Source organism: Flavobacterium sp. 270, assembly GCF_004368785.1.
Classification (GTDB): Bacteria; Bacteroidota; Bacteroidia; order Flavobacteriales; family Flavobacteriaceae; genus Flavobacterium.
In genome coordinates, this window is sequence record NZ_SODM01000003.1 from 519,045 (window position 1) to 749,730 (window position 230,686).

Consider the following 230,686-nt stretch of genomic DNA (forward strand, 5'->3'; position numbering starts at 1 on the left):
AGGTTTCTGGACCAGTTCGTGGGTATTTATATTAATTATTTCGCTGATCTGCCTCATCTGGATGCACCGCGTTGTAGTAAAACTCATGAAAGAGAAATTGCCAGAATTTGCTAAAGATTTTGATCACAAAAACTAAAATCTCTATTTATTATAAAGCGTAGAAATTTATCATCATTTAAATTTAATTTAAAATGAAAAATAAAACCTTTAATACCAAAGCTCTACTTGTTGCAACGGCCGTATCGATACTCACAATTGCGTTTGTTTTTTTGGGATCAAGACGGCTCCAAAATTTTGATGCAGCATTAATCACCTATTTATTCGGAACTGTTTTTGCTTTTTTTGGCATAGTGTACCGCTACACCGTTTGGTTGCAGCGTCCGCCAACTTGGATGTATTTTAAGCGAAGCATGAAGCTTTTATTCAGCGGAAAAATAATTTCTCATTTATGGTTCTTAGGAAAAGAATCAGTCGGAAATATTGTCGTTCAGAAATTTATTTATCCCAGAAGTAAATACCGTTGGTTTGCGCATTTTTGCATCGCAATTGGCTGTTTATCCGCTTTTGCAATTACAATTCCGTTAACGTTTGGGTGGATACATTTTACACTAGCACCCAATTCAATTTCGATTTACGAAGCGCATTTCTTCGGATTTACAATAATGGATTTTAAAATTAATTCCTTTTTAGCCTTTTTAATTTTTCATGCCTTAAACTGGTCTTCATGGCTGGTAATTATAGGTTCGGTTTATTATTTAAGAAGAAGATTAACCAATCCGGGATTAATTGCGGCACAAACTTTTGAAGGCGATTTACTGCCTTTAATTTTATTAATCGCCATATCAGTAACAGGTTTGTGTTTGACCTATTCCTATCAATTTATGAAAGGATTTGCGTATGATTTTCTAGCCGTAATACATGCCGTAACCGTAATCATGTTTTTAATTTGGATTCCGTTTGGGAAATTCTTTCACATTATTCAACGCCCCGCACAAATCGGAGCGCACATTTACAAAAAAGAAGGAATCAAAAAAGGAATGGCAGTCTGCCCACATACCGGAGAAGAATTTGCAACACAGCTGCATATAGACGACTTAAAAATTGTAACCAAACAATTAGGCTTCGACTTCACCCACGAAGATGGAACTTCTCATCTCGACCTAAGCCCCGAAGGAAAAAGATCCCGTCTCGCTCAAGCACACTTAAAAGCAAGATTAGAAAGTGGAAGTCTTTTTGGATAATTTATAAAGTTTAAGGTTTCAGGTTTAAAGTTTCAAGTTACTGGAATGTTAATCTGAGCGTATAATTAAAAGTTTCAAGTTCAGGTTCCAACTAACTTGAAACCTGAAACTTGAAACAAAAAATGTCTGAAACAAAAAAAACAAAAGCAAAAATGGCAAAACTACCTATAGCCCCAGAAAAAATAATAGAAGCATTTGGTCCGCATTTAAATTACGCACCAAAAGACGGTTATGACGGAAGAGATGAACCAGACGAAATCGTAAAAACACATTGTTGTTTCTGCGGGATGCAATGCGGTATTCAATTATTAGTAAAAGAAAATAAAGTGGTAGGTTTTGAGCCGTGGATGGAATTTCCGTTTAACGAAGGACGTTTGTGTCCGAAAGGCGTTCAAAGATATTTGCAAAACAATCATCCCGACCGACTTTTGCATCCGCTAAAAAGAGTTGAAGGAAAAGGTTTTGAGAAAACAACCTGGGATGAAGCAATGGATAAAACCATTTCTGAAATAAAAAGAATTCAGGAGAAATATGGCAATCACGCATTTTCTATGCTTTCTGGAGTTTCATTGACCAATGAAAAAAGTTATTTAGTTGGAAAATTTGCCCGCGTAGCCTTAAAAACCAGAAACTTAGATTATAACGGAAGATTGTGCATGGTAAGCGCCGGCGCCGGAAACAAAAAAGCATTTGGTTTAGACCGCGCCTCCAACAATTACTCAGATTTAGAATATGCCGAAGTGATCATTGTTACGGGAGCCAATATCAGCGAAACTTTCCCAACCCTCACACATTGGATTTGGAAAGCCAGAGACCGTGGTGCAAAACTAATAGTTATTGATCCAAGAATGATTCCGTTGGCACGAACCGCAGACATTCACCTAGATGTAAAACCCGGGACAGATTCTGCTTTATACGGCGCAATGCTAAAATATTTAGTAGATCACGATATGCTCGACCATGATTTTATTGACAATTATACATCAGGTTTTCAGGAGACTATTGATGCTGTAAAAGAGTATACTTTAGAATGGGCAGAAGAAATTACCGGAATTGATAAAGAAAAAATAAAAGCCGCAACCGAATTATGGGGAAAAGCAAAAACGAGTTTCTTGTTACACGCGCGCGGCATCGAACATCATTCTAAAGGCGTAGATAATGTTTTGGGCTGTATCAATTTAGTTCTGGCAACTGGAAGAATCGGAAGACCGTATTGCGGTTACGGAACTATTACAGGACAAGGAAACGGACAAGGCGGAAGAGAACACGGTCATAAATGCGATCAATTGCCCGGAAATCGTGATATCGAAAATCCCGAACACAGAAAATACATTTCTGAAGTTTGGGGTATAAAAGAAGAAGATATGCCTCATAAAGGACTTACCGCTTATGAAATTATCGAAGCCATTCACAGCGGAGAAATAAAAGGATTGATTTCGATTTGTTTTAATCCGTTAGTTTCACTTCCAAACAATAATTATGTTCGGTCTGCACTCGAAAAATTAGAATTTTATGTCTGCATTGATTTCTTTTTGAATGAAACCGCGCGCCACGCCGATATAGTTTTGGCAGGATCTTTACAGGAAGAAGAAGAAGGTACAACAACTTCGGCAGAAGGAAGAGTAATCAGAATCAGACAAGCCGTTACACCTCCGGGAGAAGCAAGAACCGATACTTCGATATTTTTAGAATTAGCCAAAAGACTGGGCGTTGAAGATAAATTTACGTACGAAAACAGCGAAGCCATTTTCAACGAATTAAGAGTAGCTTCAAAAGGCGGAACAGCCGATTATTTTGGAATTACCTATAAAAAAGTCGAAGAAAATATGGGCGTTTTCTGGCCTTGCCCAACAGAAGATCATCCCGGAACGCCAAGATTATGGGAAGACAAAAAATTTAAAACCCCAGACGGAAAAGCACATTTTAATCCTGCGCCATACAAATTACCGGGAGAAGTTACCGATGAAGAATATCCGATAACATTAACAACAGGACGCGTCGTTTCGCAATATTTAAGCGGTACACAAACCCGAAGAATTGGGAAATTAGTCGATCAGTTTCCAGAACCAATGGTAGAAATTCATCCCGAATTGGCTTTAAAATACAATATAAAACAAAGAGAATTAGTGCGGGTTGCAACGCGTAGAGGCGAAGGAATATTTCCGGCAAATATCGTAGAAACGATTCGAAAAGACACCGTTTTTATTCCGTATCACTGGCCCGGAACAAAATCGGCAAATCAACTTACGCCAGGAACTTTAGACCCAATTTCTAAAATTCCAGAGTTTAAAGTCTGCGCCTGTCTGCTTGATCCGCTTGGGAAAATAGCGCCGCCAACCAAAGAATCTGAAGCTTACGCAAGTATTTAATCGTAAAATAATGACACCATGAATCTAACTAATTTTAATACAAGTGAAGAATTCTTTGTCGATTTGCAAAGATGTATCGGATGTAAAGCCTGCGAAATGGCCTGCGCCGAATGCGAGACAAACGGACAAGAATCCTTAATCAGCGTAAATTATGTAGATCGTTCCTCGACAATTCAGACCACAGTACAGGTTTGTATGCATTGCGAAGATCCGGTTTGTGCCAATGTTTGTCCTGCAGATGCAATTTCGCAAGACGAATACGGAATCGTGCATACGGCAAATACAGAAAGATGCATTGGATGTTCCAACTGCGTAATGGCTTGTCCGTTTGGAGTTCCCAAAAAAATGGAAGAATACGATTTGATGATGAAATGTACGATGTGTTACGACCGAACAAGCGTAGGTAAAAAACCGATGTGCGCCACCGTTTGTCCGAGCGGTGCTTTATTCTTCGGAACAAGAGCACAAATTGAAGAAATGAGACCCAACAGCACACCAATAAACACTTTCATTTTCGGACAAGAAACCGTTAAAACCAAAGTCAATATTATGATGCCAAAAGGCAGTAATGAATTAAGAATATATTAAATCTAAAATCCATGTCTAAAGAAGATAATTTAAATACAAACTGGAAAAAAGATTTCCCAATAAAAAAACAAGAGTCAACTCAGGTAAGCCGACGTGATTTTGCCAAATTCCTGACTTTTGTTTCCGGCGGCTTAATGGTAGGAAGTGGATTTGTCGCAGCGAAAGCCTATTTCCTGCCAAAAGAAGAAGTACAAGGCGAACATTTTATCTGCAATAAAGAAGAAGTTCCTGTAGGAGGAACCAGAGGTTTTGTGATTGAAGGAAGTACAATTCCGTATATTTTAGTCCACCTCGAAAGCGGTGATTTTAGAGCCTACGAACAAAAATGTACCCATTTATCGTGTTCCGTATTTTATAAACCCGGAACTGGAATCATACATTGTCCGTGTCACGAAGGATCGTTTGATGCCATGACAGGCGATGTAATTGCAGGGCCTCCACCAAGAGCACTGCCGCAATTAGAAGTATTTTTTAAAGAAAATAAAATCTTCGTAAAAGCATTAGCCGAAAATAAAAACAAAGAAAGCTAATCAGTATAATACTTAAAATAATATACCATGAGTACATTTAGAAGAAGTCAGAACCGTTCCAATCCAAATAAATTGAATAATATACTTTCTACTTTGATTTTTATTTTAATATTGAATGTAAGTATTCAGATTTGGCTTTTGTATGCATCATTAAATAATGCTTTAGACAATAACAAAGAAATATTATTGCCCGCATTTATCGCTTCGGCGGTGCTGTTTTTTATTGGTTTTGCATGGTTGTATTATTTACCATCAGGAAACTTCAAAAGGAAATAAAATGAAATCTTCAATTTAAAAAGGCTATTTTGGTTTTTTCTGAATCTATTTAAAGTAATTACGCTAAATTTATATTTTTTAAAAGTTTAAGATATTTTAAGGAACTAAACTAAGTAAAAGTACTTATATTTGTGATAAGTATTTTTTGCTTTTAATAAAACAGCCAAATGATCAAAGTTGAAGAAGCCATAGCAATAATTGAAGCGAATAGTACTAAAATGCCAACCAAACGAATTGAGGTTCGTAAAGCGTTGGGATATGTTTTGGCAGAGAAAGTAATTTCTCCAATAAATATGCCCCCGTTTCGTCAGTCGGCTATGGACGGTTATGCTTTTACGCACAGCATTAGACACCAGTATGATATTGTTGGAATTTCTCAGGCCGGAGATCATTCCAATATAAAATTAAAAGAAACCCAAGCCATTAGAATATTTACAGGCGCTTATGTTCCCGACGACGCAGATACAGTTGTAATGCAGGAACATGTAATGGCAAACAAAGATTCTATTCTAATTGCTACAATGCCCGAAAAATTGTCAAATGTTCGCCCAAAAGGAGAACAAATCGCAAAAGATGAGGTTGTTTTTGAAGCCAATACATTCATAACTCCCGCTGCAATTGGATTTTTGGCCAGTTTAGGAATTACAGAAATCGAAGTTTATAAAAAGCCTAAAATTGCCATTTTAGTAACCGGAAATGAATTAGTTGCGCCAGGAAAAAAACTAAAAAAAGGAAAAATATTTGAAAGTAATTCCATAATGTTAGAAGTCGCGCTTCAAACTATCGGAATTGAAAAAACGAAAATTTACAGAGTAAAAGACAATTTAAAAGCGACTAAAAAAGCTTTAAAAAGCATTCTAAAAAAGAATGATATTGTTTTAGTTTCGGGCGGAATTTCAGTTGGAGACTATGATTTTGTAAAAGAGGCTTTATTGCAAAACGACGTAAAAGAGTTATTCTATAAAATCAATCAAAAACCGGGAAAACCGATGTTCTTTGGCTCAAAAAGTGAAACTTTAGTTTTTGCCCTTCCCGGAAATCCTGCGTCATCGCTGACGAATTTTTATATTTATGTTGCGCCGGCAGTCAAAAATAGAATGGGATTTGCAGAAATTCATAAACCAAAAGTAGTTCGAAAATTAAATTCGGATATTAAAAACAATACCGGAAAAACATTGTTTCTAAAAGCAAAATACGACGAAACAAATGTGACCGTTTTAGAAAGTCAAAGTTCCGCAATGCTAAATACTTTTGCTGTGGGAAACAGTTTATTGATCGTTCCGGAAAATGTAGAAAATTATATAAAAGGACAATCAGTTACATTATTGCCGATTGATTAGATTTTAGAATTTTTTAGAAAATAGAATAAAGAGTAAAGAAAATAGATTTTTGAGGTGGAAGATGAGAAGCGCTGTATAAATAAAAACATATAGAGATATTCATGATTCGAGATACACGCTCCTGCAAGGTTTCCAAAACCTTGTAGGTATTTACGATAAACTATTATTTTTTATGTTGTAGAGCTTTTATACCTACAAGGTTTTGGAAACCTTGCAGGAATCGCAAAGATTGAAAAACCTGAAACTTTAAACCTGGAACAAAAGAAACAAAAACAAAAAAATGACCCTATTAACCTCAGAAAATATAATCCTTTTCAGTTTTGCCTTAATTATAATTGCGTTCTTATATTCAAGTGTTGGTCACGGCGGAGCTTCGGGATATTTGGCACTAATGAGCATTTTTGCATTCCCGATTTCAATTATGAAACCATCGGCATTGTTGTTGAATTTATTCGTTGCCAGTATTTCGTTTTTGTTTTATTATAGAAAGAATTATTTCAGACCAAAGCTCTTTTATCCGTTTGCAATTGCTTCGATTCCGGCAGCATTTATTGGCGGATTTGTTACTTTAGACAGTACCGTTTATAAAATCATTCTGGGAATTGTATTGGTGTTTGCAGCCTTGAGATTATTTGGAGTTTTTAATTTTAAAGAAAAAGAAGAAGTAAAAATCAATCTTCCGTTTGCATTAGCGATAGGATTTGCAATAGGTTTATTATCAGGAATGTTAGGAATTGGTGGTGGAATTATTCTAAGTCCGATTTTATTATTTTTAGGATGGGCAAATGTAAAAGAATCAGCAGCGATTTCGAGTTTATTCATTTTCGTGAATTCATTTGCCGGAATGCTGGGTTTTCTTTTAGGAGGAAAAACAATACCGATGGATAGTTTTTATTTAGTTCCGATTGCAATTGTAGGCGGAATGTTAGGAGGATTTTACGGAAGCGGTTATTTCTCTAACAAAACATTAAAAATGGTTTTAGGAGTTGTGATTTTAATGGCAAGTATTAAGTTGATTTTTCCTTGAGATCATTTAATTTTATTTATGTAGATAATATTGAATCAGTTTGTCATTTCTCGTTCCTCGAAATGACAAAGATTGGAAAACCTGAAACCTGAAACAAAGAAAAACCTGAAACAAAAAAACAATGGAAAATCTAACAGTTTTTATTCTTTGCGGCGGAAAAAGCACGAGAATGCAGTCAGAAAAAGGACTGGTTTTGTTTCAGCAAAAACCATTTATAGAACATATAATTCAAGCAATCTTGCCAATTACAGAAAAGATTGAACTGATAACCAATACAAAAGAATACGATTATCTGCCGTATCAAAAAATGTCAGATATAATTTTAGATAAAGGACCGCTAGGTGGAATTTATACCGCACTAACGAACTCAGAAACCGAATTTAATTTGATTTTAAGCTGTGATATTCCGTTAATTTCTACCGAATTATTATCAGAATTAATTTCAAAACATACAAAAGAAGCCAGAATAACGGTTTTTGCTTCAGAAAGTAAAGTACATCCTTTGATTGGAATTTATTCTAAAAAAGCGCTTCCAATAATAAAAGAAGCAATTGATGCAAACGAACTAAAAATGATGGATTTGCTTGCAAAAGTGCCACACCAGATTATCAATATCGATGAAAGTGAAAATTTTCATTTAAGCAATATTAATTCGATTGATGAATTAAACGACCTGAATATCAATTTAAGTTAAGAAGTATGAAAACCTTGAAAACCCCGAAATTAACAGTTGTAGGCGCAGGTCCAGGCGATGTAGAATTGATTACGCTTAAAGCCATAAAAGCGTTAAAAAATGCCGATGTGGTTTTATACGATGCTTTGGTCAACGAAGAATTATTGCAGTATGCAGAACAGGCAGAGATTGTTTTTGTTGGAAAACGTTTAGGCTGTCATGCATATTCACAAGATCAGATTAACGAATTAATTGTTTCAATGGCCAATCGTTACGGGCATGTTGTACGTTTAAAAGGCGGTGATCCGTTTATTTTTGGAAGAGGAAGTGAGGAAATCGAATATGCAGTAAAATTTGGCTTAGAAGCCGATGTTGTTCCCGGAATTTCGTCTGCGCTTGGAGTTCCTGCAACGGTTGGAATCAGTTTAACACAACGCAAAACAGCCGAAAGTTTTTGGGTAATTACCGGAACTACTTCAGATCATAAATTATCAAAAGATGTGCTTTTAGCTTCAAAATCGGCAGCTACAGTTGTGATTTTAATGGGAATGCACAAGCTAAACGAAATCATCGAGATTTATAAAGAAAACAGAACGGATGATCTTCCCATTGCCATTATCCAAAACGGAACAAAAAATTCAGAGCAAAAAGTGGTTGGAACTATGAGCACAATCGCTAAATTAGTATCCGAAAATAATATCTCTTCGCCAGCCATTATTGTGATTGGAGAAGTGGTGAAAAATACATCAAAACTGACTTCTTATTTTCAGGAGCATTTTGAAGATGAATTTATTTTTCAAAATTTAAATTTAGAATAATGATTGAGATTAAATATTTTGGAGCTGTCGCTGAAAAAACAAAATGCGCTTTCGAAAAAGTAACTTCTTCGGATATTTCACTGCAGGTTTTATTGCAGGATTTAGAAGAAAAATACCAATTTGAGGCAATGACATTCAGCGTAGCAGTAAACCAGAAAATAATTCAAAAAGCAGCAGATTATCAGTTAAAATCGACTGATGTTGTGGCTTTGTTACCGCCTTTTGCAGGAGGTTAAAAATTGATTTTATGAATGCGTCACATCGTTATAACAGACAAATAATTCTTCCCGAAATTGGAGAAAATGGACAGGAAAAACTCGCCAAAGCTAAAGTTTTAGTTATTGGTGCAGGTGGTCTGGGTGCAGCGGTTCTTCCGTATTTGGCGGCTGCAGGCGTTGGCGAAATCGGAATTGTTGATGATGATGTTGTCGAAATTTCAAACCTGCAAAGACAAGTAATTTATAAAAGTTCATCGGTAGGGAAATATAAAGCTGAAGAAGCAAAAACAATGCTTTCAGAATTAAATCCGCTGATAAAAGTCAATGCGATTGCAGAATGGCTTTCTGGAGAAAATGCAATTCAATTATTTGAAAAATACGATATTGTGGTGGACGCCACAGATAATTTATCCATAAAATATCTTATAAACGATGCTTGCTTAATTGCAAATAAACCAATGGTTTACGGATCTATTTTTAGATTTGAAGGTCAGGTTTCGGTTTTTAATTATCAAAACGGACCAACGTACAGATGTTTGTTTCCAAACGAAAACAACAGATCATTAAATTGTGAAGATGCCGGTGTAATAGGCATTTCGGTTGGAATTATCGGAATGTTTCAAGCCAATGAAGTAATTAAAATGATTCTGGAAATAGGAGAAGTTTTAAATGGAAAATTATTGGTTTACAATATTCTAAATAATGAACAGCAAAAATATGATTTCGAAAAAAACAGTGATTTCAAATTAGATAAAATTGCTTTCGAAGAAAAATATAAAACAGTAGAAAATCAAGTTGAAGAAATTGATGCTGAAGTTGCTTTAAGTAAAATGGATCTGGAAGAAATTCTCTTTTTAGATGTTCGAAATGAAGATGAACTTCCGAAAATAAATTTAAAAAATAGTATTCAGATTCCGTTAATTCAGCTGGAAAACGAAATTGAAAATTTAGATAAAAATAAAACCATTTACGTTTTCTGTCAATCCGGAATAAGAAGCAAAATCGCAGTTGAATTATTTCAGAGAAAGAAATTTAAAAACGTAAAAAGTATTGCTGGCGGTGCTTTGGCAATGAGGCAATTATTAAAAGAAAAAGTATAGCCACAGATTAAAAGGATTTTCTCTCGCAGATTTTGCAGATTGAGCAGATCTAATTTTGATAAAATTGAAATTAGTACCATTGGAAATCAGCAAAATATGCGAGAAAACTAATTCTATAAGCTGGCTAAAAAACATAAAAAATGAGTAAAAATGTATTTGTAGAAGGACCAATTTCTCCCGAATTTATAGCGGAGTCAATTGCCAAACACCAATCGAAACATACGATTGGTGCGCACAATATTTTTCTGGGACAAGTTCGCGCAGATGTAATTCATGAGAATACCGTTGCCGCGATTGATTATTCGGCTTACACCGATATGGCGAATGAAGCTTTGCACACGATTAGAGAAAAGGCATTCGCAAAATTCGATTTAACCTGCATGCACATTTACCACAGTTTGGGTGTTGTAAAAGCAGGCGAAATATGTTTGTTTGTATTTGTTTCGGCAACAAGAAGAAAACAAGTTTATGAAGCGACAGAAGCAATCGTAAACTGGATTAAAACTGATGTGCCGATTTTTGGTAAAGAAATATTTGAAAATGGCGCTTTCACCTGGAAGCAAAATACCTAATAAATGGTTGATATAACGCATAAAATAAGCACATTAAGAACAGCAACCGCAACTGCAATTGTAAAAGTAAGCAAACAGGAAACAATTGATGCCGTTGTAAATAATCTGGTGCCAAAAGGAAATGTTTTTGAAATGGCTAAAACAGCCGGATTATTTGCGGTAAAAAACACGCATTTATCAATTCCGGACTGTCATCCGCTTCCAATTGAATTTACTTCGGTAGAATATAAAATTGAAGGTTTAACGATTGAAATTATTTTCAACGTAAAAACCGTTTACAAAACCGGAGTTGAGGTTGAGGCCATGCACGGCGCATCGATTGTGGCGCTGACTATGTACGATATGCTGAAACCAATTGACAAAGAAATTGAAATTTCGACCATTAAATTGATCAATAAAGAAGGCGGAAAATCGTCTTTTAAAAATAAATTTCCGAACGTAATAAAAGCCGCGGTTTTTGTTTGTTCCGATTCGATTTTTGCGGGCGATAAAGAAGATCGCTCGGGAAAAATAATCGTAGAAAAACTAACGTCTTACGGAGTAGAAACCGGACATTACGAAATTATTCCTGACGAAATTGATGTGATTCAGGAAAGAACATTAGCTTTTTCGAAAGAAAATCAATTGGTAATTTTTACGGGCGGAACAGGTTTATCTCCACGAGATGTAACGCCAGAAGCGCTTTCACCATTATTAGAAAGCAGAATTCCGGGAATAGAAGAAGCAATTCGCGATTACGGGCAACAAAGAATGCCGTACGCAATGTTATCACGAACAGTTGCAGGAACTTTAGGTAAAAGTTTAGTTTTGGCTTTGCCAGGTTCAACAAACGGAGCAAGAGAATCTATGGATGCAGTTTTTCCGCATCTTTTGCACGTTTTTCATATTTTAAAAGGTAAAAATCATGACAGCCTCTAACACGGTTTTAACGGATGATTTTGGGCGAAAACACAATTACTTGCGTATTTCGCTGTTGGAGAAATGCAATCTGCGTTGTACGTACTGCATGCCTGCCGACGGAATTGCCTTGTCTCCTAAAGCCAGTTTAATGACGGCAGATGAGATTTTTGCAATTGCCCAGACTTTCGTAGAAAATGGTGTTGACAAAATAAGATTAACAGGCGGAGAACCGCTTTTGAGAAAAGATTTTCCAGAGATTATTTCCAAATTATCAACTTTAGAAACTTCTCTTTCTATAACTACAAACGGAATTTTAATTGATCGCCATATTGAGGTTTTAAAGCAATTTAAGGTTAAAAAAATCAATTTGAGTTTAGATACTTTGATTTCGTCAAAATTTCATTCTATAACGCTTAGAAATCAGTTTGAGAAAGTTATTGATAATCTTCATTTACTTTTGAATAATGATTTTCAGGTAAAAGTAAATGTAGTTTTGATAAAAGGTTTTAATGATAACGAAATTATTGACTTTGTCAAACTAACGCAATTTCTGCCGATTTCGATTCGTTTTATCGAATTTATGCCTTTTGCCGGAAACGAGTGGGACAGAAGCAAAATGGTTTCGCAAAACGAAATTCTTTCTGAAGTTGGGACTGCTTTTTCATCCGAAGAAATTCAAAAATTAGAAGACGAAAAAAACTTTACTTCCCGTAATTATAAAATAAAAGGTTTTCAAGGTGATTTCGGAATCATAAGTTCGATTACAAATCCGTTTTGTGATTCCTGCAACAGAATCCGCCTGACGGCAAACGGGAAAATTAAAAACTGCCTTTTCTCTAATTCTGAAACCGATTTACTAACGGCGTATAGAAACGGGGAATCGATTACGGATTTGATTTCATCTTCCATTAAAAATAAGAAAAAAGTTAGGGCAGGAATGGTTACCATTTCTGAAATGGATGATCCTGCGCTGCATTTTGATAATCGCAGTATGATTGCGATTGGGGGGTAGACTACGTTACGGATTATAGGAACGCCCTTCGACTCCGCTCAGGGTGACACAAAGATTGTCTGGCTGAGCGGAGTCGAAGCCCCCGCACAGTTGCCACAACAATGCATAAAAAAGGGTTCAACCTTTTTAAGTTCAACCCTTTTTTAAATAATATTATTTTTTCTTTTTAGCTTTTGACTTTTTTTGTGCCTTTGCTTTCTTTTTTGCTATTTTTTTAGCTTTAACTTTTTGTTTTGCTTTTTTCGCTTTTTCTTTCTTTTTCGCGTTAGCTTTTTGTTTTGCTTTTTTAGCTTTCTCTTTCTTTTTATCGTTTTTCGCTTTTTCTTTTTTCTTAGCTAATTTCTTTTTTGCTTTTTCTTTTTCCTTGTCTTTCATTTTCTTCTTTTTATCCTTTGATTTATCTTTTGTTTTTTCTTCCGTATCTGCATCAGTTGATGCATCTTTAACTTCAGCAATAGGCGTTTCTACAGCTGTTTTTACAGTTGTTGCAATTGGTGCTTTTTTTGCAGGAGTTGCAGGTTTTGTAGCTGCAGCTGGAACTGTTTTCGCAACTGGTTTTGCTGGTGCTTTTGTTGGTGTTACTTTTGCTGCTGTCGTAGCTGTTGGTTTTGGCGCCGCTGGTTTTGCAGCTGTAGAAGCTGTTGCGGTTTTAACAGGAGCTTTACGAACAGGAGTTTTTGCTGGTGTTGTAGTCTCTTTTGGTGTATTTTCTACAGCGGGTTGAGCATTTTCAACAGCTGGAGAATCATTTTTCTCGGGAGTATTTTCTGAGATGTTGTTTTCCATATTAAGGTGCTTTAAATGAGTATATTTCAATAATGTAACCAAATTGTTAATTTATGGTTAAGTAAAGATAATTATAAAACAAGTCTTTCAATGTTAAGTTTTTAGTTAAATTTCTGAATTAAATATCTAAAATTCAAACATTTAACTTTTTTACTGAAATTTAAAACTGAAATCTCTTAACAATTCTACATGGAAAAATGCACTATTTTACTTTATAAAACACGATTTTGGTTAATTTACGGCAACTTCCAGGATCTTAAAATTACTTTTAGGAGCTTCGCACAACGAACAACAATAGCTTTCTGGAAGATTGGTAAACAAAATTCCTTTCGCAATATTTTGACTTTCATCTCCGTATTCCGAATTATAAATTGTTAAACATTCCTGACATTGATAGATATCCAATTGCGGTTTTTCTTTTTTCTGTTTGTTTTCTACCGTTTCCGGAATGGAGTTTCCGAGCTCTTCAAAATACTTTCGACTTAATTCAATTAATATTGTCGGCAATTCCAGTTTGTCAATATCTTGAGAATGCACAATATATTCTCTCGTATTAGGATCGAAATTCTTCGCAAACAATACATTATAAGTATCTCTGATTTTAATAGATTCTAAAGCCGCCGGAAGTTCATTTTTTTCAATAACAATGGATGTAAAATAATGGCCGTCGCGATTGTATTCGGAGATTCCGAAATTCAATCCATAAGTACTGATGTCAAATTGATCTAAAGTTCGAACTAAAAAAGTTTTTAAGTTTAAAGACCATTCTGTAGCGACAGGCAAATGCCAGTTTAATTCTAATAACGAATGACGAACATTGATTCCTTTTTTACCCAGGAATTTTTCCCATTCCAGTTTTCTATCCTTTGGAATTCCTTTTACAATAAAAGATTTCCACGGCGTAATACATATTTTTCCGATTTTGCATTCAAAACACAAATCGCACATTTCTTTTAGGAAATCTAAATCGTAAAGATTATTTCGCCAATACAAACCCAGCCAATATTGGTCGATTCCCATTCTGTTCATTCCTTCATAATAAGGAAAAGGATAAAACGGAACATTTAAAGGTTTGTCAATTGTTCTATTATTTGTGTCAAGAGCTTCGCTTACCAAACTGAAAAGCGTTTCGATATCAAAAGAATCTTCTTCAGTAATCTTTTCAATTTCGTAATATATTTTAGCAAGATCCCAAGTATAAAGCAAAACAGGATAAATTTCCATACGTTCCCATTTTGGTAAACGGATGTATAAATACCAATAATCCTCGTGTTCTGAAGCTATAAAGTTTAAATGACCCGTAAACAACGGAACCAATTGTTGTTTAGGATCGGTAATGTTTACTTTTAGTTTTGGCTGTTCTTTAAATTCTTCTAAAACATATAAAAAACGATTTCCGGTAAGCCAGTTTGTATTTCTAAAAATATCGGTAGAAACATAAGAGGAAACAATATTATTACCGCTTTTTTGATCGGGATAAACAAAATGATGTTTTCCAAAATCCTGCTCGTGAAAAGATTTAAAACCTTTAGGAAAAATAATATCCTGTCTCGATCCAAAAGAAATCGAATCTAAACCCTGATCCATTGCAATGTTTACAACTTCCCGAAGTTCTCCCGGCGAAATAACGCCTCCTTTTACTATAAGTCTTGTAAGTTCCATTTTTTTGCTTTTTTTGTTTCAGGTTTTGTTTTTGTTTCAGGTTTTCAATCTCACCGGTTTCCTGCAAGGTTTCCAAAACCTTGTAGGTATTTATTATATATCTTTCTAATCGATTCTAAATATTTACTTTTAATAAAGTTTAATACCTACAAGGTTTTGGAAACCTTGCAGGAACGCGTATTTGATAATTAGTTTCTAGTTTGAGCGTTCCAACAACTTGAAACATGAAACCTGAAACCTGAAACAAAACAAACTAAACTTTGCACTTTGCGAGTATCTCTTTAACCTCTGTTTTACAACTTCCGCATCCTAAACCTGCGCCGGTATTTTTACATAATTCAGTAAAATCATTTACGCCGCTTTTAATTGTTTCTTCGATATTTCCGGCTCCAACCTGACTGCAGGAACACACTAGTTTTCCTATAATCGGTTTTGCGCTAGAGCTTCCTCGGAGCAGTTTATCACGTTTGTCTGATAACTCGATTTTGCTTTCGATCATGGTTTTAAACTCGGCAAATTCGTTTTTATCGCCCATTAAAATGGCTCCGACTAATAAATCATTTTTTACAATGCATTTTTTGTAATAACGTTTCTTCAAATCGGTAAAAACAATTTCTTCGTAAGAATCATCGTTTTCCGGAATCGTTAAATCGCCAATACTGCAAAGATTAATGTCTTCTAATTTTAAGATATTCATTAAAATAGAACCTTTATAATAACTGCTGATATCGCCTGCTAAAAAGTTAGCCAGAATATCAGCCTGTTCTTCTGCTGCAGAAGTAATTCCGAACAATTTATTTTCAAATTCTGCGATTTCCCCGATCGCAAAAACATCAGGATTTGAAGTTTGTAAATATTGATTGACTTTTACACCGCGTCCGCAGGCAAGTCCGGTTTCGCGTGCAATTTCTATATTCGGAATGGTTCCAATGGTATAAACAATGGCATTTGCCGTGATTATTTTACCGCTTTTTAAGGCAATTTCAATTTCATTCGGAGTATCAGTTTCAAAAACGGTGCTGACTTCATTATCAAAATAAATCTGAATATCACGAAGCTGTACTTCTTCGGCTAATAATTTACTCGAAATTCGATCCAACTGGCGTTCCATCAAACGAGAAGCGCGCTGAATAATCGTTGTTTTAACTTTTTTATGTTTTAATGCGGCAGCCAATTCCAAACCTAATAATCCACCGCCAATAATGACAACATGCTGTTCTTCTGGAGGTAAATTAGTGCTGTCAAGATGTTTTTTTAATCGGTCGGCATCTTCTTTTCTTCTTACGGTAAATCTTCCCGGAAGATGAAGCTGTGCATTTTCTGGTACAAAAGGACGGCTTCCGGTAGCGAGAATCAAAGAATCAAAAGTGTGCGTTTCTCCAAGACTGTCTGTAATTACTTTTTGGTCGGCATCGATTTTATCAATTGCAACGCCGGCTTTCATCGTAATGTTTAATTTCTGAAGCGTTTCGCCGTCTTTTACTTTTAACAATTGTTCCCACGTAAATTCTCCCGTCATATATTCGGGAAGTAAAACACGATTATAAAACGGATTTATTTCATTAGAAAAAACAATAATTTCATCGGTGGAATTGAATTCGCGGTAGTTTTGAATAAATCTAAAAGAAGCCGCTCCGGCACCAACAATTGCAATTTTCTGAAATGGTTTTACATATTTCTTAATTGAAACGGTAGTGAATTTAAAATCAGGTTCTTTTGAAATTGGATCTACAACTGTATTGGTTAAATTGTTGGTTCTGTTTAAATCATTTTCAAGCTGTTTTCCCCAATGCATTGGCAAGAAAAGCACTTTTTCTTTGATAGAATCGGTTACTTTTGCTTTTACCCGAACTTCACCATTTTTGCTCGAAACAATTATAATATCGCCGTTTTTAATTTCATTTTTAAAAGCATCAATCGGGTTTATTTCTAAAACTGGACTTGGCGTATGGGTAAGTAAACGCGAAACTTTTCCGGTTTTAGTCATAGTGTGCCATTGATCGCGAACCCTTCCTGTTGTTAGGATAAAAGGAAATTCGGGTGTTGGCTGTTCCGAAGTGTTTTCAATAGCCGTTGGTAAATTGAAAATTGCTTTTTGTGAAGGCGTATAAAACTTTTTATCGGTAAAAAGGCGAGGTGTTCCCGGATGTCCGTAATCTGGAACCGGCCATTGAAAAGTTCCTTCGGTTCTTAAACGATGATAATTTAAAAATGAGATATCAATATTTGTATTTTTTGTCAGCGCGCAGTGTTCTTTGTAAACTTCTTCGGCATTATTAAAATTGAATCCGTTGAAATTCATTTTTTTCGCAAAGCGAATTAAAATTTCTATGTCTGGAAGTGCTTCTCCCGGCGCGTTGATTCCTTTTGGTAAATAAGCAATTCGGCGCTCAGAATTGGTCATTGTTCCTTCTTTTTCTAACCAGCCAGCAGCCGGTAAAAGTAAATCGGCAAATTTTGCGGTATCGGCATTATGAGAAATATCCTGAACGACAACAAATTTAGCATTTTGAAGTGCTTTTTCGATACGACGAGAATCAGGTAAACTTACTAACGGGTTGGTACAAATAATCCAAACCGCTTTCATTTTTCCGGATTCCAAAGCGTCAAACATTTCAGTTGCTGTTAAACCTGGTTTATCTGAAATCTCGTCAACACCCCAAAAATCAGCCACTTCTTTTCTGTGTTCCGGATTGGCAATGTCTTTGTGTGCGGCCAAAAGTGTCGCCATGCCGCCAACTTCGCGTCCGCCCATTGCGTTGGGTTGTCCTGTTAAAGAAAATGGCCCAGAACCTGGTTTCCCAATTTGTCCCGTTAAAAGGGATAAATTTAATAAAGCGGTATTTTTATCTACACCAACAGCACTTTGGTTTAATCCCATTGCCCAAAGCGAAATAAATCCTTTTGCTTTACCGATTATATCGGCGGCAAGTTTTATATCGTTTACCGAAATGCCGCAGAGTTTAGAAGCTTTTTCTAATGAAGTTCCTAAAACTAAGTCTTTATATTGTTTGAAGTTTTCGGCGTGGTTTTTTACAAAATCATGATCTACGTAACCTTTCTCAATAATTCGTCGTGCAATGGCGTGATATAAAATAATATCTGAACCCGGAATAATCTGCAAATGCAAATCAGAGAAAGCGGCAGTATCTGTGCGGCGCGGATCAATGCAGATGATTTTTATTTTTGGATTTTTCTCTTTATGTTTTTCAATTCTTCGAAATAAAATCGGATGACACCAAGCCGGATTTGCGCCTGTAATCAGAAAAGTATCTGCCAGTTCAATATCATCGTAAGCAATTGGCACAGAATCTTCTCCAAAAGTTTTTTTGTAACCCACAACTGCAGAACTCATACAAAGACGAGAATTGGTGTCGATATTATTGGTTTTTAGAAAACCTTTTACAAGTTTGTTTACTAAGTAATATTCTTCGGTTAAACATTGCCCTGAAATATAAAATCCAACGCTGTCCGAGCCGTGTTTTTTTATTATGGAAGTAAAAACAGCGGCAGCACGGTCTAGTGCGGTGTCCCAGCTTACGCGTTCCAGCGGGTAGGTTTTACTTCCTCGCATTTCCGGATACAAAATTCTGTCTGAAGTATCATTAACTACGTAGTGCAGATTCATTCCCTTAGAACACAACATTCCTTTGTTTACCGGATGATCTTTGTCTCCCGTAACCATCACACCATTTTTTGCATCATTGGTTACGATGATTCCACAGCCAACGCCACAATAGGAACAAGTTGTTTTGATTTTGGTATTTTGCATTACGGTTTGTTTTAAGAGTATAAAATGTGCTTTACTGTATTATGAGTAAATCACTTAATTTAACTTAAAACAAAAATACGTATTTTTACGTATAAATACTTAATTTTAGAAATTTATTTTCTAAAAAAAGACTTTTATATAAATGCGAAAAAAGATCAAAAAAATGTCTCTTTAAACTTAACCTACAAAACTAGTTTCGCCACTGATAATATCTATTTCAGCAAAATTATGTTTTCCGATAACAACAAGTAATTTATTAGAATTATATCCCATATATCTTATTTGGGCTTCTCCAGATTTTAGCTTTCCGCAGACAGAAGTTATATTGGTCTGCCATTTTAATTTGCTTCTTTTATAGGCAGATATTGTTTGCAAATCATTTTCAACATAATAAATCATTTTGTCTTTTTTAATTCCTCTTTTTGGAGTTTTTGCAAAATTTATTTCTGAGTTGTTTGAAATTAAAGCATCATTGTATTTTTGAGGGATGCTGGTTTGAGTTGCAATAAAAGTTAACATTGATAGTTTTAAAATTGGCTTCATTTAGATAGAATTGGGGGTTCATAATCGATTCAAATATAACTAATTAATGTATATACAACGTTTTTATTAAAACAAATAAAAATACCCTTTTCCGAAATAGGAAAAGGGTAGAATATAGAAGTAAATTTTAAAGAAAAACTATTTTTTCCAGCTAAAAATTCTAGGATTCACAGAAATCATCAGCCAAGCCCAATTGTTGGTATGTCCGGCATCTCCATTTTTAATAAATTCTAAGGTTTTTGACCCAAACATTTGAGAATAACCTCCAGTTATTGTAATGTCTTTTTTGAAATTATAACCAAAAGTAGCATCAATTTCAGTTCCTAAATACGAATCTAATTCTTCTCCAATCGGATTAACAACTTTTGCTGCCGAAGCAAATACATGCGGAATCAAAGCAAACTGCCATTTGTTTACATTGTAATTCAATTTTAAAAAAGCATCTTGAAGCCCGACATTATTTATATGGTTTCCAACATAAAAATAATCCATATAACCGTTTAAACCGTGATTGGTTCCGAATATTGGGTTAAAAGATTTAATTACCGTACTGCCGTCATTTGTACTTTTTCCAGATAAAAATTCATATCCTAAACCAGCTTTAAAAGATTCAGTTATAGCATAATTTACGTTTGCAGCAGCATTCCAGGCACTTACTTCTTGATTGGTGCTTTTTCCGGTTTGACCGTAAAGCCAAAGGTTAGAATCTAGTTTTCCGGGTTTATAAGCTAAATAAGTACCGAAAGTCTGTTTGTAATCCACTAATAATTTAGTATCTGCATTTGCGTATTCATAACCTGTATTAAGTACTAAAAAACTCAAACCTAAATCGGTATTAAATTGGTTGTGAAACCACGCATATTGTAAAGCTTTGTAATTAGCAACGGTATAAGGTGTTTGTATAAGGTTTTCTGCAGTTGAGTTGTAAGCGCCTCCAAAATCCAGTTTTTGTTTTTCTGTTTGATAAGTGAAAGTTAAGGCATCATGACTCTGCGCTTGTTGTCCCCAATCTTGTTCGCCCAATATACGCTGATTATCGTAAGAAAGCACCTGACGTCCCATTCTGGCGCTCCATTTTTCGGTAAAAATGTATTGTGCCCATGCTTCAAAAACAGCTACACCATTTTTGTCTGCTGTGGCCGTAGGCGAAACATCTCCCCAGGTTCTGGTATTTTGAAAAGTCAATTTTACGATTAAGTCATCTTGTTTGTAATTGAAATTCAAACGGGAACGTTGTGATATTTGTGATGTACCTTTCTGTCCTTCGGGTAAAAGCGATTTGTAGCCGTTACGATATTCAAAACGCGGTCTCAACTGTAGGTTCATATCCAATTCCTGAGCCTGAAGAACAGAACCGATTATTCCGAATAAAAATAAAGTGATTATTTTTAGTTTTTTCATGATGGGGTTGGTTTAATTTTCCGCTAAAATAAAGGAAAAATACTATCTTTTACAATGATAAAAGCTTTAATTCTCTACTATCGGAGTTAAAATAGGTTGTTTCTCTGTGCTCATATTCGTTACCACTACATGCATCCAAATCAGGCAGATCGATGAAAATGCGAAAATGAAAATCCAGGAACTTGACCATATTCCGGTTGTAGTCAAAAGATATCCAAAAATAATTGGTCCGAAGAAACCTCCAAGTCCGCCGATCATTCCTACCATACCGCCGACTACACCAATAGAATTCGGGAAATAATCCGGGATGTATTTGTAAACTGCCGCTTTTCCAATTCCCCATGAAATACCAATAAGAATAACCAGAATTAAGAAAACGTACATATTTGCATCAAATTTTATGGTTGTAACTCCCTTTGCAATCAATTCTTTTTTAGCAATATTCTGATTTGGAGAAACTACTACATTCTGCCAGCTGGATGAAGTTGGAAAAATAGAACTTTCGTTCATTATCGAAGATTTCTGCAAAATTGGATATTCTTTTTCGCCAACTTTTACTGTACTTGCTGTAATTTCGTTTACGACACCTTTTTTAGCCGCCAGAATTCCAGGGCCGGCAGTTGTGATTTCCATTTTCGGAATCATTAAAAAGGCGCTTAAAATTACAGATGATCCTAAAACCCAATACATCACTTTTCGTGCTCCAAATTTATCTGATAAATAACCTCCAAAAGCACGGACTACGCCAGAAGGAAGGCTAAACATTGTGGCAAACAAACCGCCCATAACCAAACTGGTTTGATACACATTCATAAAGTTTGGAAGCAGCCATTGCGAATAAGCCACAAAACAGCCGAAAACCAAGAAATAATACGCTCCAAATCGCCATACACGCACACTTTTTAGAGAGCTAATCATTTGAGAAACACTTTTAGTCTGCGTTTCATTTTTTTTGTTTTTAGTGAAAATCAAAAAGATAATTCCAATAACAAGTAAAGCTACGGCATAAATCACCGGGAGAATTTTCCAGCCATTTGCCGGATCTTCAGCAGAAAAATGATTTAGTAGGGAAGGCGCAATAAAAGTCGTAATTGCAGCACCTGCATTTCCCATTCCGAAGATTCCAAGTGCTCTTCCCTGCCATTCTTTTGGATACCAGACAGAAGTAAAACCAATGCCGACAGCAAAACTGGTTCCGACCATTCCGAAGAGAAAACTTAAAAGTGCAAATAAGAAAAAGCTATTAGCAAAAGGCAGCAAAAAAAGAGGAATAGAGCAGAGGAGAAGCAGGAAAGAGTAAACATATTTTCCACCGTATTTATCAGTCAAAATTCCAATTGGCAAACGCATTACAGAGCCTGTTAGAATCGGGATTCCTAATAACCAGCCTACTTGTATAACACTCCAGTGGAAGATACCGTTGTCTACCAAAAACGTAACCAGAACACCATTTAATGTCCAGCACGCAAAACATACTGTGAACGCAAGTGTATTCAAAAAAAGAATCTTATGCGATTGCGATAAAGAGTTTGTATTTTTCATAGTACTTAAATTTGTTTTATCAAATGTAAGTACTAATTAAGTATTAATACGTATTTTTACTTAAGTATTTTTAGCTCAAAAATAAGTTTTGCCAACTTAACAAAATTGATTTGCTATTTTGTTAAAATGCTATTTTTAATGCTGATTTTTGGCTTTTAAGCAGTTTTATAAAAGTGAATATTCTGTAGCTTTATTAGAAAGCTCCATTAAATTCTTTACTTTCAGCTTTTTCATTAAATTAAAACGATGAACTTCAGCCGTTCGCTTGCTGATTTCAAGAGCTTCGGCAATTTCTTTATTTCCTTTACCAGAGAGTAAAAGTGTTAGGATTTCTTTCTCTCTTTTGGTAATCATCATTTCCTCTCCTAAATTTTGTTTAGGTTCAAGAGATACGCCAGTCGTTAATTGACTAATTAAAATAGATGAAATATCACCGCTAAAGTATTTACCTCCGCCAGAAACGGTGTGCAAAGCTTTTAGGAATTCGTCTTTGCTCGAACCTTTTAGTAAATATCCATCGGCACCGGCTTTTATGGATTTAAGTACGTATTCTTCAGATTCGTGCATAGAAAGCATGATGATTTTTACAGTACTGTTTTCGCTTCTAAGTTTTTCTACTACCTCGATACCCGTTAAATTCGGCATACGAATATCTACTATAAGTAAATCAGGCTGACTTGCAGCAACTACTTCCAAAGCATCGGCTCCATCAATAGCTTCGCCCACAACCTCAATGTTTGCTTCGTTTTCCAGTAAAGATTTTATTCCGTCTCTAACGAAAACATGGTCATCTGCCAGCACTACACGAATGATATTACTCATAATTTACTTAATTTGAATTCTGGGTTTTTACGTATATTCATCTAAAAAGAAGATGCTAATATACGTAATTTTTTAGATTGATAATTTCTAACATTAGAAATTTTAATGTTGAAATGTAAAATGGTTTTCAGGTTTCAGGTTTTAAGTTTCAGGTTTCAAGTTTTTGCGATCGTTTGATCGTGACGAAGGAAGGATCTTCGCAAGTAGCTTGATAAAAATTTTTAGGGAATTTTGGAATTAAAATTTAGATTATGGATTTTGGCTGCGGGGCTTAGACTTCGCTCAGCCTGACAAAATGGAGTTATAAGTTTGATATGAAATTATCTAATTTTCAAATTGCCAAATTATCTAATTATCTAATTTCTAAATCGGAATATTAAATGTAATCCTCGTTCCTTCTCCGGGAATTGATTTGAAGAAAACACGGCCGTTGATGTACTGAATTCTTTCTTTCATAAACAACATTCCCATTCCGGATTCGCTGTTGCGTTTTTTGTCTACGGAATTTATATCGAAACCTTTTCCGTTGTCGTCTATAATTATACTTAGTAGTGTTGCGCTGTGCGAAAGTTGTACAATAATATGCGACGATTCTGCGTATTTTATGGCGTTGTTTATGGCCTCTTGCGTTAGTCGGTAAATATTGATTTCTATTAAAGAATCTAAACGCTGGTCAAAATCGGTTTTGTTGTAAAAAAGGATTTCTTTTCCGGTAAGTTTTGAGAGTTCCTGAGTTAATTTTGAAAGTGATGAAACGATTCCGTGATCGCTTAATTCCGGTGGCATTAAATTGAAAGTTGCGGTACGAACACCTTTTATAATGTCTAGTGAAAGCTTTTTTAAATATTCAATTTTTTGCTCCGATTTTTCCCTGTCGTCCAGATTGATGCTTTCTAAACTAAATTTTAAACCTGTCAACATTTGACCGATTCCGTCATGAATTTCTTTAGCGATTCGGTTTTGCTCGTTTTCCTGATTTTCAACAATTTTACTTGAAATTATCTTTTGCTGATTGATTTTTTCCGTGCTGTTTTCGATATTTAAACGCTCAACTTCGCGTTGCGCTTTTTTGCGTTCGGTGATATTAAAACAAACAATTAAAAGTTCAAGTTCGTCTTTTTTAATAGTAACCGGAACCATCGATAAATCGAGCCAAATATTTTGGGCTTCTTTATTTACAATGTTGATTTCGCCTTGCCAGCCACTTCTTTGTTTTTCAAAAATAATGCGGTCAATATTCAGCTGTTCTTTTTCATCGGTGGTTAAAACTTCAGAGAATTTTTTGTTGGAAGAAAATTTGGTGTAATTTAAAAGTTTGGCAAATTTTTCTCCGATATGAATGATCGAACCGTCAGGCGCAATTCTGCAATACAGCAATGTGTTTTCCATTGCGTAATTGAGTGATTTTAATTCTTTTACGGAGTTTTCTTTTATTTCGCTGATGATTTCAGTGTCGTAAGCGAGTTTTAAAGCTTTCTTTTCTGACTGCAGCAATTTTGCAATTAACCTTTCGATTTTTTTGTTCGTTGGTTTAAAAATAAAGAAGAATTCCAGAAGTAAAACCAAAAGTGTAAAACCAAAAATCCAATATTCTATTCGGCGTTGTTCCGTAACTTTTTCGTGCGCTTCGAGATCGTATTGCGTTACAATCTCATTCATTTTCGAAAGAAAAAAACCTTCGTTTCCAAGAATAGTCTGAACGAATTTTTGATTTTCTTCCGATTGTTTTTTTTGCTTTACATTCAATAAAAAAGAATCGGTCGATTGCGCAATTTTATTGAAAATCGGATTGATTTCGAGATATAATTTATTAAGCGTTTCGCTTTTTTCTTTTGGAAAAGCCAAGCTGTCATTTCCATTTTCTAATGCGTTTTGGTTTTTTTTCCAAAGTAAAAGTACTTCTCTTAAATGCGAAATTTTTTCAGCGGAAGCGGTATCAGAAACGTAATGTAAAATCAGGACTTCTTTTACAATCTTCTGACTCAGCATTCTTTGTTTACCAGAAAAATTAATGATTTTAGAATCGCTTAACTGCTGATTCAGATTGTATTGTACTAAAAACTGACTGATAATTATAGTTAAGGCAATAGTAAGAAGCGCAAAAAAATACAGTCGTCGTAAATTTTTGAAAGTGATTTTTTCTACAGCTTCCTGATTGCTTTTTTTCATATTTATTATAAACCTAAAGAAGCTTTTATTAGGTTTAGGTTTTCTTCTGAATAATTAATTTTTAAGGCTTCGGCATGTCCTTTTTCAGACATTTTATCCCAGGTTTTTTTAATGATGTTTTTTAGTTTTTCTTCGTCGTGTTTTAAAACGAAAGGTTCTAAATAATAATCTAAAAATACCAGACAAATTACATCTTCAAGAAGTTGTGTTTCGGCATCTTTTTTAAGTAATTTTTTTTCAATTAAAAAAGAAACACGATCGATAAAAGTTTGATCGTAACCCGCTTTTTCTAAAATTTCGGCAGTAGTTTCGGCGTGAAATTTTTTCAAATCACCTCTCCATTTCAAATAACCAACACGATCCATTGGGTACGATTCGCGTGCGACTTTCCATCGGCAGATATGTTGTGCTTTTGAAGCAATTTGTACTTCTTCTGAAGCGTTTGGTTCAAACTGTAAAAGCTTTTCGTACATCCTGTTAGAATACAATAATTCTTTTGGATATTCGGTATTTTGATGGGTTTCGATGTTTGGATCTTGTGCGTTTTCGGCATCAATCCATTCGCTGGCTTTTTGAAAAGGTGTAGTCATTTTTTGGTTTGATAATAGATTTCAAAGATACGGAAATAGGCTTACGTTTTTAATTTTTAAAGTAGTTTGTCATTTCGACGAAGGAGAAATCTCCGCAAGAAACTCGACAATCTAAATCAAACTTTACGGAGCTACTCGCGGAGATTTCTCCTTCGTCGAAATGACAAGATTGAGGATTATTGTTAGTGAGGTTGCTTCGTTCCTCGCAATGACAAGATTGCGGTAAAAATTAATCCATAAAGCCTACAAAAACCTCGTCTTCAATAACTTTTATCGGATAAGTTGCAATTTTAAAATCGTCGCCGTTTAAGTTAGAACCATCTACAAGCGAAAAAGTTTTCTTGTGCATCGGGCAGGCGATTTTCGGAATATCGTCTGTAGAACCGGTCATCCCTCTGGATAAAACCATTTCCATTTTATGTGGACATGCGTTTTGACAGGCGTACCATTCGTTACGGCGGGCAAAATTAAAAATCGCAATTTGTTTGTTTTTGTATTTGATGCATCCGCCTCGATTGGTCGGAAAATCACTTACATTTCCAGCTTTAAACCAGATTTTGGCATCGTTTGGATGTACGGTTTCGTATTGATTTAAAATTTCTTCCATTGTAATTTCATTTTTGTTTCCTGTTTCTTATCCCTCTTTTTACAATCAAGAGAGTTATGATGGCGCAGTAAAAAAGAGGGTAAGAAGGACAGCAAACGTTTGTTTTTTTTCTTTTTTTTTGGAGCTGTTTTTTTGCCACAAAGGCACTAAGGCGCAAAGTTTTTTTTATTCTTTGTCTTTTTAATCTCGCAAAGTCGCGAAGGTGCAAAGTCTTTTTTTGAGATTCTTACAATAAAACTTTGCGACTTAGCGTCTTTGAGAGCAATTTTATTTATTAATTGCTTTTACGACCAGGCTTTTGGCGCTTTTTGATCTCTTAAAGGCACAAAAGCAATATTGTCGTCTTTCTCGTCTGTGTTTACAAAATGGCTGAAACGTTTTAATAATCTTGGTTTTTCTAATACTTGTTTCCATTCACATTCAAAAGTATTTACCATCGTTTGCATTTCTGCTTCAAGTGTTTCACAGATTCCTAAACTGTCTTCGATGATTACTTGTTTTAAATATTCTAAACCTCCGTCTAATTTTTCTAACCAGGTTGACGTTCTAATCAGCGGACCAGCGGTGCGGATGTAATACATTAAGAAACGATCCATATATTTGATTACGGTTTCTTTGTCAATTTTTTCGGCTAATAAAACGGCATGTTTTGGGTTTGCACCACCGTTTCCGGCGATGTATAAATTCCAGCCGCCTTCAACAGCAATTAAACCAAAATCTTTTCCGCGGGCTTCTGCGCATTCGCGAATGCAGGCCGAAACACCTCCTTTTAGTTTATGCGGAGAACGGATTCCTTTGTAACGGTTTTCCAATTCGATTGCAAATCCGGCGCTATCGTCCATTCCGTAGCGGCACCATGCATTCCCAACACAGCTTTTTACGGCACGAAGCGATTTTCCGTACGCGTGACCGCTTTCAAAACCATTGTCTATTAAAACTTTCCAGATTTTTGGCAAATCACTTAAATGGGCTCCGAATAAATCAACACGTTGTGCTCCGGTAATTTTTGTGTATAAATCAAATTGTTTGGCAACTTCTCCGATTACAATTAATTTTTCGGCAGTAATTTCTCCTCCGGCAACTCTTGGCACCACAGAATACGTTCCGTTACGTTGAATATTCGCCAAAAATCGATCGTTTGTATCTTGTGTTGTTACGTGTTTGTTTGCCGTATCGTTGTAAATACTTGAGAAAATAGAAGCTACAACCGGTTTGCAGATTTCACAGCCGTCGCCTTTTCCGTGAAGATCAATTACATCATAAAAATTCTCGTATTTATTGATTTTAACTAAATCAAATAACTCCTGACGGGTATAGCTAAAATGCTCGCAGATTACCTCTTTTACTTCTTTTCCTAACGATTTTTGAGTTGCTTTTACTAAATCTGAAACCATTGGTTTACAACCGCCACAACCAGAAGTTGCTTTTGTTGCTTTTACAACATCAGAAAAACTAGAACAGCTTTCGTCTAAGATTTTACAGCAGATGGCGCCTTTAGTAACATTTTCGCAAGAACAAATTACGGCAGTATCGGGCAGATCCATCACGCTTCCTAAAGACGAACCTTCGGAACCGTCGCGAGAGCCTAAAATTAAATCTTCAGGATTTTTTGGCAAAGCCATTGCATTGCTGTAAATCTGAAAAAGTGCTCCGTAATCGCTTGAATCTCCAACTAAAATTCCCCCAAGCAAAGTTTTAGAATCTTTGGTAACGTTGATTCTTTTGTAAATGCCGCTTAATTTATTTTCGTAAATAATCGCAGTTACATCATTATTTTCGATAAAAGGATCACCAAAACTCGCAACTTCAACACCAATTAATTTTAATTGTGTAGACATATCGATGGTTTCTCTCATGGTTTTAGAACCATTTAAGATTTGCTCAGCGGCTACATCAGCCATTTCGTAACCTGGAGCAACAAGTCCGTAAATGTTTTGATTGTAAAGTGCCACTTCGCCAATAGCAAAAATAGAAGGATCTGATGTCTGCATTTGATTGTTTACCACAACACCGCCTCGCAGACCAACCTCAAGTCCTGAAACTCTGGCCAGTTCGTCGCGGGGTTTAATTCCGGCAGATATAACCAACATGTCAACTTTTAACAATTCGTCGTTTGCAAACATCATTCCCGTTATACATTCTTTTCCGTCAATATATTGCGTTGCTTTATTTAGGTGAATGCCAATGTTTAGTTCTTCTATTTTAGACTGAAGCATATCGCTCGCGCCTTTGTCCAATTGTCTTGGCATTAAGCGTGGTGCAAATTCAACCACATGCGGATTTAAACCTAAATCACGAACCGCTTTTGCAGCTTCGAGACCTAATAATCCACCGCCTAAAACTGCAGCTTCTGTTGCACCTTTTTGTTTTATTTTTTTGGCGTAAGCCATAATTGCATCCAGATCTTCGATAGTTCTGTATACAAAAACCCCTTCTTTTTCTACTCCATCAATAGGAGGGACAAAAGCAGACGATCCTGTTGCCAAAACTAAGTAATCATACGTATGTGTTTTTTCTAAGTGCGTATGTATGGTTTTTTCACTTCGATTAATATCTGTAATTAATTCAGAAGTATTTAAAGTAATATTATTTTCTGTGTACCAATCACGTGTTGATAAAGAGAGATCATCAGCTGTTTTTCCTCCAAAGTATTCACTTAGATGTACTCTGTCATAAGCTCGTCTTGGCTCTTCGCCAAACACGGTAATTTGATACTTTTCCTGTCCGGATTTTGCAATGAATTTTTCGCAAAATTTGTAACCCACCATTCCGTTTCCAACTACTATTACTTTAATCATGATTTCTTTAATTAAGTATTACTACGCAAATATAAGTATTTATACTTATAAAAATACGTAATATATTTGTTTTTATTATTGGGTTTTAGTTTTTAGGCTACGTATTTTATCGTAATAGCTTACGTATGCTAGGATTTTATCGAATTTTTATTTTATCATTATGATTAAATTTGAAAAGATTCTAAATAAGAGTTTCGAAAAAATGTCGTAAATTCATAAGAATTTTACATGTATTTTAACGAAAACATATTTAAATAGTAATCTTATGAAAAAGATATTTTCATTACTGCTCTTGCTTTTTTTGGTAGTAAGCTGTAAATCTACCGCTGGAAAAAGTGCTGATACCAAAACTTCTAATGCTGTGAGTGAACAAGAAGATGATATGAATTATTATTTTAAAGCGTCTGGAAATGAGCCTTTCTGGGCAATTAAAATAGGGAAGGAGAAAACAGTTTTTACATCATTAATATCTGGAATGGAAAGTCTGACTTTTGATTCGGCTACAGCAATTCCGGCGATGGATGCTAATGTCAAGATGTATAATCTAAGTAATGATAAAGCTTCGGCTACTGTAACCATTCAACAATTAGATTGCCAGGACTCTATGTCTGGTGCAGTTTCTCCTTATAGTGCTAAAATCGAAATCAAAAATAATTCTGATTTACAAGCTAAAAAACTAACGGGATGCGGTAAATATATTACAGATTATCGCCTTCATGATATTTGGGTTTTGGAAGAATTAAATGGTTATAAAGTGTTTGTTACTGATTTTCAGAAAGAGCTTCCTCGAATAGAAATTAATGCTGCAGAAAATAGATTTTCGGGTTTTGGAGGCTGTAATGCTGTCACAGGACAAATTTTCTTTGAAAAAGATTTACTGCGTTTTACCAAGGTAGTTTCGACTTTAATGGCTTGTCAACAAGGAAATAAAGAAGCTGAATTTTTGAAAGCACTTCAAAGTATAACAGCTTATGAGATTGGAAATAATCAACTGACGCTTTCTAATCCTTCTGGTAAATTATTGGTTTTTAAGAAGGTAGATTGATTTTAAAGCTAAAAAAAATGTCTTAGAATGGTTTAAAAATAACTTATAGGATCTAAGGATAGCTTAGAGATGAAATATTTTTGTAAAATAAAACTTATATTATTTATTTTACATGAAAAAGATTTTAATGTTATTTATTGCAGTATCATTGACTTACAGCTGCAAATCAACTAAAACTACAAATTCAACAACAGCGGTTAACGAAAACGCAGTAGAGAAAAAATTACAACAAACCTGGATTTTAGAAAATTTAAACGGAAAAGTGCTTACTGAAAAAGATTTTTCAAGCTTTCCAAAAATTGAAATGTCTTCAACAAGTTTTTCCGGATCAACAGGATGCAATGGTATTAAAGGAAGTTTGGTGTCAAATGGTGCAGGCAAACTTCAATTTCCGAATTTTACATCAGAAACTCAAAAATGCAATGCAAAAAAAGAAGCTGAATTTCTACAGTTATTAAAAACGACTTCTGGTTATTCTATTGAGAACAATAAGCTTTACCTTTCTAATCAGTTTGGATTGACAATGTCTTTCAAAAAAGGAAACTAAAAGGTTAGTTTTAAAAAAAAAATGGGATAGTAATATCCCATTTTTTTGATTTATAAACTTTAAAATTAATTATTCTAATTCTTTTAAGTCTTCTTCTTTTTCAATTTCATCTTCAATAAAATCAAGTTCTAAAGCTCTAACAGTCTGCACTGCATTTCCAGCAATACCACGAATCGAGCCGTACATTCCTAAAGTATTATGTACCACTTTTTCGATTTGTTTTTCTCTTTGTTTCCAGATTCTCTGCATTGCTCTTTTCTCGGCATCTAAATCGCCTTGCATTTGTGTAAACCCTTCTACAATTCCTTCAATTTGCAAACGGAATTCATTACTGGTTAAGAAATCATACAACATCGACATTTTATCGCCTTTGTTTTCCTGCGCCTGAACCGCCTGACTTACTTGTATTAAAGATTGACGTAAAACGTTACTTAAACCTTTAAATTCTTCGTAAGTACAAATCCAGATTCCGTCGCGCATTCCCATTCGCTCCATTCCGGCCGGCATAACTTCGGTAACCAAAACACCGATATTGGCTCTTTTGGTTCTGATATCATTTTTGAATTTCTCAATCCAAGCCGGTTGAAAAGCTTTTGTTCGTTTACTTTCGTAATAAATAGAACCGCAATTTTGTACTTCGCGTGTATTTACAATCTGAAGACAATCGGCTCCGTTAGCACCTTTTTTGACTTCGTCAATACTGTCCAGCGGAAAATTATTTGCCAGCCATTCTTCAATTGCCAATTCCATTACTTCGCCTTGCAGTTGCATAGAACCCTGTTCTTGCTTGCGTTTCATTTCTTCAATCAGCTTTTTCTGATCGTCAGATTGTTTTTGGTATTCCTTTATTTTAAGTTCGTTTTTTTCTTCTTCCTGCTTTCTGATTTTGTCTCTTTCCAGAACCAAAGTTGCGTTCAATTGTTTCTGAGCTTCGGCTTCGATTGCTTCTTTCATTTCCAGTTTTTCACGCTGCAATTTGGCAATTTCGCCCTGCATTTTATTGAGCTCCCGAATTTTATCCGACTTTTCAGAAAGCTCTTTTTCCATCAAAAGTAAACGGTCTTTGTTCTCTTCGTCGAGTTTTGTTTTTACTTTTTCGGTAATCTCTTTTTCGGCTGTTTTTTTCTCGCGCTCCAAACGTTCTGCAAAGAGTTCGTTTTCTTGCTTTTTCTTGGCTTCAAACTCTAATTTAGCTTTTTCGAATTGCTCGTTTTTTAGCTCAATTTCTCTGTTTTGAGCATTGGCTTTCTGCTGAAATTCTTTACGGATACTGTCTTCTAACTGATGTTTTAGAATGTCGTTTACATCGATAGTTGTTCCGCAGTTTGGGCACTGAATTGAAGATTGCTCAGCCATTTTTTTATTGATTTTATTGTAGAATTATAATTTGCTAAGATATTTAAAAGTTCTGTTTTTATGATGCGGATTTCTGTACTAAATTGTAACGAATTTTTTGTATTGATATATTTTTTTTGCCACAGATTAGAAGGATTATTGGATTTTTTTGAGAAAGAATCTCGCAAAGTCGCTAAGACGCAAAGTTTTTAACCAAAGTAATCATAACGCATGTCATCCTGAGGAACGAAGGATCTTCGCGAGAAACTGTACAAAGATTGGAATCATGTTGCGGAGTTACTTGTGGAGATCCTTCGTTCCTCAGGATGACAAAAATGGGAATAAAACTTTGCGTCTTAGCGACTTTGCGAGATTAAAAAATTAGCGAGAACTACTTTTCTTCAATAAAAACTCAACAGCAACTTTTGTAATTTCAGATGTATCTTCTTTTGAAGTTATCAACGAAACATCCGTAAATAAATTAACCTTTTTCAATTCGATAAAACCCAATTCCGGATCCTGATTGTTCTTTGCAATATTTGACGGAACAATCGAAATTCCTAATCCGTTTTTGACCAACTGTACAATTGAGTTAATATTATTTGATTCGTGGACAACCTTCGGCGCAAAGCCATAAAAAGCACACAATTCCAGTAAAACTTCATGATAGTGCGGAGCGTAATCTTTATTAAAAAATACAAAAGTTTCATTTTCGAGCGTCGGAATATCTTTTTCTGAATTTAAAGTGATTGAAGCTTTATTGTACACAACAGAAAATCCATCTTTAAACCATAATTGCGATTTTATTTTTGGTGATTTTATAGGCGATCGAATAATTCCTAAATCAATTTTTCCTTTTTCTAAAGCTTCAATTTGTTTGGTTGTAGAAATTTCGAAAAGCTTAAAATTAACGTACGGATATTGCTCTCTCAGATATTTTATAAGGTTTGAAATCTCCGAAGAATATATCGAACTGATATAAGCAATGCGAAATTCACCCGAAATATTCTCGGCTATTTTCTTTGTTTTTAAAGTGATCTGTTCCAGATTTTGGAAAAGTGCTTTTACTTCTTTTTCGAAATATTTCCCTGCTTCGGTTAGCTCAACTTTTTTATTATTTCTGATGAATAACCGAGCCTGAATTTCGTTTTCTAATTCGATTATCTGACGGCTCAAAGGCGGCTGTGAAATAAATAGCTTTTCGGATGCTTTTGTAAAGTTTAATTCTTTGGCTACAGCCAAAAAATATTTTAAATGTCGTAATTCCATAAATACCTTTTAAGTATTGTTAATTGATAAAATTAGTATTTTTAAAGTATTTATGAAAGATTTAGTTTTGATAAAAAATAATTTCTCCCGCAGATTTAGCAGATTAGGCAGATTTATTTCTATAGATATTTGGAGAAAAAAATCTCTTAAATCTGCCAAATCTGCGAGAAACAAAAAAGCAAAAAACATGAAAAAATCAACTACACAAGAAATTAGAGAACGTTTTGATAATGATGTCGAGCGATTTTCGAATTTAGAAACTGGACAAGTCGCCACAATCGACGCTACAATTTCGTTAGAATTAATTACAGAATCCTGCAAAAGAATAGTTCCCAATGCCAAAAACGTTTTGGATATTGGCTGTGGCGCAGGAAATTATACTTTGATGATGCTTTCTAAAGTACCGAATTTAAATTCGACTTTAGTCGATTTGAGTTTACCAATGTTAGAAAGGGCTTTTGAAAGAGTTTCAAAAGAAACGAATGGAAAAGTCGAAATTTTACAAGGGGATATTCGGGAAGTTTCTTTGCCGGAAAATCATTTTGATATTATTTTGGCCGGTGCGGTTTTGCATCATTTACGTGATGATGAAGATTGGGAAACAACTTTCGAAAAATTATTCAAATTATTAAAACCTGGCGGATGCCTGATGATTTCGGATTTAATTACGCAAGACACGGAATTGCTAAACGAATATACATGGCAACGTTACGGCGATTATTTGAAAGGAATAGGAGGGGCGGAATATCAACAAAAAGTTTTCGATTATATCGAAAAAGAAGATACGCCAAGATCTATGAATTACCAATTGGATTTAATGAAAAAAGTGGGTTTTAGCAAAGTCGAAATATTACACAAGAATATGTGTTTTGGCGCTTTTGGCGGAATAAAGTAAAATGTGTTTTTTGCCACGAATTACACGAATTTTCACGAATTGTTTTTTGAATCAGGAGAAGAAAATTAGTGAAATTAGTGAAATTCGTGGCTGAAAAAAATTATAAAATTTGTGCAGTTTTGTAAACTTGAATTGGAGTTGAAACTAAACTTTCTGCTTTTTGAATAAATTCCTGCAAGTAAGGTTGATTGTTGTGTAAATCTAAACCAACCTGATCTTTCCATTCTTCCCAAATAATGAAAGTGTTTTCGGTTGTATGCAAATCGTAACGAATGCAGGCCGATTCTTTTCTGGTTTCTGTAACCAGATGCGTCAGTAAGTTTTGAACTTCGATTAAATGTTCTGTTTTGCTTTTTATGATGGCGGTAATTGAGATCATGATTATAGGTTTTTAAAAGTTGCTTCTAAATGTTTGGTATATTCTTCTTTAAAGATAATTATATTTTCTGGTGTTGCGCCTTTTTCGACATCGTGAAAATGAAAACTTTCCAGTTTTTGCATTCCGGTGAATTTGTTCATTTTATGAAAACCAAACATGGCACCATCATCCACAGAAGTTTCTTCGAAGAATTCTCCAGGAAGTGTAAATGCTGTTTTTGGAGCATTCCAGCTTGTGGTAAGCATGTATTTTCGTCCGTGTAAAAGTCCGCCGGTTCCGTAATTGATGTCTGGATTTACACGACTTCTTCCATCACTTTTGTAGATTCCGTTGTTGTGTCCTTCAGTGAAAACATCGTCAATATATTTTTTGAAAAGGTTTGGTAATTGAAACCACCAAACTGGTGTGTGATAAATGATTAAATCTGCCCAAACGAATTTTTCTACTTCTTTTTTCAAGTTAATTTCGTCTTCGATGTGGGTTGTTTTAATTTCGTAATTATTGTTTTTAGAAAGAAATTCTTCTGTCCAATCCTGAACTGTTTTATTGAATTTTCCGCCTGAATGCGCGAATTTTTGTCCGCCGTTGATTATAAATATTTTCTTCATTTTACTTTTTTTCTAATGGATTCGAGTTGCGTGAGGGATAGGAGCGATATCCTTTTTGTTTTTTCTTTAAAAACAAAAAGATTTAGCGGATAGCCCGGCCCTTGGGACACGCCCAAATTCTAATTATTTAAATTTTTGAGATTTTTTTGAAACACATAGAGACATAGATTTTCTTTCTAAAAAAGATGATGGAAAGAAACTCGTTTCTAAGACATAGCTATGTGTTTTGATGGAAAGTGAAACGTCTTTGAAGACAACGAACAGCTATGTCTCTATGTGTTAAATATTATTTCAATTTTGAAATCGCCTGATTGATGAATTCTAATTCTGAAGTATTAAGATCAAAACTCATTGCTTTTGCGTTTGAAATGGCTTGTTCTGCATTTCTTGCGCCGGCCAAAACTATCGAAATTCCTTTTTGTAAAGTGGTCCAGCGTAAAACTAATTGCGATAAACTGGCTTCTTTGGCGTGTGCTAATGAAGTTAATTCTTCGACTAAAGTTTTTACTTTTTGAAGATCGAATTGATTGAAATAACCGTTTCGGTGATCGTTGTCTTTTAGTTTGCCGTCTGTGAAATATTTTCCGGTTAATAAACCTCTTTCCATCGGACTGTACGCAATGATTCCGATATTTTCTGAAACTGTAAACGGAATTAATTCGGCTTCTATTTTGCGGTTCAGCATGCTGTAAGCAACTTGGTTAGATGCAATTTGAATTGTTTTTTGTGCTTCCTGAATTTGTGCAATATTGTAATTACTCACTCCAAAAGCTCTGATTTTTCCTTGTTGAATTAAGGTTTCTACGGCTTCCATTGTTTCGCTGATTGGCGTTGTAGCATCTGGCCAATGTATTTGCAATAAATCGATATAATCGGTTTGAAGACGTTTTAAACTTTCTTCAACTTCTTTTATAACATTGCTTTTTGATGAATATTTGTAAACTGGAACTTTTTTTCCGTTGTCATCTGCGTCAAAGAAAAAGTCACCTTTTCCCTGATTGCTTCCGTCCCATACCAAACCAAATTTGGTTAAAAGTTGCACTTTTGAGCGATCTTGGCTTTTAACAGCTTCGCCAATCATTTCTTCGCTTAAACCAAAACCGTAGAAAGGAGCAGTGTCTATAGTAGTTACGCCGTTGTCTATTGAGGCGTGAATAGAGTCGATTGATTCTTTCTTTTCGGTTCCGCCCCACATCGTTCCTCCAATTGCAAATGCACCATAAGTTATAGCTGATAATTCAAGTTCACTGTTGCCTAATTTTCTATATTCCATGAGTTTAATTATTTTCGTTTAATTTGATTTGGCAAAATTATACTGTTTTTTCGATTCTTAATTGGTATATATTTGTGTTTTTTAGGTATATTTGCATCTTCTAAGAATTTGAAAAATGAAAAAAGAAAATTTATACCAGCCTTTTACTGTCTCATTTGAAACTTTGGATGAATATCCGGAAGTTGGCGATCGTCATAATTTTTTTGAATTGGTTTATATTTTAGAAGGAACTGGTTCGCAGTGTATTAATAAAAATATTTTCACTTATGATCCCGGACATTTGTTTTTATTGACGCCTGAAGATTGTCATAATTTTACAATTGAAACCAAAACGAATTTTTTCTTTTTAAGGTTTAATGATATTTATTTAAAGAATTCCAGCCTGCAAAATGAAAACATTCAGCGTTTGGAATATATTCTTCAAAATGCGAATCATCAGCCAGGTTGCATTCTTAAAAATGATGCTGATAAATGTCTGGTGAAAGTGATGATTGAGGCAATTTGCCGTGAACATCAGGATAAAGATGTTTATAATCAGGAATTGATTCAGCAATTGGTTAATACGCTGATTATTATTGTAGCCAGAAATATCGCCAAATATCTTCCGGAGCAAGTGACAATTAAAACTGAGGCTAAAGCGATGGATATTCTGCAATATATTCAGAACAATATTTATTATCCGGAAAAAATAAAAGCGGAATACATCAGTGATTATTTTGGAATTTCGAATACGTATTTAGGCCGTTATTTTAAGAAGCATGCCAGCGAAACGATGCAGCAGTACATCAGCAATTATAAAACAAAACTGATTGAACATCGTTTGCAGTTTAGCGAAAAACGTATTAATGAGATTGCTTTTGAATTTGGCTTTACGGATGAAAGCCATTTTAATAAATTCTTTAGAAAACAAAAAGGGTATAGTCCTTCTGAATTTAGAAAAACGATTCGGTTGAGTGCGTGATTTTTTTTAGCCACGAATTACACTAATTTGCACCAATTTTTTATCAGTTTTATACTTGATTTTTTGCTTCAGATTACACAGATTGAAAAATAATTCGAGAAATTAGTGTAATTCGTGGCAAAAAAAAACTATATAATCTTCTTAATAACTCTCAGTTTATGAGTGTGTTTGTTGGTTTCTGGATTGTAAATTCCGGTATGATCTAAACGGTCGATACGTACTTTTCCACTTGCGTGAATGATGTAATTATTTTCCATAATGATGCCGACGTGAATTATGTTTCCTTCATCATTATCAAAAAAAGCCAAATCGCCGACTTCACTTTCTTCAATAAAGCTTAATGGTTCGCCTTCTAAAGCTTGTTGCGAGGCATCGCGATGAATTTTATAGCCGTTTAGTTTGTAAACCATTTGCGTAAAACCCGAACAATCAATTCCGAAGGGTGTTTTTCCGCCCCAAAGATAAGGTGCGTTTAAGTACATAAAAGCTGTATTTATTAAAGCACTTTTTGGTTTTACACCGCTGGTTTTTGTTCCTTCAAAATCAAAATTTGAAATATTGATTTCGTTATTATTTAAAAAAGATAGGGAAGCACCAAGCGGAATTGGCAGTAATAAGTTGTTTGGCGCAGTGATATAATCAATTAAATCAGCATTTAAAATAATGGCCTCTTTGCTTAACTGATTGTAATTTGCTTCTGAAATTATCTGATATTGCTTAGAATCTACCCAGCCTATATAATCATCAAACTGAATTTTTATTCGGGCCCATTGATTTTGGCGTTCTAATATTTCGATATGTTCACCAAACAAAAGCTGTGTAACGATTTCACTTCTGTCGCTGGCTTCAGCTCGAACGGGTACTATGGCAAGATTGCAGATTCCGAACATTTAGGGTAATTTATAAGTTGAAAAATTAGGAGTTAATTTACATAACTCCTAATTTAAAGTATTATTATTTAAGCTCTTTCGATAACAATTGCCGAAGCACCACCGCCACCGTTGCAAATTGCAGCTGCGCCGGTTTTGGCATTATTTTGTTCTAAAATATTTAGTAAAGTTACAATGATTCTGGCTCCGGAACAACCCAGCGGATGTCCTAAAGAAACTGCACCACCGTTTACGTTTACTTTATCATTATCTAAGTTAAGAATTTTTGAATTGGCTAAACCAACAACAGAAAAAGCTTCGTTGAATTCGAAATAATCAACATCTTCAATTGCGATTCCTGCTTTGTTTAAGGCTTTTGGTAAAGCTTTTGCCGGACTTGTAGTAAACCATTTTGGTTCCTGCGCAGCGTCTGCATAGCCTTTTATATATGCTAAAGGTTTTAATCCTAATGCGTTTGCTTTTTCTTCAGACATTAAAACTAAAGCAGCAGCTCCGTCATTTATTGTTGAAGCATTTGCGGCAGTAACAGTTCCGTCTTTAGTAAATACAGCGCTTAAAGAAGGTATTTTGTCTAATTTTACGTTAGTGTATTCTTCGTCTTTAGAAAAGATAATTGGTTCGCCACGTCTTTGCGGCACTTCTACAGGAACAACTTCGTTATCAAATTTTCCGGCATCCCATGCTTTTGCACTTCTTTCGTAAGACTGAATGGCAAAATTATCTTGTTCTTCGCGAGTAATTTTATACTCTGATGCACATAAATCAGCGCAAACTCCCATTGCGTTGTTATCGTAAGCATCTGTTAAACCATCTTTTTGCATTCCATCCAGCATTGTAGCAGGACCAAATTTGTTTCCTGCACGCATTTGTACGTAATGCGGAATCAAACTCATGTTTTCCATTCCTCCGGCAACTACAATTTCAGCGTCTCCACAAGCGATTGCCTGAGCTGCTAACATTACAGATTTCATTCCAGAGGCACAAACTTTGTTTACAGTTGTTGCGGCAACTTCTTCAGACAAACCGGCAAAAAGTGCAGCTTGGCGTGCTGGCGCTTGTCCAACTCCGGCCTGAATAACGTTCCCCATAAAAACTTCATCAACTAATTTTGGGTCAAGGTTAATTTTTTCTAATGCTCCTTTTATAGCGGCAGCTCCTAATTTTGGTGCGGGTACGGTAGATAAACCTCCCATGAAACTTCCGATAGGTGTTCTAACGGCAGAAACGATAACAACTCTTTTGTTCATTTTCTGTGGTGATAATAGTTAATCTAGCAAATTTACTCATTATTTGAATAAATTCAAATTTTGTATTGAATCGGGTATATTTTAAATTAAGATGAAATTTTTATTAATTCTATATGTTTGATTGTGAAGTCTTTTTAAAAAAAGATCGAAAAAAGATTAAAAAAATTACAAAAATAGTTGTGAGATATGGAATGTTGTCATACCTTTGCCACCGCAAAACAGGACACGTTCCTTGAGCTGGAGAGTTGCCTGAGTGGCCGAAAGGACTTGTTTGCTAAACAAGCGTATGGGTAACTGTACCAAGGGTTCGAATCCCTTACTCTCCGCTAATATTTGCCTTCGGGGTGTAGCGTAGCCCGGTTATCGCGCCTGCTTTGGGAGCAGGAGGCCGCAGGTTCGAATCCTGCCACCCCGACTTTTTTTATTAAAAAAAAAGCATTTTGGTTCCATAGCTCAGCTGGATAGAGCAACGCACTTCTAATGCGTAGGTCGAAGGTTCGAATCCTTCTGGGATCACATCAAAAGCCACTCAATTGAGTGGCTTTTTTGTTTTGTAATAAATTCAAAGAATTATTTATTTCTATATATTATTTCGAATGTATTTCTGTAAAGTTAAATCATTTTCAGGAATAATCGTTTTCTCTCTTTTTTATTCAGCATAAATGGACATGTACTTGATATCTCAATTTTAAAACTAGATATATAAACCCCTTTTTTAAGGAGTTTATTATTTATATTAATTACAAGAATAAAATTTATTGATTATAAAGATATGCAGATAAGTCATTCTTAAATATTAAATCCTGATTACTGGAAATTCTTAAAAATTAAAATGATATTACCTTCATATAGCAACTTTTATAATTGGGTATAGCTGCGATATTTGAAAAATAAACGCACTTAGTTTCAAATATTGAATTCTCATCCATTAAATCTTACAAAATTCGTCTGTTTTTTAGAGCCTTAAACGCACTGTGGATTGCTGTAGTACGCATTTTACTCAATTTTATGTTTAAAATTATTTTTGAAAAAAAATCAATTTAAAATTTTATGAAACAGAAATTATAATTTTTAAAAGAGTAAAAAAAATATTTTTTAATAAGAGATTTTCAGTGTAAATTTTTTTACGTAATTTTATATCTCTAAAATTCAATTAGTTATGAGTTTTATTTTGAAAATCTACTGTGTCTATTTCTGAAGTTTATTAAAATGAACATAAAAAAGGGAGTTGTCAGTTTGTCACAAGTCTAAAATAGTAAAACTAATACCTGTAAAATTGTTTTACTGAGCTGTTATAAATTTATTTGCGTAAAAATTTAAATAAATACCTATAATTTATTTTTAATGATTCATTGATTATATTTTAAGCCTATAAATTATTTAAATACCACTACATTCTAAAAGCGTGATTAAATTATTTTCTACTATAGTTTAATCGTATACTTTCAAAGCGATAAAAATAATCGTCTATAGCTATTTTATAGGATCTCTCCTTGTTATTAGTTATAGCTTCTTTAAGCACTTTCTTTCTCAGCCTTAAAACTTTATTCTCTGTTTTATTTATTGCTATGCCTATTACAGATTACTATATCTATTGATATAAAGTATTCTGAAAAGGATTGATAATTAACAAAATAAAAATCTTCCTCATGAAAGAAAAAATTCTACTATTAGTATTATTAGCGGCTTCGATTCCATTATTCAGTCAGCAGCAGTCACAATACACACAATATATGTACAATACCTTGACCATTAACCCTGGTTATACAGGGACACGTGGAGTACCAAGTGTGTTTGGTTTGTATAGAGCACAGTGGATAGGTCTCGACGGCGCACCAAAAACAGCCAATTTTTCAATAGAAAGCCCTATTAGTGCAAATGGCCAGGGTGGAGGTTTTTCTATCATTAATGACGAAATTGGGCCTTCTACAGAAACAACCTTGGCTTTAAGTTATTCTTATCCCATACAGTTGTCCGCAACAGTAAAGCTGTCTTTAGGAATCAGTGCTTCACTCGATTTTTTTAAAGTCGACTACAGCCAGCTAAATATATACGATCCCGATGATCCTAATCTAAGTGGTATCAGGACAGAAACATCTCCTAATGTTGGTGCAGGAGTTTATATCCATTCAGACAAATGGTATTTTGGACTGTCTGTACCTCAGTTCCTTGAAACAAAATATTTTGACGATGTTCAGATTTCAGTCGCAGCTAAAGAAATGCATTTTTATGCTATGGGAGGGTATGTTTTTGATTTGAGTGAAAACGTTCAGTTTAAACCGGCAGCTATGATAAAAGCAGTAAACGGAGCTCCTTTAGCTGTTGATATTTCGGCAAACTTTCTTTTTAATGAAAAACTAACACTCGGTGTCGCTTATAGATGGGATGCTGCAGTGAGTGCAATGGCGGGTTTTCAGATAAGTTCGGTACTTAATATTGGATATGCTTATGATTACGATACCAATAATTTAGGAAATTACAACGCAGGATCACATGAGATCTACTTACGATTTGATTTGTTCACAACAACTAAATATAGATTGGTAACGCCAAGATTCTTTTAGTTAAGCTTCTTAAATTGAATATAATACTCTTTTAAAAAAACTACATTTTTTTTAAAAATACTAAAAAAGGAATTTCAAAAAAAGACAATAAATTATAAATATAAGGATTTCTTATTCCTTTAAAAAACAATGGAATAAGAAATTAACTCTTATGCATAAAAAATATATTATATGCGATACTGTTTGACTTCCCGATTTTACTAGCGCTTGAGTTAAAGTGCTTACATGCAATGTTTTGATGATATTGTGTTAGAATTAAAGAATGTCCTAAAATACTAGTTTAAAAACTTCTGAAGGCAAAAATAAATGAATTACAGGGGGAAATTTGCACCATAAAACTAAGGGTAATACACCGATCAAAATTAGGCTTAAAGTATTGATTTTTAGATGATATGCTTTTTAATTGTTAAGCTGAAAATACAGTTTGTTATTCTTAAAATAATTAAAAAAATAAATGTTATGAAAAATAGATTACTCCCTTTGGCAGGAAGCAAAATTAATGGCAGATATTCAAAAAGAGTCAGGACGTTATGCCTTAAAAACAATCAATATTAATACTCCGGTTTCAGATTTTGGAACAGGATTTTACGGAAAAGGTAAAGTTATATATGCTTCCGCAAAAGATACTGGTGTGATCATCAAACGTAAACACAGCTGGAATGAAAAATCATTTCTGAAATTGTACAGCGCAGATGTGGATATGGATGGAGGTTTATCCAATCCAGTAATGCTAAAAGGGGATGTAAATACAAGATACCATCAAAGTTCTCCTGCGATTACCAAAGATGGAAGATATATGTATTTCACCCGAAATAATTACATTGACGGAAAGTTAGGAGCAGATAAATCCGGAACTAGTTATCTAAAAATATATGTTGCTGAAAATATAAAAGGAGAGTGGAAAAATGTAATGGAATTGGCTTATCCTGTTAACAGCGATGGTTTTTCTTCCGCGCATCCAGCTTTAAGTGCAGACGAAAGTCAATTGTTTTTCGTTTCAGACCGTGGTAATAAATTTGGTAATTCAGATATTTATACGGTAAGTTTGAAAAAAGGTAAAGTAGGAAATGATGTTACTAAATTAGGGGATGAAATTAATACTCCGGGTAGAGAAACATATCCTTATGTAGATGAAAAAGGTATTTTATATTTCGCATCAGATGGTCATCCTGGTTTAGGCGGATTGGATGTATTTGCAGCAATGAAAGATCCTGAGGGAATATATCATGTAGTAAATTTAGGCGACGGTGTAAATACAAATGCAGATGACTTTGCTTATGTTATTCAAAGTGACAGCAGAGTAGGTTTCTTTTCTTCGAATCGAACTGGGAATGATGATATTTATGGTTTTACCGAAAGCAGAGAGCCAATATTTGATTTTGAAATCCATCCTACTATATTCGGAACAATTACAAACAACGGAAAACCACTAGAAGGTCTAACAGTAGAAGTATTTAATCCGGAAAATGAAAAAATAGGAAACTATACTACAGATGCTGAAGGAAAATACACTTTGAATGTAGATCCTTTTAAAGAATACAAATTAATATACAGCAAGCCTGGTATTGCAGGAAAAACAGTTGTTACGCCTGTTTTAAAACCAATGGAAAAACGTGAAATTTCTTTTGATTTATTGAAAGAATTGGAGATTGTTGTAGATGGGACAGTAAAAGAAATAGGGCAAGGAGATGATTTGACACACTTATTAAATTTAAAACCAATTTATTTTGATTACGGTGGATATAATATTAGAGAATCTTCTAAAGTAGAGTTGGACAAGGTTGTAGATTTAATGCGAGGACGCGCAAGTGTTTCTATTCAAGTTAATTCACATACAGATAGTAGAGGAAAAGATGATTTTAATATGAAATTATCTGAAAATCGTGCTAAAGCAACTGTTGATTATATCGTAAAAGCAGGTATCCCTGCAAGCAGAATCAGCGGACATGGATATGGTGAAACGAAATTAATTAATAGATGTACAAACGGAGTCCCATGTTCAGAAGCGGAACATCAGGAAAACAGACGTTCGGAGTTTATTGTTATTCTTAACAAATAAAAATATTGAATTTATTAAAAGGTTGATTTGATAAGAGGAAAGCACGCTGTAAATTAGTTTACAGCAGCTTACCTAAAATATAAATCCCAATGCATTTTTATGTATTGGGATTTTTTTTAGTTATAGATCTGCTCATTATTTTTTGGTTGAAATATATTTTGCGCATTACTTTATTCTTTTTAATAATGATTAAATATGTCTTATTTTGTCATTATGTAAACTTATAAGAATAAAATTAGCATCATGATATAAATACTTTTGTAAAAGTTTTTCATACGTCTTATTCCGTAAGACAAAGAAATTTTTTATAACAAGTTCTTTTTTGAAATGAGAAAGTTTCGGCTTTCTCATTTTTTTATTTATGCCTGTAATGGTTGTACATAAAGGCAATCTTCTTTAATGTGTATAAAATAAAAAAGCACATATTAAATGTGCTTAAGTTTTCTATAATAACTATCTGTTATCAAAGCTTGCTAAAATATTCTTTATGAAATCTTTTACCTTCGATATATTACTCTGCAGTCATACCGTATAAAGGTTTTTAATATCAAATGTAATATTATTGGTTATGCCAGTTACATCTTTGGATTTAATTAAAGACGGATCAATTTTGAAGCTTTAATTTCTTGTTTTAATTTAGGAGTATTGCTTCTTAATTGAATGTATGCAGATTGTTCTAGGTTTGTATTTAGCATGCTTACGAAGTTTGAGAAGTTAAGAGTTTTATTTTCTCAATCGCTTTTTTATTTTCGTCGGCAACTTCAACTAATGCGAGAAGAATGTCATTCCTTAAAATTGTTTTATTTCTTACATTTCTTATTAGAGCTTTACCTGGTGCAGGGTTTCCTTTTTGAACAAGACATGTTATCACTAAATCAACATAAGTGTAAGGTAAATGCTCATCTATAAAATTATAAGCGCTCTCGTTGTGAGAATAATCTTCTCTAATTTTGCTATTTTTGGTTAATTTTGGCATATATTTGTTATTTATTGCTTAATGTTGTTAATTACTACAAAAGTAAGAAAAATATTATAATTAATGTTTATTTCTGTGCGAAATAATCTATTTAAAGGCAATTTGTAATGAATATAAATAAATATGTGGTACGAAAAACTAAGTAAATACTTTAAAGAAAACAAAATAAGTAACAAAGAATTGTCTCGTATTCTAGGTTATAGTGAGACTATGATTAGCAGATACTTAAAAGGTATATCAAAAATTAATGCGGAATTTATAGCCGTGTTAATTAAAAACTTCCCAGAAATTGATTTGCAGTATATTTTTGCTGATGATAGCAGCGATAGTAATATTTTGAATGAGCCAAGGGAAAAGTATGAAACTACTATTTTGGGTGATATACGAGAGATTGAAGCTAAGCTTCAAAGTATCAAAGAAAAACTGTCAAGAAAAGGGGAATAGCAATTTAAAAGAATTAAAGTTCTAAATCTGTCTAAACAAAAAAAGCCACTCAATTGAGAGGCTTTTTTTTACTTCAAAAGTTGGTTTTAATATATAATTGCGATAGATATAAGCTTAAATAGTATGTAAAATTCATTAGAATAACGTATATTAGTATAAAAGCTAAAGATTAGGCTCCAATTTAAATTATTAAAATGTACTTAAAACAGATATTAATTTGCTGTATTTTGTTCTCCATACACGCAAATTCACAAATAGTAGAAGAACACAAAAATTTCCGGGCAGCAGATTCACTTTTAAAAGAATCTAGTTTTTCTGTACACAGAGATAATTATTTTTTGACAGGCGTACCCGTAAATGCCGATATAACCCGTACTTCTGCCGATGTAAAATATCAGGTAAGTTTTAAGGAACGATTAAGTTCTAAACCTTTTTTTGGTGGCTTTTTCCTTTATTTAATGTACACACAAAAGGCTTTTTGGGATATTTATGCAAGCTCCAAACCATTTTCAGAAATTAATTTTAATCCCGGTGTAGCCGTTGTTCGTCCGTTTTATTTAAAAGGCGGAAGACTGACCTATGGAACGATCTCTTTTGAACACGAATCAAACGGTAGAGATTCTATTTTTTCCAGAACATGGAATATGCTTGCTTTTTCATTAAAATCTCAGGTTTCTCCAAGATGGACCGTTGGACTGAGAGGTTGGATTCCATTAGTTGATAAGGAAGACAATCCCTATTTAACTCAATATGTGGGTTATGGCGAAGCGAGCGCAACATATCAGATAAAACCCGGACGCTGGAGCGCAGACATTCTTTTTAGAAAAGGAAGCGGACTCATTCGATACGGCTCTTTACAGACACAACTAAATTGGAAACCGTATAAAAAAGAGAATTATTATTTTACACTGCAATGGTTTGTGGGCTACACAGAAAGTTTAATTGATTATCAGGAACACAAAAGTATACTCCGTTTGGGCTTTGTGATCAAACCAGCAAATATGGGGATTTTTTAAATTTGATTGATTCAAAATTTATTCTTTCGAAGATCAATTCGAACTCAATTCAAATTTTTATAATCCAAAGGCGACATGCCTACTTTCTGTTTGAATAAACGCGTAAAGTGCTGCGGATATTTAAAACCTAATTCATAAGCGACTTCACTTATTGATTTATTAATATCAAAAATCTTTTCTTTAGCAAGATCAATTACTTTAGATTGAATAAATTCCTGTGCTGTAAATCCAGTATCTTTTTTTATTAAATCGCCAAAATAATTGGGAGACAAATTCAACTTTTCTGCACACCAGCTTACAGAAGGCAAACCTTCGTTACGGGGTTTATCGGAGTTAAGATAAGTGCTGAGTAAATTTTCAAATTTATCCAAAACACCTTTATGAACCGTATCGCGGGTAATAAACTGTCTGTCGTAAAAACGATTGCAATAATTCAGAAACAATTCTATATTAGAAGTAATAAGGGTTTTGCTGTGTTTATCGATAGACTGTTCCAACTCATATTCGATTTTAGAAAAACAATCCAAAATCAATTTTCTTTCTTTTTCTGATAAATGCAGGGCTTCATTAGTATTGTAAGAAAAGAAATTATAATCATCCATATGTTTTCCCAATGCTGTACCATGAAGTAAATCAGGATGAAAAAGCAGCGCTTTTCCCATTGGCTGATATATTCCGCCATTTGCATCTACTTCTACAACCTGACCGGGTCCAAAAAATACTAAAGTTCCTTCCTGATAATCGTAATAGTTATTGCCGTATTTAAGATCACCGCATTTTATATCTTTAAGAATCACACAGTAAACACTAAAATTCATTTTGTACTGACCGCGTGGAGAAGCTTTTGATAAATCTACAATGCTTACCAAAGGATGCAGTGTTTCATTATTATTGAAACTGTTATAATCGCTGACGCTGTTAAAGTTTATAATAGAATTCATATTTCGTACATTTATAAAACAAATTTAAACCTTTTTTATCCAGTGTTTTAAAGCGTAATGGCGAATCAGTAATAATGGTATGGAATACTGTAATCTGTCTACAATTTTTTGTGGGATAACTTTTGAAATTTGCATTGTCATTAGAATAAAAAGAATTTAAAAAAGAAACAATATGAAATCAAGAATATTAGGAAACAATGGTTTAGAAGTTTCTGAACTAGGTTTAGGCTGTATGGGATTAACTTTTGCTTACGGACCAGCAGTAACAGGAAAAGATGGAATTGAGTTAATTAGAAGTGCCTACGAATCGGGTATTACATTTTTTGATACCGCAGAAGCTTACAGTCAAGGAGGAAATGAAACGCTGCTTGGTAAAGCAGTGGCACCTTTTAGAGATAAAGTGATAATCGCTACCAAATTTGGTTTCCTGAACGGTGATGCATTAACAGGCGTAGACAGCCGTCCGGAAAATATTCGTAAGGTCGCAGAAAATTCATTAAAATACCTTAATACAGATTATATCGATTTGTTTTATCAACACAGAGTAGATCCAAAAATCCCGATGGAAGATGTTGCCGGAACTATTCAGGATTTAATGAAAGAAGGTAAAATAAAACATTGGGGACTTTCTGAAGCTGGAGTAGAAAGCATCAGAAAAGCGCATGCGATACAGCCCGTAGCAGCTTTGCAAAGCGAATATTCTATGTTTTTTCGCGAACCAGAAAAAGAAATCCTGCCTTTATTGGAAGAATTAGGAATTGGTTTTGTTCCGTTTAGTCCGCTTGGGCGCGGTTTTTTAACCGGAGCAATTACTGAAGACACTAAATTTACCGAAGGTGATTTTAGAAATTCTCTTCCAAAATTTTCTGAAGAAAACAGAAAAGCCAATTTAGCTTTAGTTGAATTGCTAAAAACGATTGCTGCAGAAAAAAATGCTACAGCAGCGCAGATTGCACTGGCTTGGCTTTTGGCTCAAAAAAGCTTTATTGCTCCAATTCCGGGAACGACTAAAATACATCGTCTTCAGGAAAACATTGGTGCGACAAAAGTGTATTTAACTACAGAAGATTTAGCTAAAATTGAAATCGCATTATCTAAAATTGAAATTGTAGGAGCAAGGTATCCGCAGCATCTTCAGGATAAAGTTGGAAAATAAAATTAGATAATAAACATAAAACGGCTTATAAAAGTCGTTTTATGTTTATTAATTCTGGATGGATAAGTTTTAGAATTTTTCCATGTCCAACAAGTCTTGGTCCTTCAAAAAAATCAAACTCTAATCCTTCGCTAAGTTTTTCTTTAAAATAATCCGTATCAAATAATGTTATTTCTGCATTTACAACTTGGCCGGGACAAACGAAATCGGTGCCAATAAAATTTTGAACACCAGAAAATAAGCCGGAATAAAAAGGAAATTTAATTCCTGGTCTATAACCAGATAAAGCATTGGTTTTTCGACCGCCTTCTTCAGTTGATAAATAGGTAAGCTGTGCTATGAAATGTGGTGCCAAAGTCATTTGTTGGATATATATAAATTCTAACTTCCTATTTTTCCATAACGCTGATATTCTGAAAAATACAATACGATTTTCTTTCCGTTTTTAGAATAAGGATAGAACAATTGATATTTTCCGTCATTGGCATTAAATCGAATTTCTGTCGAATTATTATAAAAAACTTTGGATAAATAATCTCTTTCTTCTTTGGATGCTTCTTGTATGTAATCCTTTTTATCTAAAGCAGTTGTGTTATTTTCGTGAAAATACTGATTAAAACCAAGAAAGACTTTTGATTGGTCTAATGTGTCAGCAACAATTACGCTTACATTAGGAAAGTTAGTGTCTGTTTTAGAATAAATTTTAAGAATTGAAGCCGTATTTCTTATCCATTTTTTGTCGAATGAATACGCCGCAAGCTGATTTGATTTTGCAGCATTATCTTCAATAATAGATTTTGCAGAAGCCACCAGCATTTTTTCTTTTTTGTGTGAGCTTAAATAATCGCCTCCAAATAAAAGAACAAAAATTAAAGGAAAGCTTAAAATGAATATTAAACCCAGCTTTTTACTCGTTTTTTTCGATTCCTGATTTACGTTCTGATTGTGATTTTCTGCAATTCTAGTCAGATTGAACATTATATTTATAATTAATGCGCCAAACATTAAAGCTAAAATCCCAACGATACTCAAATAAAAACTTTCGGTTAAGTTTTCTCTAAATACCTTAAAACCAAATACGGTAATGGAGATAAAAATAAAAACCCAATATACTAAAAGGAGTATAGAGGTTATCCCGATAATGTTGCTAAGTCTGACTAATGATTTACTGTTCATTTTTATTTTTTAAAGTTGTTTGGATCTTCCTGCAAGGTTTTCAAAACCTTGTAGGTATAAATAAGTTTGGTTAGGTTGAGAATGGAAATAGAAATAGAAACCTACAAGGTTTTGAAAACCTTGCAGGAAGCGCATATTTATACGTTTTGCACACTGTATATTCACATGATATATAAAGGATAATTGTTTTGTTAATAAGAGTAAATATAGAATTATTTTTGAACGTTATATCATTGAAATAAAAGTTCTTAAAAAAACGAAAATTTCTAATCTAATGAACTGTTTTTACGCCTTATTAAAATCTTTTAAGAAATGTCTGCCGTAATTTTATTAAATTCGTGTTCTGCAGATTTTTAATTTTATAAATGCAATTGTATGTTTTCAGCTCTTAAAACCTTTTTCTTTCTTGGAACTTTTTTCTTTTTAGTTTCTGTGCATGCTCAAAACGAAAGTTATGCTTCAATTCCTGCAATTGCAGACACGACTTTTGTGAATTTAAAAGACTACAGCAAAGATTTTGTTTATGATATGAAATATGCAACGACAGATAATTTCCTGAAAGCCAAAGTTTACGATTGTGCAGAATGTATGCTGCGTTTTAAGACCGTTCAGGCGCTTGTTGCCGCCAATGCCGAATTTATTAAAAAAGGGTATAAAATCAAGCTTTACGATTGCTACAGACCTTTGTCGATTCAGAAAAAAATGTGGGAGATTGTGTCGAATCCAGAGTATGTGGCCGATCCAAAAAAAGGCTCCATCCATAATAGAGGAGGAGCCGTTGATATTTCTATTGTTGATGCTAATGGAAAAGAAGTAGAAATGGGAACTCCTTTTGATTTTTTCGAAATTGAAGCAAGTCATAATTATACCAAACTTTCTAAAAAAATACTTTCAAATAGAAAATACCTTAAAAAAGTAATGATCCAGAACGGTTTCAATTCTTTTGATTCAGAATGGTGGCATTATAATTTAAAAACCGGTTTAAAAGATAAAGTTTCCAATCAGAAATGGACTTGCGAATAATTTATTCTACGCAGCGAATGTTTTCCTTGAAATAGGTATTCGGATGATAGGTTTTTCCGTTCATTTCAGAAATTAGGTCTGCTTTTACAATATAATCTTCCGTATCTGTTAAGTATTTTATACGCATAATAGAAATGGGAGATTTTTTTAGTTCCTCAAAATTATCTTTCATAAACATAAAAACTCCCGTGTTTACGCGGTTGTCAATATTTTTTTCGCCGTGTATAAGTGTACCGCAGTTTTCCTTATCGATGTGCAGCAATGTGACTATTTTTCCGTTTTCTAATTGCAGAAAAACTTTTGAGTTTTTATCAAAACAATTCGCTTTTATAAAACTTGTGCTTTTCTGGATAAGCTGTAAATTTAAAGTTGGTAAACCATCTGTAAGCGCAAGCGAAAAGAAAACATAATTGTTGGTTCCTCCAAAGTTTTTTTCACTCATCAAATATTCGTTAGTAACTTTGTAACTGCCAATAGAGTCGTTTACGTTTACACTGTATTCGCATGGTTTTTGGGCAAATGCAGTAAGAGTAAGAAATAAAAATGTTAGTGTAATTAGTGGTTTCATTTATTCAGTTATTTTGCTGCAAATTAAAACTATTTTGTTATCTTTTACATCAGTTGTAAAAAAACAGTAAATATTTCCGCCATTTTTTATTTTCCACTTTTTTCTGATGTTCTCAACTGTTTCGGGAAAGTTCCTCGTAGTCACATTTGCCTGCTTATTTTGCAGTTCGTTTTTCATGTCATTTTTGTTGTACGAAATCACTTTTTCGACCTTAAAACGACGTCCGGGAAAATCAATTAATTCTTCTGAAGTATATAAATGAGAATGTTTATGAAGTTTATTGATTTTAAATGAAGAGCTTACTTCATCAAAACCACCAGATTTCATAATTGCCGAATTGGCTTCGTACAAATATTTTTGAGGAAGAGAATAAGAAAGAAATGCAGGATCATTATCCAAGACAAAATCAAAAGTTTCCGTTTTATCTTTTGAGATGTTGGCAGTGTTAATCGTTATTTCGCCATAATAATTGTTATGAATTTCAAAAAGCAATTCTTTTACTTCGTTTTCGAGTGCAATAATATGAATGTTTTTTACAAATTTTAATTCTGATAATCCTGCTGAAATATCTAGCAAAGGGGCAGTTTTGATTAAAATTGAATCTGATTTTTCAAAATAAAAGTCCAACAGATCAGGAACATTTGGCAGGCAGTCTTTTAGCATAAAAACTTTGCCTTTTGCATCATTTCTTCTGGAAGGATCAATATAAATCCAATCCCATTTTTGATTTAATTTGTTTAGAATAGTAGTAGAATCTTCGGCATAAAACGTACAATTTTGAACTTCTAACTGTTCAAAATTATGTTTTACAATTGCCGATAAATCTTCGTTTATTTCACAATGTGCAACAGCTTTAAACTTTTTAGAAAAGTAATAATCATCAACTCCAAAACCTCCTGTAAGATCAATTAAACTTTCTCCGGAAATCAAAGAAGCTTTGTAAGCGGCCGTTTTCTCAGAAGAAGTTTGCTCTAACGAAATTTTGCTTGGATAAATAATATTTGCTGTTGCAAACCAAGTTGGCAATTTTTCTTTTGCTTTTGATTTGGCTTCGATTTGGTTTAAAATCAAAATCCAGTCTACTTCTGGAAATGGATTTTTCTGAAGCGCTAATGTTGAAATTGAGGCACCACTATTTTGAGTTATAAAGTCTTGAATATTTTTGCTTAAAATAGAAGTGTTCAATGTTTAAATTCTTTCGGTTAATACGGAGACAATTTTGTTGTCAGGAAAAAATTCTTTCAGGATTACTTTTAGCATTGTAAAAACCGGAACGGCAATAATCATCCCGACGATTCCAAAAGTAATACCGCTGATTATGGTAATCAGGAATATTTCTAACGGATGCGAATTTACACTTTTTGATGCAATTATTGGCTGACTGATATTATTATCAATCGCCTGTACGACTAAAAATCCTATAAGTACATAAATTGTTGTTGGAAGAATTTCCGATTGAAAGTCATGTCCTATTAAACTAATCATCGTTAAAATTCCAGCCAAAGTTGTTCCGATAATTGGGCCGATGTACGGGATAATATTTAAAACGGCACATAAAAACGCAATTACAAAAGCATTTTTATTCCCGAAAATGAGAAGCACAATTAAATAAAGAATGAATACAACGGTAAGCTGTAATAATAAACCAATAAAGTATCGGGTTAACATATGGTTTATTTTTGTAACCGAATTTAAGATTTTGTCTTCATTATTATCTGGAAGAATTTTTCTTGCCTGCGTTTTAAATACTTCCTGATCTTTGATAAAAAAGAAAGTAATAAAAAATACCGAAACCAAACCCATTCCCATATCGGCCATAAAACCCATTATAGAATTGATAAAACCTGTAAAAAAACCAAAATTAAGCATCGAGGTTACTTTAGAATCTTTTAGCATTTTGTTTAAATCTACATGCTGAATGTTGAAATAGGTTTCTATATTATGTTCCATTTCTACAAACTGAAGTTGTAAATGATTGGTGTCTAATAAGGATAAATTGTTGGCCTGAGAAATAATTAACGGAACAAAAAGCAATATAAACCCAACCATCATTAAAATAAAAAAGATAATAGTTGTTGTAGCAGCTAATGAATTGCTGAATTTTAATTTATTTTTTAAAAACAGAACTAACGGGTTTGCTATCAGACACAATATTAAAGAAACAACCAGATAGACAATTACAGTCTGAATTGTATATAAAAAATATAAAATAATACCAATAATTAAGATGGTTGCTAGTGCTCTTAAAATACCGTTAGAAATAATTTTTGATGTTATCATGTTTCGATTTTAAGGCATAAATATAGGAAAAATCTTTTGCAATTACTGGGGTTAACAAAAAAAGCGGGATGTAATACATCCCGCTTTAATTTATTTCTGTTTTTATTTTTTTAGATTCCAAAAGCAGCTCTTGGACCTCCAGATGCAAAAATTGCAGCCATTCTGCTTTTCTGACCGTTAGAGAACATATACATGGCATTATCATCAACATAATCCATATAGTTCATAGTCATTTCTACAGGAGTTCCAGAACAAGTACTGTAATGAGGGTAAGCCGGTACACCATAATTTTCTTCGTTATGAGTTGGTGTGTCAGATACTAAATCGCTTCCGCAAGTTGCATCTCCCCAAATGTGACGTAAATTCATCCAGTGTCCAACTTCGTGAGTTGCAGTTCTTCCTAAATTAAACGGAGCATTTGCAGCGCCAGACAATCCAAAATATCTAGAATCAATTACAACTCCGTCTGTAGCAGAAGCGCCGCCAGGAAATTGAGCATAACCTAAAATACCGCCGCCAATTGCGCAAGACCATAAATTAAGTTTTGTTGTTGGCGAAGTTGGTGCAAGACCTCCCTGAGCCACTTTTTTCATAGCATCGTTTGTACCCCAAGAAGTTTTGGTAGTAGATTTTCTGATAACCTGATCTAAAACAAACGTAATTCCTACGTTGGCTTTTACACCAGCAAAAAGAGCAGGCACACTATTAAAATCAGAATTTAAGGCATTAAAATCTTTGTTTAATACATCAATTTGTGTTTGAATCTGCGCATTAGAAATATTTTGCGCTGTAGTTTTGTACAAAACGTTTACAACTACTGGAATTTCAATTTTACCATTTACCAGACGGCCGGTAAAATTAGAAAGCATTTGTTTAGACGTAAATGCTTCAATTTCATTCATTCTAATGGCAAGCATAGGATCAGCTTTTAACTGAGCTTCTAAAACTTGCTGCGATGCGCATCCGCGACGGGCAATCGCACTTACTTCTGAATCTGAAGATTCGGTTTGGTCGTTTTGACAAGAAAATAACAGCAAAGCTGTAACTGCAGATAATAAAATCTTTTTCATAATAATCGGGGTTTTTGTTATAAAAATTGGTATTTGTTAAATAGTAACGCAATTTTATAACAAAATAGTATTGTAAAAAAATATTTACAGTTAAAAAAATTGTCAGAATTTTATAATCCCTTACAGTTGTTGATTCTTACAAAAATTCAATTAAAAATATTAATAAGTATTTTCTTTCTTATTGAATTTTTATGCATTTTAACGGTGTTATATGCTTTTAATCGATGTATTTGAAAATGCTTTGTTAAAAAAGTTAAGATTTAAAAGTAAAATAGACTGGATAGCGCTATTTATGGCATTATAAAAATTGATGTAAAAAACACACTTCATTATGAAGATTTCAATTTTTCGAGACTATAAGATTGTAAAAAGAGATTTTAAAAAGAAGTAATCTCGTAAAGGGCAATACTTGCAGCTTGCACGACATTCATGCTGCTGTTTTTTCCAAACATGTTTATGTGGACAATTTGGTTTGAAATCTGCAAAAGCTCGTCGCAGATTCCGTTAATTTCACTTCCTAAAATAAGTGCAATTTTTTGATTTTCAGGAATTACAACTTCTTTTAGCGGTTTGCTCGTACTCGCAATTTCCAAAGCAATAATTTCGAAGTTGTTTTCCAGCAGATAAACAGTAAGATCTGTTATCTCTTCTATTGTAGTATGAGGTACATGAAGATGTGTACTTCTGGAAGTTTTATTTATTTTGCGAGGTGTAAGCGGAATATCTTTTCCGAAAAAAATGATATTGGCTACTCCAAAAGCCTCAGAAATTCTAAAAAGCGAGCCAATATTCTGCTGAAAATAAATATGATCGCAAACCAACGTTATCGGAAACGTTTTTCTTTCAAATTGATTTTCTTCGTGAGTAAGCTGCACTTTCTAAATTTAATTATTAAAAATATAATTGATAATGTTAGCGCCCATTTTTAGCGCTTTATCTCTAACATTTGCGGGATCATTGTGTACTTCTGGATCTTCCCAGCCATCGCCCAAATCACATTCGTAAGTATATAACAATACTAATTTATTATCAACAAAAATTCCAAAAGCCTGAGCGCGAGTCCCGTCATGTTCGTGAATTTTTGGCAAACCATTCGGAAACGGAAATGGTTTTTGAAAAATAGGATGATTGGCAGGAATTTCGACCAAATTGTTATTAGGGAATATTTTTTTGATTTCTTTTCGAATGTATTGATCCAATCCGTAATTATCATCGATATGAAGAAAACCGCCTCCGGTTAAATAATTTCTAAGATTTGCAACATCAGCATCGTTAAAAACAACATTTCCGTGACCCGTCATGTGTACAAAAGGGTAAGAAAGCAAATCAGGATTACTTGGTTCAACCGTTGAGGGTTTTGATTTTATTCTTGTATTAATATTAGCATTACAAAAACTAATTAAATTCGGCAGAGAAGTAGGATTGGCGTACCAGTCGCCGCCGCCGCTGTATTTAAGTAACGCAATTTCTTGAGAGAAGGAAGGTATAGAAACCAATAAAAACAGAAGAAATATTTTTTTCATAAGATTATTATTTGTCATTGTGAGGAACGAAGTAATCTCACTATAACGACACAAAGTTTGATTTTGCAATGGATTGCTTCGTTCCTCGCAATGACAAAGCTAACGTAAAAAAAAATTAGTTTTCATTAAAAAAAACAACACTATGGCAAGCCACAACTGCAGCAGTTTCGGTACGAAGACGTGTATTTCCTAAAGTCACAGGTTTATAATCGTTTTCTAAAGCCAGCGCAATTTCTTTTTCAGAAAAATCACCTTCAGGACCAATTAAAAGCGTAACATTTTCGTTTGGTTTCAAAACTTCTTTCAAAGATTTTTTATCGGTTTCTTCGCAATGTGCGATCAAATTTAAACCTTCATTTTTTTGTTTAATGAATTCTTTAAAGGAAATGGCTTCATTTAATTTTGGCAGAAATGTTTCATTAGATTGTTTCATTGCCGATAAAATGATTTTTTCAAAACGTTCCAGATTAATCGATTTACGTTCAGAGCGATCACAGAAAATAGGTGTGATTTCCTGAATACCAATTTCGGTAGCTTTTTCCAGAAACCATTCAAAACGATCATTCATTTTGGTAGGTGCAACTGCCAGATGCAAACGAAATTTTGGAGCATCGGTTTTTTTTATAGAAAGAATTTCAACGGTACATTTATTATCAGAAGCCAAAGTAATTTCGGTTTCAAACAATAAACCTAAACCGTTTGTAACGTGTAAAATATCCGAATCTTTTTTTCGCAAAACCTTTATTATATGACGGCTTTCTTCTTTATCAAAAGAAAAACTTTCGGTTGTTTCGTCTATATCCGGATTGTAAAATAACTGCATAATTTAAAATTGAATTCTTGCTTTAGAAACCACCGCAGCAGTTTCAAAACGATTTGATAAAAATTTCTGATAGCCTACAATTCCAATCATTGCAGCATTATCTGTAGTATATTCAAATTTCGGAACAAAAGTTTTCCATCCGTATTTGCCTTCACTTTCTTTCAATCGGGTTCTAATTCCTGAGTTTGCAGAAACGCCGCCGCCAATTGCAATTTGTGTAATTCCGGTTTCTTTTACCGCCAATTTTAATTTATCCATCAAAATTTCGATAATTGTATATTGAATAGAAGCACAAATGTCATTTAAATTTTCTTCGATGAAATTTGGGTTTTCCAGTTTTTTCTTCTGAATAAAATATAGAATAGCCGTTTTTAATCCAGAGAAGCTAAAATCTAATCCGGGAACTTTTGGTTTTGTAAAAGCAAAAGCTTTCGGATTTCCTTCTTTGGCATATTTATCAATCAAAGGACCGCCGGGATAGGGAAGGCCTAAAATTTTTGCACTCTTGTCAAAAGCTTCTCCAACCGCGTCGTCAGTAGTTTCGCCGATAATTTCCATATCAAAAAAACCGTTTACTTTTACAATTTGTGTATGTCCGCCGCTAATCGTTAACGCCAAAAACGGAAATTCGGGTTTATCAAAACCTTCTTCGTCTATAAAATGGGCTAAAATATGCGCATGCATATGATTTACAGCAATTAACGGGACGTTTAATGCTAATGATAATGATTTGCTAAAAGAAGTTCCTACGAGTAAAGAACCCATTAAGCCAGGTCCTTGCGTAAAGGCAATGGCACTTAGCTGTTCTTTTTGTACATTTGCTTTGCGAAGTGCTGCATCTATTACAGGAACAATATTTTGCTGGTGCGCTCTGGATGCCAATTCTGGAACTACACCTCCGTATTGATTGTGAATTAATTGATTGGCCACAACATTTGAGAGCACTTTATCGTTATGTAAAACCGCGGCGGCAGTATCATCGCATGAACTTTCGATGGCTAGAATAAAAACCTCTGAATTTTGCATATAAAGGCACGAATTTTGGATTATATTTGACAAATCAAATTTTATGATTTCTTTGATTTAAGCAGATGCCAAAATTAAAGAATTTTTATCAAAACAGCCGTCCTTTGTCTGTTCAAAATAAATTTAAAAGAAAACTAAAATAAAAGCAGCTATCAAAAAAGTACAGAAAATAATATCACGAACCCTTTTTGGGTTAATTCTGCTATTGCTGCTACTTGCCATTACGCTGTCTCTACCTATTGTACAAACTAAACTTGCCCGTTATGCTACAGAATCTCTAAAAAAGGATTTTAAGGCCGATATTACGGTGCAAAGAGTGGCCATTAATATTTTTGGAGGTGTAAAACTAAAAAAGGTAATGATTTTAGATCATCATAAAAAGACGATGATTTACTCTGAAATTATTACCACCGATATTGTCAGCTATAAAAGATTGATGGATGGCGATCTGATTTTTGGCGATCTTCGTTTAACCGGTTTAATTTTCAATTTAAAAACCTATAAAGGCGAAAACGAAAACAATATCAACAAATTTGTGAAATTGTTTGAGACAAAAAATCCAACAAAATCTAAAACACACTTTTTACTGACAGCGAAAAATGCCTATATTTCTCAAGGTAATTTTTCTGTTGTTGATGAAAATAAAACCACTCCAAGATTCCTCGATTTTAAAAAGCTAAACGCTTATATCAGTGATTTTAAATTGTACGGACCAGATGTAAATACAACGATACATAGATTTTCGTTTTTAGATCACCGTGGTTTATACGTTTCTAATTTTGCCGGAAAATTTAGTTATACTAAAAAACAAATTAAGGTTGAAAATCTGGCTATAAAAACCAAAAGATCTTCTATTTACGGACTTGCAATTTTAAATTATAAAGTTGAAGATTTTCTTGATTTTACAGACAAAGTGAAGTTTAATGTAGTTTTAGATTCGGCTTCTATTGCCTCAAATGATATTCGTTATTTTTATGATGGTTTAGGAAAAAATCAACATTTTAAAATCAAAACCAAACTTAGAGGAACGCTTAATAATTTAAATTTAAACCGTTTAAGACTTAGTGATACCAATGGTTCTAAAATTGTTGGAACGATTAATTTTAGAAATCTTTTAGGAAGCAAAACCCAGAAGTTTTCTATGGACGGGAAGTTTGATAAATTGATTTCGAGTTACGATAATCTTGTGGTTTTACTGCCGGGCGTTTTAGGAAAAAAACTGCCAATAGAGATGAAGCGTATTGGTAAATTTAATATTGTTGGTAAAGCAAAAGTTTCTACAACGGCTTTAGAAACTGATTTTAAAATGATTACTGATTTAGGAAACGGACAAGTTGATCTGCACCTAAACAATATGGATTTTATAGATAAGGCTTCTTATACCGGAAACATAATCTTAGAGAATTTTAACGTTGGCGCTGTATTGGCCCGAAAGGATATCGGCAGGACAACTTTAAACTTAGATGTTGATGGCGTTGGTTTTACAGAAAAATACCTGAATACTATTGTAAAAGGGGATATTGCAACATTAGATTACAACAAATACACCTACCATAATATTGTCGTAAACGGAAATTTTAAATTGCCATATTATAAAGGACAAGTTTCTGTAAATGATCCAAATCTGGTTTTAACTTTTGATGGTTTGGTAGATTTAAGTAAAAGAGAAAGTCGTTATGATTTTCATATTAATGTTGAAAACTCAGATTTACGAAAACTTAAATTCGTAAACGATTCTATTTCCAGTTTTAAAGGAGATGCGGTTGTTCAGTTAACCGGAAATTCAATAGAAAATCTTCAGGGAGATATTTACATAAAAGATGCTGTTTATCAAAACCCAAAAGCGACTTATGTTTTTGATGAAATCAATGTTAATTCAAATTTTGATCAGGATAAACTTCGTACCATAACCATTAAGTCTAATGATGTTGTTGACGGAAAAATTGTGGGTAAATTTCAATTTGCACAATTAGATAAATTGGTAATGAATTCTGTTGGAAGTCTTTATACGAATTATAAACCTTATAAAGTAAAAAAAGGACAATTTTTGCGATTCAATTTCCATGTCTATGATAAAGTCGTAGAAATGTTATATCCGGATATTAAAATTGATTCGAGTACAGTTGTGCGCGGTAAAATTGATTCTGATTTACAGGAGTTTAAATTTAGATTTAAATCGCAAAAAATTACGCAGGCAAAAAATACTTTTGATAATATCAGGATTAATATAGACAATAAAAATGCGCTTTATAATGCCTATATTGAGTTAGATAGTATCAAAACTCCATATTATAAAGTACGTGATTTTAGTTTGATCAATGTAACCGGAAAAGATACTTTGTTTGTTCGTTCGGAGTTTAAAGGAGGAAACAAAGGAGAAGATTATTACAATCTGGATTTGTACCATACTATTGATAAAAACAAAAACAATATAATAGGTATCAAAAAATCTGAAATGAAGTTTAAAGACTATTTATGGTATTTAAACGAAGGTGCAGAAAAAGACAATCGAATTGTTTTTGACCAGTATTTTAAAAATTTCAAGATCGATAATATTGTTTTGTCACACGAAAACCAGAAAATTGATTTAAACGGTGAAATCAAAGGCAAAGATTACAAAGATCTCGTCCTCAATTTTGAAGACGTTGATATTAATAAAATAACGCCGTTTAATTCCAAATTTGTCTTTAACGGAAATCTAAACGGGAGCGTCAATTATAAGCAGAATGAACTCGTTTATCAGCCCACGGCAGCCATTGTTATCGATCATCTTAATTTGAATAAAATAGAATTAGGAACCTTAAAATTTGATATTTCGGGAGATGAAAGCTTTAAAAAGTTTACCATAAATTCTTCTATACAAAATGGTTTTGCAGAATCGTTTAGAGCCAACGGTACTTTTGCAGTAGAAAACAGAGAAACTGTTTTGGATATGAATTTAAAGTTAGAAGGGTTTAATCTGGCCACTTTAGGAACTATTGGCGGCGATGTAATCTCGAATGTGAGAGGTTCTGTTTCCGGTAATGCATCTGTAGTGGGTAATATCAACAAACCGGAAATCAACGGAAGACTTTACGTAGAGAAAGCCGGAATGACAATTCCGTACCTAAATGTAGATTACGCGTTGAGCGACAGAACGGTAATTGATTTAACGAACGAAAAGTTTTTATTTAGAAATAACCAGCTTACCGATACCAAATTTGGAACAAAAGGTCTGCTGAATGGAAGTATAGAACATCATAATTTTGGAGATTGGAAACTCGATTTAACGGTTACTTCTAAACGTTTATTGGCACTTGATACCAAAGACAGTGAAGATGCAGCTTATTTTGGTACAGCCTTTATAAACGGAACTGCAAGTATAAAAGGCCCAACAGATGGCTTATTTATTAAGGTAGATGCAAAATCTGAAAAAGGTACAGAAGTTAAGATTCCGATAAATAATACACAGAGCGTTGGAGAAAGCAGCTGGATACATTTTGTAACACCAAAAGAAAAATACAATCTGGCCAACGGTATCGTAGAGAAAACAAAAAACTACAACGGTCTGGAATTAGAGTTTGATTTTGATATCACGCCGGATGCCGAAGTAGAAGTTATTTTGGATCGAAATTCCGGTCATGGTATGAAAGGAAAAGGATACGGATCGTTATTGTTTAAAATCAATACATTAGGTAAGTTTAATATGTGGGGGGATTTCCAGGCATACGAAGGAACTTACAACTTTAAATACGGTGGATTAATCGATAAAAAATTCTCGGTCAAAAAAGGTGGATCTATTATTTGGGAAGGAAACCCAATGAAGGCGCAGCTGAATCTGGAAGCTGTTTATAAAACAACAGCAAACCCGGCGATATTATTAGATAACACTTCTTCATTCAATAAAAAAGTGCCTGTAGAAGTGGTGATCGGCTTGCGTGGAGATTTAACAAGCCCGGAACCAAATTTTGATATTCAGTTCCCATCTGTCAGCAGTGTTTTAAAATCAGAGATCCAATATAAATTAGATGATAAAGATATCCGCCAGACCCAGGCCTTATACTTACTGTCTACAGGATCGTTTATGAGTACAGACGGATTTAGTCAGGGAGATTTTTCTGGAACACTTACAGAAACAGCATCCAGTTTATTGGGTAATATTATAAAATCAGATAGTGATAAAGTTAATATTGGTTTTAATTATATTACTGCCGATAAAAGATTAGGGCAAGAGGTTGATGGCCGCTTTGAGGCAAATATTTCTTCTCAGGTTAATGAAAGAATTACCATAAACGGAAAATTAGGAGTTCCGGTAGGAGGAGTTAACGAATCTGCAATTGTGGGTAATATCGAAGTGCTCTACAGAGTAAATCAGGACGGGACAATGAATCTTCGTTTGTTTAATAAAGAAAATGACATTAATTATATAGGACAGGGAATTGGTTATACACAAGGAGTTGGTATTTCGTATGAGGTAGATTTTGATACTTTTAGCGAATTGGTAAACAAATTGTTTAAAGACCATAAACTAGAAAGAAGCGTAAAATCTTCTTCGAGTGATTTGCAGGATTCTAATTTAAATCCCGATTTTGTAAACTTTACTAGTAAAAAAGAGGCCGAAAAGAATAAAAAGAAAGCAGAGAAAGAAGAAGAGGAAAGAAAGAAACGTGAAGAAAAGAAAAAACAAGAACCTGCTAATACAAATAATCAAGGGGTGATTCCTGATAACGACGATTTCTAATGTATTGTTAAAATATCTTATAAAAAAACCATTATGCTTCATAATGGTTTTTTTATGCTTAAATTTAGCTTTTTAATCTGTTTTTTATACACCACTTCAAAAATCCATTTTTATAACACTTCAATTACGTATTGTTAATTTTAAGGATTTAATTAAAATATGTGCCTTTTATTATTTTAAATGAAATTTTTAGTATCAAAAAACTTATTAACGAAAACGTTTGAATTTAACAGAATTTATTAATTTATGATAATCCTCACTCGAAAAGTGATGAATGTTTGCTAATTTTACACTTTAATACTTAAATAATGCCAAAAACAATAAAAAAAGTTGGTGTTCTAACTTCAGGAGGAGACTCACCAGGAATGAATGCCGCAATACGATCAGTTGTTCGAACCTGCGCTTATCATAATATAGAATGCATAGGAATTTATAGAGGGTATCAAGGAATGATCGAAGGGGACTTTAAAGAAATGGGACCTCGAAGTGTAAACAATATTGTAAACAAAGGAGGTACGATCTTAAAATCGGCTCGTTCTCTTGAGTTTAGAACCCCCGAAGGTAGAAAAAAAGCGCATGAAAATCTTCTGAAAGCAGGGATTGATGCACTTGTTGTAATTGGCGGAGACGGAAGTTTTACCGGAGGATTGATTTTTAATTCAGAATATGGTTTTCCTGTAATGGGAATTCCGGGTACAATTGATAATGATATTTTTGGTACAAGTTTTACTTTAGGGTATGATACTGCACTAAATACTGTTGTAGACTGTATCGATAAAATTAGAGATACTGCAAGTTCTCACAACCGTCTGTTTTTTGTAGAGGTTATGGGTAGAGATGCAGGACACATTGCTCTTAATGCTGGTATTGGAGCAGGAGCAGAAGAAATTCTTATTCCTGAAGAAGATTTAGGTCTGGACAGATTATTAGACTCTCTTCAAAAAAGTAAAGCTTCAGGAAAATCATCAAGTATAGTAGTTATTGCTGAAGGCGATAAAATCGGTAAAAACGTATTCGAATTAAAAGATTACGTAGAAACTAATTTGCCAGAGTACGACGTAAGGGTTTCTGTATTAGGACACATGCAGCGTGGTGGTTCTCCATCTTGTTTTGACCGTGTTTTAGCAAGCCGTTTAGGTGTAAAAGCTGTAGAATCATTAATAGAAGGAAAATCAAATTATATGGTTGGTTTACAATCAGATAAAGTGGTTTTGACACCGCTTGAACAAGCTATCAAAGGAAAATCTGAGATTGATAGAGAATTGTTGAGAGTGTCTGATATCATGACAACATAAAAAATAAAGTTTAAATAGAAATGAAGTTTAGTGTGAGGAAATTAAACTTAAAATAGTTAATAAAAACAAAAGCAAAAATCAAGTAAAATGTCAAAAGTAAAATTAGGAATAAACGGATTTGGACGTATCGGAAGAATCGTTTTTAGAGAGTCTTTCAATAGAGATAATGTAGAAGTTGTTGCAATCAACGACTTATTAGATGTAGATCACTTAGCTTATTTATTAAAATATGATTCAGTTCACGGTCGTTTCGACGGAACTGTAGAAGTAAAAGAAGGAAAACTTTACGTAAACGGAAGAAATATCCGTATTACTGCAGAAAGAAATCCTGCTGACTTAAAATGGAATGAAGTTGATGTTGATGTTGTTGCAGAATGTACTGGTATCTTCACAACTATCGAAACTGCAAATGAGCACATTAAAGGTGGTGCTAAAAAAGTAATCATTTCTGCTCCATCTGCAGATGCTCCAATGTTTGTAATGGGAGTAAACCACGAAACTGCAAAAGCTTCAGACTTAATTGTTTCTAACGCTTCTTGTACTACAAACTGTTTAGCTCCTTTAGCTAAAGTTATAAATGATAACTTCGGAATTGTTGAAGCTTTAATGACAACAGTTCACGCAACTACTTCAACTCAAATGACATCTGATGGTCCTTCTAGAAAAGACTGGAGAGGTGGACGTGCTGCTGCAATCAATATCATTCCTTCTTCAACAGGTGCTGCTAAAGCGGTTGGAAAAGTAATTCCAGAATTGAACGGAAAATTAACTGGTATGGCTTTCCGTGTTCCTACTGCTGACGTTTCTACAGTAGATTTAACGGTAAAAGTAGCTAAAGAAACTTCTTACGAAGAAATTATGGCTGTTTTGAAAAATGCTTCTGAGACTTCATTAAAAGGTATCTTAGGATATACTGAAGATGCAGTTGTTTCTCAAGATTTTATTTCAGACAAAAGAACATCTATCATCGATGCTACTGCTGGAATTGGATTGAACTCAACTTTCTTCAAATTAGTATCTTGGTACGATAATGAGTACGGATACTCTAGTAAATTGATTGATTTATCTGTACATATTGCAGGTTTAAAATAATAATATATATTTTTGCAAAATCCCGTTATCTCAAAGTAACGGGATTTTCTTATTTTGTTGCGTCTTTAATTAATGTAAAAAACACACTTATTTGAAGAAAAACTAATTCCAAAAACTAAACAAAATGAAATTAATAGTTGATAGTGGATCTACTAAAGCCGATTGGATTGCAATTGATGATAATGGAAAAGTATTATTCACGACACAAACTTTAGGATTAAATCCTGAAATTCTTGACGGACCAGAAATTGTTGAAAGACTAAACGACCGTTTTGATATTTTACAAAATAAAAAAAATGCTACACATTTGTTCTTCTACGGAGCAGGTTGCGGTACAGAAAGAATGCAGACATCATTGTCACAAATATTTAGAGAATATTTTACAAATGCAATTGTAGAAGTTCACGAAGATACTTATGCTGCTGTTTATGCTACGACTCCAAAAGGAGAAGAAGCTATTGTAAGCATCTTAGGTACAGGTTCTAACTGCAGCTATTTTGATGGAAAAGTATTGCATCAAAAAGTACAGTCTTTAGGATATATTGCTATGGATGACTGCAGCGGAAATGTTTTTGGAAAAGAATTAATAAGAAAGTATTACTTCAATAAAATGCCAAAAGAACTAGCTGTAGAATTTGAAAAAGAATATAATTTAGAGCCAGACTTCATTAAAAATAAATTATACAAAGAACCAAATCCAAACGCTTATTTAGCGACTTTTGCTAAGTTCTTGATCAAACATAAAGACACAGAGTTTTGTAGAAAAATCATCTTCAAAGGGATGAAATCTTTCGTAAAAAACTATATCAAACAATTTGATAACTGCAAAGAAGTTCCTGTACATTTTGTAGGTTCTATTGCTTTTTATCTAAAAGAAGAATTACAAGAAACATTTGATAAATACGAACTTCAATTAGGAAACGTTTTAAGAAGACCTATTGATGGATTAATTGCATATCATGTTGCTAACCAATAGTTCTGGTTTTATGGAAATAGCGATTATCGCACATGATGGTAAAAAAGCAGATTTAATTGATTTTTTAATTAAAAATGAAGCCATTTTACATCATGAAAAAATAAAACTTATTGGTACAGGAACTACAGGAGGAAAAGCCGAAGCAGCTGGATTTAAAACCCAAAGAATGCTTTCTGGACCTCTGGGTGGTGATGCGCAGATTGCAGGAAGAGTAGCCGAAGGAATTACACAAATGGTTTTCTTTTTTAAAGACCCATTATCAAGTCATCCTCACGAAGCTGATATAAACATGTTAATTCGCGTATGCGATGTACATAATGTGCCGCTGGCAACCAACGAAGCAACGGCACAATTATTATTAGATGCTATTGCACTGCAATTATAGAAATCTCAACATTTACATTTTTTGGCAGACATGCCACTTGAACCGTTTCACGAGCTGGAGCGGTTTTTTCGTTAAAATAAGATCCGTAAACCGTATTTATAGCACCAAAATTATTCATATCCATAATAAAAATGGTTGCCTTCACAACATTTTCAAAAGTCATATCAGCAGCATCTAGAATAGCTGCAATGTTTTGCATTACCTGAGTAGTTTCATCATTGATATTGTCTGTAACAAGATCTCCAGAAGCTGGATTAATAGCAATCTGACCAGAAGCATAAAGAGTATTTCCTGATAATACAGCTTGATTGTAAGGACCAATTGGCGCCGGAGCCTTTTCGGTAAAGATGATTTTTTTCATAATAAATTATTTTTATTCGATGAATTATCGATTTGAAGTACTACGTTTATTCCATTTAATGTCACTAAGAACACCAGATTTAATACCAATAAAGAAATTCCAGTTAGAATTTATTCCAAGAGGCGTGTAGTTAAAAGCCATTCTCCAGCTTAACAAATCCCTTTCAAAACGGAATTGCGTAAAAGTAATCCCTTTTTGTACAAAATCATAACCTGTAGAAACCCCGCCTTTCCATTTAGGTGTAATATCCATGTTGATAGAAACCATGATAGAATTACCCGATATTTGGTTTTCGCGTTTTACATTAGAATAAGTTAAGGAATAAGCTAAAGTCATATCCCAGGGTATTTTAGAATTAAAAAACTCAGCAATAGCATCTTCTTTGTCTTCAGGTTCATCCTTAAATTGACTGTTTCGGCTGTCATTTAAGTCTGTATTAGTTCCGAATAAATCATCATTACGACCACCATTCCGCTGACTCTGGGTATTTTTTTCTTTACCTCCATTTTTGTTGGTAAAAGAGTAATTTAGTGTTAAGTTGGCGCTCGTCATTCTAAACAAACTACCACCATTATCAATATTATAAGTATTAATCACATTACCGCCATTATCAATAGCATAAGGGTTTAATACAGCTCCAAAATTGACATTCATTTTACTGTCAAAAAGCTGTGTTCCACCACTTACTAAAATTGGCTGCCATGCTAAACTTGTTTTTCCGTCAGCATTAAAATTATAACTTGTATTGAAGTTTAAATTGTTTAACAGCATAATCTTCTTAGGTTCTGTTTTCGTGCTGTCACGATCTCTTACTTTCGCTTCAAAAGTATTACTTAAAGAAAAGCCGACAATATTAGAATTGTCTTTACCAGGAGCGCTAAAAACACCGTTTTCAAAACGCGAGTATTCAGAAGTAGAAATCTTACCAGAAGCATCTACGGTATACGTATCATAATATCTTTCAAAACTAGGCGTATAAGAATACGTAATACTAGGGCGCATTACGTGGCGGATAGACTGAATTCTTTTATCGTCACCAAAATTAAAAGTACCGTAAATTGTAGTTCCTAAGTTGGTAGAGAAATTATAAGTTCTAAAAGAGTCAAAACCATTTACTGGTGTATCAACAACTTTACCTTCTGTAGTGCTGTAATTTTTATCTATAGTTTTGGTAACCCAGGTTTCCTGATAATTTGTAGAAGCAGTAGCACTAAAATATTTAAATATTTTAAAGTTGGTACTAATAGGAATAGTATGCTGCATACCCACTTTTGCATCTCTAAACATTTGAGGTTTAAAGAAAAGCGAATCCTTAGTTGTAAATTCGTTTTTACCGCTTACGTTATATTGTAAATTGATGTTTTTAAGGATTCCTTTTTTAACGCCGTCTTTGCCAACAAACGGATAAATACGATCGATACTACCTTGAAGAGAAGGCAGCGTCATAATAATGTCCTCCGTCTGTGTATTCTGCTGATGCGTGGCAGTCAAAGAGATACGAGCCTGTGGGATAGTATTAAAAGTTTTGTTGTAGGAAATCGATGAACTTAATGTATTGTTCAGGTTTGACCCAATATTGGCCTGATTGATCGATTGCTTAAAGTATTTACTACTACCCATGTTTACCGAAGCAGAGAAAGTCGAATTTGGATTCGATTTTGTATCCTTACTATGCGACCATTGAATGTTGTAAATGTTTGTTTTAGAATAATCCGGATAACCTCTTTCGCTGGCAATTTGATTCTCAAAACGAATATTTAAATTTCCACGATATTTATATCTTGTTGCATAAGCCGACTCAAATCGCATGGCATAACTACCATTGGTGTAGTAATCACCGAGAACAGTTAAGTCATAATTATCGCTCAAAGCAAAATAATAACCTCCATTCTGCAAAGAGAAACCTCGTGTGTTAGAGTCGTTATAACTCGGAATAATGATCCCCGAAACACTTTTTTCCTGACTCATTGGGAAATAAGCAAAAGGCAACGCCAAAGGAGTAGGAACATCGGCAATAACCATATTTGTTAAACCTACAATTACTTTTTTGCCGGGAATAAATTTTACTTTATTGGTTTGGAAATAATATTCTGGATTATCAATATCTGCTGCAGTAGTAAAGCGGGCACCTTTTAAAAAGTAAACAGAGTCATTTTCTTTTTTAGTAACCGCCGCCTTGATTTTAAACTCGCCTTGTTCCGTCCTCGAATTATAAATTAAAGCTTTTTTAGTTTTAAAGTTAAAACGGATAGAGTCAGGTTGTACTTCACTGCCACCTTGTTTAAAATTAGGATATTGAGTAAGCACTCCGGCCGAATCTTTTATTCTTCCGGCATAAACTTCATCTTTTTCATAGTTTAAAACAATGATTCCAGATTTCAATTCAACATCCTTATAATATAATTCAGCCTCATTATACAAAGTAATCAGCTTTCTTTTCTGATCAATCTTTGCATAATCCTTTGCCTTATATTTTACTTTTCCATCCAGAAAAGTCTTTTTAGGTCTTACAGTATCCAATTTTATTGTATCCGTTACAACAATCGTTGGTTTTTCTGTAATAACAGGTTTATCTGTTTGTTTTCCAGCGGGTAACGTCTTTTTATTGTTTTTTATCTCTTGCGAATATGCTTTACCACATCCTATTGTGAGGAAAAATGATATTAAAACGATATTAAATAAGTTTGTATGCAAAGGTTTAAATGCTATTTTTGTAAAAGTATGGCTTGTTTTTTGACATGTCAAACTTACATATAATTTTTTGTCAAAAATAATCAATTGTGAAAATTATAGCAGCTGCATTTTATTAAAATTAACTTTTATATTTATGAATACATCGAACAAAATTAAGGTAATCGTTACTTTTTTTCTAACAATACTGTCTTTTTGTGCGTACAGTCAATCAAATGTTTTTAAAGTAACTCTTGACGCCGGGCATGGAGATCATGACTTTGGCGCTGTTTACAGCGGACGGATTGAAAAAAATATTGCTTTAGCTATTGTTTTAAAAGTGGGGAAAATATTAGAACTTAATCCTAATGTAGATGTTATTTATACTCGTAAAACAGATGTTTTTATAGATTTAGTAGAAAGAGCCAACATTGCCAACAGAGCAAATTCTAATATTTTTGTTTCTATACACTGTAATGCCAACAAAAATACAGCAGCAGACGGAACCGAAACGTATGTAATGGGTTTAAGTAAAGTTGCTTCTAACCTTGAAGCAGCGAAAAAAGAGAACTCGGTAATTACTTTAGAGAAAGATTACAAACGTAAATACGAAGGTTTCGATCCAAATTCGCCAGAATCTATGATCGGAATGACTTTGATGCAGGAAGAATATTTAGATAATAGTATTTCTTTGGCTAGTAAAGTAGAGGATAACTTTGAAAGACTTGGAAAAAAAATCAGACAAGGCGGTGTAAAACAAGCACCATTTATGGTATTGCATAAAGCTTACATGCCAAGAGTATTGATAGAAACAGGTTTTGTTTCGAACCCGACAGAAGGAAATATTTTAAATTCTGAAGAAGGGCAGGACGATATTGCTAAAGCTATTGCCGAAGCTATTTTAAGTTATAAAAGAGAATATTTTGGTTCTGGAAATTCTGAAGCAATAGAAGCAAAACCGGTAAGAGACACTTCAACACCAAAGAAAGCTAAAGTTGTAGAAGCAGCTGCGGCAGCTAAAAATGCTCCAAAAGGGACTTTCTATAAAGTACAGCTTATAGCAAGTATCAAAAAAACAACATTAGAGCCAAAAAACTTCAAAGGGCTTAAAAATGTATCTATGTTATTTGAAAACAATATATATAAGTATTTTTACGAAGAAACTTCTGACTACGAAGCGGCAAAAAAATATTTGCAAGAAGCTAAGAATAAAGGCTATGGAGCAGCTTTTTTAACAGCAACTAAAGACGGAGAAAAAATCAGTATTCAAGACGCAACTAAATAAAAGGCGCTAGTTCGAATATTTATATTAATTTTGTACAAACACTTAGAATTTTGAAAATAACAAGAGAAATTAAAACGGCTATTTTAGTCATCGCGTCAATATTATTATTTATTTGGGGCTATAGTTTTTTAAAAGGCAGAGACCTTTTTACAAATTACAAAACATTATTTGTTGAATATGATAATGTTGAAGATTTGTCAGCTTCGGCACCCGTTACTTTAAACGGACTTGCAATTGGTAAAGTAAATAAAATTACAATTAACGAAGTAACAGGTAAATTATTAGTTGAACTTCAGTTAAAAACAGATTTTCCTATATCTAAAACCAGTAAAGCAGCTTTGTATTCTCCAAGTTTAATTGGAGGGAAACAAATCAAAATTGTACCTAACTTGGCAGACAAGGAATTAGCAGAAGACGGTCAGGCTTTAACTCCTGCGGTAGAGTTAGGTTTAACGGAATCTTTAGGCGGTAAAATAGAGCCAATTCAGCAAAAGCTTGATAAAATGCTTTTGAATATCGATGTATTGGTTACAGGTTTAAATAATACTTTAGATACAAGAACTCAGGAAAATCTTAAGAAAACAATAGCTGAATTGAGCCAGACTATGGAGCAGTTTCATAAAGCTTCTGGAACCCTTAATACTATTCTTGATACTAATAAAGGCCAAATTAACGGAGTTGTAAGCAACTTCAATAAAATGTCTAATAATTTCAATAAGATTTCGGATTCTTTAAACAAAGCAGATTTAGGAAAAACAGTTCGTAACCTAAACCAGACTTTGGCTAAAGTTGACGGATTAATGAGTAATCTAAACTCTGGAAAAGGAACAGCTGGTAAATTATTAAACGACGATGCGTTGTATAATAATCTAGCTAAAACTTCAAAAGAATTAGAGTTATTGCTGCAAGATGTACGTTTATATCCAACACGTTACGTAAATGTTTCTCTTTTTGGGAAGAAAAACAAACCGTATGTAGCGCCAGCAGAAAATACAAATTCAACTGATAAAAAATAATTAGAATGAGTTATTTAGATAATATTTTATTCGCCATACTTCTTATAGCAGGTTTCGGTTTTTTTACAATGAGCGTAAAAAAGATCATCCGAAATATAAATTTAGGAGTAGATGTAGATCGAAAAGATAATCCTAAAGCTCGTTGGACAAACATGGCATTGATCGCTCTTGGGCAGTCAAAAATGGTGAGACGCCCTGTTGCCGGAATACTTCATATTTTTGTATATGTTGGTTTTATTGTTATTAATATCGAATTACTCGAAATCATTATTGACGGGTTATTTGGAACTCATAGAATTTTTGCGCCTTATTTAGGTGTAGTTTATGATGTTCTTATAGCTTCATTTGAAATACTAGCAATACTAGTTATTGTTGGTGTTGTCACTTTCTGGATTAGAAGAAATATAATAAGATTGAAACGTTTTATTCATTCTGATTTAAAAGGTTTTCCTAAAAGCGATGCGAACTACATTTTGTACTTCGAAACCATTTTAATGATTTTGTTTTTATTGATGAATGCTTCTGATTTGCATTTACAAAATGTTCCCGGAGGTTTTTCGCATTTTCATAAAGCAGGAACTTACCCAATAAGTCAGTTTATAGCGCCAATTTTTAATGGAACTTCAAACGAATTAGTGGGATTGTTATACGAAGTATTTTGGTGGCTGCATATTACAGGTATTTTGATTTTTATGAACTATTTGTATTTTTCAAAACACCTGCATATTCTTTTAGCTTTTCCAAATACCTATTTTGCAAACTTAAAACCAGAAGGTCAGTTTGATAACTTAGAGTCAGTTACCAAAGAAGTTAAGTTAATGATGGACCCAAATGCTGATCCGTTTGCTGCAGCGCCAGTAGACGAAAATGCTGCTCCGAGCAAATTTGGAGCAAGTGATGTTCAGGATTTAAATTGGGTACAGTTATTAAACGCTTACACTTGTACAGAATGTGGCCGTTGTACATCGTCTTGTCCGGCAAATCAAACTGGGAAAAAATTGTCTCCTCGTAAAATTATGATGGATACAAGAGATCGTCTGCAGGAAGTAGGGAAAAATATTGATGCCAATAAAGGTATTTTTGTTCCAGACAACAAAACCTTATTAAACGATTATATCACGCCAGAAGAATTATGGGCATGTACTTCATGCAATGCCTGCGTAGAAGAATGTCCGGTAAATATCAGCCCGTTATCTATTATTATGGATATGCGTAGATATTTAGTAATGGAACAAAGTGCAGCTCCAATGTCATTAAACGCTATGATGACAAATATTGAAAACAACGGAGCACCTTGGCAGTACAGTCAGCAAGACCGTTTAAACTGGAAAAACGAGAATTAATTTTAATTCTTCAGCAATAAAATAAGAATTTAGATTTCAGAATAAAATTTGAAACTTTAAACTTTAAACAAAAGAGAGAGAAATGTCAGAAAGTTTAGTAGTGCCAACAATGGCAGAAATGCTAGCCCAAGGAACACAGCCAGAAGTATTATTTTGGGTAGGTTGCGCGGGAAGTTTTGATGATAGAGCAAAGAAAATTACAAAAGCATTTGTACGTATTCTAAACCGTACTAATGTTTCTTTTGCGGTATTAGGTGCAGAAGAAAGCTGTACAGGGGATCCTGCAAAAAGAGCTGGAAATGAGTTTTTGTTTCAAATGCAGGCCATGATGAATATCGAGGTTTTGAATGCTTATGAAGCAAAGAAAATTGTAACAGCTTGTCCGCATTGTTTTAATACTTTAAAAAACGAATATCCGGAATTAGGAGGTCAATATGAAGTAATTCATCATACCCAGTTTTTAAAATCATTAATTGATGACGGAAGACTAACTGTAGAAGGCGGCCAGTTTAAAGGAAAACGTATTACTTTTCACGATCCTTGTTACTTAGGAAGAGCGAATAAAGTTTACGAAGCACCAAGAGAATTAATTGAAAAATTAGACGTTGAATTGGTTGAAATGAAACGTTCTAAAGCAAACGGTTTATGTTGTGGAGCAGGCGGTGCGCAAATGTTTAAAGATGCTGAACCTGGAAATAAAGAGGTGAATGTATTACGAACTGAAGACGCTTTAGAAACGAAACCAGATATTATCGCTGCAGGTTGTCCTTTCTGTAATACAATGTTAACAGACGGTATTAAACATCAGGAAAAAGAAGGACAAGTAAAAGTGCTGGATATTGCAGAGCTAATTGCAAACGCACAGGATTTGTAAAAAAAAGGTTCTAAGGTTCTGAGGGACATAGGTTCAAAGGTTTTGAAACCTGAAACCTAAAACTTGAAACTTTCAAAAAATCTAAAATCAACAATCTAAAATCTAAAATTAAAAATGTATATACCTTTTGAAGATTTACCTGGTGAATCCAGAATATGGATTTATCAATCGAACAGAAAATTTTCTGAGGAAGAATTTTCTGAAATAGAGTCTGACTTAAAAGCTTTTGTTGAAGAATGGGCAGCTCACGGAACAAGTTTAGCAGCTTCGTACCAATTGAAATACAACAGATTTATAATTCTGGCAGTAGATCAGGAAGTGCAGGCAGCAACAGGATGTTCTATTGACAGTTCTGTTGAATTTATTCAGGGTTTAGAGAAAAAATACAGCGTTGATTTGTTAGATAAAATGAACGTTACTTTTAAACTTGGCGAACATATCGCGCACAAACCTTTAATCGATTTTAAGAAAATGGTAAAAGATAAATCAGTATCAGAGAATACGATTGTTTTTAATAACCTTGTAAATAATATTGAAGAATATAACGAATCTTGGGAAGTTCCCGCAGCAGACAGCTGGCACAGTCGTTTTTTCTAAAAAAAAGATTTAAGAATATTAAAAAGGCATAAAATTTATTTTTGTGCCTTTTTTTTATGGAATTGAAATAGGTTTTTACATGTTAAAGAACTATTATTGTTTATAATTAAAAAGAGCCGATTCAATAAAAAAAGTCTAATAAATTAAAATCGTTTATGAAAGAAGAAGTTAAGTTAATGGCCAACATTACAGCAAAATCATCTCTTAAGTGGATCACAATAGTTTTACTTGGAAACCTTGTTACCCTAATTTGTTTCTTTACAATTTTGTTTGAAAATATTAGTTATGCTGGCGGCGGACACGGAAATGTTTATGCTTTTTTTAGAAATCTCTTCTTCCATAATATCTGCGGATTTCTTTTGCTTGTTGGTGCTCCGGTTTTTGCTATTGGTTATTTTATGATTGCAAATAAAGTAGCAATTCAATCTATGATCCATCAATTATGGACCAATAAAATGGGAAGTTATCTGGATGCAAAAGTGATCCTTCTTGTTGATAAAATAACAGACTCTAATAAAGTAGCAAATTCAATATCAAACGAATCCATCTTAAGATTACAGCTTTTAGAAGCCAATAAAAGAGATCATGAAAGTTCGAGAATCAAGAAAAAAGCAATTGGGTATTTCTTCAGTAAAATTAAACTTGATGATATTGATTTTAGTAATAAAGATTTAAAATTATCAGAAATTATTTCCTTCAAATTAAACAAATTTATTTCTGAAACTATCCAGCCTTCTTTTTTTCTTTTCTGGTTATTATTGGCTTTTCAATTGGTTTTGATTGTTGTTGCGCAGTTCTTTTGATAGAAATTATAATGCTATAAATTTTTCTAAAACTGTCAGGTTTAACGATGTGTTATCCATTGTCTTATCGTAATTAACAATTAATTATTCATAATTTACGATTAGAAATGGTCTAATTAAACGCTATTTTTGAGTACTTTCGTAGTATTAAATTTAATACATGAAAATAGCAATAGTTTGTTATCCGACTTTTGGCGGTAGTGGGGTAGTAGCCACTGAGTTAGGTCTTGAATTAGCCAGACGCGGACACGAAATCCACTTTATTACATACAGCCAGCCAGTAAGATTGGCACTTTTAAATGCAAATGTGCATTATCACGAAGTAAACGTTCCTGAATATCCTCTTTTTCATTATCAGCCTTATGAATTGGCGTTGTCGAGCAAATTGGTTGACATGGTGAAATTATATAAGATTGAAGTGCTGCACGTACATTACGCCATTCCACATGCATATGCGGGTTATATGGCTAAACAAATGCTGAAAAACGAAGGAATTAATCTGCCAATGATTACGACGCTTCACGGAACAGATATTACGCTGGTAGGAAATCACCCTTTTTACAAACCGGCAGTAACGTTTAGTATCAATAAGTCTGATTACGTAACTTCGGTTTCTCAGAGTTTGAAAGATGATACATTGAAATTATTCAAAATCAAAAATAAGATTAGAGTAATCCCGAATTTTATTGAATTGGATAAAATGGTAAAAGATCCTCAGGCACCTTGTCATCGTTATGTTATGGCAAAGAAAGACGAGCGAATCATTACACACATTAGTAACTTTAGAAAGGTAAAACGTATTCCGGATATTATTAAGATTTTCTACAATATCCAGAAAGAAATTCCGGCTAAATTGATGATGGTTGGAGACGGGCCAGAAAAAGAAAAAGCCGAAATTTTATGTCAGGAATTGGGTATTCTGGACAAAGTAATTTTCTTTGGAAACAGTAATGAAATCGATAAGATTTTATGCATGACAGATTTGTTTTTACTTCCTTCTGAAACCGAAAGTTTTGGTTTAGCAGCTTTAGAAGCAATGTCTTGCGGAGTTCCGGTAATTTCGAGTAATTCGGGAGGTTTGCCAGAGGTAAATTTTGATGGTGTTTCTGGTTACCTAAGCAATGTTGGAAACGTGGAAGAAATGGCAGCAAATGCTTTAAAAATCCTGAAAGATGATGAAACTTTAAATGAATTTAAAGCAAACGCTTTGGAAGTGGCTAAAAAGTTTGATATCAAAAATATACTGCCTAAATACGAAGCGCTGTATCAAAGAGCGATTGATGATTATAAAGAAGTAGAACATTAATTTTTAAAATATACGTAAATGAAAAAAGTAATTTCGGTTTTGGTAGTTTTTGTTTTAATTTCTTGTGGAGCAAAAAAGACAACGGGTTCAAGCGCATTGTACGAAGTTTTAACCACACAATCTGATGGCGGTGGAAATATTAAGTTTTTTGAAATTTTGACTGAACCAAATGAAGTGAAAATGTTAGAAAATGATCCGCTTTTAGCAGGTAAAGTAAAAGAGGGAGATACAAACAGTTCGAACTATGTTATTTTAAACATGGGAGAGAAAAACACTGGGGGTTACTCGATAGCGGTAGAAAAAGTAGAAGAAACCGATAAGAACATTATCATTACGGTAAAAGAAAATAGTCCAGCACCTGGCGGAATGAATATGCAGGTAATTACATATCCTTACACGGTAGTAAAAATACATTCTAAGAAACCGATTATTATCAATTAAATTGTGGTTTGTTAATGTAGTTTAGCTGCATAGAACGCTAAGATTTACGCAAAGATTTTTTTTGCCACGAATTACACAAATTTGCACAAATTTTTCTCACTATATTCAAGATATAAATTCGTGGAAATTTGTGTAATTCGTGGCATAAATTTAAAAGTTTACATCAAAAAAAATCCTGTCATTCTAAAAGAGTGACAGGATTTTCTGCGTATATATAGGTCGGTTTTTAGAATTTAAATTTAACTCCTAAACCTACGTCAAATCCAAAGTTATCGTTATCATAATATCCAGAACCAATTTCTGGTCTCGCATCCAATGATAATAAAATAGGCACATTGTCGAAACCATATTCAATACCAATATCTCCAGCAGCAAAAACATAAGTTCCGCTATCATTAAATCTAGTATTATTATTGTAATAATCGTAATCCCAAGCAGCTAAACCACCACCAACACCAGCGTACCAGTTAAAACCTTTGTCAATGTTCCAAACCCATTGATAAAGTGCAACACCTTTTACAGCGTCAACATCTCTGCTATTTCTCCAGCCTAAATCAAATTCAAGTCTGTTTTTTTGAGATAATCCTCTTTGATACGAAATCTCTCCGCCAAAACCATTATTGTCTCCTAATCGTAATCCAAGCGCGTTTTTAGCAATGTCCTGAGATTGAGCCGTAAATGCTAAACCTAGCAGCATAATGGCTGATAAAATTATTTTTTTCATAAATAGGTATTAATTTGTTTTTCAAATGTACTATTAGTATAAAACTCAGAATGTATATAATTATTTCATAAAATTATATAATTCACATTTGATCCCTATTTATGAGGCTTCGCGATAATAAGTAGTGTTTAATCTATAATTTTTAGATTTATTGTTTTAAAATAGAAGTAATCAATTGATTGCTTAAAAATTTATCCTCCATTTCAAAAAGATTCTCCTCGTCAGTAAAATTGCTTTGCTTGTACGAATATAATTTCCAACGTTTCTTGTGATATTCTAATGCCGTCAAATTTTCAATCCAATCACCAGAATTAAGGTATAAAGTAGAGCCGTGTTTGTTTTCTATAGTAGCAATCTTAGGTTCATGAATATGACCGCAGATTACATAATCGTAGTTTTTTTCGATAGCAAGATCTGTAGCAGTAGTTTCAAAATCAGAAATAAATTTAACCGCTTTTTTTACGCTCGCTTTTATTTTTTTAGAAAAAGAATACGGTTCTCGGCCCAATTTAGACAAACACCAATTGGCAAATCGGTTAATTAGAATAAGATAATCATAACCCAATCCGCCCAATTTTGCAATCCATTTAGAATGCTGTACAGAAGCATCAAAAACATCACCATGAAAAATCCAGGCTTTTTTGTCGTCTAATTCTAAAACCAATTTATCGACCAAAGCAAAATTCCCCATATTCATATCGCTGAATTTTCGGAGAATTTCGTCATGATTCCCAGTGATATAATACACTTTTGTGCCTTTTGAGGCCATACCTATTATACGCTGAATAACTCTTAAATGAGATTTTGGGAAGTACGATTTTCTAAACTGCCAGGCATCAATAATATCACCGTTTAACACCAAAGTTTTAGGTTTTATACTTGCTAAATAATTGTTTAATTCTTTGGCGTGGCTGCCGTAAGTTCCCAAATGGACATCTGAAATAATGACCAATTCGACATTTCTCTTTTTCAATTTTTATTGATTTGAAGTTTTACAAATTAACTAAACTCAAATCAGATTTATTTTACGAAAAGGTTATCAAACGGTGTATAATTTTAATAAATTGTAATTTTTAAACAAGTTAACGTTTACTTAATAATAGTAATTTTAAATTTTTTAATTTAATTCATAAAACTTACATTTGCTCAAAACAAATTACAATGGCAGGAAATAGCTACGGCACACTCTATAAAGTAACAACATTTGGAGAATCTCATGGTGAAGCATTAGGCGGTATCATTGATGGTTGTCCGTCAGGAATAGAACTAGATTTTGAAGCAATAGAAGTTGAAATGTCCCGCAGAAAACCAGGGCAGTCAGCAATTGTAACACAAAGAAAAGAACCAGACGCAGTTCAGTTTTTATCAGGAATTTTTGAAGGTAAAACTACAGGAACACCAATTGGTTTTATTATCCCGAATACCAACCAAAAGTCTGATGATTATTCGCATATCAAAGACAATTACAGACCAAGCCACGCCGATTACGTTTACGACCAAAAATATGGTTTTCGCGACTATCGCGGCGGCGGAAGAAGTTCTGCAAGAGAAACAGCAAGCAGAGTAGTAGCAGGCGCAATTGCAAAACAAATGCTGCCAGAAATTAAGATTAACGCTTATGTGTCTTCAGTTGGTCCAATTCATTTAGATACGCCTTATCAGGACTTAGATTTTTCTAAAATAGAAAGCAATCCAGTACGTTGTCCAGACGAAAAATCGGCAGCAATAATGGAAGAATATATTCGTGATATCCGCAAGCAGGGCGATACCGTTGGTGGTATTGTTTCTTGTGTAATTCAGAATGTTCCTGTTGGTTTAGGAGAACCGGTTTTTGATAAACTACATGCAGAATTAGGAAAAGCAATGCTTTCTATAAACGCAGTAAAAGGTTTTGAATACGGAAGCGGTTTTTCTGGTTCTGAAATGAAAGGAAGCCAGCACAACGATTTATACAATCCTGACGGAACGACAAAAACGAATCTTTCTGGAGGAATTCAAGGTGGGATTAGTAACGGAATGGATATTTATTTTAGAGTAGCTTTTAAACCTGTTGCTACTATCATGCAGACTCAGGACTCCTTAGATAATAAAGGAAATATTACACCAATGACTGGTAAAGGCCGTCATGATCCATGTGTAGTACCTCGCGCAGTGCCAATTGTAGAAGCAATGGCGGCGATTGTTTTGGCAGATTTTTATTTAATCAACAAAACATATTAATAAAAGTTAAGGCAGTGAGGGTCTTAATATTTTAATTAAAAACAAACAATTAATGCAAATTACAGAAACAGAAACTAAAAAAAAATCATTTCTTTCAGGATTAACAGGGCAGATTATACTTGCCATGATTCTGGGTGCAACATTAGGAATTATTTTGCACAATACAATTTCGCCAGAGGCAGCACAGTCATTTAGTACAAAAATAAAAATGCTTGCTACTGTCTTCATCCGATTGGTGCAGATGATTATTTCGCCGTTAGTATTTACGACTTTAGTAGTTGGAATTGCTAAATTAGGAGATTTAAAAACTGTTGGAAGAATTGGAGGAAAAGCACTTGGATGGTTTTTTACCGCTTCTTTTATTTCCTTATTAATAGGATTATTTTATGTAAATATTTTAGAGCCGGGAGTAGGATTGAAATTGGATCATGTTGATATGTCGGCTGCGTCTGAAGTAACTGCAAAAACTACTACTTTATCCTTTGAAAATTTTATAGAACATATTGTTCCTAAAAGTATTTTTGAAGCGATGGCTACCAATGAGATTCTGCAGATTGTAATTTTCTCTATATTTTTTGGATTGGCTGCTGCATCATTAGGAACTACTGTAAAACCTGTTGTAAATGCTTTAGACAAAGTATCGCATATTGTTTTAAAAATGGTAAACTATGTAATGAACTTCGCGCCAATTGGTGTTTTTGGAGCCATTGCAGGTGTTTTTGCCATTAGAGATGCAGAAGAATTAATAATTACATACTTCAAGTTTTTTGGTTCATTCCTTATCGGAATCAGTACTTTATGGGTTGTCTTGATCGCAGTAGGGTATATTTTCTTAAAAGGAAGAATGACTCAATTGCTAAAAAGAATTATTGGGCCATTGGCAATCGCTTTTGGAACTACAAGTTCTGAGGCTGTTTTTCCTAAACTAACAGAAGAATTAGAAGACTTTGGTGTAAAAGACAAAATAGTATCTTTTATGTTGCCGTTGGGTTATTCCTTTAATCTTGACGGAAGTATGATGTACATGACTTTTGCCAGTATTTTTATTGCGCAGTTCTATGGCGTACATTTAGATTTAGGAACTCAAATGGTAATGCTTTTGGTTTTAATGTTAACCAGTAAAGGTATTGCCGGCGTACCAAGAGCAAGTTTAGTTGTTGTTGCGGCAACTTGCGGCATGTTTAAAATTCCGGTTGAGGGAATTGCCCTTATTTTGCCAATTGATCACTTTTGCGATATGTTTAGAAGCGCAACCAATGTTTTAGGAAATGCTTTGGCAACTTCGGTAGTAGGACAGTGGGAAAATGATAAAGAAGAAAAAGAAGTTTCTGAGAGCTAAAAATGGGACTATTTTCTAGTTAACATTCGAATATTTAAGAAAAGTAAGATAAAAGAAAAGCTGTATTTTTATTGCAAATACAGCTTTTTTTTATTTTTAAGTGTATATTTGATGAAATTAGCCTATTGATGCCCCTGATACGGATTTTTTTACTACTATTATTATGCCTGAATTGTTGTACCTACTCAGCAATTGGACAGTCTGAACCTATACCCGAAAGTAGGATCAGGAAGCTGGTACAGCAGGCTTGGGAGGATTATAAGGATGCTAATTTCGAAAAATCATTAATCAATTCCCGCGTTGCACTAAACTATGCAACCAGTTCAAAAAATGATTATTTAATTGCAAAATCATATAAAATTATTGCAGGAAATTACAGCGAATTATCAGAATTTGATAAAGCAATTTTCTTTTACAATAAAGCGTTGTTTTATGCTAATAAAACCAACAACGATTCTATAAAATACAGTCTGCATAATAATCTTGGAAACTTATATTGTTTTGAAAAACAACAGTTTGATAAAGGTATTAATTATTACAAAAAATCTATTGCCTACAGCTTAAAAATTAATGACATAAGCCAGGTATATTTTACAAACGTAAATATAGCGTGGGCCTATTTTGATATTGGTAAGTTTGACGAAGGATATCCTTATTTAAAATTTGTTGGCAATAACATCAAAAAATACGGAGACGAATCTACAGAAATTGTAGTAAACATGCTGAATGGGATGTACTCTAATTTCAAAAATGATAATGCTGCTGCAAATACATATTTTAAAAACGCAATAGCAGCCGGAAAAGACAGTGACGAAAGATCCGATTTGGCATACGCACATTTAGAATATTCTAAATTCTTAACCAAAACCAAAAGATACAAAGAAGCTTACGACAATCTTATTTTGTACAATCAGATTACCGAAGAACTCTACAATCAGGAAAAACTTAAAAAAGCTTCTATTGCCGGGTTTAACCTAGAATTGGACGAATATAAAAGACAGATTGATAAAATTGAAAGTGAAAAATCTTCACAATATCAAAGCCTTAAAAAGTCCAGAATTATTGTAGTCCTGTTTGTATTGATTTCATTTATTCTTCTTTTCTTACTGATTACTTTAATTAAAAATATCAGATACAAAAAGAAACTCAACGTAGAGCTTTTAGAAGCAAAGGAAATTGCAGAAGAAGCTTCTCTTCTTAAAACACAATTTATTTCGACTATAAGCCACGAATTGCGTACACCGCTTTACGGAGTTGTGGGAATCACCAATATGCTTTTGGAAGAACATAAAGAATTATCGCGAAGCCAGCATTTAAGCTCTTTAAAATTTTCTGCCCGATATTTATTATCATTAGTAAATGATATTCTCCAGATCAATAAAATTGAAGAAAACAAAGTAGTACTAGAAAATTTGACTTTTAATATTTCTGATGAAATTACAATGATCAAAAATTCACTTTCATTCTTATCACAGAAAAACAATAATCAGATTACAATTGAAATAGACCATCAAATTCCCGAATATTTAATAGGAGACAAACTTCGACTGGCTCAGATCCTGATGAATTTAGTCAGCAATGCATTAAAGTTTACTAAAGACGGAGAAGTAGAAATTATTGTAAAATTAAGTAAAGTAGAAGAGAAGTTTCATTTCCTTGATTTTCTTATTAAAGATAATGGAGTTGGAATTGCCATTGTAGATCAGGGTAAAATTTTTGAAAAATTTGTTCAGGTAGGACGTAAAGATGAAGATTATCAAGGAACAGGTTTAGGGCTTAGTATTGTAAAAAGATTATTAGTTCTTTTTGGAAGTACCATTAGCTTACAAAGCAATATTGGCGAAGGAACATCATTTTCGTTTACAATTCCTTTTGAACACGATCCGCAAAAAACAAAACATATTATTGATGAAATCGAAGTGGATTTAAGTTCAGATGATGTTTATAAAATCTTAATTGTAGAAGATAATATTATCAATCAGCTTGTTACGAGAAAAATAATAGAAAAACACAATTATGTGTGTAATGTAGTTGATGATGGTTTTGGTGCATTAAAAATACTTGAAAACGAGCAGTTTGATCTTATTCTAATGGATATTAATATGCCTTTGATGAATGGATTTGAAACCACAAAAAGAATACGTTTACAGGGGATAAAAACGCCAATTGTAGCTTTGACTGCTTTTGATAAAGATGAAATAACAGAAGAAGCGATTTCGTCTGGAATTAATGATATTATTATTAAACCGTTTGAACCTGTTAAACTGTTTAAAATTATAAATTACTTAATAAAAGAAGCAAAAAACGCTGGTTAATACCAGCGTTTTTTATTTTGTTTAGAAGCATTAGACTTTCTCGATTTATGAGCGCCTCCGCTTCGGTTTGAGTTTTTAGGTTTTTCAGCAGCTGCCGCTTCCGGGCTTCCTGCATGCCATTGATAAGGATGATCTGTAATCGTTTGTACATCCACTTTTATCAATTTCTGAATATCTTTCCAATACGGATGTTCGTCTTTACTGCAAAATGAAATTGCAATACCGCCATTTCCTGCACGACCAGTTCTTCCAATTCGGTGAACATACGTTTCAGGAATATTCGGTAAATCAAAATTGATTACAAAAGGCAGCTGATCAATATCAATTCCTCTTGCGGCAATATCTGTAGCGACAAGCACACCAACTTCTTTGTTTTTAAAAGCATCCAAAACACGTTGTCTCGCGTTTTGAGATTTATCTCCATGAATAGCTTCTGCCGGAATCTCTTTTTTGCGAAGTGCTTTTACAACATTATCAGCACCGTGTTTCGTTCTCGAAAAAACCAAAACATTAGATAAATTTTCGTTTTTTATTAAATGGTATAATAAATTTCTTTTCTCTGTTTTCTCCACAAAATAAATGCGTTGCTCCACATTTTCGGCAGTAGAAGAAACTGGCGAAACTTCTACTTTTGCAGGATCCTGAAGAAACATTTCTGCCAATTCGCGAATAGCAATTGGCATTGTTGCAGAAAACAATAAAGTTTGTCTGTTTTTAGGAGTCAGTTTTACGATCTTTTTTACATCGTTTATAAAACCCATATCCAGCATTTGATCAGCCTCATCCAGAACCAAAGTATGTAAATGATCTAAATCAATAAAACCTTGTTTTTGTAAATCTAATAATCTACCCGGAGTAGCCACCAAAATATCAATACCCTTTTTTAAAGTATCTACTTGTGGATTTTGAGAAACACCTCCAAAAATAGTCAATTGTGTTAAATTGGTATATTTTGCATAAGTGTCAAAACTTTCTCCAATTTGTACCGCTAATTCGCGGGTTGGAGTAACTATAAGAGCACGAATTTGTTTGGCTTTTTTTGATGAACCAACAATTCGGTGTAATTGATGTATAATTGGAATTGCAAATGCAGCAGTTTTTCCCGTACCCGTCTGCGCGCAGCCAATGAGGTCTCTTCCCGCTAAAACGATCGGAATAGATTGTTCCTGAATTGGTGTAGGATTAAGGTAGCCCTCTTCAAAAACGGCTTTTTGTATACTTTTAGAAAGTGATAAATCTTCGAATAACATATCTTATGTGTTAAGAATTTTAGTTTTAAGTACTAAAAATCTGTGCAAAGATAGGTTTATTCAGTCAATCGTTTATTTGAATTGCCTTTTATTTGGTAAAACGACTAATTTTCAGTAGTTAAACCAGCTGAAAATTAATCTCTTTCAAGGTTTGCTTTTATAAAATCAGTTACTAAATAACCAATTAATTTTCCAATCAAATTATTGTTTGGTGAATTGTCAAGATCTGGTGCTCCTTCGCAAATATGCAGATACGCCGCATTTTTATGCTGTGCAAAAAATGATACAAACTGGCGCAATTCTTCTACAGAAAAACCGCTGATTGTCATGGCACTGCTGGCAATATTAGGAATAGCATCCAAGTCAATTTCAATTCCGAAAGCATCATTTTTTATAAAATCCAGTGCATAAATCATTTCATTATTGAAATCCTTTTCCTTGCGGATATTTACACTGTCATACGTATTGTAACGTACGCGGTCTTCCAGCTTTTTTATAATATCTAAAACACTTTTTGAAGTATAATTTTCGTGTAAACCAAAAATAAAATATTTTTTTAAAAAACCTTCTTCATAAGCATAAGAGAATCCGTTACCGCTATGACGTCCTTCTAAAATTCTAAAATCAGAATGCGCATCAAAATTAATGGCGTTTATTGGTTTTCCTTTGGCCAAAGCCGAACCTTTAATATTTCCATAAGCATTATTATGACCACCGCCAATAATAATAGGTGTTTTTCCGGCCTTTATTATAGTAAAGATAATATGCGAAACTTCTTTATCGATTTTCTCGACAAGCTGACTTAATTTAGAACGGTCGTCGATATCGTTAAAATCCAAATTTTCAACCTCACGCATTTCATCCGCAACATTAATATGTCCCAAAACAATAATCTGGCTTCCTTTAGAAAAACGATTGTGCTGAATGTTGGCAATACTTTTTATAGCGCTTTCCCATGCAGATGCTGCTCCTGGTCTTCCGTAATTAGCGCGTACGCCAATATCTTCGGGAATTCCCAAAAGTACATACTTAGCTTCGCTCTCTTTAAGAAACTCGATTTTATCGATTCCTTTAGGAACCACAATCATTTTTTCTCCAAACTTTATTTCACCACTTCGATGATTTGTGACTTTTGCCAAATCATTAACAGTAAAAGGGATTAATTTCTCCATTAAAAAAATTTATTTTCCAAAAATAATATAATTGTATTAAGTTACGTTATTACCTTATATTAATTCTTAAATTTGTTTAAGAAAATTTTTTAAAAATATGGAAAACCCAAAGAACAACAACTCAAGTCTAAAAGCGGTAATCGCAGTTTTAGCAGTCCTACTTATTGGTAGCTTAGTGTATATTTTCAAACTTTCTTCTGATACAGAAGTAGTTAAAACAGAACTGACAACAAGTTTGACAGAGAAAGAATCTGTTATGAAAGATTTGCAGGAATTAAAATCCACTTACGACGCTGCAATCGCTGAAAACACTTCTATGTCTGACGAATTAATTCAAGAAAGAGATAAAGTAGTTGCTCTTATGGATGACTTGAACAAGTCTAAAGGAGATGTGTCTAAATTTAAATCTCAGGTTCAGGCAATGCAAGGTAAAATGAAAACTTTAGTTGCTGAAAACGACGAATTGAAAAAACAAAATGGTGTTTTAACAACTCAGAGAGATAGCACAATCGTAGTTTTGGGAGAATCTAAAAAATACAATGAAGTATTAGTTGGTCAAAACGAAGAATTGGCTAAAACTGTCGAAAAAGGATCTAAATTAACAATCTCGAATACAAAAACTGCAGCTTACAAAATGAGAAGCTCAGGAAAACAAATCGAGACTGACAAAGCAAGCCGTGCTGACGTTTTAAAAATCAGTTTTACAATTGCTGAAAATCAAATTGCAAAATCTGGAGATAAAACGTATTATGTACAAGTTATCGATTCCAAAAGCAATGTTTTAGGAGATAAGAAAACAGAAAGTTTTGGTGATAACACTTTAACTTACAGTTTTAAAACTACAGTACAGTACGAAAACAAATCTGTAAACGTTGTACAGGATCTTCCAGGTAAAGATTTCGCAAAAGGAACTTATTTCATTAATGTTTTTGATAACGATGAATTAGTTTCTAAAACTAGTTTCTCATTGAGATAATTAGCCGTCAGGGATAATAATACCACTAAAATATTAAAGGTCTGTGAGTTTCTCACAGACCTTTTTTGTATCAATTGTTTTTTAAATCAAAAAAGAAGAGGATTATTCTAAAATTTCACCTTCAACAAATACACTTTCGATTAAATTACTTCCAAAAGCATACGGAATCTGATAATAAGAAGAAATAGGTTTTGTCAGGATCAAATTGGCTTTTTTGCCTTTTGTAATACTTCCGTTAGTTGCAGAAACTCCCATTGCATACGCTCCGTTTAGGGTTGCAGCATTTATGGCTTCTTCAGGAGTCATTTTCATTTTGATACAAGCTGTTGCTACAACAAAATTCATATTTCCAGAAGGAGTAGAGCCGGGGTTAAAATCAGTTGCCAGAGCAATTGGTAAACCAGCTGTAATCATTTCGCGCGCAGGTGTATATGGAATGCTTAAAAAATAAGAACACGACGGTAAAGCAACAGGCATCGTTTCTGTGTTTTTTAAAGCTTCAATGTCTTCTGGGTTCATTACTTCGAGATGATCGACAGAAAGCGCTTTAAATTTGATTCCAGCCTGAATTCCTCCAATAGAATTAAATTGGTTTACATGAATTTTTGGAACTAAACCGTGTTGTATGCCGGCTTGCATTATTTTTTCGGTTTCTTCAACAGAAAAATAACCCGTTTCGCAAAAAACATCAACATAATCAGCGAGTTTATTTTGAGCAATTTCAGGGAGCATTTTAGTGATAATTTCATCAATGTACCCGTTTTTATTTTCTTTATAATGCGAAGGAAAAGCATGAGCGCCTAAAAATGTAGCTTTAATCGTAATTGGATAATTTGAAGCTAGTTTTTGAATAACGCGAAGCATTTTTAATTCACCTTCAACAGTTAAGCCGTAACCTGATTTTATTTCTACAGCTCCGGTTCCTAAACGCATAACTTCTTCTAAGCGAACTTTAGATTGCTCGTAAATTTCATCTTCTGAAGTTTCGTTCAGTTTTTTAGCCGAATTTAAAATCCCGCCGCCACGATTGGCAATTTCCTCGTACGAAAGTCCGTTTATGCGATCCACAAATTCTTGCTCGCGATTACCAGCATAAACAATATGCGTGTGGCTGTCGCACCAAGAAGGCAAAACAACTTTTCCAGTTGCGTCTATAACTTTATCCGCTTTGATTTCTGGAAGATTTTTCATTTCGCCGAAATCAGCAATAAGATTATCTTTTATCAGCAAAAAAGCATTTTTGATAGTTGGAAGAATAGCCATTTCTGCTCCCGAAACTTTAGAAACTGAAGTTTCACGAACCTGAAGCAATTCTTGTATGTTGATAATTAAAGTCGTCATTTTAAGGAGGTGTTATAAACACAAATTTCACAAATTATCACTAATAATTTAATTCGTGAAATTTGTGAAATTCGCGTTTTGATAAAGTTTCTAATTTATTCTGTAACCATAATTCCACAAAATCAGCACTACTAATTTAATTCGTGAAAATTTGTGAAATTCGTGTTTTGATAAAGTTTCTAATTTATTCTGTAGCCATAATTCCACAAAATCAGCACTAATAATTTAATTCGTGAAAATTTGTGAAATTCGTGTTTTGATAAAGTTTCTAATTTATTCTGTAACCATAATTCCGTAAAATCATCACTACTAATTTAATTCGTGAAAATTTGTGAAATTCGTGTTTTGATATCGTTTTCTAAATTCATTCTGAAACTGTTATTTCAAACATTTTCTCCCAATTTTTTCCGGTAACAAAAATAGTTTTAGTTTTAGGATTGTAAGCAATACCATTTAAAACATCTTCTTTGGAAATTTTACTGCTCATTTTTTTACGAAGATCAGTAAGGTTTAAAATTCCCTCAACAGCTCCGTTTGCCGGATTTACAACAGCAATTGCATCCTTAAACCAAACATTGGTATAGATTTTTCCGTTAATCCATTCCAATTCATTAATTGCCTTAATTTTTGATGCTCCCGAATATACATTAATATAGTCTATCATTTTTTGAGTTGCAGGATCCATTTTCCAAATCTTCTCCGTTTTATCGGTTTGATAAATATATTTACCATCATTTGTCATTCCCCAGCCTTCGATATCTTTATCGTAAGTAAATGTTTTTTCTAATTTTAATGTCTTGGCATCGTAAATAAAACCAGTTTTGTTTTGCCAGGTTAATTGAAATAATTTACCATTAATAAATGTAATTCCTTCTCCAAAATACTTTTTATCAAGATCAATTTGTTTGAAGATTTTTCCAGTTTTATAATCGTATTTTCTTAAATAAGAATGTTCTTCTTTTCCTGTACTTTCATATAAAGTATCATTGTGAAATTCCAGACCTTCGGTAAATGAAGCTGTATCGTGTGGAAATGTATTTACGATTGTAAATTTTAAAAGTTTTGGTTCAATATCCGAAACCAGTTCAATTCTTTGAGTGGCATCAGAAGAATCTCCACCGAAATAAACAGTCGCTTTTAGATACTGATATCCCAATTTTTGATCTTTCAAATCAAATTTAAATTTTTCTGCACCTTTAGTACTACCAACTTTTTTATCGTTTACAAAGTAAACTGTACTATCAATTTCTTTGGAATTTGGGTTTGAAATATTGAAAGAAACCGATTCTTTTGGTGTAAAATGAGCTGGAAAAGCAGAATCATCGATAGTAAATAAAGAATTTTCACCTTTTTTTGCACCGTTACATCCAATTAATGTTATTCCTAATAAAATGAAAGTTAGGAAGTTATATTTTTTCATAGTTAAAAATTTGAATAAGCCAATATACGACGATATTTTTATAGCAACAAAGCTCTTGCAAAAATATAAAAAGATTGTATATTTGCACCGGCAAGTCCTACACGACCAGCTCCTGCAGACTCCCCCAGGATGGGAACATAGCAAGGGTACGTGGTTGAGCGGTGCGATGTAGGTCGCTTGCCATTTTTTTATTTTTAGAATTATTTAATTTGTAATCTTCCCTTATCGGAAGATTTTTTTATTTTTGGACATTCCTAAACAATATAATTTACAACCTACATTATGAGCAAAGTCGTTTTAATTACCGGAGGATCATCAGGAATCGGAAAATCTATTGGTGAATTTTTACACCAAAAAGGTTACACAGTTTACGGAACCAGCCGAAATCCTGAAAAAGTACTCAATTCTATTTTTCCTCTTGTGGCTTTAGATGTTCGTAATGTTGAATCGATAAAATCTGCTGTTTCAAAAATTATTGCAAATACGGGACGTCTGGATGTTGTGATTAATAATGCTGGAGTTGGAATTACAGGACCTTTGGAAGAAATTCCGATGGAAGAAATCAAGAATAACTTCGAAACTAATTTCTTTGGCCCAATTGAGGTTATGAAAGCTGCACTGCCACAAATGCGTGAGCAAAAATCAGGCTTGATCATTAATATTACATCGATCGCCGGATATATGGGATTGCCTTACAGAAGCGTTTATTCAGCTTCTAAAGGTGCTTTAGAATTAATTACTGAAGCTTTGCGTATGGAAGTAAAATCCTTCGGAATTAATATTACAAATGTCGCGCCAGGTGACTTTGCTACTAATATTGCAGCTGGTCGTTATCATGCGCCGGTTATTTCAGGTTCTGCTTATGAGAAAGTTTACGGAGATACACTTTCGACAATGAACGACCATGTTGATGCAGGAAGTAATCCGAACGAAATGGCGGAAGCAATTTATAAAATTATGCAGGCTAAAAAGCCAAACGTTCATTACAAAGTTGGGGTTTTTATGCAGAAATTTTCAATTGTATTAAAACGTATTCTTCCTGATACGGTTTATGAGAAGATGTTGATGAATCATTATAAGTTGTAATTATTTCGGAAGATTTATTAGTTTCGATTTAATATCGCTAGCGCGAGCGTCCCGCTCGTGCCCGCAATCATTTTTATCAATGTTAATTATATCGTGTTTTCTAATTCTTTGCGTTCACGAGCGAGACGCTCGCGCCAGCATTCGTATATGTTATCATTAAAATAAATTCTAACAAACTGTTTTTCAAAAGACTTTTCTCTAACCTCCATTTATTTTGAATTAAAATTTTAAACCTTTACTTTTACCACTTCATATAATTATCGGAAATTGATTTTCTGATATTTATAATTCCACGTTTATATGTTGTAATTTTACAGCTGTCTGCGTGAGAGATAGGAGCAAACTACCGAAGTAGTGCTCCCGATAGTTATCGGGACGACCGCATTTACTTCAGGCGCGAATAAGCGGCTTGGTGAGTGCGCCTTTGGAAATGGGGTCAAGCCCCAATTATGAACACAATTAAATTTAAATAGATATGAAATTTTTTATTGACACAGCTAATTTAGCTCAGATTAAAGAAGCACAGGCTTTAGGTGTTTTGGATGGTGTAACTACAAATCCGTCGTTGATGGCGAAAGAAGGTATTACCGGAAAAGATAATATTTTGAAGCATTACGTTGACATTTGTAATCTTGTTGAAGGTGATGTGAGTGCTGAAGTTAACGCGCTGGACTTTGACGGAATGGTTAAAGAAGGTGAAGAATTGGCTGAATTGCATGACCAAATCGTGGTAAAACTGCCTATGACAAAAGAAGGTGTTATGGCTGCTAAATATTTTTCTGATAAAGGAATTAAAACTAACGTTACTTTAGTATTCTCTGCTGGTCAGGCTTTATTGGCTGCTAAAGCTGGGGCAACTTATGTTTCTCCTTTTATTGGTCGTTTGGATGATGTTTCTGTAGATGGTTTAAACTTGATTCAGGAAATTAGAGAGATTTACGATAACTACGGTTACGAAACTCAAATTTTGGCTGCTTCTGTTCGTCACACTATGCATATTGTAAACTGTGCTAAAATTGGTGCTGACGTTATGACTGGACCTCTTTCTGCTATTTATGGTTTATTGAAACACCCATTGACTGATATCGGATTAGCGCAGTTTGTTGCTGATTTCGAGAAAGGTAACAAGTAGTTTTTACTTAAATAATTATAATTAATCGCTGTTTTTTGTAAGAAAGACAGCGATTTTTTTTATTTTTATATGTTGTAAAACTCTGTATATGAAAAAGTTATTTATTATTTGGATGTTTTTAGGAGCTGTTTTACAGGTAAGTGCACAGGCTAAAGTAATAACTAGTGTAAATGAAGCAGGCGATGTTGCAACTTACGAACTGGATTGTTCAGTTAAGTTTCAGTCGCTGGCAAAAGGGCTGCGATATAATATTACAAGGCATGAGTTTAAAGGTCCTGAAATGAAAAATTCCTATCGGCTTATGTTGGTAATGGATGGATTTTATTCCAAAACGCTGAATAAGGAAATGACAATTTCTGCGGTGTTGAGTGACGGTACAATTTTGAAAACAAAAAAGGTCATTGAGGATGATGGTTTTTTTGACGGTGCTTGCACTTTAAGAATAAAAGATCCAAAAGCGCTTTTAGATGCTCATATCGATAAAATCATTGTTCATGCTGATAAAGATGTTATTTATACAATTTCGGATCAAAATAAGGCTTTGTTTAAAAAGAATTTGAAGGCTGTTATGACGGCGAAGTAATTTAAATTCCAAACTAATTGTCATTGCGAGGAACGAAGCAATCTCACTATAATGATACAAAGTTTAATTTGCAAATGAGATTGCTTTGTTCCTCGCAATGACGAGTACGAGCATAAAAAAAGTCCCGTTTTACAATGTAAAACGGGACTTTTTTTATGTTTTCTTAGAGAATTAGTGTCCTCCGCCTTCGCTGATTACATGGCTAACTCCTTGTTTTTTTAATATTTTAGGGCAATAGAAACCATAAAATGCTAAGTATGCAAAACCTAAAAGTGGTACAATGTAAGAGAAGTGTGTAAACGAGATACCCATAATTCCGTTTGGATTTGTAGCGTCTAAATCACAAATACTTCCTTGGATTAATGGAATTACACCACCACCAAGAATCATCATAATTAAGAATGAAGATGCTTTTCCTGTGTTTTTTCCTAATCCTGCGATCGCTAAATCGAAGATTGAAGGCCACATAATAGATAAGAATAAACCTCCTGAGATAAAGAAGAATTTAGCAATTTCCGGATTTGGCCAAGCCAATCCTAAAACCATCATTAATAGACCAGAAATTCCGAAAAGCATTAATGTTTTTCCAGCATTTTTTCCTCCTGCAAAACTTACTGCAATAAACAATAAAATCCAGAATGGGTAAATGTAGAATGAAGAAACATCGTGTGCCGCAAAAATATTAGCTCCGATAATTACTCCAAATCCTAAAGCAGGAACGATAAATTTAAGTGCAATATTTACAAGGTTTGAAGTGTTGAAAACGTTAACACCACCATTCCAACGGCCAATCATTAAACTTCCCCAGTATAATGCAATAAAAGGCGCAATAGCATCTTCTAAGATACTTCCGAATTCAGTCGTTTTTAATAAAGCTGGTAAATTACTAATGATTGTAACCTCAGTTCCTACGTAAATAAAGATTCCCAACATTCCTAAGTATAATTGTGGGTAATCTAAGATGTTGAATTTTGAATGTGCAACTTTTACTTCTTCTTCGTCAACTTTTGCAGGATCTTCGATCTTAGAAAAGTTCATGAAAACAGCTACTACGATAAAAGCAAGACCTAAAATGATAAACGGTAATTTGATATCTTCTAGAGAAAGGTTTGTTTTTTTGTTATCTCCCATTCCAAATAATGCAATTCCTAATAAGATTGCACCAATTGTTGTTCCGAAAGAGTTTACACCTCCAGCCAATGTTAAACGGTGCGCTCCAGTTTCTGGACTTCCCATTTTAATTGCTAAAGGGTTTGCTACAATCTGCTGAATTGAAAATCCTAAACCAACAGTAAATAAAGCTGTTAAGAAGAAAGGAAAACTTTGCATTGTTGCAGCCGGAACGAATAAAAATGAGCCTACAGCAGAAAGGAGTAGTCCTGCAGAAAGTGTTTTTTTGTATCCGAATTTTTGTAATACATCTGATTTTAGTGATACTAAAAAGAAGATAATTGATCCAACAAAGTATGCTGCATAAAAAGCCCAGGCAACTAATTGTGACTGAACTTGTGATAAAGTAAATACTTTTTTGAACACTGGAATAAGGATATCATTGGCTGAACCAACAAACCCCCAAAAAAAGAAGACGATTATCAACGAGATAAACTGCCCCCATTTGGTTTGTACATTTTCTGAACTCATAATAGAAGTAAGGTTAATTTTTATTTAATATGTTTTTTGAAGACCGTAAATATATTTGTTAGACGTATCAAAAAAAAATTATTAGACAGAAATAATGTTAAATTTAAACGAACGACAGTATTTTTTCAACAAAGTGTTAGTTTTTAAGGTATTAAAAATTGGAGTTTTTCGCCCTTTTTTACTCCAAAATCTTGTTTTTTACTTCTTTACTGTAGTTTCTGCCAATAGGAATGGTGTAGGATTGTATCTGAATACGGTTTCCTTCTATAGATTTGACCTTGTTTAGCGCAATTACGTAAGATTTATGAATGCGCAGGAAGCGGTCGGCAGGTAATTCTTCAGACAATGATGTCAAAGATTTGTGTGTTATGTAAGTTTTATCTGGTGTTACAACTTTAATGTATTCTTTCATTCCTTCGATGAATAATATTTCTTCAATATTAATTTTCATCATTTTTTTGTCCACCTTAATAAAAATATGAGAATCGCCTTTTGTGGTTTCTACTTTTATATTGTTTTTTAGGTTAAACTCGGTTGTGATTTTATTTATGCATTTTATAAAACGTGGTAACGGAATTGGTTTTACTAAATAATCTAAAACATCAAGATCATAACTTTCTGCTGCAAATTCTCTAAATGCAGTTGTAATGATTACTTTGGTTTTGTTTTCGATTAAACTAATCAATTCAAATCCGGTCATCATTGGCATATTGATATCCAGAAATACGGCATCGACAGGAGTACTGTTGATAAAATCCAGCGCTTCCAGAGAATTATTGAATGTAGCAACGACTTCAAAATCTGTAAAATTGGTAAAATAATTTTGCAGGACTTTGATAGCTAATGGCTCATCATCAATCAACACGCATTTAATTTTCATTATCAATAGGTATTTGTAATCGGATTATATAGTAGTTGAGTTTTGTTGAATGTTTTAAACTGAAATTGTTTTTGTAAATAAGCTTTAATCTTTTCTTGGTATTAATGAGTCCGATACCACCTTTATGATTAATATTTTGTGAAATTACAAAATTATTTAGGATTTCAAAATCTAACATTTTATTATCAATAACTTTACAGTTGATTTTAATTTTTAGGTTTCGGTTGTTTAATCCGCCATGTTTAAAGGCGTTTTCTACCAATGAAATAAAGATTAGCGGCGGTACAACAATATCCTCGATATTAGATTCAAGATTGATTGTAACTTCCACATTTTCAAAACGTAACTTTTCGATTTCGATATAATTCTGAATGTAATCAATCTCTTTTATCAGCGGAACATATTTAGTTCCTTTTACATCATACAAAACATATTCCATCAAATTAGATAATTTAATAATTACGTCCGGAACTTTATTAGAAGATTCCAAAGACAGCGCATATAAATTATTTAAGGTATTGAAAAAGAAATGCGGCTGAATCTGATTTTCCAGATATTTCAACTTGATCTTAAATTGGTTTTCTCTTAGTGAACGATTTCTTTCACGTTCTCTCAGCCAGGTTAAAGTAAGATAAACTGAAGATGCCATAGCAAGCACATACAATTCTCCAATACAAACGGCTACAATGTGATTGATTTCAAATGGATGATATTCACGATTGGCTTCAGGCCAGATATTTTCGGATATAATATAATAGGTAAGAGCGGTTTTTAATAAATAAATTCCAAACAAACTTATTAGTAATGCAATGGTATATTGAATGTATTTCTGTTTTAAAACAAATTTTGGAACTAAAACAAAAAGATTAAAATAGACTAAAGGTATATGAAGCGAGAATTCAATAAGATTGGATTTGAAAGAATAAGGATAATCATTAAAATAAGCTCCCCATCTTAAAAAATTTAGTGTAAAATAACTTCCCCAAAACCAAAAGTGATTTTGCAGTTTGATATCAAATTTTAATTTTTGAATTTCTTTCAATTTAAAGTTGAATTGGCGTTTTGAGTTTATTGGACCTTTAATGTAATTATTGTGCAACTTTAAACAATTAGTTGCTAAATGACAATTTTTTTGAATAAAATTTTATAAAAAAAGCTAAAGTGTAATTTATTTTTTAAGTATAACGTTTTCGAAAAACGTAATGTTGATTGTTTTGTGTCGTTTGTTTAAACAATGGTGCTGTTTGTTTAAAAAGTTTTATTTATGTTAATTTTAACAATAATTTTATCGCTTAACTAACAAAACCATGATAAAAATGAAACAAAAAGTGTTAATTATCTTGATTGCTTTTACGACCCAGTTTGCGCTGGCGCAAGTAAAAACAGTTAAAGGATTGGTGACCGATCATCGCGGATTACCGTTACCGGGAGTAACAGTTCTTATTGAAGGAACGGTAAAAGCCAGTCAGACAGATTACGATGGAATGTACAGCATTCAGGCATCAAAAGGAGATGTTTTAGTGTTTTCGTACATTGGGTTTAAAACTACAAAAGCAACCGTTAACGACGGAGCTCAGGTAAACGCGTCTCTTACAGAAGATGCACAGAATCTTAACGAAGTTGTTGTAACGGCTTTGGGTATTAAAAGACAAAAGAAGGAACTGGGTTATGCAGTACAGGATGTAAAAGGAGACCAGTTAAGCAAAGTAATTACAACTAATGTGGCAACGGCACTTTCTGGGAGAGTTGCCGGTGTTGATGTTTCTATTCCTGCAACGGGTGTGGGCGGAAGTACAAGAGTAATTATTAGAGGTATTTCGAGTATAGGCGAAAGTAATCAGCCGCTTTATATTGTAGATGGAGTTCCGATTGATAATAGTGGTTTGTCTAACGACAGCGCGGCAACAAGTAAATGGTTTGACGGAAGAGACAGTGGAGACGGTATCTCGAGCATCAACCCAAATAATATCGAAAGTCTTACGGTATTAAAAGGTGCGGCTGCTGCGGCATTATACGGATCTAGAGCATTAAACGGTGTAATTTTAATTACTACTAAAAAAGGAAGCAAAGGAAAACTTCAGGTCGAATTAACCAGCGGCGTGAACTTTGACCGAGTAAATGCTAAATACAATGATTATCAAACGGAATATGGTACAGGATCAAACGGTATTTTACCAGATCCGGCAAAAGCGCCTTCAGAAATTTATGGTTACACTACAAATGCATGGGGACCTAAATTTTCAGAAACTGTAGGACAACAGGTTAAAATATTTGATGGTTCAATGAGACCGTATGCCAAAGTAGATAATAATATTCAGGATTTCTTTAGAACTGGATTCACAACTACAAACGGAATTGCAGTTTCTGGCGGAAGCGACAATGCATTTGTTCGTTTTGGATATAATAATCTTAAAAACGATGATGTAATTCCGGGTTCTGGTTTAGAAAGAAACGATGCAAGTTTAAATGCTACTTTAAAATCAGACAAATTTACTTTGGATGCCAACGTAAATTATATGGTTGAAAATACAGACAACAGACCAGGTTTAGGAGATTCTCCAAATAACGTTGGATATTCTTTAAGCGGTTTAGCACCAAATATTGATCAGGCATGGCTTCAAAATGCTGTAAATCCAGTAGATGGTTCAATGTACCAATGGAACAACAATGTGTATTTATTAAATCCATATTGGGTTGTAAACGAAAACCATAACTCGTCTAAGAAAAATCGTTTTATGGGGAATGTTACAGGAACATATCAGCTTAAAAAATGGGTTGGTTTAACTTTTAGAACTGGTTTAGATACTTATACTTTTGGTTCAAAAGATTTTATGGCAAAAGGAAGTACTTGGCCAGGAAGAGATCTTGGTTATTTAGGATTAGAAAACATAACCGTTTCAGAACAGAATACGGATATCATAGCTACTTTCAGTGAAATTAAATTGGCAAAAGATTTAACTTTCTCAGGTATCTTAGGTACAAGTAGAAGAGATTTTAGAAGATCAGCAAATTCAAGATTTGGAACAAATATTATTGAGCCAGGTACAGAATATATAAGTAACTTCTCAAATCAAACTGAAAATGCGCCACTAGAAACCAAAACAAGAACAAATTCGGTTTATGGTTCTGCAAAACTAGATTATAAAGGATATTTATATGCCGAGTTTACAGGAAGAAACGATTGGTTTAGCGTTATTAATAGTGGTGATAACAGTGCTTTTTATCCTGCAGGTTCATTAGGATTTATTTTCTCTGATGCTCTGGGGCTTCAAAGTGATACATTCTCTTATGGTAAATTAAGAGGATCTTGGGCTCAGGTTTCAAATGCACCGGGAGCTTATAAAAATGCTTTAAATTATACTACTTATTCTTCTTATAATGGAGGTAGTGTTGTAAACATTAAAAATACAGCGGCGCCAAATGCTAATTTAACGTACCAATCTAAAACAGGAGTTGAATTTGGTCTTGAAACAGCTTTCTTTAAAAACAGATTAAAAGCCGATATTACGGTATACCGTGAAGATACATCAGATCAAACACTTGATTTACCTTCTTCTGCAACTTCAGGTTACGAATTTCTTTCTGTTAATGCTGGGAAATTACGTAATGAAGGTATAGAGGTATTCTTGTCTGGTACACCAATTAAAACAAAAGATTTTGAATGGGGAATTGATTTGAACTTTTCGAAAAACAAAAACTCTATTATTTCTCTTCATCCGCAAATTGACACGTATACAATTTCAGAAGCGCGTTGGGCTGGTGCAGCAATTGTTGCGCAGGTTGGAGGTCAATACGGAACTATTATTGGTAAAGATTTCGAAAGAACACCTTCTGGGGAAATGATAGTTGGTGCAAACGGTCTGCCTGTTTACACAGATGCTAAAGTTGCTTTAGGAAAAGGTCTTCCAGACTGGTCTGCAGGTTTAACCAACCGTTTTTCTTATAAAGGAATTACACTTCAGTTCTTGATTGATATGAAATTTGGAATGGATGTATATTCTATGACCAACTCACTTGCTGCGCAAAAAGGACTTCTGGATGTTACGACAGAAGGAAGAGATGCTTACAATGCTGCAAGAGCACAAGCAGTTGCAAATGATCCAAACTTTAGTCAGGCGACTTGGATTCCTACAGCAGGTTATGTAGCAAATGGAGTAGTAAATACTGGAACAGAAGCTAATCCTGTTTATGTAAAAAATACAACTCCTGTAAACCCTCAGGATTACTGGACATCAGTATTTAATAATACACCAGCGCCATTTATTTATGATGCTTCTTATGTAAAACTTAGAGAGGTAAGTTTAGGATATTCAATTCCTAAAAGTGTTTACAGCGGTGCAAAAATTAGCTCGATCTACATTTCGGCATTCGCAAGAAATCTATTGACTTTTAATAAAGATTTACCAAACATTGATCCTGAGTCTATGTACACTTCAGGAAACGGACAAGGTTTTGAGTATGGTTCATTGCCATTTAGAAAATCGTATGGTTTTAATATTAAAGTTACATTCTAAAAAAAGAAATTATGAAATTTAAACATATAATAACAGCCATACTTGCAGCATATACGGTGGTTGGCTGTACAGAAAACTTTGACGCACTGGAGAAAGATCCAGTGGCGTTATCTTCAAATCCTGCAGGCCAGCTTTCCTTTGCTCAATTGTGCATGTCTGGAGATGGATATTACCAATGGAGAGCCAATCTGATTTATTCAGGAGGATTTGTGCAGCATTATGCAGGTGCATGGAACGTAACAGAGTTTGGTAGTAAATTCAAAAAAAATGATGACTATGCAACGGCACTTTGGAGAAATGGATATTCTAATGAAATGAAAGGCATTGTTGATGTTATTGAAAAAACCAGTGCAAATCCTGAATCTGTAAATATGAATGCGGTTGCCAAAATTATGAGAGTAATGATCGCACAGCGTATTACAGATATGTATGGAGATGTTCCTTATTCTGAGGCAGGACAAGGTTTTTCTAAAGGGATTGTAACTCCTAAATATGACAAACAACAAGATATTTATAATGCCTTTTTTAAAGAATTAGATGAAGCTTTTACACAGTTAAGTGCTGGCGGAGGCGATGTAAAAGGGGATTTGTTTTATAATGGAGATATTACAAAATGGAAAAAATTGGCCAACACAATGCGTTTACGTCTGGCAATGAGAATATCTGAAGTAAGCCCTGTTGAAGCAGAAAAACAAGCCAAAGCCGCATTGGCAAATGGTGTTTTTGAAAGCAATGCAGACAATTGTATCATGCATCATTTAGATTTTCCGTTTAATGATACTCCGGGAGCATTAGATTTTAGAGGTAACGGATTATCATACGCTTTTATCGGAAACGAAAATGGCGATCACTTTAGTTCTTTAATGATTGATTATTTAAGAAATAACGGAGATCCAAGATTAACCATGCTTGCTACTGCTAAAACAGGAGGAATGAACTGGGGAGCGCCAGCACCGGGAGAAGAATTGTATGTTGGTAATACTCCGGGAGTTTTTCAATGGGAAATGCCGGGCGGATCAAATGCGATTTCTGGTATTCAGCCTTATTTAAAATTGAAAACAACTCCTTTTATACATGTAACGTATTCAGAATCTCAATTATTATTAGCAGAAGCAGCTTTTAGAGGCTGGGTTGCTGGTGTAGCTGGAGATTATTACAAAAAAGGAGTAGAAGCAGGTATCAAACAATTAGAAGTTTATGGAGCGCCTGCAGCAAGTCAGACCAGTATCAATACTTATTTAGCTGCCAAACCTTTAGTGGCAGGAAAAGAGAAAGAGCAAATTGCAACACAACTTTGGGTTACGTATTTATTTAATAGTATAGAAGCCTATTCAAACTGGAGAAGAACAGGATATCCGCATTTATTGCCAATAACCAATCCAGATTCTGAAACAGGAGGCGTAGTGCCAACCCGTTTGTATTATCCAAATGATGAAATGCAGAAAAATCAAGCCAATTATTTAGATGCTTTATCAAGAATGGGAGGCAAAAATGAATGGACAAATAAAGTTTGGTGGGATGTAAACTAAATCAATCCTAAAATATAGAATTATGCCTAATAAGGTGCTGTTTCAAATCTAATTAAATTAAAAACAACAAGTTTAAATTAAAAATTATGATAAAAAATAAAGCCTTATTAGGCATTCTCTTTTTTATAAGTTCACTCATTTCAGTTTACAGTTGTACATCAAAAGATTCCGATAGAGATGATACAAAAATAAAAACCGCTCGTGTTGTAGGCTATTTATCATCGGATAATACTAATAAAATGACATCCATTCCGTTTTGCAAATTAACACATCTCAATGTTGCCTTTGCTAATCCGGATAAAAACGGAAATATCATTTTTACAGGAGATATAGACGGACTTATTAAATATGCTAAATCTGTTAACCCAAATATTATAATAAGTATTTCTCTAGCAGGAGGAGTAATTTCAGAAGAACAAGCTTCCAATTGGTCTTTATTAATTGATAAACCTGAAAACAGACCGGCCTTTATTCAAAACATACTAAACTTTGTAGAACTTCATAAACTAGACGGTGTAGATGTAGATTTAGAATGGAATGCTGTAACATCTGGCTATAGCGGTTTTGTTTTAGAATTAAGAAAAAGTCTTACCGAACATAAAAAAATATTAACTGCAGCATTGCCTAATAATTCTCGTTTTGAAAATATAACTGCATCGGCATTAAATGCGTTCGATTTTTTAAACATAATGGCTTATGACAGCACAGGCCCGTGGACGCCAAACAATCCAGGTCAGCACAGTTCTCTGGATTTTGCGAAAGAAGGAATAAACTTTTGGCACAAACTGCAAAATGTTCCAAGCGAAAAACTAACATTAGGAGTACCTTTTTATGGTTATAATTTTACGTTTACACCCGTTACCAGTTCTACATACAGTCAAATTGTACAGGCTGGAACTCAATTTGCAGATCAGGATGAGGTTGGCAAAATATATTATAACGGAAGACCAACAATTGCAGCAAAAGTAGAATATGCAGCACAAAATACTGGCGGTATAATGATTTGGGAACTCGCACAAGATTCTTTTGATGAATATTCGCTTTTAGAAGTCATTCATAAAAAATATAACGAATTAAAGATTAAGACTACAACGCTTTGTGGCAATTAGAAATGCTGCAAACGACATTATTTTTCCTCCAAACAACAATTTCTAAAATAAGCCGGAATATTAAAATGTTATGTTAAAGATTTATAGAATATAAGATTTTAATAGTTTGATAAGTCTATAAGTGATTGTCTTTAAAGGGGTTGTTGAATTTTTGCATTGTTTAGTGAATTAGCTAATTTGTTGAATATAATTCGGAATAATAACGAAAAGTCGGAAATATATTAATTTGAAAACGTTTTCGTACAACGCATTATTGAATGATTTATGTCGTTTGTTTAAACTTTAAAGCCGTTTGTATAATTTATTTTTTTTAACAATACCTTAAGAATAATTTTACGTCATAACTAACAAAATAAATAAAACATGAAAAAAATTTTCTTAATCTTTATGATTGTTTTTACGGCGCAGGTTTCGCTTGCACAAGTAAAAAATGTCAAAGGTGTGATTACAGATTCTGATGGGATGCCGTTGCCAGGGGCATCTGTTGCTGTGCAGGGAGGTCAAAAAGGAACTTCTACAGATTTCGACGGATTGTATGCAATTGAGGCACAGAAAGGACAAACATTAGTTTTTACCTATGTTGGTCTAGAAACACAAACTATAGTTGTAGGTGATGCGGCTACAATTAATGTAAAAATGCAGCCAGCAGCATCAAATGCATTAAATGAAGTTGTAGTAACTTCGTTAGGTATTAAGAAATCAAGAAAATCTTTAACATACGCAGCTCAGGAACTTAAAGGAGAAGAGCTTACACGTGTAAAAGATGCCAACGTTATTAACACAATTGCGGGTAAAATTGCCGGTGTTGCTGTAACAAAAAGTGCTGGTGGTACTGGTGGATCTACAAAAGTAGTTATCCGTGGTAACTCCTCAGTAACAAACAATCAGCCTTTATATGTTATCGATGGTATCCCAATGTTGAACACAGGTTCAGGACAGCCAAATGATACATTTGGTAGTTTATCTGGAGGTAACCGTGATGGTGGAGATGCTATCTCATTAGTAAATCCTGATGATTACGAAGGAATGACAGTTCTTAAAGGAGCAGCAGCTTCTGTATTGTACGGTTCTCAAGGAGCAAACGGAGTAATTTTACTTTCATCTAAAAAAGCTAAAGAAGGAAAATCAAGTCTTACGGCTTCATCTGTAACTACTTTTGAAACTGCAGCTTATTTACCAAAATTTCAAACAGATTATATTGCTAATGTAGGTGAAGATGAAACTTGGGGAGCGAAACAAAAAACTAAAGATCACGTAAAAGATTTCTTTAATACAGGAACTACACAAATTACGTCTTTAGGATATTCTACGGCATCTGCTAATTCTTCTACAGCATTATCTTATGCTAATACATCTGGAACAGGAATTATTCCGGGTAACAGTATTAAGAAAAACAATTTTGGTATTCGTCAGACTGCTAAGTTTTTTAATGATAAATTGGTAATGGGTGTAAATGCAAACTACACAACTCAATCTATTGCTAATAAACCAGTAAATGGTCTTTATTTCAATCCTCTAACAGGTGTTTATTTAATGCCAAGAGGAAATGATTTCGAATTCTACAAGAATAACTTCGAAATTTTTGATCCAAACAGAAACTTAATGGCTCAAAACTGGATGACAAACAGAGATATTATGCAAAACCCATATTGGGCAATCAACAGAAATAAATCTGAAGACACAAATAATTTTTTTAATGGTGCAATAACTGCTTCTTACAAAGCAAATAACTGGTTAACAATTGCTTCAAGATACAGTTATAATAGAATTGAAAGTACTTTTGATAAAAAAATATTCGCTACAACTCAAGGAACTTTATCTAACGCAAATGGTAGATATATTAACGAAAATTCTTTAAGCACACAGCGTTATGCAGATTTAATCGCTACAATCAATACAAAGTTTACAGACGATTTATCATTTACTGCAAACGTTGGTACTAGTATAACAAACACATTATCAAATCAAAAAACAATTTTAGATTCTGGAATCGGTGGAGGATTAACACTTGCTAACTGGTTTACACTTCATAATTTTGTAAACAATACAGGAAACTACCAAACAATTGATTCTAAAAGAGAAGTACAATCTGTATTTGCAACTACAACTTTTGGATATAAAGAAATGTTATATTTAGATCTTGCAGCTAGAAATGACTGGTCATCTACATTGGTTAACACAGACAGCGCAGGATATTTTTACCCATCTGTTGGTTTAACAGGTATTCTTAGCGAAATGTTTACAATGCCAGAAGCAATTAACTTTGCTAAAGTTAGAGCAACTTATGCTCAGGTTGGTAACGACGTTTCTGCTTTCGTAACAAGTCCTGTAAATTATTTCCTTCCTAACATTCCAGGTACACAACCTCAGGTTGGAGTACAAAGAGGAACTACTTTAAAACCAGAATTAAAATCAGAATACGAATTTGGTACAGAGTGGAGATTGTTTAACAACAGATTAGGTTTTGAACTTTCTTACTACAGCTCTGAAACAAAAAATCAATATTTACAAGTTATCGCTCCAGAAGGAAATCCAGAAGGAGTTAAATTCTACGGATTTAATGCAGGAAGTATTGAAAATAAAGGTTTTGAGATCGTAGTAAATGCAGGAATTGTTAGAAACGATAAATTCTCATGGGATACTTCTGTAAACTTCTCTCAAAACAAAAATAAAGTAAAAGAACTTCCAGATTCATTAGGAGGAAGAGTTAACCTTACAGATCCAGGAGTAAACAACTACCAATACTCTTTAGTTGAAGGAAGACCGTTTGGAGTTATCATGGGTAAAACAATTTTGAAAGATGCTCAAGGCAGAATTTTATTAAATGCAGACGGAAATCTTCAAAATAACGGATCAGAGTTTGTTGAAGTTGGAAACTCAAATCCAGATTTCATGTTAGGTTTTTCTAACTCTTTTAAAGTAGGTCCTTTCTTTGCTAATGTTTTAATTGACGGACGTTTTGGTGGTGAAGTAATGAGTATGACTCAAGCACAAAATGATTATTTTGGAGTTTCTAAAGCTACAGGAGATGCTAGAAATGCAGGAGGAGTTGCAATAAACGCAATTATGCCTGACGGTACTCCGGTTACTACTATGGATGCAAAACAATATTACAAAACAGTTGGAGGAAGAGACGGAATTACAGGCGAATATGTTTACAATGCTACTAATGTAAGTGTAAGAGAAATATCTGTAGGATATACTTTTAATCCTAAAAAACTTCCTGTTTTTCAAACAGCTAGTATTTCATTAATTGCCAGAAACTTATTCTTTATTTATAAAGACGCTCCATTTGATCCAAATATCGGATTAAGTACAGGAGAAGGCTTGCAAGGTGTTGATATTTATGGTTTACCATCTACTAGAAGTATCGGTCTTAATTTAAATGTAACTTTCTAAATTTAAACAAAATGAAATTAAAAAATATAAAAACAACAGCTGTCTGTATTTCATTACTTGCTGCAGTAGGTTGTACAGATAATTTTGAGGATATAAACACCAATCCTAACGGCTTTAGTCAAGAGCAGTTAGAGCAGGATTTTAATCACATCAAAGGAGGATTTGCTCCGATGTTTAACAACATTCAGGTTTTAGGTAATCAAAGAGAAGATCAATACCAATTACAACAAAACTTAAACAGTGATGTTTGGTCGGGTTATATGGCTACGCCAACTGGTTTTAGATCAGGAAGTAACAATACTACTTACGATTTAGTTGACGGATGGAACGGTGCTATCTGGAGTAATGCTTATCCTAACGTAATGTTTAATGCATACGATATTGCAAACAAAACAAAAGGTAAATACGATCAGTTTTATGCACTTTCTCTTATCATAAAAGTAGAAGGAATGCACAGAGTTACAGACATTTTTGGACCTATTATCTATTCTCAATATGGTAAAGAAGCACCAATTCTTTACGATTCTCAAGAAGAGGTTTACAACCAAATGTTTGCTGAATTAGATATTGCTGTTACCGAATTAACAAAAAGAGTAGATGCAGGAGAAGCGACAGTTTTTGCAAGCACAGATTTATCAGGTTACAAAGGAGATTACAAACAATGGGTAAAATTTGCTAATACATTACGTTTAAGATTAGCAATGCGTATTGTAAAAATAAAACCAGACGTAGCTAAAGCACAGGCTGAAAAAGCAATCGCACAAAAATTTGGAGTAATGACTACTAATGCAGACGCATTTAAAATTGTATCTCCAGACTTTACAAATCCTATCGCTACAATTAGTGGTTCTTGGTTAGACATTCGTATGTCTGCAGATATGGAGTCTATCCTAAAAGGATATAATGACCCTAGAATCGCAGCTTATTTTGATACATCAGTTCAGTTTCCGGGGCAATACAAAGGTATCCGTACCGGTATTGCAATTGGAGGAAAAGGAGATCACCAGGACTTTTCTGGTATCGGTTCTGTTGTAAGATCAAAAGAAATCTATTTAATGACAACTGCAGAAGCTTATTTCTTAAGAGCTGAAGGAGCATTAAGAGGATGGAACATGGGTGGTGATGCAAAAACATTCTACGAATTAGGTATTCAGACTTCATTTGATCAAAGAGGAGCTTCAGGAGCAGCGGTTTATATTGCAGACAATGTAAAATTACCAGTAGCATATACAGATCCTGGTTTTCCAGTAAACAATGCAGCACCGGTAAATAATGTAACAATTGCTTGGGATGCTGCGGCAACTAACGAAGTAAAATTGCAAAAAATTATTACTCAAAAATGGATTGCTGGTTTCCCAGAAGGACAAGAAGCTTGGTCTGATTACAGAAGAACAGGATATCCAAAATTGTTCCCTGTAGTTCTTAACACAAGTGGAGGAAAAATTTCTACAGCACTTGGAGTAAGAAGAATCAACTTTGTGCAAACAGAGATTGCAAACAATAAAGCAGGTGTAGATTCTGGAGTTTCTAAATTAGGAGGTCCTGATACAGGAGCAACTAGACTTTGGTGGGACACAACTGCTCCGAATTTCTAATAAGAAAGAAAAAAAAGAATATAAGTTTGGTTAGTAAATGGTACAAGTAATGCGAGTTGCTTGTACCATTTCAAAAACCAAAATGGTAAATACTATAAAAAGAAAAGAAATGAAAAGTGCTTTAGAAATAAAACCTGATATCAGTTATAAAAGCGCAGGAAAATTTGAAGAAACCAGATTTGAGAAAATTCACAACGAAATCTTCAAAAGTTCTGCAGAAGCTTCAATAATTGTAGCGCAGGAAATCGCTCAATTGATTAGATCTAAACAAGAAAAAGGTAAATCTTGTGTACTAGGTTTAGCAACAGGTTCTTCTCCTATAAAAGTATACGAAGAATTAGTGAGAATGCACAAAGAAGAAGGCTTGAGTTTTAGCAATGTAGTTACTTTTAATCTGGATGAATATTATCCGATGACAAAAGAAAACAATCAGAGCTATCATTATTTCATGCACCAGCATCTTTTTAATCATATTGATATCAAACCAGAAAATGTAAACATTCCGGATGGTACTATCGCAATAGACGAATTAAATCAATACTGCATAGACTACGAAATGAATATTAAAAATGCAGGAGGTCTTGATTTTCAATTATTAGGAATTGGTCGTACGGGTCACGTAGGTTTTAATGAGCCAGGTTCGCACATCAATTCAGGAACTAGAATTATTACATTAGACCACATTACAAGAGTAGATGCATCGTCAGATTTTAATGGAATAGATAATGTGCCTAAAAGAGCGATCACAATGGGAGTTTCTACCATTTTAAGATCAAAAAGAATCGTATTAATGGCTTGGGGGCAAAACAAAGCCGACATCATCAAAAGAACCATTCAAGGTGATATCAGTTCAGAAGTTCCGGCAACATTTTTACAAAATCATTCTAATACAACATTTGTTTTAGACCAGTCAGCAGCTGTAGAATTAACCCGTTTTAAAACACCTTGGTTAGTTGGAGAATGTTTGTGGACATCAGAATTAAAAAGCAAAGCGATTGTTTGGTTATGCCAAAAAACAAAACAATCTATTTTAAAATTAACAGACAGAGATTACAACAATAACGGAATGTCTGATCTTTTGGCACAAGAAGGTTCTGCCTATGACTTAAACATTAATATGTTTAATATTTTGCAGCATACCATTACTGGATGGCCAGGCGGAAAACCAAACACAGACGATTCACACCGTCCGGAAAGAGCCAATCCAGCCAAAAAAAGAGTAATACTTTTTAGTCCGCACCCAGACGATGACGTAATTTCTATGGGAGGAACTTTTTCAAAATTGATAAAACAAGGCCACGATGTACACGTAGTATATCAAACCTCTGGAAATATTGCAGTTACTGATGATGAAGCATTAAAATTTGCCGAAGTAGGAAGCGATTTTATTGGTAATGGCGCAGCAGATATTGATTTCAAATCTGTAATTAAGTTTTTGAATAACAAATCAGAAAATCAAATAGATTCTTTAGAAGTTCGAAAATTAAAAGGACTTATCCGAAGAAGAGAATCTTATGCAGCAACAAGATACATAGGTTTAAAAGATGAAAACACACATTTCTTAGACCTTCCTTTTTATGAAACAGGACAAGTGAAGAAAAACCCGCTAGGAGCAGAAGATATTGCAATTGTAAAAGACATTATTGCCAAAATAAAACCACATCAGGTTTTTGCTGCAGGAGATCTTGCTGATCCACACGGGACGCATGAAGTGTGTCTAAATGCTATATTTGCTGCAATGGGAGAGTTAAAATCTCAACCGTATATGGATGATTGCTGGTTATGGCTGTACAGAGGTGCTTGGCACGAATGGGACATTCACGAAATTGATATGGCTGTACCGTTAAGTCCTTCAGAAGTATTATTAAAAAGACACGCAATTTTGTACCACCAGTCTCAGAAAGACAGAGTTATGTTTCAAGGAAATGACTCTAGAGAATTCTGGGTTAGGGCAGAAGACCGTAATAAAAACACCGCAATTCTTTACGATGATTTAGGATTGGCAGAATACGAAGCAATCGAAGCTTTTAAACGTTTTGATTACTAAAAATTAATTTTTTGATTCGGTTTAAAACGAATCAACAACAAAATTCAGATTGATTTTATAGCGAGAAGTGAGGTTCAAAAGAAACCATTCTGAGTTTTGTTTTTTTATAAATTTTAATATTATCACCGGAGATAATATTTTTCAACGCCATTAAAAATGAAATACCTATTTGTACTACTATTAGCGGGTGTAACGGCTGGAGCTCAAATTAAAAAAGAAGAGCTAAACCTTATGCCCTGGCCTCAAAGTGTTGTTGTAAACGACGGAAATTTTGCTTTAAATAAAAACTTTAAAGTAAACATTACCGGAAACCCAAATCCAAGAATTTTTGGAGGAGTAACTCGTTTTTTGCGCCGGCTTGATGGTAGAACAGGTATTTTTTTCGTACAAGGTTTTATTTCAAAATTAAATGAAGTTCCAGATGCAGAACTTCAGATAAATTGTACCCAAAGCGGAAAAATTGGTTTATATGAAGACGAAAGTTATCATCTGGACATCAAAACAAACAAAATTACAATAAATGCTACAAGTGATTTAGGCGCTTTACACGGGCTTGAAACCTTGTTGCAAATGCTGCAAAACAATAACAATTCATTTTATTTTCCAATATCGCAAATCTCAGATTTTCCAAGATTTACATGGAGAGGTTTAATGATCGATGCTTCGAGACATTTTCAGCCGGTTGATGTTATCAAAAGAAATATCGACGGATTGGCTGCGATGAAAATGAATGTTTTTCACTGGCATTTGGTTGATGATCAAGGCTGGAGAATCGAAATGAAAAAACATCCAAAACTAATAGATTTGGCTTCGGATGGATTGTATTATACGCAAGAGGAAATTAGAAATATCGTAAAATATGCAGACGAGCGCGGTATTTTAATCGTTCCGGAAATAGACGTTCCCGGTCACGGATCTGCTATATTAACCGCATATCCGGAAATAGGAAGCAAATTGATCACGCTGACAGGTGGAACTTCAGAAAAAAATATTCAAGGTACAGCAATTACTACCTATGGAATTGAAAGAAATGCAGGTATTTTTTCGCCGACATTAGATCCTTCAAATCCTAAAACATATCAATTATTAAGTGAGATTTTTGATGAGGCTTGCCCTTTATTCCCAGGCGCTTATTTTCATATCGGGGGAGATGAAAATGAAGGCAAGGACTGGGATGCAAACCCAAAAATTCAGGCCTTTAAAAAGAAAAACAATCTGGCGACAAACCACGAATTGCAGACTTATTTTACCATGCAGTTAGTACCAATGCTTAAAAAACACGGTAAACAATTGATGGGCTGGGAAGAAATTCTAACCAAAAATATGTCTAAAGAAGCAATAATTCATTCTTGGAGAGGAGCAAACGAAGGTATGGTTGCTGGGCAGTCATTGGTAGATGCGGTAAAAAAAGGATACAAAACAGTATTGTCAAACGGGTATTATATTGATTTGATGTATCCGGTCGCAAGTCATTATTTAAATGATCCGATGCCAAAAGGTGCGACATTAACAGCAGAAGAAAAAGCAAGAATCTTAGGAGGAGAAGCTACAATGTGGACAGAACTTACAACAGAAGCAACTATAGATTCCAGAGTTTGGCCAAGAACAGCAGCGATTGCAGAAAGACTTTGGTCGGCAGAAGACATTACAGATTTAGCCAGCATGCGCAAACGTCTGGATGAAGTTTCTTTTAGATTAGAAGAATTAGGATTAACCCATATTCGTAATAAAGCAGTGATTTTAAGAAACATTGCCAACAATCAAAATATTGTACCACTTGATGAGTTTAGTAACGTTTGCGAACCATTAAAAGGATACACACGTAACAAAGGCGGCACAGAATATCAAATGTACTCTCCATTTACATTATTTGCAGATGCTTGTACACCAGACGCCAAAGATGCTTTAGGATTTAATGATGCTGTAAGCCAATATTTAGCAGCTAAAACACCAGAAAATAAAGCAAAAGTTGCCGCTTATTTAAATAAATGGATAACAATTAATACAGAATTAAACGAGTTAAGCGCAAATGCACCTTTAGTACAGCCAGTTTTGCCCCTGTCTAAAAAACTAAACGATGCATCAAAAGAATTGCTGCTTGTTTTAGACAATAAATCGACTTTGAAACCAGACGATTTGAAAAAATTAATCGAAGACTGCAACACAAAAGATCACGCAGATGTAGAGTTAGCAGTTTACACCAGTTTAAAGAAATTGATATAAAGAGTTTTGGTTTAAATTAGGTTAGTATAATGAATCGCCATCATATTATTATTTAGAGTTAATAATGTTTATCTCTATTGGAGCATTCTGGTAGAGATAATTTTGGCGAGAAAATTACCAATCGATTTTAAATCGTATAAAAACACGTTCCACAAGTACAAAAAATAGTATTAATCCTTAAAAACCAAATAAAAGAATACAATAAACATGACAAAAAGTAGAATTTAGATTGATGAGTTACCCCAAATTTATCTTTTTTATTTATTACAATTTTTTAAAAGAAATTATACATAAATATCAATCATACTATTTCCTATTGATATGGCACAATCAGTAATAGTAATATTTATTTATAGAAGTAATATGAATTAGTCCAGCAGTTGCAGTGTTTTCTATCTGCAGTTGATTGAATCCCGGTTATTGTTTTTTTATGTACTGTTTCAGTATGTAGTTGATCCTAATCGGAATATTTATTTTTCTATTAACCAATATTAATTAAACATGAAACATTATTACAGATTGCTCTTTTTGTTACTGTTTCCCTTACTCGCGTTAGCACAACCGGCTCACGGGAAAAAAGTAGTGGGTTACTATGCGCAATGGTCTATTTATGCACGGGATTTTAATGTCCCTAAGATAGACGGAAGTAAATTGACGCATTTGAATTATTCTTTTTATGGGACAACGTATGATCCTGCCCATCCGGAGAATACAAAATTGAAATGTTTGGATACCTATGCTGATTTTGAGCATATGGAAGGCGGAATTCCGTGGGATGCTCCCGTAAAAGGGAATTTTTATGACTTGAAAAAGCTTAAAGAAAAATACCCGCATCTAAAAGTTTTAATTTCTGTTGGAGGATGGACAAAAGGTCAGGATCTGTCTCCAATTGCTGCAAGTCCTGTAGCAAGAGCAGCTTTGGCAGCAGATATGGCAAACTTTATTGTAACTTATCCTTTTATCGATGGTTTTGACATCGATTGGGAATATCCTCTTTCTGGAGGAACAGACGGTACAGAAGTAATTAACGGAGCACCAATTCCTCCGCAAAAGTACAGTCCGGATGACAACAAAAATTTAGTGTATTTATTGAAAGCAATGCGTCAGACAATGCCAAATAAATTAATCACAATTGCAGCCGGAAATAACGTTCGTAAAGTTGGTTCTCAATATTTAGGGCCAAACAACAGAGCGCAATACGGAATGACAGAAGACATTTCTACTTATTGCGATTACATTACTTATTTTGGATATGATTTTGGAGGAAACTGGTACGACAAAACCTGCTACAATGCACCATTATATGCAAGCGGCAATCCAAATGATCCATTATACGGAGCTGCACAATCAGAATCATTAGACGAATTAACCAATCAATATTTAAACGTTGTTGGTTTTCCTGCGAATAAATTAATCATGGGATTGCCTTTCTATGGAAAAAAATTCGATCATGTTGCCACAAATTCAACCAACGGATTATTCGTTTCTGCACCAAGAGATGTAGTTCCGGGATGTACAAATCCGCAAAACCCAACAGGAACCTGGGATGGTCCCGCAGCATGCGAAAAATCTGGAAGTATTGAAATTTGCGATTTAGTCGGAAATCCAGTTACAAATTCACACGCTTATTTAGATCCAAACACAATGCTTGTTACTCCAAGTGCAGCAAGTGCAGGATGGGTAAGATATTTTGACAATACGACAAAAGTTCCTTATTTGTATAATGCCACTTTAAAACAGTTTATCTCTTATGAGGATAAACAATCAATGGATTTAAAAGTGCAGTATATTAAATCAAAAAATCTTGCCGGAGGTATGGTTTGGGAATTATCTCAAGACACAAGAGGTTCAATCCCGAATTCATTATTAACCCAAGTCGATACTTCTTTTGGAAGCGTTGTTCCTGGAACAGTAAGTATTTCTGGTGCTGCAAAAAACGGTACAAATTTAGTTACCGATGTTACAGTAGAATTACGTAATGCAAGCAATGTTGTTTTACAAACCATAGTTTCGGCAACAGGTAATTTTACATTCAATAGTTTAACTTCTGGACAAAATTATACCGTAACAGCTTCAAAAGCTACGTATACTTTTATTCCGGTAAGTTTGACAAACGTAACAGTAAATCAGACAAACGTGGTTATAAACGGAACACAGCCTTTATATACAGTAAGCGGAACTATTCTGGACGGATCAACTCCAGTTTCTGGAGTAACAGTTGCAGCAACATCAGGATCAACGGTTTTAACTGCGGTTTCTAATGCAAGCGGCGTTTATACAGTTTCAGGTCTAACAGCAGGATTAGATTTTACAGTTACAGCTGCAAAATCAGGATTCTCATATTTGCCGGCATCAACAGTTTATAATTCAATAAGTGCTAACAAAACATTGAATTTTACGCAAACTGCACCAATTGTATATTACACTGTAAGCGGCACTGTTTTAAACAACACAACACCAGTTTCTGGAGTTACAGTTACAGCAGCTGCTACAGCAGGAAATATTACAGGAGTTACAAATGCAAGCGGTGCTTATACATTAAGTTTGCCAGCAGGAGCCAATTATACGGTAACAGCATCTTTAACAGGGCAGACTTTTACACCAGCTTCTACAGTTTACACGAATCTTACTTCAAACAAAACATTAAGCTTTACGCAGAATGTTGTGGTAACTTCAAGTAAAATCAGCGGAACAGTTAAAAATGGTTCAACACCAGTTTCTGGCGCAAAAGTAGAATTAGTTTTACCTTGGACAGATAACACACACAACTGGAAAAGTGTAATCGCAATAACAGATGCACAAGGAAAATACAGTTTTGATAATTCAGTTGTGGCAGGATATACAACCGTTACAAGTTTAAAATTGAATAGTTGGGAAAATGGTGAAACAGCTTATTTCCCTAATAATCTGGCAAACTTTGCAGTTCCTGCAAATCCAACAGTTTACAATTTTAATACAAGCTCTACAGCAAAAAGTGCTTTGGCTGCTGTAACAAACTTAATCAGCGGATCCGTTAAAAATGGAACAACTCCGGTTTCTGGTGCAAAAGTAGAAATCGTTTTACCTTGGACAGATAATACACACAACTGGAAAAGTGTTCTCGCAACAACAGATGCATCAGGAAATTACACTTTTGATAATTCAGTTGTAGCAGGTTATACGCAGATTTTAAGTTTAAAACTAAATTCTTGGGAAAATGGAGAAGCTACTTATTATCCAAATAACTTAGCCAACTTTGCAGTGCCGACAACGCCAACGGTTTATAATTTTAATAGACAAGCGGTGGTTGCAACTAAGCCAGTTGTTGCCATTACAGCGCCAACAGCTTCGGCGATTGCTATAAATTTAGGAGCAGCAATTAATTTTGTTGCAAGTGTTGGATTAAGTGCTGCCGATGCCACTACAATCTCATCTGTTGTATTTAGTTTAGACGGACAAAACTTGAGTGCTGCCAATTCTTCGGGAACATATACTGCAGGTTGGACACCAGTTGCCAATCAATTTTCGGCTAGTCATACCTTAACCGTTACGGCTACTGCATCAAACGGAACAACAGATTCAAAAACATATAGTTTTACATTAACTTGTTCAGGTGCAAATTGCCCAAATGCAGTGCCTGTAATTACTTGGAATTCACCATCGAATACTACTGTAAATCAAAGTTCTTTCCAAGTTGTGCCAATTTCAGTTACAGCTGTGGATAGTGACGGATCTGTTTCTGGTGTTACAATTACAATTAATGGAGGTACTTTTAATATGACAGCAGGTACAAATAATACTTATACGTATAATTTTACACCATCTGCTTATCAGGATTATCCAGTTGTAATCAAAGCAACCGATAATAAAGCTGCTGTAACGACATTAAACAATACTATTAAAATTGCTCCAGTGAGCACTAATAGATTTATTCCACTTCCTTCAAAAGTAATTTTAGGATATGCTCACTCTTGGGAAAATGCTGGTGCTCCATTTTTATATTTTTCTCAAATGGTTGGAAGCAAGTTTAATGTAGTTGATTATTCTTTCGTAGAAACAGTAAATCGTGATGGTTATACACCAATACTAACTACAAATGATAACAGATATTTGACCAATGGTGTTTTCAATAAACAATTGTTGAAAAATGATATCAAATCCTTAAGAGACAGCGGTGTTCCTGTTATTATCTCTATCGGAGGTCAAAATGGTCATGTTGTTTTAGATAATGTAAATCAGAAAAATATTTTTGTTAATGGTTTAAAAGCCATTATTGACGAGTATCAATTTGATGGAGTTGATTTAGATTTTGAAGGCGGATCGATGAATTTTAGTGCAGGAAATTTAAGAGATATTTCTTATGCGGGAATCTCTGCTTATCCAAGATTAAAAAACATAGTAGATGCCTGCAAAGAATTAAAAGCGTATTACGGAACAGGATTTTTATTAACAGCAGCTCCAGAAACACAATACGTACAAGGAGGATATTCTACCTATACGGATACTTTTGGTTCTTTCCTGCCAATCATTCAAAACTTACGTAACGAATTGGATTTGTTAGCGGTACAATTGTATAATACAGGAGGAGAAAACGGATTAGACGGTCAGTATTATGGTTCTGCTAAAAGAGCAAACATGGTAACAGCCTTAACAGATATGGTAATAAAAGGATATAACATTGCTTCAACAGGAATGCATTTTGATGGTTTACCGGCCTCAAAAGTTCTTATTGCATTACCAGCTTGTCCAAGTGCAGCAGGAAGCGGTTATATAACGCCGGCAGAAGGAATTAGTGCCATGCATTATTTAAGAACCGGAACCACTTTTTCTGGAAGAACGTACACGATGCAGCCAGGCGGACCTTATCCTTCTTTAAGAGGTTTAATGACTTGGTCTGTAAACTGGGACGCTTCTTCTTGTGGTAATTCATCTGAATTATCTAAAGCGTATGCAGCATATTTTGCGGGACAAGGAGCAACGGCAAAAACATTAGCTCTGGATAAAATTGAACCACAAAACGCAACAATAGCATATTTTAAAAATGATGCGTTGTCCGTTTCAAACGAAACAGAAGATATTGCTCAGGTTGATGTATTCAATACAATTGGACAAGCTTTAGTAAGTCATAGAAACATTCAAAATAATAAAGAAATACTGCTTCAAAATCAGAATTTCTCTAAAAAACAATTGTTTATAGTTATCGTAACCGATAAATCAGGAAACAAAAAATCATTAAAAGTGTCGAACTTTTTAAATTAAAGTTTGATTCTTTTGAATACAATTTTGAAATATAAAAATTGGAAAAGGTTAAAATTGAGTTTGGTTATTTATTTTTTAATCTAGTTTTTAGTTTCGAATAAAATGCATCAAATTTAGGTGATTTGTTATTTGGTTTTCACCTGAATAAGTGCATTATGAACCCGGCAATCTACTGCCGGGTTTTTTTTATTTCTTCGTTTTTTTGAGATTCTGCTTAATCCATTTATCAACCGGAATTTTTCGCTCCACATATTCAGAATATTTCTTGTGATCAACTAATTCGATATAGGTTACGTAGAAATCTTTTCCATCTTGTGAAACTTTGAAGTTTTTAAAATCATCATAATTTTCATCCGATCCACGCAAATAAGAATTGCACAATTCAAACGTTTTTACTTTATAAAAGGGATCAAATTCAGATGGTTTTTCAACAATCTCAAAATAGATTATTTTAGGATTACAATTGAAATCATCAATCTGGGCAATTTGTTCTTTTCTTTTTTCGAAAAAATCAAGAATCTGTTTTTCCTTTTCATTGTATTGAAACTGATACGGAATAAATTGATGCTTTTCTGTTTCAAAATCCTTAGGATGATTTCGTTTATCAGTCGGAACTATTTCAACACCATTTTTATTCACAAACCCCCAAGTACCACCAACCAAAGGCGGATGCTCCGGATCTTTTGAAGTATCAAAATGACAGCCATTACAAAATTCAGCAAAGCCAAAATTCATTGCAGAAACCCAATCGTATTTCGCAGGAATAATTTTAACGCCGTTTTTATCTGCAAATCCTACCTTTTTATTTTCCGTAAATCGCATATAACCTTCACTGAAATAATCAATGCCAGCATCGAAAATATAAGGTTCAAAAAGAAAATTGCCTTTTCTGTCGTGGGCTTTTGGCCCTTCTTTAATAGGCATAGAAAAAAGGATTCGGTCTTTAATTTCTTCTTTTGAATTGACATCACTTGCCGATTGCGTAAAAAGATATTTTGCAGGAATAATAATTTTTCCGTCCTGATTTTTTACGCCAACCAAACTATCGCTTTCTACAAAATAAAAAAGTTTTTCTGTCTGCGAAAAACCAAATAAACAGCTTAAAAGTAAAAGTGAAACAAATATTTTTTTCATTAAAAAAGGCTTTTAAAATTGAAAACGAAAGAAAGGTAAAATGTATTGTACTCAAATGTAGTAATAAGTCCTTAGATTTTTGAGTACTTTTGAATCCGATTTATTTTATACCATTTCATGAAAAAGCTAATCTTTTTTATAGCGTCAATTTTAATTTTCACTTCTTGCTCAGGACAAACAAAATCTGAAAAACCAGAAGTTGATCCCATTCAAATTCAAAATAATTACGCAGGTTGGTCAGCCTATCAAAACAAAAAAATAATGCTGTCAAGAGATTTTACAGCGCTAGATTCTGTTTCGAAAGAAATCAGCAAAGAATCTTTTTTAAATGAATTGACAAAAGGAAATTATATTCCAATTCGATTACAATCAGACGATTCCGTTTATACCTATAAACTATTCAAAATAGAGCACAATTCAGATACAAGTATAAAAGCAGCAATTTCGCAGGAAGCTTTTGATGCTTTACATAATTTTAAAATGGAAGGAACAGCTTTCCCAAAGTTTTCTTTTAAAGATTTGAATGGAAACATAGTTTCAAACGAAACCATGAAAGGAAAAATAATCGTAATCAAATGCTGGTACATTCACTGTGCAGCGTGTATTAAAGAATTTCCTCATGTAAATGCATTAGTTTCAAAATACAAAGACAGAAAAGACATTCTGTTCGTAAGTCTTGCCGAAGATAATCCACAGCAATTAAAAACATTTTTAGCAAAAAGACCATTGTCATATTCCGTGATTCCGAATATGAAAGTATATATGAATGAAACTTTACAGCTAAATGCATTCCCAACGCATTTCATCTTGGATAAACAAGGAACAATAAAAAAAGTAGTTTCTAATTACGAAAGCCTTGAAGTCGCTTTGGCAAAAGAAAGCCGGTTTTAAACCATATAAGTTATATAAGTGATTTAAGTTTTGTGTTGAGAGAATCTCGCAATCCCGATAGCTATCGGGAGCAGAGGCGTAAAGTTTTTTGACTATACATAAAGTTTGTCATTTCGACCGGAGGGAGAAATCACACTCGTAACTCGACAAAGATTTGTGATATTCAGTATGGAGTTTCTAGTGTGATTTCTCCCTCCGGTCGAAATGACAAAAATGAAAAAAAACTTTGCGCCTCTGCGCCTTAGCGAGATTAAAATATTAAGCGCTACATTTTAAATGAACTTATATAACTTATATGGTTCAAAAAAAAGCAAGAAACTTAGCACCTTAGCATCTTTGCAACTTAGAACCTTTTTCACTACTTTTGCACCAAATTAATTAAAAAGACATTCATGTTAACAGTCAATAATTTATCAGTTCAATTTGGCAAACGAATTTTGTTTGACGAAGTAAATACCACATTCACACACGGAAATATTTACGGCGTAATTGGAGCCAATGGTGCTGGAAAATCTACTTTTCTTAAAATCATTTCGGGCGATATGGACCCAACTTCTGGTCACATACATTTAGAACCGGGAAAACGTATGTCGGTTTTAAACCAAAACCACAACATGTTCGACGAGCATACCGTTTTGGAAACCGTTTTGATGGGGAATAAAGTTTTGTACGCTGTTAAAAAAGAAATGGATGAACTTTATTTAGACTACAACGACAAAAACGCCGACAGAATCGGAGAACTTCAAGTACAATTTGAAGAAATGAACGGTTGGAATGCAGATTCTGACGCAGCATCGATGTTGTCTAACTTAGGAATCAACGAAGAACATCATTATACATTAATGGCCGATCTAGAGGGAAAAATTAAAGTTCGTGTGCTTTTGGCGCAGGCGCTTTTCGGTAATCCTGACGTATTGATCATGGATGAGCCTACCAACGATTTGGATTTCGAGACAATCGCTTGGTTAGAAAACTTCCTGGCAAACTACGAAAACACCGTAATTGTGGTATCTCACGACCGTCACTTTTTAGATGCGGTTTGTACACATATTTCTGATATTGACTTCGGAAAAATTAACCATTATTCTGGAAACTATACGTTCTGGTACGAGTCTAGCCAATTAGCGGCGAAACAACGTGCACAGCAAAACAAAAAAGCAGAAGAAAAGAAACAAGAATTAGAAGAATTTATTCGTCGTTTTAGCGCGAACGTTGCAAAATCGAAACAAGCAACTTCTCGTAAAAAAATGATTTCTAAATTGAACATTTCTGAAATTAAACCTTCAAGCCGTCGTTATCCTGCGATTATTTTTGATCAGGATCGTGAAGCAGGAGATCAGATTTTGAATGTAGAAAACTTAAGTGCTTCTGTAGACGGAGAACTTTTGTTTAAAGATGTAGATTTGAATATGGCAAAAGGCGATAAAATCGTTCTTTTCTCTAAGGATTCTCGTGCAACTACCGCTTTCTATCAAATACTAAACAATCAGCAACAAGCAGATTCTGGAACATTTGATTGGGGAATTACAACAAACCAAGCTTATTTACCAGCTGAAAATCATGATTTCTTCGAAAACGATTTGACTTTGGTAGATTGGTTACGCCAGTACGCAAAAACGGAAGAAGAGCGCGATGAGGTTTTTATTAGAGGATTTTTAGGAAAAATGATTTTCTCTGGAGAAGAAGCATTAAAAACATCTAGAGTTTTATCTGGAGGAGAAAAAGTACGTTGTATGTTGTCTAGAATGATGATGGAACGCGCTAATATCTTAATGCTGGACGAACCAACAAATCACTTGGATTTGGAGTCTATTACAGCTTTTAACAACTCTTTAAAAAACTTTAAAGGTTCTGTAATTTTCACAACACATGACCACGAGTTTGCACAAACTGTTGGTAATAGAGTAGTAGAGCTTACACCAAACGGAGTAATCGACCGCTACATGACATTTGACGAATATCTTGATGATGAAAAGATTCAGGAACAAAGAAAGAAGATGTATAATCTTTAATCTATAAATTACAATAAAAAAAATCCCAAATTCCAATGTAAAAATTGAATTTGGGATTTTTTTATGTTTGTTTTTTTTAGTTTTATTTACTTCCCATAAATTTGCTGATGATCCAAATGATTATAGCAACGATGAAGATTACGATGAAGATTCCAACGCCCATTCCGGCTTTAAAAATGTCTCCTATAACTTCGCAGCTTGTAAATGAAAATAGTATTACGAATACCATTAACATACGTGTAATGAACTTTTGCATGATGTTTTCTTTTTAGTTTACTGAATAAATTGATACGTATTTTGTACTATTAAAATTACTTCAATAAAAAAGAAAACGTCTTATATAATTTTTTGGAAATGTTTTATGATTTGGATTTGTATTGATTTTGTTATTCTCCAACAGTTCCGGTTTTCACATCGCCAGCCCGTTTATAACTAACAGTGATTACACCTTTTGGCGTAACCGTACTTTCAATTAATGTAAATGCTGAAGGAACTGAACCATTATCAAATAATTTTTTCCCTTTACCCAAAATGATGGGATAAATTAAAAGCCCAAATTCATCAACTAAATCATGTTGCAGCAAAAGCTGAACGAGTGTTGCGCTTCCCCAGACTTTAATATCGCCGCCGTCTGAATTTTTAAGTTTTTTAATGTCTTCTATAGTAGAAAGGAATTCTGAATTTTCCCAATCTGATTTTTTTCTGGTGGTTGATAAAACGTATTTAGTAACCTCATTAATACCAGGCCAGCCTTCTGCGTGCTTTGGCCAATAGTCTTCAAAAATATCAAAAGTTTTTCTGCCCAAAAGAATATCCGAAGGTTTCATTTGTTCCTGCATAACTTTACCAGATTCCTCATCTCCAAATGGGGCGACCCAGCCTCCATATTCAAAACCGCCCGATGTATCTTCTTCAGGGCCACCCGGCGCCTGCATCACGCCATCGATTGTAATCATGGATATTACGATTATTTTTCTCATGATTTCGAGTTTTTAATTCAATTTAAAATTACTTAAAAATCAGAGAAATGTGTTGTAGGATTTTAGAGAAATGTTCTAGATTTAGATTCGGATCATTTTTACTTCTAAAAGTACGAGTGCGATAATAACTAGAATTTCAGCTAAAAAATATATGATACCAAAAATAGAAATGCTTTGGCGATAATAAATGATTACCCCCAATGTCAAAACACAATAAAGAATATTAGCGGTACAGATTATTTTTAAAAACGATTTCCAATTTTGCTTGACAAAGAAATAAGAACTGATTGAGTATATAAAAAAAATCAAAGCAAGCAATGAAAGATATTTGAAAACATCTTTAGATAAGCCAAAAAAAGTATTGAAATTTCTTAGGATAAAATAGAGTAGAATAGTGGTAAGCAAAGCTCCAAAGCTATCTAATAAAAATATGTTTTTAGTTTTTGTTAGAAATTTCATGAAACTTTGATTAGTTTTTAATTCGTCCGTATTTAATTTTGATGTCTTTTAGTTGCAATTCCATACAATCGTTCAAAGTTAGAAAATGAATTGATTTTGTAAACTTGCCGTTTTGATATTCTTTAAATAAATCTTTCCAAATCGTCGGATAGAAAATTCCTAAAGAAAAGAATAATAAGCAAGGTAAAGTTAAATTTCCATTTCCAATCAAATAAGCCTGCATTCTAATTTCATCTTTCATCGTCATTTCATATTCTAGAACAATATGCTTTAAATCGTGGTTTTCAAATTTGGGTATTAATCTATATTGTTTGCTGTCTAACATTTTTGCAACTTCACGTCCTACTGTTCCTTGCTGTAATGTCCTTAAATAATTATGTTTAGGAGCTAAATAGTTTTTTCCGTAAATTAACTCTAGAAGCCAAATAATTCCTCCCGTAATCTTAAAAAATTTTAATTTTTTGTAATTATTTGTCATTCTTAATTTTCTGAATTTAAAGTTGGCGTTTAAAAAAAGTAAACATATAAAAAAAGATAGATTTTTTTCCAACATTTATATCCCAACAAATAAATTTTGATTCCGTATATTTGCCCAACTAAATAAGTCACTAAATTATGAGCCAAAAAGTATTACTTAATTCAAAAGAAGTTACTATCATACTCCATCGTTTGGCTTGTCAGTTAATTGAGAAACACTTAGATTTTTCGGATACTATTTTAATCGGAATTCAGCCTAGAGGTGTTTTTTTAGCAGAACGCTTAAAACAAATATTAGAGAGCGAATACAAAACTCCAGAGATTTCTTTGGGTTATCTGGACATCACTTTTTTTAGAGATGATTTCCGTAGAACCGATAAACCGCTGGAAGCCAATAAAACTCAAATTAATTTTATAGTCGAAAACAAGAAAGTCATTTTTATAGATGATGTATTGTTTACGGGACGAAGCATTCGTTCGGCATTAACTGCGATTCAGTCTTTTGGACGCCCATCAGAAATTGAATTGTTAGTGTTAATTGACAGACGTTTTAGCCGTAATCTTCCTATTCAGCCCGATTATCGAGGCCGTCAGGTAGATGCTATTAATGATGAAAAAGTAAAAGTAAGCTGGAAAGAAAACGAAGGTGAAGACGCTGTTTACTTGATTACCAATTAAATTTAATTATTAAAAATTGAAAAGAAAATCATGACAGAGAACGAAGAGTTTATTTATGAATCAATTTTTAATCAGGTAAGAATGGGATTTCTTCCTATTGATGATATTAAAGAAAACATCATGGAAGAAATAGAAGACAACGAATTTGAAGATGAAATTTCAGAAGAATGGGCTTTTGAAAAAATCGACGAAGAATACCAAAAGTTACTTCAGGAAAGTAAACAATGGAAAATCCCGACAGATACTGAAAAGATTATAAAAGCGTTTGATGAATTATGCAGCCAAAATATTATCGCGCTTCATAATGCAGGATATACGACAAGCGACGGTGAATATGAAGTGGTTGAGGTAGAAAGAGAACTTCGGATAAATGAAGTTGAATCTGATGGTTACTGCTTTTACCACGAACAGGATTTAGCAAGAGCAATCGCTGCCGAAAATCCAGGTTTGTATATTGCTTTTCAAAAAGTAGATAATTCTGATGAAGAAACTACAATTGGTGTCGGAAAAAAAGTAGCCGAAGTGCTTAAAAATAATGGTCTGGAAGTAAACTGGAACGGAACGGCAAAATCAAAAATTGAAATTCCGGGTTTTAGATGGCAGCAGATTTATAATGAAGACGGAAGAGATTTGCAGGATTACAGCGAAGTAATTGACAGAATGATCGAATAGAGTAGCTGCTCTTTAAAGAAACGTTGAATGATTGAATATTTCGTCATTCAGAATTTGACAAATAATATTAAAGAAACAAAAATGAAAGAATTAAGCGTAAATCATTTATTAGGAATAAAATACATCAACGAGAATGATATAAACCTAATTTTTGAAACGGCAGATCATTTTAAAGAAGTCATTAACCGACCAATTAAAAAAGTTCCTTCATTACGCGATATTACGATTGCCAATATTTTCTTCGAAAACAGTACCAGAACTAAACTTTCGTTTGAATTAGCTCAAAAACGTTTATCGGCAGATGTTATTAGTTTTTCTGCTGCACAATCTTCGGTTAAAAAAGGAGAAACACTTATAGATACCGTAAACAATATCCTTTCGATGAAAGTAGATATGGTTGTAATGCGCCACTCCAATCCCGGAGCGGCTTATTTTTTATCTAAAAATGTCAAAGCCAGTATCGTAAATGCCGGAGATGGAGCGCACGAACATCCAACGCAGGCTTTATTAGACAGTTATTCAATAAGAGAAAAACTAGGCGATGTTGCCGGAAAAAAAGTGGTTATTGTGGGTGATATTTTACACTCAAGAGTTGCATTATCTAACATTTATGCTTTGCAGTTGCAGGGCGCAGAAGTAAAAGTTTGCGGACCAAAAACATTGATTCCGAGATATATCGAATCACTTGGTGTTACGGTTGAACCAAACTTGCGAAAAGCTTTAGAATGGTGTGATGTTGCCAATATGTTACGTGTACAAAACGAACGTATGGATGTTAACTTTTTTCCTTCAACAAGAGAATATGCACAGCAATACGGAGTTGATAAAACATTATTAGATTCGTTAGATAAAGAAATAGTAATCATGCACCCTGGACCAATAAACAGAGGAGTAGAGATTACGAGCGAAGTCGCAGATTCTAAGCAATCTGTGATCTTAAATCAGGTGGAAAATGGTGTAGCGATTAGAATGGCGGTTATTTATCTTCTGGCTTCTAAGATTCAATAGGTTTTTAGTTTCAAGTTGTCAGGCTGAGCGGAGTCGAAGTTCGATTTGCACATGTCATCCTGAGCGGAGACGAAGGACTTTATGCAGAACGGGGCTTTGACTCCGCTCAGCCTGACAAATCTAAAATCTGAACTCTAAAATCTAATATCTGTACTCAATTCTAAAATTAAAAAATCTTCGTACCTTAGCTCTTAAAATTATAAGCCCCCTAAAATTATAAAATGAAAGTAGATGTAAAAGGACATACCGTTACCATAAAGGATACAAAAAAAGATTTGAATGCTTTTTTGGAAAATGTAACGCAGCAATTTAAAACCTATGAAAAACAAAACGTTATTATAGATTTGCTGTCGCATTCTGATTTGTCTGAGAAAGATTTAAAGCTGTTTTTGCCACTTTCGAAACAACATAAAAAAGCTAAAAAATCATTTGTAATTGCAGCTGCTGATCTTGATTTTAATGCTATTTCTGATAAATTGGTTGTTGTACCTTCACTTTTAGAAGCGCACGATATTATCGAAATGGAAGAAATTGAAAGAGACCTCGGTTTTTAGAATTTTAGATTGTTGATTTTAGATTTTAGATTGAATCTGTATCTTAAATCTCCGTCTCTATAATTAATCTAAAATCGGAACTCTAAAATCTAAAATTAATAATGAATCTTACTATACTTGGCTGTTATGCCGCAACTCCCAGAACGCTTACCAATCCAACTTCGCAGGTTTTAGAAATTAAAAACAGACTATTTTTGATTGACTGTGGTGAGGGAACTCAGGTGCAGTTACGGAAGAATAAAATCAAGTTTTCAAAAATCAATCATATTTTTATTTCGCATCTTCATGGAGATCATTTATATGGATTAATCGGAACAATTTCGACATTTTCTTTGTTAGGCAGAACTACCGATTTGCATATTTACGGTCCAAAAGGAATTAAAGAGCTTATTCTTCTTCAGTTAAGATTAACGGAATCCTGGACGACTTATGATTTATTTTTTCATGAATTAGAATCAAAAGAAAGTGAAGTTGTTTTTGAAGACAAACGTGTTATTGTAAAAACAATTCCGCTAAAACATCGTGTTTATACCAATGGTTATCTTTTTCAGGAAAAACCAGACGAAAGAAAACTAAATGTTGAAGCTGTTCAGGACTACGATATACATGTTGCTTATTATCAGAAAATAAAAAACGGCAGTGACATTACACTCGACGATGGAACTGTTGTAGCAAACGAGAAATTGACTTTTGACCCGATTCCTCCAAAAAGTTATGCTTTCTGTTCGGATACCGTTTATCATGAAGCTGTAATTCCGATTATTGAAAATGTAGATGTTTTATATCATGAATCTACCTTTTTGGAATCAGAAGCTGCTTTGGCTCAAAAAACATTACATTCTACAGCAAAAGAAGCCGCTAGAATTGCGCTTAAAGCAAATGCAAAGCAATTGATTTTAGGACATTATTCAACCCGCTACGAAGGAATTGAACCTTTTAAAAAAGAAGCCCAAGAAATTTTTCCAAATGTGCTTTTGGGAGATGATGGGGTTAGTTTTTCTTTTTAAGGAACAAAGGTTCAAAGGGACTGAGGTTCAAAGGCTTTTTAGGAACTTGAAAATTGGACTGGGCTTCGACTACGCTCAGCCTGACAACCTGAAACCTGAAACCTGAAACCTGAAACAAAAAATCTAAAGTCAAAAATCTAAAATCAACAATTATGAATGATTTAAGTAATTATAGAAAATCTTACGAAAAAAGTGAATTGCTTGAAAGTAATATTCCCGAAGATCCGATTAATCTTTTTAAAAGATGGTTTCATGAAGTAGAAGATTTCGGCGGAAGTGGAGAAGTAAATGCTATGACGGTTTCTACAATTGGTTTGGATAGTTTTCCGAAATCGAGAGTGGTTTTGTTAAAGAAATATTCTGAAGAAGGATTTATTTTTTATACCAATTATGATTCTGAAAAAGGAAAAGCAATTGCTCAGAATCCGCATGTTTGTCTGTCGTTTTTCTGGCAGGAAATGGAGCGTCAGGTTATCATAAAAGGAATTGCGCAAAAAACATCAGAAAATATATCCGACGGTTATTTTGATTCTCGTCCTGATGGAAGTAAACTGGGTGCGATTGTTTCAAATCAAAGTGAAGTTATTCCGTCAAGAGCCTATTTAGAAGAGAATTTAAAGAAATTAGAACAGCAATTTGAAGGAAAATCAATTCCAAGACCCGAAAATTGGGGTGGCTATTTAGTAACTCCTTTAGAAGTAGAATTTTGGCAGGGGAGACCTAACAGACTGCACGACAGAATTCGCTATACAAGTCAGTCAGATTTTTCCTGGAAGATAGAAAGATTATCTTCTTAAGAGTAGTTTTACGTAGGAAAATTATATATCAAAACATTATTTTTATGTATTTCATCGATTAATTTTGTAGTTTACCGATAAAATAGATACGTTTGAAGCAGAAAAAGAAACGAAATTTATTTTAATAAAAATATTTAAAGGATTTGCCCCAACATCTACTTTAATAGCATAAACTACTGTTGATTATGAAAAAGATTATGCGCGTCATGTTGTTCACTGCAATGCTCATTGCAGTGAACGCATGTTCTGCTGATACTGCCGAAGGAAGCGAGAGTAGCACTACAACTGAAACGCTTATTACCACTTATACTTATAATGATACTGAATTGGAAACAATGAAGTTAATAAACGAATACCGTGTGAGTATTGGTTTGAATGCATTAGAAATGGTAAATCATATTTCTTTTAAATGCGAAGAGCATAATAAATATATGATTGCTAATAATGTTGTAAATCATAATGACTTTACTTCACGCTCTGCTAATATTGTAAATGTTCTTGGCGCTAAAAAAGTGGGTGAGAATGTTGCGTACAACTACAAAACTCCCCAAGCGGCTCTAAAAGCTTGGTTAGAAAGCCCGGGTCACAAAGAAAACATTGAAGGAGATTACACTCATTTTGGCTTGTCGGTTTCTACGGATCCTGCTACCGGAAAAATATATTACACTAATATTTTTGCTAAGATTTAAAGGAAGATTGAATCTGGTTGGTTTTTTAGTTGTCGTTGTAGTTCTTTGAATTACAACGACTTTTTTTTTTGCGTTGTTTTTTACCAAAGAAGGATAAGATTTACGCAAAGATTGGCAAGTTTTTATAATCTTTGCTTACCTTCTTTTTTGAGAACTGTTATATAAATAATGTATTAAAAGTATATACAAAATATAGCTATAATATATTTGGCGTTATCAGAATCTTGTCATTCTGCAAAAGAGAAATTTTCGGAATAACTCTACATTAATATTTTAAATCTAGACAAAAATGATATTTATCTAGTGCGTTTGTTTTCTTAGCTTTGTAAGTCATTAACTTGTATTTACTTTAAAGATATAAAATGACTGACCTATGATTAGATCTTTAATTTGTTTTGTTTTTATTTCACTTTCCACTCATGGACAGATTTGCCTGCATAAAAATTTATCTAAATCTTTTAATTACAATATCAGGTTTCAAAGAGAAAATGAGAACTCTTGTAAAATTAAAGTAACAATAATTGATAAAACTTCTCAAAAAAATCTTCAGACTGTTGTTGTTAATTCAGAATATATTTTTGAAAAAGATTTTAATAATTGTTCAACGGTGAGATCTTATATTACTGGTATAAATGAGAATAGAGATAGTATTGATAATGACTTTGGCGATTTTATAGTGGCTGATTTTAACTTTGATGGTAAAGAAGATTTTGCAGTAAAATCAGATTCAGGTGGAAACGGCGGTCCAATTTATGAGTATTATATTCAAGGTAAAAATCAAAAATTTGAACGTGATAAATTCTTAACGGATACTGTAGCATTTTTTCCTACATCAATTAATAAATCAAAGAAAACGCTAACTACTTTAGTTCATGCTAATGCAAATGAGAGATGTAAATTGATTTATAAATATGATCTAAAAATAAAAAAATGGAAATTAGTAAGTAAGTCTTTTGTAAAATATTGATTTAGTAATCTAAAATCCAGCTATATAAAAAAGCTGCCTAATTTTTTTTAGACAGCTTTTTTTAAAAGTATGAAACATTTAATTAACTATAAGGCAATAATAATAAACTCGCTTCGTCTGTTTTCCTGATGTTCGGCTTCTGTACAAGGTACGTCATCGGCGCATTTGTTTACGAGCTGGGTTTCTCCATAACCTTTTCCGGTTAGTCTATTCGCTTTTATGCCGTTTTGAATTAACCAGTTTATGGTAGATTTTGCTCTTCGATCAGATAAGGCTTCATTGTATTTGAATGTCGCACGGCTGTCTGTGTGAGAACGAATGTCAAGTTTCATTGTTGGATTGTCGTTTAATACGGCTAATATTTTTTCTAAGTCAATGGCTGCTTCTGTGCGAATGTTTGATTTGTCGAGATCAAAGTAAATCATTTTTATACCAAAACATTTTCCTAAATCATCACCAACGGTAACTTTACAAGTTGCTTTTTCCAGCGCAATTGGCAGTTCGGTTTTTCCAGTTGTTTTTTCGATGGTAATGCTGACTTCTTTGGTGGTGTAATCTTCTTTTTCAGCTCTTACATTATAACTTTTGCCACATTCAACCGGAAAACTATAACGTCCGGAAGCATCGGCAACGGCTGAGTTTTTCATTTCCATTTGATTACTGTACAGCGTCACTTTTGATCCTGGTAAAATTGTTCCGTTTTCAGCATCTGTAATAACACCGTACAATTCTTGTATGCATTTTAATCTTTTGGTTTCTAAAAATTTATAAATATCATCAGAACCTAATCCGCCATCTTTGTTTGAACTGAAATAACCTCTACGTGAAACAGGATCAATACTATAAGCAAAATCATCTTTTGACGAATTAATATCGCCACCCAAATTTTGAATATCATCAATTTTTCCATCGGGAGTAATCTGACCTACAAAAACATCCAAACCTCCAAGTCCGGGATGTCCGTCTGATGCAAAATAGATCTCGTTTTCATTGGTTACAAAAGGGAATGTTTCTTTGCCTTCTGTATTAATAGTTTTTCCTAGATTTTCGGGTGTTCCAAAGCTTCCGTTACTATTAATGCTAATTTTATAAAGATCAGATTGTCCGATTGTTCCCGGCATATCAGACGCAAAATATAAAGTGTTTTCGTCTGGACTAAGTGCAGGATGTGCAGTGCTGTAATTGTTGCTGTTAAAGGGAAGTTCTGCAATATTCTCCCATTTTCCGTTTTCTAGTGTGGCTCTATATATTTTTACCAGCGTGACTTTGTTGGCATCTTTTCCCTTTTTTCCTTCTACATAATTATTTCTGGTAAAATATACTGTTTTGCCATCTTTAGTAAAAACAGGAGTTGCTTCGTGAAATTTTGAATTTAAGCCGGATTTAAATTTATTTACTTTAGACGTATTTCCATCGGCATCGATATCGGCATCATAAATATTCGTAAAGTATTCTCCTGTCCATTTGTGTTTTCGCTGCGAAAAATTTCCAGTATCTCTTGCCGAAGCAAAGTAGATTTTATTCTTGTAAACAAAAGTTCCGTAGTCTGAATATTTGCTGTTTATTCCGGCATCTTCTATTTTATAACGTCCGGAATTTGCTTTAATCTTGTCTAGATAATTTACATTGTCTTGGTAAAGCTGTCCTCTTGCATCATTTTTAAATTTAGCATTAAATTCATCCATGATTTTATTTGCTTTTGCAGGATCTCCTGTAGATTTTAGTGCTTGGGCATATCGGTAATAATATTCGGGTTCTACATTGGTATTCATTACAAATAATTCTCCATACCATTTTGCAGCGCCGTCAAATTCAGAGTTGAAGTAATAAGAGTTTCCAAGTTTCTTAAACATATCTTCATTTTTGTATCCTTTATTGGCAACTTTTTCATACGTTTTTATTGCATTTATATAGGCGTATTGATCATATTTTTTATCACCGGAGTTTACTTTTGATTGCTGCGAATAACTTTTTAATGAAAAAAAAGCACTTACGAGTATTAAAGAAAGTAGTATTGAATTTTTCATGATCATTATTTTTAGAAGAAACGAGGAGTTGTCATTTTACCATTGTTTTTGAAGATTTCATAGCGCAGGAAAATCTCGTGCGACCCTGAATTGTAGTTCTTTAGATTTGTGGTTTCATTGTCATATCCGTAGCCTATGTACAATCCGTCTGAAATCTGAAAACCAACCATTGCACTAAGCGCAGCGCTCCATCTGTAGGCAACACCAACAGTTAGTTTATCAAAAAACATAAAGTTTGCAGATGCATCTACCTGAAGTGGCGCTCCTTCGACCATTTTGGTTAAAACTGCTGGTTTAAATTTTAGATCGTAAGAAAGATCAAAAACATATCCGGCCATTAAATAATAGTTTATTTTGTCTTTATAAATGGCTACATCATTATCATCGTAGCGATTGGTTTCGATAAAATTAGGTACAGATAAGCCAATGTAAGCTCTCTCTGAATGCCAGTAAACTCCAGCTCCGATATTGGGAGAAAAATCAGTTTTCAGATTTTGAAATTGTGGATCTCCCTGATCTGCAGGATTTAACTTATCGACATCCAGATTAAAAAGATCTGCCGTTCCTTTTATACCAAAAGAAAGTTTCCAGTCTTCGGATGTTGGTATGGTGTAGGAGAGGTCAACAGAAATTTGATTTTCATTGGTTGGGCCAATTTTATCGTTTACTAAAGATACACCGATGCCAATATTACTGTTGTTTATTGGTGTATTTACCGATACAGTGTTGGTTTTTGGAGATCCATCTAGCCCTACCCATTGATCGCGGTGTAAAGCAAAAATACTTAAAGCACCTCGGGAACCAGCGTACGCCGGATTTATATTTATCGTGTTGTACATGTATTGCGTAAACTGTGCATCTTGTTGTGCATATCCCGCAAATGTTACAAACAGCATGACGAAGAAAAATAATTTTGTTCTCATAGTAGATTATTATTTTAATTATTACTATTGATTCCTTAGTTGAGAAATTCAAAAAGTCAATACACGTGTGTATTCAAAAAAGTAAGATTGAGTGTTTTTTTATAATGCACTGTAAACGAGTTACAGTGCATTTTTTAGTTCTATTTTGATAGATATAAGTATCCATCAAGCTTATTATTTTGAATAACATTATTTCCGTTTAATGACTTGTAGTTGATAATGTAGAAATAAGTTCCAGCTGGCAGTCCTTCTGATTGTTTAATTGTGGTTCTGCCTCGGGAAGTACCATCAAACGCGTTGGTAGTGTTATTATAATCATTAGTTTCAAAGACTAATATTCCCCAGCGATTATAGATTTCTACTGAATTTCCTGGATAACAGGTTAACTCATCAATATTATCAATTTTGAAAACATCATTAATTCCGTCGCCATTTGGAGAGAAAGCATTGTGTATCACTACATTTCCGCAGGCCAAAACTTTACAGTCGTCATTTACTTCCATGGTCAATACAATATTTCTAGGACAAGCTGCATCTGCTATTTTGTATTCGAATGTATAATTGCCTAATGCCAATCCGAATGGGTTAAGAACACTGCCTTGTAATGCATTACTTCCATTAGAATCAATCCATTCACCAGTTGTTGGCGTATTTGCAGGAAGTAAATTGGCAAGGTTAAGAGGTGTTGCATCGTCGTTACAGGCTTCGCCGGTTATGTTTATTACACCAAGTGGAGCAACGGTTATGGTAACTACTGCGGTATCGCAATTGCTGCTATTCAGTTTGTCACAAATTCTATAACTGTAGGTGTAAGTTCCCGGAGGAGTTAAACTCGATACGGTTACATTTCCAGAATCATCAATTGTAATATTAGGATCTGTTTTTGCAGCATTGGTTTCGCTTATTAAAGTAAAGTCTACCAATAATAATGTTGCAGGAACTTGACCTTTAAAGTCATTACTCAAAACGTTTCCAACCAATCCGAAAGTATTACAGCCGATATTAGCATAAGTATCATCGTTTGCAACAACCGGAGTAGGAGCAGTTATAGTTACCGTTACAATGGCAGTATCACAATTTCCGAAATCTGCTTTTTCGCATATTTGATAGGTTAAAGTATAAGTTCCCGCAGGAGTGTTGGCTTTAACATCTACAGAACCGTCAGGATTTAAGGTTAATGTTCCTGTAGAATCTGGCGTTACTGTTGTAAGTGTAACATCGGCTGGATTTACTGCAGTTCCATTTAATGTATCATTATTGTACACATTTAATATATTCGGAATTGCTGCAGTTACTGCATTTATCGGACCTGCATTATCATCATTAGCAACGATTGCAAATGTTGGTCTTGCTGTACAATACGGATCTGCCGGCGGATAATTTAAAGTGATGGTTTCGCTAGGATTAACAGATATGGTAAGGTTTACAGTCGGACGTAAAGATTCAAATCCGTCAGCACCCTGAATCCATTTATTATTTTCGAAAATCCATCCTGGCCAATCTACACCATTTCCAGCCTGATCAATCACAGCGCCCGGCCATAAAACACGTCCGCTAAGTGGTAAATTTGTCATCGTTGTAATAACGGTATTAGCGCTGTTAGCCCAAGCTATTGTTACACCATTTACAGGAGTAAAGTTTACAGGAGTTACAACGTAATCTACATAAGGAACATCGTTTACACAAATTGCTGTTGCTGTAACCGTCATCACAGGAGCTTCAATTGTAATGGTTACCGTTGCGGTGTCGCAATTACTGGTTTCATCAGCTTCACAAATTTGATATACCATTGTTAAAGTCCCCACAGGTGCATTTGGAAGTACATCTACAGAGCCATCAGGGTTTAAATGTAAAAACTCATTTGGTGTTACGGTTGTAATAATAACATCAGAAGGAGTTACTACTACGCCTTCAAGAGTATCATTTGGCAGTACATTAAGAACATTTGTTGTAGTGTGGTTTACTCCGGCAATTGGTCCTGCGCTATCATCATTAGCAACAATATCCTGAACTTCTTTACAATTAACACCAAAATCGGCATCTAAGTGTACTAAATCTTCTGGCGTTACGGTTACAATATAACTGCTTGCGCTTGAAGTTCGGCAAACGGTATGCATTTGCGTTTTATCAGGTTTTGATGTTATTTTTTTATCGGCTATTGAAGGAATAACTTTTACTAAACCTGTAGCTCCCAAAGCAGCTGCGACAGCATCAAAATTTGCATCTCTTACCAATTTTATAGTATAATCTCCATAAGGATTTGACTGTTCTGGTCTGTTTCTCCAGAATCCTTCAATCCCTACAATTACATCTGCATGATATCCGTTAGGTCCATCAATAATTACATTTGGACTTAATGCATTGCCAAAACCTCCGGCATTTAATTCACCAACATTTTGAGGGCCGTTGTAACTTCCGTCACCATTAAGGTCAATCCATTCCCATTGGCTGTAATCAATAGCACCATTACCGTCAGGGACATTTTTCGTTACAATACCATCATTATTGGCATCATACCATTCGTCCTGAATTCCGTTATTATTAGTATCATACCAAACATAATCTCCTAAAACCGGAAGTTTTGATGCTCCGTATTCGAAATTATGGGTTTGGAATTTACATTCTTCAAGAGTTGTAAAGAACAAACTTGAATCTACAGGATACAATTGATACGCACTATTTAAATTTGCATCCTGAACCTGAACTAGATAACTTCCTACAGGCATTCCTGTAAAACTATAAGAACCATCTGCGCCTGTAATGCGTAATAAAATAGGACCCGTTGTAGTGCCTTGCGGAATCAATGTTACCGGTACATTTGCAATTGGCGTATTGGTATCAACATTAATAATAATACCAGATATTTTTACTTTATAATTTGGTTCTGTTATTACTACCGTTGTTGCTGCTATACAAGTTTGGTTTTCACCATTTACTGCGGCAGTTGCTGTTACGGTATAAGTTCCGGCAGGCAGATTAGTGTTGCTTACCACCTGATTATTAGCATTTCTAATTAGAACAGTTGAACCTGGACTACTGGTTACAGTAATTGAACCGTCGCTTGCGCCCAAACAAGTTGCATTAGAAACAACAGCCGATACAGAAACTTTATTATCAACAGTAAAGGTTTGAACCAATTCTGTTTTATTGCCCGCACAATCTGTCAGAGTATACGTTCTGGTTAAGATGTATGTACTTCCGTCGCAACCGTTTCCTCCATTATTAGAGTCGCTTACCGTAATATTTACAGTTGGACTGCAATTATCTTTCGCATCTTTTATATCACTTGGGCTTCCGACAGGAATAGCTGCTATGTCTTGTAAATTGGCAACATCTGCAGGAGCAGTTCCTGTTGGTGGCGTAGTATCTCTTACTGTAATAATTTGAGTATAAGATACCGTATTGCTACCACAGTCGCTAGTTGTCCATTTACGAGTTAAGGTATAATTGGATGAACATCCTTCCTGAATATTACTTTTAACTTCTGTGTAAACTATTGGTAAATCTCCATTGCAATTATCAGAAGCTGTCATTTCTACTGGTTGCGGAACCGCATCACAAGAAACAGTTATATCTGATGGGAGATTTCCTGTAAATACTGGCGCAGTTTTGTCTTGAATTGTTATCACTTGCGTGAAAGTGTCAGAGATATTGCCACAATCGTCTTTTGCAGTCCAGGTATTGGTAATTGTCCCGGTGTTTGAACAACCTTCTGAAGCGATAAACTGACCGGTTACTTTTTCTATGTTCGAAACATCTGAATCACAAGTATCTGTTGCTACTGGAAATTGCGCTTGCGCGGATGCCAAAGCTTCCTGATTACTGCATTCTATAGTTTGATTTAAAGCTCCAGCCTGAGTTACCCAAGTTGGTGCAGTTGTATCTTGTACAATAATAACCTGACTAACCGGAAGCGAAATGTTGCCGCACGCATCTTTAGCAGTCCAGGTTCTTGTTTTAGTATAAGAACCGGCACAATTGCCTTCAACAATTGTGTCAACATAAGTTAAAGAAGAAATTGTGCCATTATTATCGGTTGCAGTAGCTTCTGCAAACACAGGCACTTCTGGACAATTTATTGTTGCCATTTCTGGCAATGTAGCAATTACTGGTTTAACAGCATCTCCATCAAGGATTATGAATGTTTCTGTAATCGAACATCCTTTAGCGTCGGTAGCTATTACACTATAATTTCCAGCTAAAAGATTGTTGGCTGTAGCCGAAGTCTGCACTGGATTTGTATTCCATGAATATGTATAAGGAGAAGTTCCTCCTGATACTGTAACCGTAGCAGAACCTGTATTGCCACCGCCACAAGTAACATCAATTTGTGATTTTACAGCACTAAATGCTTTTTCTGGTTGAGCAATTGTTACCGTACAAGTTGTTTTGTAGCCTAAGTTATCAGTAACTGTTACCGTATGTAAACCAGCATTTAAATTAACTGCCTGCGCAGTAGTTTCTCCATTATCCCATGCATAAGTGTAATTTCCATTTCCGCCAATTGTAGTTACAGTAGCTTTACCGTTGCTGTCACCATAACATTTAGCAGGCTCATCCTGAGCAATGCTACAAGATAGTACACCTGGTTCTGATATTGTGATAGAGCAGGTTGTTGTACAGCCTTTGGAATCAGTTACTGTTACGGAATGAGAGCCTGCAGAAAGTGCTAAAGCTTTAGCAGTTGTTTCTCCGTTATCCCATGCGTAAATGTAATTTCCGTTTCCGCCGTTTGGAGTTACTGTTGCTTCTCCATCGCTTAATCCGTTAGAAGAAACCGCTTTATTTTGAGTAATTGAGCAGGTTAAAGCTTGTTGAGGCTGGCCAATTGTAATATTACAAGTGGTAGTGTAACCTAATTTATCCGTTACGGTTACGGTGTGAACTCCTGCATTTAAACCAACTGCTTGTGCAGTTGTTTCGCCGTTATCCCAAGCATAAGTGTAATCACCATTTCCGCCAATTGCAGTTACAGTAGCTTTACCATTACTGTCTCCATAACATTTAGCTGGATCATCCTGAGTAACATTACAGGCTAATACATCCGGCTGTGTTATAATTATTGAGCAGGTTGTTGTACAGCCTTTTGCATCTGTTACTGTTACAGAATGAGATCCTGCAGAAAGAGATATCGCTTTCGCGGAAGTTTCTCCGTTATCCCATGCGTATGTATAATTTCCATTTCCTCCAATCGGAGTAACAGTTGCTTCTCCATCACTTAATCCGTTAGAGGTTACCGCTTTATTTTGAGTAATTGAACAAGTTAAAATAGCACTTGGCTGACCAATTATAACAGTGCAAGTTGTGATATAACCTAATTTATCCGTTACGGTTACTGTATGAACCCCTGCATTTAAACCAACTGCTTGTGTAGTTGTTTCTCCGTTATCCCAAGCATAAGTGTAATCGCCGTTTCCACCAGCTGGAGTTACTGTAGCTTTACCGTTGCTGTCGCCATAACATTTAGCTGGATCATCCTGAGTAACATTACAGGCTAATACATCCGGCTGTGTAATAATGATTGAGCAGGTTGTGATACAGCCTTTGGAATCTGTTATCGTTACAGAATGAAATCCGGCATTTAAACCAACCGCTTGTGCAGTAGTTTCTCCATTATCCCATGCATAAGTATAATTTCCGTTTCCGCCGTTTGGAGTTATGGTTGCTTCTCCGTTGCTTAATCCGTTTGCAGTAACGGCTTTATCTTGAAAAATTGAACAGGTTAAAGCTTGTTGAGGCTGGCCAATTGTTACCGTGCAAGTTGTGGTATAACCTAATTTATCAGTCACCGTTACTGTATGTAAACCAGCATTTAAACCGACTGCTTGTGCAGTTGTTTCTCCGTTATCCCATGTATAAGTATAATCGCCGTTTCCACCAGCAGGAGTTACAGTAGCTTTACCGTTACTGTCTCCATAACATTTAGCTGGATCATCCTGAGTAACATTACAGGCTAATACATCCGGCTGTGTTATAATTATTGAGCAGGTTGTTGTACAGCCTTTTGCATCTGTTACTGTTACAGAATGAGAGACTGCAGAAAGAGCTAAAGCTTTAGCAGTAGTTTCTCCATTATCCCATGCGTAAGTATAATTTCCATTTCCGCCGTTTGGAGTTACAGTTGCTTCTCCGTTGCTTAATCCGTTAGAAGAAACTGCTTTGTTTTGAGTAATTGAACAGGTTAAAGCTTGTTGCGGTTGTCCTATTGTTACCGTACAAGTGGTAGTGTAGCCTAATTTATCAGTCACTGTTACCGTATGGACACCGGCATTTAAACCAACAGCTTGCGCAGTTGTTTCGCCGTTATCCCAAGCATAAGTGTACTCACCATTTCCTCCTATTGCAGTTACAGTAGCTTTACCATTACTGTCGCCATAACATTTAGCTGGATCATCCTGAGTAATACTGCAAGACAATACGCCTGGTTCTGATATCGTGATGGAACAGGTTGTTGTACAGCCTTTGGAATCAGTTACTGTTACAGAATGAGAGCCTGCAGAAAGAGATATCGCTTTCGCGGAAGTTTCTCCGTTATCCCATGTGTATGTATAATTTCCATTTCCTCCAATCGGAGTAACAGTTGCTTCTCCATCGCTTAATCCGTTAGAAGAAACTGCTTTATTTTGAGTAATTGAGCAGGTTAAAGCTTGTTGAGGCTGGCCAATTGTTACATTACAAGTTGTAGTGTAGCCTAATTTATCGGTTACGGTTACTGTGTGTAAACCAGCATTTAAACTAATTGCCTGTGCAGTAGTTTCTCCATTGTCCCAAGCATAAGTGTAATCACCATTTCCGCCAATTGCAGTTACTGTAGCTTTACCATTGCTGTCGCCGTAGCATTTTGCAGGATCGTCCTGAATAATACTGCAAGACAATACATCCGGCTGTGTAATAATGATAGAGCATGTTGTGGTACAGCCTTTTGCATCTGTTACCGTTACAGAATGAGAACCGGAATTTAATCCGACTGCTTTAGCAGTAGTTTCACCATTATCCCAAGCATAAGTATAATTTCCATTTCCTCCTGTTGGAGTTACAGTTGCTTCTCCATTGCTTAATCCGTTTGCAGTAACTGCTTTATCTTGAACAATTGAGCATGTTAAAGCTTGTTGTGGCTGGCCTATTGTTACATTACAAGTGGTTGTATAACCTAATTTATCAGTCACGGTTACTGTATGTAAACCAGCATTTAAACCAACGGCTTGTGCAGTTGTTTCACCGTTATCCCAAGCATAAGTATAATCACCGTTTCCGCCAGCTGGAGCTACAGTTGCTTTACCGTTGCTGTCGCCATAACATTTAGCCGGATCATCCTGAATAATACTGCAGGACAATACATCCGGCTGTGTAATATTGATAGAGCAGGTTGTGGTACAGCCTTTTGCATCTGTTACTGTTACAGAATGAGAGACTGCAGAAAGAGCTAAAGCTTTAGCAGTAGTTTCTCCATTATCCCATGCGTAAGTATAATTTCCATTTCCGCCGTTTGGAGTTACAGTTGCTTCTCCGTTGCTTAATCCGTTAGAAGAAACTGCTTTGTTTTGAGTAATTGAACAGGTTAAAGCTTGTTGTGGCTGGCCTATTGTTACATTACAAGTGGTTGTATAACCTAATTTATCAGTCACGGTTACTGTATGTAAACCAGCATTTAAACCAACGGCTTGTGCAGTTGTTTCACCGTTATCCCAAGCATAAGTATAATCACCGTTTCCGCCAGCTGGAGCTACAGTTGCTTTACCGTTGCTGTCGCCATAACATTTAGCCGGATCATCCTGAATAATACTGCAGGACAATACATCCGGCTGTGTAATATTGATAGAGCAGGTTGTGGTACAGCCTTTTGCATCTGTTACCGTTACAGAATGAGAACCTGCAGAAAGTGCTAAAGCTTTAGCAGTAGTTTCTCCATTATCCCACGCATAAGTATAATTTCCGTTTCCATCGTTTGGAGTTACAGTTGCTTCTCCATTGCTTAGTCCGTTTGCAGTAACGGCTTTATCTTGAACAATTGAACAGGTTAAAGCTTGTTGAGGCTGGCCTATCGTAATATTGCAAGTGGTTGTGTAACCTAATTTATCGGTTACAGTTACAGTGTGAATTCCGGCATTTAATCCAACAGCCTGAGCAGTTGTTTCTCCGTTATCCCATACATAAGTATAATCACCGTTTCCGCCAGCTGGAGTTACTGTCGCTTTACCGTTACTGTCGCCGTAACATTTGGCTGGATCATCTTGAATAACACTGCAAGCCAAAACATCCGGCTGTGTTATAATGATTGAGCAGGTTGTAGTACATCCTTTAGAATCTGTAACTGTTACCGAATGAGAACCGGCATTTAAACCAACCGCTTTAGCAGTTGTTTCTCCATTATCCCAAGCGTAAGTATAATTTCCGTTTCCACCGTTTGGAGTTACGGTTGCTTCTCCATTGCTTAATCCGTTTGCAGTAACTGCTTTATCTTGAACAATTGAGCAAGTTAAAGCTTGTTGAGGTTGGCTAATTGTAACGTTACAAGTTGTTGTATAACCTAATTTATCCGTTACAGTTACAGTGTGAATTCCGGCATTTAATCCAACAGCCTGCGCAGTAGTTTCCCCGTTATCCCATGCATACGTGTAATCTCCGTTTCCACCAGTTGGTTTTACTGTAGCTCTACCGTTGCTGTCTCCGTAACATTTTGCTGGATCATCCTGAGTGACGGTGCAAGCCAAAACATCAGGCTGAGTTATTGTGATAGAGCAGGTTGTAGTACATCCTTTAGAATCTGTTACCGTTACGGAATGTGAGCCAGCATTTAAACCAATCGCTTTAGCAGTTGTTTCTCCATTATCCCATGCATAAGTATAATTTCCGTTTCCGCCGTTTGGAGTTACAGTTGCTTCTCCGTTGCTTAATCCATTTGCGGTAACTGCTTTATCTTGAACAATTGAGCATGTTAAAGCTTGTTGAGGTTGTCCTATTGTTACATTACAAGTTGTGGTGTAACCTAATTTATCCGTTACGGTTACTGTATGCAGACCAGCATTTAATCCAACAGCCTGCGCAGTTGTTTCTCCGTTATCCCATGCATAAGTATAATCGCCGTTTCCGCCAGCTGGAGTTACAGTGGCTTTACCATTGCTGTCGCCGTAACATTTGGCTGGATCATCTTGAATAATACTGCAAGACAATACATCTGGCTGTGTAATAATGATAGAGCAGGTTGTTGTACAGCCTTTTGCATCTGTTATCGTTACAGAATGAGAGCCTGCATTTAATCCGACTGCTTTAGCAGTTGTTTCTCCGTTATCCCATGCGTATGTATAATTTCCATTTCCTCCAGTTGGAGTTACAGTTGCTTCTCCGTTACTTAATCCGTTTGCAGTAACAGCTTTATTTTGAACTATTGAACAAGTTAAAGGGTCGCTTGGCTGACTAATTGTAACTGTATCCGTTTTAGAAGAACAAGAATCTGTAACGGTCAAAGTGTAAGTTCCAGAAGGAAGTCCAGATACAGAAGCCGTAGTTCCAACTTCAACATTTAAACTATTTTTCCAGGAATACGTTACAGCTCCTACAGCATTTGAAACAGTTCCAGCAGTCACAGATCCGGTACTTTGTCCAAAACAAGAAACATCTGTTTTAGAACCTGCTGTTAGTGCTAAAGCTGCGCCTGGCTGACCAATTGTAACTGTATCCGTTTTAGAAGAACAAGAATCTGTAACCGTCAAAGTATAAGTTCCGGAAGGAAGTCCAGATACAGAAGCCGTAGTTCCAACTTCTACATTTAAACTATTTTTCCAGGAATACGTTACAGTTCCTACAGCATTTGAAACAGTTCCAGCAGTCACAGATCCAGTACTTTGTCCAAAACAAGAAACATCAGTTTTAGAACCTGTTGTTAATGCTAACGCTGAACCTGGCTGATCAATTGTAACCGTATCCGTTTTAGAAGAACAAGAATCTGTAACCGTCAAAGTATAAGTTCCGGAAGGAAGTCCAGATACAGAAGCAGTAGTTCCAACTTCAGTATTTAAACTATTTTTCCAGGAATATGTTACAGTTCCTACAGCATTTGCAACAGTCCCAGCAGTAACAGATCCGGTGCTTTGTCCGAAACAAGAAACATCTGTTTTAGAACCTGCTGTTAATGCTAGAGCTGCGCCTGGCTGACCAATTGTAACCGTATCCGTTTTCGAAGAACAAGAATCTGTAACGGTTAAAGTATAAGTCCCGGAAGGAAGTCCAGATACAGAAGCCGTAGTTCCAACTTCAGCATTTAAACTATTTTTCCAGGAATACGTTACAGTGCCTACAGCATTTGAAACAGTTCCAGCAATAACAGATCCAGTGCTTTGTCCAAAACAAGAAACATCCGTTTTAGAACCTGCTGTTAATGCTAAAGCTGCGGTCGGCTGACTAATTGTAACTGTATCCGTTTTAGAAGAACAAGAATCTGTAACAGTCAAAGTATAAGTCCCGGAAGGAAGTCCAGATACAGAAGCAGTAGTTCCAACTTCAATATTTAAACTATTTTTCCATGAATATGTTACAGTTCCTACAGCGTTTGCAACAGTCCCAGCAGTAACAGATCCAGTGCTTTGTCCAAAACAAGAAACATCCGTTTTAGAACCTGCTGTTAATGCTAACGCCGCGACTGGCTGATCAATTGTAACCGTATTTGTTTTAGAAGAACAAGAATCTGTAACCGTCAAAGTGTAAGTTCCAGAAGGAAGTCCAGATACAGAGGCCGTAGTTCCAACTTCAGTATTTAAACTATTTTTCCAGGAATACGTTACAGTCCCTACAGCATTTGAAACAGTTCCAGCAGTAACAGATCCAGTGTTTTGTCCAAAACAAGAAGCGTCTGTTTTAGTAGAAGCTGCTAAAGCTAAAGCAGCACTTGGCTGTGTAATTTCAATAGTTAAAATACCTGTAGCACAATTGTTACTATCTGTGGCTGTAACTTTATAAGTTCCAAAACCTAAGCCTGATATGTCTTTTGCAGTTGCATAATCTACATTATTTTTTGTCCATTTATAAGTGTACGGACCTTGTCCGCCTGTTGGAGTATTAATTGTAATAGATCCATTAGTTCCTCCAAAACAAGTAACATTCGTTTGTGTGTTGAGTGTTATAATTGGACACGGAACATTAGTTGTTGGAGAAGTTATATTTTGAAATGTAGTCGCACAAAGAGCATTTTGAAAATCCAATCTCGATGTACTCACTAACTGATTACCACAAGTGTTTGGTTTTGGTGTCAATCGATATTTTAAAGTAATAGTTTCAACATTCAAAAAATCAATGTTCCATGCAATTTGTTGTCCCGTAACTGTAGTCGTTCCTTTAGAAGCTGTTATAGCTCCAATTGTAAAATTGCTGTCAACAGTTTCTTTTTCAAAAGGAGTTCCGGTTATTTGTTTTGCTACCCAAGACAATTGAGTAAAAATCTGCGTGTAAATTCCAGTTAAATTAGCGGCATTTTCAGCAAAAAATGAACCTCCAGACTGAATTTGATTTAAAGCATATTCAGCATCGGTTTGACTATTACCAGAAATAGCGCCAAATAATCCAACAGAAAAAATTTGATTATTATAAGTAACCCCAGAAACAACTACAGTTTTTGCTGCGTTGGCCGCGGTTATAGCGCTTTGTATACAAGTACCTTGTTGTCCACTGCTGCAGTTATTGCCATTCGTACCCGATTCGTTGGCAACTCCATCAGTCAATAAAACAATGCTTCGTGCAGTAGCACAGTCATAAGTGGCACCATCTAATACCTTTTTGGCTTTAACCAAACCATCCTGAATATTAGTGTTTCCATTGGCAACAAGTCCATTAATAATATTTATTAAATCTTGTTTTCCTGCAGAAAGCGTTAAACCTTGTCTTATTGTAGCAAGAGAACTGTAAGTTACAATTGCCACTTTATTTTTAGTTGTTGGATTGTTAACTGGGTCAAACATTTTATTGATAAAATCAATCGCAGCATCCTGGGCATAAGCCAAAGGTTTAGGATTATTACCATCTCCCATACTACCCGAAACATCAATTACCAAAACAACTTCCAAAGGTCTGGCAACAGGATTCGAACCTTGAATTTTTAATTCAACATCCAAAGCCCCACAGACTCCGGGAGCAACAGTAACCGTTTTTGTTGGTGTAATTGTTTGTGCTAAACCTATGCTTGAAGAGAGTAAAAAAAGTAACAAATAAATTGTTTTGTTAACCTCTTTAATAAAATGGATAAAGTGTAATGTTTTTTTCATTTTATATCAATTTAAATTGAAAAGCATCTAAATACAGCTTGTATATTTAGTTTTCAGAAGGATTGTTTACAATTGTATGTACAACAGTATTAACTGTGTAGCTGCTGCAATTTGTAGAGGTCGCGTTTATTTGAGTACAATTCCATTTGTTAAATGCAGTACCTTGAGGGACAATTAAATGAATTGAAAAACTTGCAGTTTGATGAGAAGATACTGTAAGAGATGTAATTGGAGCGTTATTATTATCCAGAAAACTGCCCATTAAGTTTACATTTTCAGACGTATTGCTTTGGTCGTTATTAGCGCAATTACCATTTATATTTAGCGCGCTTAGGTTATAAACATCAGAAGAATTTCCATCATTGGTTAATACCAATGTAAAATAAGCGCCATCTTTACCAGCGCTGTTGTAGATTCTGTTCTTTTCAACCTCTAATTTCGCGTTGCACGAACCAGATTGGGCAGAAGTAAGAGCGGGAATTAAACAAAACAGTATGGGAAAAATGTTTTTTTGAAAGATATTTTTCTTAAATGAAAAAATGAACTTACAATTGGTAACAAATTTTACTGCTTTTTCAAGAGTAGATTTAGTTCTCATAACTTTCGATTTTGGTTTAATGATTTTTTGATATTTTAACATAATCAAAGTTATATAGTCCGTTTATTTTTGATTTTTTTTATCTGTAACTAACCAAAAAACTCGTTGAAATGTGATTTTTTTATAAAATATTAGCTTAAAAAGATTTTTTTTTAACTCTTTTGAGTCTTCTTTTAAATCTTATTTTTTATTTTTATGATAAATTTTAAGAATTTTTAAAATTTATAATTTATTGTATATCAGTATTTTATGTTATTTTTTAAGAATTTTGATAATATCGATGAAGTGCTTATTTATCTGATGAAGTACATTATTTTGAAAACCTTAAAAACGAAAAATGCCAATATGTTAAAATTTTACGAATAATGCATTCTTGTTAAAATTTTTAAAAAGTGTTAACACAAATAAAAAAATGAAAAGGATTAAAATAACTTTTGTAAATTAGAACTGAATTAAAAAATTAACCTCTTAATGAGGCAGTAAACCTTTAGCTTATGAAAAATTTAATTTTAATACGTCATGCAAAATCAAGCTGGGAAGCGCCTTTAAAAGATTTCGATAGACCGTTGATGAAGAGAGGAATTTTAGATGCTCACGAAGTATCGGCAAACATTTCAAAGTTTCTTCCTAAAACCTATATAATTTGGAGCAGTACGGCAGCGCGCGCATCAGAAACTGCTTTAATTTTTGCACAAAATATTTCGTATCCTATAGAAAGTATCGTTTATAAAGACGATCTTTATACCTTCGACGACAGACAACTCGAAAAGGTTATCAAATCTTGTGATAATAGTTTTGAAAGTGTTATTCTTTTTGGACATAACGAGGCTATTACAAATTTTGTTAATAAATTTGGAGATGTTTTTATAGAAAATGTTCCAACCTCTGGATTTGTATCACTGCAATTCGATTCAGAAAACTGGGACACGATCGATAAAGGCAAAACCCATAAAACCATTTTCCCCAAAGATTTAAAATAAATATAGTGTACGAACAGAAATATATCGATAGAGAAAAAAGTTGGTTAGCGTTTAATGCAAGAGTACTTCAGGAAGCTGCAGATAATACAGTACCACTTTTAGACAGGCTGCGTTTTGTTGGAATTTTTTCAAACAATTTAGATGAATTTTTTAGAGTTCGGTACGCCGCAATTAGAAGATTAAGCCTGTCGGGAATTTCTGGAGAAAAATATTTAGGAGGCGTTTCTGCTCATCAATTAATTAAAGATATAACCGAAATTGTAATTCAGCAGCAATCAGAAAGCTTACGTATTTTAGGTAATATCGAAGCAGAACTTGAGGCAGAAAATATCTTTATTATAAACGAAGATCAAATAACAACAGATCAGGAAATTTTTCTAAAAGACTTTTTTAATCAAAAATTAAGTCCGGAATTGGTGACGATAATTTTAAATGATTTAGCCGAATTCCCTGTCCTTAAAGATACTTTAGGATATTTGGCCATTCGTTTAGAAATGAATAATGATGAGGTTCGTTATGCCGTTATAGAAATACCAAAAACCATCAACAGATTCGTAGTTTTACCATCAACAGATGAAAAACATTATGTAATCTTAATTGATGACGTTATTCGATATAACTTAAAAAACATTTTTAATATTTTCGATTATAGAAGCGTTTCTGCGCACATGATCAAAATTACGAGGGATGCACAATTAGATATCGACAGCGATTTGAGTAAAAGTATGCTGGAGAAAATCTCAACATCTGTAAAAGATCGTAGAATAGGAGAGCCTGTTCGTTTTATATACGACAATTTAATCGAAGAAGATACGCTTCGTTTCTTCTTAGATAAAATGAAAATTGTAGAAACAGACAGTATTATTCCCGGCGGAAGATATCATAACCGACGTGATTATATGGATTTTCCAAATTTAGGAAGATACGACTTGCTATACAAAACAAATGATCCGCTGCCAATTCCAGGTTTAAAACTGGGAGGAAGTATTCTGGAAAAAATCAGTAAAAAAGATTATTTGTTGCACGCGCCATACCAGTCGTTTTCATATCTGACTAAGTTTTTGCGAGAAGCCGCTTTAGATCCAAAAGTAACCAGTATAAAAATTACTTTATACCGTTTAGCAAAAAATTCGCAGATTATTAGTTCTCTAATAAATGCTGCCAAAAATGGTAAAAAAGTAACTGTTCAGATCGAGCTACAGGCACGTTTTGATGAAGCAAGTAATATCTCGTATGCAGAACAAATGCAGACAGAGGGAATTGAGCTTATTTTTGGAATAAAAGGTCTTAAAGTACACAGTAAAATTTGTGTTATTGAAAGACTGGAAGAAGGAAAAACCCGTCGTTACGGATTTATTTCGACAGGAAATTTTAATGAATCGACAGCAAAAATTTATACAGATGTAACGCTGTTTACTTGTCATCAGGGCATTCTAAAAGATATCTCTAAAATATTTGAATTTTTTGATATTAATTATAGAGTACACCGATACAAACATTTAATAGTATCGCCGCATTATACCAGAACAAAATTTATAAAACTTATAGATCGAGAAATTCTGCATGCATTAGCCGGTAGGAAAACACATATTAAATTGAAAATGAATAGTTTGTCTGATTTTAAAATGATAGATAAACTATATGAAGCAAGTAATGCCGGAGTAAAAATTCAGCTTCAGGTAAGAGGAATTTGCTCTCTGATTCCTGGAATTCCCGGAATGAGCGAAAATATAGAAGCCATTAGTATCGTTGATAATTACTTGGAACACACAAGAGTTTATATTTTTGGAAACGCAGGTTTAACCGAAGTTTATATTTCATCCGCAGATTTTATGACCAGAAATCTTGACGGAAGAGTAGAAGTAACCTGCCCGATTTATGATCTTGAAATCAAAAAAGAATTAATCGATAATTTTAATATCGCTTGGAAAGGAAACGTAAAAGTAAGATACCATTCCTATAAATTAGACAATAAATACAAGCCTCGAAATCATCATGCCCCGTTTAGAGCACAGCTTGAAACCTACAAATACTATCAAAAGAAAATTGAAATGTTAGAAGAAGGTAACACAGCAAACAAACTAATAAAACAATAAATTAAAAATCATAAGCGAGCATGATTAATATTAAAAAATATGCAGCAATAGATATTGGGTCAAATGCCATGAGGCTTCTGATATCGAATGTTGTAGAACAAGACGGCAAAGAACCTCAGTTTAATAAGAGTTCGCTTGTTCGTGTGCCAATTCGTTTGGGACAAGATGCCTTTACTGTAGGAGAAATTTCAGAAGAAAATATAGATCGAATGGTTGATGCTATGAAAGCATTTAACCTTTTAATGAAAGTGCATAAAGTTGAACGTTATATGGCGTTTGCAACCTCTGCAATGCGCGAAGCTTACAACGCAAAAGAAGTAGTGGCTTTAATTAAAAAGAAAGCCGATATAAAAATCGAAATTATTGATGGAAAAAAAGAAGCGGCGATTATAGCTTCTACCGATTTACATCATTTATTAAAAACTGACGAAACGTATCTTTTTGTAGATGTGGGTGGTGGAAGTACAGAGTTTACGCTGTTTTCTGATGGAAAAATGGTCAACTCAAGATCTTTCAAAGCTGGAACGGTTCGTTTATTAAATAATATGGTTCATGATGTTGTTTGGGATGAAATTGAAAAATGGATTAAAACTAATACAGCAGATTACGAGGAAGTTACATTGATTGGTTCTGGAGGAAACATCAATAAATTGTTTAAAATGTCCGGAAAACAGCAAGAAAAACCACTTTCGTACATCTATATCAATTCACAATATGCCTTTTTAAATTCATTGACCTACGAACAAAGAATTGCAGAATTAGGTTTAAATTCCGATCGTGCCGACGTAATTATTCACGCAACAAGAATTTATCTTAATGCAATGAAATGGAGTGGCGCACGCCAAATTTACGTTCCAAAAATTGGACTTTCTGACGGAATTGTAAAAGCAATGTATTACGGTAAAATTTAATTTTTTTGCCACGAATTTCACGAATTTACACTAATTTTTATTCCTAAAAAGTAAAAATGATTTATGTAAATTCATGAAATTCGTGGCAAACTTTTTTTATAATAAAACAATATCAAATCCAAAAACAAATGAACAAAACCAGACTCGAAGCCTTTAGTGATGGCGTGTTGGCAATCATAATTACGATTATGATTTTAGAAATAAAAGTGCCACACGGAGATGAATTTGCCGATTTAAAACCGCTTATTCCTAAGTTTTTGAGTTATGTTTTAAGTTTTGTTTATGTTGGAATTTACTGGAACAACCACCATTATTTACTTCATGGTTTATCAAAAGTAAACGGAAAAATATTGTGGAGCAATCTCCATTTATTGTTTTGGCTGTCGCTTATTCCGGTTTCTACAGGCTGGATGGGAGAACACAATTTTGCAAAAGCAGCAATGGCATTGTACGGAATCATTTTGTTAGGATCTGCAATAGCTTATATAATTCTTCAAAAATTAGTATTAAATGTAGAAGGAAAAGATTCGGCTCTGGCAAAAGCTATTGGCAGTGATATAAAAAGTAAAATTTCTACAGTAATGAATATTATAGGTATTGCCTCTTCATTTTACAGCGAATGGATTTCGGGAATTTCATACCTAATTATTGCGCTGATATGGCTTGTTCCTGATAAAAGAATAGAAAGAGTCTTTTCTTAATGCTATTTCTATAAAATAATGAAAACTGCCTTTCAATCCATTATAACTATACCTGAAGATGAATTAGATCAGCTTGCAGATTTAATTACAATACGAAAACTCAAAAAAGGAGATTTTTTATTGAAAGAAAATCAGGTCTGCAATGAAATCGTCTTTATAAACAGCGGCATTTTAAGATCGTATTTTTTTAACCATCAGGGCGATGAAATTACGAATTGTTTTGCTTTTGAAAATGAATTTATGGCTTCGTTTTCAAGCTTTATAACTCAAAAAACTGCAGAAGAAAATATTCAGGCTCTAGTAGAAACCGAATTGCAGGTTTTAAATCGAAAAGATCTCGAAAAGCTTTATCAATCAAGTATTAGCTGGCAGGAAATTGGCAGGAAAATTGCCGAAATGGAATATGTTACGCTTCAAAAAAGAATGATTTCTTTTCAGAAACTTACGGGAAAACAGCGATATGAACAACTTCTTTTAAATCATCAAAAATACATTCAACTGATTCCGCTGCAATATTTGGCTTCCTATTTAGGAGTAACACCAAGGCATTTAAGCCGTATTCGTAAAACAGTTTTATAGACATTTGTCTAGTAAAACTTTTCATCAGGATTATATTTTTGTAAAAAATATATCCATGAAAAAAATACTGATTATAAACGGACACCCAAATGCATCAAGTTTTAATTTCGGAATTGCGGATTCGTATAAAAATGGTGCAGTCGCTTCTGGCGCACAAGTAGAAACCATAACAATTGCCAATTTAAAATTTAACCCAAATCTAGAGTTTGGTTATCAAAAAAGAACAGAATTAGAGCCCGATTTGATTGAATCGTGGCAGAAAATCAAAAACGCAGATCATTTAGTCTGGATTCATCCTGTTTGGTGGGGTGGACTTCCGGCAATTACAAAAGGATTTATTGATAGATTGTTTTTACCCGGAATGGCGTTTCAATACAAAGAAAATTCTGTTTGGTGGGACAAGTTGCTAAAAGGAAAAACAGCACATATTATCACAACATTAGATCAGCCGGGCTGGTATTACAGATTGTTCTTTGGAAGACCAAGTGTTAATCAGTTAAAAAAATCAACGTTAGAATTCTGCGGCGTAAAACCTGTAAAAGTCAGTTATATCGGAATCATCAAAACTGCAGGCGATTTGCAAAGACAAAAATGGCTGGCAGAAATTTATGATTTTGGATTAAAGAACAAATAATATTCAGTAAAAATTACGCATTTAAATCCAATCCAAATGTTGTACGCAGAAGTTCAATATTTGGATTTATTTCTAATAGACGATTGTATCTATCCTGATCGTTAAGGCTTCGTTTGCTTTCAACAGCTTCGTTTACAATTATTTCAATCGTAATGTCATGATTATGCAAATGACCTTTTAGATGTCCCAAAAGACCAGGAAGCTGTCCTTCAAAATCTAATTTAGAACCTTCATTAGGCAGTTCCAAAGTAATTACAGTTCCGTTTAAAGTAGGGTCATTAATCAATAATAAAGATTCCATAATCTTAGAACCTTTTTCTCCCAGACGCTGTGCATATTTGTTCCATTGCAGCAACATATCTGTTTCGTTAAACTCTTCTGTTGGTAAATTTGTAGTAGGTTTTACGTAAGATTTACTGCTGGCTTCCAGTTCTTTTTTCTTGCGGATGCTGGCTAAAGAAAATGCAGAAACCTTCGGTTCATTATTAGTTTCAGTTTTCGGAGTTTCAACAGGAGCATTTTTAGGCTCAGTTGCAGTCTCTTTTACTTGTTCTGTATTTGAAACGTGAGGTTTATCATTAGAATTTCCCTCCCCAGAATTTGGAATTTGGGTTTTGTTATTTGGAATTTCTCCCTGAGGATTTGGATTTTGGGATTTATTAGTTGAAATTTCTGTTATAGAATAACCTCCATTTTTAAAATAAACCGGTGGAATTATGAATTGCTCAGCTTTTTTTTTTCTCCATCAAAGTTGATAGAGGCCAATTGCATCAAACATAATTCAACTAAAAGACGCTGATTCTGACTCAATTTGTATTTTAAATCACAGTCATTTGCAATATCAATTCCTTTTAATAAAAAGTCTTGCGTGCATTTTTGCGCCTGAACACCATACATTTGTTGTGCTTGTTCACCAACTTCAAGTAAAGCGATAGTTGCAGGAGTTTTGCTTACTAATAAATCTCTAAAATGAGAAGCCAGACCAGCAATAAAATGATGTCCGTCAAAACCTTTTGCAAGGATATCATTATAAGCTAATAAAAGATCTGGGATTTTATTTTCTAAAAGTAAATCAGTAATCGAAATATAGGTTTCGTAATCTAAAACATTTAAGTTTTCGGTTACAGCCTGACGTGTTAAGTTTGTACCGCAATACGAAACCACACGGTCAAAAATAGATAAAGCATCACGCATCGCACCATCTGCTTTTTGGGCAATAATGTGCAAAGCATCATCTTCAAAATTAATTCCCTGACTTTGTGCCACATCAGCCAAATGCTCTTTAGCATCTTTTACCGTGATTCTTTTGAAATCAAAGATCTGACAACGCGATAAAATCGTCGGGATAATTTTATGTTTCTCTGTAGTTGCGAGGATAAAAATTGCATGTTTTGGCGGTTCTTCTAATGTTTTAAGAAAAGCATTAAAAGCGGCCGAAGACAACATATGAACCTCGTCAATAATATAAACTTTATATTGACCAGTTTGTGGTGGGATTCGAACCTGATCAATCAGACTTCTAATATCATCAACCGAGTTGTTTGAAGCAGCATCTAATTCAAAAACGTTAAATGCAAAATCTTCATTAGGATCATCATATCCAGGCTGATTTATTTTTCGGGCCAAGATACGCGCGCAGGTCGTTTTTCCAACTCCACGAGGTCCTGTAAATAATAAAGCAGAAGCAAGGTGATTGCTTTCTATGGCATTTAGCAAAGTGTTGGTAATGGCTTTCTGCCCCACAACATCCTTAAAGGTCTGCGGGCGATATTTACGAGCCGATACTACAAATTGTTCCATATTCTTTTTTATTCGATAGCAAATATAGAGTATAATTTAATGAATTAAAAATTTAAAAATTGAAAGATTTTTAAGTGTTTGAAGAACTGCTGGTTTTATTATTTGTTATTAATATAATTAGAAAAATTGAGGTTAATTTTAGATGAAATTTTAATTTTTTTAGTGAAAATCAAAGTTATTTTTTTTTGAATAGCCGTTGGTTTTAACCAACGGGCATTGTAATTCTTGTAATTGGCTTTAGCCGAATTTAAAGTTAATTTGGCTAAAGCCAAGAATGTGTTCTTTTTGTTTCCGTTGGTTAAAACCAACGGCTATTCAAATAGGATTTTTTTATTTATAATATAAAATGTGTTATTTTTAAGACATATAAGAAAGCAAAATTAAGATGAAAATCATAACTTGGAATTGCAATATGGCTTTCAGAAAAAAAGCCGAATTTATTTTGGTTCATCAGCCAGATATTCTCGTAATTCCTGAATGTGAAAATATAGAAAGATTAAAATTTTCTAAAGATATTCCGTTGCCGACAGATATACTTTGGTACGGCACCAACCAGCACAAAGGACTTGGCGTTTTTTCGTATAGTGATTACAGATTCGAACTTATGAATTGCCATAATCCAGATTTCAAAAATGTGCTTCCAATTGCCGTTACAAACGGAAAAATAGATTTTACGCTGTTTGCTATTTGGGCAAATAATCCGCAGGACAAAGACGGACAATATGTAACACAGGTTTGGAAAGCGATTAATTATTATGAAAACCTGATTACTGAAACCAAAACCATTTTAATCGGCGATTTTAACAGCAATACTATTTGGGACAAACCCAGAAGAGCAGGTAATCATTCTACCGTTGTAAGTAAATTGGCGGAGAAAAACATCTATAGTGTTTACCATAAATTCTACAATCAGGAACAAGGAAAAGAAATACATCCCACTTTATTTTTGTATCGCCATGAAAATAAGCCGTATCATCTTGATTATTGTTTTGCTTCTAATGATTTTATTGAAGTTTTAGAAAATGTTGAAATAGGAACTTATGAAGATTGGAAAACGTACAGCGATCATAAACCTTTGATTGTTACTTTTGGAATATGAAAATTATATTAGAAAAGAATCTAGATTTTAGACAATTTCAGAATTTGATTATTTTGATTTTTTGTTGCGTTATGGTGTTGTTGGGAATGCTTAATTCATTGGAATTAAGGGATTATATTTTTATGAAATCTTTCTTGTTTCTTTTTACAATTGTACTCTTTGCAATTTTGTTTTCTAAAAAAGGTATGTATGTCCGTGATAATAATCTTTACATAGCTGTTTTTTTATTTGGATTTTTATTAAAAAAGAAACTTATAATTACAAGTCAATATCAAAAAGTCTCTGTAATAAAAGGTAAACTTTCAACCAATTATAATTATTCATCTAAAATTGAAATATTTCATAATTGGGAACCAGATTTAAATTATTCTGTTGATTACTTTTCGATAATTATGATTAATGAAGATCTGAATTCTGGAAAAAAGATTATTAGTATTACCAAATCAAAAAAAGTAAAAATTGCGATTGATTTTATTCTAAAAAATACAAACCTAAAATACTCATAGATTTATTTATAATTACTTTCTCTTACTGGGAAAAATATAAAAACTGTAAGATTATCTTGTAAGATTTTGGATTCTAATTGCTTTAATTTTAGCTATTTAAATTTAAAAAATAGCGTTATGAAAATTAGATCAATTTTATTAGGAATCAGTTTGGCTTTTTCTTTGTTTGCTTGTGCTCCAAAAGATGCAGATATTCAGAAAAACATTGCTTTAAAACTAGGAGATAAACCAGAAGTACAAGTTACAGTAGTAGAGGGTGTTGCAACTATTACAGGTTTATGTAAAGATGAGGCCTTTAAACAACAAACAGAAAATATTGTAAAAGGAGTAAAAGGGGTAAAATCTGTAGTGAATGCCTGCGAAATTCCGGTTGCAAATGTAGAACCTGCGGCAGCTGCCGTAATTATTAATTCTGATGCAGATTTAGATAAATCGGTAAGCAAACTGGTAAAAGATTATGAAGGAGTAAGTGCAACTGTAGTTGGCGGTGTAGTAACGCTTTCGGGAGAAATCAAAAGAAATCAATTACAACCTTTAATGCAAAGTGTACAGGAATTGAAACCTAAGAAAGTTGAAAACAAATTAACTATTAAATAATAATGTTATGAGTTTACAAGATAAATACAGACAGTTAACAGATTTGGCGGCCGATTTAAGAATTTCAAATTTGCAAGTAAGAGAACAAGATAATGTACTTTATATAGACGGCACAGCAAAATCGGCAGGAGAAAAAGATCAGCTTTGGGACGCTTACAACAAATTAGATCCCGATTACAGATCGGCAGATGTTGTAATGAATATTGAAGTGCAGCAGGAAATTGCAAGAGAATATACGGTTGAAAACGGAGATTCTCTTTCTAAAATCGGAAAAGCATACGGCGTTTCCTGGCAGTCAATTTTTGAAGCCAATAAAGATATCATCAAAAATCCAGACCTAATTCAAGTTGGCTGGAAATTGAAAATACCAACAGAATAAATTTGAATAAATCTCAAAAAAAGAAATTCCAAATTCCAATTGTAAGACACTAAATTGGAATTTGGAATTTTTTTATTAAAGTTCAATCGATATGATTGCAAAGCCTTTATCTGTATTTTGTGTCCTCCTGAGCGAAGTCGAAGGAAAGCGTAAAGTAACCATAAAGTCCTTCGACTTCGCTCAGGATGACATGGCCAAAAGCACATTGGAATTTGGAATTTCTTTTTATTGGGAATTCTTTTAAAAAAATCACCTTCCCTTTATACTCAATTCCAGTAATATCTGTGCAGTTTCCGAATCCGAATCTGCAGAAAAACCTGCTACATAAACTCCTTTTTTACCAGAATTTGATTTAATTCCGTAAACAACTGCCTCATCGCCCGGGTCAGATTCCCCTTCGTATCGATACACATGTACAATTTCAAATTTTTCGGGATTCTTTTTTATAGCGTCAGAGTTTAAATTAAAGTCGCACGTAAATCCTTTTTCATTCAATTGATCTAATGCTTTTGAAACAGTCGCGTAATGATACATTCTACTCATGATAATTGAATTTTAAAATTATGGATTTTAAAGATAACCAATTTAAAATTAAAAAGTTATGAAATTGGTTCGAAAATCTAAATTTTAAAATCCCGATTCTTCAGTTATAAAGTATTACTTTTGCCGCGCAGACCGCCTTATCGTCGTTCCGATTTATCGGGAGGGAGGAAAGTCCGGACACCACAGAGAAGCATAGCGGGTAACCCCCGTCGGTCTTAGAAATAGGGCAAGGACAAGTGCAACAGAAAGTATGTACAGGTAATGCTGTAGTGAAACCAGGTAAACTCTATGCGGTGAAATACCAAGTATATCAGCATTTAAGGGCTTCTCGTTCGTTGCTGAAGGGTAGGTAGCTTGAGTCTCGCAGTAATGCGGGATCTAGATAAATGATAAGGCTCTGATTTATCAGAGACAGAATCCGGCTTATAGGTCTGCATTTTTTATATATTTGTGAAACTATCCAACAAACTTTCATGAATATAAATACTCCAAATCTCCCGAATAAACCTAGAAAAAGCACTTTTTCGACTATTGTAACCAATCTTACTTTTTGGGTATTAATCGCTATTATTGCGGGCGTTTTACTCGGACATTTTTCGCCAGAAAATGGTGTAAAAATGGAAATCATCGGTAAAACTTTTGTCGATATAATCAAACTTTTTATTGGCCCAATTATTTTCTTAACTATTGTTTTGGGAATTTCCGGAATGGGAAATCTTAAAAAAGTCGGCAGAATTGGTGTTAAAGCCTTAACTTATTTTGAGGTTGTTTCGACAATCGCATTAGCAATTGGCGTTACGATCGCGTATGTTTTTAAACCTGGAAAAATAGACAAATCAGGCTTGGCGTTGCAAGATGCAAGTCAATATACAAATCACGCAGCACAGCACTTTTCATGGTTGAAATTCTTTCTCTCTAATTTTACGCTGCAGGTTTTATTAGCGGCAATTATCTGTGGGATTGCATTAAACTTTTACCAAAAAAGAGAACAAACGATTTTAGTTTTAGAGCGAATTTCAAAAGTGGTTTTTACAGGTTTAAAATACGTAATGTATCTCGCTCCAATTGGTGCTTTTGGCGGAATGGCTTTTACAATTGGTAAGTTTGGTTTACAGACTTTAATTCCGCTTGGAAAATTAATGCTGTGCGTTTATCTCACCATGATTTTGTTCGTATTTCTGGTTTTAGGAAGTATTTTGAGATATTATAAAATCAGCATTCTTTCCATTTTAAAATACATCAAAGAAGAACTTTTGATTGTTTTAGGAACTTCCTCTTCAGAAGCTGCATTGCCTAATATTATGGTAAAGTTAGAAAGAATGGGCTGTAGTAAATCAGTTGTTGGATTGGTAATTCCGACCGGATATTCTTTTAATCTCGATGGAACTTCGATTTATTTATCGATGTCGGTACTTTTTCTGGCGCAGTTGTATGATGTGCATTTGAGTTTCTTCGAAATCCTAAGTGTAATTGGTATTTTGATGATTACCTCTAAAGGTGCTGCAGGCGTTACCGGAAGCGGTTTTATAGTTTTAGCATCAACATTGACAGCACTTCATAAAATCCCCGTTGAAGGATTAGCTTTTTTACTTGGAGTTGATAAATTTATGAGCGAAGCAAGAGCTATAACCAACTTAATCGGAAATACAGTAGCAACCATTATAATTTCTAAAACAGAAAAGGATTTTACAGAGTTGAATTTGGAACCTGTTTTAGAAGATAATTAATTGGTATGGTCTCATTTTGCGTCATTGCGAGGAACGAAGCAATCTCATTTACAAAATCAAACATTGTAAATTACTAGTGAGATTGCTTCGTTCCTCGCAATGACGTAGATCATAAATAAAAATATAAAAATGAAAACAAGAATAGGAATTTTAGGTTTAGGCGGCGTTGGAGGTTATTTCGGCGGACTTTTAGCAAAAGAATATCAGGAATCTGAAGAAATAGAAATTGTTTTTATTGCCAGAGGCGAAACGCTAAAAGTAGTTTCAGAAGCTGGATTAAAGATTATTACCAAAGATTCTGAAACAGTTGTATTTCCAAAAGTAGTTTCAAACGATCCTGATGTAATTTGGAAATTAGATTATTTAATCTGTGCAACCAAAACCTACGATATAGAAGAAAGCCTTCTTGCTTTGGCAAAATGCATTAAAAAAAGCACCGTTATTCTTCCTCTTTACAATGGCGTAGATGCACCGGAACGAATCAGAACACTTTTTCCGGATAACGAAGTTTTAGACGGCTGTGTTTATATCTTTTCGATGATAGAATCGCCGGGCGTTATCAATAATGTAGGATCTTTACAAAGAGTATTTTTTGGCTCAGAAACGGCTTCTATCAGTAAAATGAAAGCTTTGCAGACCATTTTTAAAGACGCCAATATAGAAAGTTATTTGGTAGAAGATATAGAAGATACCGTTTGGGAAAAGTTTGTTTTTATTTCCGTATTGGCTTCGGCAACTTGTTATCTGAATTATAATATTGGTGAAATTCTGGAAAGCCAGAATGGTAGAAATGTATATGTTTCTTTAATGAATGAAATTACGATGATCGCAGCCGTAAAAGGATTAAAACTTCCTGACGACATCATCATGCAGACCATTCTTAAATTAGAGAAAACGCCAAAAGATACAACGTCGTCTATGCATCGTGATATGCTGGCGGGACGAAACATAGAACTAGCCTCATTAACCGAATTTGTAGTTAATGAAGGTCTGAAATACGAAGTCGAAACGCCAACATATCAGTTGGTTTTAGATAAATTATCCAATTATAATAAAGCCGAAATCTAAGATTCGTCTTTTGTCGTACGAACCAAACTGATTCCAGACATAAAGAATACAATTCCTAATATTCCGTAAATAATTAATGATTTAATATCTCTCGTTCCGCCAGTAGTACCGGCAAATATGACCGCTGTATAAATTAGGCCTATAATACCCAGGATGGTAAGTAATCCTCCGAATAGTCTTTTAAGGTTCATGATTTTTAGATTTATGATTCCATACAAATCTATTTAGTTTACAGCTTTTTAGCGTTATAGAATTGCAAAGTCAAATTATATTTTTCACATTAAAATTTGTACGAAAATATTTTTGTTTTTAGTATGCTGCATTGTTTTAAGATTATATTTGTGCAGCCAAAAACAACACATGAAAGAAAAACTAACTTATACCTCTTTTGTCTTTTCTCTGATAAAAAAAATATCTTGTCTATTCCTTATTTTATTTGCAGTTCAGACAAATGCACAGCATGCAAGAGTTTTTGCCAATCTATCACTTTATACGCAGTCTGACTTTAAAAACAATATTTTTGGAGAAATAGGAACGGGCGTAGAAGTAAAAATCCATCGTTTACTTAAACCTGAAATTGGTGTAAGTTATTTTGGTGGAAATTTAGAAGATTACAGTAAAATTGATGAACAAGGACATGTGCTTGATCTTCGCACCAGTAAGGCTTATTCGTTAAATTTTAATTTGACACCAAAAATATCTTTGTACATTAAAGAAGTAAATTCTGGAGATGTCTTTATTCAGATACTGCCCAGATTTAATGTTTCAAAAATTGAAGCAGATCGCAATTATACAGTTGTAAATCAAAGTGATCCGTCAAAATCAGTGACAACAAAATCAGTAGTTACCGAATGGCAGCAATCGTTTGGAATTGGTGTCGGAATCGATATTATACTTTCGGACAAAAATTATGATTCGTTTTCAATTAATGTCTATTACAACGGCGTAAATATGGGCAAAGCATTAAAAGAGGTAAACAACTACGAATCAAAATTTGATACCAAAACTTTAGGATTTGGAATGAGTTATTATTTGGGATTCGAAAAAAAGAAAATGTAGCATTACTTCATAATTTTAAATTCTAATCCAATATTTCGAACACTTTCGATACTGATTTTTGGATCAGAATTAAAATATTTTCTAAGCCTGCTGATAAAAACATCCATACTTCGTCCTGAAAAATAGTCGTCTTTTTTCCAAACAGACATTAGAATTTGGTCTCTTTTTAGTAACTGGTTATGATTGAGATATAAATACTCAATAAGAGAAGCTTCTTTCTCTGTAAGCTGCTGAATATGATTTGGATGGTTAAGCGTTAAACGTTCGTTGTCAAAAATATACGAACCAATTTCAATTGTATTATTTCCGTTTAGAGTTCTTTTTTGCTCCACTCTGTTTAATATATTCTGTAAACGCAGAATCAGTTCTTCGGCTTCAAAAGGTTTTGCGATGTAATCGTCTGCGCCTAATTTCAAACCAATGATTTTGTCTTCTTTTAACTTTCTTGCAGTTAGAAAAATAAATGGAGTTTCGGGATTAATTGTAACAATCTTTTCGGCCAAAGAAAATCCGTCCAGTTTGGGCATCATTACATCAAAAACACAAATATCAAAAGGTTGGTTTTTAAAATAATCTAAAGCCATTTCACCATTTTCTGCCCAGACTACTTCAAATTGGTGGATTTCTAAATATTGTTTTAGAATCGCAGCAAAATCAAAATCATCTTCGGCTAAAAGTAATTTTTTCAAAATAGATAATTAAATTTTTAATAGAATAGTAAACTGGGCACCTTTTCCTAAATCGCTAATAACGTTAATAGAACCCTGATGTGCTTTTATAATCTGATTTACATAATACAAGCCCAATCCCAAACCTTTCACATTATGCAGATTACCTTGTTGTACACGATAAAACTTCTCAAAAAGCAGATTTTGTTTGTCCTTAGAAATTCCGATTCCGTCATCTTCTATGCTGATAGAGAATTGATTATCAATGCTTTTAGTTTTGATTAAAATGTGCTTAGAACCATATTTTACCGCATTTTCCAACACATTTAAAATAGCAGTTGTCAAATGAAATTTATCCAAAACCAAAATCGTTTTCTGCGTTTCAAAATCAGTTTCAATACTAATATTCGGATAACCAATTTTAAAATCTTCTACGATTGAAGTTAGAAAATATTCTGTATTTACTTTTTCCTTTTGCAATTCAATTTCGTTTTCCGCCATCGAATTTGCCAAAACCTGATCTATTAAACTCTGTAAACGATGATTTTGACGTGAAATCGTATTGACAATTGCATTAAAGTTTTCGTCGTTTTCACGAATAGTTTTCTGCTCTAATATTTTTGTAGAAATCCCTAAAGTAGCCAAAGGCGTTTTAAGTTCGTGCGTAATATTATTGATAAAATCTGTCTTAACATCACTTACCTTTTTTTGTTTGATTAAAGCTTTTATCGCAATAATAAAAAGCGTAATTAATGTAAGGATAGAAAGTAAAGACAAAATCAAAACAAGGGTCATTCGTCTTAAAATAATCATTTCCCAATCGATCACCGAAACGTACATCGAATTCTCAGTCAATAATTTATATTCTTGATTTTCAAAACTACCGTTAGTAGTTCCAACATAATTTCGAACCAAAAAAGCATGATTTAAAGAAGCCAGATTTCCATATAATTTATTTTGAATAAAAGGCTTTTCAGAAAAAATAGTATCAGCTTTTTTAGTGTTTTGATACAGAATAAATTTATTGAGAACGATGGCAAAATCAATTTTAAATTTGGGCAGATCTTTTTGAAATTTTCGCTGAATTCCTGCAGTTATTATACGGCGGTATTCATTTTGTAAAATCTCATTTTTAATGTCTGTTTTAGAATTTTTCCCCAGAATATATTGTTCTGATAATTTCTTGTAAAGTGTTTCTTTTTTAGCAACCAAAGCCAAATCAATATCACTGTAATTATTCGTTATCGCGGCAATTTCATTTTTTATCTGTGTATGAAACTGCGCTACTTTATAATCGTAAGTAGTTTTTACCAAATAACATTGTACGCTTGATAACACGATAAGTGCTATAACCGAAAATGCTATTAATAAATTGATTCTTTGTTTCATACAATCTTAAATTCATTTCAAAAATAACGCTTTTGCAATACAAAAAAGACGTTAACCCAGCATTAACCTCCAATTAACTTTCAAAGCTCTTTTTTAGAAGCATTTTTGCATCACATCAAACCCAAAAAACTTTAAAAATGAACTTTTACCTGCCACTTAAACTCTTTTTAATAATACTGCTTTTTTGTCTTTCTTTTGTTGCGAAGGCTCAAAATGAAACACCAAAAGATTCGATTTCAAATCATCAATTAAAAGAAATTGTTGTCAATCAAAGTAAAAAGACTTTTACCAATTCAAACGGAAATATAAAAGTAGATGTTGCCAATTCTATTTATAATTCAATCCCGAATACAGTAGATTTACTGGCAAAACTACCAACAGTTCAAGTTAGTTCAGACAAAGAAAATATCACCGTTATTGGCAAAGGAATTCCGTTAATTTATATTGACAATCAAAAAGTAGGAATGAACGATCTAAATGCGCTGGTTCCTGCGGATATTAAAACTATTGAAATTATTCAGAATCCATCTTCAAAATACGAAGCCGAAGGTCGTTCTGTAATTTTGATTACCCGAAAATTTAGCAAAAAAGACAGTTTTAGAACCGAAATTTCTGAAGTTGCTTCTTTTAAGAAAAACTACAATAACTATCTTGGTTTTAATTCCAGTTTCAAGAAAAACAAATTCGAATTTAAAGCCAATTTCAATTACAACAGATTAAATCCCTGGGAAAACCACAGTATTGATTATCAGATTCCGAGTGCCGATATTAATTCAAAATATGATGTTATGGCCGAAACGAAAAGAAAACAATTTGTTTTTGGAGGAGGTTTGTTTTACAAAATAAGCGAAGAAGATTATTTTTCGTTTACCATCAGCTCCAAATTACAGACAGATACTTTTCCCATTAATACAATTACAAACAATAAAAATAAAGACGAAATCAATAATGTTGTCACGTTTAGTGATAATGATAGTGAAAAGAATTTCGTAAACTCATTTTTAAATTATTCAAAAAAAATAAAAGCCATTAATACACAGGTTTTTGCAGGTTTGCAATTTTCTAATTTTGATCAGGCTGGAAGCAGTCTTGTTTCGGATAATTATAATGCTACTCAGTTTGAGTTGTCTCAAAACAGAGATCAAAAATTTAAAGTAAATGTTTTTTCGGGAAGAATTGATTTAGAGAGAAAATTCAAAAACGAAATAAAATTAGAAGCCGGAGGATTGTATTCATCAGCCGATTCAAAATCTGATATTGATTTTTTTTACTACCAAAATAATCAAAATGAGAGAAGTCATTATGATTTTAAAGAACAAAATCTCGCAGGATACAGCCAGTTTTCCGGAAAAATAAAAAAAGTAGATTTCTCGATTGGCTTTAGGATTGAAAATACCAATGTTGATGGAAAATTCAGATCAGATGCAGCACCGCTGATTGATAAAAATTATACAAAGTTTTTTCCAAAAGCACGATTTACAATTCCTCTGGACAGTACAAGAAGTTTTATTATAAATTATAGTAAAAGTATTTCAAGGCCCAATTATTCTTCTTTAAGTCAAGGTGCAACGTACATTAATCCGTACTTTTTATATTCTAGAAATATCTTTCTGGATCCAACTATTGGTAATGAAATTTCGGCTTCTTTTCAATATCATGACAAATCGGTAAAACTAAATTATTATCAAAACATAAATCCAGTTTATAACAGTTTTTCATTTGACGATAAAACGAAAATAATGACTTTTAAAGATATAAATTTTGATAAAGAAAAAGGTCTCAGTCTTGATTTTGAAGCTCCGTTTACTTATAAATTTTGGACAACGACCAATTCTCTTGTTTTTGTTTTAGAAAAAATAGAAGATGCTTCGGCAGTATTTTTATCTTCAAAACCGTATCTGTATTATTATTCAAACAATCAATTTAAGCTTCCAAAAGAATATTCGTTTGTAGTTAGCTTTTGGGGAGTAACCAAACAAAATAAAGGCGTTTTTGAGAGAAACCCGATGGTTTTGGTTGATGTGGCGGTTTCGAAAGTATTTTTTAAAAAATGGAATTGTACTTTGAGCTGTAATAATGTATTTAAAAATGTAATCGAAAAAGAAGAATTTACCATTAATGATATTAGCTCAAAAGCAAGATATGTAGTTGATTCTCATGAAATTTTGGTTTCAATTAAATATTCTTTCGGGAAAATTAAAGAAAGTGATTTTAAAGAAAAAGCTATTGATGAAAATGAAAGTCGAGTTCGCTAGAAATAAAAAACCTCCAGTTCTTAAGCTGGAGGTTTTTTATTTTGATTGAAATTCAGCCGACTAAGAAAATATTATCCTTCGTCTTCTTCTCTTATAATTTTTAATGAATCATCAGGAAGTTCTTCATCATCGTCTGTCGAATTTAATTCGAAGAAAGTAAAGAAAGAACCGCCGTAACTTTTCTGAAAAGAATAATTACTCAAATGATCTAATTTAGTGTATTTAGAATGTTCGATAATCATCATGCCGTCTTCGTGAAGCAAATCCCTTTCAAAAACCGTTAAAACAATTTTTTCGAAAATTTTCTGATCCAAACCGTAAGGCGGATCGGCAAAAATAATATCGTAAGACGTTTTGCAGTTTTCTAAAAATTTAAAAACGTCACTTTTGGTTGCTGCAATATCAAAATCAAATTCAGAAGAAACCTGTTTGATAAATTTCACACATCCAAAATCTCCGTCAACAGAAGTTATTGGCGCACTGCCTCGTGAAGCAAATTCGTAGCTGATATTTCCCGTTCCCGAAAATAAATCCAAAACCTTTAAACCGTCAAAACTAAAATGATTATTTAAAACATTAAACAATGCTTCTTTACTCATATCAGTCGTAGGTCTTACAGGAAGGTTTCTTGGTGGAAGAATGCGTCGTCCCTTGTATTTTCCTGAAATAATTCTCATGATTGAAATAAGATATAATGTTTTTGATTCTGAGCAGTTGAAAAATTATTTTTTTCTTGTAATGAAGTTACATCCAAAAACGAAATATTCCTAATATATTTATAAGCAATTGCATAAAAAGGATCATTATCGCTAATGGTTCCTAATAATTCCAATTGAAAAGTTTCCGGATTCAGACTCAATTGTTCGGCTGTAAAAAGAACGTAATAAAGAAAATCTTCCGGAGTATTGTATTCAAAAGAATTGAATAATAAAAGCTTTTGGTTCTGAACGACAATAATTTCAAAATGATCCGGATTGAAATTTACAATCATTTTCTTTTCGTCGTTATTTCTGGATGCATCCAATATTTTTTCGACCAAAATACTATTAGCATGTTTGTAATCAAAAGAACCAACATTGTCAATCAGGAAATTATTGATGTTTACATACGGGATATAAACCGAATTCATTTGATAATTTGAAACCTGATCGTAGGTAAAAAAATCAGTTTCAAAAACCTTTGTATTGTATTGCAGATAGCTTCCCAAATAATCCTCATCAAAAAGGGCAGTAGGAACAAAAGTAGAAAGGTTATTATTGTGAATAACCATTATTTCGTCGTAAGTATCTTTTAATTCTGAATTAGCTTTAAAAACATCGGCTAATAAATCTTCAATTTTAATTGTTTTGTTTGAGGTATCAAACTTAACTTCTTTCATTGTAGTGATGACATTGTTTAAAGTGTCAAAACAACAAAAAGACAACCCGTTAAGGGAAACCTGAATAGAAAGTTTTTTATATTTTTTTGAAGTGATGTTAAGGTTTTGCAATGACATATGTGATTTATAATTCGTTACCTTGTTTTGGTTTCAAGAAAGAATTTAATGCGGACACAAACTTACAAATTAAAAAGGAACAATAATAATTGCAATTTCAAAAAACAATATTAGTTACACTTTAAAGAAAAGTTAAGAAAACGTTTTTATTTTAAACCATATAAGTGATATAAGTTTATTTAAAAAGTTGATGTTGATGTTTTTAGACGGGATTTGATAGATTTGCTATTGTGAAGACGAAAGAGGATTATAGAGAATAGTTATCATTAACGTATAATTTGTTGAAACTTAAATTAACTTATATGACTTATATGGTGTAAAAAAGAATTTTGAAATAGGCATTACCATTAAAAAAACCGTACTTTGTATTTCAATTTTACCCTATGAATTCAGCACTGTTTTACGGCGTTTTACAAAAACGATTTCCCTTTGCACCAACATATAAACAGGATATTTTTTTTCAGAAAATCGCTATTTTTCTAACCGAACCTCAAAACGATACTATTTTTGTTTTAAAAGGTTATGCAGGAACCGGAAAAACAACTGTGATATCTACAATAGTGCACAATCTTGGGGACATAAGTAAGAAATTTGTATTGCTCGCGCCAACAGGACGCGCGGCAAAAGTAATTGCCAATTACTCGAATACGGCAGCTTTTACCATTCATAAAAAAATATATTTTCCTAAGAAATCTTCGGGCGGAGGAGTAGCTTTTACCAAACAAGTAAACAAGCACAAAAACACGATATTTATCGTCGATGAAGCTTCTATGATTTCAGACAGCACTTTAGATGGTAATTCGCTTCTGGATGATTTGATAAATTATGTATATTCGGGAACCAACTGTAAAATGATTTTGCTCGGAGATACGGCACAGCTTCCTCCGGTAAATTTAGATATCAGCCCAGCTTTAGACATTCAGACTTTGGGAGTCCATTACGATAAAGAAATCGAACATATTGAGCTAGACGAAGTAATGCGTCAAGAAGAGAATTCGGGTATTTTGTTTAATGCTACAGAATTACGTGAGTTACTGAAAGAATCGTTTATAACCGAGTTTCAATTTAATGTAAAAAAGTTTAAAGATATTGTTCGATTAACTGATGGTTATGATATTCAGGATGCGATAAATACCGCTTACAGTAATTATAGTATTGAAGATACGGCGTTTATTGTTCGTTCTAATAAAAGAGCCAATCAATACAACGAGCAGATTAGAACCAGAATTTTGTTTAAAGAAAGCGAACTTTCTGTTGGCGATTTCCTGATGGTAGTAAAAAATAATTATTTCTGGCTGAAAGAAACAGACGAAGCCGGATTTATTGCCAACGGTGATATTATTGAGGTTTTGGAACTTTTTGGAATTAAAGAATTATACGGATTTAATTTTGCAAAAGTAAAAATTAGAATGGTCGATTATCCAGATCAAAAACCTTTTGAAACTGTTTTGATTTTGGATACTATAAAAAGCGAATCTCCATCTTTGACTTACGAAGAATCCAATCGTTTGTATGAAGAAGTAATGAAAGATTACGAAGATGAAACGACGAAATACCAGAAATTTCAGAAGGTAAAAAACAACGAATATTTTAATGGTTTGCAGGTGAAATTCTCGTACGCGATTACGTGCCATAAATCGCAAGGTGGGCAGTGGAATACGGTTTTTATTGAACAGCCTTACCTTCCAGACGGAATTGACCGCGATTACATCAGATGGCTTTATACGGCTATGACGCGTGCCAAAAATAAATTATATTTGATAGGATTTAAAGACGAGAGTTTTGAGGAATAAAACACAAATTTCACGAATTAGCACGAATTATTTTTTAGATTAGGATTAGTGAAAATCCGTGTAATTTGTGTTTAAATTTTTTTACAATGACAACACTAAATGATTTACATTCGATTTCGTCAACGTTTTCGAATACAGATAAAATGCCTGTTCTGTTTTTAGGACACGGCAGCCCGATGAATGCTATAGAAGAAAATCAGTTTGTAGCTGGTTTTCGGGATTTGGCTAAAACTTTACCGCAGCCTAATGCTATTTTATGTATTTCGGCGCATTGGTATACAAAAGGAACAAAAGTAACTTCGATGCAGATGCCGAGAACAATCCATGATTTTGGAGGGTTTCCGCAGGCACTTTTTGATGTGCAGTATCCGGCAAAAGGAAGCCCGGAACTGGCTTTAGAAACCAAAAAAATATTAGAACCTGTAAATGTCGATTTAGATGAACATTGGGGCTTAGATCATGGCGCTTGGAGCGTGATTAAACATTTGTATCCAAACGCAGATGTTCCAGTAATTCAGTTAAGTATTGATTATACAAAATCGGGACAATATCATTTTGAATTGGCTCAGAAGTTACAACAACTACGTTACAAAGGTGTTTTAATTATCGGAAGCGGGAATATCGTTCACAATCTGCGTTTGGTAGATTTTAGAAATTTTGATAAAGACAATTACGGTTTCGATTGGGCGATAGAAGCGAGAGAAACGGTAAATAATTATTTATTAGATGGAAATTTCCAGTCTTTAGTTGATTTCGAAAGAATGAATAAAGCGGTTCAATTGGCGATTCCAACACCAGATCATTATTTGCCTTTGCTTTATACTTTAGGATTAAAAGATAAAACAGACGATTTAAGTTTGTTTAATGATAAACTGCTGGCTGGTTCGTTGAGTATGACATCAGTAAAAATAAATTAATTGAGGATGAGATTGCTTCGTTCCTCGCAATGACATAAAAAATGAAAATAATAGCTGTAATTCCAGCGCGATATGCATCAACACGTTTTCCTGCTAAATTAATGCAGGATTTGGGCGGAAAAACTGTAATTCTAAGAACTTACGAAGCCTCTGTAGCAACCAATCTTTTTGACGATGTTTTTGTCGTAACCGATTCTGATTTGATATTTAATGAAATCGTTTCAAACGGCGGAAAAGCCATTATGAGCATTAAAGAACACGAATCCGGAAGCGATAGAATTGCAGAAGCCGTTGCGAATCTTGATGTAGATATTGTGGTTAATGTACAAGGCGACGAGCCTTTTACAGAAGCTGGGCCTTTAAAACAGGTTTTAGAAGCTTTTAAAAACGATACAGAACGTAAAGTTGATTTGGCTTCATTAATGCGTGAAATCACCGATGAAGACGAAATCAATAATCCGAACAATGTAAAAGTAGTTGTAGATCAATCGCAGTTTGCATTGTATTTTTCTAGATCTGTAATTCCGTATCCGAGAGATAAAGATGTTGGAGTTCGTTATTTTCAACATATTGGGATTTATGCTTTTAGAAAACAAGCTTTGTTAGATTTTTACAGTCTTCCGATGAAATCTCTTGAAGCTTCAGAGAAGTTAGAACAACTACGTTATTTAGAATTCGGAAAACGTATTAAAATGGTTGAGACAACGCACGTAGGAATTGGAATTGATACGGCTGAGGATTTGGAAAAGGCGAGAGCGATTTTGAGCGCTAAATAATGAATACTATTTTTTAAGTAATTTATAAAAAAAAAATATATTATATTGAGTCAAGATATTAATGAAATATTAGGAAAGAAAGATAAAATAATCTTAGGAACAATGTTAGTCTTTATATTTAGCTTTGTCATAGTATTAAATTATTTTGGATTTTTTGAAAATAAATTAAGAGATGAAGTTCTTGATGATAAGTTTGCTGTAACAGTAATTGATAAGTATATTGATTACAAAAACCACGCGACTCCAAAAGTTAAACTTTCAAATGGTTTAGAAATGGTGAATTTTTTTCCAAAAAACAAAATTCAATTACTTGTTGGTGACAGTTTATTAAAAACTAATAATTCGACTGATATGTTAGTTTTTAGAAATAAAAAATTAATTTATAGTATAAGTCTTTTAGATAAATAAAATATATTCTATTCCTAGAAACAAAAAACAGCTCCAAATTTGGAGCTGTTTTTTTATGTTTAAAATCTAAAGTTTAGTATAACCCAGGAAATTTAGAAGGATTAACTTCGTTCATCATGCTATAAACCTTTTCGAATATATCTTCTGCAGAAGGTTTAGAGAAATAATCACCATCAGTTCCGTATGCTGGTCTGTGTGCTTTTGCAGCTAAAGTTTGTGGTTTGCTGTCTAAGTAATTATAAGCATCTTGTTCCTCAAGAATTTGTTGTAAAATAAATGCTGAAGCACCACCAGGAACATCTTCGTCGATTACTAAAAGACGATTTGTTTTTGCAATACTTTTTACAATATCTTTATTAATATCAAACGGAAGTAAAGATTGAATATCAATTACTTCGCAGTCAATTCCTAAATCTAATAATTCGTTAGCAGCTTGCTGAACCAATCTCAAAGTAGATCCGTAAGAAACCAATGTTATATCTGAACCTTCTCTAAGTGTTTCAACAACACCAATTGGTGTTTTAAATTCACCAAAATTCAAAGGCGTTTTTTCTTTTAATCGATAACCATTTAAACATTCAATAACCAAAGCCGGTTCGTCACATTCTAAAAGCGTGTTGTAAAAACCTGCAGCCTGCGTCATGTCACGAGGAACCAAAACGTGAATACCACGAATAGCGTTGATAATCATTCCCATTGGAGAACCAGAATGCCAGATACCTTCAAGACGGTGTCCGCGGGTTCTAATGATTAATGGAGCTTTTTGTTTTCCAACCGTTCTGTATTGTAAAGTAGCCAAATCATCACTCATGATCTGGATAGCATATAATAAATAATCTAAATATTGAATTTCGGCAATAGGACGTAAACCTCTCAAAGCCATACCAATTCCCTGACCAATAATGGTAGCTTCACGAATTCCGACATCGGCAACACGAAGTTCTCCGTATTTTTCCTGCATACCTTCCAAACCTTGGTTTACGTCACCAATGTTTCCTACATCTTCTCCAAAAATCAAAGTTTCTGGATATTTTGTAAACAAAGCATCAAAATTGTCACGTAAAATCATTCTGCCGTCTAAATCCGGTTTAGCATTTACGGCATATTTTGGAAGTACTTTTTCTACTGAAAACACATTTTTAGCCGAATCAGAATGCAGATTACTGCTAAATTTTCCCTGTGTTATGCCAATATAATTCGTAATCCATTCCGACAATAAAACTTTACTGTTTGGAACTTCAATAAAACGAAGAATTTTTCTTGCTATAGAAAGCATGTCTTTTTTTAAAGGCGCTTTTATAGCATTTAATTCCGAGATATATTTTTGAATTTTTTCTTTATGATTAATGCTGGCTTCGGCAATTTGTGCCAATAAAGTCAAAAGATTTTTCTGATCTTCGATAATTGGATTAATAAAAGAATTCCAAGCTTCTTTTTTAGCTTCCATTACCTCTTTTCTCAGCTCAGCATCTATTTCAGACAATTCTTCCGGCGATGCAATATTGATGGCAATCATCCATAAACGCATCTGGCGGATACAATCAAAATCTCTCTCCCAAGCCAGTCTGTCACTGTTTTTATAACGTTCGTGAGATCCAGAAGTTGAGTGTCCCTGCGGTTGTGTTAATTCGTTTACGTGAATTAAAACCGGAATATGTTCTTCGCGGGCAATGGCACCGGCTCTTTCGTAAGTAGAAACCAATTCGGCATAATCCCAGCCTTTTACTCTAAAGATTTCGTAACCTTTTGAGTCCATATCACGTTGATATCCTTTTAGGATTTCAGAAATATTTTCTTTTGTAGTCTGATGTTTTGCATGAACAGAGATTCCGTATTCATCGTCCCAAACACTCATTACCATCGGAACTTGCAAAACTCCGGCAGCATTTATCGTTTCAAAAAATAAACCTTCAGAAGTACTGGCGTTACCAATGGTTCCCCAAGCCACTTCATTTCCGTTTACAGAAAATTTATCTTTAATAGTAATACCATCAACATTTCTGTAAATTTTAGAAGCCTGCGCCAAACCTAATAATCTTGGCATTTGTCCTGCTGTAGGCGATATATCTGAGCTTGAGTTTTTTTGTTTGGTTAGATCCTTCCAAGAACCGTCTTCATTTAAACTGTGCGTAACAAAGTGTCCGCCCATTTGTCTACCTGCAGACATAGGATCAAAAGCTAAATCTGTATGACCGTATAAACCGGCAAAAAACTGTTTAGGATTTAATTCGCCAATAGCCATCATGAAAGTTTGATCGCGATAGTATCCAGATCTAAAATCCCCGTTTTTAAAAGCTTTTGCCATAGCAAGCTGCGGCACTTCTTTTCCGTCGCCAAAAATTCCAAATTTGGCTTTTCCTGTCAATACTTCTTTACGACCTAAAAGACTACATTCACGGCTTGTAACCGCAATTCTATAGTCATTCAATACCTCCGTTTTGAAATCTTCAAATGTTAGTGTAGTATTGTTTTTTTCTGTAATCATAATCTTGAGGGTCATGTTTAGACTGCGAAATTACTTAAAAACAATCAATAATCATAATTCTTTAAAATAAATATAATTTAATTATTTGTATTTAAAATCAAAAAACTACGTATTTTTTTTGATGTATTTTTATGTAAAATTTAATTTTACTGATAATTTCGTATGTTTTTATTTAATTTTTGTTTGATTAAAACCATTTTCGGGTGAAAAGTGTGACTAATGTTCGGGGCGCAAATGTGACCACAAATCTAATTTTTTCACTGTATTTTGGCTGCGAAATTTCCCAGCCATTATTAGAATACACCGGAAAATAAAGTTCAAAATAATCAGGAACAAGATTTAATCGGACACCGCTGTCATAAGCAAAATCAGATTTTAGATGTTTATTTTTCACAAAACCAAGATCTCCATACACTTCAACCCAATTCCAAAGAGCATAACTGGCATTTAGAGTTGCCATCCATTGATTGGCATATCTAGGTTCAATTTTAGACTTAAAACCACCTTCTGCAATCACATACTGCTGGCTAAAAATTCCTGTACTTTCAGATCTTCCCAAAAAGTTATAATCAAATAAATAGTCCGTTGGTCTGTCTAAACCAAAACTAAAATAATCTGAATTTGTTGTATTATAAATAAAACTTCCGGCAAACAATCTCAAATTAAGTTTATGATTGTTTTCTAGTAATCTTCGATATTCTACTTCACCGGATATTTTTCCAAAATCGCCGGAAAACTGTACATCACTCATAAAATTGAAATGATCTACCAATTCTGTTTTAGTATTTACATAACGTGCATTAAAAACAGAATAATTAGGTTTAGAGTTATCTGTAATAAATTGGCTGGCTTCGCGATTTACAATTACCTGACGCAAAAGGATAAGCTGTTTTCTGTTGTCTCTAAAATTTTCTTCCCTAATTCTTAACTGTACCATTGGATTCAGTCTTAAATAAGTCGCGTCTGGAGCATAATGATAATAATTTTGGCTGATAGAATATCGTACATTATAAAATGTACTGTTTCTATAATAATGATTTAATGAAAAAGCAGAAGAACCAGAAAGTGTTCCTGCTTTTATAGAATACGCCGGATTAATATCAAATGTAAACGGTTTATCTAAAATGGTTTTGTTGTGAAAACGTATTCCCGGAGTAAAACCATCGTAGTAATTGTAAGTAAGAGTAGGAATGTATAAAATTTGGTTATAGTATGGATCTTCAAGATCTTTTGCGAAATTAAATTTGATAGGACGGTTTGTAATCGCAAGACTTTTTAGTGATTTCCAATTATTTCTTAAATTGTATTCTGGAACTTCATTGTCATAATTCAATACTATTTTATCAGCATTTTTTCTTTCAAAAGTGTAAACCGTATCCGTATTTTTAGGTTCAATCCAATTTTTAAAAACGACTTCATTTTTTTTAATTCCATATACAGGAATTGGTGCATAAATACCCGTTTTGTTTTTTATAGAAAACTGTACACTGTCTTTTGTTCGAGATACATGCGAAAATTTGTAATCTATAATATCACGAGAATCTATAATAGTTTTAAAAAACCAATTGATGTCTTTTGGACTTTTTTTAGTTAGAATTTTTTCAAAATCAGATCTGTCAGCCTGCTGTTTTTTATTTAAGTCGTAAAATTCCTGAATGCTTTCGGGAACAATATCGTGATTCAAATAATCATCTAAATAACTCAAACTTAAACCTGCTCGATATTTACTGGCTATCTGCTCGTTAAATTTTATTAAAGTGTTTTTTGGATCTCCCAAAGGCTGGTCCAGATTTTTTCTCGCCATCAGCATATAATAATAACTATATTGCTCATTAAAAGTAAGATTGGCAATATTATAGCTTTTAAATATTTTCATATTAGAAAGACTTCCAAGCATTTTTTGATCCAGATGATTTTCCTCCATATATTTCATCATGGTGTAAATTTGAATCCCATCATGCACCCAGCTGTCTTTTCTTGGATCTATTCGCAGACTGTTTTTTAAATAATTATGCAGATAGGTTTTTAGAAAAGTAATTTCAAAAATAAATTCATCCGAAAACGGACTTATAAAAGACGGCAGTTGATTTAAGCCATAAAACGGGTTTCGGTCATAATCTGCCTGAGAAATTGTTATTTTTTCATGCGGATATTTTCCAATAAAAGCACTCGCAAAAGTTACAACACGATTAATAATTATAGCTTTCTGAATATTATCCAGTTTTTTGGTTTTAAGATTAGAAAGGATTTCTATTGAGCCATTTGTGTAACTTTCAAAATTATTTTGTTTTTCAATAACAATATTAAAGTCAGTTCGGTTATCTCCAGAGTATGAATAAACAGACCATTGCGGATTTGTTAAGTCTGTTGCCGCTAAATTCAAATCTGTAGCGATCGAATAATTGTTGGGAATTTTAATTGCAATTTTATAATCTGTAGCTGCATTTGCAATATCATCCAGATTAAAATTATTGTATTTTGTAAATTGATGATCTTCGTAACGGGCTGGGCTTAAAAACCAGTTTTTTAAATTCATTCCGCCATTTTGGTCAAATCCGTAATGCGTAAATTTATCACTTGGAATTTTAGAAATGTAATCGAGATGTAGCTCTATTTTTTCATTTGGAGCCAGTTTTTGCTTAAGTTTTACAATAATAAAATCAGGGTTTTTACTTGGTCTTTCCCATTCAAAAGGAATTTCATTGCTATCCGATAAATTTAAAATTGTAGTGCTGCCTCTTTCTTCTTCTTTTGCGACATGAAAACCTCTGTAGAACTCATCTGAAAAACGTTTTGCCAGCGGCGTGTTTTTATCAGAGAAAGCATTGTTCCAGTCATTTAGAACAATAGTATCTAAAGAATCATTAGACGTATTATAAAAAGTAATATCCTGTTTTACATTTAGCGTTTTGAGTTCGAGATTTACCGCTACTTCCATCTTAGACTGATGTTGCGCATATTGTTTTACTGAAGTGAATAAAACAAAAAAGAATAAGATTATTTTATATAAAGATCTCAATAGCTGCTTGAATTTATTTAGGCTGTATATCTATTTACGAGCGTATAATTATTTTGGATTTTTGTAAAAATAGTATAAAAAAAGCTGTTTAAAAAAACAGCTTTAAATTTTTGCAATACTTTACGGTATTTTTAAACCATATAAGTCATATAAGTTCATATTAAAAGCATTAACACGCTCAAAACTTAAATAACTTATATCACTTATATGGTTAAAAAATATTTAGAAATTCGGACTCAAATCGTATTTTTTGTAGAATTTGTCCAAAGCTTCAACTACTTCATCTTCAGTGTCTACGATCTTAAATAAGTTTAAATCTTCTGGGCTTACAGTTTGCATTTTTTCTACCAAAACCGTTTTTACCCATTCGATTAATCCAGACCAGAATTCAACACCAACTAATATAATTGGGAATTTTCCAATTTTTTTAGTTTGGATCAAAGTAATTGCTTCAAACATCTCGTCTAAGGTTCCAAAACCTCCCGGCATTACTACGAAACCTTGAGAATATTTTACAAACATTACTTTTCTCACGAAGAAGTAATCGAAATTAAGGTTTTTATCGTGATCGATATAAGGGTTAAAATGCTGTTCAAAAGGCAATTCGATATTAAGACCAACTGAAGTTCCGCCTCCTAAATGTGCCCCTTTATTACCAGCTTCCATTATTCCGGGACCACCTCCTGTGATTACGCCATAACCAGCTTTACTAATTTTAAAAGCAATTTTTTCAGCCAGTAAATAATATTTATCCTCTGGTTTTGTTCTTGCCGATCCAAAAATCGACACACACGGACCAATACGCCCCATGCTTTCATATCCGTTTACAAATTCAGCCATGATTTTAAAAATCGCCCAGCTGTCATTTGTTCTAATTTCATTCCACGTTTTTTGTTTCAAACGATCCTGGATTACTTTATCCTCATCGTTGTCAAAATCTTCTAATCTCATTTTTTGCGTATTATTAATTTATTTTTCAGGAGCTCGTTCCTGTTCCCGATAGCTATCGGGACTATATCTTTTGTAGCCTCGTTAAAAAACGATCAAAAAAGGATGCCGTTCCTATCAAGGCTAGGGCATTAGTTTTCAATTGAAATTTGGGTTTATAAAAAGAACAATTTCTTATTAATACGTTTGCTCTTCAATTGATTTGGTAATATTACTTTTTACTTTTCCGGTATGTTCTGTAGTCTTAGATTCTATAAGCATTATAGAACATTCTTCAACCGATGAAACCCTGTGATTTATGCCTTTTTTTACCACAAATAAATCACCTTTTTGCATTGTAAATGAAGGTTGATTTTCAATTTCCATCAAAAGTTCTCCATCAACAATATAAAATAATTCGTCTTCATTTTCGTGATTGTGCCACGGAACTTCCTGACCTTTTATTTTAGCAACCTTAATATATTGATCGTTTACTTCATCAATTATTTTGGGCGAAAAATATTGTTCTACGTTACTGAATTTTTCTTTTAGATTCATAGATTTCATCTTAACCTTTTTCAAAACAAAAGCTTTGACAAAAAGGGCGTACTAAATTAGTGCTTTTTTTAAGAATTGTTATGAAAATCTACATTTATTAATTAAAATGTAACATTTTTTTGATGTTTTATTTTGGTTGAGTTTAATTATCAACGAGTTAGTTCTTTTGCCTTTTTTGAGTGGATTGGATAAAAGAAGACGAAAGCTTTGTCAAAGTTTTAAACTTTGACAAAGCTTTTATATGAATTAATTCTATTGAAAAAAGAATATTATTCTAATTCCTTCTTCAAAAACTTAGCTGTATAACTTTTTTTACTTTTAGCCACTTCTTCCGGAGTTCCTTTAGCGATAAGTTCACCGCCACCTTTTCCGCCTTCTGGGCCAATATCGATAATGTAATCCGCAAGTTTAATAACGTCCATATTATGCTCGATAACCAGGATTGTGTTTCCTTTGTCGACCAGTTTATTGATTACATCCATTAAAACACGAATGTCTTCAAAGTGTAATCCTGTTGTGGGTTCATCCAGAATATAAAATGTATTTCCGGTATCTTTTTTAGATAATTCCCCAGCCAGTTTAATACGTTGCGCTTCACCACCGGAAAGTGTTGTACTTTGTTGTCCAAGCGTAATGTAACCTAAACCAACATCCTGAATTGTTTTTACTTTTCTGTAAATCTTCGGAATGTTCTCAAAAAACGGAACCGCTTCATCAACTGTCATATTCAATACATCAGAAATAGATTTTCCTTTGTATCTGATTTCTAAAGTTTCTCTGTTAAAACGTTTCCCCTGACAAGTTTCGCATTCTACATAAACATCTGGTAAAAAGTTCATTTCGATAGTTCTAACTCCTGAACCTTCGCAGGTTTCGCAGCGTCCGCCTTTTACATTAAAACTAAAACGACCTGCTTTGTAACCACGAATCATACTTTCAGAAGTCATCGTAAATAGATTTCTGATTTCAGTAAAAACTTCGGTATAAGTCGCAGGGTTTGAACGTGGCGTTCTACCAATCGGACTTTGGTCAATATCAATTACTTTGTCAATATGTTCTAAACCTTCAATTTTTTTATAAGGTTGTGGTTTTTTTACGCCATTAAAATAATAAGCATTCAGAATCGGATATAGCGTTTCATTAATCAAAGTAGATTTCCCGCTTCCAGAAACTCCCGTAACACAAATTAATTGACCTAAAGGCAAATCAATCGTAACATTTTTAAGGTTATTTCCAGTTGCTCCAGAAAGTTTTAAAAACTTACCGTTTCCTTTTCGTCTCTTTTTCGGAATCTCTAATTTCATTTTACCGTTCAAATATTGAGCAGTAATGGTGTCTGATTTTAAAGTTTCTGCAGGAGTTCCAATACTGATGATTTCTCCACCGTATTTTCCAGCTTTTGGGCCAATATCAATTACATAATCAGCGGTTTCGATCATGTCTTTGTCGTGTTCTACCACAATAACCGAGTTCCCGATATCGCGTAATTGTTCTAAAGACTGAATCAGCTTTTCATTATCTCTCTGGTGTAAACCAATACTTGGTTCGTCCAGAATATATAAAACACCAACCAATTGTGAACCAATTTGAGTTGCCAGGCGAATACGCTGTGCTTCTCCGCCCGAAAGTGATTTTGAACTTCGGCTTAAAGCCAAATAATTCAAACCAACATTCATTAAAAAGTTCAATCTATCTTTAATTTCTTTAACTACTTCAGAAGCAATCAAAAGTTGTTTGTCAGTTAAATGATTGTTTAAATCTAAAAACCAAGCTGTTAAATCAGAAATATCCATATCACACAATTCAGTGATATTTTTTCCATTCACTCTAAAAAACTGAGCTTCTTTTTTAAGACGAGAACCTTCGCAAACCGGACAATTTACTTCGTCCATAAAATCTTTTGCCCATCGTTTTATAGTTGTTGATGCACTTTCATCATATTGATTTTTAATAAAATGAGATATTCCTTCAAAATCAATTTTATAATCGCGCGTAACGCCAAGATCTTTTGAGTTTACGGTAAATTTATCTTTTCCGCCGTGAAGAATCATATTCATTGCTTCTTCCGGAATTTTCTCAATTGGATCTGTAATTTTAAATCCGAATTTCTCGCCAATTACTTCTAATTGCTTAAAAATCCATGAAGATTTGTATTCGCCAAGAGGCGCAAAACCACCCGCTTTAATGGATAATTTTGGATTCGGAATAATCTTTTTCACATTGATTTCATGAACTGTTCCTAATCCATTACAATGCGGACAAGCTCCTTTTGGAGAGTTGAAAGAAAATAAATTCGGCTCTGGATTTTGGTACGAAATTCCGGTTGAAGGACACATCAAATTTCTACTGAAATAACGTACTTCATTAGAATCCTGATCTAAAACCATCAAAACATCTTCGCCATGATGCATCGCTGTATTGATGCTTTCGGCCAATCTTTTTTGATTGTCGGCAGTATCTTCAATCAACATTCTGTCAACAACGATTTCGATGTCGTGTGTTTTGTAACGGTCTAATTTCATTCCCGAAACTAAATCCTGAACTTCACCATTTACACGGACTTTAAGAAATCCTTGTTTAGTAATTTGTTGAAATAATTCGGCATAATGCCCTTTTCTGGCTTTAATTACGGGAGCAAGAATATTAATTCGTTTTCCTTTAAAATCCTGCATAATCAAATCTTTAATCTGATCATCAGAATAGGAAACCATTTTTTCGCCAGTATTATAACTGTAAGCGTCTGCGCCACGAGCGTAAAGAAGCCTTAAGAAATCGTAAATTTCTGTAATAGTTCCAACCGTTGAACGCGGACTTTTACTGGTCGTTTTTTGTTCGATCGCAATTACAGGAGAAAGTCCGTCGATTTTATCTACATCCGGACGTTCTAAACCGCCAAGAAACTGTCTTGCATACGCAGAAAAGGTTTCTACGTAACGACGTTGTCCTTCGGCATAAATGGTGTCGAAAGCCAAAGAGGATTTTCCCGAGCCTGATAAACCGGTAATTACAACCAGTTTTTCCCTCGGAATTGAGATGTCTATATTTTTCAGATTATGAACTCTTGCGCCAAGAACTTCAATAGTATTGTCTTTATCTAGCATAAATTTTGAGCAAAACGCAAAGTTACCACTTTGATTTGTTCTTTTAGTACTAGAGTAGAGAAGTTTATGTTAAAAATTGTAACAATTTTAGGCGTTTTTTGACAGCGTTTTCTCAAAAGCTTTTCGTTTTCCACCTCTAAATTCTACTTCTCCACAGTAAACATAATCTAACTTCTCAAAAATTTTCAGCATTGGAATATTATCAAAATTGGTATCTACTTTTATGCTGTAAATTTCATTCTGCAAAGCCAATTCTTCTGTATAAAGCAGTATTTTTTTAGCCAGGCCTTTTCCTAAATATTCCGGAGAAACTGCAAGTCGGTGCAGCACTGCAAAATCACCATTCGTTAACCATTTTCCGTCTAATTTTTCGTAAGCGGGCTCATCATTAAAAACAATTGATGCATAGCCAATAATCTCTTCTTTATTGGTTAATACGTAACCTGCACCTTTTTCTATGTCTTTTTTTACGACATCAAGATTTGGATATCCGTCTTGCCATTGCTGACTTCCGTCTTCTTTTCTGCGTAAAATAGCTTGGCTTAAAATGTCCCAAATTAAGTTTGATTCATTTAAAACGGCTTTTCTGAAATTTAGATCCATGGTAATTTAATTGTATGATTTTTTGAAATGTAGTGTTTTATAAAACTATTCGATTGTCATAGAACGCAGTTTGGTTCTATAAGCCTCAAGTGCTATAGATTTAGAAATGATGCCGTAATATTTTTCATTTCGTAAAACAGGTAAAAATGCAGTTTTTGTTCTTTCAAATTTACTCATTACAATTTCCATGCTATCGTAAGATGAAATTGTAGCTTGAGGAATTTTCATGACATCTTTAATTAAAGTGTATTTTACCCGATAAGCATTAAAAATAATTTCTCTGATATCATTAAAGTGTACAATTCCAACCAGATCTTTTTCGTGGTCTACTACGGCAAAAACAACCTGATTTGAATGCGAAATCAGATCGACAAGTTTGCCCAGATTTTCATCGGGATGAACCGTTAAATAATCACATTGAATGATAGAATCTATGTCTAAGGTAGAAAGAATATTAGAATCTTTATTACTGGTAAAAGCGTGTCCTTTTTTTGCAAGTCCTTTTACGTCAAGCGAATATTTCTCAAAACGCTTAGAAATGGCAAAACTTATAGAAGAAACAATCATTAGCGGAATCATTAATCCGTAACCACCCGTGATTTCTGCAATTAAGAAGATCGCTGTAAGCGGTGCGTGAAATAATCCGCTCAGAATACCTGCCATTCCAACCATTGTAAAGTTTCCAATTGGCAATTTTGATAAGCCTATTAAAGTTATAAATTTGGAGAAAAAATAGCCTAAATAAGACCCCAGGAATAGAGAAGGGGCGAAGTTTCCTCCATTTCCTCCACTTCCCAAGGTAAGGGCAGAAGCAAATACTTTTACCATCATGGTTGCTCCTATAAAAAGCAGTAAAACCCAATTGTTATTTCTAAAATCAGCAAATAAAGTATTGTCTAAAAGTTTTCCCGGATCTGTTTCAGATAAGGTTTTAATGCTTTCGTAACCCTCACCAAATAAGGTTGGGAAAATAAAAATTAAAATCGCTAATAAAGAAGAACCAATAAAGGCTTTTTTATAAGGACCAATTTCTAATTTAGAAAAATAATGTTCTACTCTTTGAAAGTTTCGTGAATAATAAATCGCTGTAAGTCCGGTTAAAACGCCTAAAAATACATAAAACGGAATATTATGATAATCAAATGTCTGTTGTGTTTTAAAGCTTAAAAGAATAGTTTCGTCCAAAACGATAGCAGAAACCAAAGCACCAGTTGCGGCAGAAATCATAATTGGTGTAAAGGCAGAAATGCTGACATCTACCAATAAAACTTCGATAGCAAAAAGAACTCCGGCAATGGGCGCATTAAACGCGGCCGATATTCCGGCAGCAACACCACAGCCAATAAGCAGGGTTCTGTCTTTATATTGTAATTTATAATTTTGAGCAAAATTAGACCCGAATGCTGCACCGGTTATAACAATTGGGCTTTCAAGACCTGCAGAACCTCCTAAACCAACAGTTAAGGAACTCGTAATGATCTGAGCGTACATCTGTTTTTTAGGGATGATACTAGCCTTTTTTGCAACGGCATATAAAATTTGAGAAGTACCTTTTTCGATTTTACCGTTTAAAACTCTTTTGATAACAAAAACAGTTAATAGAATACCAATAATTGGCAGGATACTATTAATAAAACTTAATTTTAGAATTCCGTTTATGTAAGTTGCAAACGAGAAAACGCTGTGTGCGAATGTTTTAAGTATAATTACAGCAAGTGAGCACGAAATACCAATTAAAACGCTTGATAAAAAAATAAATTGCTTTGGAGTCATTAGGGATTGCGCCAAAGCAATGATGCTTTCTAGTCTTCTGAAATATTTTTTTAGCATTCTGTTTTAATAAATTATCGTTTCTTACAAAATTAGGTTATAATCTCGTAAAAAAAAACTAAAACCGACAATTCAATTAAAAACCTACCGCTTTATCGTCGCCTCTAAAGTCCGCACCGCCTTCAAGATTTTTATTCGGAAGTACTAAAATCGCATCCACTTTACCAATAATTGGGGTTGCTTTTTCGTTGATTAGATAATTTTTTGCTTTTAATTTTTCGATCGTTTTAACATCAAAAGTATCAGGTTCAAAAGTGATAAGATCCGGAAGCCATTGATGATGAAAACGCGGTGCATTTACGGCTTCCTGCATGCTTAAATTGTATTCGTAAACATTTAAAATGGTTTGCAAAACAGACGTGATAATAGTTGAACCGCCCGGAGTTCCTACAACCATAAAAAGTTTTCCGTTTTTCTCTACAATTGTTGGTGTCATAGAACTCAACATTCTTTTTTGCGGTGCAATACTGTTGGCTTCATTACCCACTAAACCAAACATATTTGGCGAACCAGGTTTGGCGCTAAAATCATCCATTTCATTATTCAAAAAGAAACCTAAATCATCACAATAATATTTAGAACCATAACCGTCATTTAAGGTTGTAGTTGCAGCAACAGCATTTCCAAATTGGTCAACAATAGAATAATGAGTAGTTTCGGTACTTTCGTTATACGTAACTTTTCCTTCTTTTATTTCGGATGATAAACTGGCTTTTTCAGGATTAAAAGAAGCCATTCTATCTTTTAAATAGGTTTCGGCTAATAACGCTTTTAATGGAATTTTTACAAAATCGGGATCGCCCAAAAAGTAACTTCTGTCGGCGTAAGCTCTTCTTTCTGCTTCTACAATTATCTGAATAGATTCTGCGGCATTATGTCCGAGTTTTGATAAATCATAAGGTTCGATCATTTTTAAGATTTGTGCCAGACAAATACCGCCGCTGCTTGGCGGCGACATCGAAGTGATTTTTAAATCTTTATAAGTAAACTGCAATGGAGTTCTCCACTTTGCTTCGTATTTTGCTAAATCCTGAAGCGTAATAATTCCTCCTTTTTTCTGAAGATAATCTACCAGAATTTTGGCAGTTTCTCCTTTGTAAAATTCATTTCTGCCATTTTTCTGAATTCTTTTCAGCGTTTTGGCCAAAGCAGGATATTTTATAGTATCATTTTCTTTGAAGTTTTGTGATGCAAGAGAAGCTGTACCGTTTATTTTTAGAAGACTTTCGTGATAAGCATTTAAACTTTTTTCTTGTTTTTGAGTTACAATAACACCTCTTTCTGCTAGGGCAATTACAGGTTTTAAAATTTCGGACATTGGCATTGTTCCAAATTTTTTATGGACTGCAAAAACACCTGCAATAGTTCCGGGAACTCCAATTGCGAGCGCTGTTTCGGTACTTTTCCCTTTAATAACATTTCCGTCTTTATCCAGAAACATATCTTTTGTTGCTGCCAGTGGCGCTTTTTCGCGATAGTCCAGAGAGCCGACTTCGCCATTTGCTTTTCGGTAAACCATAAAACCGCCTCCGCCAATGTTTCCGGCAAACGGAAAAGCTACAGCCAAAGCCAATTCTGTACCCACCATAGCATCAAATGCATTACCGCCTTTTTTCATAATATCGGCACCAATTTTTGACGCTTCTTCGCGTGCCGAAACCACCATAGCTTTTGTAACGACCAATCCGGTTGGATTTGCAGTTTGCTGTGAAAAGCCATAAGCTGAGATAAAACAAAGTAAAAGGGTAATTTTTTTCATAACAGAAAGTATTAGTATTTATAAAATCTGTTGATTTTATAAGGAAAGTAATTTTTGTTTTGCCTGCTTTTGAATGTCTTCAAAAAAGAGTGTAAATTCTTCTTCAAATTCAGCGTAGAATTCTTTTAATTCTTCGCTTGCAAACTGCATTTTAGAAGTGTTTTTTGACCTTCGGTCCATTTGTGTCAAAATGTTGTGAATTCCCTCGACGGTTCGATAACTTAAAAGCCAGTTTCTCTGAATCATATACGGCATTAAATCCTGAGTTTTTTCGCTAAGAATTTCATAGTTTTCATGCAATGAGCTATAGAACCTATTGATGAAACTTTCGAGTTTTTCATCAGAATAATTGCTCCAGTTTTTGGCTAAAAAATGATCGTATAAAATATCTACAATCACGCCGGCATAATGATGGTATTTTTCGTGCAGTCGTTTTGTACTCTGCCTGAAAATATCATGAGAATCGGTGTAAGTGTCTATAAAACGGTGCAGGAGAATTCCTTTTTGTACATCTTCGGGGAAATGCTCAAATTGTTTTCCACGAATACCATCGGCCATAAAATTGCCAATTTTAATCAAATCATTTTCGCCAGAAAGATATATGTGGGCTAGGAAGTTCATTTTTTTAAAGTTGCTAAGATTCTTAGGTGCTGAGTTGCTAAGGTTCTAAGTTATTTTAGTAAAAGTATGAAAACTTTTTTAATCGTCTAAGGGACTAAGGTTCTAAGTTACTAAGCTTCTAAGAATGGCAGCAGTTTCTAAGTTCAAAATCTTAGCAACTCAGCATCTTAGAATCTTCTTTTAAAAATCTTAGCCCCTTAGCACCTAAGAATCTTAGCAACTTTTCTATATTTGTAATAAAATAACCATAACTCACAGAAATGACATTAATAAAATCTATTTCAGGGATCCGCGGGACTATCGGTGGAAAAGTTGGAGATAACCTAACTCCTGTAGATGCGGTAAAATTTGCATCGGCTTACGGAACTTTCCTTAAAAATAATACTTCAAAAGATAAATTAACGGTTGTAATTGGTCGCGATGCCAGAATTTCTGGGCCGATGATTCACAATCTTGTTGTAAATACTTTAATTGGTTTAGGAATTAATGTAATTGATCTTGGACTTTCTACTACGCCAACTGTAGAAGTTGCTGTACCTTTAGAAAAAGCAGACGGAGGCATTATCTTAACTGCTTCTCATAATCCAAAACAATGGAATGCTTTAAAATTATTAAATGCTAAAGGAGAATTTCTTAGCGGTGATGAAGGAGCAAAAATCCTTGAAATTGCAGAAGCAGAAGCTTTTGATTTTTCTGATGTTGATAATTTAGGAGAAATCACGGTAAATGACGCTTATATGGATATTCACATCGACGAGGTTTTAAATTTACCTTTGGTTGATGTTGAAGCTGTAAAAGCGGCTAAATTTAAAGTGGTTGTTGATGGCGTAAATTCTTCTGGTGGAATTATTATTCCGAAATTATTAGAATTAATGGGCGTTGAAGTGGTAAAATTATACTGCGAACCAAACGGACATTTTCCTCATAATCCAGAGCCTTTAAAAGAACATCTTACGGATATTTCTGAATTGGTTGTAAAAGAAAAAGCGCATTTAGGTGTTGTGGTTGATCCAGATGTAGATCGTTTGGCTTTTATTAGCGAAGACGGAGAAATGTTTGGAGAAGAATATACTTTGGTTGCTTGCGCTGATTATGTTTTGAGTAAAACTCCGGGAAATACAGTTTCTAATATGTCATCTTCTCGTGCATTACGTGATGTAACGGTTGGACACAAAGGTAACTACGAAGCGAGCGCAGTAGGCGAGGTGAACGTTGTAGAATTGATGAAAAAAAATAACGCTATAATTGGCGGCGAAGGAAACGGAGGAATTATCTATCCAGAATCTCATTACGGGCGTGATAGTTTGGTTGGAGTGGCTTTGTTTTTAACGCATTTAGCGAATAAAAAAATGTCGGTTTCGGCATTGCGTGCTTCTTATCCGGAATATTATATGAGCAAAAATAAAATCGAATTAACACCGCAAATTGATGTTGATGCGATTTTGGTTGCTATGACAGAGAAATACAAAAACGAAGATATTACGACAATTGATGGTGTAAAAATTGATTTTGCCACAGAATGGGTTCATTTAAGAAAATCAAACACAGAACCAATTATTCGTATTTATACAGAAGCTCCTTCTCAGGAAAAAGCAGATGTTTTGGCGCTTCGAATTATAGATGAAATTAAAGCTATTGCGGGAATTTAATTTTCTTATAAAGTTCAAAAAAAAACTCTTTCATTATTGAAAGAGTTTTTTTTTGACTGAGTTTTTAGTCTTTTATAATTTTGATTGACTTCTTAATCTTGCCGTATGAAGCATTCACAATATAAACACCTTTAGAAAGTTTGTCAGTTATTTTAATATCTTCATTTGTAGAATAAGCATTAGAAGAGAAACACAAAGTTCCTTTCATATCAAAAATCTTTACCGTAAGAGGTTCTGTAAATGCTGACTTTACATGAAGAACCGATTGATTTTTTACAGGATTTGGATAAACCGAAATAGCATCTTTTTCTAATTCCGGATCATTAACGCCTAAGTTGGCTACAGCTGCATCGATATAATTAAAGTTCATATCCTCAGATTTAAAATGAACTTTAAGATATACTTCTCCTTTTGGTAAAGCAACACCATTTACAACTTTGTCAACATAAGTCTGCGCGCCTCCCGTTGCTGCAAAAGTTTCGTCAGTTTTTACTTTTACGCCATTTACACTAATATCAAATTTTCCTGCAATTGTTGCCGAAGCAACTCTAAAAGTCAGATTATAAGTTCCGGCATCAGCAACATTCAGCATAAATTCGTTCCAATCGCCAGCATTTATCAGAGAAACATTTTGTCCCGTATTAGAATCTGTAGTGGTTTGTAATCCGGTTCCTTTTCTGCGATAATGTTTATTGGCAGTAATTCTGCCCGGAACATTCATTTTTTTAGTTGTATAAGTATTGTTGATGTATGCTGTTCCGATAGGTTTTAAAACACCGCTTTGAGAGCTTAGTAATTGTCCTTCGAGCATATCCGTCCAGGTAGGATCAACTCTTCCTGTAAACCAAGAATAACGATAAATATCTGGATCATTTTCAAAATTTGTAATGATATCGGTCATAAAAGCTGTTTTATCAGCAGCAGATTGAATTACTCGGTTTGCAAATTCGGTTACCCAAACCGGGCGATTGAATTTTTTAAGAAGTCCGGTTACACCAATTACAGAACCTGCAGAACTATCGTAAGTATGAAACGAAATGTAATCTACTTTACAAGTCGGGCAAAGACGAAAAAATTCAGTGTGCCAGGCAACAGGATCGCTGTAACCACCATAATTATTCGGGCCATTATAGGCTGGTGATGCACTTACAATTTCAAGGTTTTTTGCAGCAGCAATTTTTTCAACATTAACCCAGGCATTTACGGCTTCTTGTGGCGTTAATCTTGATCCGTCAGTAAAATTAGGTTCATTAAAAGCTAATAAATATTTAGCTCCCGGTTTTATTTTAGCTATAAAATTCTGAACATCAGCATCATTAATTTTTCCCCAAGCCATTGGTACGAATTCAACTCCCAATGATTCATAATCTGCTCTTAGGTCAGTATCGGGTTCTGGAGACCAATTGTACCACCAGGAAACTCCCGGTTTTAAGGCCAGCATATCGGCTTTAGAATGATATCCGTAAGCAATACCACGTTTTGGACTCTGAGCAGAAATAATAGAAATGGTAAATAATAATAAAAGAGTATACGATAATTTTTTGATCATGTTTAATGATTTTTAGGTTTTGTTTTAGATTATAAGGGCGCTTCAAATTTAGGTTGTTTCGTCCTTTATCTGGTTAAAAAAATCATTACAAAAACACATCAAATGTTTTCAGAATTCTAAAGTAATCTTATAGTATTTGAGTTAAAAAGAAAAAAGTCTGAAGAACAATTATTGTTTTTCAGACTTACTTTTATTAATTAACTCGGTGTTTCCATCTTTTATGCGTCCACAAATAAAATTCGGGAGCTTCAAGAATTTGTTTTTCGACCTCGTGCAAATACATTTCTGTAATTTTAAAATCGGGATATTCTCTTGGATGATCTGCAAGCGGAATAAAACTGGCTTCGTAATAGCCGCGTTTTATTTTTTTTACTTTAAAGAAAATAACACTCAAATCGTATTTCTTTGCCAGCATTTCAGATCCGGTATGTACAGGAACTTCAATTCCCATGAATGTACTTGAGTGAAAAATTCGATCCAGTTTTGGAGACTGATCACTCGCAAGACCATAAAGACTTAAAACTCCGTCTCTTTGGTTTTGTGCCATAAGCGGAATTGTTTTTCTGGTTTCTACTAATTCTGTATTGTATTTAGAACGAATTTTTCGAACTAATTTATCAAAATAAGGATTGGCAATTTTTTTATAAACGGCTACTCCTTTAAATTTTAGTTTGGTATTAATGGTAAGAATCCATTCAAAACTTGCATAATGAGAAGTTACCAAAACAGCACTTCTGCCTCTTTTCTCGTATTCCTGAATTACTTCAAGATTGGTAATCGCAAATCTTTTATCCATTTCTTCAGGAGACATACTCATAGTTTTTATCATCTCTAAAAACATATCGCACATATGCTGATAAAACTTTTTTTCGATAACTTTTCTTTCGTTGTCACTTAAATGAGGCAAAGCCAAAGCTAGATTTTCGCGTACGACCTTTCTTCTGTATCCCAAAACATAATATACCAGAAAGAATACAAAATCTGAAAACCAGTAAAATATTCGAAAAGGAAGTATAGAGATAAGCCAGAGAATAGGGTAGGCTAAAATATAAACAAGAAACTGCATGTAAATTTTTTTTACAAATATAAAGTAAAAATGAATAATGCGTGATATTTTAGGTTTTTACTAACTTATCTGTGATATTGATTATATTTACAACTCACTTAAACCGTTTTTATGAATGTTATTTTAGTTGGCTTAATAGTAGCCAATGGACTGGTAACTTACCAGGGTCTTAATGATCTTTCCTTTTTTAGAAAATACGAATTTCATGTAGGAAGTATTCGTTCCGGACAACAAATAAGAATGTTTTCTTCTGGTTTTTTGCATGCAGATTGGGGACATTTCTTTTTTAATATGCTAACGCTTTGGTTCTTTGCGCCAGTGGTTATAGAATGGCTCGGAACAATTTCTTTTCTTTTGATTTATATCGGAAGTTTAATTTTTGGAAGTTTACTCACCATGCTTTTTCATAAAGACGATTATAGTTATAGAGCTGTAGGCGCGTCTGGAGCTGTGACAGGAATTTTATATTCGGCTATTTTATTAGAGCCAAATATGATGCTTGGAGTTTTCTTTGTAATTCCGATGCCGGCTTATTTGTTCGGAATTTTATATTTATTGTATTCGATTTACGGAATGAAAGCCAAAAATGATAATATTGGGCACACAGCACACTTTGGAGGTGCTATAGGCGGTTATTTGATTACTTTGATAAAAGAACCTTCTTTATTTGTAGATCATACGTTGATGGTTATTTTATTGGCGATTCCGATTTTGATACTTTTTGTTATGGCAAAATTGGGGAAACTTTAAGGCTGGCACAACTTTTGAAATGCTTTTATCGAATAATTAAAATTTAACAAAAATGAAAAAACTACTATTATTTTTAACAATCATGTTTATGACTATGTCTTACGGCCAAGAAATGAAACAAATTCCTTTAATTAATGTAAACGGAGAAGGAAAAGTAAAAGTAGCGCCTGATCAGGTTTGTATTTCGGCTACGGTTGAAACAAAAGGGAATAATGCTAAAGACGTTAAAAAAGAAAATGACGTAAAAATGGACGCTGTTTTAAAATTCATCAAAAAAATGAATGTACCTACAGCAGATTTCAAAACTAAACAAGTTTCTCTAAATCCACAATACGATTATGAGAAAAAGAAAACCAGTTATAATGCTACACAAACTGTAGAAATTGTAATGAAAGATTTGTCTAAATACGACGAATTAATGGAAGGTTTGGTACAACAAGGAATTAACCGTTTAGACAGAGTTTCTTTTGAATCTTCTAAATTAGAGCAATACCAATCTGAAGCTAGAAAATTAGCTATGAAAGATGCTAAAGCTAAAGCGGAAGAATATGTATCTGTTTTAGGACAGAAAGTTGGTAAGGCATTTACAATTTCTGATAACTCTCAAATTTATCACCCACAGCCAATGTATGCAGCAATGAAATCTATGGCAGCGGATTCTGCAGGAGCTTCAAATGAAACTTTGGCAATTGGAGAAATCGAAATCACAGCGAATGTAAGTGTGAGTTTTGTTTTAGATTAAACGCTATAAAATTTCAATATAAAAAAATCCAAATCCCAATTTATTGCTGGGATTTGGATTTTTTTTTTGATACTTATTTAACCGTAAGATTACGCAATGTTCGCTAAGAGTTTTTTTTTGCTGGGTTGTGATTGCTCGCAAAGACGCAGAGTCGCAAAGTTTTTATATTCTTTGCGACTCTGCGTCTTTGCGAGATTAAAAACTTTGCGAACATTGCGTAATCTTAGCGTGCCTTGCGGTTAAAAATATCCCGTATTGGAATTTGGAATTTTTAAAATTTGGAATTTAAATCTTAAAAATTAGTATTTACTTTTTTAGAACGATCTGCAATGTAAGAGATCAACCATGTAACTTGTCCTTCTTTTACAAAGTAAATTTTCTTTGTTGCTAAATTCGGAATACTTTCTAATATCCCTACTAATATATTATTTGCAGAAATAAGATATTTTTGGTCGTATGTACTTAAAACTCTCGCAGCTTCTTTATTCGTTTTAGCAAGGTTGCTGAATTTAACGAAATTGTTCTTTAAGATTGCATCATAATTCATAACGTCTTCCATGTTTAGAGCAACAAAATGCTCTTTAACATTTTCATTATAATATAAAGTTGCAAAAGCCCAAACTGCGCCACCTGACAAATACATTTTTTCTTTCTTTTCGATAAGAGGATTTGCGTCAAGCATTTCTTTTATCTTTTTGCGTAGAATTGGATTGTAATCAAAAGATTTTTCCTGGTATGTAGAAAGATCGTTAGCTTGATTTGGATTTACTACCGTTTTTTTAACGGCATCCGTAAGTGTCATTGTACCGAAATCAAGTTCTAAAGGAATGAACTCTAATTTGTTATCATCAAGTTCATCAATATAACCGCCTTTAGTAGTTTGAGCACCAATATCAAGTAAAAGAGCGTTAGCGTAATCAACAGGAGGGATAGCACCTTTAACTAATACTTTAGCTTCTTCATCAACATTCAATACGTCCAATTTTTTATTTGCAATTGAAGTAATTTTAGTCTTTAAAACTTCAACATTGCGGGCAGATGCAAAAACAGGAGCAGCAACGATAAAAATGTTTTCTTCACGGATTTTATATTCCTCTCTTAGTTTCTTCAGTTGATCGACAACTGTAGCGCTAATTTTGTTGATGTCTTCTTCAGGAAGTTCTCCAGTTGTCGCAATGTGTTCGGCAAAATTAAGTCTGTCAGTAGCAAAAGAGATAATCTTGTAATCTGCTTTTCTGATATTATCTACCTCCAGAACAGAAATTTTTATTGCTCTTCGGCCGATTTCAATTCCGCCATAAAGATTTTTTTGAGAGAATGAATTAATGGAAAAAAATAAACTTAGAAGAAGAATTAGAATTTGAAATTTGTTTTTTTTAAGCATTGGATTTAATTATGATTGTTGTGGTATTATTAAATGTATTTGTGTTTATTTTTCAAATTTTAAAGCAACAATACTAATGATAGATCTCAAATATTGCGAATTAAAAAGTGTTTAATTAAAAAACCGCAAATTTATGAAAACATTTACTGATTTAGACGCTGTTATTAAAGAAAATACAATATTTAATCAAATGTTTACTTTTAAATAATACGTTTTACAAAGCTTAATATTTTTACTAAATCCTTTTAGCTTAAAAAAAATCTTACATAAGTTAAAAACAGCAGAAATCTTTAAATGTCTTATTTTAAGTTATTTAAAATATTTGAAGGAATTAGAATTAACATTTTTTTATAAAAAAAACGTTTAAAATTTTGCGTTTAAATTTTTTAACATACTTTTGTTCTACCGAATTAGTAGGGTTTAAAATAAATTAAATACACAGAGATTAAATCTTATTTCACTCTTGAAAAAATAGGAATCATTTGGTAATCTACACCTTAGTTACCGCGATTTAAAATTCTTCAATCTCTAATTCATTAAAAAATAAAAATGAGACTGATCCTTAATTTTTAGGAATAAGATCTTCTAAGACAAACTCAAATAAATAGTAATCGAAAATAAAATAGAAATGAAAAAGCGAATGCATAGCAGATAAAAAAAGACCATTTCTGCTGGAACAGAAATGGTGAAGCTTAAAAGAAATTGTACATCTCTGTAAGGAAGTAAGAATGGAGTAAATCCGTCTGGCTTGCCTTATTTATTAAACTAAAACAAAGTAATGAAAAAAAAATTAAATAGCTATATATGGTTATGTATTTTGTTGATTTCCATAGGAATTAAAGCTCAAGAAACCAAACCATTAATTCAATCGAAACTTGACGGAACTGTAATAGATGCTGTTAGCAAAGATCCAATTATTGGTGCTTCGGTAAACATTAAAGGAACTACACATGGCGTTCAAACAGATTTAGACGGGAAATTTCATTTTCAAACTGGACAAAAATTTCCTTATACCTTAATAGTAAGTTATTTGGGATATAAAAAAGCAGAAGTTGTAGTGAATGCAAATGCTGTTATCATTGAACTTTCTGAAGAACAAAATGTATTGTCTGAAGTTGTAGTTACGGCTTTAGGAATTTCAAAAGAAAAAAAATCTTTAGGATATACAACCCAGTCACTTAAAAGCAAGGATTTAGAAGGTACAAAAGAAACGAATCTTTTAAATGGTCTTACGGGTAAATTGGCAGGAGTTCGTATCACGAATTCTCAGGGAGATATGGGATCTTCTCGTATTGTTATTCGTGGAGAAACTTCTATAGGAGGAAATAATCAGCCGCTCTTTGTAGTAGATGGAGTTCCGGTAGATAACTCTCAATTAGGAACGGTTGGCGGTGCAACCCGAGATTTTAAAAATGCAATTGCAGATTTAAATCCGCAGGATATTGAAACATTAACGGTATTAAAAGGCCCAAATGCTGCAGCACTTTACGGATCACGCGCAGCGCATGGTGTTGTGCTTATCACGACAAAATCTGGAAAAGGTCAAAAAGGATTGGGTATAAGCTTTAGTTCAGGAATTACCATTTCTCAGGTTACTACTTTGCCTAAATTTCAAAATACATTTGGACAAGGATCAAACGGAAAATTCAGTTATGTTGATGGTAAAGGAGGCGGAATTAACGATGGTATTGATGAAAGCTGGGGCCCTAAAATGGACGGACGTCTTATTTCTCAATTTTTCTCAAATGGTCAGGCGGTGCCTTTTGTAGCTCATCCGGATAATGTTAGAGACTTTTTTAATACTGGTATTACTTATGATAATAGTATTTCTGTGGCAAAATCAGATGAAAAATCAGATTTTCGTTTAGGAGTAAACAATCAAAAACAATTAGGAACAGTGCCTAATAGTGAAGTAAACAAAACAAATTTTACGCTTAACACGAATTACCAATTATCTGAAAATATTAAAGTTGGAGTAAATGCCAATTATATTGTAACCGATGCTCCAGCATTGCCAGGAGGACCTTCTGGTAACCGTGCTGCGGGTGTTATGCTTCAGTTTCTTTGGTTCGGACGTCAGGTTGATATTAATGAACTTAGAAATAACAGAGACGTAAACTGGAACAACAGTTATTACAGCAATCCGTATTGGAATGCTTATTATAATACTACAAGTCAGGAGCGTAACCGTATCATTGGAGATATCCATTTGGATGCAAAACTTGCCGACGGGCTTAATTTTAAATTCCGTACCGGAGTTGACTACTATAATGACCGCAGAAAATACACGATTAAATATGGCACAAACGGAACACCTTTTGGTTCTTATGCCGAAGATGCTTATACGGTAAGCGAAAGCAATACAGAAGGGATTTTTACTTATACTAAAAAACTAAATGATAATTTTAGTTTGGATGCTCTTGCGGGATTCAATATCCGTAGTCACAGCGATGCAAACAATTATCAAAAAGCACCACGCTTGGCTGTACCTGATTTATATACATTAACCAATTCAAGAGATCCGTTAACTTCATCTAACGTATTTTCAAAATTGAAAGTATATAGTGGATATGCTTCTGCACAACTAGGGTTTAGAAATTATGCATTTTTAAACTTAACTGCACGTAATGATTGGTCATCTACATTACCAAGCAGTAACCGTTCTTATTTTTATCCTTCTATTAATGGTAGTTTAGTATTATCTGATGCTTTGAATCTAAAAAGTAGCACGCTTGATTTCTTAAAGCTTCGTGGCGGTTGGTCTGAAGTGGGTAACGATGCAGATCCATATCAATTGTCTACGGTTTATAATTTTCAAACTGCTTTTGACGGAAATCCAATTCAAACCTCTTCTCAGAAAAAACTTAATGAGAACCTGAAACCGGAAACAACGCGATCTAGCGAATTTGGTTTAGAAGCTTCATTCTTTAAAAATAGATTACATCTTGATGTTGCTTATTATAACACCAATAGTTTAGACCAGATTCTGGAGATAAAAACAACAGCCTCTAGTGGTTATAATTCGCAATTAATCAATGCAGGAAAAATAAACAACCACGGTATAGAAATTCAATTGGATGGAAATCCTATTCAAACAGATAATTTTAAATGGAATGTTGGTTTAAATTATTCAAGTAATAAAAGTAAAGTTGAGATTCTTGACTACGATGGAAATATTCAAAACTATACCATCGGTACTTCTGGCGGTGTAGATGTATTGGCATCGGTAGGACAAGCTTACGGAGCACTTTATGGTACAGCTTATCAGCGTGACGCAAACGGTAATATAGTAGTTGGTGCTAACGGACTGCCAAAAGCTGATCCTGCAAAGAAAATATTAGGACATTATACTCCGGATTATTTAGCTGGTGTTACCAACACATTGACTTATAAAAATCTTGAACTTTCATTTCTTATTGATGCAAGTGTAGGCGGACAGATTTTTTCTGGAACGAACAGAACGGGTAATTATACTGGCGTACTGGCTCAAACAATGCCGGGACGTGATGCAGCCAATGGCGGGTTAAGTTACTATTACCCAGGAAATAATACTGGTAATGGAAGAACTTTGGTATCAGGCGGAGTAGCTCCAAGTGGAGTAACGGTATATGACGACGGTATGATTTTTAACGGAGTTTACGCTGATGGAACTCCTAACATTCAGGTTATTAGTGCGCAGGAATATTACAAAGCATCATACAATATTAGTGAAGCTTATATCTACAGTTCATCTTATGTAAAACTAAGAGAAGTAAAACTTACTTATAATTTAAATAAGAGCTTTACTAAAAAACTGGGATTAGCAGGAGCAAGTATTACTGCAGCAAGTCGTAACCTTTTCTTTATTTATAAAGACGTACCAAATATAGATCCTGAATCTGCTTTCAATACTGGAAACGCACAAGGGTTGGAGAGTTTAACATTGCCAACTACCAGAAATTTCAGCCTTAATGTTAATCTTAAATTCTAAAAACACAGAATCATGCTAAAAAACTTATCCTATATATTTCTATTTGCATTAACGTTGAGCTCTTGCAGCGACAACCTGGATGATACGAATAAAAATCCAAATGCAACCGAAACTCCATTAGCGCCTTACCTTTTAACAGGATCATTAAAACAAGGTGCTGACTTATATTGGGGATCAGACAATAATTTTAACTCGTCTTTGCTTTTTGTACAACATTGGGCTAAAATTCAATATACAGAACCAGACACATACGATGTATCTAACAGTTCTTTCATTACTTTGTGGAATACCGGATATGCAACCTTAATTACGGATTTGAACACGATTCTGAATTTCTCAGATCAGCAGGCGAATTCAAATTATAAAGGAATTGCATTGACTTTACGTTCATGGACATTCTTATTGTTGACAGATGCTTACGGAAATATTCCTTATAAAGAAGCAGGACTAAAAGTAACGCCGGCATATAACACTCAAAAAGAAGTGTATACAGGATTGCTGGAGGATTTGAAAAAAGCCCAATCTTTATTAAGTACAACAAATGGCGCTGTAACTGGTGATTTGGCTTATAAAGGTGATATTTTAAAATGGAAAAAACTGGTAAATTCGCTTCGTTTACGTATAGCGTTAAGAATTTCAGATAAAGAACCGGCTTTAGCTAAACAAGCTGCAATTGACGCAACAACTGATGCTGCAGGTTTAATTAGCAGTAATGCAGAAACTTTTCAGTTTGTTTATATCAGTTCGCCTCAGCAAAATCCGGCTTCGGCTTGGTTTGAAACCCGCGATGATTTCCGTATATCGAAAACATTGGTTGATAAATTAAACGAATTATCAGATCCGCGTTTGCCTGTTTATGCGCAATTACCATCTGATGCAACTGTAGGTAAATATGTTGGTGGTGCAAACGGATTGTCAAATAGTGATGCTAATAGTCAGGGTTTTGCCAAAACATCAAAACCGGGAACTTACTTCCTGACTTCGCAGTCACCGGCCGTAATTGCTTCGTATTCTGAAACGTTGTTTAATCTTGCAGAAGCAGCAGCACGTGGTTATATTGCCGGAGATGCAGAACAGTTTTATAAAAATGCAATTACTGCATCGTTAAATCAATTTGGTATTACCAATGCAACAACTGTAACGACTTATTTAAATCAGGCAACTGTAAAGTATGATGCATCAAATTATGCTAAATCAATAGGGACACAAAAATGGATTGCATTCTACGGACAAGGTCTTGATGCTTTTGTGGAGTGGAGAAGACTTGACTATCCGGTACTTAAAGCTGGACCGTCTACGGTTTTAGACGGACAGATTCCTTCTCGTTTCTTCTATCCGGGTACAGAACAATCATTAAATGGCTCTAGCTACCAAGCAGCAATAGCGGCTCAGGGAAAAGACTTATTAACTACAAAATTATGGTTTGATGCCAAGTAAGCTGGATTCTGGCACTTATTAAGAAACATAAAATAAATAAATTTAAAAGCCTGAAAATATAGAATTTTCAGGCTTTTTGATTTTTAAAAATGAACTTAAATTATTAAAAACTTTTATATAATTTTACAATCTATGTATGAAGTATTCCAAAAATATCTTGAAGAAAAATCAACTTTGACTCCTCAAGAATCAGAGCGTGTAGCATCGTTTGCAATTATAAAAAAACTTAGAAAAAGACAATATCTTCTACAGGAAGGAGATATCTGGAAATATGACGCCTTTATTACGCAAGGATGCCTGCGAACTTATTCTGTTGATGAAAAAGGAAGCGAACATATTAATAGTTTCAGTATTGAAAATTGGTGGACAGGCGACCGGGAAAGTCTCATGTTTCAGCAGCCGTCCCGTTTTAATATTGATGCCATAGAAGATAGTGAACTGGTCTTATTTACACATGAGAATTTTGAACTGCTCTGCAGAGAGATTCCGGCATTTAATAATATGGTGAATACTATTTTACAAAGAAGTTTTATAGCTGCACAAAACCGAATTCAGGGGTCGCTTACTTTAACTGCGGAAGAAAAATATTTAAACTTTATCAATAAATATCCTGCCTTTGCATCAAGAATTCCACAAACCATGATTGCGTCTTATCTTGGCATGACCCCGGAAACACTAAGCCGAATACGAAAACAAACGGCAAAAAAATAATACTTGACAGGAGCTTTTTAAGCTCCTTTTTTTATGCCCGCTCCAAACTCTTGATCTAGATCAAGTTTTTACTTATTTCTAATCAATGTGCAGCTGATACATTCGGCGCAACTTTGTAATGTTCAAAAGAAACAAATATTATAAACATTATAAAACATTTAAAATTAGAAATCATGTCAAAAACAATTTTTATTACAGGAACAAGTACAGGTTTTGGAAAACTTACAGCAGTAACATTAGCTAATGCAGGACATTCAGTGATTGCAGGAATGCGCGGCACAAATGATAAAAATGCAGCAGCAAAAAAAGAATTAGAAGCAATTGCCAACATCGAAGTAGTAGATATCGATATTACAGAAGATGTTTCTGTTACAAAAGCCTTTGAAAAAATAATTACCAAATACGGAAAAATTGATGTTCTTATCAATAATGCAGCTGTAAGCGGTTTTGGTTTATTAGAAGGATATTCAATCGATCAGGTTCGCAAAATGTTTGATGTAAACGTTTACAGTGTGTTACGTATGTATCAGGCTGTACTTCCTTCTATGAGAAAAGAAAAAAGTGGTCTTATCATAAATATTACCACTGGAGCAAGCGGTCACACACTTCCTTTTATGATTCCTTATATCTCTTCAAAATTGGTAGTTGAAAGTTTTACAGAAGGGTTGCAAGATGAACTTGCCGATTACGGAATTGAAAATGTAAGCATACAGCCGGGTGTTTATCCAACAGAAATGAATAACGGATCTAAAGCAGGAATTAATGCTGACAAACAGGAAATTGTAGATCAATATGGTGATGCTGCCACAGAAAAATTTAACGCTTTAGGAACTGCTTTGTTTGGAAAAATGGCTCAGTTTGATATGAACCCGCAGACAATTGCTGATGGAATTCTTGAATTAGTTAACATGAAAAAAGGAGAGCGACCACTTCGTTTTCCATTAGATGCCATTGCTCAGGGAACCGATAAAGAATTCATAAAAGCACGCGCCGACATAAAAGCAAAATGGTTAGCAGCTTATACTAATTAATTCCACTTCTTAAACAGTTTATAAATATCAAAGAATTTTAGAAAAGTCATGAAAACAAATCATAAAAAATCAAATCAGAAATTACAAACGTCAGCAGCAGTACTTATGAATGCTATAATACTATTTTCTGCTTCAGAAAAAATCAGTGCGCAAAATCACGCAGGAATAATCGGAATAGATCATGTCGGAATTAATGTTCCGGATCTAAATACTGCAATGCCATTTTTTAGCGATGTTCTTGGTTTTACACCAGTTACGCAACTAGGCCCAATACCGCTTGATAAAGCCTGGAAAGAATTGAATAACATTAATCCTGAAACAGGAGCAGTAACTATAAAAATGATAAACGCAGGAACTGGCGCAAGTATCGAAGTGTTTCAGTATGCAGATAATCAAGGCAGTAAAACAAATCCAAAATCTGATGATTTAGGCGCAACACATATTGCTTTTTACGTTTCAGACATTCACGCAAGTGTGAAATTTTTAAAAAGCAAAGGTGTAAAAATAATAGGAGAACCTTTTTTAACACCTTCTGGAGATACAGCGGGAGAAACATGGGTTTACTTTGAAACGCCTTGGGGGGCTAAAATGGAATTGGTTTCTTACCCAAATGGAAAAGGATATCAAAAAGCCAATCCAAAAACAGTTTTGTGGTCACCAAAAGACAGTGCAAAACCAAAAACTTTTGCTAATGATTACGATTCTAAAAAGAATACAGCACTCATAGAAAGCCACCTTAAAATTTGGAATGAAAAAGACGCAGCAAAACGAAATGTATTATTAAATCAGTTTTACGTATCTGATATAGAAATGGTAGACCGTCATTTTATTGCTATAGGAAATGATGAAATCAGTAAATTTATTGTTGACCTTCATACCAAAAATCCTGAATTTACATTTACCGCCAAATCAGTTGAGACCAATCATAATGTAGTTCGTTTGTATTGGCAGTTTGGCTCAAAAGCAAAACCTGCTGTAGTTTCGGGAATGGATTTGTTTGTAATTGAAAACAGTAAAATCCAGAAATTATATGTTTTTGTGGATGAAAAAAAATAACGTTCTATTTATTATTCAATAAAAAAAGCCTGTAAAGATTCTACTTTACAGGCTTTTTTTTTTCTTACATATATTGATTTTTATTTTTTAAGAATAATCTTCTGTTTTTTTAAAAATAAAAAGGTTTGTCTTTTATTTTAATTATATTTGATATCTTAAATATCTTTATATCAGTATTTTGTGTTTTTTTATTTCAGAAATAAGAAATGTTAAACACAAATTCTAATAAGTAATAAATATTTTTATAAGCTATATAATTAACTTTTTACTTACAAGCCGATAACGTTTTTCCTTATTTGCCTTTGCCTCATGCATAAAAAAATAAGTAATGAAAGAAATATCAGAAAACAAACCCGGCAGTGATTTCCTTAAAACAGATAAAGGAAAAACGAAATCAAACTCAATCGAGATTCCTTCCATTTCTTTGCCCAAAGGCGGAGGTGCAATTAAAGGCATAGACGAAAAATTTTCGGTCAATGCAGCAAACGGAACAGCTTCTTTTTCGGTAGCACTTCCTTTTTCGCCCGCTCGCGGCGCATCACCTTCGTTAGGACTTTCGTATAGTTCCGGTTCGGGAAATGGAATTTTTGGTTTAGGATGGAATTTAAGTCTTTCATCCATAAAAAGAAAAACAGACAAAGAAATTCCGCAATATCTGGATTCCCTTAATTCTGATACTTTTCTTTTTTCTGAGACAGAAGATCTGGTTCCTGAATTTAAAAAAGACGATGACGGTAATTTTATAAAAGGCTCCGATGATGAATACGAAATAAATGAAAGAGATTCTACAGATGGGCTTTTTGTAATTAGAAATTACAGACCAAGAATAGAAGGCTTATTTGGGCGCATAGAAAGATGGACAGAAAAAAGCACCGCCAGAATAAAATGGCGGGTTATAACTAAAGATAATGCCACAACTTTATACGGCTGGACCGATAATTCGATACTTTACTGCCCAAATGATATAAGAAAAATATATACATGGTTTCCGGAATTTGTATTTGATGACAAAGGAAATTGTTCGCAGTATATTTATAAAAAAGAAGATGAAACGGGTTTTGATGAATCTTTGCTGCACAATAAAAACAGATTAAAAGAGGGTTTAATTACCTATTCTAATCTTTATCTTGAAAAAGTATTGTACGGAAACAAAACGCCATACGAAGGATTTGAAACTGCTTTCCCCTCTGAAACAGATTTTATGTTCCAGACCGTTTTTGATTACGGAACCACAGACACAATCAATGAATCTTTTGAAAAAATAAACAACTGGAATTTCCGCCCTGATGCTTTTTCAGAATATAAAACCGGATTTGAAATTAGAACCACACGTTTATGCAATCGGGTTTTATTGTTTCATGTTTTGGATGAAATGGCCGTAAAACCAGATAAATCAGATAAAAAAACACTCGTTAGATCTTTAAATTTTGAATACGATACTGCTGTCGAGCAGGATTTTACCTTCTTAAAAAAGATAAGCTCTTATGGTTATATTAAAAAAACTGATGGATCTTATTCTTATAAAAAGCTCCCGCCGATGGAGTTTAATTATCAAAAACATGAATGGAATAATAAAATTGAATCTGTTTTACCAGAAGATTTAATTCATGCGCCTATTGGTTTAGACGAACAGCAATATCAGTTTGTCGATTTATATAATGAAGGTTTATCCGGGCTTTTAACAGAGCAGGGAACTGGCTGGTATTACAAACATAACTTAGGAGACGGAAAATTTGAACAAGCAAAATTAGTCTCGCCAAAACCTTCTTTTTCCGGAGTGGGCGGGCAATTTCACTTAACAGATCTCGATGCCGACGGAGGTAAACAGCTTGTAAGTTTAAATGATGAACCAAAAGGTTTTTTTGAACTGAATGACGATGACGAATGGGAAGGTTTTAAATCTTTTAAAGCAATGCCAAACATCAATTTCAGTGATGTCAATACAAGAATGCTGGATTTAAATGGAGACGGAAAACCAGAAGTTGTAATTTCTGAAGATCAGGTTTTTACATGGTACGAATCTGATGGTAAAAACGGATATACCGCATCCAAAAAAACATCAAAATCATTTGATGAAGAATCAGGTCCCAATATTGTTTTTGCCGATGAAAAACAAACTATTTATCTAGCCGATATGTCTGGCAGCGGCATGATAGATATTTTAAGAATCCGTAATGGAGAAATTTGTTATTGGCCAAACTTAGGTTACGGTAATTTTGGTGCCAAAGTAGCAATGGATAATGCGCCGGTTTTTGATCATCCCGATTCTTTTAATCCATCTTATTTGCGGTTATCAGATATTGACGGTTCAGGAACAGCAGATATTATTTATCTAGGCAAGAATAAATTCAGCTGTTGGAAAAATCTAAGCGGGAATCGTTTTAGCACAATTCCTTTTGAAATTGATCCGTTTCCCGAAATTTATTCGCAGTCAAAAATCGCATTAACCGATTTATTAGGAAATGGATTGTCCTGTATTGTCTGGTCAAGTTCTCTTCCAAAAGATGCAAATGAACCTTTGCGGTATATTGACCTTATGAACAGCAAGAAAGCTCATGTTATGATAGGCTATATTAATAATATGGGAAAAGAAACGGCATTAGAATATACTCCTTCGACCAAATTTTACTTAGAAGATAAAAAAGCCGGCAAACCCTGGGTAACCAAATTACATTTTCCTGTTTACTGCGTTTCTAAAACCACAACCCGAGATAAAATATCGGGTTATAAGTTTGTAAGCGAATACAAATATCATCATGGTTATTACGATCACCAAGAAAGAGAATTTCGTGGTTTTGGAATGGTAGAACAAATTGATGCTGAAACATTTGAACATTGGGTAAAAAGCGATACCGCTAATATAACTGAAGAAGTACTGCATCAGGAACCTGTAATATCTAAAAACTGGTATCATACCGGTGCATTTTTGCGAAAAGATAAAATTTTAAATCAGTTCGAAAATGATTATTGGTATAATGAAATGAACAGGAAACTGGACATTAATGTTATACATAACGAAAGAAAACTTCCGGAAGCAAAAATAATTTTGGCACCCGGAATTGACGAACAGGTTTTAAAAAAACTCTCCGGCGATGAATGGTGCGAAGCTTTGAGAGCCTGCAAAGGAATGAGTTTACGATCTGAAATTTTTGCAAAAGATGCCATAAAATTCGAAAATAGCGATGACGCAGTTAAAAAAGAATTAACCCCGTTTTCTGTAAGTACCCATAATTGTATTATCGAATTGCTGCAGCCAAAAGGCAAAAATAAATACGCTGTTTTTATAGTAAAAGAAAGCGAAGCCGTTACTTATAATTATGAACGTAATACCGAAGATCCCAGAATAGCCCATAATCTAAATATAAAATTAGATCAGTATGCCAATGTAATAGAATCGGCATCAATAGTTTATCCGCGCTTGTTAGAAGATGCCTCACTTCCCGATGCAGCAAAAACAGAACAGAATAAAACAATAGTAATTTACACTCAGAATAATTTTACCAACGACATTATAGAAGAAAACAAATATCGGCTTAGACTGCCATCAGAAACAAAAACGTACGATATAAAAGGAAATAAATTTGAAAACCCTACAGGTTTATTTAAAATTGAAGATTTTGATAATCCGCACAGCTTACCGCCTTACAATATTTTTGATTCTTCTGCAGTTGTGCCTTATTTTCAATACAATAATAGCGTAGCAAGCGGTACACAAAAAAGGTTAATAGAACACGCTCGTTCTTTTTATTATAACAACAATTTATTGACAGGTTTGCCTTTAGGCAAATTAGATTCTTTGGCAATATCTTACCAAAATCATCAGCTGGCTTATACGCCAGAATTGTTAGAAAATATTTATGAGGATAAAGTAGACGATACATTACTTACAGAAGGAAAATTTGTGCACAGTGAAAACGATGATAATTGGTGGATTCAGTCTGGTACAACACAATTTTTAAATGGAGGAGAAACTGCAGCAAATGCCAAAAACAGATTCTATCTGCCAATTCTGTATAAAGACCCTTATGAAGCCGAAACCAAAGTTAAATATTACAAAGATTATTTTCTTTTTATAGAAGAAATCCAAGACAATTTAGGCCATAAAACCAAAGTCGAAAGCTTTAATTTTAGAACCCTTTCTCCCAAAAAAATGAAGGACATAAATGGCAATTATTCTGAATCGGTTTGCGATGAACTGGGTTTAGTAAAAGCAATTGCAATAATGGGAAAAGGCAGTGAAGCCGATGAAATTGCGGGTATTTCAGAAATAACAGATAATACAGAATCAGCATTAATAGCAAGTTTTTTTCAAGCTCCGGATTCAGTCCAGCTTACAGTTATTGGAAAAGAATTATTAAAACATTCTTCTGCCCGTTTTTTTTATGATTTTGAAAACTACTTAAATTCAGGACAGCCGGCTACAACAGTTTCAATAGCAAGAGAACAGCATTTTAAAAATAATCCAGATTCACCCGTTCAGATCGCATTTGAGTATTCTAATGGAATAGGTGAAGTAATCATGAAAAAATTACAGGCAGAGCCGGGCGCTGCAAAACAGGTCACTGTTAATCCAAACAACACAATTTCTATCACAGAAATAAATACAGATGCAGGCATTCCAAAACAACTGCGGTGGATTGGCAACGGAAGGACTATAAAAAACAATAAAGGAAAAGCAGTAAAACAATATGAACCTTATTTTGCGATAACATGGAAGTATGAAAATTATAAAGAATTAGTAGAAACGGGCGTTACACCAATAATGTTTTATGACGCAATAGGCAGGTTGATTAAAACCCAAATGCCAGATGATACTTTTACAAAAATAGAATTTGATTCTTGGAAACAAACCGTTTATGATTCCAGTGATACTGTTCTAGAATCATTATGGTATCAAAACCGCAGCAACAGGCTTATTGATGCCGAACTTTTAACCGAAGGAAAAGATCCCGTAAAAGAAAAAACGGCCGCCGACAAAGCAGCCAAACATGCTGATACACCAAATATTTTGCATTTTAATACTTTAGGAAGACCTGTTTTATCAATTGAACATAATATTAATCCAATAACTAATGAAGTAGAGTTTCATAAAACCAAGATATTTTTAGATACCGAAGGCAATTTACGCACCGTTACTGATGCCAGACAAATTACTGAAAACAGTAATTTAGGAAATATTGTAATGCAGTATAAATATGATATGCTGGGGAATTTGGTTTATCAAAACAGCATGGATTCTGGTGAGCGCTGGCTTTTATTAAACATTTTGGGTAATCCGCTCCGAACCTGGGATCAGCGAAATCATGAGTTTCAATATTTTTATGACTCGTCTCATCGTCCCGTTTACAGCAAAATTTTGGGTGGAGAAAGCAGTGTATTATTAAACAATATATTTCAAAAGATAATATATGCAGAAAGCCTTTTATTACCAGACAGAAGCAATGAAACAGCTTTGCAGGCCATTAATGTTTTAGGAAAACCTATTGCACTTTATGATACCGGAGGAGTAATGCTGACTCCGGAATATGATTTTAAAGGACAGCCGCTTTTTACTACACAGAAATTATTTAAAAAATATAAGGAAACTGTCAATTGGACCGATGCCAATTTAAGTATTGATTTAGAACCGGGTTTAGGTTTTACTTCTTTTGCAGAAACAGATGCTTTGGGAAGAGTTACCAGACAAACCGCAGAAGATGGAAGTATAATCACAGCATCCTATAACGAATCTGGATTGCTTAATGGGCAAGAAGTGCAGCATAATTCTCCTTCACTCTCACAGGTATATATAAAAAATATTGATTATAATGAAAAAGGACAGCGTATTAAAATTATTTATGGAAATGATGTAATAACAACATTTTTCTATGATAAAAAGACATTTTGTGTAAATCATATTCAAACCAAACGAAAAAATAATGATCCGCTGCAAGATTGGTATTACACCTTTGATGCTGTGGGGAATATTACGCACATTGAAGACAAAAATATCCCAGTCGCTTTTTTTGATAATCAAAAAATAACAGGCGATTCACAATACACTTATGATGCACTGTATCGACTAATAGAAGCCAAAGGACGCGAAAATGATGCAGCACTTTCGTTTACAAACAAAGACAATTGGAACGATCTGTCTTATATGCACACCCATAATAATGGAGATATAATGTCTGTACGCAATTATACACAAAGTTATAAATATGATTTTGTGGGCAATATAGAAGAAATGCGCCATCAGGCATCGGCAAATAATTGGACGCGGATTTATGAATATGAAAAAAATAATAATCGTTTAAAAAATACCAAAATAGGAACAGAAACCTATGTTTATAAACATCATACAACGCACGGGTTTATTACCGAAATGCCGCATCTAGATGAAATGAGCTGGAGTTTTAAAGAAGAACTTATCAAAACCATTAGGCAAAAAGTAAATCCAGGCAATGGAACTGCAGAAACTACTTATTATCAATATAATGGACAAGGACAGCGTATTCGAAAAATAACAGAAAACAGTGCTTCTGAAGGAAATATTCCAACAATAAAAAACGAAAGAATTTATATTGGAGGTTATGAAACCTTTAGAAAATATCAAAGTAATACGATTGTTTTTGAACGGGAAACCTTAAGTCTGATAGATAAAGGAAATAGGTTTGCAATGATTGATACCATCAAAGAAAATACAACTTTGTCACCACCGCCCGAAGATAAAAAAGGCGCTAGATTAACTCGATATCAATTACACAATCATTTAGGATCTTCAGCCTTAGAGCTGGATGAAAATGCACAGATAATAAGTTACGAAGAATATCATCCTTTTGGAACTACGGCTTATCAAGCACAGAATGCCACTATAAAAGCCACAGCAAAACGGTATCGTTTTACAGGAATGGAACGTGACGAAGAAACAGGTCTCGAATATCATTCGGCAAGATATTATATAGCGTGGTTAGCAAGATGGCTCAATACAGACCCAATTGGCATTGGTGATGGTATCAATGTGTATGCTTATTGTAAAGGAAATCCAGTAATGGTCTTAGATCCATCTGGAACAGATGGTGAGACTTGTGGTGTTTGGGATGAAGAAACATTAAGCTGCCATGCTGAAGCTTGTCCTACAGAATCAACACCGCTTGATGAAGCTCCAACTCCTTCTACACCGCCAAGAGTTGCAGTTAGAAGAAGACCAACACCTCCACCGCCAGAACCACCTCCACCTGCAGTAATTGAAGGACCAACAATAAGAGCAGAAACTAATGAGGAAAGAATCCAAAGAGAGGGGGATCAGTTTTTAAACTTAGAAGCTAATCCATGGGATATGTATCCGGAATTAGGAATTCCTTATGGAATTTTAAAAGGGCTAAAGCATTCTATCTATGTACCTATAAGAGAATTAATTTCTGAAACTCCAATTAATTATATAGATTCAAATGGGAATGTAGCTGAATATACTGGAAGAAGAGATCATACAGATGCTATACCTGCATTGGCAAATATTGCATTACTTTTTACACCTGCACCAAAAGGAGTTGGCCCAGGATTTCTAGGTGAAGAATTAAGTGCGGAAGTTGTTGCCGAAAATATTGCCGCTTGGAGAAATCTTGCCGGTAGTTCTGCTCCAATATTCGAAGAAGGGGTAGCAATTGGAGCTGCAGATGAATTAGCTTTAGTAGGACATGGAGTAAGAACCGAAGCATCAATAATGGAAGAAGCAGGGGCGAGCTTTGTTAGGATCGGTGAACGAGATTTAAATCCTGTTGAATTAGCTGATATGTTACAAGGACAAGGTTGGCAAGGAGGAACTTTAAGACTATTATCATGTAGGACTGGTGTACCATGTTCAGAAGGAGTTGTATTTGGGGAATCTTTAAGCGGAATTTTAAATGGAAGAGGATTAACGACAACAGTTGTAGCTCCAAGAGGTGCAGTACAGATAGGAAGTGAAATGATGGGAACTGGAGTACCAGTAATTTCTAGAACCCCTGAAGGTGTTATGACTTGGGGCTTGGGTAGAACGCGAGATGGTGTATTTATACCAAGTTTTAATTATTATCCTTAATTAATTTTTTTGTTGAAGGAATGTTTATATGAAACAATTTTTTAAAATAATATCAATCTAAAATCAAAATCATTATGGCATCTCAATCCCAAAACCCCAATATAGTTAGTGGTAAATTAACTGATAATAAAAGAAAACCCTTGGCAAATCTTAAAATTGCGGTTTATGATAAAGACATGCGAAGTGAAGAATTGCTTTCGGAAACCATAACCCGAAAAGACGGCTCTTATGAAACTACTTGGTTTCACAGTCAGTTATCTGGGCGCGGGAAAAAAGAAGCCGATATTTTGATTAAGGTTTTTACAAGTGAAAAAAATATATTGCTGTTTTCTTCAGATATAAATCAAGTGCGATTTAATGCATCGCCTAAGGAAGAAATAAATATAAGGATCAAAGGTTCTATAATTAATGAGGTTATTGAATATGATTATCTTTTAAAAGAAGTTACATTTTTGGCAAACAGAATCCCTGTAACAGATCTTCAGGAAACAAAAGAACAGCCGGATATTACCTTTTTGGGAAAAGAATTAGAGATAGACGCCGCCAAAATTCATCATTTGGTCGTGTCCAATAAATTAGAAAGGATTGCAAAAATCGAAGCTCCTTTTTTTTATGCATTATTACGCCAAAACACATTATTAAAAAACAATGCTTCGGCAGTAATTACTAAACCGCTTTTTATTGATATAGATTCAAATATGCAGGCGGTTTACTATTTCGCGGTACTCTCAGATCCTAAAACAATAGAAACAGATTTAAAACAAGCTGTAAATGATTCAGTAGTTAATTATGATGTTTTAAAAAGGATAAAAGAAACTATACAAATCTTACAGCGCTCTACAGAAGAAGCGGCAGCTTATTATCAAAACGAACACCCTAAAAGGGCTTTTGAAAAAGTGACCCGCTTAATTAATTCTGATAAGATTAAAGAAGTAAAACAGCTTTTTGAGGAAAATAAAAATGATCTGGGCAGTTTTTTTGAAAAGCTGGAAAACACTTCTTTTACCGTAGAAGAAAATCAAAAAGAACATGAAGTTTTTACTGCTTTATCCGGCGTTTTTGGAATTGGAACAGAAGTAATTCCGCATATTATTAAATCAAAAAAAATAAAAGAACCGGTACAAATCAGGAAATTAGCCCGATTAAATAAGACAGAATGGGTAAAAGAACTTACTGATGCAAAAGGCAAAACGCCAACAAAAGAAGAAAAGAAAAACATAGACTTATTTGCTTCTAATATTGTACGCAGAATGGAAAATGAATTTCCTACCACTGCATTCGCGGCACAATTAGGAAGAGAAAAAAATCAAATTTTTACCAATCAAAAAAAGATACTTTCCTTTTTAGATAAAAACGAAGATTTTGATTTAAAAGAAGATAATATTGAGCATTATCTAAAAGAAAACAAAATTACCGATTTAGAAGCCGAAGGAACAAAAGAAGAATTAAAATCCATTCAGCGTGTATTTAAGCTGGTGCCAAATTACAGTAAAAGCAATGCGCTTAGAGCAGAAAATTTACAATCTGCACAAAGCATTGCCGCAATAGGAAGAACTCGTTTTTTGGCAGAGATTGCACCAAAAACAGGTTTGTCAAAAAAAGAAGCAGATCTCATAATCAAAAAAGCAGAAAATATAAATATGGCAGCAATGCTGGTTGTAGGAGAACTGCAGGATACAATGCGTGCCATAGATGTGGCTTCTTTAGAAACGACAACATTGTCAAAAAAGCTTGAAGCAGTAAGTCAGGATTTTCCAAACTTAAAATCCCTTTTTAAACTCACAGATACATGTGCCTGCGAGCATTGCCGTTCTGTTTACAGTCCGGCCGCGTATTTGGTCGAAATATTAGAATTTTTAAGCAGCAGATTAGTAAAAGATACTACCACAAATCTAACAGCAAAATTTGCAAAAGACGAGCTTTTTAAACGTCGTCCGGATTTAGGAGAAATTGATTTAGGATGCGAAAATGCAAATACACCGGTTAAATATATAGATTTGGTGTGCGAAATTCTGGAAGAAGCAATTGCGCCAAACAATCATTTTGTGTATACAGGAAAATTAGCCGAAGACGCAAATCCTGTAGCGGGCCTGATTTCTCAGGATTTATTAGACAGTGTAAAAAATGCCCAGATAGAATTGACAGATCCGGATTTGGGAACTTCAGTTTTTATTCCCTGCAATTATGAAATTACAGACAAAGCAGTTGTAATCGATACCGGAATTTTTGAGTCGGTTAATCCGGTTTATTATTTAAGAGACAAAAAAGTTGTTTTTAAAATAGTTTACGAAAAAACAATTCCGGCAGGAAAACAATATAAAATATACCGTTTAAAACAGACTTTTGCAACGGCAGAAGAACTTGATGCCGCGCCAGAATATGTAAATGTAAGCACGTATCACGAATTGCAAAACAAAGCCTTTGCTTTTAAACTTCCTTTTGATTTAAATCATACCGAGGCAAAAGCTTATTTTAATCGTTTTGATGTTAATCGCGGTGATTTAATGAAAACTTTTAAAGTTGGCACCATTCCGGCAGATGGCGAGATTGCGGCAGAAAAACTGGGATTGAATAAAAGAGAACGCGAATTAATAACAAAAGCTCCTTCGCCAAATAATGGGCCGGCGCAGCAATTGTTTTGGAATGTGCCTCCTCCTGGAAATCCGGTTAATTATTTAAAAGAAGTAGATCATTTTTTAGACAAAACAAATTTGAGTTTCAAAGAACTTGATTTGTTTTTAAAACTAAAATTTATTGACAAAAATGACAATCTTTTTATAAAACACAATTTTGATGATCCGACAGTAACCGAGAAAAAGATTTCTTGTGATACTTCAAAAAAAGAAATACAAAACCTTGATTTAACCGTTTTAGACCGCATGCACAGATTTTTGCGTCTGCAGAAAAAAACAGGAATAAAATTTGAATTGCTGGATGAAATCATCAGTCAGCCAAAATTGGGACGCGGAAAATTGGATGCAACAGATGACAACGGAGACGGAATATCAAATGGAGACAGATGTCTTATTATGGCTTCTGATTTATTAGAAATTGCTGTAAAAACCGGAATTAAATTAGAACAGTTAATTGGTTTTTACGGAAAAATTCCTTTTGAAGTTTTGGCAGATGATTTACCAAAACCTTTGTACTATCAGATTTTTTTAAACAAAGCCAAAAATGGTTTTATTGATAATGCTTTATTACCGCAAAATTTAGATACCGGAGCAGTTATAACTCCAATAAAAGCTTCTGTAGCTTTGTGTTTGCAGCTTAAAGAAGAAGATTTAGACAAACTGTTGTTATTATTGCCAAATGCAGATCTTACGTTTTCTAATTTGAGTTACTTATACGGCGCAGCGCACCTTATAAAAAAGCTAAAACTAAAAGTTTCTGATTTTATAATACTAAAAGAACTCACAGCAATTGATTTTTCTGATTCTCCGCAGGCAACGCTGGACTTTATAAAAGCAGCAGAAGATATAAAAAAATCGCCTTTAAAACCAGAAGAGATAAAATATATATTAAAACATGAAGCCCCAGTTATTCTGAATATAGAAGAAAAAAGAAAACAGATAATTGAGAAACTTCAAAAGGAATATCAGCTTAGTATCGATTCAAATAAATCAACGTACAATGATGTTTTTACAGCCGAAGAACAAAAAACAGCTTTAAAAACAGAACTATCCAAGCTGGCAGGAATTAACGAAAATGATTCTAAAATTATAACAAGTTTTATTGATGCCCAATGGAATTTTAAATGGACAAATAATTCCGGAGATGAGACAGTGAGTGTTTCTTTTAGTAATGCAGCCTTATATCTTGATGCCAGATTAAGTTCTTATTTTGATATCTCTTCTATAACTGCGATTTTTCCGTCTTTGACCGCAGCGTCTGATAATTTTAATACAGCAAATACAAATCAGACACTTGCAATTGAAGCTGTTGAAAATGAACAGCAAAATGTTGCAGAAGCAACAAATCCATCAGATTTAGCAACAGCCGAAGCACAATTGCAAACTGCCGAAGCAAATGAAGTAAACACCGCATTGGCTCTTAAAAACACAAAAGAAGCTTTTGAAATTGTACGCAAAAAACTGATCAAAGAACTTCTTGACACTCTTGCCGTATTTAATCTGGCGGTTGCAAAACAAAATACTTTGCAGCAAACGCTGAATACAGCATTAAAAGCAGATTTAGAGTTGGTAAAAATAATTTTAAAATATGCTCAATTAAAAAAATCAGGTTCAGGCGATGCCTTTATTTCCTCTGTTTTATTGGCTCCCGAACTTAATATTAAAAGCGGTCTTCCGCCTGTGCTGCCGGCAATTACAACCACAACTCCTGCTGTACAGCATGAAGCTATCGATTTGCTGACTAAAATTATAGCTGTTATAAATCCGTTTAAATTAAGCACTGTTCAGATCGAATGGTTTTTTAAAAATAGTAAAGACTTAAATTGGTTTGCTTTTGATAATATTCCTTTTGAAGCTTCGCAGACTGCGGCTACTTATAGTGATTATGAGAATTTAGTTGGAATTATCGATTTATCAAAGCAATTTGAACCCGTAATAAATCCGTTAGATCCTGAACAGCCTATTTCATTTTTCGGATTATTAGAAAATTTCGGCAAGCTAAATAATCCCACAGCACAACAACAAAATTTGTTTTTTGAACAGCTGGCATTATTGCTCAGTTATGATAAAGAAGAGTTTCAGTCTTTAGATTCTTTTTTGTTTCCTGGAACTTCTAATTTAAAACATTATAATAAGGCACAAAACTGGCATGCTATAATTGATGCCATGGAATATTTGCTGCAATTAGGTACAACAGTTGCAAAGATTCCAAATTATCTGAAATTAGGTTTGACCGCTGCCGATGTCAAAACCCTGCGTACGGCTCTTAAATCACGCTATGATGAAGACACCTGGTTAGAGACTTTAAAAGAGATAATGAACGCCATACGCCCGAAAAAGCGTGATGCATTAGTCGCTTATTTATTGGCTGTAAATGAAGAAATGAAAGATGAAAATGATTTATTTGATTATTTCTTAGTAGATGTAGAAATGGAATCCTGTATGCCGTCATCTCGAATTGTACAGGCACACGGAGCGATTCAGGTTTTTGTACAGCGCTGTTTAATGGGATTAGAACCAAAAGCGGCCGCAGATGTAGATATAGACAGCAGCTGGAATCAATGGAAATGGATGAAAAATTACCGTGTCTGGGAAGCCAACCGCAAGATTTTTCTTTATCCCGAAAATTGGATCGAATCTGAGCTGCGCGATGAAAAAACATTTTTATTTAAAGAATTTGAAAATGAATTACAGCAAAGTGAGCTGACCGATTTTTCGGCAGGGCAGGCATTGGCAAATTATATGGAAAAATTAGACGTTATTGCCTTTTTAGAAGTCGTTGCGAGCTACTATCAGACCGATATAAAAACAATGCATGTATTTGCCAGAACAAAAGGCGGCGATCCTCATATTTATTATTATAGAAAGTTTGAAAATGAAGCGACATGGACACCGTGGGAAAAAGTAGAATTAGACATTACCGGCGATCATCTTATTACATTTGTACGAAACAACAGATTAACGCTCGCATGGCCAATTTTTTCTGAAGAACTAGATCCAAATCAAAAAGCAACAATGCCAAGTGCATCGCCTGGCGAAGAAGTAACAACAGATAAGGCAAAAAGCAAATTAAAAATACAACTCGCCGTAAGTGAATTTGCTAATAATAAATGGCTTCCTAAAAAAGTTTCGGTCGATAGTATAGTCACTCCAAATTATTATACGAATGATCCCGAAGATCTTAAAAGAGATATTTATTATCTAACTTATTTCTCATTTCCTAAAACGACTAATTTTCCAATTTCTGAAGTTATTTGTCTTTTTAAACAAGCTCCTAACTCAGAATCGCCGCAGACATTAAACGGAATATTTAATATTGCAGGCTGTAAAGGTTATCCGGAACTGATTTTTGATGAAAGTTTTCAAATTTCATTTCCAGATTTCTTACCGGATTTTAATGATACGCAATTATTAAAAAATAAATATACAGAGCAAAATCAGGTTGCTGGCGACGATCTTTCGGTTAGAAACGGTATTACAATTTTTCATTCAGGAGATTATACACCTATTCTTGCAGCCACGCCGGGAAGATTCAGGATTTCCTATCCGCATCAATTTACCAATATAGACTTGGTTTCATTTATCTTCCAGCTGCTTTCTTTTTTTAGTAATAACGAAGGAAAAGACAATGCCCTTTTTAATAATGTTCGAAGAAACAGATTTAAAATTCCGATGGGAACACTGCTTCCTTATTTTAAAGAAGACAGCAATCATGCTTATGTTATTATTCCCGGATATTATAAAAGAAACATAAACAGAAGAAATTCGCCAAACGTTTCTTTATTTACAGACAGTAAAAAGAAAACTGCTAAAGATGCCTTAAAACTCATTGATGATATTGCGAGTTTTTTCAATAAAATGCAATTGAAATATAAAGCAATTCCAAACCCGACTCCGGCGCAAAATGAAACATTTATTGCAGAAATGATTGTTGATGATGAATTTAAAGAAATTATAAAAGAATTATCTTTTTATGAAGAGTTTGACAAATTTTACGATGCCTTAATAGGCGGGTCTGATTATGAAAATTTTAATGAAATAATAAAAAAACTTAAACTTAAAAAAGGTTTGAGATACGGAGAACAATTTAAAAACATGTATCATCCGTTGGTTTGCCCGCTTCGGGCTGCTTTTTACAACAAAGGCATTCCAGAATTAATGAAAAGGTCAACTCAAATGCAAAAATCAAGTTTTAATTTTGAGGAATATTACAATCCAAATCCATTAATGATTCCAAAATCATTAACACCATATCCAGACGGATCAAAAAAATGGTCGTATCCAATTGAAGATGTAGATTTTAGTGTAGAAGGAACCTACAGCTGTTACAACTGGGAATTATTTTTTCATGTTCCGTTGATGATTGCAACAAAACTAACCAAAAATCAGCGATTTGAAGAATCTATGACTTGGTTTCATTATATGTTTAACCCTACAGGAGCCTTACATGGTAATACACCTCAAAAATATTGGGTAACCAAACCTTTTTATCTTAATCAGGATATTGATTATCTTAATCAAAGAATCGACAAGTTGCTTTATAATGTTAAAAATGAAGAATTCGATGGAGCTGTCAATCTTCAAAATTCGATTATTCAATGGAGAGACAAACCCTTTAGACCAGATGTAATTGCGAGGTTTAGACCAGTTGCCTACCAAAAAACATTGCTGATGAAATATCTGGATAATTTAATCGAATGGGGAGATTATTTATTTAGACAAGATACAATGGAGTCTATTGCACAGGCAACCCAAATGTATATTCTGGCAGATAAAGTTCTTGGTCCAAAACCCAGAATTGTACCGCCATTAGTAAAACCGCCTTATCAGACTTATAATCAAATCAAAGGTAATTTAGACAGTTTTGGAAATGCGCTGATAGATTTAGAAAATTTAATTCCTGATCTCTCTATTCTGCCAGAAAGCGGTGCCGAATTGCCGGGCGCTTCTTTTACGTTATCAATGCTCTATTTCTGTATTCCGGAAAATGATAAAATGCTAGAATATTGGGCACGCATTGCAGACCGATTATTTAAAATACGCCATTGCCAAAACATTGATGGAGTAGAACGCAGTTTAGCTTTATTTGCTCCGCCAATAGATCCGGCAATGCTGGTTAGAGCTGCCGCCTCAGGAATGGATATTTCAGCTGTTATTGCGGGATTAAACGCACCGGCGCCTTATTATAGATTTAATATACTTTCGCAAAAAGCAACAGAACTTGCTCAGGAAGTAAGAGGTTTAGGAAACTCATTATTAATTGCTTTAGAGAAGAAAGACGGAGAAGCAATGTCGTTGCTGCGAAGCGAATTAGAACTTAAAGTTTTAAACTCTGTTCGTGACGTTAAGCTTTTACAGATAAAAGAATCCAAAGAACAAATTGAAGTTTTAAAAAGAACTAAAAAAGTTACAGAAGAAAGACAGAAATATTATACCGATATAGAATACATGAATGAGCTTGAAATTACCACGCTGGTTCTAAATGGTGTTTCGATCATTGGTTTTACTATAGGTTCAATAATGGAAATTGCTGCCGGAGCTACGGCCTTAATTCCAGATGTAACAGTTGGTGCTGCCGGTATTGGAGGATCTCCCGTAGCAACCAGTAAATTGACAGGCGGAGAGCAGATTTCTTCATCAATAAGCACATTTGCCAAAGCAATTCTTTTAGGCTCGCAAGTTATAGATAAAGTAGCAGCAGGAATTTCTACAATGGGAAGTTATGAACGCCGTAATGACGACTGGAAACTTCAGGAACGTTTGGCTAAAAAAGAAATAGCGTCTATTGAGAAACAAATAACAGCTGCCGAAATTCGAAGAGATATATCAGAAACGGAGTTGAAAAACCACGATCTTCAGATCGAAAATGCTAAACGAACCGATGAGTTTATGCGATCTAAATTTACTAATAAAGAATTGTACGACTGGATGATCGGACAGATAAGTTCGGTGTATTTTACTGCCTATAAATTATCGCATGATTTTGCTAAAAAGGCAGAACGCAGTTATAAATTCGAGTTAGGAAATGACGATTCCTTTATTTCTTATGGATATTGGGACAGCATGAAAAAAGGTCTTCAGACCGCAGATCAGCTGGTACACGATATAAAAAGAATGGAAACAAGTTATTTGGATAAAAACAAACGAGAATATGAAGTGACCAAACACATTTCTTTGGCGATGTTAGATCCGCTTGCTTTAGTAAGATTAAAAAGTTCTGGAATCTGCGATTTTGAAATTCCGGAAGCGCTCTACGATATGGATCATCCGGGACAATATTTTAGAAGATTAAAATCGGTGAGCATAAGCCTGCCTTGTATTGCCGGACCTTATACCTCTGTAAGTGCAAAATTATCATTAGTAAACAATCGATATAGAAAAAATTCTGATGATGCGGCAAATTATGCAGAAGATGTTGCTGCCGGCGATAATCGTTTTGTTTACAACGTTGGCTCAATTCAATCAATTGCAGTAAGTAATGCACAAAATGACAGTGGTATTTTTGAACTTAATTTTAAAGACGAACGTTATTTACCTTTTGAAGGAACCGGAGCAGTCAGTAGCTGGAGATTAGAACTTCCGACAGAAATAAAACAGTTTGATTATAATACAATTTCGGATATTATAATGCATGTTAAATACACTTCCAGAGAAGGAGGATCAAGTTTAAAAACGGCTTCAAACGCTACTTTAAAAACAAGACTAGAAGAAATTAAGCAAGGTCTAAGTACAACGGGACTGCATGTAATTCAAAATCTAAAAGCAGACAAACCAAACGATTGGCATCTTTTGAAAAATAATGGAACTATCGATTTAACCATAGATAAATTCAGACTGCCGTATCTCGTACAATCAATTGATGGCGTTGCAATAGAAATCGTTATGTTTGTTGCAAAAGTAAAAGGTAATCCAGCATCGTTTAAAATCAAAATAGACAATGCTCCATTAAATCTTTCCAGAAAAGACGATATAAAACTCTGCAAAGGAATTAGTTCTAATATAACACTGGATACTTTATTTACACTTTCTGTTTCAGATGCGGATAAGGCAAAATTAGAAGAATTATTAGTTGTAGTTAAATATGTTTTCTAGTTAGAACATGTATTGAAACAAAAAAATAACAATTAAATTTAGAGAATAAGCTGTCTGTTTTTAACTTCTTTTTGAAGTTGAAAACAGACAGCTTTAATTTTTTGAAGTATTACTTTTAGAAAATAATTATGGCTGCATTTTTTCATTATAATGTTTGCTAAAATATTTTGGATTCATCTTTCTTATCATTTATAACAACAGAAATGCAGATGCAGGAAGGAGATTTTTTCTTAAATTTATAACTAAAATTAAAAAAGAATAATTATCTCCGAGAATAAAACGTATCTTTAAGTTAGAAGAAATTGCCAAAATGCATTGCTTCATCAACACAACCAAGCGACAGAAAAATTGTCGCACTTACTTAAAAGCACTAAAATAGTTATACAATGAAATCACAATTAAATATCGATACCTATATAAATGATGAGGTTGTGAATACTAATGATCAATTTCTAAAAGATATTCTCGACGGACTTCATCAAAATCCAAAACACATGCAGTCTAAATATTTTTATGATAAAAAAGGAGATGCTCTTTTTCAGGAAATAATGGCTATGCCAGAATATTATCTTACACGATGTGAGATGGATATTTTTCAAAATAAAACACAAGAACTCGCCCATATTATTATAGACGATCAAAGTCCGTTTGAACTGGTAGAACTTGGCGCAGGCGATGCCTCAAAATCATTACATTTATTACAATATTTAAAAAAGGCAAAATCACAATTTACCTATATGCCAATAGATATTTCGGGTAATATATTGTCGGTTTTAGATGAAAAATTGCACGATAATATTCCTGATTTGGATATAACGCTGCTGGAAGGCGATTATTTTGATATGCTGAAAAAAACTTCTAAGCTGTCTGCCCGCAGAAAAGCCGTTTTGTTTTTAGGAAGCAATATAGGAAACATGGAACTTCATGAAGCAGCCGATTTCTGTAAACAATTGCGAAAAAACCTGAATAAAGGTGACATTGTTTTAGTTGGTTTTGATTTAAAGAAAGATCCTAAAATTATTCTAAATGCTTACAATGACCCAAAAGGCGTTACAGCAGCATTCAATCTTAATTTACTGGAAAGAATAAATAAAGAACTCAAAGCTAATTTTGATTTGAAACAATTTGAACATTATCAAAATTATGATCCTTTAAACGGTGCTTGCAGAAGTTATCTGGTAAGTCTTGAAGATCAAAATGTAAATATTGAAAATGAATCTTTCCACTTCAAAAAAGATGAAGTTATTTATATGGAAGTTTCTCAGAAATTTTCAATAGATGATATGGAGAAACTAGCACTTTCTTCTGGTTTTAAAACAATAAATACTATTACGGACAGCAAAGAATGGTTTGCAGACACTTTTTGGATTGCTGATTAATCATAACATTTTTATGAAAGAGTTTGAAACATTAAAAATAAATACTGAAAATCTTTTAAATCAGTATAAAAACATACGCGCACATTCTGAAGAAATCTGCCGACCACTCGAGATTGAAGATTATGTTGTACAACCGATTGTAGATGTAAGTCCTCCGAAATGGCATTTAGGACATACAACTTGGTTTTTTGAAACCTTTATTCTAATCCCAAATTTTAAGGGTTATAAAGAATACAATTCACAGTACAATTTTGTTTTCAATAGTTATTATGAAACTGTAGGAGCAAGGGTTGTACGTACCGATAGAGGAAATCTGAGTCGTCCGTCTGTAGCAGATGTTTACCGTTATCGCGCTTATGTGGATGAAAAAATGGAAGCATTTTTGCAAATTGGAGATTTAAAAGAAGATCTTATTTCTTTATTAGAATTGGGATTAAATCACGAACAGCAGCATCAGGAACTTTTGTATTATGATATAAAATATATTCTTGGGCATAACCCGCTTTTCCCACCTTATAGTAATAAAGTTGTTTTTGAAAAGAAAGAAATTCAAGCAACTGAATTTATTACTATGAAAGAAGGTATTTACGAAATTGGTTTTCAAGGAGAAGGTTTTAGTTTTGATAACGAATCAGCCAGACATAAATGCTATTTAGAAACTTACGAAATTTCCAGCACGCTGGTAAACAACGCAGATTATCTTCATTTTATTGAAGATGAAGGTTATTCTGATTTCCGACACTGGCATTCTGAAGGTTGGGATTGGGTAAAAACGCAAAATGCAAAAGCACCGCTATACTGGCATTTTATAGACGAAAAGTGGATGTATTATACTCTAAACGGATTACAAGAAATTGATCCTTTGGCACCAGTATGTCATATCAACTTTTATGAGGCTTCGGCTTATGCTGCCTGGAAAGGAATGCGTTTACCAACAGAACAAGAATGGGAAGCAGCTTCTGATCGTTTTAATTGGGGTGAACGCTGGGAATGGACGAATAGTGCCTATCTGCCATATCCAGGCTTTAAAAAAGAACCCGGAGCAATTGGAGAATACAATGGAAAATTTATGGTAAATCAATGGGTTTTAAGAGGCTCTTCTGATGCAACGCCTAAAAATCACAGCCGTAAAACTTATCGCAATTTCTTTCATCCAAGACTTCAGTGGCAGTTTAGCGGTATTCGCCTTGTCAAATAATAGTTACATTGCCTATGATTACAATAGACAGAGTCAGCAAAAATTTTAAGAATAAAATTGCTGTAGATGCCATTTCTTTTGAAGCAAAAGACAATGAAATTCTGGTAATTCTCGGTACAAGCGGTTGTGGTAAAACGACCACGCTTAAAATGATAAATAGACTAATTGAACCCGATTCAGGCTCTATTTTTATTGAAGGGAAAAATATACAAACCGTGCAAAAAGAAACGCTGCGAAGAAGTATAGGTTATGTCATGCAGCATTCCGGACTTTTTCCGCATTATACTGTGGCAGAAAATATTGCTGTTCTGCCCAGTCTTTTAAGATGGGACAAAGCAAAAACAGCTCAAAGAACGGATGCACTTTTAGAAAAACTAAATTTATCAGAAGAAATTCTCAAAAAAATGCCTCACGAACTCAGCGGAGGTCAGCAACAACGCGTAGGTATTGCCAGAGCCTTGATAGCCAACACACCAATACTTTTGATGGATGAACCTTTTGGCTCATTAGATACGATTACAAAAACCGCCATCCATAAAGAATTTAAATCTTTAGACGAACTTAAAAATAAAACCACAATTCTGGTTACGCACGATGTTCAGGAAGCTTTTGATCTTGGACACCGAATTTGTCTAATGGATAACGGTAGAATTATTCAGCAGGCAACACCGAAAGAGATTTTATATCAGCCTGCAAATGATTTTGTAAAAGATTTTTTTGCAGCACACCGTGTCATTTTAGAATATAAAATCACAAAATTTGAAGAGATAATTCCGTTTATTTCTAATACAATTATTTTGAATGAACAAACCGATTTAAATCAGGCAACAGTTTGGGATGTTCTTCAAAAATTCAGCATAGAAAACCGATATGCAGATCATTATCAGGAAGTATTAAAAGCTTTTGTTTCTTATAGAAAATTACAAACCGTATGAAACAAGAACAGAGTTTAGGACGGTTTGTTTATGAGCAGCATGAAAAATTGCTGGATCAGATTTTACAGCATCTTGGTCTGACTTTTTTATCGATTGTATTGGCAATAATCATTGGAGTTCCAATTGGGATATTAATCTCCCGCAGAAAAAAATTAGCCAGCGTAGTTTTAGGTACTGCGGGTGTTTTGCAAACCGTTCCCAGTATTGCACTTTTAGGATTTATGATTCCGCTTTTTGGCATTGGCGTTATGCCCGCAGTAATAGCACTTTTAATTTATGCTTTGCTGCCCGTGATTCGAAACACGCATACTGGAATTTTAGGTGTAAATCAATCTGTTATAGAAGCGGCAACTGCTTTGGGGATGAACAAATGGCAGCGTTTATTTAAAGTCGAATTACCTCTTGCGATGCCCGTAATAATTGCCGGAATACGCACCGCCGCAGTGATTAATGTGGGAGTAGCAACTCTGGCTTCATTTGTAGCGGCAGGAGGTTTAGGTGAATTTATTTTTGGTGGTATATCGCTCAATAATACCAATATGATTCTTGCAGGAGCAATTCCGGCAGCATTATTAGCTGTTCTTTTAGACCAATTGATCGCAATATTGCAACATTTGAATTTTAGGATTTTAAGAAAAATTCTAATAGCAATTTTCATTGTAATCATAATTGTTGGAATTTCCTTTTTATTAACTTTAAAAAATCAAAATAATGTGCTTAAAGCGGGATTTACGCCTGAATTTATGGGCCGTCAGGATGGTGATTTGGGATTGAGGTCTGTTTATGGATTAAATGCAAATCCAACGGTGGTAAGCGATGCAATTATGTACAAAGCGGCTTACGAAGGAAAACTCGATTTGATAAGCGGTTATTCTACCGATGGTCGTATCAAGGCATTTGATTTAAAAGTTTTAGAAGATGATAAAAAGATTTTTCCGCCTTATTTTGCAGCGCCGATTATTAAAACTTCAACATTAATAAAATTCCCTGATCTTGAAAATGTGCTGAATCTTTTGGCTGGAAAAATTAATGATGCAGTGATGACAGATCTTAATTATAAAACAGAATTACAGCATCAGATACCAGAAAAAGTGGCGAAAGATTTTTTATTGAAAGTGGGACTTTATAAAAAACCACGTTCAAGAAACGGCAAGATTTTGCGTATAGGATCGAAAATTTTTGGTGAACAATATGTTTTGGCAGAAATGTATAAAATGCTGATTGAGGGAAATACAGAATACAAAGTAGAAACCAAAACCGGACTTGGCGGCACGAAAATATGTTTTGACGCGCTGACAAATGATGCAATTGACTTTTATCTTGAATATACCGGAACCGGACTTTTAGTATTGTTACAGCCTTCTGCAGCTAAAATTGCAGAAGTAAGCGCAGACAGTCAAAAAACGTATGATTATGTACAAACAGAATTTAATAAAAAGTACGGTATCAAATGGCTGCAACCCATAGGATTTAATAACGCGTATGCATTGATGATGCGAAAACAACAGGCAGATAAATTGAATATTACAACAATATCTGATCTTAAAAAGTACCTCGACAGTAAAAATAATTAATTATAAAAGTATTTTATGGATTACAATTTTGATGAAATTATTGATAGAAAAAATACAAATGCTATAAAATGGGATGCATCGTCTTCAACTGATATTTTACCCATGTGGATTGCTGATATGGATTTTAAAACAGCTCCAGAAATAATAGAAGTTTTGCAAAATAGAGTTTCGCACGGTGTTTTTGGTTATACGCAAACCCCTGAAGAATTTTATATTTCGATACAAAACTGGTGGAAAAGAAGATATGAACTGTCGCTTGAAAAAGAATGGATAATTCCGGTAACAGGTGTAATTCCTGCTTTGTCTACAACAATACGTTCGTTAACAGAAAAAGGAGATAAAATCATAATACAACCTCCGGTTTACAATCATTTTTACAACAGTATAGAAAATTGCAATCGAGAAGTATCCGAGAATAACTTAATCTACGATAATGGAATTTATACTATTGATTTTGTAGATTTAGAAAGAAAAGCAACCGACCCTAAGGCAAAATTACTTCTTATCAGTAATCCGCATAATCCTGTGGGCAGAGTCTGGACAAAAGAAGAATTGCAACGCATTGCATTAATTTGCCAAAAGCATAATGTAATTGTGATTTCAGACGAAATACATTGTGATCTGGTATTTAGCGTATATAAACACATTTCTTTTGCTTCATTAGAAGATCAATATGCTTCAAATTCAATCACTTTAGCATCAATAAGTAAAAGTTTTAATTTGGCGGGTTTACAAGTTGGTTACATTTTTACAAAAAATGCCTCGCTTTACAACGAAATCAAGTATATTTTGCAAATGCAGGAAATGGAACTGTTAAGTCCTTTTGCAATAGAAGCACTTATAGCCGCTTATAATAAAGGCGAAAATTGGCTGGAAGAATTAAAAATATATCTTTACAATAATTACACTTTTCTACATCAATTTATCGCTTCAGAAATTCCGGAAATTAAAGTTGTACCGCTTCAGGCAACTTATTTGGTATGGCTGGATTGCAGTGCTTTAAAACCATCATCAGACGAAATTGCCATAACAATATTAGAAAAACAAAACCTTTGGATAAATTCAGGTACAATGTATGGTAATGAAGGCGAAGGTTTTCTGCGAATTAATATTGCTTGTCCACAAAAGATCCTTTCAGAAGGACTGGAAAGATTGAAAAAAGCATTAGTTAAAAGTGAAATTTAGCACATAGATTTAAGCATTAAATACGTTTTTAATCTGTTTAAAAAGAGATGTAAAAAAAAATCCCCCAGTTTCTAAGAAGAAACTGGGAGACAAAAATAAAAAGAAACACAACTTTCTTTTAGAATGAATATCTAACTCCAAATTGTCCTTGGAATCTAGATGCTAACTGATCTACAGTATAAGGCGTTGAACTTGGTTTTTGGAAAGTGTATGTTGGATCGCCAGTAGCTAATCCGCCAAGATTTCCTGATTTTGTCAAGCCAATACTTGCTGTTGAATTATAGGTGTTAGGAACGAAATAACTTCTTCCCCAATCTTTATTGATTAAGTTTCCAATATTTGCCATGCTGAATGAAAGTTGAAAAGTACCTACTTTAGTCACTTTGATTTCATCTGTTACTTTCATATCTGCAACAATGTTCCAAGGAGTTACGTCGCCATTTCTTTGTGTAAATGTTCCTCTTCTGCTTTTAAGATAATCGTTTCCGTTAATGAAAGCTTCGTAATCAGCAACTTGTTGTGCAGCTGTAGCAGAAGGTACTCCTGTTGAGCTTACACCAATATATTTGGCAGCTTCTGCAGCATCTTTAAAAATATAAGCTAAACCTGCAGCTTGTCCTGTTCCGGCAATTGTTGAATTAACAAATCCCCAAGAAAACGGGTTTCCTGATTGTGCATTAAAATAAACATTAGCAGATAATGTATTGTTTGGTGCTACTTTTACTGCATATCCAACATTAGAAACAATTCTGTGTTTGATATTAAAGTTAGAAGTTGCCAATTGTGGATCATTTGGAGTCAATGATTGATTCATTTGGAAGTTACTTTCCATAGAGTTACGAATTCCGTTTGTAACATCACGAGAATCTCCATAAGTATAAGCAACCATAAAATTAAATCCAAAATCGTATGTTTTTGAGATCATTTCAGTAATGCTGTATCGGTATCCTTTATTGGTGTTTGAAAGCAAATAAGCGTTAGATAGATTAGCATTGATATTCGCAGCATAAATCGGCATCTCATGATTTGTATCGTAAGAGAAATAAGTCGGATTATCTGTTTTATTTACTTGTTGAAACTCTAGATCACGAATTACTTTTGTGTAAATACCTTCTGTAGTAAATTTATATCCGTCAATTATTTTATCAAAAGCTAATGAATTTCTTAAAACCGCTGGCATCTTAAATTTATTGTCAACTAAATCTGCCTGTACTTTTGGCGTTGCATCATGATAACCATTAAGTCCGTTAGCTGCCAAAGGATCTCCGGCTGCCGCAACCTGAGCAGCTGTAAGGTTATTTTTGTCGTAACTTGCATATCCAACACCATCATTATAATATGCATAACCTAACCATGCAAAAGGAATTCTACCTGTAAATACTCCAGATCCACCTCTTATTACAAAAGTCTTATCATCGTCTACATTATAAGTAAATCCAAATCTAGGAGAAACAAGTGCACTAGTCAGGAAGTTGTTTTTAATCTGGCTTAAAGGCGTGTAATCGTAAGTTGTTCCGTAATTAGCATCTGTAGGAGAATTTTGAACCTGTTGGCTTAATTTTGGTTTGTTAGGCAAATCTGTATAATCGATACGTACACCTGGAACAATTTTTAATTTATTTCCAATTCTGATTTCATCCTGTACATAAGCACTGTAAAGATTTACATTGAATTTTGCATACGGATTATCGAAAATTTCGTCTCTTGAAGCACCATCAAACGGATAAGTTCCACGAACACGAGTAGGAAGTTTATTAAAGAAATCTGCCAGAGATTTATACGAAATTCTTCCGTTTAATGCATTTACAAAACCATAATTGATGTCGTAAAACTCATTGTGAGTACCAAATAAAAGCGTATGATTTCCTGTTTTGTAAGTTAGGTTGTCTGTGATTTCGGTAGTATTTTGTTTCATATTAAATACTGTTGCTTCACGATCATTTCCTAAGAAAATTGTTCCGCCATTGTAACCAATTTCTGTTTGGGGAAACATAACGTTACTTGATTTTGGATCACGATAATCTTTGATGGCGGAATAACTTGCAAGAAATGAGTTTGACCATTGGCTGTTAAAGTGGCTTTTTAATTCTAAAACGGTGCTAATAGCCTGGTTTTTTTGATTGAAATCCATACTAGCAAATCTGAAATTTGCAGCATCACGTTCCAGGTTTGTCGCTTGAGAAATTACGGTGTTATTTCTTAATGAAAGGGAATGTTTGTCACTGATTTTCCAATCTAATTTATTGAAAAACTTTTTACTGTTTGCAAAATTGTTGTAGGCACCAGAAGTTCCAGTATCAAATCCGTAATTTGCTTTTACAAAAGAAGAGATTTGATCTGCTGTTGCAACATCAATCAATGAAGCTACATTTCCGTTGGCATCTTTTTGACCTGCATTATAAAAAATAGGATCTGTTCTTTCCGCATATTCCATGTTGGTAAAGAAGAATAATTTATCTTTTATAATTGGTAAACCTAATCTAAATCCGATTTGATAATCACCAAAAGCTTTTGGCATTTTAGAACCGTCTCCGGCATTATTTGGTCCTGTGATTGCAGCACTTCTTCCATAACTGTAAATTGATCCCGTTACTTCGTTTGTACCGCTTCGCGTAACAGCATTTACACTTCCTCCTAAAAAGTTACCTAATTTAATGTCATAAGGAGCAATGTAAACTTGTATGTCCTGAATAGCATCTAAACTTATTGAGTTAGAACGCGTACTGCTTCCCGGCATTCCAGAAGTTCCGCCCTGACCACCCAAAGATGGGCTAAAACCAATTGCATCGTTATTTATAGAACCATCAATAGTTACGTTGTTGTATCTAAAGTTAGTACCTGCAAAAGAGTTGTTAGAACTTTGCGGAACCAATTTTGTAACGTCTTGTATTCCTCTGTTAATTAACGGAAGACCATTTACTTGTTTTTCGTTAATACTTGTACCATTATTTTTAGAAGAAGGTTTAGAACTTGTAATTACTACTTCTTCTAATACATTTTCTGATTTGTTTAATACAATTGCAGGAAGATCATTATCTCCAAGCGACAATTGTATGTTTGAATTGGTATAATCTTTTGCGTCTTTACTATTGATAATAATTTCGTAAGGCCCGCCGGCATTTAAGTTTTCGAAACTGTATCTTCCTTGTTTGTCAGTTTTTGTTCTGTAAACTGCATTTGTTGGAAGATGGGTTAATGTCACGTCAGCATCAATAACTGCACTTGTACCATCGTTAACTTTTCCAGATAACGATGAGGTTGTAATTTGGGCAAAAATGTTTCCTATTGTAAGAAGCATTAAAGCCGTAAATAAGAGTTTTAGTTTTGTCATGTTTTAAATTTTTTTACAAAGAAAATGTGTTTACTTCGATCAGATTTTAGGCTTCTGTTAACTTAAAATGATAAAACCTTTCTTTGTAACTAAAAAAAAACTTAATGTGTTCTTAATGCTGTAAATGTTATTCGTTTAAAATCAGTGTATTGTGTAATTAATTAAAAATAAACACATTAGGGTTGTATTTGAACAAGATTAGAGAAACATTAGAGTATTAAGAGAATGTTACCGATTGCAAAAACAGCAAAACGGTAAACGCAGTAACCAATGGTTTTTCGAAAAATAATTAAGGAAATAAAAGGGAAATACTAGTTCCTTTTTCGGGTTCAGAATCAAGTTCTAATGAAACATTGTGACGCTTTAATATCTGCAGGGTTATAAAAAGTCCTAATCCCTGACCTTTGATGTGTCGCGTGCGGTCACTTCTAAAAAAAAGATCAAAAATAGATTCTTTGTCTTTATCTGAAATTCCCGCTCCCTGATCTATAATTTTTATGAGAAGTTTATTTTTATGAATCAAAGCTATGACCTTAACCGGAGAAGGAGTAGAGAACTTAATAGCATTATCTATAATATTATATAATGCTATAAAAAGCAGGTGTTTGTTTGCGTAAACAGAAAGTAAATTCTCATTCTCGGCAATAGCATCAAAATTAACCGAAACTTTAGCTTCTGGATATTCGATGGCTTTCTTTTCGAGAACATTCCATAAAATTTCGTCGATTCTTACGGTTTCCATTTTTTCAGGTTCCGAAAGTTCCAGACCAGATAAAACCAGAAGTCCGTCTAATATTGATTTAAGATGGAAAGTATCTTTTCGTAGTGATTGCAGCACTTCTTCATATTGCTCGTTGGTTCTTGGCTGCTGTAACGATACATCAATATCGCCAATTATTATGGTAAGAGGAGTTTTTAGTTCATGCGAGGCATTTTTAAGAAAATTGTTCTGAATTTTAATCCCGTTTTCAAGTCTTTCTAAAAGATAATTAAAAGTAGTAATCAATTCTTTAATTTCATCTTTTCCGCTTGCTGTTGGAATTTCCAATCTCGAATGAAGATTTTCTGTTGTAATAGTATTTACTTTTGCAATAACTTCTTCAAAAGGTTTGAATGTCTGCCTTGACAAGAATCTTCCCAAAAGATAATTAAGCGGAATTCCTGCCAGATAGAAGATAATAAACATTAAACCCAAAAATTCTAATTGTCGGTTACCATTACGATCAATTCCAGACACAATGATTATAAAATCTCCTTGATTATCTTTATAATATAAACCTACAAATTGTCTTTTATTAATAGTAAAAGAAAGTGTTTTTTTCTTAATAATAGCATTCAGATACTTATCACCTAGATTAACACCGCTATGATCTTTTAGATAAAGCTTTTTGGTTTTGGCATTATAGATTCTAATCGATTGATTGTTAATCTTATTGTATTGAACTTCTATTTTTTGATAACGGGTACTGTCAGTTTCTGTGATTTCATCTTTTTCAAAATAAAAAAATGCAGTTAATAGCGCATTGTCTTCCAGTTTTTCAAAATAAAGATTTTTTAACTGATTTCTAAAAAGCAAAAACGAGCCCGCCATTACAAGTCCGACAGTAAAGGCAAAAAGCAATGTCGAATTAACCGATAATTTATTTTTAAGATTCATGAACCTTATTTTTTAACATATATCCGGTTCCTTTTATAGTATGAATGAGTGGCGTTTCGAAGTTTTTGTCGACCTTATTTCGCAAATAATTAATGTAAACATCAACAGTATTAGAACTCATATCAAGATCGAGATTCCAAACCGCTTCGGCAATTGCTATTCTGGATAAAGCTCTTTCTCTATTTTTCATAAAAAAGATCAAAAGTTTGAGTTCTCTCGAAGAAAGATTCAATTCTTTTCCGTCTCTAGAAGCGCTTTGTTCCTTCATATTAATTTCGATTCCGGCATACGATTGAAAATCTAGAATTCCGTTGCTAAATTCAGATCGGCGTAGCTGCGCATTGATTCGCGCCAGAAGTTCTTCAAACAAAAAGGGTTTTGCCAGATAATCATCGGCTCCGGCTTGAAGTCCTTTTATTTTTTCATGCGGTGTGTCCAGCGCACTCAGAATAAGAATCGGAATTATTATTTTTCTGGTTCTTAAAACTTCACAAACCTCAAAACCAGTAATATCAGGAAGCATAACATCAAGAATAATTAAGTCAAAGGTATTTTCCATTACTTCATTAATGGCATCAAAACCTTTCGAAACATTTTTTACCTGATAAAGCTGTTCTTCAAGTCCTCTTATAATAAAGGAAGCAACTCTAGGATCGTCTTCTACCAGCAAAATTTTATTCATGATGTAACATAGATTTAAATCCAAATATCATTAAAAATAATAGAATTAGCAAGATTAATTTAGTGTGAATATGGCAGGGCAAATTTAAAAGCACTGCTTTTATCTTATTCATTTTCTACACAAATTTACCGTTGCGCAATTTTAGTAGTTTCAATTCTAATTTCCAGAAGTTGTAATCACGCGTTCAAAACGTCCGTGATGGCTTATTGAAACGTCTTTGATTTTATTTTTAGAAGTAGAAATCAGATAGGGAATGCCTTTTTCGTCTTTTACAATTCCTTTTTTTTCTACCTCAATTATGTTGTTTAGAACTTCGAGACTGATTGCTGCTGTGCTGTAAATGTTTTCAGAGGTAATGACTGTTTTAGTGTAATATTTATTTTCATTACATATTACAACACCCTGAACGTTAAACGAATCTAATTTGATTATTGAGCATGAAAGTTTTTTAGGGATATACTCCCTAATTTTAGTTTGGCGGTTATAAATTTTATAAGCAGCTTCTTTCATGCTCCATAAAATCCAGATCATGATTTCAGGGTCATGATAGTTTTTTATAAGCTGCTGTTCTCTATCGGTAAAAAGTTTTTCTGTAAAACCTTTACGCTGCCAATTACTTTCTATACGGGACTGATGAAGATCTATTACATCATTGCCGATCATTTTGCTGCAAGTTTTGTTTCTATAATTTCTACGGCAGTTTTAACATCAAGCATACGTTCCATATCCGTATTATCAATTATAATATCAAATTGTTCTTCAATGTCGAGGATTATATCAACCAAATTGGCAGAATTAATTTTTAGATCATTAATAAAATCAGTTTCTTCCGTAAGATTTTCGTGTGCTTCTGTATTTGCTG

Annotated in this window: 169 protein-coding genes, 3 tRNA genes and 2 other RNA genes (2 of these 174 only partly in view); 100 read left to right on the forward strand and 74 right to left on the reverse strand. The window is 34.0% G+C overall.

The annotated features are described in order from the left end of the window. The 15 genes from EV144_RS13795 to moaA form a co-directional block, all read left to right on the forward strand. On the forward strand, nt 1-136 hold the final stretch of the coding sequence (locus tag EV144_RS13795) for an MFS transporter (protein ID WP_134149663.1). Its footprint begins 1,337 nt before the window's first position; the window shows 136 of its 1,473 coding nt (coding positions 1,338-1,473); its start codon lies beyond the left edge, outside the window; the stop codon is at nt 134-136. A gap of 55 nt (nt 137-191) precedes the next feature. Then, nucleotides 192-1,241, forward strand: a complete 1,050-nt coding sequence (locus tag EV144_RS13800) for an MFS transporter (RefSeq protein ID WP_134149665.1) — start codon at nt 192-194, stop codon at nt 1,239-1,241. A gap of 152 nt (nt 1,242-1,393) precedes the next feature. After that, entirely contained in the window at nt 1,394-3,610 is a 2,217-nt protein-coding gene (locus tag EV144_RS13805) for a molybdopterin oxidoreductase family protein (RefSeq protein ID WP_134149962.1), read from the forward strand. Between the two features lie 18 nt (nt 3,611-3,628). Continuing rightward, the gene (locus EV144_RS13810) at nt 3,629-4,198 is read left to right on the forward strand and encodes a 4Fe-4S dicluster domain-containing protein (protein ID WP_134149667.1); all 570 of its coding nucleotides are present in this window, start codon (nt 3,629-3,631) and stop codon (nt 4,196-4,198) included. Nucleotides 4,199-4,209: 11 nt separating this feature from the next. Continuing rightward, entirely contained in the window at nt 4,210-4,728 is a 519-nt protein-coding gene (locus tag EV144_RS13815; protein ID WP_134149669.1) for a ubiquinol-cytochrome c reductase iron-sulfur subunit, read from the forward strand. 27 nt (nt 4,729-4,755) lie between these two features. Beyond that, nucleotides 4,756-5,004, forward strand: coding sequence for a DUF6755 family protein (locus tag EV144_RS13820; protein ID WP_134149671.1), 249 nt, complete (start codon nt 4,756-4,758; stop codon nt 5,002-5,004). Nucleotides 5,005-5,171: 167 nt separating this feature from the next. After that, nucleotides 5,172-6,344 carry a gephyrin-like molybdotransferase Glp gene (gene glp / locus EV144_RS13825; RefSeq protein WP_134149673.1) on the forward strand — a complete coding sequence of 391 codons (1,173 nt, stop codon included), beginning with the start codon at nt 5,172-5,174 and terminating at the stop codon, nt 6,342-6,344. Nucleotides 6,345-6,624: 280 nt separating this feature from the next. Continuing rightward, entirely contained in the window at nt 6,625-7,371 is a 747-nt protein-coding gene (locus EV144_RS13830; RefSeq protein WP_134149675.1) for a sulfite exporter TauE/SafE family protein, read from the forward strand. 121 nt (nt 7,372-7,492) lie between these two features. Continuing rightward, a complete protein-coding gene (locus EV144_RS13835; protein WP_134149677.1) occupies nt 7,493-8,065 on the forward strand; it encodes a molybdenum cofactor guanylyltransferase in 573 nt (190 codons plus the stop codon). 5 nt (nt 8,066-8,070) lie between these two features. Continuing rightward, the gene (gene cobA, locus EV144_RS13840; RefSeq protein WP_134149679.1) at nt 8,071-8,862 is read left to right on the forward strand and encodes a uroporphyrinogen-III C-methyltransferase; all 792 of its coding nucleotides are present in this window, start codon (nt 8,071-8,073) and stop codon (nt 8,860-8,862) included. Then, nucleotides 8,862-9,098 (forward strand): MoaD/ThiS family protein, encoded by a 237-nt coding sequence (locus tag EV144_RS13845; RefSeq protein ID WP_134149680.1) that lies wholly within the window; start codon nt 8,862-8,864, stop codon nt 9,096-9,098. The genes cobA and EV144_RS13845 overlap by 1 nt, the downstream gene beginning before the upstream one ends. An 11-nt stretch (nt 9,099-9,109) precedes the next feature. Beyond that, a complete protein-coding gene (gene moeB / locus EV144_RS13850) occupies nt 9,110-10,180 on the forward strand; it encodes a HesA/MoeB/ThiF family protein (RefSeq protein ID WP_134149682.1) in 1,071 nt (356 codons plus the stop codon). Between the two features lie 140 nt (nt 10,181-10,320). Further along, nucleotides 10,321-10,752: a molybdenum cofactor biosynthesis protein MoaE gene (locus EV144_RS13855; RefSeq protein ID WP_134149685.1), complete on the forward strand. Its 432-nt coding sequence runs from the start codon at nt 10,321-10,323 to the stop codon at nt 10,750-10,752. A gap of 3 nt (nt 10,753-10,755) precedes the next feature. Beyond that, a complete protein-coding gene (gene moaCB, locus EV144_RS13860) occupies nt 10,756-11,670 on the forward strand; it encodes a bifunctional molybdenum cofactor biosynthesis protein MoaC/MoaB (RefSeq protein ID WP_134149686.1) in 915 nt (304 codons plus the stop codon). Continuing rightward, complete coding sequence (moaA, locus tag EV144_RS13865; protein WP_134149687.1) at nt 11,657-12,664, forward strand: GTP 3',8-cyclase MoaA; 1,008 nt, start codon at nt 11,657-11,659, stop codon at nt 12,662-12,664. The genes moaCB and moaA overlap by 14 nt, the downstream gene beginning before the upstream one ends. A 153-nt stretch (nt 12,665-12,817) precedes the next feature. Here moaA and EV144_RS13870 read toward each other — a convergent pair whose 3' ends face one another. From EV144_RS13870 to nirB, 11 genes are all read right to left on the reverse strand, one after another. After that, on the reverse strand, nt 12,818-13,450 hold the full coding sequence (locus tag EV144_RS13870; protein WP_134149689.1) for a hypothetical protein: 633 nt from the start codon (nt 13,448-13,450) through the stop codon (nt 12,818-12,820). Nucleotides 13,451-13,681: 231 nt separating this feature from the next. Continuing rightward, nucleotides 13,682-15,112 (reverse strand): rubredoxin, encoded by a 1,431-nt coding sequence (locus tag EV144_RS13875; RefSeq protein WP_134149690.1) that lies wholly within the window; start codon nt 15,110-15,112, stop codon nt 13,682-13,684. Nucleotides 15,113-15,365: 253 nt separating this feature from the next. After that, nucleotides 15,366-18,884: a nitrate reductase gene (locus EV144_RS13880; protein ID WP_134149691.1), complete on the reverse strand. Its 3,519-nt coding sequence runs from the start codon at nt 18,882-18,884 to the stop codon at nt 15,366-15,368. 177 nt (nt 18,885-19,061) lie between these two features. Beyond that, a complete protein-coding gene (locus tag EV144_RS13885; RefSeq protein ID WP_134149693.1) occupies nt 19,062-19,427 on the reverse strand; it encodes a hypothetical protein in 366 nt (121 codons plus the stop codon). Between the two features lie 138 nt (nt 19,428-19,565). After that, nucleotides 19,566-20,828, reverse strand: coding sequence for an alginate export family protein (locus EV144_RS13890; RefSeq protein ID WP_134149694.1), 1,263 nt, complete (start codon nt 20,826-20,828; stop codon nt 19,566-19,568). Between the two features lie 66 nt (nt 20,829-20,894). Continuing rightward, nucleotides 20,895-22,370, reverse strand: a complete 1,476-nt coding sequence (locus EV144_RS13895; RefSeq protein ID WP_134149695.1) for an MFS transporter — start codon at nt 22,368-22,370, stop codon at nt 20,895-20,897. Nucleotides 22,371-22,535: 165 nt separating this feature from the next. Continuing rightward, nucleotides 22,536-23,192, reverse strand: a complete 657-nt coding sequence (locus EV144_RS13900; protein ID WP_134149697.1) for a response regulator transcription factor — start codon at nt 23,190-23,192, stop codon at nt 22,536-22,538. A 363-nt stretch (nt 23,193-23,555) separates the two neighbouring features. Beyond that, nucleotides 23,556-25,361, reverse strand: a complete 1,806-nt coding sequence (locus EV144_RS13905; protein WP_134149698.1) for an ATP-binding protein — start codon at nt 25,359-25,361, stop codon at nt 23,556-23,558. Nucleotides 25,362-25,366: 5 nt separating this feature from the next. Then, a complete protein-coding gene (locus EV144_RS13910; protein WP_134149699.1) occupies nt 25,367-25,951 on the reverse strand; it encodes a DUF4202 domain-containing protein in 585 nt (194 codons plus the stop codon). A 229-nt stretch (nt 25,952-26,180) separates the two neighbouring features. Beyond that, nucleotides 26,181-26,558 (reverse strand): nitrite reductase small subunit NirD, encoded by a 378-nt coding sequence (gene nirD, locus EV144_RS13915; RefSeq protein WP_134149701.1) that lies wholly within the window; start codon nt 26,556-26,558, stop codon nt 26,181-26,183. A 284-nt stretch (nt 26,559-26,842) separates the two neighbouring features. Then, entirely contained in the window at nt 26,843-29,356 is a 2,514-nt protein-coding gene (gene nirB / locus EV144_RS13920) for a nitrite reductase large subunit NirB (protein WP_134149702.1), read from the reverse strand. 265 nt (nt 29,357-29,621) lie between these two features. On the opposite strand from nirB, the gene EV144_RS13925 reads away from it, so the two are divergent. Together EV144_RS13925 and EV144_RS13930 are read left to right on the forward strand one after the other, a co-directional pair. Beyond that, complete coding sequence (locus tag EV144_RS13925) at nt 29,622-30,401, forward strand: META domain-containing protein (protein ID WP_134149704.1); 780 nt, start codon at nt 29,622-29,624, stop codon at nt 30,399-30,401. Between the two features lie 112 nt (nt 30,402-30,513). Continuing rightward, nucleotides 30,514-30,948 carry an META domain-containing protein gene (locus EV144_RS13930; protein WP_134149705.1) on the forward strand — a complete coding sequence of 145 codons (435 nt, stop codon included), beginning with the start codon at nt 30,514-30,516 and terminating at the stop codon, nt 30,946-30,948. Between the two features lie 69 nt (nt 30,949-31,017). On the opposite strand, the gene EV144_RS13935 is transcribed toward EV144_RS13930, so the two are convergent. After that, on the reverse strand, nt 31,018-32,304 hold the full coding sequence (locus tag EV144_RS13935) for a DUF2130 domain-containing protein (protein WP_134149706.1): 1,287 nt from the start codon (nt 32,302-32,304) through the stop codon (nt 31,018-31,020). Nucleotides 32,305-32,664: 360 nt separating this feature from the next. Continuing rightward, entirely contained in the window at nt 32,665-33,552 is an 888-nt protein-coding gene (locus EV144_RS13940) for a LysR family transcriptional regulator (protein WP_134149708.1), read from the reverse strand. 187 nt (nt 33,553-33,739) lie between these two features. Here EV144_RS13940 and EV144_RS13945 point away from each other — a divergent pair, with 187 nt between their 5' ends. Further along, complete coding sequence (locus EV144_RS13945; RefSeq protein ID WP_134149709.1) at nt 33,740-34,447, forward strand: class I SAM-dependent methyltransferase; 708 nt, start codon at nt 33,740-33,742, stop codon at nt 34,445-34,447. A gap of 100 nt (nt 34,448-34,547) precedes the next feature. On the opposite strand, the gene EV144_RS13950 is transcribed toward EV144_RS13945, so the two are convergent. From EV144_RS13950 to EV144_RS13960, 3 genes are all read right to left on the reverse strand, one after another. Then, on the reverse strand, nt 34,548-34,826 hold the full coding sequence (locus EV144_RS13950; protein WP_134149710.1) for a putative quinol monooxygenase: 279 nt from the start codon (nt 34,824-34,826) through the stop codon (nt 34,548-34,550). A 2-nt stretch (nt 34,827-34,828) separates the two neighbouring features. After that, on the reverse strand, nt 34,829-35,434 hold the full coding sequence (locus EV144_RS13955; protein ID WP_134149712.1) for an NAD(P)H-dependent oxidoreductase: 606 nt from the start codon (nt 35,432-35,434) through the stop codon (nt 34,829-34,831). Between the two features lie 286 nt (nt 35,435-35,720). After that, nucleotides 35,721-36,707, reverse strand: a complete 987-nt coding sequence (locus tag EV144_RS13960; RefSeq protein ID WP_134149713.1) for an aldo/keto reductase — start codon at nt 36,705-36,707, stop codon at nt 35,721-35,723. Nucleotides 36,708-36,822: 115 nt separating this feature from the next. On the opposite strand from EV144_RS13960, the gene EV144_RS13965 reads away from it, so the two are divergent. Next, nucleotides 36,823-37,668 carry an AraC family transcriptional regulator gene (locus EV144_RS13965; protein ID WP_134149714.1) on the forward strand — a complete coding sequence of 282 codons (846 nt, stop codon included), beginning with the start codon at nt 36,823-36,825 and terminating at the stop codon, nt 37,666-37,668. A gap of 128 nt (nt 37,669-37,796) precedes the next feature. Here the strand turns inward: EV144_RS13965 and EV144_RS13970 are convergent, their stop codons facing one another. Together EV144_RS13970 and EV144_RS13975 are read right to left on the reverse strand one after the other, a co-directional pair. Next, complete coding sequence (locus EV144_RS13970) at nt 37,797-38,558, reverse strand: C40 family peptidase (protein ID WP_134149716.1); 762 nt, start codon at nt 38,556-38,558, stop codon at nt 37,797-37,799. A 68-nt stretch (nt 38,559-38,626) separates the two neighbouring features. Then, nucleotides 38,627-39,805, reverse strand: a complete 1,179-nt coding sequence (locus tag EV144_RS13975; RefSeq protein WP_134149717.1) for an acetyl-CoA C-acyltransferase — start codon at nt 39,803-39,805, stop codon at nt 38,627-38,629. A 239-nt stretch (nt 39,806-40,044) separates the two neighbouring features. Here EV144_RS13975 and EV144_RS13980 point away from each other — a divergent pair. From EV144_RS13980 to EV144_RS14000, 5 genes are all read left to right on the forward strand, one after another. Next, nucleotides 40,045-40,131, forward strand: a tRNA-Ser gene (locus EV144_RS13980). A gap of 14 nt (nt 40,132-40,145) precedes the next feature. Then, a tRNA-Pro gene (locus EV144_RS13985) sits at nt 40,146-40,220 on the forward strand. A 27-nt stretch (nt 40,221-40,247) separates the two neighbouring features. Next, nucleotides 40,248-40,321 (forward strand) — tRNA-Arg (locus tag EV144_RS13990). Nucleotides 40,322-41,454: 1,133 nt separating this feature from the next. Beyond that, complete coding sequence (locus EV144_RS13995) at nt 41,455-42,369, forward strand: type IX secretion system membrane protein PorP/SprF (protein ID WP_134149719.1); 915 nt, start codon at nt 41,455-41,457, stop codon at nt 42,367-42,369. Nucleotides 42,370-42,868: 499 nt separating this feature from the next. Beyond that, entirely contained in the window at nt 42,869-44,428 is a 1,560-nt protein-coding gene (locus EV144_RS14000; RefSeq protein WP_134149720.1) for an OmpA family protein, read from the forward strand. Nucleotides 44,429-45,125: 697 nt separating this feature from the next. On the opposite strand, the gene EV144_RS14005 is transcribed toward EV144_RS14000, so the two are convergent. Then, on the reverse strand, nt 45,126-45,404 hold the full coding sequence (locus EV144_RS14005) for a hypothetical protein (protein WP_134149722.1): 279 nt from the start codon (nt 45,402-45,404) through the stop codon (nt 45,126-45,128). A gap of 123 nt (nt 45,405-45,527) precedes the next feature. Between EV144_RS14005 and EV144_RS14010 the strand changes: the two genes are divergently transcribed. Both EV144_RS14010 and EV144_RS14015 read left to right on the forward strand, forming a co-directional pair. Next, a complete protein-coding gene (locus EV144_RS14010; protein WP_134149724.1) occupies nt 45,528-45,848 on the forward strand; it encodes a helix-turn-helix domain-containing protein in 321 nt (106 codons plus the stop codon). A 194-nt stretch (nt 45,849-46,042) separates the two neighbouring features. Continuing rightward, nucleotides 46,043-46,864, forward strand: a complete 822-nt coding sequence (locus EV144_RS14015; RefSeq protein ID WP_134149726.1) for a phospholipase A — start codon at nt 46,043-46,045, stop codon at nt 46,862-46,864. A gap of 44 nt (nt 46,865-46,908) precedes the next feature. Here EV144_RS14015 and EV144_RS14020 read toward each other — a convergent pair whose 3' ends face one another. Then, entirely contained in the window at nt 46,909-47,805 is an 897-nt protein-coding gene (locus tag EV144_RS14020; protein ID WP_134149728.1) for a helix-turn-helix domain-containing protein, read from the reverse strand. 172 nt (nt 47,806-47,977) lie between these two features. Here EV144_RS14020 and EV144_RS14025 point away from each other — a divergent pair, with 172 nt between their 5' ends. Continuing rightward, the gene (locus EV144_RS14025; RefSeq protein WP_134149729.1) at nt 47,978-48,961 is read left to right on the forward strand and encodes an aldo/keto reductase; all 984 of its coding nucleotides are present in this window, start codon (nt 47,978-47,980) and stop codon (nt 48,959-48,961) included. Nucleotides 48,962-48,986: 25 nt separating this feature from the next. On the opposite strand, the gene EV144_RS14030 is transcribed toward EV144_RS14025, so the two are convergent. Together EV144_RS14030 and EV144_RS14035 are read right to left on the reverse strand one after the other, a co-directional pair. Then, a complete protein-coding gene (locus EV144_RS14030) occupies nt 48,987-49,316 on the reverse strand; it encodes a hypothetical protein (RefSeq protein ID WP_134149731.1) in 330 nt (109 codons plus the stop codon). Nucleotides 49,317-49,342: 26 nt separating this feature from the next. Then, nucleotides 49,343-50,137 carry a peptidase gene (locus EV144_RS14035; protein ID WP_134149733.1) on the reverse strand — a complete coding sequence of 265 codons (795 nt, stop codon included), beginning with the start codon at nt 50,135-50,137 and terminating at the stop codon, nt 49,343-49,345. Between the two features lie 375 nt (nt 50,138-50,512). On the opposite strand from EV144_RS14035, the gene EV144_RS14040 reads away from it, so the two are divergent. Continuing rightward, the gene (locus EV144_RS14040) at nt 50,513-51,160 is read left to right on the forward strand and encodes a M15 family metallopeptidase (RefSeq protein WP_134149735.1); all 648 of its coding nucleotides are present in this window, start codon (nt 50,513-50,515) and stop codon (nt 51,158-51,160) included. Between the two features lies 1 nt (nt 51,161). On the opposite strand, the gene EV144_RS14045 is transcribed toward EV144_RS14040, so the two are convergent. The 8 genes from EV144_RS14045 to tsaD all read right to left on the reverse strand — a co-directional run bounded on the left by EV144_RS14045 (nt 51,162) and on the right by tsaD (nt 58,450). Next, nucleotides 51,162-51,728, reverse strand: a complete 567-nt coding sequence (locus EV144_RS14045; RefSeq protein ID WP_134149737.1) for a hypothetical protein — start codon at nt 51,726-51,728, stop codon at nt 51,162-51,164. Further along, complete coding sequence (locus EV144_RS14050) at nt 51,729-52,913, reverse strand: THUMP-like domain-containing protein (RefSeq protein ID WP_134149739.1); 1,185 nt, start codon at nt 52,911-52,913, stop codon at nt 51,729-51,731. A gap of 3 nt (nt 52,914-52,916) precedes the next feature. Next, nucleotides 52,917-54,008, reverse strand: coding sequence for an AI-2E family transporter (locus tag EV144_RS14055; protein WP_134149741.1), 1,092 nt, complete (start codon nt 54,006-54,008; stop codon nt 52,917-52,919). Between the two features lie 110 nt (nt 54,009-54,118). Beyond that, entirely contained in the window at nt 54,119-55,078 is a 960-nt protein-coding gene (locus EV144_RS14060) for a zinc metalloprotease (protein ID WP_134149743.1), read from the reverse strand. A gap of 377 nt (nt 55,079-55,455) precedes the next feature. Next, entirely contained in the window at nt 55,456-55,953 is a 498-nt protein-coding gene (locus EV144_RS14065) for a TrmH family RNA methyltransferase (protein ID WP_134149745.1), read from the reverse strand. A gap of 9 nt (nt 55,954-55,962) precedes the next feature. Beyond that, complete coding sequence (locus EV144_RS14070) at nt 55,963-56,601, reverse strand: DUF4159 domain-containing protein (RefSeq protein WP_134149747.1); 639 nt, start codon at nt 56,599-56,601, stop codon at nt 55,963-55,965. A 115-nt stretch (nt 56,602-56,716) separates the two neighbouring features. Continuing rightward, nucleotides 56,717-57,424, reverse strand: coding sequence for a 16S rRNA (uracil(1498)-N(3))-methyltransferase (locus tag EV144_RS14075; protein WP_134149749.1), 708 nt, complete (start codon nt 57,422-57,424; stop codon nt 56,717-56,719). A 3-nt stretch (nt 57,425-57,427) separates the two neighbouring features. Then, a complete protein-coding gene (tsaD, locus tag EV144_RS14080; RefSeq protein WP_134149751.1) occupies nt 57,428-58,450 on the reverse strand; it encodes a tRNA (adenosine(37)-N6)-threonylcarbamoyltransferase complex transferase subunit TsaD in 1,023 nt (340 codons plus the stop codon). 205 nt (nt 58,451-58,655) lie between these two features. On the opposite strand from tsaD, the gene EV144_RS14085 reads away from it, so the two are divergent. The 5 genes from EV144_RS14085 (at nt 58,656) to EV144_RS14105 (ending at nt 66,918) form a co-directional block, all read left to right on the forward strand. Continuing rightward, complete coding sequence (locus tag EV144_RS14085; RefSeq protein ID WP_243854668.1) at nt 58,656-63,170, forward strand: translocation/assembly module TamB domain-containing protein; 4,515 nt, start codon at nt 58,656-58,658, stop codon at nt 63,168-63,170. Nucleotides 63,171-63,478: 308 nt separating this feature from the next. Continuing rightward, nucleotides 63,479-64,465, forward strand: a complete 987-nt coding sequence (gene pfkA / locus EV144_RS14090) for a 6-phosphofructokinase (RefSeq protein WP_134149753.1) — start codon at nt 63,479-63,481, stop codon at nt 64,463-64,465. An 87-nt stretch (nt 64,466-64,552) separates the two neighbouring features. Beyond that, entirely contained in the window at nt 64,553-65,557 is a 1,005-nt protein-coding gene (gap, locus tag EV144_RS14095; protein WP_134149755.1) for a type I glyceraldehyde-3-phosphate dehydrogenase, read from the forward strand. Between the two features lie 124 nt (nt 65,558-65,681). Next, on the forward strand, nt 65,682-66,533 hold the full coding sequence (locus EV144_RS14100) for an N-acetylglucosamine kinase (RefSeq protein WP_134149757.1): 852 nt from the start codon (nt 65,682-65,684) through the stop codon (nt 66,531-66,533). Nucleotides 66,534-66,543: 10 nt separating this feature from the next. Next, entirely contained in the window at nt 66,544-66,918 is a 375-nt protein-coding gene (locus EV144_RS14105) for a methylglyoxal synthase (protein WP_134149964.1), read from the forward strand. Here EV144_RS14105 and EV144_RS14110 read toward each other — a convergent pair. Both EV144_RS14110 and EV144_RS14115 read right to left on the reverse strand, forming a co-directional pair. Then, a complete protein-coding gene (locus EV144_RS14110; RefSeq protein WP_134149759.1) occupies nt 66,899-67,279 on the reverse strand; it encodes a Rid family detoxifying hydrolase in 381 nt (126 codons plus the stop codon). The genes EV144_RS14105 and EV144_RS14110 overlap by 20 nt on opposite strands. A 24-nt stretch (nt 67,280-67,303) precedes the next feature. Continuing rightward, nucleotides 67,304-70,024 (reverse strand): putative LPS assembly protein LptD, encoded by a 2,721-nt coding sequence (locus EV144_RS14115; protein WP_166670576.1) that lies wholly within the window; start codon nt 70,022-70,024, stop codon nt 67,304-67,306. Nucleotides 70,025-70,106: 82 nt separating this feature from the next. Between EV144_RS14115 and EV144_RS14120 the strand changes: the two genes are divergently transcribed. The 8 genes from EV144_RS14120 (at nt 70,107) to EV144_RS14155 (ending at nt 77,614) form a co-directional block, all read left to right on the forward strand. After that, complete coding sequence (locus EV144_RS14120; protein ID WP_134149762.1) at nt 70,107-71,234, forward strand: N-acetylmuramoyl-L-alanine amidase; 1,128 nt, start codon at nt 70,107-70,109, stop codon at nt 71,232-71,234. A 50-nt stretch (nt 71,235-71,284) separates the two neighbouring features. Continuing rightward, complete coding sequence (locus tag EV144_RS14125; protein WP_134149764.1) at nt 71,285-72,250, forward strand: MlaD family protein; 966 nt, start codon at nt 71,285-71,287, stop codon at nt 72,248-72,250. Nucleotides 72,251-72,255: 5 nt separating this feature from the next. Beyond that, a complete protein-coding gene (locus EV144_RS14130; RefSeq protein WP_134149765.1) occupies nt 72,256-73,593 on the forward strand; it encodes a (Fe-S)-binding protein in 1,338 nt (445 codons plus the stop codon). Nucleotides 73,594-73,675: 82 nt separating this feature from the next. Then, a complete protein-coding gene (locus EV144_RS14135) occupies nt 73,676-74,467 on the forward strand; it encodes a (Fe-S)-binding protein (RefSeq protein ID WP_134149767.1) in 792 nt (263 codons plus the stop codon). 114 nt (nt 74,468-74,581) lie between these two features. Beyond that, nucleotides 74,582-75,064: an ABC transporter ATPase gene (locus EV144_RS14140; RefSeq protein WP_134149769.1), complete on the forward strand. Its 483-nt coding sequence runs from the start codon at nt 74,582-74,584 to the stop codon at nt 75,062-75,064. A 155-nt stretch (nt 75,065-75,219) separates the two neighbouring features. After that, on the forward strand, nt 75,220-75,867 hold the full coding sequence (locus EV144_RS14145; RefSeq protein ID WP_134149771.1) for a hypothetical protein: 648 nt from the start codon (nt 75,220-75,222) through the stop codon (nt 75,865-75,867). Between the two features lie 160 nt (nt 75,868-76,027). After that, nucleotides 76,028-77,173 carry an N-acetyl-alpha-D-glucosaminyl L-malate synthase BshA gene (gene bshA, locus EV144_RS14150; RefSeq protein ID WP_134149773.1) on the forward strand — a complete coding sequence of 382 codons (1,146 nt, stop codon included), beginning with the start codon at nt 76,028-76,030 and terminating at the stop codon, nt 77,171-77,173. Nucleotides 77,174-77,191: 18 nt separating this feature from the next. Continuing rightward, nucleotides 77,192-77,614, forward strand: a complete 423-nt coding sequence (locus EV144_RS14155; protein WP_134149775.1) for a protease complex subunit PrcB family protein — start codon at nt 77,192-77,194, stop codon at nt 77,612-77,614. A gap of 226 nt (nt 77,615-77,840) precedes the next feature. Here the strand turns inward: EV144_RS14155 and EV144_RS14160 are convergent, their stop codons facing one another. Together EV144_RS14160 and EV144_RS14165 are read right to left on the reverse strand one after the other, a co-directional pair. Further along, a complete protein-coding gene (locus EV144_RS14160; protein WP_134149777.1) occupies nt 77,841-78,338 on the reverse strand; it encodes a hypothetical protein in 498 nt (165 codons plus the stop codon). 148 nt (nt 78,339-78,486) lie between these two features. Beyond that, entirely contained in the window at nt 78,487-79,311 is an 825-nt protein-coding gene (locus EV144_RS14165) for a UDP-2,3-diacylglucosamine diphosphatase (RefSeq protein ID WP_134149779.1), read from the reverse strand. A gap of 188 nt (nt 79,312-79,499) precedes the next feature. Here EV144_RS14165 and aroC point away from each other — a divergent pair, with 188 nt between their 5' ends. The 3 genes from aroC (at nt 79,500) to EV144_RS14180 (ending at nt 84,212) form a co-directional block, all read left to right on the forward strand. Beyond that, nucleotides 79,500-80,558, forward strand: coding sequence for a chorismate synthase (aroC, locus tag EV144_RS14170; RefSeq protein WP_134149780.1), 1,059 nt, complete (start codon nt 79,500-79,502; stop codon nt 80,556-80,558). Between the two features lie 52 nt (nt 80,559-80,610). Then, nucleotides 80,611-81,897, forward strand: coding sequence for a dicarboxylate/amino acid:cation symporter (locus tag EV144_RS14175; protein WP_134149782.1), 1,287 nt, complete (start codon nt 80,611-80,613; stop codon nt 81,895-81,897). 128 nt (nt 81,898-82,025) lie between these two features. Next, on the forward strand, nt 82,026-84,212 hold the full coding sequence (locus EV144_RS14180) for a response regulator (protein ID WP_134149783.1): 2,187 nt from the start codon (nt 82,026-82,028) through the stop codon (nt 84,210-84,212). Here EV144_RS14180 and EV144_RS14185 read toward each other — a convergent pair. Both EV144_RS14185 and EV144_RS14190 read right to left on the reverse strand, forming a co-directional pair. After that, the gene (locus EV144_RS14185; RefSeq protein ID WP_134149785.1) at nt 84,209-85,462 is read right to left on the reverse strand and encodes a DEAD/DEAH box helicase; all 1,254 of its coding nucleotides are present in this window, start codon (nt 85,460-85,462) and stop codon (nt 84,209-84,211) included. The genes EV144_RS14180 and EV144_RS14185 overlap by 4 nt on opposite strands. A 134-nt stretch (nt 85,463-85,596) precedes the next feature. Then, nucleotides 85,597-86,634: a formimidoylglutamase gene (locus EV144_RS14190; protein ID WP_134149787.1), complete on the reverse strand. Its 1,038-nt coding sequence runs from the start codon at nt 86,632-86,634 to the stop codon at nt 85,597-85,599. Nucleotides 86,635-86,731: 97 nt separating this feature from the next. Between EV144_RS14190 and EV144_RS14195 the strand changes: the two genes are divergently transcribed. Next, nucleotides 86,732-87,610, forward strand: a complete 879-nt coding sequence (locus EV144_RS14195) for a hypothetical protein (protein WP_134149789.1) — start codon at nt 86,732-86,734, stop codon at nt 87,608-87,610. 102 nt (nt 87,611-87,712) lie between these two features. Here EV144_RS14195 and hutI read toward each other — a convergent pair whose 3' ends face one another. After that, nucleotides 87,713-88,951 carry an imidazolonepropionase gene (gene hutI / locus EV144_RS14200; protein ID WP_134149791.1) on the reverse strand — a complete coding sequence of 413 codons (1,239 nt, stop codon included), beginning with the start codon at nt 88,949-88,951 and terminating at the stop codon, nt 87,713-87,715. A gap of 364 nt (nt 88,952-89,315) precedes the next feature. Then, nucleotides 89,316-90,371 (reverse strand): glutaminyl-peptide cyclotransferase, encoded by a 1,056-nt coding sequence (locus tag EV144_RS14205; protein ID WP_134149793.1) that lies wholly within the window; start codon nt 90,369-90,371, stop codon nt 89,316-89,318. An 88-nt stretch (nt 90,372-90,459) separates the two neighbouring features. On the opposite strand from EV144_RS14205, the gene ffs reads away from it, so the two are divergent. The 4 genes from ffs to EV144_RS14225 all read left to right on the forward strand — a co-directional run bounded on the left by ffs (nt 90,460) and on the right by EV144_RS14225 (nt 93,172). Then, nucleotides 90,460-90,557, forward strand: an RNA gene (gene ffs, locus EV144_RS14210) — signal recognition particle sRNA small type. A gap of 96 nt (nt 90,558-90,653) precedes the next feature. Beyond that, entirely contained in the window at nt 90,654-91,457 is an 804-nt protein-coding gene (locus EV144_RS14215) for an SDR family oxidoreductase (protein WP_134149794.1), read from the forward strand. A 475-nt stretch (nt 91,458-91,932) separates the two neighbouring features. Next, nucleotides 91,933-92,589 carry a fructose-6-phosphate aldolase gene (gene fsa, locus EV144_RS14220; protein WP_134149796.1) on the forward strand — a complete coding sequence of 219 codons (657 nt, stop codon included), beginning with the start codon at nt 91,933-91,935 and terminating at the stop codon, nt 92,587-92,589. Between the two features lie 88 nt (nt 92,590-92,677). Next, a complete protein-coding gene (locus EV144_RS14225) occupies nt 92,678-93,172 on the forward strand; it encodes a hypothetical protein (protein WP_134149797.1) in 495 nt (164 codons plus the stop codon). 171 nt (nt 93,173-93,343) lie between these two features. Here EV144_RS14225 and EV144_RS14230 read toward each other — a convergent pair whose 3' ends face one another. From EV144_RS14230 to EV144_RS14240, 3 genes are all read right to left on the reverse strand, one after another. Continuing rightward, nucleotides 93,344-94,813 (reverse strand): MFS transporter, encoded by a 1,470-nt coding sequence (locus tag EV144_RS14230; protein ID WP_134149799.1) that lies wholly within the window; start codon nt 94,811-94,813, stop codon nt 93,344-93,346. A 178-nt stretch (nt 94,814-94,991) separates the two neighbouring features. Further along, on the reverse strand, nt 94,992-95,693 hold the full coding sequence (locus EV144_RS14235) for a LytR/AlgR family response regulator transcription factor (protein ID WP_134149800.1): 702 nt from the start codon (nt 95,691-95,693) through the stop codon (nt 94,992-94,994). After that, nucleotides 95,683-96,735 carry a sensor histidine kinase gene (locus EV144_RS14240; RefSeq protein ID WP_134149802.1) on the reverse strand — a complete coding sequence of 351 codons (1,053 nt, stop codon included), beginning with the start codon at nt 96,733-96,735 and terminating at the stop codon, nt 95,683-95,685. Before EV144_RS14240 ends, EV144_RS14235 begins: the two co-directional genes overlap by 11 nt. Nucleotides 96,736-97,009: 274 nt before the next feature. Here EV144_RS14240 and EV144_RS14245 point away from each other — a divergent pair, with 274 nt between their 5' ends. The 8 genes from EV144_RS14245 to chiA all read left to right on the forward strand — a co-directional run bounded on the left by EV144_RS14245 (nt 97,010) and on the right by chiA (nt 117,347). Further along, nucleotides 97,010-100,207 (forward strand): SusC/RagA family TonB-linked outer membrane protein, encoded by a 3,198-nt coding sequence (locus tag EV144_RS14245; protein ID WP_166670577.1) that lies wholly within the window; start codon nt 97,010-97,012, stop codon nt 100,205-100,207. Between the two features lie 11 nt (nt 100,208-100,218). Further along, nucleotides 100,219-101,736 (forward strand): SusD/RagB family nutrient-binding outer membrane lipoprotein, encoded by a 1,518-nt coding sequence (locus EV144_RS14250; protein ID WP_134149806.1) that lies wholly within the window; start codon nt 100,219-100,221, stop codon nt 101,734-101,736. A gap of 86 nt (nt 101,737-101,822) precedes the next feature. Continuing rightward, nucleotides 101,823-102,845: a glycosyl hydrolase family 18 protein gene (locus EV144_RS14255; RefSeq protein WP_134149807.1), complete on the forward strand. Its 1,023-nt coding sequence runs from the start codon at nt 101,823-101,825 to the stop codon at nt 102,843-102,845. Nucleotides 102,846-103,208: 363 nt separating this feature from the next. Further along, nucleotides 103,209-106,244 carry a SusC/RagA family TonB-linked outer membrane protein gene (locus EV144_RS14260; RefSeq protein ID WP_134149809.1) on the forward strand — a complete coding sequence of 1,012 codons (3,036 nt, stop codon included), beginning with the start codon at nt 103,209-103,211 and terminating at the stop codon, nt 106,242-106,244. An 11-nt stretch (nt 106,245-106,255) separates the two neighbouring features. Next, nucleotides 106,256-107,839: a RagB/SusD family nutrient uptake outer membrane protein gene (locus EV144_RS14265; RefSeq protein ID WP_134149810.1), complete on the forward strand. Its 1,584-nt coding sequence runs from the start codon at nt 106,256-106,258 to the stop codon at nt 107,837-107,839. A gap of 109 nt (nt 107,840-107,948) precedes the next feature. Then, nucleotides 107,949-109,886: a glucosamine-6-phosphate deaminase gene (nagB, locus tag EV144_RS14270; protein WP_134149965.1), complete on the forward strand. Its 1,938-nt coding sequence runs from the start codon at nt 107,949-107,951 to the stop codon at nt 109,884-109,886. Between the two features lie 156 nt (nt 109,887-110,042). Beyond that, nucleotides 110,043-112,109, forward strand: coding sequence for a beta-N-acetylhexosaminidase (locus EV144_RS14275; RefSeq protein ID WP_134149812.1), 2,067 nt, complete (start codon nt 110,043-110,045; stop codon nt 112,107-112,109). 501 nt (nt 112,110-112,610) lie between these two features. After that, the gene (gene chiA / locus EV144_RS14280; RefSeq protein WP_134149814.1) at nt 112,611-117,347 is read left to right on the forward strand and encodes a T9SS-translocated chitinase ChiA; all 4,737 of its coding nucleotides are present in this window, start codon (nt 112,611-112,613) and stop codon (nt 117,345-117,347) included. 186 nt (nt 117,348-117,533) lie between these two features. Here the strand turns inward: chiA and EV144_RS14285 are convergent, their stop codons facing one another. Then, complete coding sequence (locus EV144_RS14285; protein WP_134149816.1) at nt 117,534-118,481, reverse strand: WG repeat-containing protein; 948 nt, start codon at nt 118,479-118,481, stop codon at nt 117,534-117,536. A gap of 117 nt (nt 118,482-118,598) precedes the next feature. Between EV144_RS14285 and EV144_RS14290 the strand changes: the two genes are divergently transcribed. Both EV144_RS14290 and EV144_RS14295 read left to right on the forward strand, forming a co-directional pair. Beyond that, on the forward strand, nt 118,599-119,372 hold the full coding sequence (locus EV144_RS14290) for a TlpA family protein disulfide reductase (RefSeq protein WP_134149818.1): 774 nt from the start codon (nt 118,599-118,601) through the stop codon (nt 119,370-119,372). A 392-nt stretch (nt 119,373-119,764) separates the two neighbouring features. Continuing rightward, nucleotides 119,765-121,384 carry an ABC-F family ATP-binding cassette domain-containing protein gene (locus tag EV144_RS14295; protein WP_134149820.1) on the forward strand — a complete coding sequence of 540 codons (1,620 nt, stop codon included), beginning with the start codon at nt 119,765-119,767 and terminating at the stop codon, nt 121,382-121,384. An 82-nt stretch (nt 121,385-121,466) separates the two neighbouring features. On the opposite strand, the gene EV144_RS24175 is transcribed toward EV144_RS14295, so the two are convergent. The 3 genes from EV144_RS24175 to EV144_RS14305 form a co-directional block, all read right to left on the reverse strand. Further along, a complete protein-coding gene (locus EV144_RS24175) occupies nt 121,467-121,640 on the reverse strand; it encodes a hypothetical protein (RefSeq protein WP_166670578.1) in 174 nt (57 codons plus the stop codon). Nucleotides 121,641-121,770: 130 nt separating this feature from the next. Continuing rightward, nucleotides 121,771-122,364 carry a dihydrofolate reductase family protein gene (locus EV144_RS14300; RefSeq protein WP_134149822.1) on the reverse strand — a complete coding sequence of 198 codons (594 nt, stop codon included), beginning with the start codon at nt 122,362-122,364 and terminating at the stop codon, nt 121,771-121,773. 469 nt (nt 122,365-122,833) lie between these two features. Next, nucleotides 122,834-123,301 carry a hypothetical protein gene (locus EV144_RS14305; protein WP_134149824.1) on the reverse strand — a complete coding sequence of 156 codons (468 nt, stop codon included), beginning with the start codon at nt 123,299-123,301 and terminating at the stop codon, nt 122,834-122,836. Between the two features lie 137 nt (nt 123,302-123,438). Between EV144_RS14305 and pyrR the strand changes: the two genes are divergently transcribed. The 8 genes from pyrR to EV144_RS14345 all read left to right on the forward strand — a co-directional run bounded on the left by pyrR (nt 123,439) and on the right by EV144_RS14345 (nt 129,672). Continuing rightward, nucleotides 123,439-123,978, forward strand: a complete 540-nt coding sequence (pyrR, locus tag EV144_RS14310; RefSeq protein ID WP_134149826.1) for a bifunctional pyr operon transcriptional regulator/uracil phosphoribosyltransferase PyrR — start codon at nt 123,439-123,441, stop codon at nt 123,976-123,978. Nucleotides 123,979-124,008: 30 nt separating this feature from the next. Continuing rightward, nucleotides 124,009-124,650, forward strand: a complete 642-nt coding sequence (locus EV144_RS14315; protein WP_134149828.1) for a DUF6891 domain-containing protein — start codon at nt 124,009-124,011, stop codon at nt 124,648-124,650. A gap of 81 nt (nt 124,651-124,731) precedes the next feature. Continuing rightward, nucleotides 124,732-125,658: an aspartate carbamoyltransferase catalytic subunit gene (locus tag EV144_RS14320; protein WP_134149966.1), complete on the forward strand. Its 927-nt coding sequence runs from the start codon at nt 124,732-124,734 to the stop codon at nt 125,656-125,658. A gap of 221 nt (nt 125,659-125,879) precedes the next feature. Further along, entirely contained in the window at nt 125,880-126,212 is a 333-nt protein-coding gene (locus EV144_RS14325) for a ribonuclease Z (protein ID WP_134149830.1), read from the forward strand. Between the two features lie 101 nt (nt 126,213-126,313). Beyond that, nucleotides 126,314-127,219: a ribonuclease Z gene (locus EV144_RS14330; protein ID WP_134149831.1), complete on the forward strand. Its 906-nt coding sequence runs from the start codon at nt 126,314-126,316 to the stop codon at nt 127,217-127,219. 152 nt (nt 127,220-127,371) lie between these two features. Next, nucleotides 127,372-128,016, forward strand: coding sequence for a pyridoxamine 5'-phosphate oxidase (gene pdxH, locus EV144_RS14335; protein WP_134149833.1), 645 nt, complete (start codon nt 127,372-127,374; stop codon nt 128,014-128,016). Nucleotides 128,017-128,201: 185 nt separating this feature from the next. Then, entirely contained in the window at nt 128,202-128,705 is a 504-nt protein-coding gene (locus tag EV144_RS14340; protein WP_166670579.1) for a CAP domain-containing protein, read from the forward strand. A gap of 373 nt (nt 128,706-129,078) precedes the next feature. After that, on the forward strand, nt 129,079-129,672 hold the full coding sequence (locus EV144_RS14345; RefSeq protein WP_134149835.1) for an XAC2610-related protein: 594 nt from the start codon (nt 129,079-129,081) through the stop codon (nt 129,670-129,672). An 86-nt stretch (nt 129,673-129,758) separates the two neighbouring features. Here the strand turns inward: EV144_RS14345 and EV144_RS14350 are convergent, their stop codons facing one another. From EV144_RS14350 to EV144_RS14365, 4 genes are all read right to left on the reverse strand, one after another. Then, the gene (locus EV144_RS14350; RefSeq protein ID WP_134149836.1) at nt 129,759-131,699 is read right to left on the reverse strand and encodes an OmpA family protein; all 1,941 of its coding nucleotides are present in this window, start codon (nt 131,697-131,699) and stop codon (nt 129,759-129,761) included. Nucleotides 131,700-131,710: 11 nt separating this feature from the next. After that, nucleotides 131,711-132,622, reverse strand: a complete 912-nt coding sequence (locus EV144_RS14355; RefSeq protein WP_134149837.1) for a type IX secretion system membrane protein PorP/SprF — start codon at nt 132,620-132,622, stop codon at nt 131,711-131,713. A 140-nt stretch (nt 132,623-132,762) separates the two neighbouring features. Next, the gene (locus tag EV144_RS14360; RefSeq protein ID WP_134149838.1) at nt 132,763-144,873 is read right to left on the reverse strand and encodes a gliding motility-associated C-terminal domain-containing protein; all 12,111 of its coding nucleotides are present in this window, start codon (nt 144,871-144,873) and stop codon (nt 132,763-132,765) included. 46 nt (nt 144,874-144,919) lie between these two features. After that, on the reverse strand, nt 144,920-145,471 hold the full coding sequence (locus tag EV144_RS14365; RefSeq protein ID WP_134149839.1) for a hypothetical protein: 552 nt from the start codon (nt 145,469-145,471) through the stop codon (nt 144,920-144,922). 494 nt (nt 145,472-145,965) lie between these two features. Between EV144_RS14365 and EV144_RS14370 the strand changes: the two genes are divergently transcribed. From EV144_RS14370 to EV144_RS14395, 6 genes are all read left to right on the forward strand, one after another. Beyond that, nucleotides 145,966-146,451 carry a SixA phosphatase family protein gene (locus EV144_RS14370; RefSeq protein WP_134149840.1) on the forward strand — a complete coding sequence of 162 codons (486 nt, stop codon included), beginning with the start codon at nt 145,966-145,968 and terminating at the stop codon, nt 146,449-146,451. Nucleotides 146,452-146,456: 5 nt separating this feature from the next. After that, nucleotides 146,457-148,547, forward strand: coding sequence for a polyphosphate kinase 1 (gene ppk1, locus EV144_RS14375; RefSeq protein WP_134149841.1), 2,091 nt, complete (start codon nt 146,457-146,459; stop codon nt 148,545-148,547). Between the two features lie 20 nt (nt 148,548-148,567). After that, nucleotides 148,568-149,458, forward strand: coding sequence for a Ppx/GppA phosphatase family protein (locus EV144_RS14380; RefSeq protein ID WP_134149842.1), 891 nt, complete (start codon nt 148,568-148,570; stop codon nt 149,456-149,458). 128 nt (nt 149,459-149,586) lie between these two features. After that, the gene (locus EV144_RS14385; RefSeq protein WP_134149843.1) at nt 149,587-150,159 is read left to right on the forward strand and encodes a TMEM175 family protein; all 573 of its coding nucleotides are present in this window, start codon (nt 149,587-149,589) and stop codon (nt 150,157-150,159) included. Nucleotides 150,160-150,177: 18 nt separating this feature from the next. Further along, nucleotides 150,178-150,738, forward strand: a complete 561-nt coding sequence (locus EV144_RS14390; protein WP_134149844.1) for a Crp/Fnr family transcriptional regulator — start codon at nt 150,178-150,180, stop codon at nt 150,736-150,738. A 55-nt stretch (nt 150,739-150,793) separates the two neighbouring features. Then, a complete protein-coding gene (locus EV144_RS14395; RefSeq protein ID WP_134149845.1) occupies nt 150,794-151,372 on the forward strand; it encodes an NAD(P)H-dependent oxidoreductase in 579 nt (192 codons plus the stop codon). A 13-nt stretch (nt 151,373-151,385) separates the two neighbouring features. Here EV144_RS14395 and EV144_RS14400 read toward each other — a convergent pair whose 3' ends face one another. Then, nucleotides 151,386-151,730, reverse strand: coding sequence for a DNA polymerase III (locus EV144_RS14400; protein WP_134149846.1), 345 nt, complete (start codon nt 151,728-151,730; stop codon nt 151,386-151,388). A gap of 356 nt (nt 151,731-152,086) precedes the next feature. Then, nucleotides 152,087-153,172, reverse strand: coding sequence for a DNA polymerase III subunit gamma/tau (dnaX, locus tag EV144_RS14405; RefSeq protein WP_134149847.1), 1,086 nt, complete (start codon nt 153,170-153,172; stop codon nt 152,087-152,089). A gap of 385 nt (nt 153,173-153,557) precedes the next feature. Between dnaX and EV144_RS14410 the strand changes: the two genes are divergently transcribed. The 3 genes from EV144_RS14410 to EV144_RS14420 all read left to right on the forward strand — a co-directional run bounded on the left by EV144_RS14410 (nt 153,558) and on the right by EV144_RS14420 (nt 155,753). After that, nucleotides 153,558-154,271 carry an endonuclease/exonuclease/phosphatase family protein gene (locus tag EV144_RS14410; RefSeq protein WP_134149848.1) on the forward strand — a complete coding sequence of 238 codons (714 nt, stop codon included), beginning with the start codon at nt 153,558-153,560 and terminating at the stop codon, nt 154,269-154,271. Nucleotides 154,272-154,894: 623 nt separating this feature from the next. Next, on the forward strand, nt 154,895-155,374 hold the full coding sequence (locus EV144_RS14415) for a BON domain-containing protein (protein WP_134149849.1): 480 nt from the start codon (nt 154,895-154,897) through the stop codon (nt 155,372-155,374). A 7-nt stretch (nt 155,375-155,381) separates the two neighbouring features. Continuing rightward, nucleotides 155,382-155,753 carry a LysM peptidoglycan-binding domain-containing protein gene (locus tag EV144_RS14420; RefSeq protein WP_134149850.1) on the forward strand — a complete coding sequence of 124 codons (372 nt, stop codon included), beginning with the start codon at nt 155,382-155,384 and terminating at the stop codon, nt 155,751-155,753. Nucleotides 155,754-156,002: 249 nt separating this feature from the next. Here EV144_RS14420 and EV144_RS14425 read toward each other — a convergent pair whose 3' ends face one another. Beyond that, the gene (locus EV144_RS14425) at nt 156,003-156,296 is read right to left on the reverse strand and encodes a hypothetical protein (RefSeq protein WP_134149851.1); all 294 of its coding nucleotides are present in this window, start codon (nt 156,294-156,296) and stop codon (nt 156,003-156,005) included. Nucleotides 156,297-156,420: 124 nt separating this feature from the next. Between EV144_RS14425 and rnpB the strand changes: the two genes are divergently transcribed. The 3 genes from rnpB to EV144_RS14440 all read left to right on the forward strand — a co-directional run bounded on the left by rnpB (nt 156,421) and on the right by EV144_RS14440 (nt 159,091). Further along, nucleotides 156,421-156,738, forward strand: an RNA gene (gene rnpB, locus EV144_RS14430) — RNase P RNA component class A. A gap of 31 nt (nt 156,739-156,769) precedes the next feature. Further along, a complete protein-coding gene (locus tag EV144_RS14435) occupies nt 156,770-158,023 on the forward strand; it encodes a cation:dicarboxylate symporter family transporter (protein WP_134149852.1) in 1,254 nt (417 codons plus the stop codon). 129 nt (nt 158,024-158,152) lie between these two features. Continuing rightward, nucleotides 158,153-159,091: a ketopantoate reductase family protein gene (locus EV144_RS14440; protein ID WP_134149853.1), complete on the forward strand. Its 939-nt coding sequence runs from the start codon at nt 158,153-158,155 to the stop codon at nt 159,089-159,091. Here the strand turns inward: EV144_RS14440 and EV144_RS14445 are convergent. After that, nucleotides 159,088-159,282: a hypothetical protein gene (locus EV144_RS14445; RefSeq protein ID WP_134149854.1), complete on the reverse strand. Its 195-nt coding sequence runs from the start codon at nt 159,280-159,282 to the stop codon at nt 159,088-159,090. The genes EV144_RS14440 and EV144_RS14445 overlap by 4 nt on opposite strands. Before the next feature lie 169 nt (nt 159,283-159,451). On the opposite strand from EV144_RS14445, the gene EV144_RS14450 reads away from it, so the two are divergent. Continuing rightward, nucleotides 159,452-160,150, forward strand: coding sequence for a hypothetical protein (locus EV144_RS14450; RefSeq protein WP_134149855.1), 699 nt, complete (start codon nt 159,452-159,454; stop codon nt 160,148-160,150). Between the two features lie 2 nt (nt 160,151-160,152). Here the strand turns inward: EV144_RS14450 and EV144_RS14455 are convergent, their stop codons facing one another. Continuing rightward, nucleotides 160,153-160,839 carry a response regulator transcription factor gene (locus tag EV144_RS14455; RefSeq protein WP_134149856.1) on the reverse strand — a complete coding sequence of 229 codons (687 nt, stop codon included), beginning with the start codon at nt 160,837-160,839 and terminating at the stop codon, nt 160,153-160,155. Nucleotides 160,840-160,848: 9 nt separating this feature from the next. After that, entirely contained in the window at nt 160,849-162,207 is a 1,359-nt protein-coding gene (locus EV144_RS14460) for a sensor histidine kinase (RefSeq protein ID WP_134149857.1), read from the reverse strand. 137 nt (nt 162,208-162,344) lie between these two features. On the opposite strand from EV144_RS14460, the gene EV144_RS14465 reads away from it, so the two are divergent. Beyond that, a complete protein-coding gene (locus EV144_RS14465; protein ID WP_134149858.1) occupies nt 162,345-164,462 on the forward strand; it encodes a TonB-dependent receptor domain-containing protein in 2,118 nt (705 codons plus the stop codon). 71 nt (nt 164,463-164,533) lie between these two features. On the opposite strand, the gene EV144_RS14470 is transcribed toward EV144_RS14465, so the two are convergent. Both EV144_RS14470 and EV144_RS14475 read right to left on the reverse strand, forming a co-directional pair. Beyond that, nucleotides 164,534-165,139, reverse strand: coding sequence for an RsmD family RNA methyltransferase (locus EV144_RS14470; protein ID WP_134149859.1), 606 nt, complete (start codon nt 165,137-165,139; stop codon nt 164,534-164,536). Further along, nucleotides 165,136-165,957, reverse strand: a complete 822-nt coding sequence (locus EV144_RS14475; RefSeq protein WP_134149860.1) for a DUF3822 family protein — start codon at nt 165,955-165,957, stop codon at nt 165,136-165,138. The genes EV144_RS14470 and EV144_RS14475 overlap by 4 nt, the downstream gene beginning before the upstream one ends. 383 nt (nt 165,958-166,340) lie before the next feature. Between EV144_RS14475 and EV144_RS14480 the strand changes: the two genes are divergently transcribed. From EV144_RS14480 to EV144_RS14495, 4 genes are all read left to right on the forward strand, one after another. Continuing rightward, nucleotides 166,341-167,750: an ATP-dependent RecD-like DNA helicase gene (locus tag EV144_RS14480; protein ID WP_134149861.1), complete on the forward strand. Its 1,410-nt coding sequence runs from the start codon at nt 166,341-166,343 to the stop codon at nt 167,748-167,750. A gap of 86 nt (nt 167,751-167,836) precedes the next feature. After that, entirely contained in the window at nt 167,837-168,667 is an 831-nt protein-coding gene (ygiD, locus tag EV144_RS14485) for a 4,5-DOPA dioxygenase extradiol (RefSeq protein ID WP_134149862.1), read from the forward strand. Between the two features lie 41 nt (nt 168,668-168,708). Next, the gene (gene kdsB / locus EV144_RS14490; protein ID WP_134149863.1) at nt 168,709-169,443 is read left to right on the forward strand and encodes a 3-deoxy-manno-octulosonate cytidylyltransferase; all 735 of its coding nucleotides are present in this window, start codon (nt 168,709-168,711) and stop codon (nt 169,441-169,443) included. A 45-nt stretch (nt 169,444-169,488) separates the two neighbouring features. Continuing rightward, nucleotides 169,489-169,851: a hypothetical protein gene (locus tag EV144_RS14495; protein ID WP_134149864.1), complete on the forward strand. Its 363-nt coding sequence runs from the start codon at nt 169,489-169,491 to the stop codon at nt 169,849-169,851. A 73-nt stretch (nt 169,852-169,924) separates the two neighbouring features. Here the strand turns inward: EV144_RS14495 and EV144_RS14500 are convergent, their stop codons facing one another. From EV144_RS14500 to EV144_RS14540, 9 genes are all read right to left on the reverse strand, one after another. Beyond that, nucleotides 169,925-172,336, reverse strand: a complete 2,412-nt coding sequence (locus tag EV144_RS14500; protein ID WP_134149968.1) for a thiamine pyrophosphate-dependent enzyme — start codon at nt 172,334-172,336, stop codon at nt 169,925-169,927. A gap of 187 nt (nt 172,337-172,523) precedes the next feature. Further along, nucleotides 172,524-175,274, reverse strand: coding sequence for an aminopeptidase (locus EV144_RS14505; RefSeq protein ID WP_134149865.1), 2,751 nt, complete (start codon nt 175,272-175,274; stop codon nt 172,524-172,526). Nucleotides 175,275-175,577: 303 nt separating this feature from the next. Continuing rightward, nucleotides 175,578-176,306 carry a TIGR00730 family Rossman fold protein gene (locus EV144_RS14510; protein WP_134149866.1) on the reverse strand — a complete coding sequence of 243 codons (729 nt, stop codon included), beginning with the start codon at nt 176,304-176,306 and terminating at the stop codon, nt 175,578-175,580. Nucleotides 176,307-176,480: 174 nt separating this feature from the next. After that, nucleotides 176,481-176,840, reverse strand: coding sequence for a cupin domain-containing protein (locus EV144_RS14515; protein WP_134149969.1), 360 nt, complete (start codon nt 176,838-176,840; stop codon nt 176,481-176,483). Nucleotides 176,841-177,109: 269 nt separating this feature from the next. Beyond that, entirely contained in the window at nt 177,110-179,941 is a 2,832-nt protein-coding gene (gene uvrA / locus EV144_RS14520; protein ID WP_134149867.1) for an excinuclease ABC subunit UvrA, read from the reverse strand. A gap of 87 nt (nt 179,942-180,028) precedes the next feature. Continuing rightward, complete coding sequence (locus EV144_RS14525; RefSeq protein WP_134149868.1) at nt 180,029-180,544, reverse strand: GNAT family N-acetyltransferase; 516 nt, start codon at nt 180,542-180,544, stop codon at nt 180,029-180,031. A gap of 45 nt (nt 180,545-180,589) precedes the next feature. Then, entirely contained in the window at nt 180,590-182,374 is a 1,785-nt protein-coding gene (locus EV144_RS14530) for a chloride channel protein (protein ID WP_134149869.1), read from the reverse strand. Between the two features lie 76 nt (nt 182,375-182,450). After that, nucleotides 182,451-184,133, reverse strand: a complete 1,683-nt coding sequence (gene ggt, locus EV144_RS14535) for a gamma-glutamyltransferase (protein WP_134149870.1) — start codon at nt 184,131-184,133, stop codon at nt 182,451-182,453. Nucleotides 184,134-184,169: 36 nt separating this feature from the next. Next, nucleotides 184,170-184,754, reverse strand: coding sequence for an ACP phosphodiesterase (locus tag EV144_RS14540; RefSeq protein WP_134149871.1), 585 nt, complete (start codon nt 184,752-184,754; stop codon nt 184,170-184,172). Nucleotides 184,755-185,014: 260 nt separating this feature from the next. Between EV144_RS14540 and glmM the strand changes: the two genes are divergently transcribed. Further along, nucleotides 185,015-186,403, forward strand: coding sequence for a phosphoglucosamine mutase (gene glmM / locus EV144_RS14545; protein ID WP_134149872.1), 1,389 nt, complete (start codon nt 185,015-185,017; stop codon nt 186,401-186,403). A gap of 64 nt (nt 186,404-186,467) precedes the next feature. Here the strand turns inward: glmM and EV144_RS14550 are convergent, their stop codons facing one another. Together EV144_RS14550 and EV144_RS14555 are read right to left on the reverse strand one after the other, a co-directional pair. Then, nucleotides 186,468-187,952, reverse strand: a complete 1,485-nt coding sequence (locus EV144_RS14550) for a glycosyl hydrolase (protein WP_134149873.1) — start codon at nt 187,950-187,952, stop codon at nt 186,468-186,470. A 193-nt stretch (nt 187,953-188,145) separates the two neighbouring features. Then, the gene (locus tag EV144_RS14555) at nt 188,146-189,018 is read right to left on the reverse strand and encodes a lysophospholipid acyltransferase family protein (RefSeq protein WP_134149874.1); all 873 of its coding nucleotides are present in this window, start codon (nt 189,016-189,018) and stop codon (nt 188,146-188,148) included. A gap of 111 nt (nt 189,019-189,129) precedes the next feature. Here EV144_RS14555 and EV144_RS14560 point away from each other — a divergent pair, with 111 nt between their 5' ends. Together EV144_RS14560 and EV144_RS14565 are read left to right on the forward strand one after the other, a co-directional pair. Further along, nucleotides 189,130-189,768, forward strand: a complete 639-nt coding sequence (locus tag EV144_RS14560) for a rhomboid family intramembrane serine protease (RefSeq protein WP_134149875.1) — start codon at nt 189,130-189,132, stop codon at nt 189,766-189,768. Nucleotides 189,769-189,820: 52 nt separating this feature from the next. Further along, complete coding sequence (locus EV144_RS14565; RefSeq protein WP_134149876.1) at nt 189,821-190,510, forward strand: SIMPL domain-containing protein; 690 nt, start codon at nt 189,821-189,823, stop codon at nt 190,508-190,510. Nucleotides 190,511-190,802: 292 nt separating this feature from the next. Here EV144_RS14565 and EV144_RS14570 read toward each other — a convergent pair whose 3' ends face one another. Then, nucleotides 190,803-191,894, reverse strand: a complete 1,092-nt coding sequence (locus EV144_RS14570; protein WP_134149877.1) for an exopolyphosphatase — start codon at nt 191,892-191,894, stop codon at nt 190,803-190,805. A 778-nt stretch (nt 191,895-192,672) separates the two neighbouring features. Between EV144_RS14570 and EV144_RS14575 the strand changes: the two genes are divergently transcribed. The 12 genes from EV144_RS14575 to EV144_RS14630 all read left to right on the forward strand — a co-directional run bounded on the left by EV144_RS14575 (nt 192,673) and on the right by EV144_RS14630 (nt 224,154). After that, nucleotides 192,673-195,864, forward strand: coding sequence for a SusC/RagA family TonB-linked outer membrane protein (locus tag EV144_RS14575; RefSeq protein WP_134149878.1), 3,192 nt, complete (start codon nt 192,673-192,675; stop codon nt 195,862-195,864). Between the two features lie 12 nt (nt 195,865-195,876). Next, complete coding sequence (locus EV144_RS14580) at nt 195,877-197,301, forward strand: SusD/RagB family nutrient-binding outer membrane lipoprotein (protein ID WP_134149879.1); 1,425 nt, start codon at nt 195,877-195,879, stop codon at nt 197,299-197,301. Between the two features lie 132 nt (nt 197,302-197,433). Next, nucleotides 197,434-198,012, forward strand: coding sequence for a Crp/Fnr family transcriptional regulator (locus EV144_RS14585; RefSeq protein ID WP_134149880.1), 579 nt, complete (start codon nt 197,434-197,436; stop codon nt 198,010-198,012). A 173-nt stretch (nt 198,013-198,185) separates the two neighbouring features. Continuing rightward, entirely contained in the window at nt 198,186-199,043 is an 858-nt protein-coding gene (locus EV144_RS14590) for an SDR family oxidoreductase (RefSeq protein WP_134149881.1), read from the forward strand. 48 nt (nt 199,044-199,091) lie between these two features. Further along, a complete protein-coding gene (locus tag EV144_RS14595) occupies nt 199,092-200,099 on the forward strand; it encodes a VOC family protein (RefSeq protein ID WP_134149882.1) in 1,008 nt (335 codons plus the stop codon). 328 nt (nt 200,100-200,427) lie between these two features. After that, a complete protein-coding gene (locus tag EV144_RS14600; protein WP_134149883.1) occupies nt 200,428-208,158 on the forward strand; it encodes a SpvB/TcaC N-terminal domain-containing protein in 7,731 nt (2,576 codons plus the stop codon). A 74-nt stretch (nt 208,159-208,232) separates the two neighbouring features. Further along, nucleotides 208,233-217,883 (forward strand): neuraminidase-like domain-containing protein, encoded by a 9,651-nt coding sequence (locus EV144_RS14605; RefSeq protein ID WP_134149884.1) that lies wholly within the window; start codon nt 208,233-208,235, stop codon nt 217,881-217,883. Nucleotides 217,884-218,269: 386 nt separating this feature from the next. Next, complete coding sequence (gene egtD, locus EV144_RS14610) at nt 218,270-219,262, forward strand: L-histidine N(alpha)-methyltransferase (protein WP_134149885.1); 993 nt, start codon at nt 218,270-218,272, stop codon at nt 219,260-219,262. A 13-nt stretch (nt 219,263-219,275) separates the two neighbouring features. Continuing rightward, on the forward strand, nt 219,276-220,460 hold the full coding sequence (gene egtB / locus EV144_RS14615) for an ergothioneine biosynthesis protein EgtB (protein WP_134149886.1): 1,185 nt from the start codon (nt 219,276-219,278) through the stop codon (nt 220,458-220,460). 14 nt (nt 220,461-220,474) lie between these two features. Further along, complete coding sequence (locus EV144_RS14620) at nt 220,475-221,395, forward strand: ABC transporter ATP-binding protein (protein WP_134149887.1); 921 nt, start codon at nt 220,475-220,477, stop codon at nt 221,393-221,395. Next, nucleotides 221,392-222,969, forward strand: coding sequence for an ABC transporter permease/substrate-binding protein (locus EV144_RS14625; RefSeq protein ID WP_134149888.1), 1,578 nt, complete (start codon nt 221,392-221,394; stop codon nt 222,967-222,969). The genes EV144_RS14620 and EV144_RS14625 overlap by 4 nt, the downstream gene beginning before the upstream one ends. A 15-nt stretch (nt 222,970-222,984) precedes the next feature. Next, nucleotides 222,985-224,154, forward strand: a complete 1,170-nt coding sequence (locus tag EV144_RS14630; protein ID WP_134149889.1) for a MalY/PatB family protein — start codon at nt 222,985-222,987, stop codon at nt 224,152-224,154. Nucleotides 224,155-224,272: 118 nt separating this feature from the next. Here EV144_RS14630 and EV144_RS14635 read toward each other — a convergent pair whose 3' ends face one another. The 5 genes from EV144_RS14635 to EV144_RS14655 all read right to left on the reverse strand — a co-directional run. Further along, the gene (locus EV144_RS14635; RefSeq protein ID WP_134149890.1) at nt 224,273-227,485 is read right to left on the reverse strand and encodes a TonB-dependent receptor; all 3,213 of its coding nucleotides are present in this window, start codon (nt 227,483-227,485) and stop codon (nt 224,273-224,275) included. 289 nt (nt 227,486-227,774) lie between these two features. Further along, nucleotides 227,775-229,142, reverse strand: coding sequence for a sensor histidine kinase (locus EV144_RS14640; protein ID WP_134149891.1), 1,368 nt, complete (start codon nt 229,140-229,142; stop codon nt 227,775-227,777). Beyond that, entirely contained in the window at nt 229,132-229,824 is a 693-nt protein-coding gene (locus EV144_RS14645; RefSeq protein ID WP_134149892.1) for a response regulator transcription factor, read from the reverse strand. The genes EV144_RS14640 and EV144_RS14645 overlap by 11 nt, the downstream gene beginning before the upstream one ends. Before the next feature lie 156 nt (nt 229,825-229,980). Then, nucleotides 229,981-230,487 (reverse strand): 4'-phosphopantetheinyl transferase superfamily protein, encoded by a 507-nt coding sequence (locus EV144_RS14650; protein WP_134149893.1) that lies wholly within the window; start codon nt 230,485-230,487, stop codon nt 229,981-229,983. Next, nucleotides 230,484-230,686, reverse strand: partial view of an acyl carrier protein gene (locus tag EV144_RS14655; RefSeq protein WP_134149894.1) — the 3' portion only. 52 nt of this gene lie beyond the right edge of the window; only the last 203 of its 255 coding nucleotides appear in the window; the start codon falls outside the window, past its right edge; its stop codon occupies nt 230,484-230,486. Before EV144_RS14655 ends, EV144_RS14650 begins: the two co-directional genes overlap by 4 nt.

Coding starts and splice junctions, on each gene's coding strand:
- EV144_RS14120 (WP_134149762.1), top strand. CDS start 70,107: ATGAATACATCGAACAAAATTAAGGTAATCGTTACTTTTTTTCTAACA.
- EV144_RS14505 (WP_134149865.1), bottom strand. CDS start 175,274: ATGGAAGTAGCGGTAAATCTCGAACTCAAAACGCTAAATGTAAAACAG.
- EV144_RS14560 (WP_134149875.1), top strand. CDS start 189,130: ATGAATGTTATTTTAGTTGGCTTAATAGTAGCCAATGGACTGGTAACT.
- EV144_RS14595 (WP_134149882.1), top strand. CDS start 199,092: ATGAAAACAAATCATAAAAAATCAAATCAGAAATTACAAACGTCAGCA.
- EV144_RS14425 (WP_134149851.1), bottom strand. CDS start 156,296: ATGAGTAGAATGTATCATTACGCGACTGTTTCAAAAGCATTAGATCAA.
- EV144_RS13835 (WP_134149677.1), top strand. CDS start 7,493: ATGGAAAATCTAACAGTTTTTATTCTTTGCGGCGGAAAAAGCACGAGA.
- fsa (WP_134149796.1), top strand. CDS start 91,933: ATGAAATTTTTTATTGACACAGCTAATTTAGCTCAGATTAAAGAAGCA.
- EV144_RS14460 (WP_134149857.1), bottom strand. CDS start 162,207: ATGAAACAAAGAATCAATTTATTAATAGCATTTTCGGTTATAGCACTT.
- EV144_RS14250 (WP_134149806.1), top strand. CDS start 100,219: ATGAAATTTAAACATATAATAACAGCCATACTTGCAGCATATACGGTG.
- EV144_RS14530 (WP_134149869.1), bottom strand. CDS start 182,374: ATGCTAAAAAAATATTTCAGAAGACTAGAAAGCATCATTGCTTTGGCG.
- EV144_RS14180 (WP_134149783.1), top strand. CDS start 82,026: ATGCCCCTGATACGGATTTTTTTACTACTATTATTATGCCTGAATTGT.
- EV144_RS14555 (WP_134149874.1), bottom strand. CDS start 189,018: ATGCAGTTTCTTGTTTATATTTTAGCCTACCCTATTCTCTGGCTTATC.
- EV144_RS14145 (WP_134149771.1), top strand. CDS start 75,220: ATGAAAGAAGAAGTTAAGTTAATGGCCAACATTACAGCAAAATCATCT.
- EV144_RS13885 (WP_134149693.1), bottom strand. CDS start 19,427: ATGAAGCCAATTTTAAAACTATCAATGTTAACTTTTATTGCAACTCAA.
- EV144_RS13970 (WP_134149716.1), bottom strand. CDS start 38,558: ATGTTCGGAATCTGCAATCTTGCCATAGTACCCGTTCGAGCTGAAGCC.
- EV144_RS13830 (WP_134149675.1), top strand. CDS start 6,625: ATGACCCTATTAACCTCAGAAAATATAATCCTTTTCAGTTTTGCCTTA.
- EV144_RS14175 (WP_134149782.1), top strand. CDS start 80,611: ATGCAAATTACAGAAACAGAAACTAAAAAAAAATCATTTCTTTCAGGA.
- EV144_RS14295 (WP_134149820.1), top strand. CDS start 119,765: ATGTTAACAGTCAATAATTTATCAGTTCAATTTGGCAAACGAATTTTG.
- EV144_RS14110 (WP_134149759.1), bottom strand. CDS start 67,279: ATGAAAAAAATCATCTTTACCGAAAAGGCTCCGGCGCCAATTGGTCCT.
- EV144_RS14055 (WP_134149741.1), bottom strand. CDS start 54,008: ATGATAACATCAAAAATTATTTCTAACGGTATTTTAAGAGCACTAGCA.
- EV144_RS14550 (WP_134149873.1), bottom strand. CDS start 187,952: ATGATCAAAAAATTATCGTATACTCTTTTATTATTATTTACCATTTCT.
- tsaD (WP_134149751.1), bottom strand. CDS start 58,450: ATGCAAAATTCAGAGGTTTTTATTCTAGCCATCGAAAGTTCATGCGAT.
- EV144_RS14205 (WP_134149793.1), bottom strand. CDS start 90,371: ATGAAAAAATATAACTTCCTAACTTTCATTTTATTAGGAATAACATTA.
- EV144_RS14230 (WP_134149799.1), bottom strand. CDS start 94,813: ATGAGTTCAGAAAATGTACAAACCAAATGGGGGCAGTTTATCTCGTTG.
- EV144_RS14370 (WP_134149840.1), top strand. CDS start 145,966: ATGAAAAATTTAATTTTAATACGTCATGCAAAATCAAGCTGGGAAGCG.
- EV144_RS14565 (WP_134149876.1), top strand. CDS start 189,821: ATGAAAAAACTACTATTATTTTTAACAATCATGTTTATGACTATGTCT.
- EV144_RS14415 (WP_134149849.1), top strand. CDS start 154,895: ATGAAAATTAGATCAATTTTATTAGGAATCAGTTTGGCTTTTTCTTTG.
- EV144_RS13870 (WP_134149689.1), bottom strand. CDS start 13,450: ATGGAAAACAACATCTCAGAAAATACTCCCGAGAAAAATGATTCTCCA.
- EV144_RS14140 (WP_134149769.1), top strand. CDS start 74,582: ATGTATATACCTTTTGAAGATTTACCTGGTGAATCCAGAATATGGATT.
- EV144_RS14300 (WP_134149822.1), bottom strand. CDS start 122,364: ATGAGAAAAATAATCGTAATATCCATGATTACAATCGATGGCGTGATG.
- EV144_RS13935 (WP_134149706.1), bottom strand. CDS start 32,304: ATGGCTGAGCAATCTTCAATTCAGTGCCCAAACTGCGGAACAACTATC.
- ygiD (WP_134149862.1), top strand. CDS start 167,837: ATGACAACACTAAATGATTTACATTCGATTTCGTCAACGTTTTCGAAT.
- bshA (WP_134149773.1), top strand. CDS start 76,028: ATGAAAATAGCAATAGTTTGTTATCCGACTTTTGGCGGTAGTGGGGTA.
- EV144_RS14540 (WP_134149871.1), bottom strand. CDS start 184,754: ATGAACTTCCTAGCCCACATATATCTTTCTGGCGAAAATGATTTGATT.
- EV144_RS14015 (WP_134149726.1), top strand. CDS start 46,043: ATGTACTTAAAACAGATATTAATTTGCTGTATTTTGTTCTCCATACAC.
- EV144_RS14630 (WP_134149889.1), top strand. CDS start 222,985: ATGGATTACAATTTTGATGAAATTATTGATAGAAAAAATACAAATGCT.
- pfkA (WP_134149753.1), top strand. CDS start 63,479: ATGCCAAAAACAATAAAAAAAGTTGGTGTTCTAACTTCAGGAGGAGAC.
- EV144_RS14600 (WP_134149883.1), top strand. CDS start 200,428: ATGAAAGAAATATCAGAAAACAAACCCGGCAGTGATTTCCTTAAAACA.
- EV144_RS14480 (WP_134149861.1), top strand. CDS start 166,341: ATGAATTCAGCACTGTTTTACGGCGTTTTACAAAAACGATTTCCCTTT.
- EV144_RS13845 (WP_134149680.1), top strand. CDS start 8,862: ATGATTGAGATTAAATATTTTGGAGCTGTCGCTGAAAAAACAAAATGC.
- EV144_RS14380 (WP_134149842.1), top strand. CDS start 148,568: ATGATTAATATTAAAAAATATGCAGCAATAGATATTGGGTCAAATGCC.
- EV144_RS14345 (WP_134149835.1), top strand. CDS start 129,079: ATGATTAGATCTTTAATTTGTTTTGTTTTTATTTCACTTTCCACTCAT.
- EV144_RS14625 (WP_134149888.1), top strand. CDS start 221,392: ATGAAACAAGAACAGAGTTTAGGACGGTTTGTTTATGAGCAGCATGAA.
- EV144_RS14350 (WP_134149836.1), bottom strand. CDS start 131,699: ATGAAAAATTCAATACTACTTTCTTTAATACTCGTAAGTGCTTTTTTT.
- pyrR (WP_134149826.1), top strand. CDS start 123,439: ATGAGCCAAAAAGTATTACTTAATTCAAAAGAAGTTACTATCATACTC.
- EV144_RS14440 (WP_134149853.1), top strand. CDS start 158,153: ATGAAAACAAGAATAGGAATTTTAGGTTTAGGCGGCGTTGGAGGTTAT.
- EV144_RS14035 (WP_134149733.1), bottom strand. CDS start 50,137: ATGAACAGTAAATCATTAGTCAGACTTAGCAACATTATCGGGATAACC.
- EV144_RS13875 (WP_134149690.1), bottom strand. CDS start 15,112: ATGGAACTTACAAGACTTATAGTAAAAGGAGGCGTTATTTCGCCGGGA.
- EV144_RS13925 (WP_134149704.1), top strand. CDS start 29,622: ATGAAAAAGATATTTTCATTACTGCTCTTGCTTTTTTTGGTAGTAAGC.
- cobA (WP_134149679.1), top strand. CDS start 8,071: ATGAAAACCTTGAAAACCCCGAAATTAACAGTTGTAGGCGCAGGTCCA.
- EV144_RS14400 (WP_134149846.1), bottom strand. CDS start 151,730: ATGTTGCTGCAATGGAACAAATATGCACAGCGTCTGGGAGAAAAAGGT.
- EV144_RS14605 (WP_134149884.1), top strand. CDS start 208,233: ATGGCATCTCAATCCCAAAACCCCAATATAGTTAGTGGTAAATTAACT.
- moeB (WP_134149682.1), top strand. CDS start 9,110: ATGAATGCGTCACATCGTTATAACAGACAAATAATTCTTCCCGAAATT.
- EV144_RS14100 (WP_134149757.1), top strand. CDS start 65,682: ATGAAATTAATAGTTGATAGTGGATCTACTAAAGCCGATTGGATTGCA.
- EV144_RS14260 (WP_134149809.1), top strand. CDS start 103,209: ATGAAAAAAATTTTCTTAATCTTTATGATTGTTTTTACGGCGCAGGTT.
- EV144_RS13880 (WP_134149691.1), bottom strand. CDS start 18,884: ATGCAAAATACCAAAATCAAAACAACTTGTTCCTATTGTGGCGTTGGC.
- EV144_RS13895 (WP_134149695.1), bottom strand. CDS start 22,370: ATGAAAAATACAAACTCTTTATCGCAATCGCATAAGATTCTTTTTTTG.
- EV144_RS13820 (WP_134149671.1), top strand. CDS start 4,756: ATGAGTACATTTAGAAGAAGTCAGAACCGTTCCAATCCAAATAAATTG.
- ggt (WP_134149870.1), bottom strand. CDS start 184,133: ATGAAAAAAATTACCCTTTTACTTTGTTTTATCTCAGCTTATGGCTTT.
- EV144_RS13810 (WP_134149667.1), top strand. CDS start 3,629: ATGAATCTAACTAATTTTAATACAAGTGAAGAATTCTTTGTCGATTTG.
- EV144_RS14025 (WP_134149729.1), top strand. CDS start 47,978: ATGAAATCAAGAATATTAGGAAACAATGGTTTAGAAGTTTCTGAACTA.
- egtD (WP_134149885.1), top strand. CDS start 218,270: ATGAAATCACAATTAAATATCGATACCTATATAAATGATGAGGTTGTG.
- EV144_RS13890 (WP_134149694.1), bottom strand. CDS start 20,828: ATGAAAAAACTAAAAATAATCACTTTATTTTTATTCGGAATAATCGGT.
- EV144_RS14450 (WP_134149855.1), top strand. CDS start 159,452: ATGAAAGAAAAACTAACTTATACCTCTTTTGTCTTTTCTCTGATAAAA.
- EV144_RS14355 (WP_134149837.1), bottom strand. CDS start 132,622: ATGAGAACAAAATTATTTTTCTTCGTCATGCTGTTTGTAACATTTGCG.
- EV144_RS14650 (WP_134149893.1), bottom strand. CDS start 230,487: ATGATCGGCAATGATGTAATAGATCTTCATCAGTCCCGTATAGAAAGT.
- EV144_RS14105 (WP_134149964.1), top strand. CDS start 66,544: ATGGAAATAGCGATTATCGCACATGATGGTAAAAAAGCAGATTTAATT.
- EV144_RS14160 (WP_134149777.1), bottom strand. CDS start 78,338: ATGAAAAAAATAATTTTATCAGCCATTATGCTGCTAGGTTTAGCATTT.
- EV144_RS14390 (WP_134149844.1), top strand. CDS start 150,178: ATGAAAACTGCCTTTCAATCCATTATAACTATACCTGAAGATGAATTA.
- EV144_RS14435 (WP_134149852.1), top strand. CDS start 156,770: ATGAATATAAATACTCCAAATCTCCCGAATAAACCTAGAAAAAGCACT.
- EV144_RS24175 (WP_166670578.1), bottom strand. CDS start 121,640: ATGCAAAAGTTCATTACACGTATGTTAATGGTATTCGTAATACTATTT.
- EV144_RS14580 (WP_134149879.1), top strand. CDS start 195,877: ATGCTAAAAAACTTATCCTATATATTTCTATTTGCATTAACGTTGAGC.
- EV144_RS14190 (WP_134149787.1), bottom strand. CDS start 86,634: ATGGAGAAATTAATCCCTTTTACTGTTAATGATTTGGCAAAAGTCACA.
- EV144_RS14060 (WP_134149743.1), bottom strand. CDS start 55,078: ATGAAAAAGATTTTATTATCTGCAGTTACAGCTTTGCTGTTATTTTCT.
- EV144_RS14285 (WP_134149816.1), bottom strand. CDS start 118,481: ATGAAAAAAATATTTGTTTCACTTTTACTTTTAAGCTGTTTATTTGGT.
- EV144_RS14340 (WP_166670579.1), top strand. CDS start 128,202: ATGAAAAAGATTATGCGCGTCATGTTGTTCACTGCAATGCTCATTGCA.
- EV144_RS14325 (WP_134149830.1), top strand. CDS start 125,880: ATGAAAGTAGATGTAAAAGGACATACCGTTACCATAAAGGATACAAAA.
- EV144_RS14385 (WP_134149843.1), top strand. CDS start 149,587: ATGAACAAAACCAGACTCGAAGCCTTTAGTGATGGCGTGTTGGCAATC.
- nagB (WP_134149965.1), top strand. CDS start 107,949: ATGAAAAGTGCTTTAGAAATAAAACCTGATATCAGTTATAAAAGCGCA.
- EV144_RS14570 (WP_134149877.1), bottom strand. CDS start 191,894: ATGCTTAAAAAAAACAAATTTCAAATTCTAATTCTTCTTCTAAGTTTA.
- moaCB (WP_134149686.1), top strand. CDS start 10,756: ATGGTTGATATAACGCATAAAATAAGCACATTAAGAACAGCAACCGCA.
- EV144_RS14635 (WP_134149890.1), bottom strand. CDS start 227,485: ATGACAAAACTAAAACTCTTATTTACGGCTTTAATGCTTCTTACAATA.
- EV144_RS13965 (WP_134149714.1), top strand. CDS start 36,823: ATGAAAAAAGAAAATTTATACCAGCCTTTTACTGTCTCATTTGAAACT.
- EV144_RS13945 (WP_134149709.1), top strand. CDS start 33,740: ATGAAAAAATCAACTACACAAGAAATTAGAGAACGTTTTGATAATGAT.
- EV144_RS14130 (WP_134149765.1), top strand. CDS start 72,256: ATGAGTTATTTAGATAATATTTTATTCGCCATACTTCTTATAGCAGGT.
- EV144_RS14045 (WP_134149737.1), bottom strand. CDS start 51,728: ATGAAACCACTAATTACACTAACATTTTTATTTCTTACTCTTACTGCA.
- EV144_RS14255 (WP_134149807.1), top strand. CDS start 101,823: ATGATAAAAAATAAAGCCTTATTAGGCATTCTCTTTTTTATAAGTTCA.
- EV144_RS14020 (WP_134149728.1), bottom strand. CDS start 47,805: ATGAATTCTATTATAAACTTTAACAGCGTCAGCGATTATAACAGTTTC.
- EV144_RS14275 (WP_134149812.1), top strand. CDS start 110,043: ATGAAATACCTATTTGTACTACTATTAGCGGGTGTAACGGCTGGAGCT.
- EV144_RS13930 (WP_134149705.1), top strand. CDS start 30,514: ATGAAAAAGATTTTAATGTTATTTATTGCAGTATCATTGACTTACAGC.
- EV144_RS14420 (WP_134149850.1), top strand. CDS start 155,382: ATGAGTTTACAAGATAAATACAGACAGTTAACAGATTTGGCGGCCGAT.
- EV144_RS14470 (WP_134149859.1), bottom strand. CDS start 165,139: ATGAGAATTATTTCAGGAAAATACAAGGGACGACGCATTCTTCCACCA.
- EV144_RS13975 (WP_134149717.1), bottom strand. CDS start 39,805: ATGAACAAAAGAGTTGTTATCGTTTCTGCCGTTAGAACACCTATCGGA.
- EV144_RS14445 (WP_134149854.1), bottom strand. CDS start 159,282: ATGAACCTTAAAAGACTATTCGGAGGATTACTTACCATCCTGGGTATT.
- gap (WP_134149755.1), top strand. CDS start 64,553: ATGTCAAAAGTAAAATTAGGAATAAACGGATTTGGACGTATCGGAAGA.
- hutI (WP_134149791.1), bottom strand. CDS start 88,951: ATGACGACTTTAATTATCAACATACAAGAATTGCTTCAGGTTCGTGAA.
- EV144_RS14135 (WP_134149767.1), top strand. CDS start 73,676: ATGTCAGAAAGTTTAGTAGTGCCAACAATGGCAGAAATGCTAGCCCAA.
- glp (WP_134149673.1), top strand. CDS start 5,172: ATGATCAAAGTTGAAGAAGCCATAGCAATAATTGAAGCGAATAGTACT.
- egtB (WP_134149886.1), top strand. CDS start 219,276: ATGAAAGAGTTTGAAACATTAAAAATAAATACTGAAAATCTTTTAAAT.
- EV144_RS14155 (WP_134149775.1), top strand. CDS start 77,192: ATGAAAAAAGTAATTTCGGTTTTGGTAGTTTTTGTTTTAATTTCTTGT.
- EV144_RS14235 (WP_134149800.1), bottom strand. CDS start 95,693: ATGAAAATTAAATGCGTGTTGATTGATGATGAGCCATTAGCTATCAAA.
- EV144_RS14005 (WP_134149722.1), bottom strand. CDS start 45,404: ATGCCAAAATTAACCAAAAATAGCAAAATTAGAGAAGATTATTCTCAC.
- EV144_RS14010 (WP_134149724.1), top strand. CDS start 45,528: ATGTGGTACGAAAAACTAAGTAAATACTTTAAAGAAAACAAAATAAGT.
- EV144_RS14645 (WP_134149892.1), bottom strand. CDS start 229,824: ATGAATAAAATTTTGCTGGTAGAAGACGATCCTAGAGTTGCTTCCTTT.
- EV144_RS13900 (WP_134149697.1), bottom strand. CDS start 23,192: ATGAGTAATATCATTCGTGTAGTGCTGGCAGATGACCATGTTTTCGTT.
- EV144_RS14510 (WP_134149866.1), bottom strand. CDS start 176,306: ATGAGATTAGAAGATTTTGACAACGATGAGGATAAAGTAATCCAGGAT.
- glmM (WP_134149872.1), top strand. CDS start 185,015: ATGACATTAATAAAATCTATTTCAGGGATCCGCGGGACTATCGGTGGA.
- EV144_RS14585 (WP_134149880.1), top strand. CDS start 197,434: ATGTATGAAGTATTCCAAAAATATCTTGAAGAAAAATCAACTTTGACT.
- EV144_RS14075 (WP_134149749.1), bottom strand. CDS start 57,424: ATGCAGTTATTTTACAATCCGGATATAGACGAAACAACCGAAAGTTTT.
- chiA (WP_134149814.1), top strand. CDS start 112,611: ATGAAACATTATTACAGATTGCTCTTTTTGTTACTGTTTCCCTTACTC.
- EV144_RS14215 (WP_134149794.1), top strand. CDS start 90,654: ATGAGCAAAGTCGTTTTAATTACCGGAGGATCATCAGGAATCGGAAAA.
- EV144_RS14320 (WP_134149966.1), top strand. CDS start 124,732: ATGAAAGAATTAAGCGTAAATCATTTATTAGGAATAAAATACATCAAC.
- EV144_RS14315 (WP_134149828.1), top strand. CDS start 124,009: ATGACAGAGAACGAAGAGTTTATTTATGAATCAATTTTTAATCAGGTA.
- EV144_RS14590 (WP_134149881.1), top strand. CDS start 198,186: ATGTCAAAAACAATTTTTATTACAGGAACAAGTACAGGTTTTGGAAAA.
- EV144_RS14475 (WP_134149860.1), bottom strand. CDS start 165,957: ATGTCATTGCAAAACCTTAACATCACTTCAAAAAAATATAAAAAACTT.
- EV144_RS14070 (WP_134149747.1), bottom strand. CDS start 56,601: ATGAAAAAAATATTTCTTCTGTTTTTATTGGTTTCTATACCTTCCTTC.
- EV144_RS14305 (WP_134149824.1), bottom strand. CDS start 123,301: ATGACAAATAATTACAAAAAATTAAAATTTTTTAAGATTACGGGAGGA.
- EV144_RS13960 (WP_134149713.1), bottom strand. CDS start 36,707: ATGGAATATAGAAAATTAGGCAACAGTGAACTTGAATTATCAGCTATA.
- EV144_RS14185 (WP_134149785.1), bottom strand. CDS start 85,462: ATGTTATTCGAAGATTTATCACTTTCTAAAAGTATACAAAAAGCCGTT.
- EV144_RS13950 (WP_134149710.1), bottom strand. CDS start 34,826: ATGATCTCAATTACCGCCATCATAAAAAGCAAAACAGAACATTTAATC.
- uvrA (WP_134149867.1), bottom strand. CDS start 179,941: ATGCTAGATAAAGACAATACTATTGAAGTTCTTGGCGCAAGAGTTCAT.
- EV144_RS14620 (WP_134149887.1), top strand. CDS start 220,475: ATGATTACAATAGACAGAGTCAGCAAAAATTTTAAGAATAAAATTGCT.
- EV144_RS14040 (WP_134149735.1), top strand. CDS start 50,513: ATGTTTTCAGCTCTTAAAACCTTTTTCTTTCTTGGAACTTTTTTCTTT.
- pdxH (WP_134149833.1), top strand. CDS start 127,372: ATGAATGATTTAAGTAATTATAGAAAATCTTACGAAAAAAGTGAATTG.
- dnaX (WP_134149847.1), bottom strand. CDS start 153,172: ATGGAACAATTTGTAGTATCGGCTCGTAAATATCGCCCGCAGACCTTT.
- EV144_RS14575 (WP_134149878.1), top strand. CDS start 192,673: ATGAAAAAAAAATTAAATAGCTATATATGGTTATGTATTTTGTTGATT.
- EV144_RS13800 (WP_134149665.1), top strand. CDS start 192: ATGAAAAATAAAACCTTTAATACCAAAGCTCTACTTGTTGCAACGGCC.
- EV144_RS14640 (WP_134149891.1), bottom strand. CDS start 229,142: ATGAATCTTAAAAATAAATTATCGGTTAATTCGACATTGCTTTTTGCC.
- EV144_RS14000 (WP_134149720.1), top strand. CDS start 42,869: ATGGCAGATATTCAAAAAGAGTCAGGACGTTATGCCTTAAAAACAATC.
- nirB (WP_134149702.1), bottom strand. CDS start 29,356: ATGATTAAAGTAATAGTAGTTGGAAACGGAATGGTGGGTTACAAATTT.
- EV144_RS13955 (WP_134149712.1), bottom strand. CDS start 35,434: ATGAAGAAAATATTTATAATCAACGGCGGACAAAAATTCGCGCATTCA.
- EV144_RS14195 (WP_134149789.1), top strand. CDS start 86,732: ATGGAAAACCCAAAGAACAACAACTCAAGTCTAAAAGCGGTAATCGCA.
- EV144_RS14515 (WP_134149969.1), bottom strand. CDS start 176,840: ATGAATCTAAAAGAAAAATTCAGTAACGTAGAACAATATTTTTCGCCC.
- EV144_RS14245 (WP_166670577.1), top strand. CDS start 97,010: ATGAAACAAAAAGTGTTAATTATCTTGATTGCTTTTACGACCCAGTTT.
- EV144_RS14225 (WP_134149797.1), top strand. CDS start 92,678: ATGAAAAAGTTATTTATTATTTGGATGTTTTTAGGAGCTGTTTTACAG.
- EV144_RS14365 (WP_134149839.1), bottom strand. CDS start 145,471: ATGAGAACTAAATCTACTCTTGAAAAAGCAGTAAAATTTGTTACCAAT.
- kdsB (WP_134149863.1), top strand. CDS start 168,709: ATGAAAATAATAGCTGTAATTCCAGCGCGATATGCATCAACACGTTTT.
- EV144_RS14360 (WP_134149838.1), bottom strand. CDS start 144,873: ATGAAAAAAACATTACACTTTATCCATTTTATTAAAGAGGTTAACAAA.
- EV144_RS13940 (WP_134149708.1), bottom strand. CDS start 33,552: ATGGAATTACGACATTTAAAATATTTTTTGGCTGTAGCCAAAGAATTA.
- EV144_RS14290 (WP_134149818.1), top strand. CDS start 118,599: ATGAAAAAGCTAATCTTTTTTATAGCGTCAATTTTAATTTTCACTTCT.
- EV144_RS13805 (WP_134149962.1), top strand. CDS start 1,394: ATGGCAAAACTACCTATAGCCCCAGAAAAAATAATAGAAGCATTTGGT.
- EV144_RS13855 (WP_134149685.1), top strand. CDS start 10,321: ATGAGTAAAAATGTATTTGTAGAAGGACCAATTTCTCCCGAATTTATA.
- nirD (WP_134149701.1), bottom strand. CDS start 26,558: ATGGAAGAAATTTTAAATCAATACGAAACCGTACATCCAAACGATGCC.
- EV144_RS13910 (WP_134149699.1), bottom strand. CDS start 25,951: ATGACTACACCTTTTCAAAAAGCCAGCGAATGGATTGATGCCGAAAAC.
- EV144_RS14265 (WP_134149810.1), top strand. CDS start 106,256: ATGAAATTAAAAAATATAAAAACAACAGCTGTCTGTATTTCATTACTT.
- EV144_RS13905 (WP_134149698.1), bottom strand. CDS start 25,361: ATGAAAAAAAGCAATCAGGAAGCTGTAGAAAAAATCACTTTCAAAAAT.
- aroC (WP_134149780.1), top strand. CDS start 79,500: ATGGCAGGAAATAGCTACGGCACACTCTATAAAGTAACAACATTTGGA.
- EV144_RS14410 (WP_134149848.1), top strand. CDS start 153,558: ATGAAAATCATAACTTGGAATTGCAATATGGCTTTCAGAAAAAAAGCC.
- EV144_RS14395 (WP_134149845.1), top strand. CDS start 150,794: ATGAAAAAAATACTGATTATAAACGGACACCCAAATGCATCAAGTTTT.
- EV144_RS13815 (WP_134149669.1), top strand. CDS start 4,210: ATGTCTAAAGAAGATAATTTAAATACAAACTGGAAAAAAGATTTCCCA.
- EV144_RS14525 (WP_134149868.1), bottom strand. CDS start 180,544: ATGGATCTAAATTTCAGAAAAGCCGTTTTAAATGAATCAAACTTAATT.
- moaA (WP_134149687.1), top strand. CDS start 11,657: ATGACAGCCTCTAACACGGTTTTAACGGATGATTTTGGGCGAAAACAC.
- EV144_RS14330 (WP_134149831.1), top strand. CDS start 126,314: ATGAATCTTACTATACTTGGCTGTTATGCCGCAACTCCCAGAACGCTT.
- EV144_RS13995 (WP_134149719.1), top strand. CDS start 41,455: ATGAAAGAAAAAATTCTACTATTAGTATTATTAGCGGCTTCGATTCCA.
- EV144_RS14465 (WP_134149858.1), top strand. CDS start 162,345: ATGAACTTTTACCTGCCACTTAAACTCTTTTTAATAATACTGCTTTTT.
- EV144_RS14500 (WP_134149968.1), bottom strand. CDS start 172,336: ATGATTACAGAAAAAAACAATACTACACTAACATTTGAAGATTTCAAA.